This window comes from Roseivivax sp. GX 12232 (assembly GCF_021272185.1).
GTDB lineage: Bacteria > Pseudomonadota > Alphaproteobacteria > Rhodobacterales > Rhodobacteraceae > Roseivivax.
On the sequence record NZ_JAJSEC010000001.1, the window covers coordinates 226,828 to 453,228 of the forward strand.

At 69.1% G+C, this 226,401-nt stretch carries 201 protein-coding genes and 1 pseudogene (2 of these 202 cut by a window edge); 84 read left to right on the top strand and 118 right to left on the bottom strand.

Annotation, left to right across the window (positions count from 1 at the left end; all coding sequences use genetic code 11):
• On the top strand, positions 1-31 hold the end of the coding sequence (locus LR948_RS18965) for an OmpA family protein (protein WP_370634862.1). Its footprint begins 461 nt before the window's first position; the window shows 31 of its 492 coding nt (coding positions 462-492); the start codon falls outside the window, past its left edge; its stop codon occupies positions 29-31.
• Positions 28-852, top strand: coding sequence for a caspase family protein (locus LR948_RS00985; RefSeq protein WP_232752049.1), 825 nt, complete (start codon positions 28-30; stop codon positions 850-852). Before LR948_RS18965 ends, LR948_RS00985 begins: the two co-directional genes overlap by 4 nt.
• Positions 853-1,121: 269 nt before the next feature.
• On the opposite strand, the gene LR948_RS00990 is transcribed toward LR948_RS00985, so the two are convergent.
• The 13 genes from LR948_RS00990 to LR948_RS01050 all read right to left on the bottom strand — a co-directional run bounded on the left by LR948_RS00990 (position 1,122) and on the right by LR948_RS01050 (position 16,430).
• On the bottom strand, positions 1,122-2,645 hold the full coding sequence (locus LR948_RS00990; protein ID WP_232752050.1) for a class I adenylate-forming enzyme family protein: 1,524 nt from the start codon (positions 2,643-2,645) through the stop codon (positions 1,122-1,124).
• A gap of 25 nt (positions 2,646-2,670) precedes the next feature.
• Positions 2,671-3,696: a nitronate monooxygenase family protein gene (locus tag LR948_RS00995; protein WP_232752051.1), complete on the bottom strand. Its 1,026-nt coding sequence runs from the start codon at positions 3,694-3,696 to the stop codon at positions 2,671-2,673.
• A gap of 460 nt (positions 3,697-4,156) precedes the next feature.
• Positions 4,157-4,945, bottom strand: coding sequence for an oxepin-CoA hydrolase, alternative type (locus LR948_RS01000; protein ID WP_232752052.1), 789 nt, complete (start codon positions 4,943-4,945; stop codon positions 4,157-4,159).
• Positions 4,942-5,367 (bottom strand): PaaI family thioesterase, encoded by a 426-nt coding sequence (locus LR948_RS01005; RefSeq protein WP_232752053.1) that lies wholly within the window; start codon positions 5,365-5,367, stop codon positions 4,942-4,944. Before LR948_RS01005 ends, LR948_RS01000 begins: the two co-directional genes overlap by 4 nt.
• Positions 5,364-6,494 (bottom strand): acyl-CoA dehydrogenase family protein, encoded by a 1,131-nt coding sequence (locus LR948_RS01010; RefSeq protein ID WP_232752054.1) that lies wholly within the window; start codon positions 6,492-6,494, stop codon positions 5,364-5,366. Before LR948_RS01010 ends, LR948_RS01005 begins: the two co-directional genes overlap by 4 nt.
• A gap of 1 nt (position 6,495) precedes the next feature.
• Positions 6,496-7,692, bottom strand: coding sequence for an acyl-CoA dehydrogenase family protein (locus LR948_RS01015; RefSeq protein WP_232752055.1), 1,197 nt, complete (start codon positions 7,690-7,692; stop codon positions 6,496-6,498).
• A gap of 16 nt (positions 7,693-7,708) precedes the next feature.
• On the bottom strand, positions 7,709-8,884 hold the full coding sequence (locus LR948_RS01020) for an acetyl-CoA C-acyltransferase (protein ID WP_232752056.1): 1,176 nt from the start codon (positions 8,882-8,884) through the stop codon (positions 7,709-7,711).
• A 13-nt stretch (positions 8,885-8,897) separates the two neighbouring features.
• Entirely contained in the window at positions 8,898-10,994 is a 2,097-nt protein-coding gene (locus tag LR948_RS01025) for an FAD-dependent oxidoreductase (RefSeq protein ID WP_232752057.1), read from the bottom strand.
• Between the two features lie 26 nt (positions 10,995-11,020).
• On the bottom strand, positions 11,021-11,863 hold the full coding sequence (locus LR948_RS01030) for an IclR family transcriptional regulator (protein ID WP_232752058.1): 843 nt from the start codon (positions 11,861-11,863) through the stop codon (positions 11,021-11,023).
• Positions 11,864-11,871: 8 nt separating this feature from the next.
• Positions 11,872-13,209: a TRAP transporter large permease gene (locus LR948_RS01035; protein WP_232752059.1), complete on the bottom strand. Its 1,338-nt coding sequence runs from the start codon at positions 13,207-13,209 to the stop codon at positions 11,872-11,874.
• A 4-nt stretch (positions 13,210-13,213) separates the two neighbouring features.
• Positions 13,214-13,723: a TRAP transporter small permease gene (locus LR948_RS01040; protein WP_232752060.1), complete on the bottom strand. Its 510-nt coding sequence runs from the start codon at positions 13,721-13,723 to the stop codon at positions 13,214-13,216.
• A 91-nt stretch (positions 13,724-13,814) separates the two neighbouring features.
• Positions 13,815-14,864: a C4-dicarboxylate TRAP transporter substrate-binding protein gene (locus LR948_RS01045; RefSeq protein ID WP_232752061.1), complete on the bottom strand. Its 1,050-nt coding sequence runs from the start codon at positions 14,862-14,864 to the stop codon at positions 13,815-13,817.
• A 708-nt stretch (positions 14,865-15,572) separates the two neighbouring features.
• Complete coding sequence (locus LR948_RS01050; RefSeq protein ID WP_370634863.1) at positions 15,573-16,430, bottom strand: helix-turn-helix domain-containing protein; 858 nt, start codon at positions 16,428-16,430, stop codon at positions 15,573-15,575.
• Between the two features lie 66 nt (positions 16,431-16,496).
• On the opposite strand from LR948_RS01050, the gene pobA reads away from it, so the two are divergent.
• Complete coding sequence (gene pobA / locus LR948_RS01055; protein ID WP_232752062.1) at positions 16,497-17,678, top strand: 4-hydroxybenzoate 3-monooxygenase; 1,182 nt, start codon at positions 16,497-16,499, stop codon at positions 17,676-17,678.
• A gap of 256 nt (positions 17,679-17,934) precedes the next feature.
• On the opposite strand, the gene LR948_RS01060 is transcribed toward pobA, so the two are convergent.
• Positions 17,935-18,969 (bottom strand): hypothetical protein, encoded by a 1,035-nt coding sequence (locus tag LR948_RS01060; RefSeq protein ID WP_232752063.1) that lies wholly within the window; start codon positions 18,967-18,969, stop codon positions 17,935-17,937.
• Positions 18,970-19,379: 410 nt separating this feature from the next.
• On the opposite strand from LR948_RS01060, the gene LR948_RS01065 reads away from it, so the two are divergent.
• Complete coding sequence (locus tag LR948_RS01065) at positions 19,380-20,408, top strand: hypothetical protein (RefSeq protein ID WP_232752064.1); 1,029 nt, start codon at positions 19,380-19,382, stop codon at positions 20,406-20,408.
• Positions 20,409-20,412: 4 nt separating this feature from the next.
• A complete protein-coding gene (locus LR948_RS01070) occupies positions 20,413-21,636 on the top strand; it encodes a GNAT family N-acetyltransferase (protein WP_232752065.1) in 1,224 nt (407 codons plus the stop codon).
• Between the two features lie 283 nt (positions 21,637-21,919).
• Here LR948_RS01070 and LR948_RS01075 read toward each other — a convergent pair whose 3' ends face one another.
• From LR948_RS01075 to glpD, 7 genes are all read right to left on the bottom strand, one after another.
• Positions 21,920-23,647: an ABC transporter substrate-binding protein gene (locus LR948_RS01075; RefSeq protein WP_232752066.1), complete on the bottom strand. Its 1,728-nt coding sequence runs from the start codon at positions 23,645-23,647 to the stop codon at positions 21,920-21,922.
• Positions 23,648-23,689: 42 nt separating this feature from the next.
• Positions 23,690-23,962 (bottom strand): DUF2160 domain-containing protein, encoded by a 273-nt coding sequence (locus LR948_RS01080; RefSeq protein ID WP_232752067.1) that lies wholly within the window; start codon positions 23,960-23,962, stop codon positions 23,690-23,692.
• Between the two features lie 72 nt (positions 23,963-24,034).
• Positions 24,035-24,931 carry a carbohydrate ABC transporter permease gene (locus tag LR948_RS01085; protein WP_232752068.1) on the bottom strand — a complete coding sequence of 299 codons (897 nt, stop codon included), beginning with the start codon at positions 24,929-24,931 and terminating at the stop codon, positions 24,035-24,037.
• Positions 24,931-25,803 (bottom strand): carbohydrate ABC transporter permease, encoded by an 873-nt coding sequence (locus tag LR948_RS01090; RefSeq protein WP_232752069.1) that lies wholly within the window; start codon positions 25,801-25,803, stop codon positions 24,931-24,933. Before LR948_RS01090 ends, LR948_RS01085 begins: the two co-directional genes overlap by 1 nt.
• A gap of 2 nt (positions 25,804-25,805) precedes the next feature.
• Entirely contained in the window at positions 25,806-26,894 is a 1,089-nt protein-coding gene (locus LR948_RS01095) for an ABC transporter ATP-binding protein (RefSeq protein ID WP_232752070.1), read from the bottom strand.
• Position 26,895: 1 nt separating this feature from the next.
• Positions 26,896-27,981, bottom strand: coding sequence for an ABC transporter ATP-binding protein (locus LR948_RS01100; RefSeq protein WP_232752071.1), 1,086 nt, complete (start codon positions 27,979-27,981; stop codon positions 26,896-26,898).
• Between the two features lie 32 nt (positions 27,982-28,013).
• Entirely contained in the window at positions 28,014-29,603 is a 1,590-nt protein-coding gene (gene glpD, locus LR948_RS01105) for a glycerol-3-phosphate dehydrogenase (RefSeq protein ID WP_232752072.1), read from the bottom strand.
• A gap of 236 nt (positions 29,604-29,839) precedes the next feature.
• Between glpD and LR948_RS01110 the strand changes: the two genes are divergently transcribed.
• The gene (locus LR948_RS01110) at positions 29,840-30,607 is read left to right on the top strand and encodes a DeoR/GlpR family DNA-binding transcription regulator (RefSeq protein WP_232752073.1); all 768 of its coding nucleotides are present in this window, start codon (positions 29,840-29,842) and stop codon (positions 30,605-30,607) included.
• Positions 30,608-31,071: 464 nt separating this feature from the next.
• On the opposite strand, the gene LR948_RS01115 is transcribed toward LR948_RS01110, so the two are convergent.
• The 15 genes from LR948_RS01115 to LR948_RS01185 form a co-directional block, all read right to left on the bottom strand.
• Positions 31,072-31,782: an RraA family protein gene (locus tag LR948_RS01115; protein ID WP_232752074.1), complete on the bottom strand. Its 711-nt coding sequence runs from the start codon at positions 31,780-31,782 to the stop codon at positions 31,072-31,074.
• A complete protein-coding gene (locus LR948_RS01120) occupies positions 31,779-32,477 on the bottom strand; it encodes an alpha/beta fold hydrolase (protein ID WP_232752075.1) in 699 nt (232 codons plus the stop codon). Before LR948_RS01120 ends, LR948_RS01115 begins: the two co-directional genes overlap by 4 nt.
• Positions 32,474-33,592: a cobalamin-independent methionine synthase II family protein gene (locus LR948_RS01125; RefSeq protein WP_232752076.1), complete on the bottom strand. Its 1,119-nt coding sequence runs from the start codon at positions 33,590-33,592 to the stop codon at positions 32,474-32,476. Before LR948_RS01125 ends, LR948_RS01120 begins: the two co-directional genes overlap by 4 nt.
• Before the next feature lie 40 nt (positions 33,593-33,632).
• Positions 33,633-34,283 (bottom strand): HAD-IA family hydrolase, encoded by a 651-nt coding sequence (locus tag LR948_RS01130; protein ID WP_232752077.1) that lies wholly within the window; start codon positions 34,281-34,283, stop codon positions 33,633-33,635.
• A gap of 54 nt (positions 34,284-34,337) precedes the next feature.
• Positions 34,338-35,303, bottom strand: coding sequence for a cupin domain-containing protein (locus tag LR948_RS01135; RefSeq protein ID WP_232752078.1), 966 nt, complete (start codon positions 35,301-35,303; stop codon positions 34,338-34,340).
• Between the two features lie 10 nt (positions 35,304-35,313).
• Entirely contained in the window at positions 35,314-36,312 is a 999-nt protein-coding gene (locus tag LR948_RS01140) for a nuclear transport factor 2 family protein (protein ID WP_232752615.1), read from the bottom strand.
• A 5-nt stretch (positions 36,313-36,317) separates the two neighbouring features.
• Positions 36,318-37,370 carry a LacI family DNA-binding transcriptional regulator gene (locus LR948_RS01145; protein ID WP_232752079.1) on the bottom strand — a complete coding sequence of 351 codons (1,053 nt, stop codon included), beginning with the start codon at positions 37,368-37,370 and terminating at the stop codon, positions 36,318-36,320.
• Positions 37,367-38,125, bottom strand: coding sequence for an SDR family NAD(P)-dependent oxidoreductase (locus LR948_RS01150; protein ID WP_232752080.1), 759 nt, complete (start codon positions 38,123-38,125; stop codon positions 37,367-37,369). The genes LR948_RS01145 and LR948_RS01150 overlap by 4 nt, the downstream gene beginning before the upstream one ends.
• Positions 38,122-39,222: an ester cyclase gene (locus LR948_RS01155; protein ID WP_232752081.1), complete on the bottom strand. Its 1,101-nt coding sequence runs from the start codon at positions 39,220-39,222 to the stop codon at positions 38,122-38,124. The genes LR948_RS01150 and LR948_RS01155 overlap by 4 nt, the downstream gene beginning before the upstream one ends.
• Positions 39,219-40,547: a histidinol dehydrogenase gene (hisD, locus tag LR948_RS01160; protein WP_232752082.1), complete on the bottom strand. Its 1,329-nt coding sequence runs from the start codon at positions 40,545-40,547 to the stop codon at positions 39,219-39,221. The genes LR948_RS01155 and hisD overlap by 4 nt, the downstream gene beginning before the upstream one ends.
• Positions 40,544-41,098: an ester cyclase gene (locus tag LR948_RS01165; protein ID WP_232752083.1), complete on the bottom strand. Its 555-nt coding sequence runs from the start codon at positions 41,096-41,098 to the stop codon at positions 40,544-40,546. The genes hisD and LR948_RS01165 overlap by 4 nt, the downstream gene beginning before the upstream one ends.
• Before the next feature lie 135 nt (positions 41,099-41,233).
• Positions 41,234-42,388, bottom strand: a complete 1,155-nt coding sequence (locus LR948_RS01170; RefSeq protein ID WP_370634841.1) for a carbohydrate ABC transporter permease — start codon at positions 42,386-42,388, stop codon at positions 41,234-41,236.
• Entirely contained in the window at positions 42,388-43,410 is a 1,023-nt protein-coding gene (locus LR948_RS01175) for a carbohydrate ABC transporter permease (protein ID WP_232752084.1), read from the bottom strand. Before LR948_RS01175 ends, LR948_RS01170 begins: the two co-directional genes overlap by 1 nt.
• Positions 43,411-43,537: 127 nt before the next feature.
• Positions 43,538-44,761, bottom strand: a complete 1,224-nt coding sequence (locus LR948_RS01180; protein ID WP_232752085.1) for an ABC transporter substrate-binding protein — start codon at positions 44,759-44,761, stop codon at positions 43,538-43,540.
• 191 nt (positions 44,762-44,952) lie between these two features.
• Positions 44,953-46,008, bottom strand: coding sequence for an ABC transporter ATP-binding protein (locus tag LR948_RS01185; RefSeq protein ID WP_232752086.1), 1,056 nt, complete (start codon positions 46,006-46,008; stop codon positions 44,953-44,955).
• Positions 46,009-46,143: 135 nt separating this feature from the next.
• Here LR948_RS01185 and LR948_RS01190 point away from each other — a divergent pair, with 135 nt between their 5' ends.
• The gene (locus tag LR948_RS01190; protein ID WP_232752087.1) at positions 46,144-47,154 is read left to right on the top strand and encodes an ester cyclase; all 1,011 of its coding nucleotides are present in this window, start codon (positions 46,144-46,146) and stop codon (positions 47,152-47,154) included.
• 205 nt (positions 47,155-47,359) lie between these two features.
• Here the strand turns inward: LR948_RS01190 and LR948_RS01195 are convergent, their stop codons facing one another.
• Positions 47,360-49,168, bottom strand: a complete 1,809-nt coding sequence (locus LR948_RS01195; protein ID WP_232752088.1) for a histidine kinase N-terminal 7TM domain-containing protein — start codon at positions 49,166-49,168, stop codon at positions 47,360-47,362.
• Positions 49,169-49,531: 363 nt separating this feature from the next.
• Here LR948_RS01195 and LR948_RS01200 point away from each other — a divergent pair, with 363 nt between their 5' ends.
• Positions 49,532-50,209 carry a GntR family transcriptional regulator gene (locus LR948_RS01200; RefSeq protein WP_232752089.1) on the top strand — a complete coding sequence of 226 codons (678 nt, stop codon included), beginning with the start codon at positions 49,532-49,534 and terminating at the stop codon, positions 50,207-50,209.
• Between the two features lie 145 nt (positions 50,210-50,354).
• On the opposite strand, the gene LR948_RS01205 is transcribed toward LR948_RS01200, so the two are convergent.
• On the bottom strand, positions 50,355-51,020 hold the full coding sequence (locus tag LR948_RS01205) for an isochorismatase family cysteine hydrolase (protein WP_232752090.1): 666 nt from the start codon (positions 51,018-51,020) through the stop codon (positions 50,355-50,357).
• A 106-nt stretch (positions 51,021-51,126) separates the two neighbouring features.
• Here LR948_RS01205 and LR948_RS01210 point away from each other — a divergent pair, with 106 nt between their 5' ends.
• From LR948_RS01210 to LR948_RS01230, 5 genes are all read left to right on the top strand, one after another.
• Positions 51,127-52,428 carry a glutamine synthetase family protein gene (locus LR948_RS01210; protein WP_232752091.1) on the top strand — a complete coding sequence of 434 codons (1,302 nt, stop codon included), beginning with the start codon at positions 51,127-51,129 and terminating at the stop codon, positions 52,426-52,428.
• Between the two features lie 137 nt (positions 52,429-52,565).
• Complete coding sequence (locus tag LR948_RS01215) at positions 52,566-53,690, top strand: PotD/PotF family extracellular solute-binding protein (protein WP_232752092.1); 1,125 nt, start codon at positions 52,566-52,568, stop codon at positions 53,688-53,690.
• 7 nt (positions 53,691-53,697) lie between these two features.
• Positions 53,698-54,744 (top strand): ABC transporter ATP-binding protein, encoded by a 1,047-nt coding sequence (locus LR948_RS01220; RefSeq protein WP_232752093.1) that lies wholly within the window; start codon positions 53,698-53,700, stop codon positions 54,742-54,744.
• On the top strand, positions 54,741-55,586 hold the full coding sequence (locus LR948_RS01225) for an ABC transporter permease (protein ID WP_232752094.1): 846 nt from the start codon (positions 54,741-54,743) through the stop codon (positions 55,584-55,586). The genes LR948_RS01220 and LR948_RS01225 overlap by 4 nt, the downstream gene beginning before the upstream one ends.
• A 2-nt stretch (positions 55,587-55,588) precedes the next feature.
• Positions 55,589-56,368, top strand: coding sequence for an ABC transporter permease (locus LR948_RS01230; protein ID WP_232752095.1), 780 nt, complete (start codon positions 55,589-55,591; stop codon positions 56,366-56,368).
• Here LR948_RS01230 and LR948_RS01235 read toward each other — a convergent pair.
• Positions 56,365-57,831, bottom strand: a complete 1,467-nt coding sequence (locus LR948_RS01235) for an aldo/keto reductase (protein ID WP_232752096.1) — start codon at positions 57,829-57,831, stop codon at positions 56,365-56,367. The two genes, LR948_RS01230 and LR948_RS01235, sit on opposite strands and share 4 nt — an antisense overlap.
• A 317-nt stretch (positions 57,832-58,148) precedes the next feature.
• Between LR948_RS01235 and LR948_RS01240 the strand changes: the two genes are divergently transcribed.
• From LR948_RS01240 to LR948_RS01265, 6 genes are read left to right on the top strand one after another with little or no spacing between them, the layout of a single operon-like run.
• Positions 58,149-58,955, top strand: a complete 807-nt coding sequence (locus tag LR948_RS01240; RefSeq protein ID WP_232752097.1) for a transporter substrate-binding domain-containing protein — start codon at positions 58,149-58,151, stop codon at positions 58,953-58,955.
• Between the two features lie 59 nt (positions 58,956-59,014).
• Positions 59,015-59,692, top strand: coding sequence for an amino acid ABC transporter permease (locus tag LR948_RS01245; RefSeq protein WP_232752098.1), 678 nt, complete (start codon positions 59,015-59,017; stop codon positions 59,690-59,692).
• Between the two features lie 3 nt (positions 59,693-59,695).
• Positions 59,696-60,409, top strand: coding sequence for an amino acid ABC transporter permease (locus tag LR948_RS01250; protein ID WP_232752099.1), 714 nt, complete (start codon positions 59,696-59,698; stop codon positions 60,407-60,409).
• A complete protein-coding gene (locus tag LR948_RS01255; protein ID WP_232752100.1) occupies positions 60,360-61,097 on the top strand; it encodes an amino acid ABC transporter ATP-binding protein in 738 nt (245 codons plus the stop codon). The genes LR948_RS01250 and LR948_RS01255 overlap by 50 nt, the downstream gene beginning before the upstream one ends.
• The gene (locus LR948_RS01260; protein WP_232752101.1) at positions 61,094-61,984 is read left to right on the top strand and encodes a polysaccharide deacetylase; all 891 of its coding nucleotides are present in this window, start codon (positions 61,094-61,096) and stop codon (positions 61,982-61,984) included. The genes LR948_RS01255 and LR948_RS01260 overlap by 4 nt, the downstream gene beginning before the upstream one ends.
• Positions 61,981-62,475, top strand: a complete 495-nt coding sequence (locus tag LR948_RS01265) for a GAF domain-containing protein (RefSeq protein WP_232752102.1) — start codon at positions 61,981-61,983, stop codon at positions 62,473-62,475. The genes LR948_RS01260 and LR948_RS01265 overlap by 4 nt, the downstream gene beginning before the upstream one ends.
• A gap of 697 nt (positions 62,476-63,172) precedes the next feature.
• On the opposite strand, the gene LR948_RS01270 is transcribed toward LR948_RS01265, so the two are convergent.
• The 5 genes from LR948_RS01270 to LR948_RS01290 are packed head-to-tail and all read right to left on the bottom strand — an operon-like array spanning position 63,173 to position 67,313.
• On the bottom strand, positions 63,173-63,760 hold the full coding sequence (locus LR948_RS01270; protein ID WP_232752103.1) for a helix-turn-helix domain-containing protein: 588 nt from the start codon (positions 63,758-63,760) through the stop codon (positions 63,173-63,175).
• A 49-nt stretch (positions 63,761-63,809) separates the two neighbouring features.
• Entirely contained in the window at positions 63,810-64,580 is a 771-nt protein-coding gene (locus LR948_RS01275) for an ABC transporter ATP-binding protein (RefSeq protein ID WP_232752104.1), read from the bottom strand.
• Entirely contained in the window at positions 64,577-65,422 is an 846-nt protein-coding gene (locus LR948_RS01280) for an ABC transporter ATP-binding protein (protein WP_232752105.1), read from the bottom strand. Before LR948_RS01280 ends, LR948_RS01275 begins: the two co-directional genes overlap by 4 nt.
• Entirely contained in the window at positions 65,419-66,324 is a 906-nt protein-coding gene (locus LR948_RS01285; protein ID WP_232752106.1) for an ABC transporter permease, read from the bottom strand. The genes LR948_RS01280 and LR948_RS01285 overlap by 4 nt, the downstream gene beginning before the upstream one ends.
• A complete protein-coding gene (locus LR948_RS01290) occupies positions 66,324-67,313 on the bottom strand; it encodes an ABC transporter permease (protein WP_232752617.1) in 990 nt (329 codons plus the stop codon). Before LR948_RS01290 ends, LR948_RS01285 begins: the two co-directional genes overlap by 1 nt.
• A gap of 245 nt (positions 67,314-67,558) precedes the next feature.
• Between LR948_RS01290 and LR948_RS01295 the strand changes: the two genes are divergently transcribed.
• Positions 67,559-69,148, top strand: coding sequence for an ABC transporter substrate-binding protein (locus LR948_RS01295; RefSeq protein WP_232752107.1), 1,590 nt, complete (start codon positions 67,559-67,561; stop codon positions 69,146-69,148).
• A gap of 838 nt (positions 69,149-69,986) precedes the next feature.
• On the opposite strand, the gene LR948_RS01300 is transcribed toward LR948_RS01295, so the two are convergent.
• The 10 genes from LR948_RS01300 to LR948_RS01345 all read right to left on the bottom strand — a co-directional run bounded on the left by LR948_RS01300 (position 69,987) and on the right by LR948_RS01345 (position 81,080).
• The gene (locus tag LR948_RS01300; RefSeq protein WP_232752108.1) at positions 69,987-70,658 is read right to left on the bottom strand and encodes a glutathione S-transferase family protein; all 672 of its coding nucleotides are present in this window, start codon (positions 70,656-70,658) and stop codon (positions 69,987-69,989) included.
• Positions 70,659-70,709: 51 nt separating this feature from the next.
• The gene (locus tag LR948_RS01305) at positions 70,710-71,465 is read right to left on the bottom strand and encodes an SDR family NAD(P)-dependent oxidoreductase (RefSeq protein WP_232752109.1); all 756 of its coding nucleotides are present in this window, start codon (positions 71,463-71,465) and stop codon (positions 70,710-70,712) included.
• Between the two features lie 67 nt (positions 71,466-71,532).
• The gene (locus tag LR948_RS18970; protein ID WP_232752110.1) at positions 71,533-72,681 is read right to left on the bottom strand and encodes a M24 family metallopeptidase; all 1,149 of its coding nucleotides are present in this window, start codon (positions 72,679-72,681) and stop codon (positions 71,533-71,535) included.
• Positions 72,657-73,781, bottom strand: coding sequence for an ABC transporter ATP-binding protein (locus tag LR948_RS01315; RefSeq protein WP_232752111.1), 1,125 nt, complete (start codon positions 73,779-73,781; stop codon positions 72,657-72,659). The genes LR948_RS18970 and LR948_RS01315 overlap by 25 nt, the downstream gene beginning before the upstream one ends.
• Positions 73,778-74,752 carry an ABC transporter ATP-binding protein gene (locus tag LR948_RS01320; RefSeq protein WP_232752112.1) on the bottom strand — a complete coding sequence of 325 codons (975 nt, stop codon included), beginning with the start codon at positions 74,750-74,752 and terminating at the stop codon, positions 73,778-73,780. The genes LR948_RS01315 and LR948_RS01320 overlap by 4 nt, the downstream gene beginning before the upstream one ends.
• Positions 74,753-74,759: 7 nt before the next feature.
• Entirely contained in the window at positions 74,760-75,650 is an 891-nt protein-coding gene (locus tag LR948_RS01325; protein WP_232752113.1) for an ABC transporter permease, read from the bottom strand.
• The gene (locus LR948_RS01330) at positions 75,647-76,624 is read right to left on the bottom strand and encodes an ABC transporter permease (protein ID WP_232752114.1); all 978 of its coding nucleotides are present in this window, start codon (positions 76,622-76,624) and stop codon (positions 75,647-75,649) included. The genes LR948_RS01325 and LR948_RS01330 overlap by 4 nt, the downstream gene beginning before the upstream one ends.
• A 27-nt stretch (positions 76,625-76,651) precedes the next feature.
• Positions 76,652-78,259: an ABC transporter substrate-binding protein gene (locus tag LR948_RS01335; protein WP_232752115.1), complete on the bottom strand. Its 1,608-nt coding sequence runs from the start codon at positions 78,257-78,259 to the stop codon at positions 76,652-76,654.
• Between the two features lie 155 nt (positions 78,260-78,414).
• A complete protein-coding gene (locus LR948_RS01340; RefSeq protein WP_232752618.1) occupies positions 78,415-79,857 on the bottom strand; it encodes an NAD-dependent succinate-semialdehyde dehydrogenase in 1,443 nt (480 codons plus the stop codon).
• 101 nt (positions 79,858-79,958) lie between these two features.
• Positions 79,959-81,080: an FAD-binding oxidoreductase gene (locus tag LR948_RS01345; protein ID WP_232752116.1), complete on the bottom strand. Its 1,122-nt coding sequence runs from the start codon at positions 81,078-81,080 to the stop codon at positions 79,959-79,961.
• Positions 81,081-81,175: 95 nt separating this feature from the next.
• Here LR948_RS01345 and LR948_RS01350 point away from each other — a divergent pair, with 95 nt between their 5' ends.
• From LR948_RS01350 to LR948_RS01360, 3 genes are read left to right on the top strand one after another with little or no spacing between them, the layout of a single operon-like run.
• Positions 81,176-82,009: a sugar phosphate isomerase/epimerase gene (locus LR948_RS01350; protein WP_232752117.1), complete on the top strand. Its 834-nt coding sequence runs from the start codon at positions 81,176-81,178 to the stop codon at positions 82,007-82,009.
• Between the two features lie 22 nt (positions 82,010-82,031).
• Positions 82,032-82,970: a dihydrodipicolinate synthase family protein gene (locus tag LR948_RS01355; protein ID WP_232752118.1), complete on the top strand. Its 939-nt coding sequence runs from the start codon at positions 82,032-82,034 to the stop codon at positions 82,968-82,970.
• Entirely contained in the window at positions 82,967-84,070 is a 1,104-nt protein-coding gene (locus LR948_RS01360) for an NADH:flavin oxidoreductase/NADH oxidase (RefSeq protein ID WP_232752119.1), read from the top strand. Before LR948_RS01355 ends, LR948_RS01360 begins: the two co-directional genes overlap by 4 nt.
• Positions 84,071-84,259: 189 nt before the next feature.
• Here LR948_RS01360 and LR948_RS01365 read toward each other — a convergent pair whose 3' ends face one another.
• Complete coding sequence (locus LR948_RS01365; protein ID WP_232752120.1) at positions 84,260-85,021, bottom strand: SDR family NAD(P)-dependent oxidoreductase; 762 nt, start codon at positions 85,019-85,021, stop codon at positions 84,260-84,262.
• An 88-nt stretch (positions 85,022-85,109) separates the two neighbouring features.
• On the opposite strand from LR948_RS01365, the gene LR948_RS01370 reads away from it, so the two are divergent.
• Genes LR948_RS01370 through LR948_RS01380 form a run of 3 tightly spaced genes read left to right on the top strand, consistent with a single transcriptional unit; the run spans position 85,110 to position 88,821 of the window.
• Positions 85,110-86,045 carry a 3-hydroxyacyl-CoA dehydrogenase NAD-binding domain-containing protein gene (locus LR948_RS01370; RefSeq protein ID WP_232752121.1) on the top strand — a complete coding sequence of 312 codons (936 nt, stop codon included), beginning with the start codon at positions 85,110-85,112 and terminating at the stop codon, positions 86,043-86,045.
• A gap of 3 nt (positions 86,046-86,048) precedes the next feature.
• Positions 86,049-87,707 carry a 2Fe-2S iron-sulfur cluster-binding protein gene (locus LR948_RS01375; RefSeq protein WP_232752122.1) on the top strand — a complete coding sequence of 553 codons (1,659 nt, stop codon included), beginning with the start codon at positions 86,049-86,051 and terminating at the stop codon, positions 87,705-87,707.
• The gene (locus LR948_RS01380; protein WP_232752123.1) at positions 87,700-88,821 is read left to right on the top strand and encodes an FAD-binding oxidoreductase; all 1,122 of its coding nucleotides are present in this window, start codon (positions 87,700-87,702) and stop codon (positions 88,819-88,821) included. Before LR948_RS01375 ends, LR948_RS01380 begins: the two co-directional genes overlap by 8 nt.
• A gap of 307 nt (positions 88,822-89,128) precedes the next feature.
• Here LR948_RS01380 and LR948_RS01385 read toward each other — a convergent pair whose 3' ends face one another.
• Positions 89,129-89,980, bottom strand: coding sequence for an IclR family transcriptional regulator C-terminal domain-containing protein (locus LR948_RS01385; RefSeq protein WP_232752124.1), 852 nt, complete (start codon positions 89,978-89,980; stop codon positions 89,129-89,131).
• Between the two features lie 166 nt (positions 89,981-90,146).
• On the opposite strand from LR948_RS01385, the gene LR948_RS01390 reads away from it, so the two are divergent.
• The 8 genes from LR948_RS01390 (at position 90,147) to LR948_RS01430 (ending at position 98,332) form a co-directional block, all read left to right on the top strand.
• Positions 90,147-91,484 (top strand): ABC transporter substrate-binding protein, encoded by a 1,338-nt coding sequence (locus tag LR948_RS01390; protein WP_232752125.1) that lies wholly within the window; start codon positions 90,147-90,149, stop codon positions 91,482-91,484.
• Between the two features lie 75 nt (positions 91,485-91,559).
• Positions 91,560-92,459 carry a carbohydrate ABC transporter permease gene (locus LR948_RS01395; RefSeq protein ID WP_232752126.1) on the top strand — a complete coding sequence of 300 codons (900 nt, stop codon included), beginning with the start codon at positions 91,560-91,562 and terminating at the stop codon, positions 92,457-92,459.
• Position 92,460: 1 nt separating this feature from the next.
• A complete protein-coding gene (locus LR948_RS01400) occupies positions 92,461-93,288 on the top strand; it encodes a carbohydrate ABC transporter permease (RefSeq protein ID WP_232752127.1) in 828 nt (275 codons plus the stop codon).
• Between the two features lie 12 nt (positions 93,289-93,300).
• Positions 93,301-94,407 (top strand): ABC transporter ATP-binding protein, encoded by a 1,107-nt coding sequence (locus LR948_RS01405; protein WP_304621970.1) that lies wholly within the window; start codon positions 93,301-93,303, stop codon positions 94,405-94,407.
• A gap of 29 nt (positions 94,408-94,436) precedes the next feature.
• Complete coding sequence (locus LR948_RS01415; protein WP_232752128.1) at positions 94,437-95,840, top strand: aminotransferase; 1,404 nt, start codon at positions 94,437-94,439, stop codon at positions 95,838-95,840.
• Between the two features lie 11 nt (positions 95,841-95,851).
• Positions 95,852-96,769 carry a dihydrodipicolinate synthase family protein gene (locus LR948_RS01420; protein WP_232752129.1) on the top strand — a complete coding sequence of 306 codons (918 nt, stop codon included), beginning with the start codon at positions 95,852-95,854 and terminating at the stop codon, positions 96,767-96,769.
• 64 nt (positions 96,770-96,833) lie between these two features.
• Complete coding sequence (locus LR948_RS01425) at positions 96,834-97,616, top strand: SDR family oxidoreductase (RefSeq protein WP_232752130.1); 783 nt, start codon at positions 96,834-96,836, stop codon at positions 97,614-97,616.
• Positions 97,616-98,332, top strand: a complete 717-nt coding sequence (locus LR948_RS01430) for an SDR family oxidoreductase (RefSeq protein WP_232752131.1) — start codon at positions 97,616-97,618, stop codon at positions 98,330-98,332. The genes LR948_RS01425 and LR948_RS01430 overlap by 1 nt, the downstream gene beginning before the upstream one ends.
• Positions 98,333-98,630: 298 nt before the next feature.
• On the opposite strand, the gene gcvPB is transcribed toward LR948_RS01430, so the two are convergent.
• From gcvPB to LR948_RS01460, 6 genes are all read right to left on the bottom strand, one after another.
• Positions 98,631-100,178, bottom strand: a complete 1,548-nt coding sequence (gene gcvPB / locus LR948_RS01435) for an aminomethyl-transferring glycine dehydrogenase subunit GcvPB (RefSeq protein ID WP_232752132.1) — start codon at positions 100,176-100,178, stop codon at positions 98,631-98,633.
• Positions 100,175-101,563 (bottom strand): aminomethyl-transferring glycine dehydrogenase subunit GcvPA, encoded by a 1,389-nt coding sequence (gcvPA, locus tag LR948_RS01440; protein ID WP_232752133.1) that lies wholly within the window; start codon positions 101,561-101,563, stop codon positions 100,175-100,177. The genes gcvPB and gcvPA overlap by 4 nt, the downstream gene beginning before the upstream one ends.
• A 29-nt stretch (positions 101,564-101,592) precedes the next feature.
• Positions 101,593-102,714, bottom strand: coding sequence for an ATP-NAD kinase family protein (locus tag LR948_RS01445; protein ID WP_232752134.1), 1,122 nt, complete (start codon positions 102,712-102,714; stop codon positions 101,593-101,595).
• 667 nt (positions 102,715-103,381) lie between these two features.
• Positions 103,382-104,947, bottom strand: a complete 1,566-nt coding sequence (locus LR948_RS01450) for an ABC transporter substrate-binding protein (RefSeq protein ID WP_232752135.1) — start codon at positions 104,945-104,947, stop codon at positions 103,382-103,384.
• 149 nt (positions 104,948-105,096) lie between these two features.
• Positions 105,097-106,182: a Xaa-Pro peptidase family protein gene (locus LR948_RS01455; protein ID WP_232752136.1), complete on the bottom strand. Its 1,086-nt coding sequence runs from the start codon at positions 106,180-106,182 to the stop codon at positions 105,097-105,099.
• A gap of 134 nt (positions 106,183-106,316) precedes the next feature.
• Entirely contained in the window at positions 106,317-107,723 is a 1,407-nt protein-coding gene (locus LR948_RS01460; protein ID WP_232752137.1) for an amidohydrolase, read from the bottom strand.
• An 801-nt stretch (positions 107,724-108,524) separates the two neighbouring features.
• Here LR948_RS01460 and LR948_RS01465 point away from each other — a divergent pair.
• The 12 genes from LR948_RS01465 (at position 108,525) to LR948_RS01520 (ending at position 120,174) form a co-directional block, all read left to right on the top strand.
• Positions 108,525-109,223, top strand: a complete 699-nt coding sequence (locus LR948_RS01465) for a MotA/TolQ/ExbB proton channel family protein (RefSeq protein WP_232752138.1) — start codon at positions 108,525-108,527, stop codon at positions 109,221-109,223.
• Positions 109,224-109,229: 6 nt separating this feature from the next.
• On the top strand, positions 109,230-109,619 hold the full coding sequence (locus tag LR948_RS01470; protein ID WP_232752139.1) for a biopolymer transporter ExbD: 390 nt from the start codon (positions 109,230-109,232) through the stop codon (positions 109,617-109,619).
• Positions 109,616-110,023, top strand: coding sequence for a biopolymer transporter ExbD (locus LR948_RS01475; protein WP_232752141.1), 408 nt, complete (start codon positions 109,616-109,618; stop codon positions 110,021-110,023). The genes LR948_RS01470 and LR948_RS01475 overlap by 4 nt, the downstream gene beginning before the upstream one ends.
• On the top strand, positions 110,023-111,117 hold the full coding sequence (locus tag LR948_RS01480; RefSeq protein ID WP_232752142.1) for an energy transducer TonB: 1,095 nt from the start codon (positions 110,023-110,025) through the stop codon (positions 111,115-111,117). The genes LR948_RS01475 and LR948_RS01480 overlap by 1 nt, the downstream gene beginning before the upstream one ends.
• Before the next feature lie 26 nt (positions 111,118-111,143).
• Positions 111,144-112,187 (top strand): siderophore-interacting protein, encoded by a 1,044-nt coding sequence (locus LR948_RS01485; protein WP_232752143.1) that lies wholly within the window; start codon positions 111,144-111,146, stop codon positions 112,185-112,187.
• An 83-nt stretch (positions 112,188-112,270) separates the two neighbouring features.
• Positions 112,271-114,358 carry a TonB-dependent siderophore receptor gene (locus LR948_RS01490; RefSeq protein ID WP_232752144.1) on the top strand — a complete coding sequence of 696 codons (2,088 nt, stop codon included), beginning with the start codon at positions 112,271-112,273 and terminating at the stop codon, positions 114,356-114,358.
• Positions 114,358-115,119, top strand: a complete 762-nt coding sequence (locus tag LR948_RS01495) for an ABC transporter ATP-binding protein (protein ID WP_232752145.1) — start codon at positions 114,358-114,360, stop codon at positions 115,117-115,119. Before LR948_RS01490 ends, LR948_RS01495 begins: the two co-directional genes overlap by 1 nt.
• Before the next feature lie 53 nt (positions 115,120-115,172).
• Positions 115,173-116,057, top strand: a complete 885-nt coding sequence (locus LR948_RS01500; protein ID WP_232752146.1) for an iron-siderophore ABC transporter substrate-binding protein — start codon at positions 115,173-115,175, stop codon at positions 116,055-116,057.
• Positions 116,054-117,010, top strand: coding sequence for an iron-siderophore ABC transporter substrate-binding protein (locus LR948_RS01505; protein ID WP_232752147.1), 957 nt, complete (start codon positions 116,054-116,056; stop codon positions 117,008-117,010). The genes LR948_RS01500 and LR948_RS01505 overlap by 4 nt, the downstream gene beginning before the upstream one ends.
• Positions 117,007-118,989: a Fe(3+)-hydroxamate ABC transporter permease FhuB gene (gene fhuB / locus LR948_RS01510; RefSeq protein ID WP_232752148.1), complete on the top strand. Its 1,983-nt coding sequence runs from the start codon at positions 117,007-117,009 to the stop codon at positions 118,987-118,989. The genes LR948_RS01505 and fhuB overlap by 4 nt, the downstream gene beginning before the upstream one ends.
• 176 nt (positions 118,990-119,165) lie before the next feature.
• Positions 119,166-119,594, top strand: coding sequence for a hypothetical protein (locus tag LR948_RS01515; protein WP_232752149.1), 429 nt, complete (start codon positions 119,166-119,168; stop codon positions 119,592-119,594).
• Between the two features lie 109 nt (positions 119,595-119,703).
• Positions 119,704-120,174 (top strand): Dps family protein, encoded by a 471-nt coding sequence (locus tag LR948_RS01520; protein ID WP_232752150.1) that lies wholly within the window; start codon positions 119,704-119,706, stop codon positions 120,172-120,174.
• Positions 120,175-120,339: 165 nt separating this feature from the next.
• Here the strand turns inward: LR948_RS01520 and LR948_RS01525 are convergent, their stop codons facing one another.
• The 11 genes from LR948_RS01525 to ccoN all read right to left on the bottom strand — a co-directional run bounded on the left by LR948_RS01525 (position 120,340) and on the right by ccoN (position 130,099).
• Positions 120,340-120,591 (bottom strand): DUF1289 domain-containing protein, encoded by a 252-nt coding sequence (locus LR948_RS01525; protein ID WP_232752151.1) that lies wholly within the window; start codon positions 120,589-120,591, stop codon positions 120,340-120,342.
• Positions 120,592-120,751: 160 nt separating this feature from the next.
• Positions 120,752-120,901, bottom strand: coding sequence for a hemin uptake protein HemP (gene hemP, locus LR948_RS01530; protein WP_232752620.1), 150 nt, complete (start codon positions 120,899-120,901; stop codon positions 120,752-120,754).
• A gap of 20 nt (positions 120,902-120,921) precedes the next feature.
• Positions 120,922-121,116, bottom strand: coding sequence for a hypothetical protein (locus tag LR948_RS01535; protein ID WP_232752152.1), 195 nt, complete (start codon positions 121,114-121,116; stop codon positions 120,922-120,924).
• A gap of 323 nt (positions 121,117-121,439) precedes the next feature.
• On the bottom strand, positions 121,440-121,598 hold the full coding sequence (gene ccoS, locus LR948_RS01540; RefSeq protein ID WP_232752153.1) for a cbb3-type cytochrome oxidase assembly protein CcoS: 159 nt from the start codon (positions 121,596-121,598) through the stop codon (positions 121,440-121,442).
• The gene (locus LR948_RS01545; protein ID WP_232752154.1) at positions 121,598-123,742 is read right to left on the bottom strand and encodes a heavy metal translocating P-type ATPase; all 2,145 of its coding nucleotides are present in this window, start codon (positions 123,740-123,742) and stop codon (positions 121,598-121,600) included. The genes ccoS and LR948_RS01545 overlap by 1 nt, the downstream gene beginning before the upstream one ends.
• On the bottom strand, positions 123,739-124,191 hold the full coding sequence (locus LR948_RS01550; RefSeq protein ID WP_232752155.1) for a FixH family protein: 453 nt from the start codon (positions 124,189-124,191) through the stop codon (positions 123,739-123,741). Before LR948_RS01550 ends, LR948_RS01545 begins: the two co-directional genes overlap by 4 nt.
• Positions 124,188-125,720, bottom strand: a complete 1,533-nt coding sequence (locus LR948_RS01555) for a 4Fe-4S dicluster domain-containing protein (RefSeq protein WP_232752156.1) — start codon at positions 125,718-125,720, stop codon at positions 124,188-124,190. The genes LR948_RS01550 and LR948_RS01555 overlap by 4 nt, the downstream gene beginning before the upstream one ends.
• Before the next feature lie 790 nt (positions 125,721-126,510).
• A complete protein-coding gene (gene ccoP / locus LR948_RS01560) occupies positions 126,511-127,443 on the bottom strand; it encodes a cytochrome-c oxidase, cbb3-type subunit III (RefSeq protein WP_232752158.1) in 933 nt (310 codons plus the stop codon).
• A complete protein-coding gene (locus LR948_RS01565) occupies positions 127,440-127,679 on the bottom strand; it encodes a cbb3-type cytochrome c oxidase subunit 3 (RefSeq protein WP_232752159.1) in 240 nt (79 codons plus the stop codon). Before LR948_RS01565 ends, ccoP begins: the two co-directional genes overlap by 4 nt.
• An 11-nt stretch (positions 127,680-127,690) precedes the next feature.
• Positions 127,691-128,500, bottom strand: coding sequence for a cytochrome-c oxidase, cbb3-type subunit II (gene ccoO, locus LR948_RS01570; protein WP_232752160.1), 810 nt, complete (start codon positions 128,498-128,500; stop codon positions 127,691-127,693).
• A 6-nt stretch (positions 128,501-128,506) separates the two neighbouring features.
• The gene (ccoN, locus tag LR948_RS01575; protein WP_232752161.1) at positions 128,507-130,099 is read right to left on the bottom strand and encodes a cytochrome-c oxidase, cbb3-type subunit I; all 1,593 of its coding nucleotides are present in this window, start codon (positions 130,097-130,099) and stop codon (positions 128,507-128,509) included.
• 188 nt (positions 130,100-130,287) lie between these two features.
• Here ccoN and LR948_RS01580 point away from each other — a divergent pair, with 188 nt between their 5' ends.
• Positions 130,288-131,085, top strand: coding sequence for a universal stress protein (locus tag LR948_RS01580; RefSeq protein WP_232752162.1), 798 nt, complete (start codon positions 130,288-130,290; stop codon positions 131,083-131,085).
• Positions 131,086-131,282: 197 nt separating this feature from the next.
• Here the strand turns inward: LR948_RS01580 and fnrL are convergent, their stop codons facing one another.
• On the bottom strand, positions 131,283-132,020 hold the full coding sequence (gene fnrL, locus LR948_RS01585) for a transcriptional regulator FnrL (RefSeq protein WP_232752163.1): 738 nt from the start codon (positions 132,018-132,020) through the stop codon (positions 131,283-131,285).
• 69 nt (positions 132,021-132,089) lie between these two features.
• Between fnrL and hemN the strand changes: the two genes are divergently transcribed.
• Complete coding sequence (gene hemN / locus LR948_RS01590; protein WP_232752164.1) at positions 132,090-133,436, top strand: oxygen-independent coproporphyrinogen III oxidase; 1,347 nt, start codon at positions 132,090-132,092, stop codon at positions 133,434-133,436.
• Here the strand turns inward: hemN and LR948_RS01595 are convergent.
• The 8 genes from LR948_RS01595 to LR948_RS01630 form a co-directional block, all read right to left on the bottom strand.
• On the bottom strand, positions 133,433-134,206 hold the full coding sequence (locus tag LR948_RS01595; protein ID WP_232752165.1) for a LamB/YcsF family protein: 774 nt from the start codon (positions 134,204-134,206) through the stop codon (positions 133,433-133,435). The genes hemN and LR948_RS01595 overlap by 4 nt on opposite strands.
• Entirely contained in the window at positions 134,197-135,231 is a 1,035-nt protein-coding gene (locus LR948_RS01600; RefSeq protein WP_232752166.1) for a biotin-dependent carboxyltransferase family protein, read from the bottom strand. Before LR948_RS01600 ends, LR948_RS01595 begins: the two co-directional genes overlap by 10 nt.
• On the bottom strand, positions 135,228-135,983 hold the full coding sequence (locus tag LR948_RS01605) for an allophanate hydrolase subunit 1 (protein WP_232752167.1): 756 nt from the start codon (positions 135,981-135,983) through the stop codon (positions 135,228-135,230). Before LR948_RS01605 ends, LR948_RS01600 begins: the two co-directional genes overlap by 4 nt.
• The gene (locus LR948_RS01610; protein ID WP_232752168.1) at positions 135,980-137,263 is read right to left on the bottom strand and encodes a TRAP transporter large permease; all 1,284 of its coding nucleotides are present in this window, start codon (positions 137,261-137,263) and stop codon (positions 135,980-135,982) included. Before LR948_RS01610 ends, LR948_RS01605 begins: the two co-directional genes overlap by 4 nt.
• Positions 137,260-137,808 (bottom strand): TRAP transporter small permease subunit, encoded by a 549-nt coding sequence (locus LR948_RS01615; protein WP_232752169.1) that lies wholly within the window; start codon positions 137,806-137,808, stop codon positions 137,260-137,262. Before LR948_RS01615 ends, LR948_RS01610 begins: the two co-directional genes overlap by 4 nt.
• A gap of 161 nt (positions 137,809-137,969) precedes the next feature.
• Positions 137,970-139,007 (bottom strand): TRAP transporter substrate-binding protein, encoded by a 1,038-nt coding sequence (locus LR948_RS01620; RefSeq protein WP_232752170.1) that lies wholly within the window; start codon positions 139,005-139,007, stop codon positions 137,970-137,972.
• The gene (locus tag LR948_RS01625) at positions 139,004-139,867 is read right to left on the bottom strand and encodes a putative hydro-lyase (RefSeq protein ID WP_232752171.1); all 864 of its coding nucleotides are present in this window, start codon (positions 139,865-139,867) and stop codon (positions 139,004-139,006) included. The genes LR948_RS01620 and LR948_RS01625 overlap by 4 nt, the downstream gene beginning before the upstream one ends.
• A gap of 97 nt (positions 139,868-139,964) precedes the next feature.
• The gene (locus tag LR948_RS01630) at positions 139,965-140,861 is read right to left on the bottom strand and encodes a LysR family transcriptional regulator (RefSeq protein WP_232752173.1); all 897 of its coding nucleotides are present in this window, start codon (positions 140,859-140,861) and stop codon (positions 139,965-139,967) included.
• A 634-nt stretch (positions 140,862-141,495) separates the two neighbouring features.
• Between LR948_RS01630 and LR948_RS01635 the strand changes: the two are divergent.
• The 8 genes and pseudogenes from LR948_RS01635 to LR948_RS01670 all read left to right on the top strand — a co-directional run.
• A pseudogene (locus LR948_RS01635) lies at positions 141,496-142,485 on the top strand (ATP-binding cassette domain-containing protein); the annotation flags it as partial.
• A gap of 209 nt (positions 142,486-142,694) precedes the next feature.
• Positions 142,695-143,498, top strand: a complete 804-nt coding sequence (locus LR948_RS01640) for an ABC transporter permease (protein ID WP_232752174.1) — start codon at positions 142,695-142,697, stop codon at positions 143,496-143,498.
• 188 nt (positions 143,499-143,686) lie between these two features.
• Complete coding sequence (locus tag LR948_RS01645; protein WP_232752175.1) at positions 143,687-145,756, top strand: hydantoinase/oxoprolinase family protein; 2,070 nt, start codon at positions 143,687-143,689, stop codon at positions 145,754-145,756.
• Positions 145,753-147,408, top strand: a complete 1,656-nt coding sequence (locus tag LR948_RS01650) for a hydantoinase B/oxoprolinase family protein (RefSeq protein WP_232752176.1) — start codon at positions 145,753-145,755, stop codon at positions 147,406-147,408. The genes LR948_RS01645 and LR948_RS01650 overlap by 4 nt, the downstream gene beginning before the upstream one ends.
• Positions 147,405-148,391 carry a TRAP transporter substrate-binding protein gene (locus tag LR948_RS01655; RefSeq protein WP_232752177.1) on the top strand — a complete coding sequence of 329 codons (987 nt, stop codon included), beginning with the start codon at positions 147,405-147,407 and terminating at the stop codon, positions 148,389-148,391. The genes LR948_RS01650 and LR948_RS01655 overlap by 4 nt, the downstream gene beginning before the upstream one ends.
• 42 nt (positions 148,392-148,433) lie before the next feature.
• Complete coding sequence (locus tag LR948_RS01660; RefSeq protein WP_232752178.1) at positions 148,434-148,955, top strand: TRAP transporter small permease subunit; 522 nt, start codon at positions 148,434-148,436, stop codon at positions 148,953-148,955.
• The gene (locus LR948_RS01665) at positions 148,948-150,237 is read left to right on the top strand and encodes a TRAP transporter large permease (RefSeq protein ID WP_232752179.1); all 1,290 of its coding nucleotides are present in this window, start codon (positions 148,948-148,950) and stop codon (positions 150,235-150,237) included. Before LR948_RS01660 ends, LR948_RS01665 begins: the two co-directional genes overlap by 8 nt.
• Positions 150,234-150,950 carry a GntR family transcriptional regulator gene (locus LR948_RS01670; RefSeq protein ID WP_232752181.1) on the top strand — a complete coding sequence of 239 codons (717 nt, stop codon included), beginning with the start codon at positions 150,234-150,236 and terminating at the stop codon, positions 150,948-150,950. Before LR948_RS01665 ends, LR948_RS01670 begins: the two co-directional genes overlap by 4 nt.
• A gap of 14 nt (positions 150,951-150,964) precedes the next feature.
• On the opposite strand, the gene LR948_RS01675 is transcribed toward LR948_RS01670, so the two are convergent.
• Positions 150,965-151,849, bottom strand: coding sequence for a helix-turn-helix transcriptional regulator (locus tag LR948_RS01675; protein WP_232752182.1), 885 nt, complete (start codon positions 151,847-151,849; stop codon positions 150,965-150,967).
• Positions 151,850-152,004: 155 nt separating this feature from the next.
• Between LR948_RS01675 and LR948_RS01680 the strand changes: the two genes are divergently transcribed.
• The 8 genes from LR948_RS01680 to LR948_RS01715 all read left to right on the top strand — a co-directional run bounded on the left by LR948_RS01680 (position 152,005) and on the right by LR948_RS01715 (position 159,456).
• A complete protein-coding gene (locus LR948_RS01680; protein ID WP_232752184.1) occupies positions 152,005-153,039 on the top strand; it encodes a TRAP transporter substrate-binding protein in 1,035 nt (344 codons plus the stop codon).
• An 84-nt stretch (positions 153,040-153,123) separates the two neighbouring features.
• Entirely contained in the window at positions 153,124-153,642 is a 519-nt protein-coding gene (locus tag LR948_RS01685; RefSeq protein ID WP_232752186.1) for a TRAP transporter small permease, read from the top strand.
• Positions 153,642-154,922 (top strand): TRAP transporter large permease, encoded by a 1,281-nt coding sequence (locus LR948_RS01690; protein WP_232752188.1) that lies wholly within the window; start codon positions 153,642-153,644, stop codon positions 154,920-154,922. The genes LR948_RS01685 and LR948_RS01690 overlap by 1 nt, the downstream gene beginning before the upstream one ends.
• Before the next feature lie 16 nt (positions 154,923-154,938).
• Positions 154,939-155,778 (top strand): dihydroorotate dehydrogenase electron transfer subunit, encoded by an 840-nt coding sequence (locus LR948_RS01695; protein WP_232752190.1) that lies wholly within the window; start codon positions 154,939-154,941, stop codon positions 155,776-155,778.
• Positions 155,772-156,716 carry a dihydroorotate dehydrogenase gene (locus tag LR948_RS01700; protein ID WP_232752192.1) on the top strand — a complete coding sequence of 315 codons (945 nt, stop codon included), beginning with the start codon at positions 155,772-155,774 and terminating at the stop codon, positions 156,714-156,716. The genes LR948_RS01695 and LR948_RS01700 overlap by 7 nt, the downstream gene beginning before the upstream one ends.
• Positions 156,713-158,014 carry a Zn-dependent hydrolase gene (locus LR948_RS01705; RefSeq protein WP_232752193.1) on the top strand — a complete coding sequence of 434 codons (1,302 nt, stop codon included), beginning with the start codon at positions 156,713-156,715 and terminating at the stop codon, positions 158,012-158,014. The genes LR948_RS01700 and LR948_RS01705 overlap by 4 nt, the downstream gene beginning before the upstream one ends.
• Positions 158,011-159,060, top strand: coding sequence for a dihydroorotase (gene pyrC / locus LR948_RS01710; RefSeq protein ID WP_232752195.1), 1,050 nt, complete (start codon positions 158,011-158,013; stop codon positions 159,058-159,060). Before LR948_RS01705 ends, pyrC begins: the two co-directional genes overlap by 4 nt.
• A gap of 81 nt (positions 159,061-159,141) precedes the next feature.
• The gene (locus LR948_RS01715; RefSeq protein ID WP_232752197.1) at positions 159,142-159,456 is read left to right on the top strand and encodes a hypothetical protein; all 315 of its coding nucleotides are present in this window, start codon (positions 159,142-159,144) and stop codon (positions 159,454-159,456) included.
• A gap of 80 nt (positions 159,457-159,536) precedes the next feature.
• On the opposite strand, the gene fsa is transcribed toward LR948_RS01715, so the two are convergent.
• The 5 genes from fsa to LR948_RS01740 all read right to left on the bottom strand — a co-directional run bounded on the left by fsa (position 159,537) and on the right by LR948_RS01740 (position 163,841).
• Positions 159,537-160,193, bottom strand: coding sequence for a fructose-6-phosphate aldolase (gene fsa, locus LR948_RS01720; protein ID WP_232752198.1), 657 nt, complete (start codon positions 160,191-160,193; stop codon positions 159,537-159,539).
• A 20-nt stretch (positions 160,194-160,213) separates the two neighbouring features.
• A complete protein-coding gene (locus LR948_RS01725) occupies positions 160,214-160,867 on the bottom strand; it encodes an AAA family ATPase (RefSeq protein ID WP_232752200.1) in 654 nt (217 codons plus the stop codon).
• Positions 160,868-160,869: 2 nt separating this feature from the next.
• Positions 160,870-161,652 (bottom strand): ATP-binding cassette domain-containing protein, encoded by a 783-nt coding sequence (locus tag LR948_RS01730; RefSeq protein WP_232752202.1) that lies wholly within the window; start codon positions 161,650-161,652, stop codon positions 160,870-160,872.
• A complete protein-coding gene (locus LR948_RS01735; protein ID WP_232752203.1) occupies positions 161,649-162,701 on the bottom strand; it encodes an ABC transporter permease in 1,053 nt (350 codons plus the stop codon). Before LR948_RS01735 ends, LR948_RS01730 begins: the two co-directional genes overlap by 4 nt.
• Before the next feature lie 126 nt (positions 162,702-162,827).
• A complete protein-coding gene (locus LR948_RS01740) occupies positions 162,828-163,841 on the bottom strand; it encodes a substrate-binding domain-containing protein (protein ID WP_232752205.1) in 1,014 nt (337 codons plus the stop codon).
• A 324-nt stretch (positions 163,842-164,165) separates the two neighbouring features.
• On the opposite strand from LR948_RS01740, the gene LR948_RS01745 reads away from it, so the two are divergent.
• The 4 genes from LR948_RS01745 (at position 164,166) to LR948_RS01760 (ending at position 170,965) form a co-directional block, all read left to right on the top strand.
• Entirely contained in the window at positions 164,166-165,383 is a 1,218-nt protein-coding gene (locus LR948_RS01745; RefSeq protein WP_232752207.1) for an ROK family transcriptional regulator, read from the top strand.
• A 1,159-nt stretch (positions 165,384-166,542) separates the two neighbouring features.
• Positions 166,543-167,091 (top strand): PAS domain-containing protein, encoded by a 549-nt coding sequence (locus LR948_RS01750; protein WP_232752209.1) that lies wholly within the window; start codon positions 166,543-166,545, stop codon positions 167,089-167,091.
• Between the two features lie 26 nt (positions 167,092-167,117).
• A complete protein-coding gene (locus LR948_RS01755) occupies positions 167,118-170,597 on the top strand; it encodes a chemotaxis protein CheB (protein WP_232752211.1) in 3,480 nt (1,159 codons plus the stop codon).
• A complete protein-coding gene (locus tag LR948_RS01760; protein WP_232752212.1) occupies positions 170,594-170,965 on the top strand; it encodes a response regulator in 372 nt (123 codons plus the stop codon). The genes LR948_RS01755 and LR948_RS01760 overlap by 4 nt, the downstream gene beginning before the upstream one ends.
• A 129-nt stretch (positions 170,966-171,094) precedes the next feature.
• On the opposite strand, the gene ugpC is transcribed toward LR948_RS01760, so the two are convergent.
• The 9 genes from ugpC to LR948_RS01805 all read right to left on the bottom strand — a co-directional run bounded on the left by ugpC (position 171,095) and on the right by LR948_RS01805 (position 180,899).
• Complete coding sequence (ugpC, locus tag LR948_RS01765) at positions 171,095-172,069, bottom strand: sn-glycerol-3-phosphate ABC transporter ATP-binding protein UgpC (protein ID WP_232752213.1); 975 nt, start codon at positions 172,067-172,069, stop codon at positions 171,095-171,097.
• The gene (gene ugpE / locus LR948_RS01770) at positions 172,069-172,905 is read right to left on the bottom strand and encodes a sn-glycerol-3-phosphate ABC transporter permease UgpE (protein WP_232752621.1); all 837 of its coding nucleotides are present in this window, start codon (positions 172,903-172,905) and stop codon (positions 172,069-172,071) included. Before ugpE ends, ugpC begins: the two co-directional genes overlap by 1 nt.
• 65 nt (positions 172,906-172,970) lie before the next feature.
• A complete protein-coding gene (ugpA, locus tag LR948_RS01775; RefSeq protein ID WP_232752622.1) occupies positions 172,971-173,852 on the bottom strand; it encodes a sn-glycerol-3-phosphate ABC transporter permease UgpA in 882 nt (293 codons plus the stop codon).
• Between the two features lie 51 nt (positions 173,853-173,903).
• Entirely contained in the window at positions 173,904-175,208 is a 1,305-nt protein-coding gene (gene ugpB, locus LR948_RS01780; protein ID WP_232752214.1) for a sn-glycerol-3-phosphate ABC transporter substrate-binding protein UgpB, read from the bottom strand.
• Between the two features lie 239 nt (positions 175,209-175,447).
• On the bottom strand, positions 175,448-176,017 hold the full coding sequence (locus LR948_RS01785) for a nuclear transport factor 2 family protein (protein WP_232752215.1): 570 nt from the start codon (positions 176,015-176,017) through the stop codon (positions 175,448-175,450).
• A 318-nt stretch (positions 176,018-176,335) separates the two neighbouring features.
• Complete coding sequence (locus LR948_RS01790) at positions 176,336-177,931, bottom strand: gamma-glutamyltransferase family protein (RefSeq protein ID WP_232752216.1); 1,596 nt, start codon at positions 177,929-177,931, stop codon at positions 176,336-176,338.
• Positions 177,928-179,442 (bottom strand): tripartite tricarboxylate transporter permease, encoded by a 1,515-nt coding sequence (locus LR948_RS01795; protein ID WP_232752217.1) that lies wholly within the window; start codon positions 179,440-179,442, stop codon positions 177,928-177,930. The genes LR948_RS01790 and LR948_RS01795 overlap by 4 nt, the downstream gene beginning before the upstream one ends.
• A gap of 3 nt (positions 179,443-179,445) precedes the next feature.
• Positions 179,446-179,952, bottom strand: coding sequence for a tripartite tricarboxylate transporter TctB family protein (locus LR948_RS01800; RefSeq protein WP_232752218.1), 507 nt, complete (start codon positions 179,950-179,952; stop codon positions 179,446-179,448).
• Positions 179,949-180,899 (bottom strand): tripartite tricarboxylate transporter substrate binding protein, encoded by a 951-nt coding sequence (locus LR948_RS01805; RefSeq protein WP_232752219.1) that lies wholly within the window; start codon positions 180,897-180,899, stop codon positions 179,949-179,951. Before LR948_RS01805 ends, LR948_RS01800 begins: the two co-directional genes overlap by 4 nt.
• A 125-nt stretch (positions 180,900-181,024) precedes the next feature.
• On the opposite strand from LR948_RS01805, the gene LR948_RS01810 reads away from it, so the two are divergent.
• Positions 181,025-181,906: a LysR family transcriptional regulator gene (locus LR948_RS01810; RefSeq protein ID WP_232752220.1), complete on the top strand. Its 882-nt coding sequence runs from the start codon at positions 181,025-181,027 to the stop codon at positions 181,904-181,906.
• A 173-nt stretch (positions 181,907-182,079) separates the two neighbouring features.
• Here the strand turns inward: LR948_RS01810 and LR948_RS01815 are convergent, their stop codons facing one another.
• The 7 genes from LR948_RS01815 to LR948_RS01845 all read right to left on the bottom strand — a co-directional run bounded on the left by LR948_RS01815 (position 182,080) and on the right by LR948_RS01845 (position 190,632).
• Positions 182,080-184,068, bottom strand: a complete 1,989-nt coding sequence (locus LR948_RS01815; RefSeq protein WP_232752221.1) for a hypothetical protein — start codon at positions 184,066-184,068, stop codon at positions 182,080-182,082.
• 23 nt (positions 184,069-184,091) lie between these two features.
• A complete protein-coding gene (locus tag LR948_RS01820) occupies positions 184,092-185,318 on the bottom strand; it encodes an acetyl-CoA carboxylase biotin carboxylase subunit family protein (RefSeq protein ID WP_232752222.1) in 1,227 nt (408 codons plus the stop codon).
• A gap of 212 nt (positions 185,319-185,530) precedes the next feature.
• Positions 185,531-185,791 carry a hypothetical protein gene (locus tag LR948_RS01825; protein ID WP_232752223.1) on the bottom strand — a complete coding sequence of 87 codons (261 nt, stop codon included), beginning with the start codon at positions 185,789-185,791 and terminating at the stop codon, positions 185,531-185,533.
• A 296-nt stretch (positions 185,792-186,087) separates the two neighbouring features.
• A complete protein-coding gene (locus LR948_RS01830) occupies positions 186,088-187,215 on the bottom strand; it encodes a Gfo/Idh/MocA family protein (protein WP_232752224.1) in 1,128 nt (375 codons plus the stop codon).
• Between the two features lie 5 nt (positions 187,216-187,220).
• Positions 187,221-188,729: a sugar ABC transporter ATP-binding protein gene (locus LR948_RS01835; protein ID WP_232752225.1), complete on the bottom strand. Its 1,509-nt coding sequence runs from the start codon at positions 188,727-188,729 to the stop codon at positions 187,221-187,223.
• Positions 188,729-189,706, bottom strand: a complete 978-nt coding sequence (locus LR948_RS01840; protein ID WP_232752226.1) for an ABC transporter permease — start codon at positions 189,704-189,706, stop codon at positions 188,729-188,731. Before LR948_RS01840 ends, LR948_RS01835 begins: the two co-directional genes overlap by 1 nt.
• On the bottom strand, positions 189,703-190,632 hold the full coding sequence (locus LR948_RS01845; RefSeq protein WP_232752227.1) for an ABC transporter permease: 930 nt from the start codon (positions 190,630-190,632) through the stop codon (positions 189,703-189,705). Before LR948_RS01845 ends, LR948_RS01840 begins: the two co-directional genes overlap by 4 nt.
• Before the next feature lie 291 nt (positions 190,633-190,923).
• Here LR948_RS01845 and LR948_RS01850 point away from each other — a divergent pair, with 291 nt between their 5' ends.
• The gene (locus LR948_RS01850; protein ID WP_232752228.1) at positions 190,924-191,913 is read left to right on the top strand and encodes a sugar ABC transporter substrate-binding protein; all 990 of its coding nucleotides are present in this window, start codon (positions 190,924-190,926) and stop codon (positions 191,911-191,913) included.
• A gap of 64 nt (positions 191,914-191,977) precedes the next feature.
• Here the strand turns inward: LR948_RS01850 and LR948_RS01855 are convergent, their stop codons facing one another.
• Positions 191,978-193,681, bottom strand: coding sequence for an extracellular solute-binding protein (locus tag LR948_RS01855; protein ID WP_232752229.1), 1,704 nt, complete (start codon positions 193,679-193,681; stop codon positions 191,978-191,980).
• A 166-nt stretch (positions 193,682-193,847) separates the two neighbouring features.
• Between LR948_RS01855 and LR948_RS01860 the strand changes: the two genes are divergently transcribed.
• Positions 193,848-195,449 carry a GMC family oxidoreductase gene (locus LR948_RS01860; protein WP_232752230.1) on the top strand — a complete coding sequence of 534 codons (1,602 nt, stop codon included), beginning with the start codon at positions 193,848-193,850 and terminating at the stop codon, positions 195,447-195,449.
• Entirely contained in the window at positions 195,449-196,468 is a 1,020-nt protein-coding gene (gene iolG, locus LR948_RS01865; RefSeq protein WP_232752231.1) for an inositol 2-dehydrogenase, read from the top strand. The genes LR948_RS01860 and iolG overlap by 1 nt, the downstream gene beginning before the upstream one ends.
• Positions 196,469-196,641: 173 nt before the next feature.
• Here iolG and LR948_RS01870 read toward each other — a convergent pair whose 3' ends face one another.
• Both LR948_RS01870 and LR948_RS01875 read right to left on the bottom strand, forming a co-directional pair.
• Positions 196,642-197,364: a ThuA domain-containing protein gene (locus LR948_RS01870; protein ID WP_232752232.1), complete on the bottom strand. Its 723-nt coding sequence runs from the start codon at positions 197,362-197,364 to the stop codon at positions 196,642-196,644.
• Entirely contained in the window at positions 197,361-198,233 is an 873-nt protein-coding gene (locus LR948_RS01875; protein WP_232752233.1) for an NAD(P)-dependent oxidoreductase, read from the bottom strand. The genes LR948_RS01870 and LR948_RS01875 overlap by 4 nt, the downstream gene beginning before the upstream one ends.
• A 532-nt stretch (positions 198,234-198,765) precedes the next feature.
• Between LR948_RS01875 and LR948_RS01880 the strand changes: the two genes are divergently transcribed.
• From LR948_RS01880 to LR948_RS01905, 6 genes are all read left to right on the top strand, one after another.
• The gene (locus LR948_RS01880) at positions 198,766-199,257 is read left to right on the top strand and encodes an OsmC family protein (protein WP_232752234.1); all 492 of its coding nucleotides are present in this window, start codon (positions 198,766-198,768) and stop codon (positions 199,255-199,257) included.
• Between the two features lie 53 nt (positions 199,258-199,310).
• Complete coding sequence (locus tag LR948_RS01885) at positions 199,311-200,381, top strand: C4-dicarboxylate TRAP transporter substrate-binding protein (RefSeq protein WP_232752235.1); 1,071 nt, start codon at positions 199,311-199,313, stop codon at positions 200,379-200,381.
• Positions 200,378-200,950 (top strand): TRAP transporter small permease, encoded by a 573-nt coding sequence (locus LR948_RS01890; RefSeq protein WP_232752236.1) that lies wholly within the window; start codon positions 200,378-200,380, stop codon positions 200,948-200,950. The genes LR948_RS01885 and LR948_RS01890 overlap by 4 nt, the downstream gene beginning before the upstream one ends.
• A gap of 4 nt (positions 200,951-200,954) precedes the next feature.
• Positions 200,955-202,322, top strand: a complete 1,368-nt coding sequence (locus LR948_RS01895) for a TRAP transporter large permease (protein WP_232752237.1) — start codon at positions 200,955-200,957, stop codon at positions 202,320-202,322.
• A 108-nt stretch (positions 202,323-202,430) separates the two neighbouring features.
• Complete coding sequence (locus LR948_RS01900; protein WP_232752238.1) at positions 202,431-203,444, top strand: LacI family DNA-binding transcriptional regulator; 1,014 nt, start codon at positions 202,431-202,433, stop codon at positions 203,442-203,444.
• 228 nt (positions 203,445-203,672) lie between these two features.
• The gene (locus LR948_RS01905; protein ID WP_232752239.1) at positions 203,673-204,764 is read left to right on the top strand and encodes a hypothetical protein; all 1,092 of its coding nucleotides are present in this window, start codon (positions 203,673-203,675) and stop codon (positions 204,762-204,764) included.
• 279 nt (positions 204,765-205,043) lie between these two features.
• Here LR948_RS01905 and LR948_RS01910 read toward each other — a convergent pair whose 3' ends face one another.
• Positions 205,044-206,018, bottom strand: coding sequence for a hypothetical protein (locus tag LR948_RS01910; protein ID WP_232752240.1), 975 nt, complete (start codon positions 206,016-206,018; stop codon positions 205,044-205,046).
• 425 nt (positions 206,019-206,443) lie between these two features.
• Here LR948_RS01910 and LR948_RS01915 point away from each other — a divergent pair, with 425 nt between their 5' ends.
• Entirely contained in the window at positions 206,444-207,382 is a 939-nt protein-coding gene (locus LR948_RS01915) for a calcium/sodium antiporter (RefSeq protein WP_232752241.1), read from the top strand.
• Between the two features lie 12 nt (positions 207,383-207,394).
• On the opposite strand, the gene LR948_RS01920 is transcribed toward LR948_RS01915, so the two are convergent.
• The 8 genes from LR948_RS01920 to LR948_RS01955 form a co-directional block, all read right to left on the bottom strand.
• Positions 207,395-208,072 (bottom strand): GntR family transcriptional regulator, encoded by a 678-nt coding sequence (locus LR948_RS01920; protein WP_232752242.1) that lies wholly within the window; start codon positions 208,070-208,072, stop codon positions 207,395-207,397.
• 93 nt (positions 208,073-208,165) lie between these two features.
• Positions 208,166-209,950, bottom strand: coding sequence for an ABC transporter ATP-binding protein (locus tag LR948_RS01925; protein WP_232752243.1), 1,785 nt, complete (start codon positions 209,948-209,950; stop codon positions 208,166-208,168).
• A gap of 11 nt (positions 209,951-209,961) precedes the next feature.
• A complete protein-coding gene (locus LR948_RS01930; RefSeq protein WP_232752244.1) occupies positions 209,962-211,131 on the bottom strand; it encodes an ABC transporter permease in 1,170 nt (389 codons plus the stop codon).
• A 49-nt stretch (positions 211,132-211,180) separates the two neighbouring features.
• Positions 211,181-212,164 carry an ABC transporter permease gene (locus tag LR948_RS01935; protein ID WP_232752245.1) on the bottom strand — a complete coding sequence of 328 codons (984 nt, stop codon included), beginning with the start codon at positions 212,162-212,164 and terminating at the stop codon, positions 211,181-211,183.
• A gap of 127 nt (positions 212,165-212,291) precedes the next feature.
• Positions 212,292-213,797 (bottom strand): sulfatase-like hydrolase/transferase, encoded by a 1,506-nt coding sequence (locus tag LR948_RS01940; protein WP_232752246.1) that lies wholly within the window; start codon positions 213,795-213,797, stop codon positions 212,292-212,294.
• A gap of 121 nt (positions 213,798-213,918) precedes the next feature.
• Complete coding sequence (locus tag LR948_RS01945) at positions 213,919-215,016, bottom strand: Gfo/Idh/MocA family protein (RefSeq protein WP_232752247.1); 1,098 nt, start codon at positions 215,014-215,016, stop codon at positions 213,919-213,921.
• Complete coding sequence (locus LR948_RS01950; protein WP_232752248.1) at positions 215,013-216,017, bottom strand: Gfo/Idh/MocA family protein; 1,005 nt, start codon at positions 216,015-216,017, stop codon at positions 215,013-215,015. Before LR948_RS01950 ends, LR948_RS01945 begins: the two co-directional genes overlap by 4 nt.
• Positions 216,014-217,060 (bottom strand): Gfo/Idh/MocA family protein, encoded by a 1,047-nt coding sequence (locus LR948_RS01955; protein WP_232752249.1) that lies wholly within the window; start codon positions 217,058-217,060, stop codon positions 216,014-216,016. The genes LR948_RS01950 and LR948_RS01955 overlap by 4 nt, the downstream gene beginning before the upstream one ends.
• Positions 217,061-217,140: 80 nt before the next feature.
• Between LR948_RS01955 and LR948_RS01960 the strand changes: the two genes are divergently transcribed.
• Positions 217,141-217,857, top strand: coding sequence for a GntR family transcriptional regulator (locus LR948_RS01960; RefSeq protein ID WP_232752250.1), 717 nt, complete (start codon positions 217,141-217,143; stop codon positions 217,855-217,857).
• 11 nt (positions 217,858-217,868) lie between these two features.
• Here the strand turns inward: LR948_RS01960 and LR948_RS01965 are convergent, their stop codons facing one another.
• Complete coding sequence (locus LR948_RS01965) at positions 217,869-218,909, bottom strand: L-idonate 5-dehydrogenase (RefSeq protein ID WP_232752251.1); 1,041 nt, start codon at positions 218,907-218,909, stop codon at positions 217,869-217,871.
• 94 nt (positions 218,910-219,003) lie between these two features.
• On the opposite strand from LR948_RS01965, the gene uxuA reads away from it, so the two are divergent.
• The 4 genes from uxuA to LR948_RS01985 all read left to right on the top strand — a co-directional run bounded on the left by uxuA (position 219,004) and on the right by LR948_RS01985 (position 224,243).
• Positions 219,004-220,200, top strand: coding sequence for a mannonate dehydratase (gene uxuA / locus LR948_RS01970; protein ID WP_232752252.1), 1,197 nt, complete (start codon positions 219,004-219,006; stop codon positions 220,198-220,200).
• 181 nt (positions 220,201-220,381) lie between these two features.
• A complete protein-coding gene (locus tag LR948_RS01975) occupies positions 220,382-221,479 on the top strand; it encodes a mandelate racemase/muconate lactonizing enzyme family protein (protein ID WP_232752253.1) in 1,098 nt (365 codons plus the stop codon).
• Positions 221,476-222,507 carry an NAD(P)-dependent alcohol dehydrogenase gene (locus LR948_RS01980; RefSeq protein ID WP_232752254.1) on the top strand — a complete coding sequence of 344 codons (1,032 nt, stop codon included), beginning with the start codon at positions 221,476-221,478 and terminating at the stop codon, positions 222,505-222,507. The genes LR948_RS01975 and LR948_RS01980 overlap by 4 nt, the downstream gene beginning before the upstream one ends.
• A gap of 116 nt (positions 222,508-222,623) precedes the next feature.
• Complete coding sequence (locus LR948_RS01985; protein ID WP_232752255.1) at positions 222,624-224,243, top strand: glycoside hydrolase family 43 protein; 1,620 nt, start codon at positions 222,624-222,626, stop codon at positions 224,241-224,243.
• A 309-nt stretch (positions 224,244-224,552) separates the two neighbouring features.
• Here the strand turns inward: LR948_RS01985 and LR948_RS01990 are convergent, their stop codons facing one another.
• Positions 224,553-226,401 carry the 3' portion of an ABC transporter substrate-binding protein gene (locus LR948_RS01990; protein ID WP_232752256.1) on the bottom strand. The gene runs 38 nt beyond the window's last position, so the window shows 1,849 of its 1,887 coding nt (coding positions 39-1,887); the start codon falls outside the window, past its right edge; it ends in the stop codon at positions 224,553-224,555.

Sequence of the window (226,401 nt, forward strand, 5' to 3'; positions counted from 1 at the left end):
GGCGCGACCAAGTGGCGGATCATGTCCATGAGAAGGCGTCACTTTTTCGCTGCGTTAGCTGGCGCCGCCTTGGGGGTGTGCCCTTCGGTCACCGCCGCGCGCGCACACCACGTTGCATCGCCCGCGTCGGATCTTGGACCCGTTGCCGCGCTTTCCGTTGGCGTGTCGCAGTACCAATACGCCGCGCCACTTCCGTCGGCCAAAGCCGATGCTTTTCTTGTGGCGCGCAGCTTGACCGACTTGGGATTCGATACTGAGTTGTTGCTCGATCCAGGCGAGGCAGAGCTCCGTCGGGCGGTGGAGCGGCTCCGACAGCGCGCCGCCAAGTGTAAGGTCGTGATCCTCTATGTCGCGGCACATGGGGTCATGACAAATGGCACGTGCCGCATTATTCCAGCCGACGCTCCTGTAGGACCTACCGGCCTGAGCCGCAGCACCTCGGAGACTGAAATCAGCCAGAGCCTGTCCGATCGGCCCCGACAAAAACTGCTTTTCCTTGATGCGTGCCGAGGGGTGGGAGGCTGCTCCGACGACAGTGCCGTCGCCCGGCAACCAACCACAGGAAAGAGTAGAACGCCGACCTCTCCAGTCTTTGGAGCAGCCGGGCAAATGGTCTGCTATGCATCGCAGCCGGGGGGGCAAGCCGAGGATGGCATGTCTCGAAACAGCCCTTTCGCGAGCGCTTTGGTCGAGGCCCTTGCCCAGCCTGGATTGGAGATCTACGAGGTGACGCGGCGGCTGCGGCTCAACGTTCTGCGCGCAACGGCGGGGCGCCAGATTCCTTGGGAACGCTCGTCCCTTCTACTGCCTGTGACCCTAAATCCGGTCGCTGCGCAGGAAGTCTTACAGTGACTTGGCTGGCGAAGGTGCAAAGAGCTTGGGACGGGCTGTGCCGAGCCAAGGCCCGCGCCAACACTTGCTGTGGCGCTGGTCGACGACGATTGCGAGAACGGCACGCCATTTCCCATTCGCTCGCTGAAAACCTTCGCGGTCTGTTCAAAAGCGACGAGGCTCGGCTGACCGAGGCGCACTCCGTTTGCGGACACGCAACCGCCCCTGCGTCAGATTGCGCGCCGACCAGTGAGCGAGGGCCAGCGCCTCACGCGCTGACCCCAATGCCTTTACCCGACCTCTTCCGTCTCGATCCGCTCGGCAAAAACCTCCAGCAGCTTGTGCTTCAGGATCTTCCCGGTCGCCGCGGCGGGCAGGGCATCGACGATGAAAATCCGCGAGGGGCGCTTGTAGCCGGTCAGCTGGGCGCGGGTGAACTCCGCAAGCTCTTTGCTGGTCACTGCGTCCGGGCGGGTGATCTGACAGAAGGCCAGGACCTCCTCGTCGCCGCGGATGGCGCGGCCGACGACCGCGCTCTGCACCACGGCGGGGTGGTCGTTCAGGGCCGCCTCGACCTCGGGCGGATAAACGTTGAACCCACCGCGGATGATCAGCTCCTTCGACCGCCCGACGATGTGCAGCCGACCCTCGGCGTCGATCCGCCCGAGGTCGCCGGTGCGCATGAACCCGTCCGGGGTGATCGCCTGAGCGGTCGCCTCAAGGTTCCGGTAGTATCCCTTCATGATGTGCGGCCCGCGGGTCAGCACCTCGCCGACGCCGGCTTCGGCGCCAACCGTTTCGTCCAGCGCGACCTCGACGCCCGGCAGCGGCGGGCCCACGGAAATATCCGGGTCGCCCAGGGCGTTGCGCGTGCCGCTGACCCCGGCGGTGGTCTCGGTCATGCCGTAGCCGTTCTGCAAGGGCAGTCCGTAGAAGGCCTCGGCCTTGCGCTTCCAGGCAGGATCAAGCGGCGCCGCGCCGGAGGAGACATAGCGCAGCCGCCTGCTGCCCAGCGTCTCGTGCCCGTGTTCGGCGGCATAGGCCATCAAGAGCGCATGCATCTGCGGCACGGCGGGCACGACGGTCGCCCCCCGGGTCAGCGCGTTGTAGAGCGCTTCGGCCGAGAAGCGCGCGGCAAGCTCCACGGTGCAGCCGGCGCGGGCCGAGGCCATGAGCATGGAGGCCATGCCGAAGACATGGGTCATCGGCAGCGCGCCATAGACGTGATCGCCCGGCGCCAGCTCGCGCAGGTCGCGGCTGGCGGTGGCGGCGAACACCAGGTTGCCATGGCTCAGCATCACGCCCTTGGGCGCGCCGGTGGTGCCGGTGGTATAGAGCATGACGGCAACCTGGTCGGCGCCGGCCTCCTCGGGCTCGGGCGCGCCACCGGGGCCAGCCGCGCGCTGCAACTCGCCCCAGGTGACGGCGCAGGCTTCGGCACTCGCCGCCTCGGCATGGGCGCGGGCCTCCTTCGAAACGCCGGTGGTGTAGAAGACCGCGCGCGGCTCGGCGTGGGCGGTGACGCGGGCGATCTCGTGCCCAGAGAGGCGCGCGTTGACCGGCACGGCCCAGGCCGACAGGCGGCTCGCGGCCATGACCAAGGCCGCGACGGCAAAGCAGTTCTCGGCGACGATCAGAACCCGGTCGCCGGCGGTCACGCCGGCCTCGGCCATGAGACCGGCGGCCTCTTCGCTGGCGCGGGCGTAATCGGCCCAGCTGTAGCGCGTTCCGTCGGCGTCGATGATCGCGGCCTCCTCGGGGCGCGCCTCGACATGGGGGGTGAGCATCTGGTGGATGCGCGTGATGCGGCTCATGGTGGTCTCTCCTCCCTCCGGTGGGTCAGGCCGCGCCCGAAAGCGCGCCCGCGCGGGGCGCCTCGGGACGCAGACGGCGCAACGCCGTCAGGGCCTGGGTTTCCAGTTCCGCGACGATCTCGGCCAGGGGCGCGGCGCGATGGGTCAGCCCCAGCGCCTGGCCCGCCGACAGCATGCCTTTCGAGGTATCGCCGCTTTCATAGGCCGCGCGCCCGATCTTGCCCGAGACATGCGGCATCAGGGCCTCGATGCCGATATCCGGGGTCTCGCGTTCGAGCCGGGCCACGGTTTCGGTGGTCTCGTTCTTCAGGGTGCGGATGGTGTTGCGCACGCTCTGCATTGTCAGCGCCGTGTCGCGTTCATTGGCCGCCGCGAGCGCCGCCTTGTAGCCGTCATGGGCCGGAACCTCGTCGGCCACCAGGAAGCGGGTGCCGATCACCACCCCGGAGGCGCCGGCGGCCAGGGCCGCGACGATCTGCGTCCCGCTGCCGATGCCGCCCCCGATCAGGAAGGGGATCTCCAGCCGTTCCTCGGCCAGGGCGAGGTTCACCATGGAGCCCACGAGGTCCATGCCCGGGTGGCCGCCGCATTCGGCGCCGACGATGGAGACCATGTCCACGCCCACCGACTGGGCTTTCACCGCGTAACGCACGGAGGGCACCTTGTGGATCACCGTGACGCCGGCGTCCTTGAGGATCGGCAGGAAAGGTTCGGGGTTGCGGCCCGAGGTTTCGACCACGCGGACGCCCTCTTCCACGATCAGTCGGAAGACCTCTTCGGTGCGCTCGCCGGGCACCAGCTTCGGCAGCATGGAGACATTGACGCCGAAGGCATGGGGACCGGCTGCTTCGCGGCAGCGGCGGATCTCGGCGCGCAGCTCGGCGGGGTCGGGGAAGGAGGCGGCGGTCAGGAAGGGCAGCACCCCGGCGCGGGCGGCGGCGGCGGTATAGCCGGCCTCGGCGAGCCACATGAGGCCACCGGCCACCACGGGCAGACGCAGCCCGAATGCCCGGGTGAGCGGGGTCTCGAGGGCGGGATCGGCTGGGGTCATGTGGGGGCTCCTGGGGCAGCGGTGGGTTTTGGAGGATTAAGGCGATGAGAGATTGGATCAGGGGCGGAGCTTCGGTCGGGTTGGCGCTGGCCCGAAAGGCGGTGCAACCGGCTTATGTCGAGGCTCGTCGGTGGGTGCTTAACCTTGCGGCGCGGCTCCGACGCTTTGACGATCCTCGCGGTCCCGGGACGCGGCTCCGATGTTTCGGCACGCCTCGCGGCCTCGGAGCGCGGTACCGATGCCTCGGCAATCTTCGCGGCCCCGAAGCACGGCTTCAAAGCTGCGGAGACGCTCGCGGCCCCGGAGCGCCGCTCCGAATCTTCGGCGACCCTCGCAGCCGCGACGCGCAGCTCCGAAGCTGCTGCGATCCTCGCGGCCCCGAAGCAGACCTCATCGCCAACAGCCCCCATCGCACCAGCCACCCAGGCCCGCGCGCTGCTCCGTTCTGCCGCCCCGCAGCTCACCGCTGCCCTCGGCCCGCGAAGTCCGGGCGGCGCTTGTCGAGGAAGGCGCCGATGCCCTCGCCCGCCTCGTCCCCGGCGATGCTGCGGGCCATGGCGTCGCGTTCGGCGTCGAGCTGGTCGGCGAAGGACGTGGTGGCGGCGGCGTGCACCAGCTCCTTGATCGTGCCCTGGGCGCCGCGGGGGCCGCGGGCCAGGCGGTCGGCGATGCCCATGGCACCGTCGAGCGTCGCGCCCGGGGCCGCAAGCGCGTTCACAGCGCCGAGCTCGGCCAGCCGTTCGGCGGAAAGCGCATCGCCCAGGATCAGCATCTCCGAGACCAGCGCCCGGGGCAGCGCCGCGGCGAGCGAGGCGGTCAGCCCGCCGTCGGGCGTCAGGCCCGCGCGCACATATGCGCCCGAGACTCGCGCGCCTTCAGAGGCGACCAGGAAATCGCAGGCGAAGGCCAGCGAGGCCCCTGCCCCGGCGGCCCCGCCTTCGATCGCGGCGATCCAGGGCACGGCGCTGCCGCGGATGGCGCGCACCAGGTCGTGCAGCGCCTCGATCCGCTCGCGGCGGCCCGCCTCGGGCAGCTCGCGCCTGGTGGCCAAGAGAGTCAGATCCCCGCCCGAGCAGAAGAACCCGCCCGCGCCCCAAAGCGTGACCGAGGTGATGCGCGGCTCGAGCGCCAGGCGCGCGGCATCCTCGATGGCGCGATAGAAGTCCTCGGAGAGCGCGTTCCGCCGGGTCGGGTTGTCGTTGACCACGACGATCCGGTCGCCGCGGTCCTCGATATGGGCCAGGCTCATGCGTCGCCTCCCTGGGCCAACTTCTCGGGCGGCACCCGCTTGAAGACGCCGGTCGCCGTGGCGATCAGCCGGCCGTCGGCGGCGGTCAGATCGGCGGCGATGAACAGGAGCGACTTGCCCCCGCCGGTGACCCGCGCGGTGGCGGTCAGCGCGTCGCCCTGTTCGGCGGCGGCCAGGAAGTTGGTGGTCAGCGAGATCGTCAGGAAAGGCGCGCGGCCCCGGGGATCGACGGTCAGGCTGGCCGTCGCCCCCATGGCATTGTCGAGCAGCACCGCGGCGATGCCGCCGTGCAGCACCCCGTGCCGGTTGGCATGACCCGCGCCGACCTCGAGGTGGCAACGCGCAGAGCCGTCACCCTGCCCGACGTCGAGCACGTAGCCCAGGCTGCGCTGCGCGCCGGTTTCGCCCTCGATCACGCTCATGCCGCGCTGAGCCGGATGAAGCGCTCGAGGTGGAAGTCGCTGTCGCCGAAGCGATGGTCGACCATGGTCAGGCGCTTGGCGAAATGCCCCAGCGCGTATTCCTCAGTCATGCCGATGCCGCCGTGCATCTGGATCGACTCCTCGACCACCAGCCGGCCGGCGCGACCGATCAGGTTCTTCGTCGCGCTGACGTGGCGCTCGCGGGTGACCCGGTCGGCCTCGAGATGGCCGGCGAGATTGATCACCGCCGAACGCGCCTGTTCGATCTCGATCAGCACGTCGGCCATGCGGTGCTGCAGCGCCTGGAACTTGCCGATCGGCTTGCCGAACTGCTTGCGGCCCTGGAGGTAGTCGACGGTCAGACCGCGGATCGTCTCCATCAGGCCGAGCGCCTCGGCCGAAAGCGCGCAGGTGGCCCGGGCATGCACGGTCTCGAGCGCCTCATGCGCCGCACCCTCGGGGCCGATCAGCGCCGAGGCGGCAAGCGTCACATTCTCGAGCACCAGCTCGCCCGCGCGGCCGCCGCCGTTCAGCGGGTAGTCGCGCAGCGACAGCCCCTCGGTGCCCGCGGGCACCAGGAAGACCGAGATGCCTTCCGCATCGGCGGCCTCGCCCGAGGTGCGCGCGGTGACCACGAAGGCCTCGGCGGCGCTGGCGAAACCGACCACGGTCTTGCGGCCCGAGAGGCGCCAGCCCTCGCCCGAGGCCTCGGCCGTGGCGGCCACGTGGCTCAGGTCGTAGCGCGCGCCCGGCTCGGCATGGGCGAAGCCCAGGACCCTGCCGCCGATCGCGCTCTCGATGCGCTCGGCCTGGCCCTCGGGGTCGAGCTCGGCCAGGAGCCCCGCGGCCAGCACGCCGCTTTCGATCAGCGGGGTGACCGCGCCGGCGCGGCCGATCTCTTCGAAGACGGTGGTCAGGTCGAAACCGGCGCCGCCGAAGCCGCCCGCATCCTCGGGCAGAAGCGCGCCCATGACGCCCATCTCGGCGATGCCCTCCCAGAGGGTCGCGTCGAAGCCGGTCTCGCCCTCGGTGGCCTTGGCGGCGGCCTCGAAAGAGGCCGTGTCGGCCAGGTAGCGGCGCAGGCTGTCGGACAGCATCCGCCGTTCGTCGGTCAGCTCGAAGTTCATCTTACAGCTCCAGGATGGCTTTCGAGATGATCTGGCGCTGCACCTCGTTGGAGCCGCCATAGATCGAAAGCTTGCGGTTGTTGAAATAGCTCTGCGTCGCGGGCATCGCGTAGTCCGGGCCCACCGGCTCGACGTTGCTGCCTTCTTCCAGGGCCTCCGAGACGAAGGGCATGGCATAGGGGCCGACCGCCTGCCGCGTGAGCGCGTTGATCTCCTGGCGGATGACCGTGCCCTTGATCTTCAGCATCGAGCTTTCCGCCCCGGGCGCCTGGCCCGCGGCCGCCGCCGCGACGGTGCGCAGGTTGGTGGTGGCCATGGCCATGAGGTCGATCTCGACCTGGGCGATCTTGGCGGCGAAGAGCGCGTTCTGCGACAGCGGCAGCCCGCCCGACATCTCGCGGCCGGCGATGCGCTTCAGCTCCTCGAGCGCGGCGGTGGCGAAGCCCACACCCGCGATATTGGTGCGCTCGTGGGTCAGGAGATACTTGGCGTAGGTCCAGCCCTTGTTCTCTTCGCCGACGAGGTTCTCGGCCGGCACGCGGACGTTGTCGAACCAGACCTCGTTGACCTCGGCCTCGCCGTCGATCAGCACGATGGGCCGGACCTCGACGCCCGGGGTCTCCATGTCGATCAGCAGGAACGAGATGCCCTCCTGCGGCTTGCCCTCCTTGGAGGTGCGCACCAGGCAGAAGATCTTGTCGGCATGCTGGCCAAGCGTGGTCCAGGTCTTCTGGCCGTTGACGATGTAGTGGTCGCCGTCACGCTCCGCGGTGGTCTTGATCGAGGCCAGGTCGGAGCCCGCGCCGGGCTCGGAATAGCCCTGGCACCACCAGTCGGTGCCGTCGAGGATGCGCGGCAGGTAATGCGCCTTCTGCGCCTCCGAGCCGAACTTCATCAGGACCGGGCCCAGCATGTTGATGCCGAAGGGCACGATGCGGGGAGCGCGGGCGGCGGTGGTTTCCATCTCGAAGATGTGCCGCTCGACCGCGTCCCAGCCGGTGCCGCCGTGCTCCTTGGGCCAGGTCACGCCCAGCCAGCCCTTGTCGTTGAGGATGGCGTGCCATTCCTCGTAGTCGGCCTTGGTCAGCCGCTTGCCGCCTGCGACCTTGTCGCTGAGCCGCTTCGGCAGCTTCTCGGCCAGAAAGCTTCTCACCTCGTCGCGGAAGGCCTTCTGCTCGTCGGTATAGGCGAGATCCATGGTTCTCTCCTTTTGCTCAGAAAATCTCGAAGAGGCCCGCGGCGCCCTGGCCGCCGCCAACGCACATGGTCACCACGCCGAGCTTGGCGCCCCGGCGCTGACCCTCGAACATCAGGTGGCCGGTCATCCGCGCGCCGGTCATGCCGAAGGGGTGGCCCACGGCGATGGAGCCGCCGTCGACGTTCATGATCTCGTTGTCGATGCCCAGCCGGTCGCGGCAATACAGCGCCTGGCTCGCGAAGGCCTCGTTCAGCTCCCAAAGGTCGATGTCGCCGACCTTCAGCCCCTCGCGCTCAAGCAGGCGCGGCACGGCGAAGACCGGGCCGATGCCCATCTCGTCGGGCTCGCAGCCGGCCACGGCGAAGCCGCGGAAGCGGCCGAGCGGCTCGAGACCGGCCTTCTCGGCCTCCTTGGCGTCCATCATCACCAGCGCCGCGGCGCCGTCGGAAAGCTGCGAGGCATTGCCGGCGGTGATGAACTTGTCCTCGCCCTTGACCGGCTTCAGGCCCTGCAACGCCTCGAGCGTGGTCGAGGGGCGGTTGCACTCGTCCTGCGAGATGGTGACCTCCTGGTGGGTGACCTCGCCGGTCTCCTTGTCCTTGACCGCCTTGGTCACGGTCATCGGCACGATCTCGCGGTCGAAGCGGCCTGCTTCCTGGCCGGCGGCGGTGCGCATCTGCGACTGGTAGCCCAGTTCGTCCTGCGCGGCGCGGCTGACGTCGTAGCGCTGGGCCACGATGTCGGCGGTGTCGATCATCGGCAGGTAGAGGTCGGGCTTGTGCGACAGAACCCAGTCGTTCGGCGCCTCGTCCGGCGGCGGCTGCACGCCCGAGATCGACTCGATGCCGCCGACCAGGACCGCCTTGGCCCCCTCATGCGCGATCATGTGGCCGCCCATGGCGATGGCCTGCAGGCCCGAGGCGCAGAAGCGGTTGACCGTGGTGCCCGCGATGGAGACCGGCAGCCCGGCGCGGATCACCGCCTGGCGGGCGATGTTGCGGCCGGTGACGCCCTGCGGGTAGCCGCAGCCCCAGATCGAATCCTCGATCAGCGCCGGGTCGAGGCCCGCGCGGGCCACCGCCTCCTTGGCGACATGGCCGGCCATGTCGGCGCCATGGGTGATGTTGAAGGTGCCGCGCCCGGCCTTGCCGATGGCGGTGCGGGCGACGGATACGATGACGGGATCGTTCATGGCTCTCTCCTTCTCAGCCCTTGTCGTTCAGGCTGGCAAATGTGGCACTCTCGGCGACCAGGCGCTCGAGGAGCGGCGCCGGGCGCCAGAAGAAATCATCCTCGGTCGCGTAGCTCTTGATGTCTTCCAGAAGGCCCGCGAGGCCCGCCTCGTCGGCCCAGTGCATCGGCCCGCCGCGCCAGCGCGGGAAGCCGTAGCCGTAGAGGAAGGTCACATCGACATCGAGCGGACGGCGGGCGATGCCCTCCTCGAGGACCCGGGCGGCCTCGTTCACCAGAGCGGCCATGTAGCGGCGCTGGATCTCCGCCTCGGTGAAGTCGCGCGGGGTGACGCCGGCGTCGTCGCGGGCCTTGGCGACCAGCGCCTCGACCTCGGGGTCCTCGCTGCCGCCGCGCTTGCCCTCTTCGTAGATGTAGTAGCCGCGCCCGGTCTTCTGGCCGAGCCGTCCCAGGTGATAAAGCTCATCCGCCCAGGTCGGCACCACGTCGCGCGGGTCGCGGGTCGCGGCCTTGCGCTGGCGGGTGGCATAGCCGATGTCGAGCCCGGCCAGGTCGCCCATCTCGTAGGGGCCCATGGGCCAGCCGAAGGCCTTGACCGCGCGGTCGACCGCATAGGGCGAGGCGCCGGCCAGCACCATCCGGTCCGCCGCGGCGCGATAGGCCGAGAGGATGCGGTTACCGATGAAGCCGTCGCAGACGCCCGCGCGCACCGCCACCTTGCCGAGCTTCTTGGCCAGCGCAAAGGCGGTCGCGGTCACGTCGTTGGCGGTCTTGTCGGCGACCACCACTTCGAGAAGCTTCATCACATGCGCGGGCGAGAAGAAGTGCAGCCCGATCACGTCCTCGGGCCGCGAGGTCGCCTCGGCGATCTCGTTCACGTCGAGATAGGAGGTGTTCGTGGCCAGGATCGCGCCGGGCTTCATGATCTTGTCGAGCGTGGTGAAGACCTCGCGCTTGACGCCCATGTCCTCGAAGACCGCCTCGATGGCGAGGTCGGCCTCGAAGAGCGCCGCGTAGTCGGTCGCGGTGCGGAAGCTGTCCGAGAGGATGGCGTCGCGGCCCGCCTCGGAGAGCTTGCCGCGCTTCACCGCGCCGTCGAGGTTCTTGGTGATGGTCGCGGTGGCGCGCTCGGCGGCGGCGTCGTCGCGTTCGATCAGCGTCACGTCGAGCCCGCGCACCAGCGCGGCGGTGGCGATGCCCGCCCCCATGGTGCCGCCGCCGATCACGCCGAGCTTGCCGAAGTCGCGCGGGGCGACGCCCTCGATCTCGGGCAGCTTGGCGACCTTGCGCTCGATGAAGAAGGCATGGATCAGGCCGGCGCGCTGCGAGGTCTCCATCATCTCGCGGAAGATGCGGCGTTCCTCGTCGAGGCCCGGCGCGATCTCGAGACGGGTCGAGGCCTCCACCGCGTCGATGGCCGCCAGCCGGGCCACCTCGCCGCGGGCCTTCTTTTTCCAAAGCGCGCGCGCCTCGTCCAGGGCGGCGGCATCCTCTGCGGGGCACGGCAGCGCGCCCACCCGGCGCGGGCCCGCGCCCTCGGCGATGAGCGCCCGGGCGTAGTCGAGCCCGGCGGCGCGCGGATCACCCTCGCCCAGCTTGTCGGCAAGGCCCGCCTCGACGGCTTCCTCGGCCCCGAGGCTGCCGCCCGCGGGGATCATCGCGACCGCCGCCTTCACGCCAATGAGGCGCGGGGTGCGCTGGGTGCCGCCGGCGCCCGGGATGATGCCGAGGTTCACCTCGGGCAGGCCGAGCTTGGCGCCCTTCATGGCGACCCGGTAGTGACAGCCAAGCGCCACCTCGAGCCCGCCGCCAAGCGCCGCGCCCTGGATCGCCGCGACCACCGGCTTCTCGCAGGCCTCGATGTGGTTCACCACCTCCGGCAGCCAGGGATCCTTCGGCGGCTTGCCGAACTCCGAGATGTCGGCGCCGCCGATGAACAGCTTGCCCTCGCCCAGGATCAGCGCGGCCTCGGCCTCGGCGTCGCCCGAGAAGCGGTCGATCGCCTCCCAGAGACCCTGGCGCACCGCGTGCCCCAGCGCGTTGACCGGCGGGTTGGCGATGGTGATGACGGCGACCGCGCCGTCGCGTTCGTAACTAACCGGATGCGTCACGTCTGGCTTTCCTTTCCTCTCGGAGCTCAGTCCCGAACCGTCAGGCTCGAGCCCTGCCCCATGATGCGTTCCAATTCCTGCACCGCCTCGGCCAGTTTCGGGCCGAGGGTGCCGCGCATGCGCTCCACGCTCAGATCCTCCGGCAGCGCCCCGCAGGTGAAGATCACCGGTTCCGACAGGTCGCGGGACTGGAAGGGCCGCGCCACGGCGTGGATCGAGGGCGCGAAATATTCCTCGGGCTCGGTCAAGACGTAGCCCTTGGCGACCAGCTGGCCCCAGGCGGCGCGGCGGATCTGCTCGCCGCACTCCAGCGTCAGCCCCCGGTCGCCCGCCGCCGCGGCGACGGTTTCCTCGAAGAGCCCCTCGTCCATGGTGGCCAGCATGGCATGGCCCGAGGAGGAGCCGTGAAACGGGATGCGGTGCCCGACCTCGAGCCAGAGCGACGAAACCCCCTGCGGCCGCCAGGTCCGCACGATCAGGAGCTTGCGCCCGTCGCGCACCAGCATCAGCGCCAGCGTCCCGGTCTCGTCGGCCAGCCGCTGCATGATCGGCCCGGCCAGGTCCACGAAGGAGATCGAGGCCGAGGCGACATTGCCGAGCGCCAGGAGCGCCGGCCCCGGGCGGTAGCGGTCGTGCCGCCGGGCGTGGGTCAGGTAGCCCAGGCTCTGCAGCGTGAAGGTCAGCCGCGAGACGGTGGACTTCGGCAGGCCCGTGCGCTCGGCGATCTCGCCGTTGCCGAGCCCGTCGTCGCTGGCCCGGAAGGCCCGGAGCACCGCCAGCCCGCGCGCCAGCGTCTCGGCGAAGCGCCGGTCGCGCTGCGGCGGCTCGGGCGTCCGGGTCTCGGGGCTCTGGGTCTCGGGTCGCGCCATGCCGGGCCTCACATCGACGTCGGGATCAGGAGCGACAGGATCGGGAAGGCCATCAGCAGGGCCAGGACGATCACGTCGACCGACAGGAACCGCAGGATGCCCGAGAAGATCTTGTCGATCGGCACCTCGCGCCCGACCATGCCGGAGATCACGAAGACATTGAGGCCCACCGGTGGTGTGATCAAGCCGATCTCGAGCAGCTTGATGACCACCACGCCGAACCAGATCAGGTCCCAGCCGTAGCTTTCGACCAGCGGCACCATGAGCGGCAGGGTCAGCACCATGATCCCGATGGGATCGAGGAACATGCCCAGGAGCAGGTAGATCGCCGCGATCGAGACCAGCAGGACCACCACCGACAGCTCCGCCTCGGTGACCGCCGAGACCACGTCGCCGGCAACGCCGGTCAGCGCGATGAAGGCCACGAAGATCTTCGCGCCGGCGGCGATGAAGAAGATCGAGGTGGTCTGGATCACCGTCTCGTGCAGCGCCTCCCAGAGCGCCCGGAAGGTCAGCTTGCGCTGCGCGAAGCCGATCAGCACCGCGGCGCTGACGCAGACCGCCGCGGCCTCGGTGGCGGTGAAGAACCCGCCGTAGATGCCGCCGACGATGATCACGAAGAGCGCCACCGCGGGCCAGGCGTCGCGCGCGGCCTGGAGCCGTTCAGCGGGCGTGATCGTGCCGGTGAAGGCCGGGGCCGCCGCGGGATCGCGCGCCACCCAGACCCAGATCACCAGGATGAAGCCCGCCAGGGTCAGAAGGCCGGGGATGATGCCCGCCAGGAACAGCGCCGAGATCGAGGTCTCGGTGAAGATCCCGTAGATGATGAACAGCACCGAGGGCGGGATCAGCGAACCGAGCGTGCCGCCCGCGGCCACCGAGGCCGTCGCCAGCCGCTTGTCGTAGCCCAGCCGCAGCATCTCGGGCGAGCAGATCCGCCCCATTGTCGAGGCGCAGGCGATCGAGGAGCCGGTGATCGCCGAGAAGCCGCCGCAGCCCACGACCGAGGCCATGGCCACGCCGCCGGGCACCTTGACCAGCCAGACGCGCGCGGCGTGGTAGATCTTGGTGGTGATCTCGGCGCGGTAGGCGATGTGCCCCAGCGCCACGAAGAGCGGGATCATCGACAGATCGTAGGAATGGATCAGGTCGAAGGAATTCGAAAAGACCAGGCTGGCCGTCGGGGTCAGCGCGCGCTCGGGCATGAACTCGCCGGTGCGCAGCGCGAACACCAGGAAGGTGCCGATGCTGGCCACGCCGGCCAGCGCGAAGGCGATCGGCACGCGCAGCGCCAGAAGCCCGATGACCGAGGCGAAGGCGACAAGACCGATGAGCGTTCCGTCCATGGGTTCAGCCCTCCTGATGCGGGTCGGCGGAGAGGATCGTCTCGCCTCGGCGGATGGTGCGGATGTCGCCGGCGACCATCAGCGCCAGGCGGATCCAGCAGATCGAGACACCGGCGAGGAAGAGCACCCGCCCGGGCCATTTCGGCAGGTTCAGATCGCCGTAGAAATAGGCCCCCGAGGACAACGCCGAGGTGACCTCTCGCCAGCCCGCCCAGATCAAGGGCGCCAGCGCCAGGAGCCCGAAGAGCGAGCCGAAGATCACCAGGAGGTCGCGCATCCGCACCGGCAGGCGGTTGGCGAAGACCTCGACGACGATATGGGCGCGGTTGGCGGTGGTGGCGGCCAGCGGCAGGATGATCGCGGCGACCATCAGCTCGCGGACGATGACGATGGCGTCCGGCACGGCGGCGTTGAAGCCCGCCCGCAGGATCACCGTCACGGTGATCAGGATCCCCAGTCCCAGCACCGCCAGGACAGAGAGATCCACCAGCAGCCGTTCGATGCGGCGCAGCATGGGTGACCTCGCTCGGAAAGGAATGTCGGGTACAAGGTGGGGGGAGCCGCGCGCCGGTGGGCGGCGCGCGGCCCGGAGAGGCGTCAGCCGATCAGCTGCCGCCGTTCTCCCAGGGGTAGCCCTCGGTGTCGCGCTCCTCGGCGTATTTCGCCAGGAGCTCCTTGTAGGTCGCGAGGATCTCCTCGCCGTCGAGGCCCATGCCGTTCACCTGCTCGACCCATTCGTCGACATAGGGCTTGCCGGCTTCCACCAGCTTGGCGCGGTCCTCGGCGGGCAGCTCGATGATCTCGACGCCCGCGTCCTTCATGGTCTGGATCGCCGCCTCGTTGTCGGCGGTGATCAGGCGGCCCAGTTCGTCCGACATCATCTTGCCGGCCTCGAGCAGGATCTCCTGCTGCTCGGCCTCGAGACGGTCGAAGGAATCCTTGTTCATGAAGATGCCCAGGGCGCCGGTCTGGCCCCAGTTCAGCATGGTGTAGCTGTCGATCACCTCCTGCTGCTTGAGCGCGGCGGTGGCGTAGGAATAGGTCTGCGAGCAGTCGATCAGCCCGGTGTCGAGACCCTGGTAGGCGTCATAGATCGACATCGGCACGAGGTTGGCGCCGAAATCGCCGAAGGTGTCGCCATAGGCGCCGACGCCGCGGACCTTGAGGCCCTCGATGTCCTCGACCGAGCGGATCGCGGTGCCCTGGCAGCCGATGTGCACCGCCGAGGTGGTGAAGGTGCCGAGGTAGACCAGGTTCTGCTCGGCCATGACCCGCTTCATGCCCTCGTTCGAGCGCATGATCTCGTCGGTGGCCTTCATGCCGACCCAGGCGTCCGCGTTCTCGAGCGGCATGTCGGCGATCCGGTAGGGGGCCATTTCCTTGGGGAAATAGACGGCGATGATGGTGCCCATGTCGGCCACGCCGTCGGCGATGCCCGAGAGCGCCGCGCCGGCCTTGAAGAGCGCCCCGCCCCACTGGATGTCGAGCGACATCTCGCCGCCGGACAGTTCCTCGACCTGCTCGGCGAAGAAGTTCAGCGATTCGCCGCGCGCGCCGCGGTTCGGGCCCGCCTCGCCGACAAAGAAGCTCTGGGCGCTGGCGCCGGTTGCGGCCACCATAAGGGCCCCCGCGAGTGCGGATTTCAGTACAGTCATGGTCTCCTCCCATTTCCACTGTGCGGAATTGTGTTTCACTTTGTAGATATGAGATGGCGCTGGGTCAACCCTGATGCGCGGCGCGCTCTGGGCTTCGGCGGGGGACGGCGCGCAGGCGGTTGGATTCGCTGGGGAAGTCGTGGGGAGCGGGGTTTGGGGGTGTTGGGCTGCGGGGCTGGTCGGGCGGGGATTGAGCGGGGTTTCGAGCGAAGCGTCCCCCGTGGCGCCCGCTCCCGACCCCCTCTCAACACGCCCCACCAGAGGGCGCGCACCGGACCGGGGGCCGGCGCCGCCTCACTCCGAGCTTTGCGCTTTATCCCTGCAAGGTCAGGACTAACGACGATCTATGCGTTTCGCCCACAAGAGCGCCGGCCCAAGGGGCCGGTCCGGCGCGCGCCCGGCACCTTCGGTGCTATTCGGGTGCAAGAGGCGCGAGCTTAAACGAGGCGCCTTGTTTGATGCGGCGTGTTGGTGGCGTGGTTGGACCGGGAGACCGAGGCTTAACCTGCAGTTCTCCCCTGCCCCCGATAATCCAATCCCATCGCCGCCACTTCGGGACCAAGACCGCGACGCCCCAAAGCGCCGCCTGCCCTCACGTCGTGATCCCTCCGACATCCGCAACGCGTCCCCCTTCCTTTGCCTTACTCCCCCTAGGGTGCGCACTCAGCGCCGCCACCGCACCCCGAGTGCCCACCCCACGCCACCCCCTCACCCCCGGTAAGCACTCGGCGACAACCCCATCACCCGCCGGAACACCCGCGAGAAATGCGAGGGATCCTCATAGCCCAGGTCATAGGAAATCTGCGACACCGGCCGCACCGTGTAGGCGAGCTGCCGGCAGGCCTCGGTCACCGTCGCCCGGTCGATCCAGGCCGAGGCCGAGATCCCCGCCGCCGCCCGGCAGATCCGCGTCAGATGCGTGGGCGACACCCCGAGCGCCCGCGCGTAATCCCCGGCCCGCCAGCGTTCGCGCAGATGCGCCTGCAGCAGCGTCTCGAAGCTCTCGATCAGCTGGATCTGCCGCGGCGAGCCGCCGGGCGCGGCGCGCGGGCGGGCCTGGCTGGCGGCCAGGCACAGGATCTCGCAGGCGATGGCGCGCAGGACCGGCGCGCGCAGCTCGCCCGGGCTCTCGTGCCAGCCGTGCAGCCGCCCGAAGGCCGCGACCAGCGGCGCGCTCGGCTCGAGGAAGGCAGGCTTGGCGAGCCGCGCCATCACCGTCTCGTCGCGGTAGCAGATGTCCGGCAGGGTCTCCGAGGGCACCGAGAGCACATAGCCCCGCATGCCCTGCGAGAAGCGGAAGCCGTGCACGTGGTCCGGCGGCACGTTCATCAGGACCGGGCGGGCGAACTCGCGCCGCACCCCGTCGATCCAGACCGAAAAGCGCCCCTCCTCGATCAGGATCAGTTGATGCAGCAGCGGATGGCGGTGCGTGCGGATCGTCCAGGCGTTCTCCGCCGCCCGGTCCGAGATCGTCTCGCAGTGCAGGACATCGGGAAAGCGCGCGCTCTCGCCGTATAGCGCGAAGCTGCGGATTTCCCGCCGGGATGTTCGATTCGTGCCGGAGATGGTTCTGCCCCGCCATGTTAACGAGTTGCCGTGCCGCTACTATCGCGCCCAGGAGGCGTTCGATCAATGCGCACACAAGTCTGCATCATCGGGGGCGGGCCGTCGGGGCTCTTGCTGAGCCAACTGCTGCACCGCGCCGGCATCGACACCATCGTGCTGGAGCGCCGCTCGCGCGCCCATGTGCTCGGGCGGATCCGCGCGGGCGTCTTGGAATGGGGCTCGGTCGAACTGCTCGAGGAGGCCGGCGTCGCCCAGCGCATGTTCGCCGAGGGCAAGCCGCATGGCGGCACCTATCTCGCCGCGCAGAACCGCGGCTTCCGCATCGACTTCGAACGCCACACCGGGCGGCGCGTCATGGTCTTCGGCCAAACTGAAGTCACCGCCGAGCTCTACAAGGCGCGCGACGCCATGCAGGGCCAGATCCTGCACGAGGTCGAGGGCGTCGCCCTGCACGACCTCGACGGGCGCGCGCCTTTCGTCACCTTCACCCGCGAGGGCCGCGAAGAGCGCATCGATTGCGAGTTCATCGCCGGCTGCGACGGCTTCCACGGGCCGAGCCGCAAGGCCATCCCCGAAAGCGTCCGGCGCGAATACGAAAGGGTCTATCCCTTCGGCTGGCTCGGCGTCCTCAGCGAGACGCCGCCGGTCAGCGAAGAGCTGATCTATGCCAACCACGCCCGCGGCTTCGCGCTCTGCTCGATGCGCAGCGAAAACCTCAGCCGCTACTACGTGCAGACGCCCGCAGACGCGGATCTCTCCGCCTGGGACGACGACCGCTTCTGGGACGAGCTGCGCCGCCGCATTCCCGAGGATGCCGCCGACCGGCTGGTCACGGGGCCTTCGATCGAGAAGAGCATCGCCCAGCTCCGCAGCTTCGTCTCCGAGCCGATGCGCTGGGGGCGGCTGTTCCTGGTGGGCGACGCGGCCCATATCGTGCCGCCGACCGGCGCCAAGGGGCTGAACCTGGCCTTCGGCGACGTGCGCTATCTCTCCGACGCGCTGCGCGCCTATTACGACAGCGGCGAGGCGGCGGGCATCGACGGCTACTCCGAGACCGCCCTGAAGCGTGTCTGGAAAAGCGAGCGCTTCTCCTGGCAGCTCACCACCATGCTGCACCGCTTCCCCGAGCAAAGCGCCTTCGACCAGCGCATGCAGGAGGCCGAGCTGGAATACCTCGAAGGCTCCCCCGCCGCGCAGGCCAGCCTGGCGGAGAACTACGTGGGCCTGCCGTTTTACTCGCGGGGGTGAGGCTTGGGGGCTTGGTAGCTTGGCCCGTAGCTTCAGCTAAGCTTGGAGTGCGCAACAGCCGGTTAAGGGGCGCCCCTTTTCTCTAATCCCAGCGCCCGCCGGATCGCGCCCCGGCCCCTGCCCCAGTCACCGCCAATTCCGACGACCAAACGCCTCTCCAAAAAGAAACACCCCGGCGGGCACAAAGCCTCCCCCCGGGGTCTTCCCAAATCACACCACACCGAAAAGGCCCTCCCGTCGCCGGGAGGGCCGGCACTCATAACAGCACGTCGTAGCCCTCGACCGCGCCCGCCGTACCCTTGGTCCCCGGCGCCGTCCCGTTCGAGGCGCTGTAGGTCATCAAGGACATGACGTCCTCGCAGGTCGGATAGCCGTCGTCCTCGGCGAAATGGGTGAACTCCGGCAGGCTTTTCTTGGAGCCCCCCGAGCCCTTGGTCCCGCCGGACCCGCCGGACCCGCCGGAGCCCTTGGACCCACCGCTGCCGCCGGAGCCCTTCGACCCACCGCTGCCGCCGGACCCCTTGGACCCGCCGCTGCCGCGGGAGCCTCTCGACCCGCCGGAGCCACCGGAGCCCTTCGACCCTCCGCTGCCGCCGGAGCCCTTCGACCCACGGCTGCCGCCAGAGCCATTCGACCCGCCGCTGCCGCGTGAGCCCTTCGACCCACCACTGCCACCGGAGCCCTTGGACCCACCGCTGGCGCCGGAACCTCTCGACCCGCCGCTGCCACCAGAGCCCTTCGAGCCACCGGAGCCGCCAGAACCTTTCGATCCGCCGCTGCCGCCGGAGCCTTTCGACCCACCGCTGCCGCGGGAGCCCTTCGACCCGCCGCTGCCGCCGGAGCCCTTCGAGCCACCGCTGCCGCCGGAGCCCTTGGACCCACCGCTGCCGCCAGAGCCCTTCGAGCCGCGGCTGCCGCCAGAGCCTCTCGACCCTCCGCTGCCGCCGGAGCCTTTCGACCCACCGCTGCCACCGGAGCCCTTCGAGCCACCGCTGCCACCGGAACCCTTCGAGCCATCGCTGCCGCCGGAGCCCCTCGATCCGCCGCTGCCACCGGAACCCTTGGACCCGCCGCTGCCCTCGGGCTCGTCACTGTCCGTCTTCTCCCCGCCGTCCTTGCCGTCCTTGTCGAAGGCCGCCTTCAGGTGGGTGTCGTACCAGTCCGAGAAGGCATCCCCCTCGACCCCGCCGTTATGGTAGGAGTTTCCGCCGCTCGCGGCGGCGTTGTGGTGGGTGCCGCCTTCGCAGCCCGGATCGGAAAACCCGCTCTTAGACGTGTACCAATACGACATCTTCCCCTCCTCATCAGACACGCCGATCCCGCTCGCGCGAACGCGGTCGACGCGGGGCACGCGGTCGGCGGACCCGGACGTCGGAATGCTCCGTCAGCGTCGGAAAACGATTGGCCCAGCCTAGGGGCGCACCACGAAAAAGCCATATTTTCCCTAATTTGGACAAAATTCGGCCTTAATTGTTCGCAGTCTGAAAACGATCCCCGCGCATCACCCGCCAAGGCGAGCCATCCGGCACCAATCCGCGTGGCGGTTGTGTGGCGGGCGGCCCGAATCACGGCCTCGGGGAAATTCCACGCTCTGACCTCAAAAATGCCGGCTTCGCGGCGCAGGCTGCCGCCTGCCCCCTGCTCCGCGCGCGCCCCGCGCGGGCCGCGGGGGGACAGAGGCACAAACGGGCAGGACCTGGCATGGGCACAAGCGCAGACCGCAAGGCGCGGGTGATCGCGAGCGCCGAGGCGCTCTTCAAGGAGAGCGTCCGCGACCTGGAGGCGCCGGGCGGCGACGGCCGGTCGAGCTACCGGCTGGTCTTCTCCGACCGCACGATCATCGCCACGCTCCGCCCGAACTTCCGCCGCACCCATGTCGAGGCCTTCACGCTGCGCCAGCTCGGCCAGCATTGCGACGACCTGCCGGAGTGCCTGGGCGTCGACGGCGAGATCCTCTTTCAGTCGGATGTCGGCGGGCGGCGGCTCAACCTCGAGATCGCCAAGGCCGGCCGCGCGGCCAAGGCGGACCTGGCGCATCGGGCGGTCTCGGCGATCTTCCGCATCCAGGCGGCGGGCCGGGCGGCGGGGCTCTCCGAGGCGCTGCCGCACCTGGGCCAGAACGACGCCTGGCTCGAAGGGCTGGTCGCGGGCACCGACATCCTGGCCGATTTCTCCGAAGGCCGGAGCGCCGCGATCGACCGCGACCAGGCCAAGACCCGGCTTGCCCGCCCGGGGCGCCAATTCGTCAAATGGGACTGCCGCTCGGGCAATGCGGCGATCGGCGCGGACGACCGGCTGCGCTGGTTCGACTTCGAATATTCCGGCGCGCGCCACGGCGCCGAGGACCTGGCCTGGCTGATCGGCGACGAGGCCTGGCCGCTTGCGCCCGAGGACATGGAGGCCATCGTGGTCGACGCCTATGACCCCGCCCAGGGCGACACGCTGGACGCCTATCTCGACTATCTCGCGCTCTATCTCACCTTCCACGCGGCGCAGCGCTTCGATCTGCTGATCGACGAGGTCCGCCGCCGCGGCTGGCGCAGCAAAACCCGCGTGCGCAAATACGACAGCGTCGGCATGCACCCCGAGTTCGCCGCCCATATCTGCCGCGTCGGCGCCTATTTCGCGGCGCGGAATGCGCTGACCCAGCCCATGGCCCGCGACTTCGAGGAGGCCGAGCGGCACTTCCGCCAGGTCATCCGGTCGGGCATCGCCCTGGCGGAGGCCTGAGCCCATGAAAGCCGACACCCGCATCACCCGCGCCGCTCCCCGCCTCAGCACCGAGGTGGTCGACAGCCCCGCCGAGTTCGCCGCGCTGCGCCCCGAATGGGAGGCGCTCGAGGCCCGCGACCCCGAGGCGACGGTCTTTCTCAGCTGGGCCTGGATGAACGAGGCCTTCCGCGACCGGCCCTACCGCTGGAGTGTCTTCGTGGTCCGCGACGGCGGCGACGGCGACCGGGTGATCGCGCTTCTGCCGCTCAAGTACCGGCTGCACTGGTCGGTCAGCCGCAACGAGCTGCAGACCGAGATCGAGGCCGGCGGGCGGCTCCTTTTCAGCGAATACACCGGCTTTCTCTGCCAGCCCGAACAGGAGGCCGAGGCGCTGGCCGAACTGGCGGCCAAGCTCGCGCGGATGCCCTGGGTGCGCTTCTCCATGCGCTATGTCGCCCAGGCCCGCCGCTGCCGGGTCTTCACCGAGGCGCTCGAGGCCCAGGGCCTGCCGGTGCGCTTCCGCGACTACCGCATCAACGGCAAGACCACCGACAACCTGCTGTGCCCGCAGGTCGAGCTGCCCGAGAGCTTCGAAACCTACCTCGCGACCCAGGTGAGCCGCAGCAAGCGCCAGCGGCTCCGCAAGGACCGGCGCGCGCATTTCGAGGGCGGCGGCTACAGCATCACCCATGCGGATGCCGAGAGCTTCGAGACCGACCTCGCCGCGCTCACCCGTTTCTGGCTGGCCGCCTGGACCGAGAGCAAGGGCGCCGAGGTGGCGGAGCGCGTGGCAAGCAATTACGCCGCCGTCCTGCGCGCGGCGCAGGCGACGGGCACGCTCTTCCTGCCGGTCCTGCGGCGCGGCGGGGAGCCCATCGGCGCGCTTGGCCATGTCATCGACCGGGAGGCGGGCTCCGCGCATTTCATCGTGATCGGCCGCGACCCCGAGGCGGAGGAAAGCTTCATCGGCAGCGCGCTGCATTTCCACAGCATCGAATGGGCGATCTCGGAAGGGCTGATCTGCTACGACTTCTGCCACGGCAACGAGGATTACAAATACGGCTACGGGGCCGAGGACAGCGCGGTTCTCTACTTCGAGAGCCGCCGCCGCGATCCCGCGCCGGGCTTCGCCTTCGACGCGCTCTCTACCGGGGCGGCGTTGGAGCGGATCGAGGGTTTCCTGGCCGAGGGCAAACACGAGCGCGCCCGGGCCGCCTGCGCGCAGCTCGCGAATCTCTATTCCTGAGGGGGCGCGCGGTCTCGTTCTCAACGGTGAACCGTATTTCTCTGGCGGCGCGCGGCCTCGCTCTTAGCGATAAGCCGCATGGCCCTCGCGGCGCGCAGTCTCGCTAACAGCGGTGACCCGCATCGCCCTCGCAGCACCCACCCGAGGGCTCCGCCCGACAGCCCCCCTGCCCCGACAACCCTAGCCCACAAAAAAGACCCGGCGCGGGGATCTCCCAACGCCGGGCCGGAACTCATACGCGAAGCCCCCGGGCCGGTCTCCCGGCCCGGAGGCGATCAGGCACTTACTGCTGCCAGGACTGGATCAGCTCGTCGTAGCTGACGGTCTTGGGCTCCTCGTCCTCGTTCTCGAGCGCCGCCTTCGGTGCGCCGGCCTGCTCGAGCCAGTAGGAGGGATCCTGCTCCTCGTTCATCACCGGACCGAGATCGCCCTGCACGCCGGCGCGTTCGAGGCGCTCGAGCACCGATTCCTGCGCCTCGCAGAGCGCGTCGAGCGCCTCCTGCGGGGTCTTGGCGCCGGACATGGCGTCACCGATGTTCTGCCACCAGAGCTGCGCGAGCTTGGGGTAGTCCGGCACGTTCAGGCCGGTCGGCGACCATTCGGTGCGCGCGGGCGAGCGGTAGAACTCGACCAGGCCGCCGAGGTTCGGCGCGCGATCGGTGAAGTGGTCCGAGTTGATGGTCGACTCACGGATGAAGGTGAGGCCGACGTCGGACTTCTTCAGGTCCACGGTCTTCGAGGTCACGAACTGCGCGTAGAGCCAGGCGGCCTTGGCGCGGTCGGTCGGCGTGGACTTCAGGAGCGTCCAGGAGCCTGCGTCCTGGTAGCCGACCTTCATGCCCTCTTCCCAGTAGGCGCCATGCGGCGAGGGGGCCATGCGCCACTTCGGCGTGCCGTCCTCGTTCAGCACCGCATCCGCACCGTCTCCGACCATGTCGGCGGTGAAGGCGGTGTACCAGAACATCTGCTGGGCGATCTGGCCCTGCGCCGGAACCGGGCCGGCCTCGGAGAAGGTCATGCCCGCGGCGGTCGGGGGCGAGTACTTCTCGAGCCATTCGATGGCCTTGGTCACGGCGTAGACGGCCGCGGGCGAGTTGGTCGCGCCGCCGCGGGTCACGCAGGAGCCCACCGGCTGGTAGTTGTCGTTGACGCGGATGCCCCATTCGTCGACCGGGAAGCCGTTCGGCTCACCGGTGTCGCCCATGCCGGCCATGGACATCCAGGCGTCGGTGTAGCGCCAGCCGAGGCTCGGGTCCTTCTTGCCGTAGTCCATGTTGCCGAAGACCTCGCCCTCGACGCCCATGTGGCTCATGTCGCGGCCGGTGAAGAACTCGGCGATGTCCTCATAGGCGGACCAGTTGACCGGGACGCCCAGGTCGTAGCCGTATTCCGACTTGAAGTCCTCCATGTTCTTCTCGTCGGTGAACCAGTCGTAGCGGAACCAGTAGAGGTTCGCGAACTGCTGGTCGGGCAGCTGGTAGAGGTCGCCCTCGGGGCCGGTGGTGAAGGAGGTCCCGATGAAATCGTCGAGATCCAGCGTCGGCGAGGTGACATCCGCGCCCTCGCCCGACATCCATTCGGTCAGGTTGCGGGCCTGCTGGTAGCGCCAGTGGGTGCCGATCAGGTCGCTGTCGTTGACATAGGCGTCATAGACGTTCTGGCCGGACTGCATCTGGGTCTGCAGCTTCTCCACCACGTCACCCTCGCCGATCAGGTCGTGGGTGAGGTTGATGCCGGTGATCTCCGAGAAGGCCTTGGCCAGCACCTGGGCTTCGTATTCATGCGTGGTGATGGTCTCGGAGACGACCGAGATGTCCATGCCGCGGAACTGTTCGGCCGCGTCGATGAACCACTGCATTTCGGCTTCCTGCTCCTCGCGGGTGAGCACCGACATGCCGTCGATCTCGTTGTCGAGGAACGCCATGGCCGCCTCCATGTCGGCGAAGGCCGGCCCGGAGACCAGCCCCAGCGCGACCGCCAGGGCGGTGGTCGTTCTAAGTGAAACGTTCATTCGTAATCCTCCCGTTATTGAACGTTCTTCGAAAATGACCCGTCACACGAAGCGGAAGACCCCCGCTGCGAGCACGAGACATGCCAGGAGCGCATAGGGCTGCGGGGCGATCCCGAAGCCCAGCCACGCCAAATTCAGAAAGGCCGAGGCGAGAAGCGTGATGAACAGCCGGTCGCCCCGGGTGGTCTCGATCCCCAGGATCCCCACCCGCGGCGTCTCCGGCCGCTTGATCGCGAGGAAGGTGAAGAGGATCAGCAGCGCGGCGATCACCGCGAAGAAGGCCGCCGTGGGCCAGGTCCAGGCCATCCATGCCATGTCAGAGGCTCCCTTGGTTGCCGCCGCGCGCCCGGGCGCGCGGGGACCGCATCAGTTGGCGCGTCCGGGACATCACACCCTCCCCAGGGCGAAGCCCTTGGCGATGTAGTTGCGCACGAAGTAGATCACGAGCGCGCCGGGCACGATGGTCAGCACCCCGGCGGCGGCCAGCACGCCCCAGTCGATGCCCGAGGCACCGACGGTCCGGGTCATGGTGGCGGCGATGGGCTTGGCGTTGACCGAGGTCAGCGTCCGCGACAGCAGAAGCTCGACCCAGGAGAACATGAAGCAGAAGAAGGCCGCCACGCCGATGCCCGAGGAGATCAGCGGCATGAAGATCTTCACGAAGAACCGCCCGAAGGAATAGCCGTCGATATAGGCGGTCTCGTCGATCTCCTTCGGCACGCCGCGCATGAAGCCCTCGAGGATCCAGACCGCCAGCGGCACGTTGAAGAGGCAATGCGCCAGCGCCACCGCGATATGCGTGTCGAAGAGCCCGACCGAGGAATAGAGCTGGAAGAACGGCAGCGCGAAGACCGCCGGCGGCGCCATCCGGTTGGTCAGGAGCCAGAAGAACAGGTGCTTGTCGCCGATGAAGCTGTAGCGCGAGAAGGCATAGGCCGCCGGCAGCGCCACCGCGAGGCTGATCGCGGTGTTCATCAGCACGTAGATCAGCGAGTTCACGTAGCCCATGTACCAGGACGCATCGGTCAGGATGGTCACGTAGTTCTGGAAGGTCAGATCCCGCGGAAAGAGCGTGAAGCTGCCGAGGATCTCGGCGTTGGTCTTCAAGCTCATGTTCAGAAGCCAGTAGATCGGCAGCATCAGGAACAGCAGGTAAAGGCCCATGACCACCGCCGATCCGTTCGGGCGGAAGCGCCGCGCGGTCCTGGTCTTCACCCGCTCGCGGGAGGCGCTCAGATCGCCGGGAAGCGTCGCGGCGCCGGGGGCTGCACTGGTGTCGCTCATCAGCCTGCATCCCTTTTGTCGAGGTTGGTCATGACGGTGTAGAACACCCAGGAAATCGCCAGGATCACCAGGAAGTACATGATCGAGAAGGCCGCCGCGGGACCGAGGTCGAACTGCCCCAGCGCCATCTTCACAAGGTCGATCGACAGGAAGGTGGTGGCATTGCCGGGCCCGCCGCCGGTCACGACGAACGGCTCGGTGTAGATCATGAAGCTGTCCATGAAGCGCAGCAGGATGGCGATCATCAGCACGCCCAGCATCTTCGGCAGCTCGATGTAGCGGAAGACGGCCCAGCGCGAGGCCTGGTCGATCTTGGCGGCCTGGTAATAGGCGTCGGGGATCGACTGCAGGCCGGCATAGGCCAGGAGCGCCACCAGCGAGGTCCAGTGCCAGACGTCCATGACGATGACCGTGGTCCAGGCGGCGTAATAGCCCTGGGTGTAGTTGTAGTTGATACCGATGGCGTCGAGCGTGTAGCCCAGAAGCCCGATGTCGACGCGGCCGAAGATCTGCCAGATCGTGCCCACCACGTTCCAGGGGATCAGAAGCGGCAGCGACATGACCACCAGGCAGAACGAGGCCCAGAAGCCCTTCTTGGGCATGTTCAGCGCCACGAAGACCCCCAGCGGCACCTCGATGGCGAGGATGATCGCCGAGAAGACCGCCTGGCGTCCAAGCGCGTTCCACATGCGGTCGGAGTTCAGCATCTCCTCGAACCACATGATGCCGTTCCAGAAGAAGACGTTGTTGCCGAAGGTGTCCTGCACCGAGTAGTTGACCACCGTCATCAGCGGGATCACCGCCGAGAAGGCGACCAGCACCAGGACCGGCAGGACCAGGAACCAGGCCTTTTGGTTAACCGTCTTGTTCATGATCACGCCTCCCCTTGGCTGGCGGGGGTCACGCGCCAGTCGTTCTCATAGACATTGATGCCCCGGGGCTCGAACCGGATGCGGTCGGCGCCGCCGGGCACGCCCGCGCCCTCGGGCAGCGTGGCGTTGACCTGCCGGCCGCCGACCTCGAGCCGGACGATCTTGTGGCGGCCCACGTCCTCGACGCGCAGCACCTTGGCGGGCAGCCCCTCGCCGCCCGCGGCGAGCTGCAGGAACTCGGGCCGGACGCCGATCTGGGTGGCGCCCGCGCCGGTCTCGAAAGCCGAGGGCAGCGCGATCCGGGTCTCGCCGATGCGCGCCTCGGTCCCCGCAACCTCGGCGTCGAAGACATTCATGCCGGGCGAGCCGATGAAGTAGCCCACGAAGGTATGCGCCGGGCGCTCGAAGAGCTCCTGCGGGGTGCCGATCTGCACAACGCGGCCGTCATACATGACCACCACCTTGTCGGCGAAGGTCAGCGCCTCGGTCTGGTCGTGGGTGACGTAGATCATCGTGTGGCCGAAATCGTGGTGCAGCTTCTTCAGCTGGGTCCGAAGCTCCCACTTCATATGCGGGTCGATCACCGTCAGCGGCTCGTCGAACAGCAGCGCGTTCACGTCCTCGCGCACCATGCCGCGCCCGAGCGAGATCTTCTGCTTGGCATCCGCCGTCAGCCCGCGCGCCTTGCGGTCGAGCTCAGCCTCCATGCCGATCATCTGGCCGACCTGCTGGACGCGCCGGGCGATCTCTTCGGCGGGCATGCCGCGGTTCTTCAGCGGAAAGGCCAGGTTCGCGCGGACGGTCATCGTGTCGTAGACCACCGGGAACTGGAACACCTGGGCGATGTTGCGCTCGGCGGTGGGCGCGTCGGTCACGTCCTTGCCGTCGAAGAGCACCCGCCCGTGGCTCGGGCGCAGGAGGCCGGAGATGATGTTGAGAAGCGTGGACTTGCCGCAGCCCGAGGAGCCCAGCAGCGCATAGGCCTCGCCGTCCTGCCAGTCGTGGTTCAGCTCCTTCAGCGCGAAGTCGTCTTCGGAGCCGGGGTTCGGCAGGTAGGAATGCGCGAGGTTGTCGAGGGTGATCTTCGCCATGTCACGCGGCCTCCGAATAGGGCGCGGCCTGCTTCAGCGCGCCGGTGTCGTCGAAGAGGTAGACATGCGCGGGATCGAGATAGGCCGTGAGGCCCTGCCCCGGGGTCAGCGCGCGCACGCCATGCACCAGCCCGACCCAGCGGTCGCCGTGGTGGTCGAGGTGGATGAAGGTCTCCGAGCCGGTGATCTCGGTCACGGTCAGCGTGGTCTCGAAGGCCATGGCGCCCTCGTGCGGCTCGAGCTCGAGGTGGTTGGGCCGGAAGCCCGCGATGTAACGCCCGTCGGAGAGCCCGCCCAGGAGCGCCGGCGCCGAGGCCGACTGGCCGTCACCGAAATGCAGGGCCTCGCCGCGTTTCTCCACCTCGAGGAAGTTCATCGGCGGGTCCGAGAAGACCCGCGCCGTGGTCATGTCGGCGGGCTGGCGGTAGACCCGCGGCGTCGGGCCGAACTGGGTCACCCGGCCCTCCCAGAGGGTGGCGCATTGGCCGCCGAGCAGGAGCGCCTCCTCGGGCTCGGTGGTGGCATAGACGAAGATCGAGCCGGATTCCTCGAAGATGCGCGGGATCTCGGCGCGCAGCTCCTCGCGCAGCTTGTAGTCGAGGTTCGCCAGCGGCTCGTCGAGCAGCACAAGGCCGGCGTTCTTCACCAGCGCGCGGGCCAGCGCGCAGCGCTGCTGCTGGCCGCCCGACAGCTCAAGGGGCTTGCGCTCGAGCATCGGAGACAACTTCATCAGCTCGGCCGCCTCGCGCACCCGGCTGTCGATCTCGGCGCGGTCGAGGCCCAGGAGCCGCATCGGCGAGGCGATGTTCTCGTAGACCGTCATCGAGGGGTAGTTGATGAACTGCTGGTAGACCATGGCGACCTTGCGGTCCTGCACCCGCATGCCGGTCACATCCTCGCCCTTCCACAGGATGCGCCCGGTGGTGGGCACGTCGAGCCCCGCCATCAGCCGCATCAGCGAGGTCTTTCCCGCCAGCGTCGGGCCCAGAAGCACATTCATCGTGCCCGGGTCCAGCACCATGTCGGTGGGATGGATGTGGGTCTCGGACCCGACCACCTTGGACACGTTTTCGAGCGTGAGCGTCATCCGCCTCTTCTCCTCCTCGGGTCGCGCGCGCGTCACTGCGCGGCGAGCCGCTCCTCACCGGCGCGGCGGGCCATGAAGGCCGCCAGCGCCTCGGTCTCCTCCTGCCCGAGCCGGAGCCCGAGCTTCGTCCGCCGCCAGAGCACGTCCTCGGCGCTCGCGGCCCATTCGTGGTCCATCAGCCAGATCACCTCGGCCTCGGTCAGGCTGGCGCCGAAGTCGCGGCCCAGGTCGTCGCGGCTTTGCGCGGCGCCCAGAAGCGCGCGCGCCTCGGTGCCATAGGCGCGGACCAGCCGCCCCGCCCAGGCCATGTCGAGAAAGGGGTAATCCCGCGCCAGCCCGGCGATCTCGGCCGCGACCGCGTGATGCGGGAAATTGCCCCCGGGCAGCGGCGCGCCCGCGGTCCAGGCCCCCGGCAGCGCCGGGAAATAGCCCGAGAGCTCGCGCATCGCGCTTTCCGCCAGCCGCCGGTAGGTGGTGATCTTGCCGCCGAAGACATGCAGGACCGGCGCGCCGCCCGCGTCGTCGACCTTCAGCGTGTAGTCCCGCGTCGCCGCGGTGGCCGAGCTCGACCCGTCGTCGTAAAGCGGCCGCACGCCCGAGTAGGACCAGACCACATCCGCGGCCGAGATCGGGGTCTTCAGGTAGGCGTTCACGAAGTCGATCATGTAATCACGCTCGGCCTCGGTGCACTTCGGGGGGTCTGCGGGGGCATCGTGCTCCTGATCGGTGGTGCCGATCAAGGTGAAGTCGCGCTCATACGGGATTGCGAACATGATGCGGCCGTCGCGGCCCTGGAAGAAATAGCACTTGTCGTGGTCGAAGAGCCGGCGGGTGACGATATGGCTGCCGCGCACCAGCCGCACGCGCTCGCGGCTCTCGGTGCGGATGGTGCCGCGGATCACCTCGCCGACCCAGGGGCCGGCGGCATTCACCAGCGCCTTGGCGCGGATCTCGCGGTGGCCATTTTCGGTCTCGAGGGTGACGCGCCAGCCCTCGCCCGCGCGTTCGGCGGCGACGACGCGGCTGCGCGGCAGGATGGTCGCGCCGCGCGCCTCGGCGTCTCGGGCGTTCAGCACCACCAGCCGGGAATCCTCGACCCAGCAGTCGGAATATTCGAACGCCCGGGTGAAGCGGTCGTCGAGCGGCGCGCCCTCGGGGGCGGTACGCAGATCGAGGCTCGCCGTCGGCGGCAGGATCTTCCGCCCGCCCAGGTGGTCGTACATGAAAAGCCCCGCCCGGATCAGCCAGGCCGGGCGCCGGCCCTTCATCCAGGGCATCACCGTCGACAGGAGCTTCGACACCGGGGTGGTGCCCTCGAAGCGCATGTCGCGGTGCACCGGCAGCACGAAGCGCATCGGCCAGGAGATATGCGGCATGGCGCGCAGGAGCGTCTCGCGCTCTTCCAGCGCCTCGCGCACCAGGCGCACCTCGAAGTATTCGAGATAGCGCAGCCCGCCGTGAAAGAGCTTGGTCGAAGCCGAGGAGGTCGCCGAGGCGAGGTCCTTCATCTCGGCCAGCCCGACGGAGAGCCCACGCCCGGCGGCGTCCCGGGCGATGCCGCATCCGTTGATGCCGCCGCCGATGACGAACAGGTCGAACTCTTCCGATGGCCTCCCGGTCACTGCGCCCTCCCAAACCCAGCGTTTCCTTCGCCATCCCTACCGGAGCGCCGCGCGTTTTGAAACAAAAATTTTTCGGTTTTTTTCTTTTTCGCGCATTTGGGCGAGCGAGAATCCAGGGCGAAACGCGGCAATCCGCTGAAAAACGGCGATTTTCACCCCTAGCGGGCATGACTTCCGTTAGGGCAATTGACAAAAACGAAAACAGGGGAACAATGGCGTCAGGAGGACATGCCACCGTGTCACAATCGATCCGTTACCCGGAAATCCTCGAGATCGCCCGCCGCGAGGGCAAGGTCACCGTCGAGGGCCTGGCCGAGCACTTCGGCGTCACGCTCCAGACCATCCGCCGCGACCTGACCGACCTGGCCGAGGCCGGGCGGCTCGAACGGGTGCACGGCGGCGCGGTCCTGCCCTCGGGCACCACTAACATCGGCTACGAGGACCGCCGCGGGCTCAACGCCGAGGGCAAGGCCGAGATCGCCCGCGCCTGCGCCGCGGCGATCCCGCATGACTGCTCGGTCTTTCTCAACATCGGCACCAGCACCGAGGCCGTGGCCGAACAGATGCTCGCCCATCGCAACATCCTGGCGGTGACCAACAACCTCAACGTCGCGGCGATCCTGGCGCGCAACCCCGACTGCGAGGTGGTGGTGACCGCGGGCGCGCTCCGCCGCGCCGACGGCGGGCTGACCGGCGATCTGACCGAGCGCACCATCCGGCAGTTCAAGTTCGACATCGCGGTGATCGGCTGTTCGGCGATCGACGAGGACGGCGACATCCTCGATTTCGACATGCAGGAGGTGGGCGTGACCCGCACCATCCTCGAGCAGTCGCGCCGGGTCTTCCTGGTCGCCGATCACTCGAAGTTCCGCCGCAACGCCCCGGTGCGGGTGGCCTCGCTGGCGGACCTGGAGGCTTTCTTCACCGACCGCGCGCCCTCGCCCGCGCTGCGCGAGAAATGCGCCGAACGCGGGGTGGCGCTGCACGTCGGGGATCGGGCGTGAGGTGGGGGTTGGTGCGCTGGTGTGGTTGGCTGGGATGGGTCCAGCACCGGTGACGGCCCGTAGACGCTGAAAGCCCGGCAGACGCCCAGGACTGGCGATCGCACAACGTCGAAGAAAGGGCGCGCGCCGGACCGGGGGCCGGCGCTGCCGCCCTCCGAGCTGCGCGCTTTATCCCAACAAGGTCGGGACTAGCATTCCGCTATGCACGCCATCCGAAGGAGCGCCAGCCCAAGGGGCCGGTCCGGCGCGCGCCCGGCACCTTCGGTGCTATTCGGGCGCAAGGGGGTGCGGGTGGTGATGGGCGTCGCTGAAGGCAAGTGTTGGGTGGTTGGCGGGTCTTGTGGCGGAGCGTCATTTGAAGCCGTGCACCGTCCCGCTTGCTGCCGGAACCCAAGCGCGACCTAATCTCCAAACCAAAGCGCCTCACTCCCCCAGCGCGCCCCGCCCCTACTCCGCCGACCCCCTCACGTCCGCGCCTTCTCGAAAGCCATCCACGCCGCCTCGAAGGCCGCGAAGTCGAAACCCGGCGCGCGGGCGGCCTCGAGCACGATCGCCTCGGTGCGCTGCATCTTCGCGATGGCCGCGCCCAGCTCGGGCAAAAGCTCCTCGGGAATCACCAGCGCACCGTGACGATCGGCGTGCACCCAGTCGCCCGGGGCCACCCGCAGCCCGAAGACCGTGACCGGCTCCGCCACGCTCCGCACGTGCACGAAGGCATGGCTCGGGCCGACGGAGCCCGCGATCACCGGGAAGCCCTCGGCCATGTCCCCGAGGTCGCGCATCACCCCGTTGGTCAGCGCGCCCGCCAGCCCGAAACCCCGATGCACCGTGGTGTTGATCTCGCCCCAGAAGGCGCCGACGGCCTCGGCCCCGTCGAGATCCTCGACCACCGCCAGCGCCGGGCCGTCCAGCGCCCCCGCATCCGCCCCGGCCATGTGGCGGTAATAGTCCATCCGCCGGGCGCGGATCGTCCCGGGATCCTCGTCCGGGGGCTCGGCGGCGGCGATCTGGGCGGTGCGGGCGCGGCCCACCAGGGCGCCCGCCTCGGGCGCGCTCGACAGAACCGTGCCGCGGGTAAAGGCATCGAAGCCGCGCCTGCCCTGGGCGGTCTCGATGGCGTTGCAGACGGTCGGCGTGTCGACCGCGCGCAGGAGCGTCAGAAGATCGGGGGTCATGTCTCCTCCAGCCAGCGCAGCAGCGCGGCAGTCGTGGGGTCCGGGGCTTCGAGCACGGGCAGATGGCCCGCGCCCTCGATGATCTCGAGCCGCGCCTGCGGCATGAGCTCGTGCATCAGGAGATGCCGCTCGACCGGGCAAAGCGCGTCCTGCCGCCCGCAAAGCACCAGCGCGGGCACGGTGAGCGCAGCCAGCGCCGCCTGCCGGTCGGGCCGGTCGCGCAGCGCCACCGACTGGCGGCAGAAGACCTCCGCGCCGAGGTCGCGCGCCATCTCCATGCAGAGATCGAGGATCTCCTGCCGCCCCGGCCCCTCGGCCAGGTAGCGCGGCTTCAACTCGTCGCGCATGACCGGGACCAGCCCGCCCGCGCGCACCCGCTCGATCTGCGGGCCCCGGGCGGCGCGGACCTCGGGCGCCTCGGCCAGGGGGTTGGTGTCGAGCAGCGCGATCCCCGCCAGCCGCTCCGGCGCTTGATGGGCGATCTCCATGGCGATGATGCCGCCCATGGAAAGCCCCGCCAGCGCAAAGCGCGGCGGCGCATGGGCCAGCACCTCGGCGGCCAGCGCGGCGGTGCTGTCCTGCGAGGTGATCGGGGCGCAATGCACGACGCGCCGCCCCGAGACCGCGGCGATCTGCGGCGCGAAAAGCCGCGCGTCGCACATCATGCCCGGCAGAAGGACCAGCGGCGTGCTCATGCCCGGCGCGCGCCCTCGGAGAGCGAGGCGAGCTTGGCATAGGCAATCTCGGGGTCGACCGCGCCGTAACCCGCGAAAGTGCCGAAGCCGCAGTCCGAGCCCGCCATGACCCGCTCCGCACCCACGAGATCGGTGAAGCGGCGCAGCCGTTCGGTCACCAGCTCGGGGTGTTCGACGAAATTGGTGGTCGTGTCCACGCAGCCCGGCACCAGCACCTTGTCGTCGGGAATATCCGCGCGGCGGTCGCGGAAGACCTGCCATTCATGGCCGTGGCGCGGGTTCGAGGTCTCGAAGAGCACGTAGCGCGCGGGCACCGACATGAGCGTGTCGAAGACCTTCTCCATGCCGATATCGCAGACATGCGGGCCCTCGTAGTTGCCCCAGCAGATGTGCAGCCGCACCTTGTCCTGCGGCACGTCAGACAGCGCGTGGCGCAGCGCCTCCACATGGCCCTGCGCGACCTTCAGGAACTCCTCGTCCGAGAGCTCGGTGAAGAGCATGTGCCGCGAGAGCGCGAGGTCGGGACAATCGAGCTGCAGGTCGAGCCCCGCGGCCACGATGGTCTCGTATTCCTCCTTCATCGCGTCAGCGAGCGCGGCCAGGTAAGCCTCGCGGGTCTTGTAGAAATCGTTCTGCAGAAACAGCGAGATCACCCCCGGCGAGGCGGCGTTCATGAAGCCCCGCTCGGCGCCGTGTTCGGCCATGGCCGCCTTGAGATGGGCGATGTCCTCCTGCAGCTCGCCCTGCCCCTTGGAGCGCACCTCGCCCACGCACATCGGCCGGGCATAGCTGGGCGTCCCCCCGGAAGAGGCGATGCGGTCCAGAAAGCTCGGATACATCTTCAGGTCCGCCGGCGCGTTCCGCGGGCTGTCGCCGTCGAAGCCGGTGTAGCGGTCCTTGACGTAGGTGGCGTAGCTGATCTTCGAGGTCTCGCCGTCGGAGACCACGTCGACCCCGGCTGCGACCTGGCGGCGCACGGTCTCGGAGACCGCCGATTTCATCGTGGCCGAGAAGGCCGCCGGGTCGTAGTCCTCGCCCTTTTCGCGGGCGAAGATGAAGTCGACGACCTCCTGGCTGCGCGGCAGGCTGCCGACATGGGTGGTTTTCACGGGCATCTCGTCTCCTTTCCGAGGCGCCGGTGAGCCCTGCCGGGCCTCAGGCCGCCATCATGTCTTGCGGCAGGGCGAGGTGCGAGACCAGCGCCGCCGCTCCTTCGAAGTTGGCCGGGTCGTGGAAGGCCCCCGGGAAGGCGAGGCAGGCCAGCCCCGCCGCCCGCGCGGCCCGGAGGCCGCCCGGGTTGTCCTCGACCGCCACCGCCTCCCCGGGCGCGAGGCGCAGCGCGCCCAGCGCATGGGCATAGGCCTCGGGGTCGGGCTTCGGGGCCACGGCGCTGTCGGTGTCCACGACCAGCGCGAAGCTGTCCCGCGAAAGCCCCGTCGCCGCCAGAAGCGCGTCGACATTGGCCGGCGCGGTGGTGGTGACAAGCGCCGTGACCCAGCCCGCCGCCCGCGCGGCCTCCAGCGTCTCGGCGACACCGGGGCGCAGGGCGACGCCCTGCTCCAACCGCTCCTGGAAAAGCGCGCTTTTCCGGGCGTGCAGCGCGGCCGCGTCCACCGCCTCCTCGCGGGCCTCGGCATAGGCCGCGATCCGCTCGCGCCCGCCCGAGGTGGTCAGCATCTCGCGGTAGTCCTCCGCGCTCCAGTGCCAGTCCAGTCCGGCCTCCGCGAAGGCGGTGTTGAAGCTGTCGCGTTGCAGGTCCGAGGTTTCGGCGAGCGTGCCGATCGAGCCGAGGAACAGGCCGGGCATGGGCATAAGCCTCCGTCATGATGTGCGTTGCCCGGCGCGACATAGCGGTCCCCCTCAGCCCTTCCACGTCGGACCGGCGGGATCGCCGGTGCCGAGGATGTGGTAAAGTGCCGCCTCCCCGGTCATCGCGGGCACCGCGCTGTGGTCGATGTTCTCGGGCATGCTCATGGTGTCGCCCGGGGCCAGGACGGTGCTGCCGCCTTCCCAGTCGATGCGCCAATGGCCGAAGACCGGCATCAGCACCGAGGGCCGGTCGTGGCGGTGCGGGCGCTCGCTGGCCGAGGCGCGGGTCACCAGGTCGACCTCGAAGCCCGGCCGGTCGGGCAGGCAGCCGTCCTCGCCGATGACCTTGACCGGGCGGCCGTCGGCCATGGCGGCCAAGTCGAGGTAGCGCGCGACATGGCGCGGGATGACCTCGGCGGCATGGGGCTCGGGATAGGTCTTGAGCTGGGCCTCGGTCAGAAGCGGCATGGGCGCCACGCCCTCGGGCAGGGCCTCGCCCTTCTTGGTGTCGTAGAGCTTGCCGTTCTCGCCCAGCACCAGCCCATGCGCCCGGGCGTCCTCGATCACCTGCGGCGCCCATTCCACGCCGCCGCCCGCGTCGTCGCCGCCGAGCACCGCCATGATCATCCCGTAATCCGTGCCGACGTTCTGGAAGCCGCGGAAGATGCCGGTGGGGATGTTGAAGATGTCGCCCTCCTCGAGGATGACGTGGCCGGCATCGCCCCAGCGGCCCCAGAAGAACTTCCAGCGGCCCTTGAGCACGAAGAAGACCTCGGCGGTGTGATGCGAATGCAGGCTGTTGCGGCAATGCGGCGGCTGGCCCGCGGCGCCGATGTTGAAGCCATGCGGGATGTTGATGTGCACGTGCTGGTCGGCGCTTTCCGAGACGCCGCCGCCGATGATGGTGAAGTTCTCCTTCTGGTCCGAGCCCGGCGTATGGGCGTCGATGAAGGCGGTGCGGCAGGGCTTCAGCTCGCCGTAGCGCACGATCCGGGTCGACATCTCCTCGGGGGTCATCCTGGTCTCCTCAATCTTCTGCGGGGGCGGCAGCCTCGACATCGCCGGTGGCGAGGAGGATCTGCTTCCAGACCGCGGTTTCGTCGTAGAGCGTGAATTCGCGGCGCAGCCCCCAGGGGCCGAACTCGGCGTGCGAGATGCCCATGACATGCACCTCGGCCCCGGTCGGAGCGCCGAAGACGCCCCAGCCGTCGTGTTTGCCGGTGAGCGACCAGCGGATCGCGGCGCGGGGCGGCATCAGCGCGTCCTCGCGGCCGATGCGGTGGTGGATCTCGAAGCGGGCCGAGGGAAAGGAGGCGCGCAGCCCGATCCAGAAGCGGTCGACCGCCCCGGTGCCGTGTTCCTCGACCCCGCCGGGGTAATGGGCCTGCACCGCGCGGTCGTATTCCGCCGGGATCGCGGCCAGGTCGGCGCCCATGATCCGGCTCAGAAGGTCGGCGTAGCGCGCGCCCCAGGCGTTGTCGTTGCCGCTGCCCTTGTAGGGGCCTTCGACGTCGTTGGCCGGGGTGCAGGGGCGCACGCAGGCCTCGGGCCCGCCCTCGCGGGCGATGAGGTCGCGGGCGTAGTCGCGCGGGTTCCAGCCGAGCTGCCGCACGATGGCGCCCTGGTCGCGGATCAGCCATTCGTCGTCGATGGCGTTGTCCTTGGCGTGGCAGTCGGCAAGGATCCGGTAGCGCAGCCTGGCGCCCGTGGCATTGCCGTAGACCCCGCGCCCGGTGTGGGTCGCATGGGACATGATCCGGTGCGAGGACAGCATCCCGGTCTCGGGCGTGCCCGACCAGATCACGTCCTCGCCCAGAAGCGTGCGGTCGGGAAACTCCGAGAGCGTCGCCATGGTCGCCGCGATCACGCCCTGGTTGCCCACCACCACCGAGGCCGGCGAGCGCACCACGATCTTGGGCGCGTAGTAGTCGTGCAGCGTGGCGATGCCGCGGTCTTCCCAGATCTCCTTGGTGATGCCGATGATGTAATCGGGGAAATCCCGAAACTTGGGGTCAAAGCCGTGCATCGCGCTCATGTCGTCCATCCTTGCGGTATCCGGGCCGAGCGGCGGACGACCAGCGGCGCCTCGATGGCCTCGCTGACCGGGGCCACGCCCGGGGTTTCGATCTGGTCGAGCAGCGTCGCCACGGTGCGCTCGACCATGAGATTGGCGCGCTGCCGGGCGGTGGTCAGCGCATAGGCGGGCCAGGCCGCGGGCGGCACGTCGTCGAAGCCCACGACCGAGACGTCCTCGGGCACCGAGAGGCCGAGCTCGAAGCGCAGGACATCCATGACGGCAAAGGCCATGTGGTCGTTGGCCACGAAGACCGCGTCGGGGCGGCGGTCGCGCTCGGCGAACATCTTGCGGGCGGCGACGCGGGCGCGGTCGGCGTGGAAATCCCCCTGCCCCCGCGCGAAAAGCTGCGCCCCGCCCTCGGCCAGGCCCGCCATCAGCCCCGCCTCGCGGTCGCGCTGGGTCGAGGCGCCCTCCCAGCCCGCGATATAGCCGACGCGCTCGTGCCCGCCGGCCAGGAGGAAGCGCGCGATCTCGCGTCCGCCGGAGAAATTGTCCGAGGTGATCGCCCCCACGCCGCTCATGTCCTGGGCGCGGTTGAACAGCACCACCGGCACGCCCAGCGCCCGGCAGCGGGTCGCGAGGTTCGAGGACATGGCCACCGAGGCCGCGATGATGCCCGCCACCTGGTAGTCGAGGATCTCGTCGATCACGTCGTCGATGTTGCCGGCGGTCTGCGAGGCCATGAAAATGAGGACGTGGTAGCCCTCGGCCTGCAGCGCCTTGGAGAATTTCTCCAGCGCCTCGGGGTAGAAGTAGTTCTCGAGGTAGGCGACCACGAGGCCGATCATCCGGCTGCGACCGGTGATCAGCGAGCGCGCCAGGACGTTCGGGCGGTAGCCCAGCGTCTCGGCGGCGGCGCGCACCTTCTTGGCGGTCTTCTCCGAGACCGAGGCGCCGGGCGTGTAGACCCGGCTCACCGCCGAACGGCTGACGCCCGCGGCCCGCGCCACGTCCTGGGCGGTGACCTTCTCGGGCTTCGGGCCCTCGGTGTCGCCGGGCGCGCTCATTCCGCGGTCCAGCCGCCGTCGACCATCTGCGCCGATCCGGTGACCAGCGCCGAGGCCTCCGAGGCGAGGTAGAGCACCGCGCCCATCACGTCTTCCACCTGCCCCACCCGGCCGAGCTTGATCTTCTCTTCGAGCCAGGCGCGTTTCGCCGGATCGGCAAAGGTCGCCTCGGTCAGCGGCGTGCGCACGAAGGTCGGGCAAAGCGTGTTGATGCGGATGCCGAGCGGCCCCCATTCGATCGCCATGGCCTTCACCATGCCTTCGACGGCGTGTTTCGAGGCGCAGTAGACCGCCCGGTCGATGCCGCCGACATGGCCCATCTGGCTCGAGACATGCACGATCGACCCACCCTTTCCCGCGGCCTTCAGCGCCCGCGCGGCGCGCTGCGACAGGAAGTAGGCGGCGCGCAGGTTGACCTGCAGGACGGCGTCGAAATCCTCGGGCGTCGTGTCGAGCGCCGGGGCGTGGCGGGCCATTCCGGCGGCGTTGACCACCACGTCGAAGGGCGTCTCGAAGAGCGCGTCGAGCGCTTCGAGGTCGCCCACGTCACCGGCCCGGGCCTCGGCCTGCCAGCCTTCGGCGCGCATGGCCTCGACCGCCTCGGTCAGGGGGCCTTCACGGCGGGCGAGACAGGTCACATGCGCGCCCGCCTCGGCCAGCGCCACCGCGCAGCCGAGCCCGATGCCCGAGGAGGCGCCGGTGACCAGCGCGCGCTTGCCATCAAGGCGGAACGACGGGGTGCGGGGCAGCTTCATGCCGGACCTCCAGGAACCGCGATGCGGCCCAGGTTGCGGGCCTTGTTGAACTCGCGCAGCCGGGCGAAGACATCGACGCCGAGCTGCCGGTAGGCGTCCAGGAGGTCGACCAGCACCCAGTTTTCCCGGATCAGACCATCCTCGAGCCGCCAGAAGTCGAGGCTGCGCATGGTGATCTTGCGGCCCGCGGGCGCGATGCCCATCCAGCCGTCATGGGTCACGGTCTGCACCATGTTCGGCCAGCCGGTCACCGCTGCGTAATCGCCGTCACCGAAGAAGTGATAGGTGATCTCGTCGAGATACTGCCCGCGGTCGGGCATGCCGTTCAGGAAGGGGATCTGGTGCCAGTTGCGGAAGCCCGCGATGCCGCGCCCGGTTCCGATGCCCGAGGGGCCGTACCAGTTCATGCGCGGATGCCAGAAGCGCTCCATCTCCATGACCTCGGGGCCGCCCTGGCTGGGGTGCTTCTTGAGGTGTTCGAGCATGTCGACGATGTGCTGGCGCGTGGCCTCGGATTTCGCGGCGTCATGCGGGCCGGGCACCAGGCCGTCCTGGGTCGCGGGGCCCGGCACGTGGAACTCGCGCCCGAGCGAGGGCGCCATGGGCCAGGCGCCGGCCTGCATCATCACCTCGGGGATGTCCCAGAGCGCCTGGAACTCCACCACCCTGCCCTCGGCGAAGCGGTAGAACTCGTGAAAGCGCATGGTGACCTGGTGGCCGGTCGGCGGGATGTCGAGCCAGGGGCCGGTGAAGACCCCGGTGTAATAGCCGCCGCAGCCGACCCAGTCGGCGCCGAATTCGTCGGCTCCGGCCATGACGATGGTGTCGCGCCGCTCGAGGTCGGGCCAGGCGGCCAGGAGGTCGCGGAAGGCGCTGTCGTAGAAGGCCTCGGGGCCGGTGCTGTCGCCGAAGGGATGGCAGAGCCGGAAGAGCGCATCCGGCGCGGCCAGTTCGGCGAGCGCATGGCGCACCGCGCCTTCCTCGAAGTCATACATCGCCGCGCGCAGGGGCGCGATCAGCGCCTTGTGGCGGCTGTGGCGGTCGCTCTCCGCGGGCGCCCTTGCAGGCGCCGCGAGGGTTGGGTCGCTCGTGCTCATTCCGCGGCCTCTTTGGGCCGGGCGCCCGCGCCGTAGGGCACGTTGTCCCCGCCGTAGCGGCGCACGCGGATGTTGCATTGCTCGGCGTGGCCCACGAAGCCCTCGAGCATGCAGAGCCGCGAGCCGACCCGGCCGATCTCGGCCGCCGCGGCATCGCTGGTGACCTTCTGGTAGCTGTGGGTCTTGAGGAACTTGCCGACCCAGAGCCCGCCGGTGTAGCGGCCCGCCTTCTTGGTCGGCAACGTGTGGTTGGTGCCGATCACCTTGTCTCCATTGGCGACATTGGTGCGCGGCCCGAGGAAGAGCGCGCCGTAGCTCGTCATGTGCTCGAGGAACCAGTCGTCGCGGTCGGTCATGACCTGCACGTGCTCGGAGGCGATCTCGTCGGCGACAGAGAGCATTTCGTCGTAGCTGTCGCAGAGGATGACCTCGCCGTAATCCTCCCAGCTCACCCGGGCGGTGTCGGCGGTGGGCAGGATCTTCAGGAGCCGGTCGATCTCGGAAAGCGTGCCCTCGGCGAGCTTGCGGGAGTTGGTAACGAGCACCGCGGGCGAGTTGTAGCCGTGTTCGGCCTGGCCCAGGAGGTCGGTCGCGCAGAGCTCGGCGTCGACGGTCTCGTCGGCGATCACCATGGTTTCGGTCGGCCCGGCGAAGAGGTCGATGCCCACCCGCCCGAAAAGCTGGCGCTTGGCCTCGGCCACGAAGGCATTGCCGGGGCCGACCAGCATGTGCACGGGGTCGATACTCTCGGTGCCGAGCGCCATGGCGCCGACCGCCTGGATGCCGCCGAGCACGTAGATCTCATGCGCGCCGCCGAAATGCATGGCGGCGATGACACCGGGGTTGGGCGCGCCCTGCCAGGGCGGGGTCGCGGCGACGATGCGCGGCACGCCCGCGACCGAGGCCGTGGCCACCGACATATGCGCCGAGGCGACCATGGGGAACTTGCCGCCGGGCACGTAGCAGCCGACGGACTGGACGGGGATGTTCTTGTGGCCGAGGATCACGCCCGGCATGGGCTCGACCTCGACGTCGGTCATCGAGGCGCGCTGCGCCTCGGCGAAGGCGCGCACCTGCTCCTGGGCGAAGCGGATGTCGGCCAGCTCCTGGGCGGAGAGCTGCGCGATGGAGCGCTCGATCTCCTCCTCGGTCAGCCGGAAGCTCGCGGGGCTGTAGTTGTCGAACTTCTCGCTCAGCGCGCGCACCGCGGCGTCGCCCCGGGCCTCGATGTTGGAAAGCGTCGCCTCGACGATGGCGCGGGTCTTGGCGTCGTCCTCGCCGCGCGCCGCCTCTGACTTGCCACGCTTCAGATAGTCAACACTCATCGGGTCTCTCCTCGGCTGTCGGATGGGGCGGGACGGGGCGGCACCCTCTCGCCGCGGTCGAAGGCCTCCCAGCCCTCGCCGGAAAAGACGTCATGGCCGAGCTGCGCTAGCACATGCGGGAAATCGACCATCACCCAGTTGTCGGTGATCCGGCCGTCCTCGACCTTCCAGAAATCCATGTAGCGGATCTCGACCCGGCGGCCGGTGGGAGCGATGCCCATGAAGGGCCCGGCATGGGTGGCCTCCTGCCGGCCGAAGGCCGCGGCCCATTCGCCCATGAAGAGCCGCGCCTCGTCGATGCAGACCTTGTCCGAGAAGGCCGCCTGGAAGGGGCGCTGCCAGTTCTCCTGGAACTCGCGCAGCCCGGTCTTGGTGCCGCAGCCATAGTTGCCCATCCAGCGGAAGCTCTCGGCGAAGAAGGCGCCGATGTCGTCGATGCGGTGGTCGTTGAGCCCGTCCACCATGCCCTCGATCACGCGGCGGGTGTCCTCGGTCTTGCTTAGGTCGGTGTCGCGGCTCAGCGCGGCCTGTTCGGGTCGGGAACCTTTCATGGCCCGGTCTCTCCTGTCTCTGGGTCTGTCTTGCGGCGGTCTGCGGCTGGGCTCAGCCGCCCCCGTCGGGACAGTCCCGCGGCATCCGGTTCAGCGCCGGATGCCGGGCGATCTTGGCGTGGCGGGCCTGGCGGCTCATCCCTTCACCGCCCCCGCGGTCAGACCCGAGACGATCTGGCGCTGGAACACCATGACCAGCACGAAGAGCGGCGCGGTGATCGAGACCGCCGCGGCGATGGCCTCGACCTGGTCGGTCGTCGTCGTCTCGCGGTTGAAGTAGCTGGCGATGGCCGGAACCATGGTCTGGTTCTGCGCATCCAGAAGCAGCGAGGTCACCAGGAAGTCGTTGTAGCCCAACAGGAAGCTGAAGAGGCCGGTGGTGATCACCCCGGGCCACATCACCGGCATGATGACCTGCCGGAAGGCCTGGAAATGGGTGCAGCCGTCGACCCGCGCCGCCTCGTCGAGCTCGGTCGGGATGTTCTGGAAGAAGGAGCGCAGCATCCAGATGGTGAAGGGCTGGTTGATCGCCACCAGCACCGCGATCACCGCGTAGGGCTGGCCGTAGAGCGTGGGCGCGGCCTCGCCGAAGATCGGCGCCAGCCAGTCGCGCGAGTTGATGAAGACCGGCAGGTAGCCCGCGACCAGCACCGAATGCGGCAGCGCCCGGAAGATCAGCGCCGCGATCAGGAGCCAGAAGGCCAGGTTCGAGGGCGAGCGCGCCAGCGCGTAGCCCGCCAGCGTCCCCACGGTAAGCGAGATCGTCACCACCCCCGCCGTCACGATCAGCGAGTTGATGAAGTTGCGGTAGAAGGCGTTCTCCACCCAGACCGCGTAGTAGTGATCGAAGGTCGCCCCGATCACCGGCGCGCCGAGCGGCCCCAGTGCCGCGTCGAGCGGGCCGAGGACCGTGGGCAGGAGCCAGAAGACCACCGCGCCGAAGAGGACCGCGTAGCCGAGCCCGCCCAGAAGCCAGCCCAGCGCCAGAAGCCCCGCGGGCGTCCGGCGGCGCACCAGCCCCGGCAGGCCGGTGAAGGCCCAGCGGATCAGCAGCAGGATCACCGCGCCGCCCAGCACCAGGTCGATGCCCGAAAGGCCCGCGCCGCCCGCCCGGGTGGCAGGGCCGGTCAGCACCTCGGAGAAGCTGCCCGAGAAGGCGTCGACCGGGGATTTCACGCTCATGATCGCGATCCAGGCGATCGGGAAGATCGCTAGCAGGCACCAGAAGGCGAGGAATCCCGCCGAGGCCAGGCGCAGCGGCAGCGGTTGACGAAGCGTCTTGGCGGTCATCAGCGGAACCCCTTGTGTTCACGCCAGGCCCGGCGGACCGGCGCGATGAGCAGGATCACGACCCCGATCATGGTCAGCATCGCCGAGGCCGAGGCGCGGCTGATCGCGCGGTTGCCGGCGTCGTCGGGCTGGAGCAGGTCGTAGGTCAGCCATTGCAGCGAGATGACGTGGCTCTGGCTGGAGAAGCCGACGATCTCCTCGAAGGCGCGGTAGGCGTCCATCAGGTGGATCAGCGCCACAAAGGTGATCAGCGGCCCGAGGTGCGGGATCACCACGAAGCGCAGGCGCTGCCAGCGGCTCGCCCCGTCGACGATGGCTGATTCCAGCGTGTCCTGGTTCACCGTCTGCAGGCCGGCGTAGAAGATCACGAAGGCGAAGGGCGCGACGTGCCAGACCCGGTAGAAGAGCATCATCAGCTCGATCGTCCAGCCCTGGGCGAACATCGCGATGTCGCGCGCCAGCATGTTCTCGAGGAAGGCCGTGAGGATGCCGTCGCCGATGAAGAGCCAGCGGATCGACAGGACCCCGATCACCGGGGTGATGATGAAGGGCAGAAGCGAGATGAAGATCACCGGCCCGCGCAGCGATTTGACGGCGTTGTTCACCGCCAGCGCGATGGCCAGCCCCGCGACGATCACGATCGGCAGGGTGATCAGCGTGAACATCAGCGTGAAGCGCAGCGCCGACCAGAAGTCGATGTTGAGGATCTGCCCGATCCGCCCCGACGAGAGGGCCTCGCCCACGCGGTCGAGCTGCAGCATGTTGCGGTAGCTCTCGAGCCCGACGTAGCGGGTCTGGGTCTGCACCTCGCCCGCTTCGTCCAGGACCGGCCGGCTTTTCGTCTCGGTGGTGCAGATCGCGGTCGGGAAGCTCGGCGTGCAGGTCTCGACCTCGACGCGCTCGAAGACCGGCTGGGTGACGTAGAAGCTCTGCGCGAAGACCGACACCAGGGGCGCTGCGATGAAGATCAGCATCATCAGGAGCGAGGGCGCGACGAACGCGGCGAAGACCCGGGGCTTCATGCGCTTTCTCCTTGGCTGGCGCGCACGGGGCTCGGCCGGTCGCGCGGGGAACGGGGGCGTCGGTAAGGGCGGTGGGACCGGCCCCTGGCGGGGGAGAGACCGCCGGGGCCGGACCCGTGGTGCGGGGTCAGCCCTGGATCAGGCCGGCCTCGCGGGCGCTGGTGATGTAGTCGGCCTCGATGTCCGCGAGCGTCTGCTCGGCGTCCTTGTCGCCGGTCAGATAGGCCGAGACGTTGTTGCCGATGGCGGTGTGCATCAGCCCCATCGCCGTGGTCGAGGGATAGGCCGTGGCGCCGGGCTGCGACTGCAGCGTGGCGATGGCGCCCTGCGCGAGCCGGGTCGGCTCGTAGCCCTGCACCAGCCAGATCGCGGCGTCATTGGCGCCCTGCACCATCTCGCTGTCGATGCCTTCCATGGCGACGCGGAAGGCCGCCTCGGCTTCCTCGTCCGAGATGTTCTTGGCGACCACGACGCCGTCCCACCAGATCGTGGTGGCCGGCGGGCCGTCGGCGGTGGCGCGCGGCGCGGCGGCGCTTTCCACCAGCCCCACGACCGAGGATTCCTCTTCGTTGTCCATGGCGCCCGCGCGGCTCGCCCAGAGGTTCGCCATGGCGATCTTGCCCTGCTGGAACTGCTGCTGCACGTAGGTCGAGTCGGAGACGAGATACTCGGGGTCCATGTAGTCGGTCATGGCCTTCATCATCTCGAGCGCGTTCACCCCGGCCTCGGTGTTGATGGTCGGCATGTTGTCGGCGTCGGTGAAGCTGCCGCCGAAGCCCAGGAACATGTTGTTGAAGTCCTGCGCGAGGTTCCAGCCCGACTTCATCGTGGCGCCGAGCGGGTAGTCGACGACCTCCGCGGCCTCGATGGCCTCGGCAGCGGCCAGCACCTCCTCCCAGGTCTCGGGCACCTCGAGGCCCAGGTCTTCGAAGATGTCGGCGCGATACATCAGGTGCTGGGTGTTCACCATCATGCCCACGGCCATGATCTGGCCGTCGATGCGGATCAGCTGGTTGTCGTTGAGGTTCTCGCCGTATTCCGCGACCAGATCGTCGAGCGGCCGGATCAGGCCTTCGTTGATCAGCGGCGTGATGGTGCCGTTCGACACCCCGCCCAGCGCGTAGAGCGAAGGATCGGCCGAGAAGGCCTCGGGCTGCTTGGTGCGGAACTCCTGGTCCAGCTCGGCGCTGAAGTTGCCACATTCGGCCATGGCGTCGCTGACCGCCTTCCAGGCCTCGAAGCCCGCCGACAGCATGCTGACGGGGGTGTCGTTCTCGAAGGCGCAGTCGGCGCTGGCGGTTGTCGCCAGGAGGCTGGCCACACCGGCCAGCAGGATCGATCTGTAGGTCATCTCATGTCTCCCAGTTGTCGTTGCCACGCGGCGCCCGCCGCGGGGGATACCGGCCATGTGGGGCCGATCTCGGGTCCGCCCGCTGCCGGGACGGTCACAGGACGGGGCGCCGGTGCCGGGGCCGGGCGCGGGGCTTGCGCAGGTCGTCTCGCCGTCATCGCCCCTCCTCCCCTCGGGGCGCCGCCCTTCCGCTAGGAGGCCAGGCGCGCGCCGGTGCCGGATTGAAACAGATGCACCGCCTGGGGCGGCACGTGGAACGCCATGTCCTCGCCGATCCGGGCGCGGACCTCCTTGGAGGCCTTGACCGAGACCAGCGCGCCGCCGGCCTTGACCGACAGCATGGTGGCATCGCCCAGAAGCTCCTCGGTGTAGAGCGGCGCGCGGATCGCCGCCGCCTCGCCCGCCTCGGCCAGCCGCGCGTCCTCGGCGCGGAAGCCCAGGGTCAGCGGCCCGTCGGGCACCGAGAGCCCCTCGACCCGGACGTTGTCGCCCTCGAAGGTGCCGCCGGTGACATGGCCTTCGAGCAGGTTCATGCCGGGCGAGCCGATGAAGCCCGCGACGAAGGCATTGGCGGGGTTGTCGTAGATCTCGGTGGGCGTGCCGACCTGCTGGACCACGCCCTGCTTCATCACCACCACCCGGTCTGCGAGCGTCATCGCTTCGATCTGGTCGTGGGTGACGTAGATCGTCGTCACCTTCAGCTCGTGGGAAAGGTTCTTGATCTGCGCCCGGGTCGAGACCCGGAGCTTGGCGTCGAGGTTCGACAGCGGCTCGTCCATGAGAAAGACGTTGGGCTCGCGCACGATGGCGCGGGCCAGGGCCACGCGCTGGCGCTGGCCGCCCGAAAGCTCGGCCGGCTTGCGGTGCAGGAACTCCTCGAGCTCGACCATGCGCGCGGCGCGCATCACCCGCTCTTCGTGCACCGCCTCGTCGATCTTCCGCACCCGGAGCGGGAAGCGGATGTTCTCATAGACGTTGAGATGCGGGTAGAGGCCGTAGGACTGGAACACCATGGCCACGTCGCGGTCCTTGGGGTCGAGGTCGTTGACCACCTTGCCGCCGATGGTGATCTCGCCCTCGGTGGCATCCTCGAGCCCGGCGATCATCCGCATCGTGGTGGTCTTGCCGCAGCCCGAGGGCCCGAGCAGCACCAGGAACTCCTGGTCGGCGATGGTCAGATCGAAGCGATCCACGCCGATGAAGGTGCCCCAACGCTTGGACAGGTTCCTGAGCTCGATCTCGGCCATGGTCTTCCTCTTCCGGAGCGCGGCGCTGGCAGCGTTTTGCACTCGATTGCAAACACGCTAGACAGAAGCGCCGCCCCATGGCAAGTCTTTTTTGCAATCGTGTGCAACACAATCGAGCGAAGCGAGGACGAGACGATGGAAACACCCCTGGACGCCGCCGCACTGCGCGAGGCGCTGGCGGCGCTGATCGCGTGCCCCGAGGCCGAGATCGAGACCCGGGCCGAGGCCTGCCTGGCCGAGGATTGCCGCTTTCATCTCTCCGCGCCACTGGAGCTGCTCGAGGGCCGCGACGCGGTGATCGCGGGCTTCATCCGCCCCCTGCGCGCCGCGCTCGCCGGGGCTTACCGGCGCGACGAGATCTTCATCTCCGGGGCCAACCGTCGCGAGACCGGCGGCGACTGGCTGGCCAGCGTCACCCATTACGTGGGCGATTTCACCGGCGCTTTCGCCGGGCTTGCGCCCTCGGGCCACCTGGCCTTCCTGCGCGCGGGCGAGTTCTACCGCGTCGCGCAGGGCCGGATCACCGAGGCACGGATCATCCTCGACCTGCCGGACCTCATGCGCCAGGCGGGCCGCTTCCCCCTGCCCCGGATGCTCGGCACCGAGATGCTCTTTCCCGGCCCCGCCACCCATGACGGCGTCCTGCCCACGGCGGGCGACGGCGCGGCGAGCCTCGACGTGGTCGAGCGGATGCTCTCGGACCTGCACGCCTTCGACCCCGCCACCTTCGAGAGCGCCGACCAGACCGGGGCGACCGGCGCCTGGGCCGAACACATGATGTGGTACGGGCCGGGCGGGATCGGTTCGAACTACCGCTGGGGCGGCTTCGTGCGCGACCACCGCAGCGCCTTTTTGACCGCCTTCCCCGACCGCAAGGGCGGCAACCATTACTGCCGGATCGGCAACGGCAATTACGCCGCGGTCTCGGGCTGGCCCTCGATGACCATGACGCACCAGGGCGACTACCTGGGCGTGCCCGCGAGCGGCAAGGCGCTGACCCTGCGGGTGATGGATTTCTACCGCGTGGCCGAGGGCCGGATCGCCGAGAACTGGGTGCTGCTGGATTACACCGAGCTCTTCGCGCAGATGGGCGTCGACCTGATCGCGCGTTCGAACGACATGGCCCCGCGCGACGCGGCGGGGTGATGGGGGGCTTGGGCGACGGCATGGAAGGCGGGGCCGTTTAGCCCCGCCCAGCATGGCGGAGCGCGCGGCACTCCCCAGCCTTATTCGGTGGGATGACCTGGTGCCCGAGAACCCCATCCGCGCCGCTCACTGACATGAACGGGCGGACCTAACCCTTCAGCGATGAGAGGGAAAAAGGCGCGCCCCAACCCGGGGCCCGCCGCGCCTAGCCCGCCATCATCTCCACATCCGGCGAGGCCTCGGCCAGCAGGTCGAACTCGACGTGGAACACCGTCCCCTGCCCGACCGTGCTGTCGTAGAAGATCACCCCGGACATCTGCTCGACCAGCTGCTTGGAGATATGCAGCCCCAGCCCCGAGCCCTCGGCGCTGCGGGTCTTGGTGCCGTCGACCTGAGCGAAGCGCCCGAAGACCCGGTCCTCGGCGCCCTCGGGGATGCCGCGCCCGCTGTCCTTGATCGAGAGCCGCGCGCGGCCGCCTTCGAGCCCCAGGAAGCCCTCGACCACGGCGCCGGGCGAGGAAAACTTGATGGCGTTGGAGATCAGGTTGTCGACCACCTGGCGCAGGCGGAACTCGTCGCCCAGGATTACCGGCGCGGGCCCGCCCGGGCGCGCCTCGAGCCGCACCTTGCGCTCCTCGGCGAACATCTGGTTCTCGCCGATGCTGCCTTCGAGCAGCGCCGCGAGGTCCACCGGCGTGCGGTCCAGGACCAGCGCCTCGAGCTCGATCTTCTGGGCCAGCAGGATGTTGTCGATCAGCCGCGAGAGCCGCTCGCCGTTGCGCCGCGCGATGTCGAGCGAGCTTTGCATCGGTTGTGTCAGCTCGCCCAGCCGCCCGCTCTGGACCAGCGCCAGCCCGCCCTTGAGCGAGGTCAGCGGCGTGCGCAGCTCGTGGCTGATGACCGAGATGAACTCGTCCTTGGCGCGGTTGGCCTCGGCGGCCTGGCGCAGGGCCAGCTCCAGCGCCTCGGTGGTCTTGATGCGCTCGGTGATGTCGACCAACGTGACGCTCCAGCCGAGCTTGCGGCGGGTCGGGTTGAGAGGGTCGGAGACCTCGGAGACGCGCGGCTCGTAGATCCGCTCGCCGACGACGATCTGCGGCTCTTCCTCGCTCTCGGCCCGGCCGAGGTCGCCCAGGAAGCGCGCCACACCGCGCGGCAGCACCGCCTCGCCCGGGGCCGCGCCATGACCGAAGAGCACCCGCCGCGCGGCGGCGTTGCGCAGCACCACGCGGTGGCGCCGGTCGACCACGACCACCGGTTCGGTGGTGGCATCGAACAGGATCTGCCGCCCGATCGTCGCCATATCCATGGTCTTGCTCTTGGCCAGGATCGAGGAGAAGGCGACCACCCCGAAGGTGAACATGAAGGAGGTCGGGTCGAGCCCGAAGAAGGTCACGTCCCAGAAGACATAGGCCGCATTGGCCGAGAGCGGCGCGATGGTGATCAAGACCAGCGTCGCCAGAAGCGGCCAGACGTGCCGCTCGGCCCGGGTGAAGGCCCGGCCAAGGCAGATCAGCGCCGCCATGACGAAGGGATAGACCGCCGCCACCACGGCGTAGAAGAACGGCCCGTGCACATAGGTGATCCGGCCCGCGCCCGGCGCCATGGCGGTGCCCGGCCCGTAGAGAAGCCCGTGCCAGGGGTTGCTCAGCGCCACGACGCCGACGAGGGCCGAGAAGAGCGCCACGCCCAGATGCACGCTCCGGCGGTGCACCCAGGCGGCGTCGTCGACATAGGCGAAGACGAACATGCACCAGGCGAGCGGCAGCATGGCGATGGCCGGCCAGGAGAGGGTCGAGAAGGCCAGCTTGCAGGCCGCCCCCGGGGTCGCGGCCTCGAGCCCGACCATGGCGAGCCACCAGAGCATGTTGACGTTGGTGACGATGAAATAGCGCTTGCCCTCGAAGCGCTGGAAGGCGGCCATCCAGACAAGCATGACCAGGGCCACGACCCAGACAAGGGCGACCCCCAGGAACACGAGGTCCACGTTCAGTCCCGACAGGCAACTCGTCATGGGATATCGACAATCCGTTTCACAAAAGGGCTTTTGTCAAACCTTCCGGAACAAAACAAAAAACATATGTCCGAATTTGGGCGTTTTTCGGAAATCGCTTCCCAAGGGCGGCTCCGGGGTCACGGGTTTCAACCCTGTGGGGCAGCGGCGCCCGGCCCTGCGCGCCTGGCGCGTGGCACGGGTTGGGGCCTGTCCCGCCGTGGTCGCCCCCTGCCCTGCGGCCCACCGCGACACCGCCCGCCCGGCCCGCAGCGGGCGCGCGTCACACGCATACCGGGTCGCGAAACATGCAACACAGCGGGTGGTAGATATATCCTCCGAGAGGATTTATGGATCCGGCGCAAGACGAAAGGACGGTTTTCCATGGCAGCCAGATCGAACACCACGCGGATCCGCGAGGCCCTGGAACGCGCCATCGTCGACGGCCGCTTCGCGCCGGGCAGCAGGCTCGACCCGGTGGCGCTGGCCGCCGAGTTCCGCTGTTCCCGCACCCCGATCCGCGAGGCGCTGCAACAGCTCGAAACCACCGGGCTGGTGCGCGTGCACGCCAAGCGCGGCAGCTTCGTGGCGGAATGGTCGCTGGAAGAGCTGACCGAGCGCTTCGAGATGATGGCCGAGATGGAGGCGACCTGCGCGGGCCTCGCCGCGCGGCGCATCACCGAGACCGAGCTGGCGGATCTCGAGGCCCGGCACATGGCCTGCGGCGACCGCGTGGAGGCGGGCGAGCACGAGGCCTATTACGCCGAGAATACCGCCTTCCACGATTGCATCTACCGCGCCACGCACAACAGCTTCATGGCCCGCGAGGCGCAGCGGCTGCACGCCATGCTGCAGCCCTACCGGCGGATGCAGCTCAGGCTGCGCAACCGGGTGGCGCGCTCCTTCGCCGAACATGGCGCGGTGCTCGAGGCGATCCGCCGGGGCGACGACCGCGCCGCCGCCGATGCCATGCGCCGCCATGTGATCATCCAGGGCGACCGCTTCCACGACCTCCTGGCCGTGCTGCGCAGCGAGGCGCCGGTGGAGGCGCAATCGGCCTGAGGGGGCGGCTTTTCAGGGCGGATCAGGCAGCGGCGAAGCGGCCTGAGGTGCGTCCTGCGAGTATGTGCGCCGTGGCGCGGTGGGCGCGCAGGCACACCTTAAAGGCCCTGTGCGCTCTGACCCCAAGCGAGCCGCACCCCGGCCCTCACCCCGCCCGACCCTCCAGCTCCGCCAGAAGCGCCGCGGTCGTCACCTGCCGGCAATAGCCCTTGATCGCGGAGAGCGAGGCCGCCTGCCGCGCCTCGGTATAGGTCGCGCAGGCGTCGGTCACCTGGGTCACCAGGTAGTTCAGGTCGCAGGCGTCGCGGATCGCACTTTCCACGCATTGATCCGTCAGCACCCCCGAGACGATCAGCTGCGCCACCCCGAGGTTGCGCAATACGTAGTCGATATGGGTCGAGACGAAGACCGAAGAGGAAGACTTCGGCAGCCAGATCTCGTCCGGCCCCGGGGCGATCTCCGCGATCACCCGCCCGTCGAAGGAGCCCTTGGGCACGTTGAAGCCGGTGATCTTGTAGTCGAGCGAGCGGTCGCGCCCGTCGCGGGTCAGGCTTTCGATCGTGGTGTAGAGGACCTCGATCCCCGCCGCCCGTGCCCCGGCCTGCAGCGCCTGCATGTTGGGCAGCACCTCGCGGCGGAACCTCTCGATGAAGGGCAGATGCAGGCTCTCGCGCTCCTCGGCGTCGGCCTCCTGCACCTCGCCGCCCTCGGGGTGCAGGCAATAGTTCTGCACGTCGACAAAGAGCAGCGCGGCGCGCGCGGGCTCGATCGGGATCTCGCGGCTCTCGGTCGACAGGAAGGGGCTGGGCATGGGCGCTCCTCGCGGCACTCCGGGCCAAACCCCCGGAAAATCATTGCGTATTTCGGACATTTGTTCAGAAATGACGGAAGGAGACAAGCGGCGATCAGGAGAGACCATGCCCCTGCCCATCCATATGGCCGGCCTGTCCGACCTGGCCGGACAGCTGCGCGGCAAGGGCTTCGCGGCCGCCGATCTCGAGGCGCGCTGCCGCTCGGGCGTCGGCTGGACGCCGACCAACGCGCAGATCACCTGTTTCGACGGCATCGCGCCCTCGCCCTATGGCTCGACCGGCGACATGCTGCTGCGCCCGGACCCCAAGCGCAGCTTCACCGCGCCGATGCCCGCGGGCCCCGACCTGCGGCTGACGCTGGGCCATGTCACCGCGCGCGACGGCAGCCCCTGGATGGCCTGCCTGAGCCAGCACCTTTCCGCAGCACTCGCGCGCTTCGAGGCGGCGAGCGGCCTGAGCGTCATGGCCAGCTTCGAGCATGAGTTCATCCTGCCCGACCACGCCGGGGACAGCGGCTTTTCCCTGGCCGGCTTCCACCGCGCGCAGGGCGCGCTCGAGGACATGCTCTGGGCGCTGCATGGCGCGGGGCTGCGGCCGGATTCGCTCTTGCGGGAATACGGGCCCGGCCAGTTCGAGGTGACCCTGCCGCCGCAGCCCGCGCTGCGCGCCGCCGACGAGGCCATCGCACTCCGCGAGATCATCCGCGCCGTGGCCCGCGCCCGCGGCGAGACTGCCAGCTTCACGCCCTGCCCGGACCCGGAAACGGTGGGCAACGGCGTGCATATCCACCTGAGCTTCTGGGACGCCGAGGGCCATCCCGCGACCTTCGACCCCGAGGGCCCCTGCGAGCTGAGCCGCATCGCCGGACAGGCCGCCGCCGGAATCGTCGCGCATATGCCCGCGATCTGCGCCCTGACCGCGCCCTCGGTGCCCAGCTACACGCGGCTTCAGCCGCACCGCTGGAGCGCCTCTTTCGCCAATCTCGCCGTGCAGGACCGCGAGGCGGGGCTGCGCATCTGCCCGACCTCCAGCGACGCGCCGGACAAGCGCGCGCGGCAGTTCAACTACGAATACCGCGCCGCTGACGCCGCCGCCTCGCCCTGGCTGGCGCTTTCGGCGCTGGTCCATGCCGCCGCCGCGGGCGTCGAGGCCGGGCTGCCCTGCCCGGAGCCGACCGAGGGCGACCTCTCGGAGATGTCGCCCGAGGCGCTGGCCGAACTGGGCATCCGCCCGCTGCCCCGCAGCCTGCCCGAGGCGCTCGATCTTCTCGAGACCGCGCCCGAGGTGGCGGGCTGGTATCCCGAGGGCTTCATCGCGCTTTACCTCGACCACAAGCGCTTCGAGGCGGGCGAGGTCGCCGACCTGCCCGAAGCGGAGATTCTGAAACGCTATGCAGCGGCTTATTGAGCCGCCGCGCGGCGCGTCTCCATGCTTGAATTTGTCCGCATAACGATCAATAGTTCGCTATACGAACAAGGAGGATGAAGATGACCGCCCAACGACCCAGACTGCCCCAGACCCTGCGCCGCCCCGGTGCCGGAGGAATGTCCCGCCGCAGCGTGCTGGGCGGCATGGCCGCCGGCCTCGCCGCAAGCGGCCTGCCCGGCGCCGCACTTGCCCAGGACGACGGCATCGCGCTTCTGACCTGGGACGCCTATGCCGACCCCCGCCTGCTCGACATGTGGCGCAGCCAGACCGATGTGCCGATCCGCTACGAGATCCACATCTCGGACCCGACCTCGGTGAACCGCCTGCGCGCGGGCGAGACCTCGGTCTGGAACTTCATCAACCTCAACAACCCCTGGGCCCGCGAGATCATGTATCCCGAGGATCTGATCTACGCCCTGCCCCGCGACCGCTTCGAGCCGCTCTATGCCCAGATGTTCGAGAAGTTCGCCATGCCCTACGACTGGGCGCTGTCGAAGGACGGCGAGAACCTCCTCGGCGTGGTGCAGCGCTTCGAGACCTTCGACTTCGTGGTGAACTCCGACGTGATCTCGCCCGCCATGGCCAAGGACGAAGGCTGGGATCTCTTCAACAACCCCGATTTCGCCGGGCGCTACGGCATCCTCGCCTATGAGGACTGGAACGTCATGGACATCTGCATGGGCGCGGGCATCCACCCCTTCAAGCCCAAGACCGAGGCCGATTACGCCAAGTTCGAGGACACCGCCCGGGCCTGGATCAACAACGCCAAGATGATCACCACCGACTTCGTGCAGCTCAACCTGGCGATGCTCAACGGCGAGATCGACCTTTACTTCACCGGCGGCACCTATACCGCCAGCTCGGCCCGCGCCGAGGGGGCGACCAATATCTACGCCATCACCCCCAACTCCGGCCCGGCCGACGGCAAGGGCGGGATCAACTGGATCGAGCTCAACTCCGCCGTGGCCAATCCCGCCGGCAAGGAGGCGACCTTCGACTTCCTGGAATGGATCACCACGCCCGACGCCGCCGAGATCGTGGCCCGCGGCAACGGAAACCTGCAGCCGGTGAGCCAGATGGCCCAGGACGAGGTGCTTGGCCGGTTCAGCGCCGACGAGCTGAACGCGATCCAGTGGGACGAGTTCGACGAGCGCATCGCCAATGCGGTCGAATTCGACATCGTGCCCGATTACGACCGCCTCTACGACATCTACTCGGCGGCCATCCGTGATCGCGGCTGACCTCTCGATGACGCAAGACAGCCGACCCGTTCTGGGCCAAGCCGCGCTCAGCCTCCAGGGGCTGAGCCGGTCCTTCGGCTCTCTCCAGGCGCTTTCCTCGGTGTCTCTCGACATCGAGGAGGGCGAGTTCTTCACGATCGTCGGGCCCTCGGGCTCCGGCAAGACGACGCTGCTGCGCATCCTCGCGGGGCTCGACCAGCCGACCGAGGGGCAGCTTCTCCTGCGCGGGCGCGACATCACGCGGCTTGCGCCGAACAAGCGCCCGACCGCCATGGTCTTCCAGTCGCTGGCGCTCTTCGATCACCGCACCGTGGGCGAGAACGTCGGCTTCGCGCTGAAGATGCGCGGCATCGCCAAGGCCAAGCGCGACGCCCGCGCCCGCGAATTGCTCGAGCTGGTGCGGCTCGGCGCGGAGTATTTCGACAAGCCGGTGACGCAATGCTCGGGCGGCGAGCGGCAGCGCGTGGCCCTGGCCCGCGTCCTGGCCTCCGAGCCCGAGATCCTGTTCTTCGACGAGCCGCTCTCGGCGCTCGACTACCGGCTGCGCAAGACGCTGGAGGTCGAGCTGCGCGCGCTGCAGAAGCGCACCGGGCGGACCTTCGTCTACATCACCCACAGCCTCGAAGAGGCCATGGTGATGTCCGACCGCATCGGCATCATGCGCGACGGCCAACTGGTGCAGGTCGGCAGCCCGGCCGAAATCTACGGCCGCCCGGACAGCCGCTTCGTGGCGAGCTTCATGGGCGAGGTGAACATCCTCAAGGTCGCGGAGGGCCGCCTGCCCGAGCTGGACCTGCCCCTGCCCGGCACGCCCGACGGCTACGTGGTGCTGCGCCCCGAGGCGCTGCGCCTCGAGGAGGGCACCGAGACCGGCGCGCCCGGCTTTGCGGCCCGCGTGGCCGAGGTCTTCCGCCTGGGCTCGCGGGTGCAGCTGCACCTCGAAAGCCCCGCCGGGCTGATGATCGCGGAACTGCCCGCCGAGACCCAGATCCGCCCCGGCGCCACGGCCCGGGTGAGCTTTGCCCCCGAGGCCGCGCACTGGGTGGCCGAATGAGCCCGGGGCGCACCGGATATCTCTTCGCCCTGCCGGTGGCGCTGTTTCTGCTGGCGGGTTTCGCCACGCCCATCGGCATCGTCGCCTGGTACAGCCTGATGGAGCCGCGCACCTTCGCGCTGACCGCCGAGACGACGCTCACCAACTACCGCGCCGCCTTCACCGAGGGCTACGGCCCGCCGTTCTTCTGGTCGATCACCGGGGCGGTGGCCACGACGCTGGCCTGCGCGCTCCTGGCCTGGCCCACCGCGAAGATGCTGCACCAGCTCGCCGGGCGCGGCGCGGCGGTGCTGACCGGGCTGATCGCGGTGCCGATCTTCGTCTCCGAAAGCGTCCGGCTCTTCGGCATGTCGCTGTTCCTCATGCCCGGCGGCGGCATCCTTGCCGGCAGCCTGCGGGCTCTCTTCGACGTCAACATCGGCACGGTGCTGAACACCAAGCTCGGGGTCTTCCTGGGCATGGTCTACGTGCATTTCCCCTTCATGCTGTTTCCGCTTCTGCTGGGCGTGGCGCTGATCCCGCAGGACCGGCGCGACGCGGCACGCGACCTCGGCGCCTCGCGCTGGCAGATCCTGCGCGAGGTCGAGCTGCCGCTCGCCATGCCGGGGCTGATCATCGGCGCGCTCCTGACCTTCGTCCTCTGCGTCGGCGCCAATGCCGAGGCGGCGATCCTCGGCGGCCAGGCGATCAGCGTGGTGACCCGCGCGATCGAGCAGCGCTTCTCCTACGCGCAGGATTGGCCCATGGGCGCGGCGCTGACCATGCTAGTGGTCGCGGTGACGGCGCTGGTGGTCTTCCCGGCGCTGGCGCGGATCGACCTCAACAAGCTCATCCGGAGGTAGCCTTGCCCCGACTTCTCCGTTCGCTCTGGCTGACGCTGATCCTGGCGCTCCTTTACATGCCGATCCTCTCGGTGGTGCTGGCGAGCCTCGCCAACACCCGCTACATGCGCTTCCCGCATCGCACCTGGTCGGTCGGCGCCTATACCGACACCTTTTCCCAGCAGGAGACGCTGACCCTGCACCTGGTGTCGCTGAAGGTGGCGCTTTGCGTGACGCTGTTTTCGGTGATCCTCGGGGCGCTCGGGGCCATGGCCTTCGCGCGCTACGACTGGCGCGGGCGTTCGATCTACCAGAAGGCCGTGGTGCTGCCGATCTTCTTTCCGCAGCCGGTGCTGGGGCTGGCGCTCCTGATGTTCTATTCCGCGCTCGGCATCCCGCCCAGCTGGAAGACCGCGATCTTCGCCCATATGGTCTGGATCCTGCCGATCGTGACCCTTGTGATCTCGATCCGGCTGTTCGGCTACGACCCCGCGCAGGAGGACGCCGCGCGCGACCTCGGCGCCTCGCGCTGGCAGGTCCTGCGCGAGGTCACCCTGCCCCACCTGGCGCCGGGGCTGATTTCGGGCGGGCTCTTCGCCTTCCTGCTGTCCTGGTCGAACCTGCCGCTGTCGATCTTCACCACCGGGGCCGACACGACGCTGCCGGAATGGCTCTTCAGCCGGGTCGCGACGAATTACGCGCCGGTGGTCTCGGCCATCGCGGTGATCGGCACTTTCGCCTCGGTGATCCTGGGCGTGCTGGTGCTGCTGGGGCTGCGGCTGAGCCGCGCCCGCGCGGGCTAGTCCAGCTCGGCCTCGGCCTCGATCTCGACCAGGTAGTCGCCGATCAGCTCATCCGCGACGATCAGCGTGTTGGCCGGGCGCACCGCGCCGAAGGCCCGCGCATGGGCCGCCGAGACGCCGGGCCAGTCGGCCTCGCGGGTGAGGTAGATCCGGGTCCGAAGCACGTCCTCTGGCGCGCCGCCAAGCGAGGTGATCGCCCCGGTGATCTTGTCGAGGATATAGACCGCCTGCGCCTCGGCGTCGCCCGGAGCCACGGGCGCGCCCGCGGGATCGGTCGCGGTGGTGCCGCTGACCAGGATGCGCTTGCCCTTGCGGATGGCCCGGGCAAAGCCCGCCTTGGCCTCCCAGACCGAGCCGCTTTCGGCGATTGTGCGCTCGGGCCGTGCCGGCGACGGGCCGGTCGCCATGACCGGCGGCAGCGCCGCCATGTGGTGCGACAGGTCCCCCGAGGCGGTCAGGAAGGGCGGCTTGCGGTATTCGTCGCCGCAGTCGCCCGGCACCGGGGTCAGCGCCTCGGTGGCCTCGGCGATCACCGCGCGGTCCTCGGTGTCGAGGCGCAGCCCCATGAGCCGGGCGTTGTCGGCGCGGTGGCTGTTCTCGCCCAGCCGCGCGCCGACGATCACGCCCGCCACGGAGGCGTGATCCAGCACCCAGCGGCTCGCCACGTTGGAGACCGAGACGCCGTGCTTGTCGGCCACGCCGCCCAGCGCCCCCATCAGCGCCTGGAAGCGCGCCCAGCCGCCGGTGGTGTCGATGAAGCGCTTGTATTTCATCCGCGACCAATCGGGGATGTCTTGAGGCTCGGGCGCGTCGCGCCAGCGGTCCGAGAGGAAGCCGCCGCAAAGCGTGCCGAAGGCCAGAAGGCCCACACCATGCTCCTCGGCGACCGCGCTCAGATCGCCCGCCGCGCGGCGGTCGAGCAGCGAGAAACAGACCTGGTTCGAGGTGACCTCGATCCCGTGCTTCAGGACCAGCCGCAGGTGCTGGGCGTCGAAATTCGTCAGGCCGATATGGCCGATCAGCCCTTCCTCGCGCAGCCGCATCAACCCCTCGAGCGCATCGAGGTATTCCGGCGACTGGTATTGCCACCAGTGGAACTGCATGACGTCGATCCGGTCCATGTCGAGCCGCGCGAGCGCGCGTTCCACCCCGGCCCGCACGGTGCCGAGGTCCATCGGCCCCGGCTCGGGGCACCATTTGGTCAGGATCACCGGCGCGGCGCGGCCCTCGGCGGTGAGGATGCGCCGGGCGCGGCCCGCGACGATCTCGGCGCTGCCGTAGTGGTCGGCCATGTCGAAGGTGTCGAAGCCCTCGCGGGCGTAGTCGGCCAGCGCCTCGGCGGCGGCGTCGAGGTCGTAGGATTTGCCGTCCCGCTCCTGGTCCGCCATCTGCCAGAGACCGGTGACGATGCGCGAGACGGAAAGGCCCGAAGCGAGCGGTGTCCGGTCGAGAGAATGGGCCATGCGGGCCTCCATTTGCGAACTGATGTGCGGAAAGCGGTCGGTTGCGGGATGATTGTTCGTTTCTCCGGACACGTCAACCTCCCTGTCCAACTTGCGGTGGTGCCGGGAATAGCACCGGCTTTTCAGCGCCTTAAGCACCCACGCCGCCAGCCACCCAAGCCCAAGCGCCACCGCGCCACCCGGCCCGCCCAAAAAATCAATTGACCGCCCGCCCTGCCTTCGCCAAGCTCACTAGCGGACAAAAGTCCGCATATCGCACATAAGAGGTCGGCCCGGGTCTGCGCCCGCAACGGCCGCATCCAACGGGAGACACCAAGATGAAGACCTGGTTCATGGCCGGCGTCACGGCGCTGGGACTGGCCGTCACGGGCGGCACCGCCGTCCAGGCGAAATCGCTCGAGGACATCCTGTCCGACGGCACCATCCGCATCGGCATCAACCCCAATTTCCCCAACATGAGCACCCGCAACGACAGCGGCGAATGGGAAGGCTTCGACATCGAGATCGGCACCCGCATCGCCGCGGCGCTTGGCGTCGAGGTCGAATGGGTGCCCACCGAGACCGCCCAGCGCGTGCCCTTCCTGGTCTCCGACCGGATCGACGTCTCCATGGGCGCGCTGACCCGCAACTCCGAACGCGCCAAGCTGATCGACTACACGGTGCCGCTGCACACCGAGGTGCTGGCCGTGCTTGCCACCGACAAGATCGAGGGCGACAGCTGGGAAGACTTCAACACCGAGGGCGTGACGCTCGCCAACATGCGCGGCAACTGGACCGTCGGCTGGATCGAGGAGAACATGCCCGAGGCCGAGCTCGAGCTGGTGGACACGATCGCCGACACCGTGCGCCTCGTGGCCCAGGGCCGGGCCGATGCCATCGTCGAGAACATCGACTTCTTCATGGGCTTCACCGAGAACTTCGAGGACGTGAACTGGCGCGTCGTCGAAGAACCGATCTTCGTGGCCTATTGCGCGCTTGGCGTGAGCCAGGGCAACGACAACCTCACCGAGGTGCTGAACATCATCCTCTACGACCTGCACTCCTCGGGCGCGGTCAATGCCGTCTGGGAAGAGAACTACGGCGCGCCGATGCTGCGCGAAGTGACGCCGGACCCCTGGTTCTGATCCGACACTAAGGGGCCTCGGCGCGCAGGCGCGCCGGGGCTCCGCCTCCGAGCAGTGGCATGAATTACACGTTTCAGTTCAACGTCGTCTGGCGCAATTTCGACGCCCTTCTCGAAGGGGCCTGGCTGACGCTCCAGCTGGGTGTCTTCGCCTTTACCATGGGCGCGCTGGTGGGCCTCTTGGGTGCGGCGATCAAGACCTACGGACCCTGGCCGCTGCGCTGGCTGGTCAACCTCTACGTGGTCTTCATCACCAACACCCCGGCCCTGATCCAGATCTATTTCCTCTATTTCGGCCTGCCCGAGTTCGGCATCCGCTGGTCGAACGAGGCCTGCGTGCTGATCGGCCTGACGCTGAACGCCGGGGCCTATCTGACGATGATCCTGCGCGCGGGCTTCCTGTCGGTGCGCCGCACCGAGATGGAGGCCGGCGAGACGCTGGGCATGAGCCCGGTGCAGAAGATCCGCTACATCGTGGTCCCGCATATCGCCAAGTCGATCTACCCGGCACTCGCCAACTTCTTCATCGTGATCCTGGTCATGGGGACCTCGGTCGGCGCGGTGATCGGCGTCGACGAGCTGACCGGCCAGGCGATCAACCTCTCGACCGTCAATTATCGCTGGCTCGAATACTTCACCGTGATCGCGGTCATGTATGTCGTGCTGACCTTCATCGCGAGCCTCGGGCTCGCCCTGGTGGGCCGCTGGGCCTTCCGGGTCAAGGCGCGGATCTTCTGAGCCATGGAGCGTATCCTCTCGCAGATGCCCGAGTTCTTCACCTGGGCCAACCTCGCGCTCCTGGGCAATGCCGCGCTGATGACCCTGTCGATGACGCTTCTGGGCTGCCTCGTGGGCTTCGCCCTGGCGCTGGCGCTGGTCATGCTGCGCACCGCGCCGGGCCGCTGGGCGGTGCCGCTCCGGGTGCTCTGCATCCTCTATGTCGAGGTCTTCCGCCGCATCCCCTTCCTGGTGGTCATCTACCTGGTGCTCTTCTTCATCCAGACGGTCTCGAGCGACACCTCGCTCTTCACCATCGCGGTGATCTCGATCTGCATCTACGCCATCGCCTATACCGCCGACATCATCCGCGGCGGCATCGAGTCGGTGCCGCACACCCAGATCGAGGCCGCCCGCGCGATGAACATGAGCCACCTGCAGACCATGTGGCACACCATCCTGCCGCAGGCCTGGCCGGTGATCCTGCCGCCTGCCCTGGCCTTCTCGGTCTCCTTCATCAAGGACACCGCGCTGGTCAGCCAGATCGGCGTCTTCGAGCTGACCTTCCGCGGCAAGGAGCTGAACAACCAGGGTTATTCCGGCGTGCTGGTCTATGGGACCATCGCGCTGTGCTATTTCGCCATGTCATTCCCGCTCAGCCTGCTGGGCCAATATCTGGAGGGGCGCCTTGCCACACCTCGCAGTCAACGACGTCTACGCAAAATACGGCGCCCTTGAGGTCCTGCACGGGATCGCCTTCGAGGTCGACCGCGGCGAGGTCGTCTCGCTGGTGGGGCCCTCGGGCTCGGGCAAGTCCACCGTGCTGCGCACCCTGGTCGGGCTGACGCCGGTCAGCCGCGGCTCGGTCGAGGTCGACGGCACCTCGATCGACTACCGCTCGGGCCGGGCGCTGAAGGCCGCGCGCGACCGCATGGCCATCGTCTTCCAGCAGTACAACCTGTTCCAGAACATGAACGTCTTGCGCAACGTGACCCTGGCGCCGACCAAGGTGAAGGGCCGCAACCGCCGCGAGGTCGAGGAGGAGGCCATGGAGCTTCTGGCGCTGGTCGGCATGTCCGACAAGGCGGGCGCCTATCCCGACGAGCTCTCGGGCGGCCAGCAGCAGCGCGTCGCCATCGCCCGGGCGCTGGCGCTGAAGCCCGACATCCTGCTGCTCGACGAGGTGACATCGGCGCTCGACCCCGAGCTGGTCAACGAGGTGCTGGACGCGATCCGCCGGCTTGCCCGCGAGGGCATGACCATGCTGCTCGTGAGCCACGAAATGGCCTTCGTGCGCGAGGTCTCCTCCAAGGTGGTCTTCATGGACAAGGGCCGCGTGGTGGAGACCGGCGCGCCCGCGCGGATCTTCGACGCGCCCGAAAGCGACCGCGCGCGCGATTTCTTCGGCAAGGTGCTGCGCGGATGAGCGCGCCCGCCCCGCAGGACTGGCCCGAGGCCCGCTGGCGCGGCGCGGTGGACCTGGTGCGCGCAGGCCCGCGCCTCCTGCCCCGCGCCTGGCCGGGGGGTGCGCGGGCGGCGCTGGCGCTCTCCTTCGACTGCGACCACGAGACCTTCGAGATGGGTGGCGGCGGCAGCGCGCCGGGGCGGCTCGGCTGGGGCGAATACGGCCGCCGGGCGGGCGTGCCGCGCATCCTCAAGGTGCTGGCCGCGCATGACGCCAAGGCGAGCTTCTTCATGCCCGCCGTCGCCGCGCTGATCGACCCCGAGGAGCCCCGCCGCATCGTCGCAGAGGGCCATGAGATCGGCGTGCACGGCTGGATCCACGAGAACACCTCGACGCTGACCGAGAGCGAGGAGAGCCGCCTCCTCAGCCGCGCCCGCGACACGCTGACCGAGATCACCGGCCAGCGCCCCCTGGGCCACCGCGCCGCCCATTGGGACCTCAGTCCCGCGACCATCCGGCTCGTCGCCGAGGCGGGCTTTGCCTATGACAGCTCGATGATGGCGGATGACACGCCCTACGAGCTGCTCACCGAGGGGCGGCGCAGCGGGCTCGTCGAGATCCCGGTCGACTGGGTGCGCGACGACGCGGTCTACCTGCTGTTCAACCGTCAGCCGCCGACCCGGCCGACGCTTTCGCCCGATCAGGTCTTCGAGGTCTTCCGCCGCGAGCTCGACGGCGCCGCCGAGGAAGGCGGGCTCTGCCAGCTCACCTTCCATCCCTTCGTGATCGGCTACCGCTCGCGCATCGGAATCCTCGACGCACTTCTGCGCCACGCGAGGGCGCGGGGCGACATCCATATCGCGACCCACGCCGAGATCGCGGCGCTCTGCCGCAAGGAGATGCCATGACCCCGAGCGCGGCTCAGCTTACCCGCTTCGACGCCGACCTGGCCGCCGCCGAGCGCCCCGAGGCCGCCTGGGCCGCGCTCGACACCCTGGTGCGCGGCAGCGTCGGCGCGAAGCTCTTCACCGTGATGACCGTGGACATGCAGGCCATGCTGGCGCGCCGGGCCTATAGTTCGGACCCGGAGAACTACCCGACCTCGGGCACCAAGCCCATCGAGATGAACGCCTGGTTCCGGCAGGTCCACGGCGAGGGCCGGAGCTTCGTCGCCAACACCCTCGAGGAGATCGCCGCGGTCTTCCCCGACGCCGAGCTGATCGGCCGCCTCGGTTGCGCCTCGGTGATCAACCTGCCGATCCGGCGGGATGGCGCGCTGGTCGCGACGATGAACATCCTGCACGAGGCGGGGTATTACACGCCCGAGCGGCTGGCGGTGACGGCGCAGGATCTGAGCGGGCCCGCGCATCGGGCGGCGACGCGGGCCGGGGTGGTGTGAGATTTGGCTTGACGCCCTCCTCCCTCTCAACCCGCCCCACCAGAGGGCGCGCGCCGGACCGGGGGCCGGCGCTGCTGAGCTCCGGGCTAAGCGCTTTATCCCGGCAAGGTCAGGGCTAGGGGTGAGCTAAACACGCCATCCCAATGAGCGCCGGCCCATCGGGCCGATCCGTGCGCGCCCGGCACCTTCGGTGCTATTCGGACGCAAGAAGCGCGAGGTTTCGACGGATCGGCCGAAGGTGAGACGGGGTTTGGGAGACAGCTCCGGAGACTGGTGAACAGGTTGAGAGGGCAAGGTCCGGTTGCTTGGCGTTGCGCCTCCGATCCACCGCCCTCCGCCCTCTCAACCCCGCGCCACCAGAGGGCGCGCGCCGGACCGGGGGTCGGCGCTGCTGACCTGAGAGCAAGGCGCTTTATCTCAACAAGGTCAGGGCTAGCGACGATCTATGCGCTTCCCCACAAGAGCGCCGGCCCAAGGGGCCGGTCCGGCGCGCGCCCGGCATCTTCGATGCTATTCGGGCGCAAGAAGGGGGCGTTGGCAAGTTTGCTGAGGTCTGGACGTAAGAGTAGGGCGTGTAAGAGGGAGGCGTTGGTTGTCGGCGGTTCTTCTTAGGGATTCCGGGGCGACGGACCCGACTTCTTCGGTGCCAACGGAAGCCGCCCAGCTCACCAACAGCCACCAGCCACCCCACCACCCCTCAAACAATCGTCCCCACCCGATCGCCAAACAGATCAATCGTCCCGGTCCAGAGCACCCGCACCGGCGCCTCGAAGGGGTTCGCCCAGCCGTGCTTCCGCGTCGCGTCGTAATGCGCGCTGTCGCCCTCCTCGAGCGTCATGCACTCGCCCTCGAGCGTGAATTCCAGCCGTCCGGAGAGCACGTAGAAGGTCTCCTCGCCCGCGTGGGTGACCTCCTCGGAGCGGTAGCCGGGCTCGATGGTCACCACGAAACAGGACAGCTCGCTGCCCGGGAAGACCGCGCCCAGGCGCTCGTAGCGCACCGGCACCGCGCCGAACATGAATTGCACCCGCGAGGCGCCGCGGGTGATGCAGTCCACCGGCTGCGGCCGCGCGATGAAGAAATCGATGCCCACCCCCAGCGCCCGGGCGATGCGCGCCAGCGTTGTCAGCGTGGGCGTGGCCTTGTCGCGTTCGATCAGGCTCAGGTAGCCGGTGGAGATCTCCGCCGCCTCCGAGACCGCCTGCAGCGTCAGGTCGAGCTTCTGCCGCCGGGTGCGGATCGTCGTGCCGATCTGCGCCTCGAGATCCTCCAGGCTGATGCCCATCTCTCTGCCTCCCCCCCTTGGCGCCCGCCGCGCCCGCCGTCCCGGCCGCTCAGCCGGCCTGTCCCTGCCGCTCCCCGGCGCCCAGGCTGAACCTGTATAACTCCTGCGCGTAGGGATCGGAAAACCGCCCTTCGCGCAACTGCCCCGCCTCGGCCTCTTCGACCATGCGACCCTTGCGCAGCACCCCGAGCCGGTCGCACATGAAGCCCACCACCGGCAAGGCATGGGTCACGAGCACATAGGTCAGCCCGCGCTCCTCGCGGAGCCGCACCAGGAGATTCAGGATCTCGGCCTGCACGCTGACGTCCAGCGCCGAGGTCGGCTCGTCCAGAAGCAGGAGCTTCGGGTCGAGCATCAGCGCCCGGGCGATGGCCACGCGCTGGCGCTGGCCGCCCGACATCTGGTGCGGAAAGCGGAAGCGGAAGCGCTCGTCGAGGCCCACCGCCCGCATCATCTCGATCACCCGGTCGGCGCGGTCGGCCCGCGTGCCGATGCCATGGATCACCAGCGGCTCGCTCAGCGCCGCGTCCACCGTGCGGCGGGGATGCAACGAGGCATAGGGGTCCTGGAAGACCATCTGGCAGTGCCGCGCGAAGCCGCGCCCGCGGGGCCCCTCGAGCGCCTCGCCCGAGAGCCGGATCGTGCCGCTGATGTCGCGCGCCATGCCGACCACGGCGCGCAGGATCGTCGATTTGCCCGAACCGCTTTCGCCGACCAGCGCGTAGCTCTCGCCCTCGGCCACCGAGAAGGAGACCTCGCGCACCACGGTGCTGCGGCCGTAGCGGACGCTCAGCCCGGAGATCTCCAGCGCGGCGCTCATGTCCCCCTCCCCTCGGTGTCCCAGGCCCGGTCGAGCACCGGCAGCAGCCGCCGCGTCTCGTTCATCCGCGGCACCGACTCGAGCAGCCCGCGGGTATAGGGATGCGCCGCCGCGTCGAGCCGCCCGGCCTCCAGCGCTTCGACCACCTCGCCGCGATACATCACCAGCACCCGGTCGCAGTAGCGCGCCACCAGCTTCAGGTCGTGGCTGATCAGGATCAGCCCCATGCCGTTGCGCGCGATCATCGTCTCGATCAGGTCGAGCACCTGCGCCTGCACGCTCACATCGAGCGCCGAGGTCGGCTCGTCGGCGATCAGGATGTCGGGCTCGGGGATCAGCATCATCGCGATCATCACCCGCTGGCCCATGCCGCCCGAGACCTCGTGCGGGTAGAGGCCCATGACGTGCTCGGGGTCGTGGATGCGCACCTGGGTCAGCATCTCGATCACCCGCGCCCGGATCTGCCCGCGCGGCAGGGTGCCATGTACGCGCAGCGCCTCGGCGATCTGGCTGCCAATGGTCATCACCGGGTTCAGTGAGAACTTCGGATCCTGCATCACCATGGAGATCCGCGCCCCGCGCACCCGGCGCATCTGGCGCTCGGACATGGCGGCCAGGTCCATCCCGTCGAAGCGGAGCGCCTCCTGCCGGACCCGCGCGGGCGGCGGGATCAGCCGCAGAAGCGCCCGGGCGGTCAGCGACTTGCCCGAACCCGATTCGCCCACGATGCCCAGCCGCTCGCGGCCGAGATCGAAGGAGACCCCGCGCACCACCTCGACCGGGCCGCGCGGGCCGGGAAACTCCACCCGCAGGTTCTTCACGCTGAGCAGCGGTTCGGTCATCGGCCCTCTCTCTGGCGCGGATCGAGCACGTCGCGCAGCCCGTCGCCCAAAAAGCAGAAGCCCAGCGAGACCACGATGATCGCAAAGCCCGGCATGGTCGCCACCCACCATTGATCGAGGATGAAGCTGCGCCCGCGCGAGATCATCGCCCCCCATTCCGGCAGGGGCGGCTGCGCCCCGAGCCCGAGGAACCCCAGGCCCGCGGCGGTCAGGATGATGCCCGCCATGTCGAGCGTCACCCGGATGATCGTCGAGGACATGCAAAGCGGGATCACATGCAGGCTGATGACCCTCAGGCTCGAGGCCCCCTGCAGCGTCACCGCCGAGATGAACTCGGAGTTGCGGAAGGTCAGGGTCTCGGCCCGGGCGATGCGCGCATAGGCCGGCCAGGAGGTCACCGCGATGGCGATGATCGCGTTCTGCAGCCCGGCCCCCAGCGCGGCCACGAAGGCCAGCGCCATGATCAGCTTCGGCAGCGACAGGAAGACATCGGTGATCGCCATGAGCACCCGGTCGGTCCAGCCGCCGAAATAGCCCGCGACCGCGCCGATCACCAGGCCGATGGGCGCCGAGATCAGCGCCACCATGACCACGATCAGCAGCGTGATGCGGGTGCCGTGGATCACCCGGCTCAGGATGTCGCGGCCAAGCTCGTCGGTGCCCATCCAATGCGCCCAGCTCGGCGGCAGGAGCCGCTCGCCGAGGTTCTGGCCGACCGGCGAGTAAGGCGCGAGCCAGGGCGCGAAAAGCGCGGTGACCACGAGGACCAGGATGATCAGCGCCCCGAGCATGGCGAGCGGCGAGCGCGCGAAACTGCGCGCCACCCGGAAGGCCTGCCCCGCCTGGGCCTGCCAGCGCGAGGCCGGCGCATCGTCGGTCAGCCAGAGATGCAGGCGCGCCATCAGCGGCTCCTCGGGTCGAAGACGCGGTAGAGCACGTCGGAGAGGCGGTTGATCACGATGAAGACCGTGCCGATCAGGATGGTCGCGCCGAGGACCGCGTTCATGTCCGCGCGCAGAAGCGCGGTGGTCAGGTAGTTGCCGATGCCGGGCCAGGAGAAGACGATCTCGACCATGACCGAGCCTTCGAGCAGCACCGCGTAGGACAGGCCGATCACAGTCACCAGCTGCACCCGGATCGGGTAGAAGGCGTGTTTCCAGATCACCGCGCGCGGGCTCACGCCCTTGACCCGCGCGGTGGTGACGAACTCCTGGCCGAGCTGGTCGAGCATGAAGCTGCGGGTCATCCGGGCGATATAGGCCAGGCTGAAGAAGCCCAGGATCGCCGAGGGCAGCACCAGGTGCGAGACCGCGTTGCGGAAGATCTGCCAGTCGCCGGCGATCAGCGCGTCGACGGTCAGAAGGCCGGTCACCGTGGGCACCACCCCGTCGTAGAAGATGTCGATGCGCCCGGGCCCGCCGACCCAGCCGAGGCCCGCGTAGAAGACCGCCAGCGCCACCAGCCCCATCCAGAAGGCCGGCACCGCGTAGCCCAGAAGGCCCAGGACCCGGATCACCTGGTCGATCCAGCTGCCCGCCCGGGCCGCGGCGGTGACGCCCATGGGCACGCCGAGGCTCACGCCGATCAGGATGCCCAGCGTCGCCATCTCGAAGGTGGCGGGGAAGAAGCGCTTGAGGTCCTCGACCACCGGCCGCCCGGTGGTGAGCGAGGTGCCGAGGTCGCCCGTGACCACGTCGCGGACGTAGATCGCGAATTGCACCAGCAGCGGCCGGTCGAGGCCCAGGGCCTCGCGGGTGGCCAGGTAGACCTCCTGGCTGGCGCGGTCGCCGACCACGGCGACCACCGGGTCGATGGGCACGATTCGCCCGATGAAGAAGGTGATCGCCAGGAGCCCCAGGAAGGTCAGCGCGGTCACCGTGGCAAAGCGCAGGACGGCCGTGCCGCCGTCCCAGGCGCGGTGCCGCGCCCTGGGGCCTTCGGAGATCGGGGGTGTCGGTGCCGCCACGCGCAGTGCCTCGGGTTTTCGCGAAATTTGTCCGCATTACGAACAAAAGTTCTTTCAATGTAAAGGCCGCCGTGACTAGAGTAAAAATATTTTACCGACCGCGGCATCCGCCGCTTCCCGCGCCGCATTCCGGGCCCACCGGGCGGCCAGCCGACAGAGGAGGCTACTTGATGAACGTGCTGATCCGAAACCTGACCGCCGCGCTGACCGCGCTGGCGCTCGCCGGGGGGCCGGCCTGGGCCAAGACCCCCGACGACGTGCTGGTGGTGGCGCAGAACATCGATGACATCGTCGCGCTCGATCCCGCCCAGGCCTATGAGTTCACCTCGAGCGAGATCGCCACCAATGTCTACGACCGGCTGGTGCAATACGACGCCGAGGACACCACCAAGCTCGTCGGCGGCCTGGCCGAGAGCTGGGAGATGGACGAAGAGGCGCGCAGCATCTCCTTCACCCTGCGCGAGGGCGTGACCTTCCATTCCGGCAACCCCGTCAGCGCCGAGGACGTGAAGTTCTCCTTCGAGCGGGTCGTGACCCTGAACAAGAACCCCGCCTTCATCCTGACCCAGCTTGGCTGGACCCCCGAGAACATCTCGGAGATGGTCACCGGCGAGGGCCGCGAGGTCACGCTGCGCTACGACGGCGACTTCTCGCCTGCCTTCGTGATGAACGTGCTGGCCGCCCGGCCGGCCTCGATCGTCGACAGCGCGCTGGTGCGCGAACACGCGGTCGACGGCGACATGGGCAACGCCTGGCTGAACCAGAACTCCGCCGGCTCCGGGCCCTTCAAGCTCGAGACCTACCGTCCCTCGGAGCTGGTGCGCCTGACGGCCAATCCCGACTACTACAAGGAAGGGCCGAAGATCGGCTCGGTGATCATCCGCCATGTCGCCGAGGCCGCGACGCAGCAGCTGCTCCTGGAGAACGGCGATGTGGACATCGCCCGCAACATGACCCCCGAACAGGTCGCCGCCCTGCCCGAGGAGGGCTTCGAGGTCGGGGAATATCCCCAGGCCGTGGTGCATTTCATCGCCTACAACCAGAAGACCGAGAGCCTGACCCACGAGGCGCTCTGGGAGGCCTCGCGCTACCTGATCGACTACGAGGGTCTGACCAGCACGCTGCTCGACGGGCAGATGGAGGTCCACCAGGCCTTCTGGCCCAAGGGCTTCCCCGGCGCGCTCGAGGAGACGCCCTTCAGCTACGACCCCGAGAAGGCCAAGGCGATCCTCGAGGAGGCCGGCGTCGAGCTGCCGATCACCGTGGAGCTCGACGTCTTCAACTTCGCGCCCTTCACCGACATGGCGCAGTCGATCCAGGCGAGCTTTGCCGAGGCCGGGATCAACTTCGAGATCGTGCCCGGCACCACCGCGGCGATCATCACCAAGTACCGCGCGCGCGAGCACGAGGCGGTGATGCTCTACTGGGGGCCGGACTTCAACGATCCGCATTCCAACGCCAAGGCCTTTGCCTATAACGCCGACAATTCCGACGACGGCTATGCCTCCACCACCACTTGGCGCAACGCCTGGGCGGTGCCCGAGGAGATGAACAAGAAGACCATCGCGGCGCTGAACGAAAGCGACCCCGAGGCGCGCGAGCAGATGTATGTCGAGCTGCAGCGCGAGGTGCAGGAAACCGCGCCCTTCATGATCATGTTCCAGGCGACCCTGCAGGTCGGCATGGCCGAGAAGGTCCAGGGCTACGTGCATGGCGCCAGCGCCGACCTGGTCTTCTACCGCCTGGTCGAGAAGGACTGAGCTCTCCCCCGCCGGGCGGCCCTCCACGCCGCCCCGGGCCTCCGCCCCGGCGCCTCACGTGAGAGGCCCGGGGCTTTTTTGTGGGGGGTGTCTAGGATGGGGCGCGAGGCCGTGACGGCTGCGCTGGTCGGACCTTCCCGCCGGCGCAACCGCCCATCCAAACGCCCCCCGCAGAAGCCGCCGCCACCACCCTCACAACACGCCCCACCAGAGGGCGCGCGCCGGACCGGGGGCCGGCGCTGCTGCCCTCTGAGCGGGGCGCTTTATCCCAGCAAGGTCAGGACTAGGGCTGATCTAAGCGCTTCGCCCACAAAAGCGCCGGCCCAAGGGGCCGGTCCGGCGCGCGCCCGGCACCTTCGGTGCTATTCGGGCGCAAGAGGTGGCACGGTCGGCGAGAATGGGCGGAAGCTGGCCGGGCGTTTGCCCCTTGAGATCGGAAATTCCGCTGGGAAAGCGCAACGCTCGAGCTTTCGCCACACCTCTCAAGCAGACCTCTGCCCGGTCGAAACCCGTCACACCAGAGGGCGCGCGCCGGACCGGGGGTCGGCGCTGCCGACGGGAGAGCTTTGCGCTTTATCCCCGCAAGGTCAGGGCTAGCGATGAACTAGGCACGCCATCCAAAGGAGCGCCGGCCCATAGGGCCGGTCCGGCGCGCGCCCGGCACCTTCGGTGCTGTTCGGGCGCAAGGGACGTGGGTGGCTATGGGAAGCGCGCTGTCCAGACAGCCACTGCGTGATCCAGTGTCAGGCCCCCGCTGCCCCTCCACTGTCAGGCCCCCGCTGCCCCCTCCAGTATCAGGCCCCACCGCCCTCCAATGTCAGGCCCTCGCCCCTCACCCTCACGCAAAAATCTGCGGATACATGTGCCGCACCGCCTCGTCGTCCATCTCGGTGCGGAAGGGGAACTTCCCCGGCAGCGCCAGCGCCCGCTGGGCCGCCTCGCGGGCGTTCAGCCGCTCCATCAGCCGGGCGATGTTGGGGAACTCGGCCATAGCCTCCTCGCCCAGCATGAAGGGGATGCGCGGGGCCCAGCCCCAGACCGCCATGTCGAGGATCGTGTAATCCTCGCCCATCATGAAGGCCTTGCCCTCGAGCCGGGCCTCGATAATGCCCCAGTGCCGCCGCGCCTCGTAGCTGTAGCGCTTCTCGGCATAGGCGCTCTTCTCGGCGGCGAAATGGCGGAAATGCACGCATTGCCCCGAGTAGGGCCCGACGCCGCTGGCGATGAAGAACAGCCAGGATAGCATCTCCCCGCGCCGGGCGGGATCGCCGAGGAAGCGCCCGGTCTTCTCGGCCAGGTGCAAGAGGATCGCGTTGCTGTCGAAGACCGGCTGCCCCGCGTCGAGGATCGCCGGCACCTTGGCGTTTGGGTTGATCGCGCGGAAGGTCGCGCTGTGCTGCTCGCCGCGCTTGGTCTCGACCGGCACGGGGCGGTAGTCGAGCCCGCTTTCCTCGAGGAAAAGCGCCACCTTCATGGGGTTCGGCGCGGCGTTGAAGAAGAACTCGATCATTCGGGGAAATCCTTGCGGTCTTGAAGGGGAACAGGAGGCAGCTCTGCGTGCTCAGGCCAGCCCGGCCTCGACAGGCAGGCAGATGCCGGTGATGCCCGCGGCGAGCGGGCTCGAGAGAAAGGCCGCCGCATGGGCGACATCGGCCTCGGTGGCGAGGCGGCCCAGCGCGGTCTCGCCCGTGAGCGCGGCGAGCGCGCTCTCGAGGCTCGGCCCCCCGGCGGCGGCGCGGGCGGCGATCCGGCCCTCGAGCGCCTCGGTCAGGATCGGGCCCGGCGCCAGCGCGTTGACCCGGACGCCCTCGCGCCCGAGATCGAGCGCGGCGGCCCGCGCCAGCCCCAGGACCGCGTGTTTCGTCGCGGTGTAGAGCGCCTGGTCGGGATGCGCCCGGTAGCCGTTGATCGAGGCCATGAGCAGGGCCGAGCCCTGCTCCGCCCGCGCCAGATGCGGGGCGGCGCACTTCAGGCACAGCGCCACGCCCCGGACGTTCAGCCCGAAGACCGCGTCCCATTCCCCGAGGTCCAGCGCCGCGATCCGCCGCCAGGGCGGCACGCGCCCGGCATTGGCGACCAGGATGTCGAGCCCGCCGAACCCGTCGAGCACGCGCGTCAGCGCCGCCTCGGCGCCGGGGTCGGTCAGGTCGAGCGGATGGGCGCCCCAGCCCTCGGGCAGCGCGGCGGCGGCCAGCGTGTCGGGCAGGTCCAGGACCTCGATCCGGGCGCCCGCCGTGGCCAGCGCCGCGCCGATCGCCCGGCCAAGCCCGCGCCCGCCGCCGGTGATCAGCGCCCGCTTCCCGCTGAGATCGATCATGAGCCCCGCTCCTTTGTCCCTGCCCCGGAGGGCAGGCCGCGGCCCGCCCCCCGGGGGATGTTTAGCCTCACTCGATGACGATCAGCTCCTGGAAGCCCGTGGTCAGCGCCTCGCCGCCGCCGGGGCGGGCGACCACGCAGTCCTCGACCCGGGCCGAGACGCCGACCTCCTGGAAGATCGAAGGTTCGATGGTGAAGATCATGCCCTCTTCCACCGGGGTGGCGTCGCCATGGGTCAGGAAGGGCGGCTCGTGCACGTCCCAGCCGATGCCATGGCCCAGCCGGTGGCGGAACTTGTCGCCGTAGCCCGCATCGACCAGCACGTCGCGCGCGGCCTTGTCGACCGCCTCGCAGGTGGTCGCCCCGGCCTTCAGCGCCGCGATGCCGGCGCGCTGGCTTTCCATGATCAGCCGGTGCACCAGGACCTGCTCCTCGCTCGGCGCGCCGATCGAGACGGTGCGCCCGAAATCGTAGCACATCCCGTCGAGCACCGCGCCGAAGTCGAAGAGCACCGAGACCGGCGGCGTCAGCTTGCGCGGCCAGGTGGCGAGCTTGTCGCCGAAGTTCAGCGGGTGGTTCGGCCCGGAGTTGTAGAGCCCGGTGGTGAAGGACGGACCGAGCGAGCCGTGTTTCTTCATCTGGTAGTCGATCTCGGCGGCGACCTCGAGCTCGGTCATGCCGATCTTCATCTGCTTGACCGTCGCGTCAAAGGCCGCCTCGGTGATCCGCCCGGCCTCGCGCAGCTTCTCGATCTCGTCGGCGTCCTTGATCACCCGCATCGGGCGCAGCAGCGCGGTGCCCGAGGCGAAGCGCACGCCCGGCACCAGCTTCTGCAGCTCGATCAGGCTTTCGGCCTCGGCGTCGTCGCTGACCGCGATCACCGCGCCCTCGCCGATGCCCAGGTCCTTGAGGATGCCCGAGACCATCTTCACCGGGTCGTCCCAGTCGCCCAGCACCCGGACGTCCATGCCCTCGGTGCCGCCGGCGGCGCCGAACTCGGCGGTCATGCGCGGCAGGGTCAGGATCGGCTCGCGGCCCGGCGCCAGCCAGCAGCCCTCGAGCCACATGCCGGGGTGCAGGTTGCGCCCGTAGTTGGGGATGTCGCGGTGAATGCCGGTCAGGTAGTCCAGGTCGGTCCCCATGGGGAAAAAGACCAGATCGGCCTTGCCGTCGATCGAGTTGCGGAAACGGCTCATCCGGTCGGTGTAGCTGGCCACGCTGTCTCTCCTTCTGTGTCTGTCGCGTCGGTTTGGGATGGGGCGCCCGCGAGATGGCAGGCGGCCAAGCGGCCCTGCCCCATGTCGCGCAGCGCGGGCGGTTCGCTCACGCAGCGCGCCACGGCAAGCGGGCAGCGGGGATGGAAGGCGCAGCCCGAGGGCGGATCGAGCGGCGAGGGAATGTCGCCCTCGATCGGGGCGAAGACCTTGCGGCGGCGGTCGAGCCGCGGCACGCCCTCGATCAGCGAGCGGGTGTAGGGATGGGCCGGGTCGGAGAACAGCGCCTCGGTCGGCCCGCTTTCGACAACCCGCCCGAGATACATCACCAGCACCCGGTCGGCGATATGCTCGATCACCGCGAGGTCATGCGAGATGAACAGATAGGTCAGCCCGAACTCGTCGCGCAGGTCCATGAACAGATTGAGGATCTGTGCCTGGATCGAGACATCGAGCGCCGAGACGGCCTCGTCGCAGACCAGGATCTCGGGGGTGACGGCGAGCGCCCGGGCGATGCCGATGCGCTGGCGCTGGCCGCCCGAGAACTCATGGGCGAAGCGGTCGCGGTAGCCCGGGTCGATGCCGCAGCGCTCCATCATGTCCTGGACGTAGGTGCCGATCTCACCGGGCTTGGCGATGCGGTGGACACGGGGAGCCTCGCCGATCAGGTCGCGCACGCGCTTGCGCGGGTTGAGTGAGGCATAGGGGTCCTGGAAGATCATCTGCATCGGCAGGGCGGCGCCGCGGTCTTGCGTGTCGGCGTCGGTGGGCCCGGTGCCGTTTGCTGTCCCGGCCCCACCGCCCTGCCCCGCAGCCCCCGCGCCGCGCCCCGTCGCGACCCCGCCCGGCAGGTCGAGCCGCCCCGCGCTCGGCGGCAGTAGCCCCGCGACCATGCGGCCGAGCGTGCTTTTCCCGCAGCCAGATTCCCCCACGACGCCCAGCACCTCGCCGCGGTGCAGATCGAAGCTCACCTCCTCGACCGCGCGCACCACCGGGCGGGGCTTGGCCAGCCCCAGCCGCATCAGCCCGCGCGCCACCAGGTCGCCCTCTCCGCCGAAATGCCGGGTCAGCCCTTGGGCCCTCAGGATCACCTCGCCGGTCATGCGGCACCTCCCGTCAGCGGGTAGAGGCAGCGGGCCATGCGGCCCTCTCCTGCGGGGGTCATGGCGGGCATCGCCTCGCAGGCGGCCTGCGCGCGTGGGCAGCGCGGGGCGAAGGCGCAGCCGGGCGGCAGATCGGTCAGCGCCGGCATCCGCCCGGGGATCTGCGCCAGCCGCGCCTGCCGCCGCCCCGGCGTCGGCACCGAGGCGATCAGCCCCTGGGTATAGGGATGCGCGGGATCATCGAGCAGGTCGTCCACCGCGCCGATCTCGACGATGCGGCCGGCGTACATGACCGCGATCCGGTCGGCGAGCCCGGCCACCACCGACAAATCGTGGCTGATCCAGATCAGCGCTGTCCCCCGCTCGCGGCAGAGCCGCTGCACCAGCGCCAGGATCTGCCCCTGGATCGTCACGTCGAGCGCCGTCGTCGGCTCGTCGGCGATCACCAGGTCGGGCGCGTGCAGGAGCGCGATGGCAATCGCCACCCGCTGCCGCATCCCGCCCGACAGCTGGTGCGGATAGGCCTTGAGCCGCGCCTCGGGCGAGGGAATGCCCACCTGGTCGAGCGCCGCGATGGCCCGGGCGCGGACCTCGGCCCGGCCGAGCCGCTCATGCGCCAGAAGCGCGTCGCGGATCTGGGTGCCGATGCGCAGCACCGGGTTCAGCGTCATCATCGGGTCCTGGAAGATCATCGCCACCTTGGCGCCGCGCACCCGCCGCATCGCCTCGGGGCCGAGGCGCAGCAGGTCCTGCCCGTGCAGCAGCACCTCGCCGCCGGTGACCCGCCCCGGCGCGGCGATCAGCCGGGTGATCGAGAAGCCGGTCAGCGACTTGCCGGAGCCGCTTTCGCCCACGAGCCCCAGGATCTCGCCCCGGCCGAGCGAGAAGGAGACGTCGCGCAGGGCCGGGATCTCTCCGGCGGCGGTGAAGAAGCCGGTGTTCAGCGCTTTCAGGTCCAGAACCGGTGCCATGGCCCCCTCAGAGTTTCGGATTGAGCACATCGCGCAGCCGGTCGCCCAGGACGTTGGCGCTGATGATGATGGCCAGAAGCACCAGCCCCGGCAGGACCGAGATCCAGTAGCGGCCGGATTGCAGGTAGTCGAAGCCATTGGCGATCAGGAGGCCCAGCGAGGGCCGCGTCGGCGGCAATCCGAGCCCCAGGAAGGACAGCGTCGCCTCGAGCGAGATCGCCATGGCCATCTGCATGGTGCCCACGACCAGCATGGTCGGCAGGCAGTTGGGCAGGATGTGCCCGAAAAGGATGCGCAGCCCCCCGAGCCTGAGCCCCCGCGCCGCGTCGACATATTCCCGCGCGCTTTCGACCAGCGCCACGCCGCGCACCGTCCGGGCGAAATAGGCCCATTGCACGACCACCAGCGCGAAGATGATCTTGTCGACCCCGCGCCCCAGGATCACCAGGAGGATCAGCGCCACGAGGATGGTCGGGAAGCTGAGCTGCAGATCGACGATGCGCATCAGGAGCGTGTCGACCCAGCCCCTGCGGTAGGCGGCGGTGAGCCCGACGAGCGTGCCGAAGGCCAGCGCCAGCAGACCCGACAAGAGCCCCACGATCAGCGAGATGCGGATGCCGTAGAGCATCGCCGAGAGCATGTCGCGCCCCTGCCCGTCGGTGCCGAGCCAATAGGTCATGCCGGTGAAGCTTTCCGAGCCGGGCGGCATCAGGCTGTCGAGGATGTCGACCTGGGTCAGGTCATAGGGGTTCTGCGGGGCGAAAAGCGGCGCCCCGAAGCCCAGGAGGCAGAAGCCCAGGAAGACCGCCAGCGCGAGGGCCGCGCCGGGATCGGCGAGGAAGCGCGCCGCGAGGTCGCGGGCCGAGCCCGCGGGCGCCATGGGACGGGCGCCGCTCATCGCTCCTGCCCTCCGAAGCGGATGCGCGGGTCGAGCACGGAATAGAGGATGTCGACCAAGAGGTTCAGGATCACGAACATGAAGACGACGAAGATCAGGTAGGCGACGATCAGCGGCCGGTCGAGCACCGCGATGGCGTCGATCAGCATCTTGCCGACGCCGGGCCAGCTGAAGATCGACTCGACCACCACCGCGAAGGCGATGACGCCACCGAACTCCATGCCCAGCACGGTGACGATGGGAATGAGGATGTTCTTCAGCAAATGCACCCCGAGGATGCGGCTTTCACGGATGCCGCTGGCGCGGGCGAACTTGATGTAATCCGAAAACAGCACCTCGCGCATGCCCGCCCGGGCGAGCCGGATCACCATGGCCATCATGATCAGCGACAGGGTCAGCGCCGGCATGACCAGGTGGTGCAGCCCGTCGAGCGTCAGGAAGCTGAGCTCCAGCCCGCCGAGGTCCACCGTCTCGCCGCGCCCGACCGAGGGCATCCAGCCCAGCTGCACCGAGAAGACCAGGATCATGATCAGCCCGATCCAGAAGACCGGCAGCGAGAAGGCCACCATGGAGAAGGCCATGATGAGCTTGGCGCCCCAGCCCTCGGGGCGGAGCCCGGCGTAGATGCCCAAGGGCAGCCCCGCGCCGAGCGCCAGCACCAGCGCCGCGAAGGCCAGCTCCAGCGTCGCCGGCAGCCGCTCGAAGATCAGCGCCAGCGCCGGGATGCCATGGGTGAAGCTCTTCCCGAGGTCGCCCTGCAGGAGGTTGCCGAGGAAGGTCAGATATTGCTGCCAGATCGGCCGGTCGAGGCCCAGGTCCTCGATGATGGCGGTCAGGCAGGCCTGGTCGCATTCGGACGAGGCGAAGATATAGACCGGGTTGCCGATCACGTTCACGCCGAAGAACACCAGAAGGGTCATCACGAGCAGGACCAGAAGGGCCTGCAACGCGCGCCTGATGATGAACTCCGCCATGCTCTTCGCCTCGTCCTTTGGTTTCGATCAGTCGACGCGGCTGATCTCGGTGGCCAGCGTGCGCTCGTTGGTGCGCGGCTGGTGCTCGAGGCCCGCGCGCATCGCCCAGTTGTTCACCTGGAAGTGCAGCGGGATGTAGGCGTAGTCGGCCATGCCGATGCGGATCGCCTCCTGCAGGATGCCGCGCCGGGTGTCGGGGTCGATGGTGCGCTTGGCCAGGACCGAGCGGGCGTCGATCTCGGGGTTGGAATAGCGCCCGAAGTTGCCGTTCCCGCCGCCGGTCGCGGCGTTGTAGGTCTCGAGCGTGCCGGAGACCGTATAGGTCGCCTCGCCCGCCACGGTGCCCCAGCCGGTCATCGACATGGAGAACTCGGGCACGTCGAAGCCCGGCATCGACAGCTCGTCCCCGCGGATCAGCCGCGAGAAGAAGATGTTGCGCGGCATGGCGTCGACCTCGGTGGTGATGCCCACGCGGCTCCACATCTGCGCCACCGCCTCAAGAATGCGGGCGTCGTTGATGTAGCGGTCGTTCGGACCGTGCAGCGTGATGCGGAAGCCCTCGCCGTAGCCGGCCTCCTCGAGCAGCGCCTGCGCCGCCTCGGGGTCATAGGGATCGGCCTCGAGCTCCTCGACGTAGCCGAAGAAGCCCGGCGGCACGATGTTCTTGGCCGGCAGGGAGGCGCCGCCCATGATCCGGTCGCGGATGGCCTCGCGGTTGACCGCCAGGCTCAGCGCCTTGCGCACGCGCCAGTCGCGCAGCGGGTTCGGCACCATGACCTCGCCGTCATTGTCGGTGATGAAGGGCTCGACGTGCTTGTAGCCCGGCATCAGGTAGATCAGCCGGTCCGAGGGGATCGTCGAGACGGTGAAATCGGGATCCTCGCGGAGCTGCGGCAGGTCCACCGTGGGCGGGTAGTCGATGATGTCGACGTCGCCGTTCAGGAGCGCCGCGAGCCGCGAGGCGTCCTGGGTCACAGGGCGGAAGACGACCTGGTCCCAGGCAACCTCGCCGCCCCACCAGCCGGGGTTCTTCTTAACCGTGACTCGGCTGCCGGGGCTGTATTCCTCGAAGAGGAAGGGCCCGGTGCCGATGGCCGCCTGGCCGGAGTTGAAATCCACAGATTCCGTGACGCCGCGGGCCGCGTGCTCGGCCACGATGGGCAGCATGGCGAGGTCCTCGGCGACGGTCGGATAAGGCCCGTCGGTGGTGATATGGATGGTGTAATCATCGATCTTCTCCCAGGACTTCGAACCCTTGTCGAGCTGGAAGGCCGGCGAGGCGGGCGCGCCGGAGATGCCGCCCTTCAGCCGGTCGAAGGTGAAGATCACGTCGTCGGCGGTGAAGCTTTCGCCGTCGTGCCAGCGCACGCCCTCGCGCAGCTTGAACTCCCAGGTGGTCTCGTCGAGCGGCTCCCAGGAGACCGCGAGCCCGGGCACCGGCTGCGAGGCGCTGTCGAGCGCCACGAGCTTCTCGAAGATATGCTCCTGCACCTGCAGGTCGGCGGACAGCTGGGTCCAATGCGGATCGAGGGAACTGGCCTCGGACCGCACCCCGATGGTCAGAACGTCTTGCGCTGACAGCGGCGCAGCCGCCAGCAGCGCGGCGCACAGCGCGCCGGGCATCCATGGACGCATGGAAGGTCTCCTTGTTGGACAATGGCGGCGCACGGAGGGTGCGGCGCGTCTGATTTCGCGGGGCGGTTCAGCCCGCCCTCTCTCAGTAAAACTTTTTTAATGGACCTCTCAGATTCGGTCCAGAGATTTTTACTATACGAACTTATGTGCGAAAATTACGCGAGACCGCCGATGCAGGTGTATTTCGTCTCGAGGTAGTCATCGAGGCCCTGCCAGCCGCCCTCCTTGCCCAGGCCGGACTGTTTCAGCCCGCCGAAAGGCACCTCGGGCGAGACGATCAGCACCTCGTTGATGCCGATCAGCCCGTATTCCAGACCGTCCTGCAGCCGGAAGGTCCGCGCGAGGTCGCGGGTATAGGCATAGGCCGCCAGCCCGTATTCGGTGTCATTGGCCAGGCGCAGCGCCTCCTCCTCGGTCTCGAAGCGGTAGACCGGGGCGACGGGGCCGAAGATCTCCTCGCGGGTGACGCGCATCTCGGGCGTCGCATCGGCGATCACCGTGGGAGCATAGAACAGCCCGCCGCGGGCGTGGCGCGCGCCGCCGGTCAGCACCCGGCCGCCCGCCGAGACCGCGTCGGCCACCAGCTCCTCGATCTTGGCCAGCGCCTGGGCGTCGACCATGGGGCCCTGCTCGGCGCCCGGCTCCTGGCCCGGGGCGACCTTCATCGCCGCCGCGCGCTCGGCCAGCCGCGCGACGAAGGCGTCGTAGATGCCCGCCTGCACGTAGACCCGGTTCGAACAGATGCAGGTCTGCCCGGCGTTGCGGAACTTGGCGATCATCGCGCCTTCGACCGCCGCATCGAGGTCGGCGTCGTCGAAGACGATGAAGGGCGCGTTGCCGCCCAGCTCCATGGAGACCGTCTTTACCGTGTCGGCGGCGCCGCGGATCAGCTCCTTGCCGATCTCGGTGGAGCCGGTGAAGGTCAGCTTGCGCACCTCGGGGCTCTCCATGATGGCCTGGGCGATCTTCCGGGCCGAGCCGGTCACGATGTTGACCACGCCGGGCGGGAAGCCCGCGCGTTCGGCCAGAAGCCCCCAGACAAGCCCGCTGTAGGGCGTGGCCGAGGCCGGTTTCACCACAACGGTGCAGCCCGCCGCCAGCGCCGGGCCGAGCTTGCGGGCCAGCATCGAGGAAGGAAAGTTCCAGGGCGTGATCGCCGCCACCACGCCGACCGGATGGCGCGTGGTCAGAAGCTTGCGGCCCGGCACCGCCGCGGGGATCACCTCGCCCCGGGCGCGGCGGACCTCCTCGGCGAACCAAAGGACATATGCCGCCGAGGACAGCACCTCGGCCTTGGCCTCGGCCAGGGGCTTGCCCTGCTCGGCGGTCAGAAGCGCGGCCAGCGCGTCGGCATGGGCGACGATCTCGCGGTGCAGCGCGCGCATCAGCTCGGCCCGTTCTGTGACGCTTTTCGCGGCATAGGCGGGGAAGGCGCGATGGGCGGCGGCGATGGCGCGGCGGGTCTCCTCGGTGCCGCTGTTGGGCACGGTGCCGATCACCGCGCCGCTGGCGGGATCGGTGACCTCGAGGGTGCCGCCATCCTCGGCGCCGCACCAGCGCCCGTCGATCAGATTGGCCTCGACGCGCAGTTCCGACATCTCCATCACGCACCTCATTTTGCGAAGCAATGCTATTATGTGAACTTATGTTCGCATAGCGCACTTGCCGCGCGCAGGCAACGACCTTCTGTCCGACCCGCTCACAGTGAGAAGGGCGTCAGGTCCACCTTGGGCTCTTCGCCCAGCGCCAGGGATGCGATCGCCTCGGAGACCGCGGGCCCGGCGGTGAAGCCCATCCAGGGAAAGAGGTTCAGGAAAAAGCCCGGCACCTGCGGCACCTCGCCCAGGATCGGGCGCCAGTCGCGGGTGCCGTTCACCATGGCGGCCCAGCTGCGCAGGATCTCTACGCCGGCCACCGCGGGCACCAGCCTGGCCGCCAGCGCGAGGTTGCGGATCATCGAGCGGTGATCGACCACCGGGCTGCCGCGCAGCCGCGCGGGCCAGCCGCCGCCGATCAGGAAGCCGCCCTCCCTGGCCTGTTTCAGCGTCAGCTTCTCGTCGGTGAAATAGAGAAGCCAGGGCAGGATCGGCGGGCGCCGTTCGGTCACCGCGACCTGGATGGCATGGGCCTCGATCGGCACCTCGACACCGACCAGCCGCGCCACGTCGGCGGCATGGGCCCCGGCGGCGTTCACCACCTTCTCGGCGCGGATCTCCCCTGCCGTGGTGGTCAGCGTGAAGCCGCCCTGCCCTGGCGATATCGCGCTGACATGGGCGTCGCGGATGAGCCGGACGCCCGCCTCCACCGCGCGCTTGGCGAAGAGCGGCGCGACCTTGAAGGGATCGGCCTTGCCCTCGATCGGGCAAAAGGCGCCGCCAGCCATGCCGGGGGCCAGGAAGGGCGCGCGCTCGGCCAGCTCCGTGGCCGACCAGAGGTCAACCTCGAGCCCCGCCGCCCGCTCGATCCCGGCCTTCACCTCGAGCGCCCGCAGGTCCGCCTCGGAGCCCGCCACCATGAGCCCGCCCTTGCGCACCAGCCCCAGGTCGCCGCCCAGCTCCTGCTCGAGCTCGGCCCAGCGGGCGATCGAGGCGCGGAACAGCGGCAGCGTCGCCGAGAAGCGCCGCGCCCAGTCGGCACCGAGGCTGCGGAAGGGATCAAAGGGGATCTGCGCGTGGATCGAGCCCGCGTTCGACCCCGAGGCCCCGAGGTTCACGTCGCGCCGCTCGATCAGCGCCGCGCGCGCGCCCGCGCGGGCGGCAAAATAGGCCGTGGCGCTGCCTGCTAGCCCGCCGCCGATGACGGCCAGGTCGAATCTCGGCATGGATCAGAATCCCGTTGAATCCGAACTTTTGTCCGATATACTAACTTTTGTCCGCATAATGAACAGTTCAATTTGTCCGACAGGAGATCCCCCAAATGGCCGAACTGCAGGTCGCCGCGAGCACCTTTCCCTTCCTCTATTCCATGTCCGGGCTCGACGCGCTGAAGCATCTGCACGGGCTCGGCTACCGCAAGTTCGAACAGATGATCTTCCCGCCGCACACCTGGCCCGCCGATATGAGCGGCGACGACCGGCGCGCCTACAAGTCCTGGCTCGACGGCGAGGGCTGCGAGATCACCAGCTTCTGCTACCCGCTGATCGACAACAACCCCAACGCCCCGGACCGGCTGATGCGGCAATACACGCTCGACCGCTACTTCGAGGCGGTGGACCTCTCGGCCGAGCTGAACTGTCCTTATGTGGTGATGATCCCCGGCGTCTACGGCGGGCTGATCGACCCGCCGAAGGCCTGGCTCGACGAGTGGTTCGTGGAAAGCGCCCAGGCGGTGGTGGCCCATGCCAAGGACACCGGCGTGCGCATCCTTCTGGAGAACGTGCCCTTCACCCACCGCCCCTCGGCCGAGGACATGAAGGAGCTCTGCGGCATGATCGGCGACATCGGGGTGAACTTCGACGTCTGCAACTCGGTCTACATTCAGGAAGATGCCGCCGCCGCAATCCGCATGCTGGGCGACCTGGTCGAGAACGTGCACCTCTCGGACACGCCGGCGGATGTCTTCAAGCACGACAAGCTCGGCACCGGCATCGTCGACGTGAAGCCCTCCTTCGAGGCGCTGCAGGACATCGGCTACGACAAGATGACCGTGCTCGAGATCATCACCGACGCCAACCTGCCCGGCGTCGACCCCGACGGCGACATCATCGCCAGCCACGCCATCCTGGCCGAGGCCGGCTGGGCCGCCCTCTGATCCCCCCGCGCCGGAGAGAGACATGAAAGAGTTCCGCGGAAGCTATTCCGTCAACGTCACCCCCTTCACCGCCGATGGCAGCGCCGTCGACCTCGAGGCGAACCGCCGCTTCCTCGACTGGCAGATCGCCCAGGGCGTGCCGGGGGTGATCCTCCTGGGCACCACGGGCGAGTTCCTGACCCTGACCGACGCCGAGCGCGCGACCTATGTCGAGGACAGCGTGGCCCATGTGGCGGGCAGGATCGACGTGCTCGTGGGTGCCTCCAACGCCCACACGCCCACCGCCGCGCGCTACGCCCGCGAGGCCGAGGCGGCCGGGGCCGACGGGCTGATGATCATCCCGCCCTATTACTACACCCCCACCGAGGACGAGATCCTGGGCTATTATGACGGCATCACCGCCACCTGCGGGCTGCCGATCATGCTTTACAACAACCCCTTCACCTCCAATGTCGACATGTCCGCCAAGCTGGTCGGACGGCTGACCCGGACCTTCGACACGGTGCGCTACATCAAGGAAGCCTCGATGGACGTGGCCCGCGTCTACGACATCGTCGAGGAGACCGACGGGGTGATGAACGTCTTCGCCGGCGAGCGTATCGTCGAGAGCTTCCTCCTGGGCGCCAAGGGCTACGTGAACCCCTTCGGCAACTACATCCCGCGGGCCTCCACCCGGATCTGGGAGATGCTCGAGGCCGGCCGGATCGAGGACGCCAAGCGCATCCAGCGCCATATCACCGTGATCGAACACACCATCGCCGAGGGCCATCCGACCTATGGCCACCAGTGCTACTCCAAGGCGCTGGCGGCGGCGGCGGGCTACCCGCTGGGCGACGTGCGCCCGCCGCTGACGCAGTTCGCCGCGCTCGGCGCCGAGGGCGAGGCCCGCGCGGCCAAGCTCAAGGGCATCATGGACGAGATGGACCGCCTGATGGACGAACTGGAAAGCAAGGCCGCATGAGCGAACTGCCTCTCTTCACCCCCTTCTCGCTGCGCGGCGTCACCTTCCGCAACCGCGTGGTCATGGCGCCGATGTGCCAATACCAGGCCATCGACGGGCTGCCCAACGACTGGCACCGCGCCCATCACGGGCGCTATGCCACCGCCGGGCTGGGGGGCGCGATCGTGGAATCGACCGGCATCAGCCCCGAGGGCCGCATCAGCCCCGGCTGCACCGGGCTTTACAACGACGCCCAGGTCGCGGCCTGGAAGCCGATCACCGCGCTCTACCGGCGCGAGGGCATCCCGGTCTTCGCCCAGATCAACCACGCCGGCGGCAAGTCCTCGACCATGCGGCCCTGGGACGGCGGCGGCCCGCTCGATCCCGAAAGCAGCGAGCCGCCCTGGCAGACCTACGCCCCCTCGGCGGTGCCCGCGCGCGAGGGCTGGCATGTCCCGAAGGCGCTGGAGCTGCCGGAGATCGAGGCGATCGTCGCGGATTTCGCGGCGACCGCGCGGCGGGCGCTGGCGGCGGGCTTCGACGGCGTGGAGATCCACGGCGCCCATGGCTACCTGCTGCACAGCTTCATGTCGCCCTATTCCAACCGCCGCAGTGACGCCTATGGCGGCACGCTCGAAGGCCGGATGCGCCTGCCGGTCGAGGTCGCCCGCGCGATCCGCGACGCGGTGCCGGCGGAGACCCCGGTCCTTTACCGCGCCTCCTGCGTCGATGGCGAGGGCGGCGGGCTGACGCTCGATGACAGCGTGGCGCTCTCGGCGGCGCTGAAGGAGGTTGGCGTCGACCTGCTCGACGCCTCGGGCGGCGGCATCCCGGCGGGCATGCGGCTTGCCGAACAGAAGCCGGTGCCCGGCTTCCAGGTGCCCTTCGCCGAGCGCATCCGCGCCGAGACCGGCCTGCCGACCATGGCGGTGGGCATGATCACCGATCCGGTCATGGCCAATGCGATCGTGGCCGAGGGCAAGGCGGACCTGGTGTCTCTGGCGCGTGGGCTGCTGCGCGATCCCGCCTGGCCCTATCACGCCGCCGAGGCGCTGGGGCATCCCGAGCCCGCCTCGATCCTGCCGAAGCTTTATGCCTTCTACCTGAAGCTGGCCTCCTGAGCCCTTCGGGCAGCGCCGGGCCGCGCGGGAGCACCCGCCCGCGTGGCCCGGTGTGTGAAGGTGCGGCTTCTGCGCGGGGTGCGCGCGCGCGTGGTCCGCGCGCCTGCGGAACAGAGAGCGCCGGCCCGATGATCCGGGCCGGCGCTTTGTCATTGGGCCTTTCGGGGGGCGCCTGCCCCCGCGCCCGCCTCACCGAATGTAGCTCGCCCCGTTCACGTCCAGCGTCGCCCCCGAGAGATGCCGGCACCGCCCCGAGAGGCAGAAGGCCGTCAGCGTCGCGATGTCCGAGGGCGGCACGAATTCCCCCATGACCAGCCGGTCCTCGACCACCGCGCGGCCGCCCTGGCTTTCGGCGAAATCGCGCGACATCTGCGTGTCGACCACGCCCGGCGCGATGATATAGGTGCCGATCCGGTCGCGCGCATGGCCCGTCGCCACGGTCTGCAGCGCCGCCTTGAAGGCCGCCTTGGAGGCCGCATAGGCGATGGTGCGCGGGTTGGTCACGCCCTTCTGCGCGGCCCAGCTCGAGATGCCGACGATCTCGCCGCCGCCGGTCTCGCGGAAGTGCCGCACCGCCAGCCGCAGGAGCCGCGCGGCGGCGAAGACATTGACCTGGAAGGTCTCGGCCCAGATGCGCTCCCAGGCGTCGTCTTCGTCGTCGATGCCGCCGTCGAAGCGCATCACCGCGGCGTTGTTCACGAAGCCGTCGAGCCGCCCCACCGCCGCCAGCGTCTCGGCGAAGAGCCGGTCGGCCCCGCCGTCGGCGGCCAGGTCGGCGGAGAGCGCGATCCCCTGCCCCTCGGGCAGGCCCGCGATGGCCGCCTCGGCGCCGGCGCGGTCGCCACCGTAATGCGCCACCACCCGCGCGCCCTGGGCGCCCAGCTCGCGCGCGATGGCCTGGCCGATGCCCTTGGAGGCCCCGGTCACCAGTATTGTCTTTCCTGCCAGCATGACTCACCCTTTTCCCCTGCGCCTCGGTTGACGGCGACGCATATTTCGCACAAATGTTCACATAACGAACACCCGAAGGCCAGACAAAATGCCAGACGCTCCCTCCGTCCTGATCCTCGGCGCAGGCCCCATCGGGCTCGGCTTCGCGGCGGCCTGTGCCGCGGCGGGCTGGGCGGTCACGATCTTCGATCCCGACGCCCGCGCCCGCGAGGCCGCACCCGCGGGGCTCACCCGCCAGGCTGAGGCCATGGCCCGCGCCGAGCTGCCCGTCGGCGGGCTCGAGGGCGTTGAGATCATCGCCGCCCTGCCCGCGCGCATCGAGGCCGCGCTGATCCTCGAGGCCGGGCCCGAGAAGACCGAGGTCAAATCCGCGATCTTCGCCGATCTCCTGTCGCGCAGCGGCGCCGACACGCTTCTGGCCACGACCTCCTCGGCGATCCCGATCTCGGCGATCCTGCCCGCGCCCGAGGCGCAGCGCCGCGCGCTCGTGGCCCACCCCGCCAATCCGCCGAGCCTGATCCGCGTCCTTGAACTGGTCCCCGCCCCCGGCACCGCGCCCGAGAGCCTGGCCCGCGCGGCGGAGCTTTTCACCGCGGCCGGCTTCGACCCGGTGGTGCTGGGCCAGGAGCTGCCCGCCTTCGTCTTCAACCGCCTGCAGTCCGCGCTCCTGCGCGAGGCCTACCGGCTGGTCGAGGAAGGCGTGGTGGATGTCGCCGGCCTCGACCGGCTGGTGCGCGACGGGCTCGGCCCCCGCTGGGCGCTCTCGGGGCCCTTCGAGACGGCGGATCTGAACACGCAAGGTGGCGTGCGCGGCCATGCCGAGCGGCTGGGCCCGGCCTATGCCGCCATCGGACGGGCGCGCGGCGAGACCCATCCCGACTGGCCCCCGGCGCTGGTCGACCGGGTCGAGGCGGCGCGCCGGGCGCTCCTGCCCGAGGACCAGCTGCCCGCCCGCCGGGCCTGGCGCGAGCGCGCGCTGGCGGATCTTTTGCGCGCCCGCCGCGCCATCCTGAAGGAGGCCTGAGCCGTGGACCGCATCAGCTTCACCTTCGACGGGCAGGAAGTCTCCTGCGCGCCCGGCAGCTCGCTGGCCGCGGCGCTGACCGAGGCCGGCGTCCGGGGCTTCCGCGAGACCGAGAAGGGCAAGCCGCGCGGCATCTTCTGCGGCATGGGCGTCTGCCAGGACTGCCTGGTCAGCGTCGACGGACGCCCGAACCAGCGCGCCTGCATGACCGCCACGGCGCCCGGAATGACGGTCGCGCCGCAGCCTGCGCGCCCGGCCCTGACCGCCCCGCCCGCGGTCAACCGCAGCGCCCATCGGCTCACCCCGCGGGTCCTGGTGGTGGGCGGCGGCGCGGGCGGGCTTTCCGCCGCCATCGCCGCCCGCGAGACCGGCGCCGAGGTGGTCCTGCTCGACGAGCGCAAGGTGCCCGGGGGTCAGTATTTCAAGCAATCCGCCCGGCCCGAGGCCGCGCCGCTCGACGCCCAGCAGGCCGAGGGCCAGGCGCTGGTCGCCCGCGCCCGCGACGCCGGGGTCACCATCCTGCCCGAGGTCACCGTCTGGGGCGCCTTCGACGGGCCCGAGATCCTCGCCGCCGATCCGGGGGCCGTCTATGCCATCCGCCCCGGCGCGCTGATCGTGGCGACCGGGGCTTACGAGCGCCCGGCGATGATCCCCGGCTGGACCCTGCCCGGCGTGATGACCGTGGGCGCGGCCCAGACGCTCTGGCGCAGCTACGGCACGCTGCCGGGCGCGCGGGTCGCGCTTTTCGGCAATGGCCCCTTGGTGGCCCAGGTGGCCTTGGAGCTGGCCGAGGGCGGGGCCGAGATCCCGCTTCTCGGCGAAAGCGCCCCGGCGCCCTGGCGGCGGCCCCTGGCGAGCCTTGCCATGATGCGCCGCGACCCGGGGCTCGCGCGCAAGGGCCTCTCGATGCTGGCCGGGCTGAAACGACAGGGCATCGCGCCCCGCCACGACCTGCGCCCCACCCGGATCGAGGCCGCGCCCGCGGGCGGGCTTTTGGTGCACTACGAGCAGGGCCGCCACAGCGGCCGGATCACCGCCGATGCGGTCTGCCTGAACTACGGCTTCCAGCCCCAGAACGAGATCCTGCGGCTGCTCGACTGCGCGATGACCTACGACGCGCGTTTCGACCAGCTGCGTCCCGAGCGCGCGCCCGATTGCCGGACCTCGATCGCCGGGGTCTACGCGGTGGGCGATTGCTGCGGGCTGGGCGGCGCGCCGGCGGCCGCGCTCGAGGGCCGGATCGCGGGCCGCGCGGCGGCGGGCGGCCCGGGCCCCAGCGCCGGAGAGGCCGCGACGCTGGCCCGGCACCGCGCCTTCCAGGACGCGCTCTGGCGGGTCTACGACAGCCCCGCCCCGCCGCTCGAGGAGGCCGCGCCCGAGACCCTGGTCTGCCGCTGCGAGGAGGTGGAGAAAGCCGCGCTCGATGCCGCGCTCTCCGATGACCCGCATGACATCGGTGCCCTGAAGCGCGCCACCCGCATCGGCATGGGCCGCTGCCAGGGCCGCTACTGCGCGCCCGCCTTGGCCGGGCTCATGGCGCGGCGGCGCGGCACGCCCATGGGCGATCTGTCCTATTTCGCCCCGCGGGTGCCGATCAAACCCGTCGACATCGCCACAATCACCGCCGCCGAGGCCCTGCTTGCGGAGGAGACCAATGGCTAGGCCCGACCTCCTGGTCGTCGGCGGCGGCATCACCGGGCAATGCGCCGCCCTTTCCGCCGCGCGCGCGGGCGCCCGGGTGGCGCTGGTCGACCTGGGCTTGAACGCGGGCTCCACCGCCAATGCCGGCAGCCTGCACGTGCAGATGCAGAGCCGCTTCCTGCGGCTGAACCCGCATCTGGCGGAGAACCTGGAAAGCTCGCTGCCGCTCTATCTGTCGGCGGTGAAGGCCTGGGAGGCGCTCGACGCCGAGCTGGGCGGGGTGGAGCTGACCCGCGAGGGCGGGCTGATGCTGGCCGAGAGCGAGGCGCAGCTGGCCTTTCTCGAGGAGAAGGCCGAGCGCGAGCGCGCCAAGGGTCTCGACGTGGAGATCCTGGGCCACAACGCGCTGCACCGCATGGCGCCCTGGCTCTCGGAGGAGGTCATCGGCGCCGAGCTCTGCCGCGACGAGGGCAAGCTCAACCCGCTGGTCGCCAACCGCAAGATGCGCGCCGCGCTGGAGCGCGCGGGCGTCGAGATCCGCCGCGACCGGATCACCGCGCTGGAAGACGGCGCCGCGCCAAGCGCGCTCGGCACCCGGCGGCATTCGGCGGGGCAGATCCTCCTGGCGACCGCCTGGGGCACCTCGGCGCTCTTGGCGGGCACCGCGGTTCACGTGCCGACCCCGCCCGAGCCCCTGCACATGAACATCACCGAGGCCGGTGCCTACGAGATCCACCATCTCGTGCAGCACGCCGAGCGGCCGATCACGCTCAAGCAGTTCCGCTCGGGCCAGGTGGTGATCGGCGGCGGCTGGGAGGCCCGGCTCTCCGAGGGCGCGGGCGCGCCCGGCATCCGCAAGGAGAGCCTTCTGGGCAATGTGGCCCTCGCCGCCCGGATCGCGCCGGGGATCGGCGGACTGAGGGTGCTGCGGACCTGGGCGGGCTACAACACGCCGGTGGACGGCAAGGCGACCATCGGGCCGCTCGAGGCGGCAAGCCGCATCCACCTCGCCCTGCCCGGCGACGCGGGCTACACGCTGGGGCCGGTGGTCGGTCAAAGCGCGGCGGCCTTGGCGTTGGGGGCCGAGGGGCCGATCGACGCGGCGCCTTACAGCCCGGCGCGCTGGCGGGGGTGAGGGGTGGCTTGGGCAGTGGAATTGAGGGCGCGCGCCGGACCGAGGGCCGGCGCTGCTGACCTCTGAGCGAGGCGCTTTATCCACGCAAGGTCAGGACTAGGGGTGAGTTAGGCGCACCACTCACAGGAGCGCCGGCCCAAGGGGCCGGTCCGGCGCGCGCCCGGCACCTTCGGTGCTATTCGGGCGCAAGGGGGGCGCGGGGTGAAGTGGTGCCGCGCCGGGGGGAACATGGGGCGTGTAAGGAGCGATGAGGCTTGGGGTCAGGTCCGTGCCAAGCCCGCCTTCACTTCACAGCTCACCAGCCCCCTCAATGCGCCAGCGACTCCTGGATCTGCTCCGCGGTCTCGCGCAGCTTCGGCAGGTAGGTCTCCAGCATGGTCTCCCGCGTCGCGCGGATCGAGGGGACGGCGATGTTGATCGAGCCCGCCAGCACGCCCGAGCGATACTTCAGCGGGATCGCGATCGACAGAAGCCCGTCCTCAAGCTCCTGGTCGACCAGCGAAAAGCCCTTCTCGCGGACCTCGGCGAGGATGTCGCGGAACTCGGCCTTGTTGGTCACGCTCTGCGCGGTCAGCGGCACGAAGCGGGCATTGGCGATGATGCCGTCCCAGTTCTCCTCGGGCTGGGCGGCCAGCAACACCCGGCCGTTCGCCGTATAGAAGGCCGGCTGGCGGCTGCCGATGGTGATGCCCACCGAGATGATGTTATGCGCCTGCACCCCGGCCACATAGACCACGTCGAGCCCGTCGAGGATCGCCGCCGTGCAGCTTTCGCCGGTCTGGTCCGAGAGCCGCTCCATGAAGGGGCGCGCGCGGTCCCAGATGCCGATCTTGGAGAGCACCGAGAAGCCCAGGTCCAGGACCTTGGGCGTCAGATCAAAAAGCTTGCCGTCGGTGACGACATAACCTTCCTTCACCAGCGTCAGCAGGAAGCGGCGCGCGGTGGCGCGGCTCATCTCGGTCTCGGCGGCGACCTCGCTCAGGGTCATCTTGCGCGAGGTGCGGCTGAAGGAGGACAGGATCGACAGCCCCCGCGAGAGCGAACTGACGAAATCCCGGCTCGAGAGCTTGTCCTGATCGTCGGAGGCTTCGGGATCGACGGTGCCGAGGCGCTTTTCGCTGTCGACGATGACGGAGCTCTTGCTGCCGGTTTTACCCATACTCTCGCTTCCTGATTGTTGCACTGCGAACTAGCAGCTTCAAAACTTGAACGGAAGATACCGTCATATTGTCAAAAGAACAAAAAAAGCTTGCGGACTCGCGTTCGGGTGATCCATATTTCGAACATATGTTCGATATACGAACATTGCCAACGGGAGAATCTCAATGACCCTTACCAAGAAGATGCAGACGGGCCTGCCGCGCCGGACGGTGCTGGCCGGCATGGCCGCGGCCGGCGCGACGGCGATGATGCCGCAGCGCATCCGCGCCCAGGAACAGGTGACGATCCGCTGGTGGTCGCCGCAGTCCTCGCCGGAACAGATGGCGGCCTATGAAACCCAGATCCGGAACTTCGAGGCGCTGCACGAGAACGTCAAAGTCGTGTTCGAGAAGACCTCGGACGAAGGCTACGCCCCGCAGCTCGCCGCGGCCTTCGCCTCGGGCGACGTGCCCAACGTGGTCACCCACCTGCCGAGCTTCGCGGTCTCCAACTACTGGCGCAACGGCCTATTGGAGCCCTTCAACGACGTGATCGAGATGATCGGGCCGGACAAGTTCTACGACGGCGTGAACCGCATCTACGAGATCGACGAGGGTCAATACGCCGGCACCTCGATCGGCAACTCGGCGGCCAATGTCATCTGGCTGCGCAAGGACCTGATGGAACAGGCCGGGATCGACAAGAACCCGCGCACCTGGGACGAGCTTCTCTCGGCTGTGGGCAAGATGCAGGGCAACGGCATCTACGGCGCGCCCCTGCCCTACGGCCGCAACTCGATGACCTCGCTGATCTTCATCGGTGTGATCCACCAGGCCGGCGGCCAGGTCTTCACCCCCGACCTGCAGGTCGCCATCGACAGCCAGGAGACCCGCGACGCGCTCGAGTTCTACCGTGCGATGCGCGAGTTCTGTCCGCCGGGCGCCACCAACTACTCCTGGGGCGACAGCCTGACCGCCTTCGTCTCGGGCGCCTGCGCGACCGGGATCTACACCGGCCGGGTGCTGATCAACGTCAACAACCAGAACCCCGGCATCGCCGACAGCGTCACCTGCGACCTCTACCCGACGAAATCGGCCGATATCGAACCCTGGACCTTCAACGACTTCCCCTCGGTCTTTATCCCGAAGGCCGCGCCGAACATGGATGTCACCAAGCAGTTCGCGGCCTTCCTCTTCGACCCCGAGGGCTACATCCAGCAGCTGCACGCGGCCCCGGGCCACGTCCTGCCGGTCCTGCGCACGATCGGCAGCGATCCCGCCTACCAGAACAACGAGATCATCCAGAAGTACTCGGACGAGGTCGAGAAGATGTCGAGCGCCGCGGCGAACGGCTTCAACCTGGGCTGGGAAAGCACCGCGCATCAGCCGAACACCCGCGCCGGCGAGGTGGTCAACTCCGGCGTCATCGCCGAGCTGGTGCAGCGCGTGGTCCTGAACGACGAGAACGTCGATCAGGTCCTGGGCGAGACCACCGCCCGCATCGAAGAGATCATGGCCGGGTAACCCCTCCCCTGATCGGCGGGCGGTGCCGTCTTCTCCCCGGCACCGCCCGTTCTGCCCTTTTCCTCAAGGACTGCCATGACCGCCATCGCCACTGATCCGCCGATGCTCGAGAGGCGCTACGCCCGGCTGGGCGTCGTGCTCATCGCGCCGACGATCCTCGTCTTCTCGCTGGTGATCGTCTATCCGCTTCTCGCGGCGATCTATCTGAGCCTCTTCTCGATCTACACCCCGACGCTCCAGGGCGAGTTCGTGGGTCTGGACAATTACGCCAAGCTCCTGACGCAGAAGGCCTTCTGGTCCTCGCTCGGGACCACGCTGATCTGGACGGTGGGCACGCTGAGCCTGCAGATCCTGGCCGGCGTCGGCCTGGCGCTGCTTCTGCACCAGAACATCTGGTTCCGCAGCCTGGCGCGGTCGCTGGTGCTGTTTCCCTATTTCCTGTCGACGGTGGTCGCGGTGCTGGTCTGGCGCTGGCTCTTCAACGACCTCTACGGCGCGCTGAACCACGGGCTTATGCAGCTCGGGGTGATCGACATGCCGCTCGACTGGCTGGGCTCGATGCCCAACGCGATGATCGGGGTGATCCTGGTCGGCGCCTGGAAATACTTCCCCTTCGTGGTGATCGCCGTCCTGGCGCGGCTGCAGACCATCCCCGAACACCTCTACGAGGCCGCCCGCATCGACGGCGCGGGCCCGGTGTCGCGCTTCTTCGACGTGACCCTGCCGCAGCTCCGATCGGTCTTGACGGTGATCATCCTTCTGCGCGCGATCTGGGACTTCAAGGAGTTCGACCTGCTGTATCTGCTGACCGGCGGCGGGCCCGTCACCTCGACGCAGACGCTCTCGCTCCTGGTCTACCAGGAAGCCTTCGGGCTCAACCGCATGGGCCAGGCGGCGGCCTATTCGGTCGGCATGATGCTGGTGATGCTGGTCTTCATGATCCTCTACATCCGCCGCACCGGACGGGAGAGCTGACATGCCCCGCGCAAGACATCTGATCCTGAACCTGGTCACCTGGTCGCTGGTGCTGCTGATCGCCTTCCCGCTGTTCTGGATGATCATCACCTCGGTGAAGCCGCAGTCCGAGCTCTTCCGCATCCCGCCGACCTGGCTGCCCGAAACCGTCACCTTCGAGCACTACTGGCGCCTTTTGAGCGAGACGCCCTTCCTGCGCTACTTCCGCAACTCGGTGGTGCTGGCGACCACGACGACGCTCTTCGTGGTCTCGCTGGGCACGCTCGGGGCCTATTCGCTGGTGCGCTTCAACTACCGCGGCCGCGAGACGCTGGCGATGCTGGTGCTCTTCACCTACCTCCTGCCCTCGGTGGTGCTGATCATCCCGCTTTACATGATGATGGTCGCCATCGGCCTGTCGAACACGCTGATGAGCCTGATCCTGGCGCATACCACCTTCGCGCTGCCCTACGCGCTGTGGCTGCTGCGCTCCTTCATGGAGGGCGTGCCGAAGGACCTCGAGTCCGCGGCGCTCGTCGACGGCGCGACCCGCATGGGCGCCTTTCGCGACGTGATCCTGCCGCAGCTCCTGCCCGGCATCATCTCGACCGCGCTCTTCACCTTCATCCTGTCGTGGAACGAATACCTCTACGCGCTGGTGCTGGTGAACTCCGACGCGGTCGCGCCGCTGACCACCGGCGTCATGTCGATGCTGATCTCCGCCTTCAACATCGAATGGTCCCTACTCATGGCGGCGTCGGTGATGATGAGCCTGCCGCTCATCGTCGTCTTCGCCTTCCTGCAAAGCTATCTGACCTCCGGCTTCGGTGCCGGCGGGGTCAAAGGATAAAGGACGGAAACCTTGGCCAACGTCACCCTTAGCAAAGTTCGCAAGAGCTTCGGCGCCTTCACCGCGCTGGAGGAGCTGAACATGGAGATCGCCGCGGGCGAGTTCATCGCCCTGCTGGGCCCCTCGGGCTGCGGCAAGTCGACGACGCTGCGCATCCTCGCCGGGCTGGAGTTCCCGACCTCGGGCGAGATCTCGATCGACGACCGCCGCGTGAACGACCTGCCCCCGGGCAAGCGCGACATCGCCATGGTGTTCCAGAGCTATGCGCTCTACCCGCATATGACCGTCGCGGAGAACATCGCCTATCCCCTGAAGAAACACGGGGTGAAGCGTCCCGAGCGCGAGGCCGCGGTGCGCCAGGCCGCCGAGCTTCTGCAGCTCGAGCCGCTGCTCGACCGCAAGCCCAAGCAGCTTTCGGGCGGCCAGCAGCAGCGCGTGGCCCTGGGCCGGGCGCTGGTCCGCGACCCCAAGGTCTTCCTGCTCGACGAGCCCCTGTCGAACCTCGACGCCAAGCTGCGCAGCTACATGCGCGCCGAGCTGATCGAGCTGCACCGCCGGCTCGGCAAGACCATGGTCTATGTCACCCACGACCAGCTCGAGGCGATGACCATGGCGACCCGCATCGCGGTCATGCACGGCGGCCGGCTGCAGCAGTTCGACACCCCCGAGATGGTCTACAACTGCCCCGCCAACCGCTTCGTGGCGAGCTTCATCGGCACGCCTTCGATGAACCAGCTCGAAGGCCGGGTCGAGGGCGGCGCGTTCATCCTCGGCCCCGACCGGATCGCCATCGACCGCACGATGTTCCGCGACGACCTGGCCGACGGGCCGGCGGTGCTGGGCATCCGCCCGGAATACATCCAGATCGGCCGCGGGCCGCTCCAGGCCACGGTGCGGCTGGCCGAGAACACCGGACACGAGACCATCCTGACGCTGGAGCTCTCCGAAGGGAGCCGGATCACCGCCCGGGTCGAGGCCGGCAGCCGTCACAAGGTCGGCCAGGTCCTGAGCCTCGGGCTGCAGAACGACGCGGTGCATCTGTTCGAGCCCGGCGAGAACGGCGCGCGGCTCAACAAGGAACAGACCGGCGCCGCCGTCATCCCGATGCGCGCGCAATGACCGGCCGAGACCTGCGAGGAGAGAGGCAGATGAGCGACACCCGCGACCTTGACCGGTCCTATGTCTTCCACCCCTTCACCGCCGCCAATGCCCACGAGCAGAGCGGCAGCGTGATGATGGCCCGCGCCGCCGAGGGCTGCTGGATCACCGACGACACCGGCAAGCGCTACCTCGACGCGCTGGCCGGGCTCTGGTGCGTGAACGCGGGCTACGGCCGGGCGCGGATCGCCGATGCGCTGGCCGACCAGGCCCGCGGGCTGAGCTATTTCCACGGCTTCAGCTCCATGGCGACCGAACCCGCGGCGCAGCTTGCCGAACGGGTCATGGCCAAGGCGCCCCAGGGCTTTTCGAAGATCTTCTTCGGCAGCTCGGGCTCGGACGCCAATGACACCCAGGCCAAGCTGGTCTGGTATTACAACAACGCCCGCGACCTGCCCGAGAAGAAGAAGATCATCTCGCGCGACCGGGGTTATCACGGCGTGACGGTGATGACCGGCGGGCTGACCGGGCTGCCCGGGCTGCACGCGGGCTTCGATCTGCCGCTGCCGATGATCCGCCACGTCTCGGCGCCGCACAACCTCTGGACGCGCCTGCCCGAAGAGGACGACGCCGCCTTCACCGCGCGGCTCGCGCAGGAGCTCGAGGACCTGATCCTGGCCGAGGGCCCCGAGACCGTCGGCGCCTTCATCGCCGAGCCGGTCATGGGCGCGGGCGGCGTCATCGTCCCGCCCGAGGGTTATTTCCCCGCCATCCGCGAGGTGCTCGACCGCCACGACGTGCTGCTGATCGCCGACGAGGTGATCACCGGCTTCGGGCGGCTCGGCACCTGGTTCGGCTCCGAGGCCATGGCGGTCCAGCCCGACCTCATGTCGGTCGCCAAGGGCATCACATCGGGTTACGCGCCGCTCTCGGGCGTGCTCGTGGGCGAGAAGGTCTGGCGGGTGATCTCCGGGGCGGCCGCGTCGAAATACGGCGTCTTCGGGCATGGCTACACCTATACCGCCCACCCGGTCATGGCCGCCGCGGCGCTCGCCAACCTCGACATCATCGAGGAAGAGGGGCTGGTGACCCGCGCGGGCGAGATGGGCGCCTATCTCAACGCCACCCTGAAGACCGCCTTCGCCGATCTGCCGATCGCCGCCGAAGTGCGCGGCAAGGGGCTGATGGCGGCGGTGGAGTTTGCCCGACCCACGCCCGAGGGCTGGCGCCGCTTCGATCCCGCGCTGGGGGTCGCCCAGCGGATCACCCGCCGCGCACTCGAGGACGGGGTGATCTCGCGGGCGCTGCCCAATGGCGACGCGGTCTCCTTCTCGCCGCCCTTCGTCATCACCCACGAGGAGATCGACCTGGTCGTCTCGACCCTGCGCAAGGCCGCCGAGGCCGTCCATGCAAGCCTGCGCGCCGAAGACGCGCTCGACACAACGTCAGATTGAGGATGAGCCCCTTGGACAGACACAGCATCGACTGGACGGGCGCCATGCCCGCCATCACCACGCCCTTCACCGCCGAAGGCGCCGTGGATCACGAGGCGCTCGCAGCCAACATCCGCCGCCAGATGAAGGCCGGGGCGACCGGCGTCGTCGCCGCCGGCTGCACCGGCGAGTTCTGGAGCCTCACCCACGAGGAACGCGCCGCCATCGGCGCCACCGCGCGCAAGGCGGTGGGCGAGAAGGGCACCGTGATCCTCGGCGCCGCGGCGATCACCCCGGGCGACGTGCTCTCGGGGCTGGAGCTGGCGCATCAGGCCGGCTGCGACGGCGCGCTGGTCATGCCGCCCTTCTTCGCGCATCTCTCGCGCGCCGAGGTGCTGGCGCATTACCGCAGCGTGGCCGAGGCGACGCCGCTGCCGATCATGCTCTACAACATCCCCGGCAACGCCGGGAACGCGCTGACGCCGGATCTTGTCGACGAGCTGGCCGACCTCGAGCCGGTGGTGGCGATCAAGGAAAGCTCGGGCGACTGGCTCAACTTCCACCGCACGCTCAGCGTCGCGGGCGACCGGCTGCGGGTCTTCTGCGGCCCCTCCTCGACCATCGGGGTGCCCGCGATCGAGGCCGGCTGCGACGGGCTGATCGACTGTTTCCCCAACGTCTGGCACCGGCTTCTCGACCTCTGGAGCCTGGTCAAGCGCGGTGAGAGCCGCACCGCCTGGGAGATCCAGGCCAGCGCCCAGGAGATGACCACCCTCTTCACCACCGGCGGGCGGATGCTCTATCCTGCCACCAAGGCCGCGATGGACTACCTGGGGCTGCCCGGCGGCGGCGCGCCGCGGCCACCGCTGCAACCCCTGACCGGCGCGCCCCTGAAGGAGCTCGAGCGCGAGCTGGACCGTATCCTCGAGCGGAAGGACACCGCGGCCTGAGCGCCCGGCCCCGCCGCACCGACCAACCAAGAGACCGACAGAAAGACAGAAAGGGAGCTCCGGAATGGATCTGGGCTTGAAAGGCCGCACCGCCATCGTGAGCGCGGCAAGCAAGGGGCTGGGCCGCGCCTGCGCCATGTCGCTGGCGCATGAGGGCGTGAACCTGGTGCTGAACGCGCGTTCGGCCGACGCGCTCGAGGCCACCGCCGAGGAGATCCGCGCCGCCACCGGCGTCGAGGTCACCGCCGTGCCCGCCGATTTCAACACCGACGAGGGCCGCGCCGAGATCCTCGCCAAGGCCGGGGAGCCCGACATCCTGGTCTGCAACCCCGGCGTGCGGCAGATCCCCGGCGAGTTCGAGGACTGGACCCGCGCCGATTGGGACGAATGGTTCGAGGTGCACTTCTTCTCCTCGCTGCAGATGATGACCTCGGTGCTGCCGGGGATGCGGGCGCGCAAGTTCGGCCGGGTGGTCAACATCTCGGTGAGCTTCATCAAGTTCCCGCAGCCGCATTTCGCCCACAGCCATTCGGCGCGGCTGGCGCTTTCGGGGGCCATCGCCTCGATGGTCAAGGAGACGGTGCGCGACAACGTGACGATGAACACCGTCTGCCCGGGCTTCTTCGACACCGACGCGCTGCACACCAACCTGCACAACCACGCCCGGCGCGGCGACACCACCTACGAGGCCATCGTCGAGAACCGCCTGCAAAGCGTGCCCGCGGGCCGCTTCGCCGATCCCAAGGAATGCGGTGACCTGGTGGCCTTCCTCTGCTCGGACCAGGCGGGCTTCATCGTCGGGCAGAACATCATCAACGACGGCGGCGTCTACCAGGGGCTGTTCTGATGGAGGCGGACCGGCTTGTCCTGGTCTCGGGCGGCGCCCGGGGCCTGGGGGCGGCGCTGGTCCGGCGCTGCCTCGAGGACGGCCACCGCGTCTCGGTCGGCGCGCGCCGGCCCGAGGCGGTCGCGGAGGCCTTCGCCGATGTCCCGCCCGAGCGGCTCCGGGCCTTCCGCTTCGACGCCGAGGCGCCCGAGACCGCCGAGGCCTGGGTCGCCGAGACCGCGCGCGCGATGGGCGCGCCCGACGCGCTGATCAACAACGCCGGCATCCTGCGCATGGTGGATTTCGAGCGCGGCTCGGAAGAGGACCTCGACGCGCTCTGGCGGGTCAACGTGAAGGGCCCCTTCCGGCTGATCCGCGCGGCGCTGCCGCATCTTCGCGCCTCGGGGCGCGGGCGGGTGGTGAACATCGCCTCGACCGACGCCAAGCGCTACCGCGACGCCTCGGTGTCGCTGGGTTACGTGATGACCAAACAGGCGCTCCTGGCGATGACCCACGCGGTGCGCTTCGCCGGCTGGGACGAGGGGCTGCGCGGCACCGCGATCTGCCCCGGCGCCATCGACACCGAGATGATCGACGGCATCCCCGGGGTGACCCCCAAGGCCCAGCGGCTGAGCCCCGAGGACGTGGCCGAAATCGCCTCGCTGGTGCTGCGCCTGCCGAACCAGGCGAGCCTGCCCGAGATCGTCGCCAACACGCGGCTGGAAAGCACGATCTGAGGGGATGCGCGGGGGCGGTAGGTCCTCGCCGTCTTTGCCAGCGGCGCGCCTGACCCAGGGCGCCGCTGGCTGTTTCCGCGAGTGACCTTTTCCTCAGAAAGCGGGCTTGGGCGCATCCGACGGGAGGCTCCGACGCCCCCTCTCTCCGGCATGCAGCACTCCGCGCGGCGAGCCACCTAGGCGCTCAATGCCCCCTGCCCGCTTCGGCCCCTACAGCGCCTCACCACCCCCACAAAACAAAACGCCCGGGCAGGTCTCCCCCGCCCGGGCGTCGCGCTGTCCCGATAACCGGACCGCCCTATTCCGCCGCCATCCGCTGGCCGTGCTTGCGCTCGTAGGCGCGCCAGGTCGTGGCCCATTGGTCGGGCTCGTCGAGCGCCGTGGTGAGTTGCCGGATCGGCGCGTTGTGCGGCGCGCCCTTGACCACGTCGGGGGTGGCATAGGCCTCCTCGATCACATGCTCGAGCACGTCGATCCAGTAGTCGATGTCCTCCTTCGACCAAAGCTCCCCGGCCTCGGGCGTGAAGGGCTCCGGCACCAGGAGCGGCTCGTGACTAAGCCAGAGCGCGTCGATGCCGAAATCGGTCATCCGCATGGAGATCTCGAAGATCGAACAGCCGGTCTCGGCGGCGACCTGTTCCACCGAATGCCGCGTCATCTCCATGCGCGGCGCGTCGATGCCGGGGTTCGAGCGCGAGACCCCGCGCACCTGCGCGAGCCGGTGGTCCATGTAGTTGTTGGCCAGGACCGAGAGGTCCGCCGCCTCGCGCAGCCCCTCGGCGCCCATGGCGCGCGCCCAGGCGTAAGCCTTGAGCACCTGCGGCGCGTTGCCCCAGAACTCGCGCACCCGCCCGATGCTCTCGGGCCGGTCGTCGTCGAGCCGGTAGCGTGCGCCCTCCTTGACGACCAGCGGCCCCGGCAGGAAGGGCACCAGGTGCTCGGCGCAGCCATAGGCGCCGACCGCGGGCCCGCCGCCGCCCTTGGGCGCGCCGAAGGTCTTGTGCAGCATGTACATGCAGGCGTCGAAGCCCAGCTCGCGGGCGCGCAGCCGGGTCATCACCCCGTTGAAATTGGCATGATCGTAGAAGCACAGGCCCCCGGCCGCATGCACGATGTCCACCCATTCCTTAATGTCGGGGTTGTAGATGCCCATGTCGTCGGGGTTGTTCACCATGAGCGCCGCGGTGCGCGGGCCGACCACGGACTTCAGCTGCTCGACGGACGGATAGCCGTTCTCCTCGAGGCTGAGGGTGATCACCTCGAAGCCCGCGGTATTGGCGGTGGCCGGCGAACAGGGGTGGGTCTGGATCGTGGTGATGATCTGGTCGCGCTGCTCCAGCTCGCCGCGGCTGGCGTGATAGGCGCGGGTGACGCAGGCATGGGTATAGGCGGCATCCGCCCCGCCGCCCGCTTGGAAGACGAACTGGTCCATGCCCGAGACCTCGCAGAGGAAGTCGCTGAAGTTGTCGTAAAGCTCCAGCACCCCCTGGAGCGTGTCGGGATGCTGCAGCGGATGCAGGTCCGCCAGGTGCTTCAGCGCCGCGCGCTCGCCGATCCTGGGGTTGTATTTCATCGTGCAGGTCCCGAAGAGCGACACGCCCATCATGCCCAGCGTCATCTGCGACAGGTGCAGGTAATGGCGCAGCGCGTCGTGTTCGGTGATCTCGGGCAGCGCCGGCGCGGTCTTTCGCGCGGCGCCCTTGGGCAGCTCGGGCGTGGGCGCCTCCTCGAAGACGACGCCGCGGCGGCCGGGGCAGCCCATCTGGGTGACCACCGGCTCGGGCCAGCGGGCGGCGCGATAGCCTTCGAACTGCGCCTTGCTGCGCTTCGCGATCGGTGCGGTCATGCCGTGATCTCCTTCAGTGCTGCGACCAGACGGTCGATGTCGTCCTCGCTGTGGGTTTCGGTCACGCAGAGCAGCATCGCCTCGTCGGGGACGCCAGGCTCTCCGGTGATGTCCTTGCCGCCGAAGATGCCGCGCGCGCGCAGCGCGGTGTTGACCGCCGAGACCTGGGCGCTGTCGAAAGTGACGACGAACTCCTTGAAACAGGGGCGCGACAGGTCGACCGAGAGCCCCGGCAGGGCGTCGATCCTGCGGGCGGCCGCCTGCGCGCGGGCCATGATCAGCCGGCCGATCTCGGCAAAGCCCTCGGGGCCCATGGCGGCCATGTAGGTGGCATTGGCCAGCGCCCAGAGGTAGACCGAGTTGCCGGTCCAGTCCTTGCCCTCGTCGCGCATCCCGTAGCTGCTCTGGTGGAAGAGCGTCAGGCCGAAGCCGAACTCGTCCTCGCCCGAGGTCTCCGAGATCGAGACGTTCAGCGTGTTGTATTCCCGCGCGTAGCGCTCCTCGTCGGGGCTGGCGATGAAGCCGCCGACGCCGCCGCCGGCGTACATATGCACGCCCAGCGGCTGGGTCGGGCCGACGGCGATGGTCGCGCCATAGGCGCCCGGCGCCTCGAGGAGGCCCAGCGACAGGGGATCGACGCCGACGATGGCCTCGGCGCCCGCCGCCCGCGCCAGGGCGCAGAGCCCGCCCGGGTCGGCCTCGATCACGCCGTGGTAGCTGGGCGTCTCGACATAAAGCGCGGCGATGCTGTCATCGAGCTTGGCCTTCAGGTCGGCCCTATCGAGGCGGCCGTCGGCGCCGGTGCGGACCGTCACGATCTCGATGTGGCGCGCCATCTCGCGCGGGGCGCAGTAGTTCCGCAGGACCGAGAGCCGCTCGGGGTCCATGACATCGGCGACCAAGACCCGGCGGCGGCCGGTCATCCGCGACGCCATGCGCACCGCGTGGCCGATCGCGCAGCCCCAGGAGTAGACCGGCAGGCCCACGAAATCCATGTCCACCAGCGCGCCGATCTGGCTGGTGAACTCGAACCAGGCCTGGTTGCGCCCGTGGTCCGAGGTCGGCGAGCCGAAGACCGAGGTCTGCCATTCGTAGCGCCCGACCACCTCGTCGCAGATCGCCGGCACGTAATGCGGCCAGGCGCCCGCGCCGAGGAAGGACAGGTTCTCCGCGGTGCCGCTGTTCCTGGCCATCATGTCGTCGAGATGCCGCGCCAGCGCCACCTCGGAGGCAAGCTGCTTCGGCAGGGTCATCTCGCCCTTGTAGAGATGATCCTCGGGGATCTGCGCGAAAAGCGCGTCGATGGAGTTCACCCCGAGCGCGGACAGCATCTGCTGCTTCACCTCGGGGACGGAATTCGCCATCCAGGGATGGGCTTGCGTCATGTCGGTCTCCTCACTTGCACGGGGATGGCTCAGGCGACGACCCGGACGACCTGCTTGCGCCCGGGTCCGGTGGTGATCGGCCAGTAGCCGGAAAGCTGGGCGTCGAGCGCCGGATCGCCGGTGTCGATGGTCAGTTCGGGCGGGGTCAGCCCGGCGAGTTTCTCGGCGGAGCAGACCACGTCGATGGGCGGGCGGCCGGCGCGTTCCAGCACCCGGGCCGAGATCTGCTGGTTGCCGCGCCCGAGGACGAAGCCCTGCCCGCCGACCACGGTCAGCACCACGCGCACCGGGCGGCCCGGGGGGATGCGCTCCAGGAGGTCGTCCTCGGAGAGGTCGCGGGCGGTGATGCGCGGGCCTTCCGCCAGGTCCACGCCGAGAAGCGTGCCGCCGCCGATCCGCGCCTTCAGCGCCGCCATGGTGGTGCCGGGGCCGAGGATATAAAGCGTCTCCTCGACCATCCCCGCCACGTAGCCCGCCAGCGCCGCGTCGAGATCGGCCAGCATGTCGCCGCCGCCGGCCTTGGGGTTCTGCCGCTCGCCGCGGGTCGCGGGCGTGCGGGCGACGCTGTAGATCCTGGCCGAGAGCTGGCCCGCGCGGCGGGCCTCCTCGTCGATGTCGAGGATCTCCACGAGGTCGGTGCGCGGGGTCCGGGCGGCGAGGAACTCCGCCGCGATCCGGCCCGCGCGTTCGGGGCTGCGGGCGAAGACGCCGGAGTGCATCTTCACGCCCGCCGGGATGCCGATGACCGGCAGGCCCGCGCGGTTGGCCTCGGCCACGTCGCGCGCGGTGCCGTCGCCGCCGGCAAAGAGGATCAGGTCGACGCGCTCGGCCATGGCGGCGACCGCGGCAAGGGTCTCGGCGCGGCCTTGTGCGGTGGGGCCGAGGTCGAGGGTTTCGACCTCCCCGTCCAGCGCCGCGCGGGTCTCGGGCGGCAGCGGCCCGGCGAGGATTGGCGCCTCCGAAGCGCGCCGGAAGGCCGCCAGCGCCCGGGCCGCGCGCGCACCGGCCTGGCCCGCGCGTCCCGCCGCCTCGGCGCGCGCGGCGATGTCGGGGGCATCGCTACCCTTCTCGCCCATCGGCCCGCCGAGCCCCGCCACCGGGTTCACCAGCAGCCCGAGGCGTCGGGGCCTTTTCAGATCGTCTTCCGGCATTTTCGCACATTTGTTCGCATGTTGGAACGATGCACCTTTGGCGGACCTCTGGCAAGCCGAAGTTGTGCGGGGAGCGGTGGAAAGCTTGGGGTGTCGGGAGGTGCGCGGACGGGTTAGGCGGTGTGTGGGGCTGGGAAGAGCGGATTGAGTGGTTGGCTTGGCGGAGGTCAGGGCCGCACTGGGCTTGCATTTGCCCATTGGCTCTACGGGGAGCAGCGGGCCTGCCTCCTGTTAGCCTGCCACCGCGCCCCGCCCGTTTTGACCACACCGACATCACGGAAACGCTGGGCCAAAGCGACCCGTCCGAAGCCCGCACGTCTTGCGCCCGAATAGCACCGAAGGTGCCGGGCGCGCGCCGGACCGGCCCCTTGGGCCGGCGCTCCTTGGGATGGCGTGACTAGCTCGGAGTGTGTCCTGACCTTGCCAGGATAAAGCGCATAGCTCGGAGGTCGGCAGCGCCGGCCCCCGGTCCGGTGCGCGCCCTCTGGTGTGCGAGGTGAGAGGGAGGAGGTGCTGGATGGGATGGGTCGGCCTCTAGATACATGGCACAGCCTCCTCAATGGCCCTCAATCCGCCCGCTCCCACTGCCCAACCGCAAACGCCCAAGCCCCCAAAACGCAAAACGGGGCGCCGAAGCGCCCCGCCCTGCTGCTCGAATGCCTGCGCCTTACTCGGCGGTGAAATACTTGAACTTCACCTGGTCGTCCGGGTCGACCGCGGCGCCGACGGAATTGGTCATCGCCCAGTTCAGCACCTGGTGGTGGATCGGCAGATAGGCCACGTCGGCCTTGGCCATCTCCCACATCGCGGCGATCATCTCGTCGCGCTTGCCCAGGTCGACCTCGGAGGCGATCGCCTTGGTCATCTCGTCAAGCTTGGGGTTGGAGTAGCGGGTGCCGTTCCAGGTCCCGTAGAGCTCTTCCTTGGTGTGGTAGAGGAAGTTGAAGATATACTCGGAATCGTAGCTCGGCACGCCCCAGCCCAGCATGTAGAAATCCGACTCCAGCCCGTTGACCAGCGGGAAGTGCTGGGCCTTGGGCTTGGCGTCGAGGTTCACCGTCACGCCGATCCGCGCCAGCATGCCGACGGCGGCCTGGCAGATGCCCTCATCGTTGATGTAGCGGTCGTTCGGACAGTCGAGCTGCACGGTGAAGCCTTCGCCCCAGCCGGCCTCTTCCATCAGCGCCTGGGCCGCCTCGACATCGGTCGAGACCTCGTTCAGCGCCTCGTTCCAGCCGTTCACGAAGGGCGGCATGATGACCCCCGCGGGGATCGACTGGCCGCGCATCACCACCTGTTTGATCGCGTCGCGGTCGAGCGCCATGTTCATCGCCTGGCGCACCCGGAGGTCGGCCAGCGGGTTCTCGCCCTCGCCATGCACCAGGGTGTCGCCGGTGTTGAGCCCGAAGAAGATCACCCGGTTCTGCGGCGAGCTGACGATCTTGAGGTTCTCGGCATCGGTGATCCGCTGGAGATCCTGCACCGGCACGTCCTGGATGAAGTCCACATCCCCCGACAGAAGCGCCGCGACGCGGGTCGACTGGTTCTGGATCGGGGTGAAATCCACGCGGTCGTAGGGCAGCGGAAACTCCTCGGCGCCCCAGTAGCCGTCGAATTTCTCCATCACCGTGCGGGCATCGCCCTCGCGGCTGACCAGGCGGTAGGGGCCGGTGCCGTTCACGTTGACCGAGGCGAAGGTGGTCTCGCCGCCCTCGACGTCCTGGACCTCGACCGAGCCGTTGGCCTCGGACCATTCCTTGTCCATTACCAGGATGTTCACGATGGCCGCGGGCAGGAGCGGATTCGGGCCCTTGGTCTTGATCGCCACCTCGTGCTCGCCCAGCGCCTCGACGCTCTCGACCGAGGAGATGATGCCCTTCATGTCGCTGTTCTCGGAGAGCGCGCGGTTGAAGGAGAAGACCACGTCCTCGGCGGTGAAGGCGGCGCCGTCGTGGAAGCTCACGCCCTCGCGCAGCTTGAAGATCCAGGTCTCGGGCGAGTCGGGGCTGACGGCCCATGCGGTGGCCAGCGCCGGGACGATCTCGCCGTCGGGATGGCGCAGGATCAGCGGCTCCATCATCTGGTGCTGCACCGCGATGGTCACGCCTTCGTTCTGGGCATGCGGGTCGAGCGTCAGCGCGTCACCGGCGCGCGCCCAGCGGATGGTTTCGGCCGAGGCGGCCCCGGCAATCGCCAGCGTCAGCGCGCTGGCCGTGAGAAAGGCATGTTTCAAATTTCCGGATCTCCCTGTTGCGTTCGGCCAGCCGGAAAAGTCACTGAGCGAACTTTTGTCCGAATGACTAAACGCAACAAAGATGTGCTTGGCAAGATGCTTTTTGCCGGCCCGTCTGGCCGCCCCGCTGGGCCCGCCCCGCCCGGGGCTCAGACCACCGCCAGCGCGCGCGGCAGCTCCGACAGGATCTCGGGCCCCTCGGCGCGCAGGATCACGATCTCCTCGAGCCGGATGCCGAAGCGGCCGGGAATATAGATGCCCGGTTCGATCGAGAAGACCATGCCTTCCTCCAGCACCTCCTCTGAGGCCGAGGTCAGATAGGGCGGCTCATGCACCTCGAGCCCCAGCCCGTGGCCGGTGCGATGCACGAAATATTCCCCGTAGCCCGCCGCCTCGATGACGCCCCGGGCGGCATCGTCGACCTCATGGGCGCGCGCGCCGGGGCGGGCCGCCTTCATGCCGGCCTCGAGCGCCGCCTCGACCACGGCATGCACCTCGTCGTAGCCCTCGGGGGCCGCGCCCACCGCGCCCATCCGGGTCATGTCGCTGGGCCAACCGGCCAGTTTCGCGCCGATGTCCAGCACCACGCTGTCGCCGGATTCCAGCTTGCGGCTGCCGGTGCTGTGGTGCGGATAAGCCCCGTTCGGCCCCGAGGCGCAGAGAGCGAAGGCCACCTGCGCGCCCTGGGCGGCGAAGGCATCCTGGATCGCCTGGGCGACCTCCTTTTCGGTCACGCCGGGGCGCAGCGCGGCGATCCCCGCTTGCATCGCCTTGTCGTTGGCCCGGGCCGAGGCCTTGAGCGCGGCGTATTCCTCGGCGTCCTTGACCATGCGCAGCTTGCCGACCAGCGCGCCCGCGTAGACATGCCGCGCGCCCGGCAGCGCCGCCAGCACCGGCAGGGAGAAATCGGTGCGCATGGTCTCGTCCAGCGCCACGACCTCGGGCGCGCCCAGCCTGTCGAGCGCCCGGGCCAGCGCCGCCTCGGGCCCCTCCTCGTCGCGCCAGGTCTCAAGCGGCACCGAGGTGGCCGCGCCGAACTGCTCGGCATTGACCGAGGGCACCAGCGCCAGGGCCTCCTCTGCGCCGATCAGCAGCAACGTCGGACGTTCGTCGGGATGCGGGTGCCAATCGAGCACCCAGTGCATATGCGCGCCGGGCCCCAGGGCCACGAGCCCCACGCCCTGGGCCTTCATCTCGGCGCGGATGCGCGCCAGCTTCTCGGTCTCGCGGCTCATGTGATCGGCTCTCCTTGTCTCTGCTCGCCGGGGCGGGCGCATCCGGGCGCCGCGCCGCGGGGCTGTCGTTCTCTCGGGGACCACGCGGCTCCCATCTTGTCCTCATGCGCGCGCCGGGGCGCTGCGGCTGTGCCTCAGGGCACCCGCGGTTCGGCCTCGGGCGTCAGCGGGCTCTCGTAGGGCTCCCGCGCCAGCCGCGCGTCGAAATCCGCCCGCGCCTCGGCAAGGTGGCGCGGATCGCGCAGAAGGTCGAGCGCCGCGCCCGCCAGCGCCTTGGAGACCTGCACCATCTGCTTGTGCGCCGCCGGCGTCTTGCCCTGGGCGGTGATCTGCCAGGTGTGCCCCGGCGTGCCGATCGCATAAGTCGCGCCCCCAAGCTGCGCGAAGGGCACCTTCCAGCTCACGTCGCCGAGGTCGGTCGAGCCCAGCATCGGCACGCCGCGGGTCTCGTAGGGCACCACGAAGTCGCACATGCTCTTGTCGGAAGGGGTGACGCCGAAGGCCAGGTAGGCCGCCTCGATGTCCTCCTCGGTCAGGGTCGCCTGGATGCGCTTGCCGTAGGCGTGATCCTCTTCCGTCAGCTCCGCCGGGCCCGCCGCCTCGAAGTGGCGCTGCAGGAGCTTGTAGAGCGGCGGGTTGTCCATGAGGTCCGACATGGCCGAGATGAAATGCATCTCGACCTTGGTTTCGGTCATCATCGCCGCGCCTTCGGCGACGCGGCGGACGCGCTCGAGCACCTTCTGCATGTCGCGCCGCTTCAGCGCCCGGACCGAGTAGCGCACCACCGCCTGGCTCTGCACCACGTTGGGCGCGATGCCGCCGGCGTCGAGCAGCGCGTAATGGATGCGGGCGTCCTGCGGGACGTGTTCGCGCAGGTAGTTGACGCCGACGTTCATCAGCTCCACCGCGTCGAGCGCGCTGCGCCCGAGATGCGGGGCGACGGCCGCATGGGCGGTGCGCCCGGTGAAGCGGAAGTCGACCATGGCGACCGCCAGCGAGAGCGGCGGGATGATCCCGTTGAAGGGCATCGGGTGCCAGGAGAGCGCCGCGTCGACATCGTCGAAGACGCCCTCGCGCACCATGAAGGTCTTGGCCGCGCCGCCCTCCTCGGCGGGGCAGCCGTAGTAGCGCACCCGCCCGGGCAGGTCATGCGCCTCGAGGAAGTCCTTGACCGCGGTGGCCGCCAGGAGCGCGCCCGCGCCGAGGAGGTTGTGCCCGCAGCCGTGGCCCGGCCCGCCCGCCTCCTCGGGTTCGGGGTGGTCGAGCCCGGCCTTCTGGCTGAGCCCCGGCAGGGCGTCGTATTCGCCGAGGATGGCGATCACCGGGCCCTCGCGGCCGGCCTCGCCCATGACCGCGGTGTCGATCCCGGCGAGGCCGGTGGTGACCGTGAAGCCCTCGGCCTCGAGCGCCGCGCGATGGGCCGCGGCCGAGCGGTGCTCCTGGTAGAGCGTCTCCGGCGTGGCCCAGACCTCGTCGCTGAGTTCGGTGAACCGGGCCTTCTTGGCCTCCACATGATCCCAGATCGGCGCGTGGTTCTGCATGTCGGCCTGCCTTTTGGTTTTGTCTGCGTGGTTTAGGTGCGGGTGGGGCGCCCCGAGGGTCGGGACGCGAGGGGTGTTCGGCGGCACTATCGCCGGGCGCGAACGGATGTTCAATATACGAACATACGGGGTCGCGTGGGGGAAGGTGGTGGGGGTGTCTGGGCTTTGCCCGAAGTGCGCCCCGCCCCCTCTTGCGCCCGAATAGCACCGAAGGTGCCGGGCGCGCGCGGGGAGGGCAAAAGGCGCGGCGTCACCACGCCTCGAACACTCCCGACGGTGCCGCAACCGCCTCCCGATGCATTCCCCTTCTTGCGCCCGAACAGCACCGCAGGTGCCGGGCGCGCGCCGGACCGGCCCCTTGGGCCGGCGCTCTTGTGGGCGGTGTGCTTAGCTATCCCCTAGTCCTGACCTTGTTGGGATAAAGTGCAAAGCTCAAAGGGCAGCAGCGCCGGCCCCCGGTCCGGTGCGCGCCCTCTGTTGCACTGGTGGCGAAGGCAGAGGGTGTGGCTTCAAGGTGGCGGTGACAGACCAAAGAGTGACGCCAGCGCGCCCCGTGCGTCCGTCCCCGTTTGCGCGCGATCAGCACCAAAGCCGCCAACCCGCGCCCCGCACAACCAACCGCACTCCCCCCTCTCCCCCGCCCGCTTGACATAACCGACAAAAACAGTCAGTCACCGCCTCACCCAGCCATCCCTCGCGGTCGCCAGGTCCTCCCCCTCCCCGTCCCGCCACGCGCGCCCTGCCTCAAAACGCCGAGGCCAAGCGCGCCCCATTGGCGGGCCCACAGAAGGACCCGCGCCCGTGCCCGACCTTACCGCGCTTGCGACCAGCCTTTCCGCCCAGGGCGCCCTCGCCTCCGAGTTCCTGCGCCAGGGCGGGCCGGTGATCTGGCTGATCGCCGCGCTCTCGGTCCTGACGCTGGCGCTGATCCTCTGGAAGGCCTGGCGGCTGGCGCTGCTCGGCGCCTGGTCGGGCGGGCGGCGGGCCACCCGGGCGGTGACCCTCTGGAGCGCGGGCCAGCGCGCGGAGGCCGACCTCCTTCTCGAGGGCCGCAAGAGCTGCCGCGCCGTCCTCGTCCGCGCCGCCATGCAGGCGCTCTCCGATCCCGCACTGCCGCCCGAGGCCGCCGAGGCCGAGACGACCCGCGTCGCCAAGGCGCTCCTGACCCGCGCCCGCGCCGGGCTCAGGCCGCTCGAGCTGATCGCCACCATCGCGCCGCTCCTGGGGCTGCTCGGCACGGTGCTCGGCATGATCGCCGCCTTCCAGGCCCTGCAGGAGGCCGGCAGCCGCGCCGATCCCGCCACCCTCGCCGGCGGCATCTGGGAGGCGCTCCTGACCACCGCCGCCGGCATGGCGGTAGCGATCCCCGCCTCGGCGGCGCTGACCTGGTTCGAGGCGGTGGCCGACCGGCTGCGCCACGAGATGGAAGACCTCGCCACCCGCTTGCGCACGCAAGGCCCCGACCGCACCGCCGCCCCGGTGCGCCACGCCGCGGAGTGAGCCGCCATGACCTTCGGTGATCCGCCGCCGCGCCGCCGCCCCTCGCTCACGCCGATGATCGACGTGGTCTTCCTGCTCCTGGTGTTCTTCATGCTCGCCTCGCGCTTCGGCACCGAGTTGCAGCTGCCGCTGGCGACCGCCGGGGGCGGGCCGGAGGCGCGCTGGTCGGGCCCGCCCCGGCTGGTCGAGGTCGCGCCCGAGGCGCTGCGGCTGAACGGCACGGCGCTGGCTCTGGACGCGCTGCCCGGCGCGCTCGAGCCGCTGGTCGAGAGCCCCGCCGACACGGTGATCCTGCGCCCCGCCGCGGGCGCCGAGTTGCAACGGCTGGTCGCGGTGATGGAGCACCTGGGCGCCGCGGGCTTCGGCAACCTCGTGCTGGTCGGAGAGGCGCCATGAGGTTGGAGCCACCCCTGCGCCGCCGCACCTCGGAGAACCTCGTGCCGATGATCAACGTGGTCTTCCTGCTGCTGATCTTCTTCCTGATGACCGCGCGGATCGCCCCGCCGGAGCCCTTCGAGGTCACCCCGCCCGAGGTCGCCGAGGGCGCCGAGGCGGAAGGCGTGCTGACGCTCTACCTCTCGGGCGAGGGCGAGCTGGCCTTCCGCGAGGCGCGCGGCGAAGCGGCGCTCGCCGCGCTCGAAGAGGCCCGCGCCGAGGCCTGCCCCGCGCCTTGTGCCGAAGGCGGCCCCGAGGTGCTCCTGCGCGCCGACCGCGGCCTGCCCGCCACCCGGCTGGCCGAGGTCATGGGGGAGCTCGGCGCGATCGGGCTTGCGCGCGTCGAACTGGTGACGGCGCGGTGATGAGGCGGCTTCTGGAAACCACGGCCTTCCTGGCCCTCGCCCTCGGGCTGCACGCGGGTCTTTTCGCGCTGACCCGCGACCGCAGGGCGGGCACCGAGGCGGCGGGGGACAGCGGCGAGAGCCAGCTCTCGCTCGCCGCCGCCGACGCGCGGCTGGCGGAGCTCATCGCGGAATGGGACCGCCCGCCCGAGGTGGCCGAGGTGGCCGAGGCGCCCGCACCGCGCCCCGCGCCGTCCCCCGAGCCGCCCGCACCGACCCGTGCGCCTGCCCTCGCGGCCCCCGAGGCGCCCAGCGCCCCGGCGCGCCCCGAGGCGACGGCGGGGCTCGCCCTGCCCGACCTGCCCCGGCCCGACGCTTTGCCCGCGCGCGACACAAGCCCGCCGCCGCCCCCCGAGCCGGAGGCGGAGCCCGAGCCTCAGGAGGTCACCCCGGAGGCCGCGCCCGAGGCCGAGCCGGTACCGGAAGAAGAGCCGACGCAGGTGTCCGAAGCGGAGCCGCAACCGGAGACGGAGCCGGAAGAAGAACCGGAGCGGGAGGAAGAGCCCGAGACCGAACCCCAACCCGAACCGCAATCCGCCCCCGAGAGCGCCGCGCCGACCACCGTCGGCCAGCGCCCCGCGATGCGGCCCGAACGCCCTGCACCGGAGCCCGCGCCTGAGCCCACTCCGCGCCAGGCGACCCGCACGCCGGCGCCCGATCCCGGACCATCCGCCCGGGACAGCGCCGCGCAACGCGCCGCGGGCAGCGGCGGCGGCACCCGCGCCGGGGCGGCGACCGCCCGCGACGAGGCGACCCTCAGCGCCGGGGCGCGCCAGAGCCTCACCGCGCGCTGGGGCGGCCAGGTGCGCGCCAGCGTCGAGCGGCGCAAGCGCTACCCGGGCGGCGCCCGCGGCGTCACCGGCACCGCCACCGTGCGGCTGACCGTGACCCGCGCCGGGCGGCTGCAGGCGGTGGGGCTCGCGGGCTCCTCGGGCGACGCCGCGCTCGACCGCGCCGCGCTCGAGGCCGTGCGCCGCGCCAGCTTCCCCGCCGCGCCCGAGGGCCTGACCCAGGCGAGCTACACCTTCACCCTGCCGATCCGCTTCAACGGCTGATCGCCCTGCCCCGACCGGAGAGCGCCATGCCCCTCGACACCCTCGTGACCACCTGGGCCCAGCCCGACCCCGCCGCGCTGATCGACCGGGTGCACCGGGAGATGGCGGCGCAGGAGCTTGCCGTCGCCGCCCGGCCCGGCCCCGCGCTCGACTGCGACACCGGCATCGGGATGCTGCGTTTCCGCTGCGCGCCCGAGGGGCTGCGGATCGAGATCGAGGCCGAGGGCGCGGGCAACCTGCACATGCTGCGCGAAAGCCTCTGCGCGCGGCTCGACGCGCTGGCGGGCCAGCCGGTGGCGCTGCAATGGGAAGGGGCCGCGACGCCGCAGGCGGGCCTGCCGCCGAACGTGCGGATCGCGCGGGTGCTGGCGCGGCGGCGCGTCACCCCGCGCTTCCTGCGGCTGCGGCTCGGGGCCGAGGGGCTGGCGCCCTTCGCGCGCTCGGGGCTGCACCTGAGGCTGATGATCCCGCCCGAGGGCCGCGCGCCGGTCTGGCCCCGGCTCGGCGAGAACGGCCGCACGATCTGGCCCGAGGGCGCCGATGCGCTGCATCTGCCCGCCTATACGATCCGGGCGATCGACGCGGAGGCCGGCTGGCTCGACGTCGACATCTTCCAGCACGGGCGCGGGCGCACCTGCCGCTGGGCCGAGGAGGTGCCGCTCGGCGCGCCCGTGGGTCTCAGCGGGCCCGGCGGCGGCTGGCTGCCCGGCGGCTCGGACTGGCTTCTGGCGGGCGACGAGACCGCCCTGCCGGCGCTGGCCCGCATCCTCGAAAGCGCACCCAAAGAAGCGCGCGGCACCTGCCTGATCGAGGTGCAGAGCCCCGAGGAAACCCAGCCCCTGACCCCACCCCCGGGCGTCACCCTGCGCTGGCTCTGCCGCGACCAAGGCGACCCGGACCTTCTGGCGGCGCTGGCCGAGGTGCCCCTGCCCTCGGGCCCCGAGGCCTTCCTCTGGTTTGCCGCCGAGAAGACCCGCACGGCCCAGGCCCGCCAGCTCCTGCGCGCCGCGCCGGGGGTCGAGAAACGCCAACGCTACATCGGTGCCTATTGGACCGAGACACATTCTTGACAACTTTACTCAACAACCCTAGGCAAGCCTCGCCAAGCGACCCGCCAGGCACAATCAGAACATAGCTGCTTAAGGAGAGGGACATGCACCGCATGTACTCGAGCCTGTCGGTCTGCGCGCTTGTCGCGGCGGGTCCGGCTTTGGCTCAGGATATCGCGCTCGAGGCAATCACCGTCGAGGACGACAGCGGCGCCCGGGTCTATGGCGACCCCGTGGCGCTGGACACCCGCGGGGTCACCCGCTTCGACCGGCCCATCGCCGAGACCCCGCGCTCGGTCAATGTGGTCACCGCCCAGGAGATGCTGGACCGGGGCGCCACCGACGTCGAAGAGGCGCTGAGCTACGCCACCGGCGTCAACGCCGGGCAATGGGGCAACGACGCCCGTTCGGACTGGTACAACATCCGCGGCTTCGACCCGACCACCTTCCACGACGGGCTGATCTCGCGGCAGGGCTTCTACAACGACGTGAAGCCCGAGCCCTTCCTGCTCGAGAGCGTCGAGGTGCTGCGCGGACCGGCCTCGGGGCTCTACGGCAACGGCGAGGTCGGCGGCGTGGTCAACACCACCTCGAAGACCGCCGCGCAGGACAGCCCGGGCATCGCGCAGCTCTCCTTCGGCAACCACGCGCGCAAGCAGATCGGCCTCGATGTCGGCGGCGACCTGACCGAGGACGGGCGGCTCGCCTATCGTTTCGTTGGGCTCTACCGCGACGCCGAGACCCATGTGCAGCACTCCCAGGACGACGCGCTGGCGCTCATGCCCTCGCTGACCTGGCGGCCGAGCACCGACACCGAGGTGACGCTGCTCGCACGCTACCAGAAGAACGAGGCAACCCCGGACATCCAGTTCGGCTCGATCTACGGCACGCTTTACGACGCGCCCAACGGCAAGAAGCTCGAAAGCGGCTATTTCGTCGGCGAGCCGGGCTTCGACCGCTTCGACGCCGAACACGCCAGCGTCACGGGGCTGGTCTCGCACCGCTTCAGCGAGGTCTGGTCGCTCGACGCCCGCGCCCGCTACACCTGGGCCGAGGCCGACTACCGCCACGCCTGGTGGGCCTTCGACGACTACCCCACCCGCTACAACGCCGACGGCACCATCGACCGCACGGTCTACAAGGCCGAGAACACGCTGGAGTCCTTCAACATCGACGTGACCGGCCGGGCCGACTACCGGCTCTTCGGCTGGGAGATGGAGACCCTGATCGGTGCCGCCTATACCCGCGCCACCTATGACAGCGACACCGCCTACGGGATGCAGAACGGGCCGATCGATCCCTTCGATCCCGATTACACCGGCGTCACCATCGGCGATGTGACCGACAGCCCGGCCAACACGGTCGAGGAGACCGGCGTCTACCTGCAGACCAACGCGCGCTGGAACGACCGGCTGCATCTCGATGCGGGCCTGCGCTACGGCATGATCGAGACCGGCGAGACCACCGGCACCTTCAACGACGGCGCGGTGGCGGCCAGCGATGACGCGGTGACCGGCAATCTCGCCCTGCTCTACCGCTTCGACAACGGGCTGGCGCCCTATGTCAGTTACGCCGAGAGCTTCCGCCAGGAGGTCGTCGGCGAGGACGCCCAGGGCAATGCCTTCGAGCCGACCCGTGGGCGGCAATACGAGATCGGGCTGAAATACCAGCCCGCGGGCAGCGACACGCTGCTGACGCTCGCGGCCTTCGACATCGAGAAGTCGAACCTCGCGGTCACCGATCCCGACAACCCCGCCTTCCAGGTGCAGACCGGCGAGGCGACCTCGCGCGGGATCGAGATCGGGGCCAAGCACCACTTCGGCGATGTCTTCGTCGATGCGGGCTACACCTGGCTCGAGACCGAGAACGCCTCGGGCGACCGGATCTCGCAGGTGCCCTCGGACTTCGGCTCGCTCTGGGTCGACTGGCGTCCGCAGGGCGGCGCGCTCGACGGCTGGAGCTTCGGCGCCGGGGTCCGCCACACCGGCGAGAAATGGGACGGCACCGACAGCCAGCGCACCCCGCCCTCGACGGTCTATGACGCGGCGCTCGGCTGGTCGCAGGGCGATTTCGACCTGCGGCTCAACGTCCGCAACCTGACCGACGAGCGGGTCGTCTCCTTCTGCGGCACCGGCGCCTGCTACATGGGCCAGGGCCGCAGCGTGACCCTGACCGGGACGATGACCTTCTGATGTTCGAGCTGCGCGACATCTCGCGGCGCCACGACGGGCGGGAGGTGCTGGGCATCGACCGCCTGTCGCTGGGCGGCGCGGGGCTGACGGCGATCCTCGGCCAGAACGGCTCGGGCAAGACCACGCTCCTGTCGCTCCTGGCGCGGCAGGCGCGGCCCGACGCCGGGTCCATCACGCTGGAGGGGGCGCCCATTGCGGCGCCCTCGCAGCGGGCCTTCGCGCGCCAGGTCGCCTATCTGCCTCAGGTGCTGCCGCCGGTGCCCGGGCTGACCGCCCGCGAGCTGGCGGGGCTTGGCCGTTTCGCCTGGCGCGGCGCTTTCGGACGCTGGGGCCCAGCCGACCGGGAGGCTGTCGAGACCGGCCTCGCGGAGACCGGCGTCACCCATCTGGCCGAGACGCTGGCCGACGATCTTTCGGGCGGCGAGCGGCAGCGTGCCTGGATCGCCATGCTGCTCGCGCAGGAGGCGCCGATCCTGCTGCTCGACGAGCCGACGGCGGCGCTGGACCTCGCCCATGCCCACGAGGTCATGGGCCTTCTGCGCGCCATCGCCACCCGCGGCGGCTGCCGGGTGATCGTGGTCCTGCACGACGTGAACCTCGCGGCGCGTTTCGCCGACCGCATCCTGGCGCTGCGCGGCGGGCGGCTGGCCTTCGACGGGCCGCCCCGCGACTTCCTCGAGCCCGGCACGCTCCGGGCGCTTTTCGACATCGACATGGCGCTGCTCGACGGGCCTTCGGGCCCGGTCGCGGTGGTGGCCTGATCCTTTTCGCCCCCGGTCCCGTCCGCCCCGCCCCATCCGCAAGGAGACCCCACATGTTCCGCCTCGCCGCCTGCCTCCTGCTCTGCCTCACCGCGCCGGCCCGGCCCGCGCTGGCCCAGGACACCCCGCCCGAGCGCATCGTCGCGCTGAGCTGGGCCCAGGCCGAGACGCTGGTGGCCCTGGGCGTCGCGCCCGTCGGCGTCGCCGATGTGGCGGGCTACGCGCGCTGGGTCGGCACCCCGGCCCTGCCCGAGGGCGTGGCCGACATGGGTCTGCGCCCCGAGCCCAACCTCGAAGCCATCGCCGCCGCCGCGCCCGACCTGATCCTCGCCTCGGACCAGCAGCAGGACCTCCTGCCCGCGTTGCGCGAGATCGCCGAGGTCGCCTTTGTCGAGGGTTTCGACGCCGGCCAGGACAACGCCGCGGTGGCCCGCGCGGCGTTGCGCGACCTCGGGCAGAGGCTTGGCCGCGAGGCCGAGGCCGAGGCGCTCCTGACCGAGGTCGAGACCCGCGCCCGCGCCGCCGGCGACCGGGTGCGCGCGCATTTTAACGGCGCCCCGCCGGCCGTCCTGCCGATCCGGCTTCTGACCGCGACCACCGTGCGGAAGCACGGCGAGAACGGCATGGCGCTGGCGGCGCTCCGGGCCATGGGGCTCGAGCATCCCGCGCCGGGGGAGCCCACCGAATGGGGCTTCACCCAGCGCCCGGTCGAGGAACTGGCAGGCTTCGAGCGCGCCGCCGTGGTGAACTTCGTGCCCTTCCCCGAGCGCGCGGCGCTTTACGGCAGCGAGCTCTGGGGCTTCATGCCCTTCGTGCGCGCGGGCCGCTTCGCCGAGGCCGGGCCGGTCTGGACCTTCGGCGGGCCCTATTCCATCGCCGAGCTGGCCGAGGCCATGGCCGGGGCGCTGGTGACGCTCGACCCCGAGGCGGCGGAATGATCCGCGCGCGCACACCACGCCGCAGCGCCGGGGCGGTCTTCCGCGCTCTGCTCCTGGCGCTCAGCACGGCGCTTTCCGCCGCAGCGCTGCCCGCCTTCGCCGATGGCCCGGTCAGTGTCACCGACCGGCGCGGGCCGCAGAGCTTCGAGGCGCCGCCAGAACGGATCGTGGTGCTCGACTGGGCGCTGGCCGAGGCGCTGCTCGACCTCGGGATCGCGCCCCTCGGCGCGCCGGAGCTGACACTCTACCGCGACTGGGTGGGCACGCCCGCCATGCCCGAAGGCGTGACCGACATCGGGCTGCGCAGCGCGCCCAACCTCGAAACCATCGCCTCCCTCGAATCCCAGGCGATCGTGGCCGCCGATCTCTCCGCCCAGGAGGTCGCCCGGCTGGAGGCCATCGCGCCGGTCCTGGTCTTCGACGCCTGGTCGGCCGATCACGACAATCTCGCCGCCCAGCGCGAGATTTTCCTCGAACTGGCGCTCCTGACCGGGCGCACCGCCCGCGCCGAGCGGCTGCTCTCCGAGATGGAAACCGAGATCACCCGGCGCGCCGAGGCGCTGGCCCGGGCCTATGGCGGCACCCCGCCCGACACCGCGGTGATCCGGCTCAACGATGCCGCGACGCTCTGGGTCTACGGCGAGAACGCCGTGCCCACGGCCGCGCTCGAGGCGCTCGGCGTCGCCAATGCCCTGCCGCAGCCGCCCTCGCGCTGGGGCGTGGCGCAGAAAAACCTCGACGCCCTCGCCGAGGTCGAAGAGGGCGCGATCATCGCCATCCGCCCCCACATGGCCGGGGCGCAGGTCTTCGAAAGCCCGCTCTGGCAAAAGCTGCCCGCCGTCGCCGCGGGGCGCTACGCCGAGGCCGGGCCGGTCTGGAGCTACGGCGGTTATCTCTCGCTCCTGCGCCACGCGCGAGCGCTCTCGGACGCGCTGCTGGCGCTGGCGGAATGATCGCCCGGCCCGCCCGCTTGCCCCTGCCGGGGCTTCTCGCGCTGACCCTCGCGCTGGTCGCGGGGCACCTGATCCTGCGGATCGAGATCGCGCCGGCGCGCTTCCTGGCGCTTCTGACCGGCACCGAGGCCCAGAGCTTCGCCGAGATCCGCGTCACCCACGCGGTCTTGCCGCGCATCGCCATGGGGCTTGCGGTGGGCGCGGCGCTGGGGCTCGCGGGCAGCCTTTTCCAGCAGATCACCGGCAACCGGCTGGCCTCGCCCCTGACACTCGGGGCGGCCTCGGGCGCCTGGCTCGCGGTGGTGGTCGCCACGCTCGCCGCCCCGGCGCTGGTCGCGGGCGCGCGGGAATGGGTGAGCCTCGCCGGGGCCTGCCTGGCCTTCGCGCTGGTCCTGGGCATCGCGGGGCTGCGGGGGCTTCTGGGCCTGCGCGCGGTGCTGGCGGGCATGGCGGTGAACCTTCTCTTCGAGGCGCTCGCGGGCGCGCTGGTGCTCCTTGAGAGCCCCTACTTCAGCCATCTCTTCGTCTGGGGCGCGGGCGACCTGGGCCAAAGCGGCTGGCAGAGCCTGACCTGGGTCCTGCCGCGCCTCGGGCTCGCCGCGCTCGGCGCGCTGGCGGGGCTCCGGGTGCTGGGGCTCCTGCGGGCGGGCGCGGGCGGCGCCGAGGCGCGCGGGCTGTCGCTGGCGCCCTGGCTGGGAGGGCTGGCGCTGATCGCGCTCTTCCTGACGGCCATCAGCGTGGCGGCGGTCGGCATGATCGGCTTCATCGGCCTTCTGGCGCCGAACCTCGCGCGGGCCTGCGGCGCGCGCCGTCCCGCGCAGGAGATCCTCGCCAGCGCGCTCATCGGCGCGGCGCTCCTGACCGGGGCGGACCTCGCGGCAGTCCTGATGAGCGGCGCCCTGCCCGACATGGTGCCGACCGGCGCGCTGACCGCGCTCGGCGGCGCCCCCGCGCTGGTCCTGCTGCTGCGCCGGAGGCTCGGGGCCGCCGACCACGCCGCGCTGGAGATGCCGCAGGGCCCCGCCCGGCTGCGCCCCGTCGCGCTGGCCGCGCTGGCGCTTTGCGCAGGCAGCGCGCTGGTCCTCGCGCTGGCGCTGGCGCAGGGGCCCGGCGGCTGGCAGTTCACCTGGCCCGAGCCGATGACGCTGTCGTTCCGCTGGCCGCGCATCCTTGGTGCCGCCGGGGCGGGCGCGGCCATGGCGCTCTCGGGGGTGATCCTGCAACGGGTGATCCGCAACCCGCTGGCCAGCCCCGAGGTCCTGGGCATGTCCTCGGGGGCGAGCTTCGCGCTGGTGCTGACGACCCTGCTGACCGGGGTGTCGATCCACAGCGTCGGCGCGGGCGTGGCGCTGGCGGGCAGCCTCGGGGTCATGGTGCTTCTCCTGGCGCTGGTGCGGCGGCACGGCAATGCGCCCATGGTGGTGGCGCTGGTCGGGATCTCGCTCGGCGCGGTGCTGGACGCGCTGGTGAAGATCGCGCTGGCGGCGGGCACGGCGGACAGTTTCGCGATCCTCGGCTGGCTCGGCGGTTCGACCTACCGGGTCTCGCCCGGGGGCGCGCTGAGCCTGGCGGGGGTCAGCCTCGCGGGCGTCGCGGCCGCCTGGGCCGGGCGGCGCTGGCTGACGCTGATCGCGGCGGGCGACGCGGTGGCCGAAGCGCGCGGGCTGGCCATCGCCAAGGCGCGGGCCGGCTGCCTGGCCGGAGCGGCGGCGCTGGCGGCGCTGGTCACGGCGGTCATGGGCCCGGTGAGCTTCGTCGGCCTTCTCGCGCCGCATCTCGCGACGCTGATCGGCGCGCGCCGGGCCGGGCCGCAGGTGCTGGCCGCCCCGGTGATCGGCGCGGTGCTCATGGTGGTGTCGGACTGGATGGGGCGGGTGCTGCTCTACCCGATGCAGCTGCCCGCGGGCACCATCGCGGCGCTGCTCGGCGGCGGGTTCTTCCTGGTGACGCTCCTGCGGCTGCGCGGCGGGCGGGGGTGACGGCGGGGGCGGGGCGGCGCCGGGCAACCGACCGTCCCCCTTGTCCGGGTCTTTGCACCGCCCCCGCGGCATCTCGGCGCGCGCCCTGCCCTTGCAGCCGCCATACCCTACAATTATTGTCAGCCATAGCGGCGCCCCACCTGCCGCCTGCCCCACAGCCTTCGAGGACCCCGCCCATGGTGCCGCTCAAGCTCGAGCATCTGCCCTTCGACCCGGCCCCGCGCCCCGCCCCGATCGCCGAGACGATGCGGCCGCTTCTGAACCACCTCCGGGTCACCGCGTTGAGCTGTCGGACGGCGGCGCGCAGCGACCTCTTCCAGGCCTGCGCGGTGCTCTCCACTGACCGCACGGTGGCCCGCAGCGCCCACGCGGAGACGCTGATGCGCGGGCTCGCCCAGGCCTTGGGCCAGCGGCCCGTCCTTTACCGTCCCGACGCGCGGGAGGTCTCTTTCGACGAGGCCTGGCTGGCGCGGCTCGCCCATTCGGCGCAATCGGGCGACGAGGACAGCTTCCAGTTCCTGATCCGCGCCCGGGTGCCCCATGCGGCGCGGCGCAACCTGGCCTTCCTGGTGCGCGCGGTGGCGGCGGAATTCCAGCCAGTTTAGAATTATTCTAATCTCTCCATTGTTCTTCCCGGGGAACGCCCCAAATAGTGCCGGGCGAGCCAGCGGACCTGCCAGCCAGCCCCGAGCCAGGACAGATCAAGGAGATGTCATGACCCAGACCGCACATTCCCTGACCCCCGACGCGCAAAGCGCCATCGGAGCGGCGCTGCAGCAATCGGTCGCCGAGACCACGGTGACCACCATGCTGGCGCAGAACTTCCACTGGAACGTCACCGGCATGGCCTTCGCGCCGCTGCACGAGCTGTTCCAGAAGATCTACGAGGATCACTTCGAGGCCCAGGACGACCTGGCCGAGCGGATGCGCGCGCTCGACGTGCATGTCGAGGCGACGCTGGCCGGCATGGTCGAGGCCTCCAAGGTGGCCGAACATTCCGGCACCGCCAGCGACAAGCAGATGATCGAGGCCATGCTGGTCGCCCAGGAGACGCTGGCCGCGACGCTCGCGGGCTGCGGCGAGCTGGCCGCCGAGCACGGCGACACGCTGACCGAGGATCTCTGCATCGCGCGCGGCCAGACGCACGAGAAATTCGCCTGGTTCCTGCGGGCGCATCTGCGCTGAAGGCGCGGCGGCCCCGGCCTGACGGGTCGGGGGGCGCCCCGGCGGCCCCGGCCCGAATGGTCGAGTGTCGTCTTGGCGGCGCGCTCGCAAATCGCCACGACCTAGGCCGGGGTGTTTCCTTCGGACCACGGGCGGCGCCCCGACCGGGCGCCCCGCCCTCTCCTCTCAGGCGCTCAGCGCCAGCTTTGGGCGCGCGCCCTTCTTGGCGCAGCGCTTCTCATAAGCCGGCGCCCAGGCCCGGTATTTGCCCATGTTCTCCTGCTGGGCCACGAGCATCGTGAGGAAGGCCTCACGGTGCTTGTTGCTTTTCAGGGACTTGAAGAGCTTCTTCTGCCCCTTGGTCATGGAACAGCCGATGCAGTGGCCCTCACGGCGGAACTTGCAGACGTCGATGCAGGGGCTGGGGATCTTGCTCATGGGAAACCTCGCTGGGGGCGCGGGCCGGGCCGGTCCCCGGGGGCGCCGCGCGGGGCGAGGGAACCCTGCGGGACGCCTCCGGTCCGCCACCCGACCTCGGGGCGCGCCGATGGCTGGGAAGATGCGGGGCCGCGCGCGGGAGGCGCGGCCCTCCGTAGGGTCATTTCGTCAGGATCAGCTTCTCCGCACGGGTGATGCGCAGGGTGTAGACCTGCCCGTCGAGGACGAGCCGCGCGCAGGCATCGCTGCCGACGAGGCGGCGGGCGTCGTAGACCGGCGTCGGCGCCGGATCGGTGTCGCTGGGGCACATGGGATCGCTGTCTTCCTTGGTCATGGCCGCGTTCCGAGCCGGTCGGCAAGCGCCTCGACCGGGGTGTCCGAGGGCCCGCCCGCCTCGAGCGCCGAGGTCAGCACCTCGCACCAGCAGGTCTCGGGCCGCTCCGGGCAGGCGTGACGCTCGGCCCGCGCGCGATTGCGGGGCGCGGAGGGTGGCGCGGCGCAAAAGGTGGCAAGCGGTCTGGTCATGGATCTGTCCCCGGTTCGGACCGCCGGCGCGGCGCCCGGCGGTGTGGGGATAGTCGACTGTTTTAGTCGGATCGTCAATCCCGACAAAAAGAATAAGTTAAGGCGCGGTGAGCTAGTTGGCTGCGCGTCGTGTCAGGAGGCTGGGCGCTGAGGACCATGCGGCGTGAGGCTTGTCCGGCGCGGCGGGCTTCGAAGCGATCTGAGCGACTGCATTCTGGTGCCCGACTTTGCGTAAGCTACGCCACCGCCCGCCCGGCCCGGTGCGACTTAAGAAGACAGAAGCGCCTGCTTTCACAGTCAACAACTGGGGCGACGCCCCCCCCTCACCCCTTCGGCGCCTCGTCCCAGCGCGGATCGAGGATCCGGTGCCGGTCCCCCTCCGCGTCCTCGTATTGCGCCGCCCGAAGCGTCCAGAGAAACCCTCCGAGCCCCAGAAGCCCCAGGCCCACCGAGACCGGGATCAGCACCACCAGCACGTTCATCACATCCTCCGAAGCGCGTTGAGCGAAACGCTGACCGAGGAGACCGACATGGCCAGCGCCGCGAGAAAGGGTGTGGCGAGCCCGGCCAGCGCCACCGGCACCGCCACGATGTTGTAGGCCGCCGAGAGCCAGACGTTCTGCCGCATCCGCCCGAGCCCCGCCCGGCTGATCGCCAGAAGCTCGGGGATCAGGTCGAGCCGCCCCGACAGAAGCACCACGTCGGCGGCGTTGCGCGCCGCGTCGAGCCCCGAGCCCGGCGCCACCGAGGCATGCGCCCGCGCCAGCGCCCCGGTGTCGTTGAGCCCGTCGCCGATCATCAGCACGCGGCGGCCCTCGGCGCCGCGCGCGGCGATCCAATCCGCCTTGCCCTCGGGCGTCATGCCGCTTTCGGCGCGGGCGATGCCCAGGGTATCAGCGAGGCGGCGGCAGGGCCCCTCGGTGTCGCCCGAGAGAAGCGCCGCCTCGAAGCCGCGCGCCTGCAGGGCGCGCACCGTGGCGCCTGCCTCGGGGCGGGGGTCCTCCTCGAAGGTGAAAAGCAGCGGCGCGCCCTCTCCGGGATCGAGCGCCACGCCCTCGCCCTCGGCACCGATCCAGGCGGGGCGGCCAAGCCGCACGAGCCGGCCGCCGTGTCGGGCCTCGATGCCGCGTCCGGGGATCTCGCAGGCCTCGGTGACGGGGTGCGGCGTCAGTCCGCGCGCCTCGGCCGCGGCGACCAGCGCGCGGGAATAGGGATGGTTGCTTGTCGCGGCGAGCCCCGCCGCCAGCGCCAGCTCCGCGTCCGAGGGGTTGCCGCGCAGCCGCGCCGCCCCGGTCGTGAGCGTGCCGGTCTTGTCGAAGACCACCATGTCCACCCCCGCCAGCCGTTCGAGCGCGGTCGCGGATTTCACCAGGAGACCCTTTCGGAAGAGCCGCCCCGTCGCCACCACCGAGACCGCCGGCACCGCGAGCCCCAGGGCGCAGGGACAGGTGATGACCAGGACCGCGATGGCCACGTCGACCGCCCGCCAACCGTCGCCGGTCAGCGCCCACCAGGCGATAAAGGCCGCGAGGCTCAGAAGATGCACCAGCGGCGCATAGGCCCGCGCGGCGCGATCGGCGATCCCGGCGAAACGGGTGCGCTGGCTCTCGGCGGTCGCGACCAGCTCGGCCAGCCGCGCCAGCGCGGTGTCGCGCCCGGCGCGCACCACCCTGAGAGTCAGCGCGCCCGAAAGCGCCACCTCGCCTGCCGAGACGGCGGCGCCGGGGCCCACGGCGAAAGGCGCGCTCTCGCCGGTCAGGGCCGAGCGGTCGAGGTCGCTCTGCCCCTCGGTCACGATGCCGTCGGCGGGCAGCCGATCGCCGGGGCGCAGGGCGATGCGGTCGCCGGGGCGCAGGTCCTCGGCGCGGACGACCTCGGGGCCGGTCTCGGTCAACCGCACCGCCTGCGGCACGCTCAGCGCGGCCAGCTCCGCTGCCGCCGAGCGCGCCGCCGCCCGCCCGGCGTGATCGAGCGTCCGCCCGATCAGCAGGAAGAAGGTCAGCGCCAGCGCCGCGTCGAACCAGCTGTGCCGGTCCGCGCCCTGAAGCGCCCCGACCAGCGAGACCAGCGCGGCCAGCAGGATCGCCAGCGAGATCGGCACGTCCATGCCCAGCCGCCCGCCCCGCAGCGCGCTCAGCGCGGCGGCGAAGAAGGGCCGCCCGGCGAAGGCCACCGCCGGCAGGGCGATGGCGGCGGAGACCAGGTGGAAGAGCTGCGCGGTGACCTCGGCCGCGCCGGACCAGACCGCCACCGACAGCAGCATGACGTTCATCATGGCAAAGCCCGCGACGCCGGTGCGCATGATCAGGTCGCGCATCACCGGGTCCTGGCCCGCGAGCCGCGCGGGGTCGAGCATCTGCGCCCGGTGCCCCGCCGCCGCCAGCGCCGCGATCAGGGGCTCGGGCGCGAGATCGGCGCCTTCGATCGCCACCTGCCTGCGCGAGAGGTTCACCCGCGCGCCTGTGACCCCGGGCCAAGCGCCCAGCGCCGCCTCGACCGAGGCGATGCAGGCGGCGCAATGGATGTCCGGCAGATGCAGGGTCAGCGCCTCGGGCGCGGCCCCGCGCGCCGCGCTGTCGCGGGCGATCTCGGCGGCGCCGACGCAGGCGGGACAGGCCGCGTTCACGGCGCGACCCGGAGCGAGAGGCTCTGCACGAAGGGCGCCTTTTCGCTGCCACCCGCGAGGTCGAGCCGCCAGAGGCCGGGCTCCAGCGTCACCCGCGCCCGGCCCGCGGCGTCGAAGGCCAGCTGCCGGTCGGCGCCGCCATGGGTCGGCCGGCCGATCCTTGCGGTGAAGCCCTCGGGCGGGACCGGCTGGCCTTCGGCGGTGGTGACGCGCAGGGTCAGCGCGCCCGAGGCGTAGGTCGCGCGGGCCTCCCAGCCGAGCGCTTCCTGGGCGCTGCGGCGGGCCTCGAAGCTCTGGCTCGCCACGTAGGAATTGGCGACCTCGAGGCCCGGGAAGGTGCCGACGGCCTGAACCGCGAGGGTCACGTTCACCGCGATAATCAGGCCGAAGCCGCAGAGGAACATCATCAGCACGTGGCGGCCGGTGAGCGGGCGGGATGCGGATGTCATGGAGCGTCTCCGTTGAAGGTGGTGGCGACCCGCGCGGTGGCGCCGGTTTCGACGTCGCGGGCCTCGATGCTGAGCGCGCTGCGGTCGGCGCTTGCGGCGGGCGCCCCGGGGGGCGCGGTGACATAGACCCGGATCAGCCGCTGGCTGTCGGCGCGGATCGCCACCGCACCGGGCTCGGCGCCCTCGACCTCGAGCGCCAGCGCGCCGGGATCGCTCAGCGACAGGGCGATGGCGCTCGGCACGCCCTCGCGGTTGCGCAAGCGCAGGTCGTAGGCGTTGCGGATGCTGCCGTCAGACAGGGTGATGAAGCTGGGGTTGCGCACCGGGGCCACGGTCAGCTCCAGCGTCGGGCGCAGCATCAGCGCCGCGATGAGCGCCAGCCCGCAGGCCAGCCAGAGCGCGAAATAGACCAGGTTCCGGGCCCTCAGCACATGCTGCCAGGCCGGGCGCGGCGCGCCGCCCGCGGCCTCGCGCGGGGCGTCCTCGAGCGCGAGGTAGTCGATCAGCCCGCGCGGCCGGTCGATCCGGGCCATGACCTCGTCGCAGGCGTCGATGCAGAGCGCGCAGGTGATGCAGGCCATCTGCTGGCCGTCGCGGATGTCGATGCCCATGGGGCAGACATTCACGCAGGCGTTGCAGTCGATGCAGTCGCCGGCGGGGGCCTCGGGCGGGGTGTCGTGGGCGGCGGCGGCGCGGGTGGCGCCGTCACGGTTGGGCATCGGCAGGAGCGGCGAGCGCCCGCCGATCCGCGGCCCCGCGGCGCGGGTGGCGGGGGTCGCCTGGCGCTTCAGCCCGCGCCCGCGCGGCTCGCCCCGCCAGTCGCGGTAGGCCACCGTCAGCGTGCCGTCGTCCATCATGGCGCCCTGGATGCGCGGCCAGGGGCACATGTAGATGCAGACCTGTTCGCGCATGAAGCCGCCGAAGGTGAAGGTGGTGAAGGTCAGGACCCCGATCGAGGCCCAGGCGACCGGCGGCGCCTCCAGCGTCAGGAGGTCCCGCGCGAGGCCCGGCGCATCGGCGAAATAGAATACCCAGGCGCCCCCGGTCGCCAGCGCGATGGCGAGCCAGAGCGCCCATTTGCTGAGCCGCAGCCGCCATTTGCGCGCGCTCCAGGGCGCGCGGTGCAGGCGCAGGCGGGCGTTGCGGTCGCCCTCGACCCAGCGTTCGACCAGCAGGAAAAGATCGGTCCAGACGGTCTGCGGGCAGGCATAGCCGCACCAGACCCGCCCGAGTGCGGCGGTGAAGAGGAAAAGCCCGACCCCGGCCATGATCAGCAGACCCGCGACGAAGTAGAACTCGTGCGGCCATATCTCGATCCAGAAGAAATAGAAGCGCCGATGCGCGAGATCGACCAGCACCGCCTGGTCGGGCAGCGCGGGCCCCCGGTCCCAGCGCAGCCAGGGGGTGACGTAGTAGATCGCCAGCGTCACCGCCATGATCTGCCATTTCAGCCGGCGGAAGGCGCCGGAGACCCGGCGCGGGAAGATCGGCTCGCGCGCGGCGTAGAGGGAGGTGTCTTCGGTGCTCATGGTCTCACGTCCTGTTCGCCGGGCCGTTATGACGGGCGGGCGAAGGGCGCGCGTTGACCTGGATCAAGGGGGCGGGGGAATTGGGGGGTGGTTGGATGTGGGCGCAGGGTGGATTGGGTGTGGGCGCAGGAGCGAACTCGTCAGAGGCCGATCCGGTCCGTGGTCTAAGCGGTCAGTACCTCGCCCCCGCGCACCCACTCCCCCACACCAAACCGCCCCGCCCGCCCGAATGACGCGCTCTCCGTCCCACCAATTGCGCCCGAACAGCATCGAAGATGCCGGGCGCGCGCCGGACCGGCCCCTTGGGCCGGCGCTCTTGTGGGCGGCGTGCTTCGCGTATCGTTCGTCCTGACCTTGCTGCCATTAAGCGCACCGCTCAGAGGTCAGCAGCGCCGGCCCCCGGTCCGGCGCGCGCCCTCTGGTGCGAGGGGTGATGGCGGTTTGGCGTGTTCGGACCGGTTGGGCCAAGGGCCATAGGGAGAGAGACTTGGCAGGTGTGGAATGACACGCGCTGAGGTGGCGCGCTCTAAGGTGCACGGTGCCCGCAGCTGACGTTTCAATCTTGGAACGTCAGCCCTCTGTTGAGGTGACGGAGTCCGCGATGCTTGGGACCGGAAAACGATCGGCCAAACGGCGCGGCACACCCATGCAAGACCGGCCTCCCCGTGGCGGCCGCCCCCGGCATTCCAAGCGCACACGCCCCCCGCAAACACAAGCGGCGGCCCGAAGACCGCCGCCCGCCACCGCCGCGCCTCGCGGCACGCGCGAACAGGACCGCGAGGCGGGGGTGTCAGCCGCCGTTCCCCTCCTCGGGAGCCGGGGCCTCGGAGCCGGCCGCACCCGCCGGTCCGATCTCCTGCGCGGCCTCCTCCTCGCCGCCGCCGAGCTGGTGCACATAGGCCGCGAGCGCGCGCACCCCGTCTTCGCCGAGCCGGGCGCCCCAGGGCGGCATCACGCCATAGGGCCCCTCGCTGATCAGCCGGGTCAGCGCCGCGTCGTCCGAGCCGTAAAGCCAGATCGCATCCGAAAGGTTCGGCGCGCCGATCTCGCGGTTGCCCTCGGCGGCCATGCCGTGACAGGCCGCGCAGTTCTCGGCGTAGAGCGCCCCGCCCGGCCCGGCGAGGGGATCCGCCCCGCCCGGCAGCGCCTGGACGTGATCGACCAGCAGAGCGATCTCGGAGGCCTCCAGGATCCCGCCGAACCCGGGCATCTGGCTGAAGCGGCTTTGCGGGTCCTCCTCGCTGCGGATGCCGTGGCGGATCGAATAGGCGATCTCTTCGCGGCTGCCGCCCCAGAGCCAGTCGTCGTCGAGAAGGTTGGGGTAGCCCTCGGCCCCCGCCGCCCCGGCGCCATGGCACTGCGAGCAGTTGTTGCGGAAGAGCGCGCCCCCGGCCTGCACCGCGAACCGGTGCAGCGCGGGATCCTCGGGCAGCGCGGCGAGCTCGGTCTCGACCAGGGCCTGGCGCAGGTCCGCCTGGCTGTCGGCCACCGCGGCGATCTCGGCGGCGACCTCGGCGCGCTGGGACCAGCCCAGGAGCCCCGCGGTCGCGCGTTCGGCCAGCGGCCAGGCGGGGAAGAGGATCGTGTAGATCACCCCCCAGAGGATGGTGGCGTAGAAGGTCCAGAGCCACCAGCGCGGCAGCGGGTTGTTCAGCTCCTCGATGCCGTCCCAGCTGTGGCCGGTGGTCTCGACCTGGCGGGTCTTTGGTGTCTCTTGGGTCATTGGCGGCTCTCCTCGGGGGCGCAGGTGCAGCCGGCGCAGGCCCGCCCGCAGCCCGCGCGGGGCCTCTCGGGCGCGGGCGGCGGGGCGTCGCGGAAGATCGAACGGGCGGCGTCGTCGTGCAGCGCCCGGCTGCCCGGGCGCCAGACCCAGAGGAAGGCGCCCAGGAAGAACAGGAAGAGCGCCAGAAGGGCCCAGCTGTCGGCGAAGGCGCGCAGGAGGGAATAGGTGTCTTGCATGGCCGGGCTCCTCAGCGGCTGGCCTCGGCCACGAAGGTCGAGAAATCGACCGTCGTGCCGAGCATCTGCAGGTAGGCAATCAGCGCATCCATCTCGGTCAGCGCGGGCTGTCCGTCGAAGTTGCGCACCTGGGCGCCGGGGTAGCGCTCCACGAGCCCGTCCCAGTCGCCGTAGGGATCGACCTGCACCCGGAAGTCGGCGGGCGCGGCCTGGATCATCTCCTCGGTGTAGGGCACGCCGACCAGCGCATGGGTCTGCAGAAGCTCGCGGATGTGCTCGGGGCCGATCTCGGCGCGGGCGAGGTAGTCGTATTTCGGCATGACGCTTTCGGGCACCACCGACTGGGGATCCTCGAAGTGGTCGACGTGCCATTCATCCGAATAGCGCCCGCCGACCCGCGCCAGGTCCGGCCCGGTGCGCTTCGAGCCCCATTGGAACGGGTGGTCATACATGGATTCCGCCGCCAGGCTGTAGTGGCCGTAACGCTCCACCTCGTCGCGCATCGGGCGGATCATCTGGCTGTGGCAGGTGTAGCAGCCCTCGCGCAGGTAGATGTCGCGGCCCGCCAGTTCGAGCGGCGAATAGGGGCGCACGCCCTCGACCTCCTCGATGGTGTTCTCGAGCCAGAAAAGCGGCGCGATCTCGACGATGCCGCCGACGGTCACCACCAGGAAGGAGAAGACCAGGAGCAGCGTGGCGTTCTTCTCGAGAATGGCGTGCCGGTCGATCAGCCGGCGCTTGCGGGCGGGGCCCTCCGTGGCCTCGGGCTCGGGGCCGGGCGCGGCCTCAGCCGCCTGCGGGGTGTGGGTGTCTTGTGTCATGGCAGGTTACTCCGCGGGAACGGGGGCGTTGACGGGACGGGCCTCGGGCGCGCGGATGGTCATCCACATGTTCCAGACCATGATCAGGGCGCCTGCGAGGTAGAGAACACCGCCCGTCGCGCGCACCACATACATCGGGAACTTGGCGGCCACAGTGTCGGCGAAGGAGTTCACCAGGAAGCCCTGGTCGTCGACCTCGCGCCACATGAGCCCCTCCATGATCCCGGTGACCCACATCGAGGCGGCGTAGAGGACGATCCCCAGCGTCGCGAGCCAGAAGTGCCAGTTGATCGCGGCCATGGAATACATCCGCGCCCGGCCCCACAGCTTGGGCGTCAGGAAATAGAGGCAGGCGAAGGTGATCAGCCCGTTCCAGCCCAGCGCGCCCGAATGCACGTGGCCGATGGTCCAGTCGGTGTAATGCGACAGCGAGTTCACCGCCCGGATCGACATCATCGGGCCTTCGAAGGTCGACATGCCGTAGAAGGCGAGGCTGGCCACGAACATCCGGATGATCGGGTCGGTGCGGATCTTGTCCCAGGCGCCCTCGAGGGTCATCAGCCCGTTGATCATGCCGCCCCAGGAGGGCATCCAGAGGATCACCGAGAAGACCATGCCCAGCGTCGAGGCCCAATCGGGCAGCGCGGTGTAATGCAAGTGGTGCGGACCCGCCCAGATATAGAGGAAGATCAGCGCCCAGAAGTGGATGATCGACAGCTTGTAGCTGTAGATCGGCCGCCCGGCCTGCTTCGGGACGAAGTAATACATCATCCCCAGGAAGCCCGCGGTCAGGAAGAAGCCCACCGCGTTATGGCCGTACCACCACTGCGTCATGGCGTCCTGCACCCCGGCGAAGACCTGCACCGACTTGGAGCCGAAAAGCGAGACCGGCACCGAGAGGTTGTTGACCACATGCAGCATGGCCACGGTCACGATGAAGGACAGGAAGAACCAGTTGGCGACATAGATATGCGGCTCGCGGCGCTTGATCAGCGTGCCGAGGAAGACCGCCAGGTAAGCCAGCCAGACCAGCGTCAGCCAGATGTCCACGTACCATTCGGGCTCGGCGTATTCCTTCGACTGGGTCGCGCCCAGGAGGTAGCCGGTCGCCGCCATCACGATGAAGAGCTGGTAGCCCCAGAAGACGAACCACGCGAGGTTCCCGCCCCAGAGCCGCGCCGCCGAGGTGCGCTGCACCACGTAGAAGGAGGTGGCGATCAGCGCGTTGCCCCCGAAGGCGAAGATCACCGCCGAGGTGTGCAGGGGCCGCAGGCGGCCGAAGTTGGCATAGCCTTCGGACCAGTCGAAGTTGAGCCCGGGGAAGGCCAGCTGGAAGGCGATGAAGGTGCCCACGAGAAAGCCCGCGATGCCCCAGAAGGCGGTGGCGATCACGCCCGCGCGCACCACCCCGTCAAGGTAGCCCTGCGGTTCCGGCGCGCGGGGCTCGCCCAGGCGGCCGATCTCCCAGAGGCAGAGCCCGGCGGCGATCAGCATCACCAGGGCGGCGTGAAAGGTATAGGCGAGGTCGCGCCCGTAATCCGCCGCGATGGCGGCCAGGAGCGCGACGACGCCGAGGCAGAGTATTCTGATGATGGCCATGCAGCCCCCGTTCGTCCGGCGCGCGCCGGCCCCATGCCGGCACGCTTCGCGGTCGAGCTATGGCGGCTCGCGCCCCGCGGCGCCTTGACCTGGATCAAGGGAAATTCCCGCGACGGGTTTGATCCAGGTCATGGCGGGCTCGGGCGGCGGCGGGCTCAGATGGAGACAGACCTTACAGGAGAACAGCCATGTCCCAGGGCACCCTCGTCACCGTCATCCCCGATCCCGAAAGCCTCGCGGTGCTGGAGCCCGCGATCGAGACCGCGCGGCGGCTCTCGCTGCATCTCGAGGTGATCTGCCTCGCCCCGGCGATCTTTCATCTCGCGCCAACCACCATGGCCGATGCCTTCATCCCGCCCGCGATCAACGAGACCTGCCGCGAGGATCTCGCCCAGCAGATCCGCGCCGCCGAGGCCCGCCTCGCGCGCGAGGAGCTGGAGTGGTCCGTCTCGGGCATCCTCAGCGGCTACGACGCGCTGGCCTACCAGTTGGTGCGGCGGCTGCGCTTTGCCGACCTCGCGCTTCTGCCGCGCAGCGGGCCCGCTCCGGGCGACCTCGCGCGGCTCTTCGAGGCGGTGCTCTACAATTCGCGGGTGCCGATCCTGCTGACCGACAGCGGGCTCGGCGCGCTCGACCGGGTGCTCGTGGCCTGGGACGACAGCGACGTGGCACTGGCGGCGGTGCGCGCGGCGGCGCCGCTTCTGGCGCTGGCCGGAGAGGTCGAGGTGGTCACCGTCGATCTGCCCGAGGCCGGGCAGGACCTCGCGCGGATGCTCTCGCGGCAGGGGCTGCGCCCGGTGCTGACGCCGCTGCCCAAGGGCGCGCACGGCATCGCCCGGACGCTGCTGGACCATGCGCGCGAGACCGGGGCCGAGGTGATCGTCGCGGGCGCCTATGGCCACGCGCGGCTGCGCGAGATGCTTCTGGGCGGGGTGACGCGCGACCTGATGAAGGGCGCCGTTCGGCCGCTGCTCCTGGCGCGGTAGTGCCGGAAGTTGGGTGCTGGTCGGTGCTCGGTCCGCAGGCCGGGCACCGCTGCAACGGGTCGCATAGCTCGGATGGTTGGGGAATGGGGCCCAAGCCCCCCCCCGGCCCGCCCCGCCGGTCTCTCTCAGAGGGTGGCGCGCTCGGCAGGGTCACCCACCGGGCGCACGGCACCCAGGCCCCCTGCCCGGCCCCTAACTCAGGCGATCGGGCCGCCGTCGTCGTCCAGCACCTCGAGCGTGAGCTGCGCCACATCGGGCACCACCACCTGCCGGGCCGAGGGTGTCTCGATCAGCCCCTCGCGGCGCAGCGCCGAGAACTGCCGGCTGGTGGTCTCGATGGTCAGGCCGAGATAATCGGCGATGGCCTCGCGCGAGAGCGGCAGATGCAGGACCACCGGGCCGTCGGTGATCTCCTGGCCCTCGGCGCTGGCCTCGCGGCGCACCAGGCTCAGGAGGAACTTCGCCACCCGCTCGCGCGCGGTCATCCGGCCCAAGAGCACCGACCAGTCCCGCGCGATCTCCAGCTCGTCGAGCGTCATGGTCAGAAGCCGCTGCGCCACGTTGGGCGAAGACCGCACGATCTTCTCGAAGGCCGGCCGCTCGAAGCGGCAGAGCGTCACGTCGCTGACCGCCTCGATGTCGAAGGAGGACCGCGCCCGCCCGGGCCGCCCGATGAAATCCGAGGGCAGCAGAAGCCCTACCATCTGCCGCCGCCCGTCCTCGAGCGTGCGGGACATGGTCGCGCAGCCCGCCACCACCGAGGAGACGTGATCGAAGGCGTCGCCCGCGGCCACGATGCTGCCGCCCTTGGGCACGCTGACGTAGCTCTTGATGCTTTCCAGCACCGCGAGATCATCGGCATCGGCCTCGGCGCAGACCGCCCGGTGACGGATCGGGCAATCGGCGCAGGCCACCTTGGCGAGACGCATGTTCATGGCCCTCCCTTACGACCAGCCTTGACCTGCATCAAGGACGGAGCCGACGCCCCGGGGCAGGGTCGCGACATGACACAGGATCCGCTTTCCGCCGCCCTGCTCGACGCGCGCGTGCCGCGCTACACGAGCTATCCGCCCGCCGACCGTTTCACCACGGCAGTCGGCGCCCCAGAGATGGCCCGCTGGATCGGCGCGATCCCGCCCGGCGCGCCGCTCTCGCTGTATCTGCATGTGCCGTTCTGCCGCAGGCTCTGCTGGTTCTGCGCCTGCCGCACCCAGGGCAGCCGCAGCGACGCGCCGCTCGACCGGTTCCTCGCCCATCTGCGCGAGGAGATCGGACTGGTGAGCTGGGCCCTGCCCGAGGGCGTCGCGGTGCGGCGGCTGCACCTGGGCGGCGGCACGCCCAGCATCCTGTCGCCCGGGCGCATCGACCGGCTGGCGGGCTGGCTGCGCGCCGCCTTCCTCTTCGAGACCGAGGCCGAGGTCTCGGTCGAGATCGATCCCTGCGACTGCGACGCGGCGCGGCTCGACGCGCTGATGCGGCTTGGGATGCGGCGGGCCTCGATCGGAGTGCAGGATTTCGACGCGCAGGTGCAGGCCACCATCGGGCGCCACCAGAGCGTGGCCGCGACCGCCGGGCTGGTCGCGGGGCTGCGCGCGCGCGGCATCGCCAGCGTGAACTTCGACCTGGTCTACGGGCTGCCGCATCAGACCCGCGCGAGCCTCGAGGCGACGCTCGACCGGGTGCTGGAGCTCGCACCGGACCGGCTGGCGCTTTACGGCTACGCCCATGTGCCCTGGATGGCCAAGCGCCAGCGGGTGATCCCCGAGGCGGCCCTGCCCGGCCCGGCCGACCGGCTGGCGCTGGCCGGCGCGGCGCGGGCGCGGCTCGAGGCGGCGGGCTATGTCGCCGTGGGCATCGACCATTTTGCCCTGCCCTCGGACAGCATGGCCCGCGCCGCGCGGATCGGCACGCTCCGGCGCAACTTCCAGGGCTATACCACCGACGACGCCGACACGCTGATCGGGCTTGGCCCCTCGGCGATCTCCTCCTTCGCCGAGGGCATCGCCCAGAACGCCCCGGCCACCGGCGACTGGCAGACCGAGGTCGCGACGGGGCGCTTCGCCACCCGGCGCGGCCATGCGCTGAGCGCCGAGGACCGGCTGACCGCGGCGGTCATCGCCGCGCTGATGTGCCAGGGGGAAGCCGATCTTGAGGGGCTCGCGGCGCGCCACGGGGCCCCCGCCGCGCCGCTTCTGGCGCGGGCCGTTGCGGCGCTGACGGCGCTGCCGGGCATCGGGTCGCTCGAGGAGGGGCGACTCACCGCGCGCGATGCCTCCATGGTGCGGCTTCTCGCGGCGCGGCTCGATCCGGGCTTCCAGCCCCGGGGCGCGGCCTACAGCCAGGCCAGCTAGAGCGGCCGGCCCTCCAGCCGGGCGATGGTGACGCCCTCGCCTTCCAGGAGCCCGCGCAGGTGGCGCGCCAGCGCCACCGCCTCGGGGCTGTCGCCATGCAGGCAGACGGTGTCGATTCGGCAGGGCAGATGGCTGCCCTCGGCGGTGATGATGGCGCCGGCCTTCAGCATCTCGAGGACCCGCCGGGCGGCGGTCTCGGGGTCGTGGATCACCGCGCCGGGCAGGCTGCGGTCGACCAGGGTGGCATCCTCGTTATAGGCGCGGTCGGCGAAGATCTCGCAGGCCGCGCGGCAGCCGAGCGCCCGGACCGCCGCTTCCTGGGCGGTGCCCGCCAGCACCATGATCGTGATCTCGGGGGCGACGGAGAGCGCCGCCTCGTAGCAAGCCCGCGCCATCTCGGCATCCTCGGAGGCCATGTTGGCCAGCGCGCCGTGCAGCTTCAGATGCGCGACCTCGGCGCCCGCGGCCCGCGCCATGGCCTGGGCCGCGCCGAGCTGGTAGCGCACCAGGTTCGCCAGGCTCGCCTGCGGCAGATGCATCCGCCGCCGCCCGAAGCCCTGCAGGTCGGGAAAGCCCGGATGGGCGCCGATGCCGACGCCCCTGCGCGCCGCCGCCGCCATGGCCCCGGCCATGGTGTCCCAGTCGCCAGCATGCATCCCGCAGGCGATATTGGCCGAGCTCACCACCTCCAGGAGGCCCGCGTCATCGGTCATCCGCCAGGGGCCGAAGCCCTCGCCCATGTCGGCGTTCAGATCCACGCTCAGGCCCATTCGGCGCTCCGTTCCAGGTCGTCTCCGGCGGTCACGCCGCCGACAAGGTTGTAGGCCAGAAGATCGCGGATGTCTTCGGGCCGGCGGATGAGCCGGGAAATCCGCGCGCCCAGCCGCTTGCGCTCGGCCCGGGCGCGGGTCTCGGCGGCAAGCCCCTCCTCGAGCGTCAGGAAGCGGAAGCGCAGCTGCCCGTTCGGAGCGCATTGCGCGACCTTGGGCAGATCGGCGGGCAGGACCGCGCCGATCCTCGGGTAGCCGCCGGTGGTCTGGCATTCGCACATCAGCACGAAGGGCGTGCCGTCGCCGGTGATCTGGATGTCGCCCGGCACGATCACCTCGGAGAGGACCGAGAGCCCGGCGCTGCTGGCAAAGCCCGGACCCTCGGGCAGGAAGCGCACGCCCATGCGGTTGCCGCGGGCGTCGCGGGTGAAGGTGCTTTCCTCGAAGCGGGCGCGTTCTTCGGGGGTGAAGAACTCGGTCTGGAGGCTCGGCACGACGCGCACCTCGCCGCCCTCGAAGCGCGGCTCGGCGGCGATCTTGAAGCCGGTCGCTCCGGGGCGCGGGTCGGGGTTCAGCGCGAGCCGCTGCCCCGGCTCGATGCGCCCACCGATCCCGGCGGAGAGATGCGCCGAGCCCGCGCCGAGCCGCGGCGCGGCTGTGACGCCGCCGCCCAGGTGCAGGTAGCCGTAAGCCCCGGCCTCCATCGCGCCCAGCACCAGCCGCGCGCCTGCGGGCAGCAGGTGGCTGGCGTGCCAGGCGACCCGCGCGCCGTCGATGCTGGCGCGCATCGGCGCGCCGGTCAGGGCGATGCGCAGATCCTCGGTGGCCTCGAATTCGCCGCCCATGCCGGCCATCTCGAGCGCCAGCGTGCCCGCCCCCTGCCCCAGAAGCGCCCGCCCCTCGGAGAGCGCCAGGCTGTCGGCCGCGCCCCCGCGCGACAGCCCCTGCCGCAGGTAGCCTGGCCGCCCCTCGTCCTGGAGCGTCAGCCCGGGGCCCGCGCGATGCACGATCAGCTGCCCGCTCATGCCAGCACCTCGGACCGTGCGCCGCCCATCGGCGCCTCGTCCAACGCGGCGAGTTTCTCGGGCGTGACCGCCTCGAAGCAGAGCTCGTCGCCGGGGCGCAGGACAAAAGGCGTCTCGGCCTCGGGGCGGAACAGCGGGAAACCGGTCTGGCCGACGTGGCGCCAGCCGGTGGGCGTCGGCACCGAGAACAGAACCATCTGCCGGATCGCGAGACCCAGCGCCCCGGCGGGCACCTTCTCGGTGAGCTGGGTCTGGCGCGGGATGTCCCAGTCGGCGGGCAACTCGCCCAGGTAGGGCTGGCCCGGGGCAAAGCCGATGGTCTGCACCCGCACGCGGGCGGTGGTCAGGCTTTCCAGCGCGGCCTCGGGCGAAAGCCCCGCCGCGGCGGCGGCCTCGTCGAACTGCGGCGCGAGGTCGGTGCCGAAGACCGTCGGCACGTGCCAGAGCCGCCGCCCGCCCGGCAGGGGCGCGGCATACCAGTCGCGGCTGGCCAGCAGCGCCGCGAGCGCCGCGCGCACCGCGTCATGGGCGACCGCTGTGGGATCGAAGCGCAGGTAGGTCGAGACGAGCGAGGTCGAGGTCTCCTCGGTGCCCTCGGGCGCCTCGCGCTCCAGCGCGTCGAGAAAGGCCAGCGCGGCGCGGTTGGCGGGCTCGCTCAGGCTGTCGGCGAAACTCACCAGGAAGCCGTCGACGCCCACGGTGCGGACGCGCGGCCAGCCGGCCGCGCCCCTGTCGCCAGTCCCCCCGGTCATTGCAGGGCGTCCGGCAGCCAGAGCGCGATCTGCGGGAAGGCGATCAGCGCCGCCGCCATGGCCAGCATCGCGAGGATATAGGGAATCGTGCCCAGCATCACCTCGGTCATGCTGCCCGATTTCCGCGCCCCCTGCACCACGTAGAGATTGAGCCCCACCGGCGGGGTGATCAGCGCCATCTCGATGAGCACGATCATCAGGATGCCGAACCAGATCGGGTCGAAGCCCATCTCGACCACCAAGGGCACGATGATCGGGATCGTCACCACCATGAGCGAGAGCGTCTCGATGAAGAAGCCCAGCACGACGTAGATGCCGACGATCACGAAGATCGTGGAGAGCGGCGAGAGGCCCAGCCCCTCGAGGAAGGCCTGCAGCTCGCGGCCGATGCCCGCCGAGGCCAGGGTGAAGTTCAGGAAGGAGGCGCCGATCACCACCAGCATGATCATCGAGGTGATCTTGACGGTACCGAGCACGCTTTCGCGGAACATCCCCAGCGAGACCCGCCCGAAGAAAAGCGCGATCACGATGGTCCCCGCGACGCCCACGGCGGCGGCTTCTGTGGGCGTGGCCCAGCCCTTGTAGATCGAGCCGATGATCACCAGGAACAGCAGGAAGATCGGCACCAGCTCGCCCAGCGCGCGCAGCATCTGCGCCAGCGGGAACACCCGGCGCTCGCCGCCGAGCGAGGGGCGGATCACGCAGAGGATCATGGTGATCACCACGAAGGCCAGGGCCAGCGCGATGCCCGGCACGAGCCCGGCGAGGAACAGCCGCGGGATCGAGGTCTGGGTCAGGAAGCCGTAGACGATCAGGTTGATCGAAGGCGGGATCATGATGCCCAGCGTGCCGCCCGCCGCGATGGCGCCGGAAAAGAGCTTGGGGTCATAGCCCAGCTTCTCGGCCTGGGGCATGGCGACCGTGGCCACCGTCGCCGCGGTGGCGACCGAGGAGCCCGAGGTGGCCGAGAACATCGTCGCGGTCGCGACATTGGCATGGACCAGCCCGCCCGGCAGCCAGCTCACCCAGCGGTCGAGCGCGGCATAGGTCCGGGTCGCGATGCCCGAGCGCACCAGGATCTCGCCCAGGAGCACGAAGAAGGGAATGGCGATCAGCGTGGCGTTGTTCGAGGTCGACCAGACCAGGTTGCCGAGCCCGCGAATGAGCGGGAAGGGGCTGAAGAAGGCGTCGACGCCGAAGCCCAGCATGAAGAGCACGATGCCGACCGGGATCGACAGGCACAACAGGCCCAGGAGGCCCACGGAGATGTAACCGATCATCGCGCCTGCTCCGCTTCGCCGAAAGTGCCGATGGCGGCGTCCGAGCCCGCGAAATCGCCGCGCATGACCAGCGCGCCGGCGGCCAGGAGCGTCGCCCAGGCCGAGACCGCGAACCAGATCCAGCCCGCGAACCAGGGCAGCTGCACCAGCGCCAGCGGGGTCTCGAGCGGGGTATTGGCGCGCGAGCCGTTGACCAGGGAGCGTTCGAGCACCGGCCAGCATTTCACGGCGATCAGCGTGACGGTGCTGGCCAGGATCGCCAGCGAGACAAGGTCGAAACCCGCCCGTCCCCGGGCGCCGGCGCGGCTCCGCAGAAGGTCGATGCGCACATGGCCCATCTCGCTCAGCGTGTAGGCCATACCCCAGGAGGTGGCGACGGCCATGACGTAGCCGCTGATCTCGTCGGTGCCGCCCAGCGAGGCGCCGATCTGGCGCAGGAGGACGTCGGCGAGGACGAAGGCCACGCAGGCCAGGAGGACGACGCCGATCAGGATGGCGATCACGCCGTTGGCCTGTCTGAGGGTCGCCAGGATCTTGTCGGGCATCTGCGCCTCCGGGGCGGGGCCGCCCGGGATCGGGCGGCGGGTTTCGATCGGGCTCGCGTCGCGGTGGACCGGCGCGCGGGGGGCCAGGGCACCGCCCCGATGCGGGGCGGTGCGGGATCAGTATGGCACGGCGCGCGCGGGATGCGCGCGCGGCGCGGGGATCAGTTGACCGGCACGCTCACGCCGACCGCCGCGCCGACCGAGGCGTTCCAGCGCTCGGCCCAGTCGGCCCCGGCGCGCTCGGCCCATTCGGGCAGCACCTGGTTGACCAGCACCTCGCGGGCGCGGTCGAAATCGGCCTCGGAGGCCTCGACCAGGGTCATGTCCCGCGCCTCGCCCGCCGGGCAGTCGCCATTGCCGGTCAGGCAGGCGATGTCGTTGACCAGCGCGTCCTGGGCGCTGGCCCAGGCCGGGGCCTCGAACTCGGCGGCGATCTGCTCTTCGATCAGGCCCTGGGTCTCGGCGTCGAGACTGTTCCACTTGTCGAGGTTCACCGCGGTCACCACGCTGTCCCAGCCGCCCAGCGGGATCGGCATGAGATGGGTGGAGACCTCCCACCAGCCGGCGCTGTAGCCCGAGCCCGCGCCGGTCACGGCGCAGTCGACCACGCCCTTCTGCAGCGCGCCAGGCACCTCGGAGAAGCTGACGTTGATGCCCTCGGCGCCCAGCGCCTCGAGGAACTTCGCGGTCATCCGGCCCGAGGCGCGGACCTTCTTGCCCTCGAGATCGGCGAGCCCGCCGATCTCGGCGTTGCAGAAGACGACCTGCGGCGGATAGGGCGCGATGGCCAGCACGTGGCTGTTGAAGCGGTCGTTGTAGATGTCCTCGACCATGGGCCGGGCCGCATCCACCATGGTGCGCGCCTCCGCGGCGGTCAGCGCCAGGAGCGGCACGTCCAGGCCCTCTAGCTCGGGCGCATCGGCGACGGCGTAATCGGCCACGGTCATGCCGACGTCGTAGACGCCGTCGCCGAGCAGCCGGTAGACGTCGCCGACGCCCAGGTTCATCTGGTCATGGGTGGTCAGCGCGACGCTGATCCCGCCATCCGAGGCCGCGGGCAGCGTCTCGGTCCAGAAGGGCGCCTCGTATTGCTGGTGCAAGGGCAGGCTCGACCAGCTGCCGACGACCGACAGTTCCTGGGCGGCCAGCGGGCCGGCCAGCGCGGTGCTGGCGGCGAGAAGAGTGAAGATGCGTGTCATGTGTAGCTCCCTGTTGTGGTTTGGGTCTCTTGTGTCCCCGGGGGTCCGCTCGGGTTGCGCACCGGCACCTCGGCGTCCTCGGCGATATCGGTGAGCAGCATGTGCCCGGGTTTGTGGGTGATGCAGAGCGGCACCCCCGCGCGTTCGATCGCCACCTGGGGGGTGACGCCGCAGGCCCAGAAGACCGGCACCTGCCCGGGCGCCAGCGGCGCCGGATCGCCCCAGTCGGGGCGGGTGATGTCGGGGATGCCGATGGCCCCGGGATCGCCCCAGTGCACCGGCGCGCCATGGGCCTGCGGGTAGCGGCGGCAGATCGCGGCCACTTCCTCGAGGCGGCTTTCCGCGATGCCGCGCATGCTGACCACCATCCGGCCCGAGAAGGGCCCGGCGGGCACCGTCTCGATGCCCGAGCGGAACATCGGCACGGTGGTGTCGTTCTCGATGTGCCAGAGCGGCAGCCCGGCGTCCTGCAGCGCCTGTTCGAAGGTGAAGGAACAGCCGAGCGCGAAGGCCACGAGGTCCGGCCGCCAGAGGGCGGTGATGTCCGTCGTGGCCCCCGCCAGCCGCCCCTCGCGGTAGATGTTGTAGGCCGGCACGTCGCTGCGGATGTCGATGTCGCGGCCCAGCGTGAACATCATCGGATCGCCGGTGTCGCTGACGCCCACCAGCGGGCAGGGCTTGGGATTGCGTTGGCAGAAGCGCATGAAGTCGAGCGCATGGCTCTCGGGCAGGATCGCGAGATTGGTCTGCAGGTAGCCCGGCCCGAGCCCCGCGGTATGCGAGGCATAGCGCCCGGCCCGGATCTCGGCCCGGACCGTGGCCAGGTCGCTCTTGCGCAATGTGGAATAGCTGGGCGTCACGCCGATCCTCCCTTTCGACGTTCAGGGTGACCAAGCCCGCATATAAGCGCAAATCGTATATTTTTGTCGAAAGTGATCAGTTTTTCTGATCAACGCCTCAGGTTGTGCCGGCGTGGTAGTCCTCTGCCACCTCCCGGGCGAGCTGGGCGGCGGTCTCGATCACATGGCTGGTGGGGGCGCCCCGGTAGGAGGCCGAGAACTGCAGCGGATGCGGCAGCCAGCCCGGATCGAAGCTGCGGATCGTGCCGCGCTCGACGAAGCGCCGCCCCAGCGCGCGCGGCAAGGCCGCCACCCCGAGCCCCGCCTCGACCAGCCGGAAACAGGCCGAGAGCGAGGACGAGGGAAAGATCTGCACGTTCGGCCCGACGCGCTCGAAGAGCAGGTCCTTGATCTCGCGGTAGGGCCGGGTGTTGCGCGCATAGGTCAGGACCGGGCGCTGCAGGTGATCTGCGGGGTCCGCGGGCTCGGGCGCATCGGCGGCGACATACCAGCTCAGCGCGAAGCCCGGCAGGGCGACATTGTCGATGCTGTATTCCGAGATCGGCCCGAGCAGGATCGCCAGGTCCAGCTCGTGGCCCAGGAGCGCGGCGCGCAGGTTGGTGGAGATGTCGACGTCGAACTCGATGTCGAGGTTGGGGTAGCGCTCGTGGCAGCGCGCGATCAGCTCGGGCAGCCAGCACTGGGCGATGGTCTCGGAGACGCCGAGCCTGAGCCGCCCTTCGACCCCCTCGGGCTGGATCACGTCTCGGGCGACCAGCTCGGAGAGATGTTCGAACTTCTCCGCATAGGACAGGAGCAGCTCGCCGCGCTTGGTGAGCTTCATGCCGCCGGCGGAGCGGTCGAAGAGCTCGGCCACCAGCGTCTCCTCCAGCGCCTTGATCCGCGCGGTGACCGCCGGCTGGGTGAGGTTGAGCCCCGCCGCCGCCCGCCGCACCCCGCCGAAACGGACGACGGCGAGGAAGGTGCGGAGCTGTTCGAGGTTGAGCCGGGTCATGGGGAGATGAGTACACGGTTTCGGCGCGGCGGGCACGGGGGATTGGGGGGGGCGCGGTCGGTTAGGGAGGACGGCGCGTCATTGGCCCGCTGCACGCGCCCGGTTGCTCGGGCGTATGGGGGGTCATGGTTGCAACAGAGGACACTCGTGCGCACGGCTGTCCAGCCGACCACGCGCAGAAGCACGCCCTCCGCCCTCGCAACACGCCCCTCCCGAGGGCGCGCGCCGGACCGGGGGGCGGCGCTGCTGACATTTGAGCGAAGCGCTTTATCCCAGCAAGGTCAGGGCTAGCGACGAACTAAACGCGTCATCCCAAGGAGCGCCGGCCCATCGGGCCGGTCCGGCGCGCGCCCGGCATCTGCGATGCTATTCGGGCGCAAGGGGGCAACGCTCTGGAAGGTCGGGAATCGACCATGCCGGAGCTGAGCATCGCCTGGAGGCCAAGAGCGACCGCCTAGAAGCCGGCGGAACACCCGGGCAGACACCCGACCTGTCCAAGCATCCCCTGCCCCCTCCAAACCCGCGCGCCCGGCATCTGCGATGCTATTCGGGCGCAAACCACCCCCCAGAATGACTCGCGTTTCCGCGCCGCCGTGGTATCCCTCGCGCCACGCCCCTGCGCCCCGGAGGACCCATGCGCGACGCCAGCCCCGAGACACCGCAAGCCACCGCCTCCCCCGCCATCGACGCGCACGGGCTGGTCAAGCGCTACGGCGCGCTCGAGGCCGTGGCGGGCATCGACCTCGAGGTGCCGCGCGGGATGATCTACGCCATCCTCGGGCCGAACGGCGCGGGCAAGACCACGCTGATGCGGCTCCTCGCGACCCTCGCCCGGCCCGACGAAGGCACGGCCCAGGTCATGGGCCATGACCTCGCCACCGACCCCGACGGCGTGCGCGGCTCGATCGCCATGACCGGGCAGTTCGCCTCGCTCGACGAGGATCTGACCGGGCGCGAGAACCTGATCTTCCTGGCCCGGCTCTGGGGCTTCGGGCGGCAGGCGGCACGGCAGCGGGCCGACGAGCTCTTCGCCGCCTTCGAGCTGACCGAGGCGCGCAACCGGCAGGTCAAGGACTACTCGGGCGGGATGCGGCGGCGGCTCGATATCGCCGCCTCGCTGATCGTGACGCCGGGGGTGCTGTTCCTCGACGAGCCGACCACGGGCCTCGACCCCACGGCGCGGCTCCGGGTCTGGAAAATGATCCGCCAGCTCGCGCAGTCCGGGGTGACGGTGCTCCTGACGACGCAATACCTCGAAGAGGCCGACCAACTCGCCGAACGCATCGCGGTGATCGACCGGGGCGCCAAGATCGCCGAGGGCACCAGCCGCGAGCTGAAGGCCGCGACGGGCTCGGGCTTCCTGCATGTGACGCTGAGCGACCCGAAGCGCATCGACGCGGCGGCGGAGCTTCTCGAGGCGCGGCTCGACAGCCCGGTGCAGCGCGCCCCGGAAGGCGCGCGGCTCTCGGTCATGGCCAAGACGCCCGAGGCCGCCAATGCCGCCATCGCGGCGCTGGTCGCCGAGGGCCTCGCGCTCGAGGATTTCGCCATGGGCTCGCCGAGCCTCGAGGAGGTCTTCTTCGCGCTGACCGGCGGTGCGCCTTCGGCGGAGCCGGAGGACGCAGAGAGCGACGCGGCGGCACACACTGGCACGGACGGCGATGCAGGTTCAGCGGGAGACGCGCGCTCCGACGCGGACAGCGACCTCCGCACGGACACCCGCTCTGGCTCTGGGACTAGCTCTGGCTCTGCCCCCAGCTCCAACCTTACCTCTAGCGCCAACGTTGACGCCGACACCACCCCCTCCCCCGACAGCCCGCAAAAGGCCCGGACATGACCGAGATCACCCCCGCCACGCTGCGCAACACTCCGCGCCCGCCCCGGCCCTCGGCGCTCTCGAACGCGCTGACCTTCGGCTGGCGCGCGGTGCTGAAGTTCCGCCACGTGCCCGAGCAGCTCTTCGACCTGATCATGACGCCGCTCATGTTCACCCTGCTCTTCACCTTCGTCTTCGGCGGGGCGCTGGCGGGCTCGACCGGCGATTACCTGCAGTTCTTCCTGCCCGGCATCCTCGTGCAGACCGTGGCCTTCAACGCGGTCTATTCGGGCATGGGACTCTCGACCGACCTCGGCAAGGGGCTCTTCGACCGCTTCCGCAGCCTGCCGATCTGGCCGCTCTCGCCCTTCGCCGGGCTGATCGTGGGGGACATGATGCGCCACCTGATCGCCGGCGCGATCATCCTCGGGATCGGGCTGATCCTGGGCTATCGCCCCGAGGCGGGTCTGCCGGGGGTGCTCGGGGCGTTCCTGCTGCTTCTCGCGGTGGGCTTCGGGATCGGCTGGGTCTTCATCGTACTGGGGCTGGTGATCCGCACGCCGACGACCGTGATGACCCTGGGCTTCACGGTGCTCTTCCCGGTGGTCTTCGCCTCCAACATCATGGTCGAGCCCGAGACCATGCCGGACTGGCTGCGCGCCTTCGTCGACGTGAACCCGATCTCGCTGATGACCACCGCCATGCGCGGGCTGATGGCGGGCACGGCGAGCCTCGCCGAGATCGCGCTGGCGCTGCTCGCACCCGCGGTGCTGACCGCCGCGCTGGCGCCGCTGACGCTCTGGCTCTACCGCCGGAAGTGATGCCCGTGAGGGCGGCCCGATGCGGCCGCCCGCCCTGCCCCGGGCTCGCCCTTTGCGCGCAAGAATTCATTGCGCCAAGCACGCCGCAGCGCCCAAGATTCCCCCGAACCTCAGAGGCTTCGCCCCGGCCCGCGCGCCGGGGCGCGATCTGTCGTTGACAGCCCATAATTAGTCCGTACTTTAAAATTATGGTTCGCATCTCAATAGATATCGGCGGCACCTTTACCGACCTCGTCGCCGAAACCGCCGAGCGGATGGCCTCGGCCAAGGTGCTGACCAGTTCGGAGGCCCCGGAGGTCGCCGCGCTCGAGGGCATGGCGCGGCTGCTCGAAGAACTGTCGCTGACCCCCGCCGATGTCACCGGCATCGTGCATGGCACGACGCTGGCGACCAATGCACTGATCGAGCGGCGCGGCGCGCGCACCGCGCTGGTGACCACCAAGGGCTTCCGCGACGTGCTGGAGATGCGCCACGAGAAGCGCTTCGACCAATACGCCCTCGACATCCGCATGCCCGAACCGCTGGTGCCGCGGCCGCTGCGCTTCGGCGTGACCGAACGCGTCACCGCCGAGGGCGCGGTCCTGGCCGCCCCCGACCCCGCCGAGCTCGACGCGCTCTGCGACCAGCTTCAGGCCGAGGGCGTCGAGGCCGTGGCCATCGGCTTCCTGCATGCCTACAAGCGCCCCGACCATGAACGGCAGGTGGCCGAACACCTGCGCGCCCGGCTCGGGCCGGAGGTCACGCTCTGCCTCAGCGCCGAGGTCGCCGGCGAGATCCGCGAATACGAACGTTTCTCCACCGTCTGCGCCAATGCCTACGTGCGCCCGCTCATGGCGCGTTACCTGGGCCGGATGCTCGACGCGCTTTCGGTGCAGGGCTTCAACGGCTCCTTCCTGATGATGCTCTCCGACGGCTCGCTGACCTCGGTCGACCAGGCCATGCGCTTCCCGATCCGGCTGGTCGAGGGCGGCCCCGCGGGCGGGGTGGCCCTCGCCGCCCATGTCGCCCGACAGATCGGATCGCAAAAGACGCTGTCGCTCGACATCGGCGGGACCACCGCGAAGATCTGCTTCATCGAGGGTGGCACCCCCAAGACCAGCCGCCGCTTCGAGATCGCCCGCGCCTGGCGCGACACCAAGGGCAGCGGCCTGCCGGTGCGGGTGCCGACGGTGGAACTGGTCGAGATCGGCGCGGGCGGCGGCTCGATCGCCCGGATCGACACGCTGGGCCGGCTGAAGGCGGGCCCGCAGAGCGCGGGCTCCACCCCCGGGCCGGCCGCCTACGACCGGGGCGGCGATGCAGCGACGATCACCGACGCGCATATCGTCACCGGCAACATCGACCCCGAGGGCTTTGCCGGCGGGGTCATCACGCTTCGGCCCGAGCGCGCCAAGGCCGCGCTTACCCGCGACATCCAGGCGCCGCTGGAGCTGCCGGCGCCGGAACCCGCCGCGGCCGGCGTGATCGAGCTGGCCGACGAGACCATGGCCAATGCCGCCCGAGTGCATGGGGTCGAGCTGGGGCTCGACGTGGCGAGCTTCGATCTGCTGGTCTCGGGCGGCGGCGGCGGGCTGCACGGCGCGCGCATCGCCGACAAGCTGGGCATCCGCCGGATCATCGTGCCGCAGGACGCGGGCGTCGGCTCGGCGGTGGGCTTCCTGCGCTCGCCCGTGGCCTTCGAACGCGCGCTGTCGGTGGTGACACTGCTGGAGGACGCCGACCTTTCGGCGCTGGCGGACCGGGTGACCGAGATCCTGACCGAGGTGCGCGGCATCGTCGGCGAGGTCGCGGGCCCCGAGGGGCTCGAGGCGCGGGTCACGGCAGAGCTGCGCTACCAGGGCCAGGGGCTGGAGGTGGCGCTCGACCTGCCGCTCGACGGCGCCGAGCGCCCGGATTTCGACGGGCTCGAGGCGCGCTTCCTGCAGCGCTACGCCGAGGTCGCGGGCTTCACCCTGCGTGAGATCCCGGTCGAGCTGGTCTCGATCAGCGTCGCCGTGCGCGAACCCGACCGCGCGGCCCCCGCCCCGCTCGGACGGCCCGAACCCAAGCCCCGCCGCAACGCCCCGCGCGAGGTCTTCGACTTGGCCGCCAAGGGGCCGATTTCCTACGACGTCGTGGCGCGGCCTGCGCTCAACGGCTGCACGCTGAAGGGCCCGGTGGTCGTGGTCGAGCCGCAGACCACCACGCTGGTCCGCCCCGGCTGGACGGTGCGCCGCGCCGATCAGGGGCACCTCGTCATGGAACGGGGGGCGCCATGACCGACGCCTTCGACATCGTGGCGCAGAACGTGCTCTGGAACCGGTTGGTCTCGGTCTGCGAGGAACAGGCCAACGCGCTGATGCGCGCGGCCTTCGGCGCCATCGTGCGCGAGGCCGGCGACCTTTCCGCCGGGGTCTTCAACGCCGAGGGGCAGATGCTGGCCCAGGCGGTGACCGGCACGCCGGGCCATGTGAACACCATGGCCGCCTCGGTCCGCGCCATGCTCGACCAGGTGCCGCCCGAGGGGCTGAAGCCCGGCGACGCGCTGGTGACCAACGACCCCTGGCTGGGTGCGGGACATGTCTTCGACTTCGTGGTGGTCACGCCGGCCTGGCGCGACGGGCGGATCGTCGGCTACCTCGCCTCCACCAGCCATATCGTCGACGTGGGCGGGCGCGGCTGGTCGGCCGAGGCGGGCTCGGTCTTCGAGGAAGGCGTGACCTTCCCGCCGATGCACCTGCGCCGGGGACGCGCGGTGAACGAGGAGTTCCTGGCGATCGTCACCGCCAACTCGCGGGTGCCGCACGAGGCCCGGGGCGACATCCTCTCGCTTCTGAGCTGCAACGACACCGGCGTGCGGCGGCTCCTGGCGCTGATGGAGGAATATGCGCTCGCCGATCTCGCCTCGGTCTCGGATTTCATCTTCGAGCGCTCCGCCGAGGGCACGCGGCAGGCGCTGCTCCGCGCGCCGGAAGGCACCTACGAGAACACCATCGAACTCGACGGCTACGACGCGCCGATCCGGCTCAGGGCGCGGATGACCGTGGCCGAGGGGCGGATCGAGGTGGACCTCGCCGGCTCCTCGCCCGCCGTGGGGCGCGGCATCAACTGTCCGCTGACCTATAGCGCGGCCTATGCCGCCTTCGGCATCCGCGCGCTCCTGACACCGGAGATCCCCAACAACGCCGCCTCGCTCGCGGCGATCCGGGTCAGCGCGCCCCCGGGACTGGTGGTCAGCGCAGAACGGCCGAGCCCGGTCACCGCGCGCCATGTCATCGGCCAGGCGCTGCCCGACCTGATGCTGGGCTGCCTCGAACAGGCGCTGCCGGGCGAGGTGCTGGCGGAAAGCTCGGGCGCGCTTTGGACCATGTCGCTCTCGGGCGCGGGCGAGACCGAGTTCACCTCGCTAAATGTCGCGCTTGGCGGCATGGGCGCGCGGCCGGGCACCGACGGGCTGTCGACCACGGCCTTCCCCTCGGGCGTCGGCGCCGTGCCGGTCGAGGCCGCCGAGGTGGCCGCGCCGCTTCTCTACCACTCCAAGGAGTTCGCCCCCGACACCGGCGGGGCGGGCCAATACCGCGGCGGGCTGGGCCAGGAAATCGTCATCGGCTCGCGCATCGACGAGCCGCTCTCGCTCTCCGCGGCCGCCTTCGAGCGGCTCTCCTCGGGGCCCGCGGGCCGCGCCGGCGGGGCGCCCGGCGCCCGGGGCGCGGCGCGGATCACCGATGGCACGACGATCACCGACAAGGGCATCTACCGCATCCCCGCAGGGGCGCGGCTGGTCCTGAGGACGCCCGGCGGCGGCGGCTTCGGCGATCCCGCGAAACGCGAGAAATCCGCCGTGGCCCGCGACCTGGCGCATGGGCTGATCTCGGAGGAGACGGCCGAGACCATCTACCAGGGCACCGACAAAGGGAGACAGAGACCATGACCTTCACCAGAACGGCCCTCTGGGCCGGGGCGGCGCTTGTTGCCGGCGCCCCGGGCGCCTGGGCCCAGACGCAATGGGACCTCAGCACCGCCTGGGGCGCCAACAACTTCCACGTCGAAAGCGCGATGGATTTCGCCGACGCGGTGCGCGAGGCGACCGAGGGGTCGGTCGACATCACCGTGCATCCCTCGGGCGAGCTGGGCATCGGGGCGACGGAAAAGCTGTCTTCCGTGGAGACCGGCATCGTGCAGATGGCCGACATGCTGCTCTTCCTGCAGGCGGGCGAGGCGCCCTTCCTGGGCGTCGACACCCTGCCCTACCTGATCCAGGGCCAGGAGGAGATGGCGACCTGGCTCGAGGTCGCCGGCCCGACCTACGACGAGATCTTCGCCGCGCATAACCAGAAGGTGCTCTACTACGTGCCCTGGCCCTCGCCCGGGATCTACACCAAGGAGGCGGTGGTCTCGGCCGAGGACATCGCGGGCCAGCGCATCCGCGCCTTCAACGCCACCTCCTTCGAGTTCCTCGAACGCCTGGGCGCGGCCCCGGTCGAGCTGCCCTTCGGCGAGCTCTCGGCGGCGGTGGCCGCGGGCACGGTGGACGGGGCGGCGACCTCGACCTCTACCGGGGCAAACTCAAAGCTTTACCAATTCACCAGCCATTTCAATCCGTTGAACTGGTCCATGTCGCCCGACGCGGTGACGGTGAACCTCGATGCCTGGAACGCGCTGACCGACGCGGAGCGCACCGCCATCGAGACGCTGGCCGAGGACATGGAGGCCGGCTTCTGGGAACGCTCGGCCGCCGAGGACGCGGCCAAGACAGAGGTGCTGGTCGAGAACGGCATGACCGTCTCGGCAGCCGATGACAGCCTCACCGCCAAGATGGCCGAGGCTGGCAAGGAGATGTGGACCGACTTCTTCAGTTCGGTTCCTCAGGCGAAGCCTGTCGTCGAGGCCTACGCGGCCGAAGTCGGCAAGTGAGCGGATGGGCCGCCGGATGCACCCACCGGCGGCCCTTTCCCCATGCAGCGCCTGCTCTCCCTCATAGACCGCCTGTCGCGACTGGCCGAGACCGCCGCCGTGGCGCTGGTCTTCGGCTATTGCGCGCTGATGCTGATCGAGGTCCTGGCCCGCGCCCGGGCCCAGAGCCTCTCCTACACCTGGGAATTCAGCCAATACGCCATGGCGGCGATCTTCGCGCTGGCCGCGGGCCCCGCGCTGCGCCACGCGGTGCACGTGCGGATCACGCTGGTCGGCGACCGCCTGCCCGCCCCAGCGCGGCGCTGGCTGGACCTGGCCGCCAATGCCGCCGGCCTGGCCATCGTGGCGCTGATCGTGGTGGCGCTCTGGACCAAGACTACAACCTCTTTTTCGCGTGACATCCTCGCCACCACGGTGACGCAGACGCCGCTCTGGATCCCGCAGGCGGTGGTGCTTTGGGGGATGACGCAGCTTTGGCTCGACCTCTTCGCGCGGCTCGTGCGCCGGGCGCAGGGCCTGCCGCACGAATGGCGCGACGCCGACGCGGAGCCCGGACATGACTGAAATCGCCCTTGTCGCCAGCCTTCTTTTCGTGGCGCTCCTGGCCGGATCGGTCTGGATCGGGCTGTCGCTTTTCGCCACGGGCTACTTGCTCCTGGCGATCTTCAAGCCCAATATCCCCATGGACATCTACGCGAGCGGGGTGATCTGGGGCGCGATGATCCCCTCGCCGCTTCTGTCTCTGCCGCTTTTCATCCTGATGAGCGAGGTGCTGGTGGCCGCGGGCCTCGGACGCTCACTTTTCTCTGGCCTGGCGCCCTGGGTCGGGCGGCTGCCGGGCGGGCTTCTGCACGTGAACGTCGTGGGCTCGACGCTTTTCGCCGCAGTCTCGGGCTCCTCGGCGGCGACCACGGCGATCGTCGGCAAGGTCAGTCTGCCGGAACTGGCCGCGCGCGGCTACGACCGGCGGCTCGCCATGGGCTCGCTCGCCGGGGCGGGCACGCTGGGCTTCCTGATCCCGCCCTCGATCATCATGATCATCTACGGGGTGATCGCCGAGCAGTCGATCCTCGAGCTTTTCATCGCGGGCATCCTGCCGGGGCTGGCGCTGGCGGGGCTCTACATGGCCTATATCGCCGCCCACCAGGTGGTGACGCGCTCGCAGCCGAAACCCGCGCCGCCGAGCTGGGCCGAGCGCCTGCAGGGCCTACGCGACATCGGGCCGGTGGCGGCGCTGATCATCGGCATCATGGGCGCGCTCTACACCGGCATCGCCAGCGTCACCGAGCTGGCCGCCGTGGGCGTCCTGGGCGCGGTGCTGATCTCGGTGGTCATGGGCCGCTTCTCGCTGGGCGCCATGGCCCGCGCGGGGCGGCGGGCGGTGCGCACCTCGGCGATGATCGGGCTGATCATCGTGGGTGCGGCGCTTCTGAACGCGGCCTTCGGCTTTCTGGGCATCCCCAAGGCGGTGGCCGGGCAGATCGCCGCGCTGGGGCTTTCGCCCTTCGCGCTGATCATGGTGCTCCTGGCCTTCTACGCGCTCCTGGGCATGTTCCTCGACGGCACATCGATCATCGTGATGACCCTGCCGATCACCCTGCCGCTGGTGACCGCGGCAGGTTACGATCCGCTGTGGTTCGGCATCTTCGTCGTCGTCGCGGTGGAGATCAGCCAGATCACCCCGCCGATTGGCTTCAACCTCTTCGTGATCCAGTCTCAGACCGGAGAGAGCATCGGCACCATCGCCCGCGCGGCGCTGCCCTTCTTCGGGCTGCTGCTTCTGTTCGCGGTGATCCTGGCGCTGGTGCCCGACCTTGCCCTCTGGCTGCCGGGAGCGCTGCGATGAAGAACCTCTACAGCCAGGTCTGCGAGGATATCCTGGGCCAGATCCGCGCCGGAGAGCTGCGGGTCGGCGAACGGCTGCCCCCCGAGGCGGAATATGCCGCGACGCTCGGGATCAGCCGCTCGACCCTGCGCATGGCCTTTGCCGAGCTCGAGGAGGCCGGCGTCTTGAAGCGCCGCAAGCGGGCCGGGACCGAGATCATCTCGGACCGGCCGCAGCGCCGCTTCAGCATGGCGACCAGCGGGGTCGCGGAACTTCTTAGCCTGGGGCGCGACACCGAGTTCAGCATCACCAGCACCCGCCAGGTGCCCACCGAGGAGATCCCCCAGCTCGCCGGGCTCAGCAGCGAGACGGGCCATTGGCTCGAGGTCTCGGGCAGCCGCCGGATGCAGGGCGAGAGCCGCGCCTTCAGCGTGAACCGGGTCTATGTGCCGGCGCGCTTCGCCGCCATCGAGCCGGTGCTGCACGAGGGGCGCCGCTCGGTCTTCCAGACCATCGAGGAGACCTTCGACGTGCGGATCGGCCGTGTCGCGCAATCGGTGCGCGCGGTGGCCTGCCCCGCCGAGGACGCCAAGGTGATCGGCCTCGAGCCCGGCGCGCCCGCGCTGCGGATCGAGGCGCAGCTCTATCTCAGCGACGAGCGGCTCATGGAGGTCTCGGTGGCGACCTTCCACCCCGAGCGCTTCCAGGTGCACAACGACGTCAAGATCAAGTGAGCCGGGTCCGGGCCTCAGAGCATCTTCTCGAGCCAGGCGGCGGCGTCCCGGCCCTTGAGACTGCGCCGCCAGAGCTGTTCGGTGATCGCCTCGTGCTGGGCCACCGCCTCGGGCGCCGAGGTGATCGTCGCCACCCCGAGCCGCACGTTGGCCAGGGCGCCCAGCCGGAAGGGGCTCATCGCCAGCTCCGGGCGCGCCGCGCCGCGGAAGATCTGGAAGCTCGCGCCGGGCATCGAATCGACCAGCACGCCGATCTGCACGCCGATCGGCTCGCTGTTCAGCATCTCGATGATGTTCTCGACCTCGGCGCGGGCGGCGGCGCGGCGGTCGGCCCGGCCGGCAAGCGCCTGGGTGCCGACGAAGCCGCTGTCGCAGAAGGCCTCGATCTCGACCGCCGAGACCAGGCTGACCACATGCGGCGGGCGCGCCCGGTAGGCCGCCTTGCGCCGTTTCAGCACCTCGAGCACCTGGTCGATCTGGGCCAGCGCCTCGGCGCGGTCGGGCACGTCCTCGGGCACGCTTTCGCGCAGCACCTCGGGCAGAAGCGCGTCGTAGCGGTCGGTGGTCAGCAGGTAGGAGACCGGCCCGAACATGACGCTGATGCGCTCGGCCTTCTCTTCGATCTGGCGCATCCGCTCGAAGAAGGCGAGCGCGGTGGAGACATATTCCACCGCCACGCCGAGCAGCGTCGCGATCGAGACGCCGAGGTGATCGGCGATCCGCCCCAGGGTGTCGACCCGGACCGGGTGGCCCGCCTCGTAGCGGTAGATGGCCGCCCGCGAGACCCCGGTCAGATCGGCCAGCTGATCCGGCGTCAGCCCCGCGCCCATGCGCGCCGCGCGCAGGCGTTCTCCGAGTGCGTCGATTGCGTCGCTTTGAGTCACCGCCCGCTGATTCACGCGCCTGCTCCCTCGTTTTCTGCCCGCTCACTATGCAAACCACGTCTCAAAATAGCAATGATTGCGTCACTTGTCGCAAATTTGAGAAAATTCTTGACTTTGAACACGCCGCGCAGAAGCATCGCAGGAAACACGCCAACCTGGAGGTATCTGCAATGACGCAACATCCGCTTTCGCTCGCCGGCCGACTGGGCCTGGGCGCCGCGGTCCTGACCGCGGGCCTGGCCTCGGCGGTCTCCGCGCAGGACTACACCGCCCGCATCGGTCACCTGGAATCGCCGCAGCAGTCGCGGCACGTGCACCTGGAGAAGGTCGCCGAGATGGTCTCGGAGCGCACCGACGGCGCGGTCGAGTTCCAGATCTTCCCCTCGGGCCAGCTTGGCTCGCAGCGCGAGATGACCGAGGGCGTGCAGCTCGGCACGCTGGAGGCCACGGTTTCCCCGGCGGCCTTCCTGGGCGGCTTCAACGCCGCGATCTCGATCCTCGACATCCCGTTCCTGCTGCCCGCCGACGAGACCGAGGCCCAGGCCCTGCGCGGCGGCGCCTTCGGGGACGCGCTGCTCGAAAGCTTCTCGGACCGCGGCGTCGTGGGCGTTGAGCTTTGGCCCAACGGCCGCAAGAGCCTGACCTCGAACAAGCCGCTCGAGGATCTGACGGCCCTGTCGGAGCACAAGTTCCGCACCATGGACAGCCGCATCCTGATCGAGCAGTTCGAGGCGCTCGGCGCCTCCGCCGTCGCCCTGCCCTTCGGCGAGCTTTACACCTCGCTGCAGACCGGCGTGGTCGACGGCCAGGAGAACCCGCTCGACACCATCCAGCGCATGAAGTTCTACGAGGTGCAGGACTACCTCGTGCTGACCGAGCATGGCGCCATGGAGGACGTGGTGCTGTTCAACCCGATGTGGTGGAACGCCCTGCCCGAGGACTACCGCACGGTGATCTCGGAGAGCTTCGAGGAAGTCATCCCTGAGCTGCGCGCCCACAAGGAAGAGGCCGTCGCCGCCGCCCTCGAGGTGATCGACAGCGAAAGCGAGATCGAGATCCGCGAGGCCTCCGCCGAGGAGCGCGACGCGATGCGCGACGCGACCTATGACGCCGCCGTGGCCGCCTACAAGGAGCGCGCCGGCGACGAGGGCGCCACGCTGATCGAGCTTTACGAAAGCGAGTATTCGGAAATCACCTCCGAGTAATCCCGGCCACCTTGGCCAGAGGTCCGGCCCCCATGCGCGGGGCCGGACCCATCGTCACTTCCACCGCAAACCGCGAGGCACAGCATGGGGCCCCTGGGACTTCTCAGACGCGCCGAACGTTTTTTCGTCGTCACCGTCTTCCTGAGCATGGTCGCGCTTTTCGCGCTCAACGTCCTTGGCCGCGAGATCGGCGGCGAGGTCGCCAGCCGGCTGACCTGGATCGAGGAAGCGGTGCGGCTGCTCAACATCTTCCTGGTCTTCGGCGCGCTGGGGCTGGCGCTCGAGCGCGGCCGCCACGTCGGCATCGACACGCTGCGCCGCCGCCTGCCGCCCCGCGCCCAGCGCCTGGCCGAAAAGATCATCGACGCCCTGGGCTGCCTGACCACGCTTTACCTCGCCTGGCTGGCGCTGGGGCTGACCCGCTTCGTGCTGCAGACCGGCCAGCGCAGCCCGACCCTCGATGTGCCGATGGGCTGGATCTACGCCGCGCCGGTGGCGGGCTTCTGCCTGCTGTCGCTGCGCTACGCGCTGAGCTTCTTCTCGGTGATCGACCGTTTCTCGCAGGCGCCCGGCGCCTCTGATGCCGAAAAAGGGGCCTCCTGATGATCTGGCTCATCGTGATCTTCGCCCTCGTGCTGCTGCTCGGCGGCTTCGAGATGTTCCTGGTGCTAGCGCTGCCCGCGCTCGGCGTGAAAGAGGCCTTCTACCCCAATCTGCCCGATGCCGCGCTGGTCCAGAAGGTGATCGGCGGGATCAACCACAGCACGCTCCTGGCGATCCCCTTCTTCATCCTGGCGGCGCATCTGATGGGCGCGGGGCGCATCGCGACCCAGCTCACCGACCTGATGCGGGTCTTCTTGGGCCACACCCGGGGCGGCATGGGCCAGACCACCATCGGCGCCTCCATGGCCTTCGGATCGGTCTCGGGCTCGGCGCCCGCCACAGTCGCGGCCATGGGCCGGATCGTCTATCCGCAGATGCGCGAGACCGGCTTTTCCGAACGCTTCGGGCTGGGCCTCCTGGTCGCCAGCGCCGAGACCGCGCTTCTGATCCCGCCCTCGATCACGCTGATCATCTACGGCTGGATCACCGGCACCTCGATCGCCCAGCTTTTCGCCGGCGGCCTGGCCGTGGGCCTGGTCCTGGGGCTCGCCTTCTCGCTCATGGTCACCATCGAGGCGCGCCGGCGCGGGCTCGAGGGCGGCCCCCGCACCGCCTGGAGCGACCGTCTGCGCGCGCTCTGGGACGCGAAATGGGCACTCGGCATGCCGGTGATCATCCTCGGCGGCATCTACAGCGGGCTCTTCACCCCGACCGAGGCCGCCGCGGTCAGCGTGGTCTACGCGATCTTCGTCGAGATGGTGATCTTCCGCGACCTCAACTTCGCCAAGCTCGTGGAGGTGACCGAGGACAGCGCCGTCGCGACGGCGGTGATCTTCGTGCTTCTGGCCGTGGGCGGGCTTCTGTCCTTCTTCGTGACGCTCGCGCAGGTGCCCCAGGCGATCACCGCCTTCCTCGAGACCGCCAACGCGGGGCCGATCACCTTCCTTCTGGTGGTCAACCTCTGCTTCCTGATCGCGGGCATGTTCATCGACCCCAATTCGGCGCTCCTGATCCTGGTGCCGCCGCTCTTCCCGGTGGCCCAGGCCTTCGGCGTCGACCCGGTGCACTTCGGCATGATCGTCACGCTGAACATCTGCATCGGGATGATCACCCCGCCCTTCGGGCTCGACATCTTCGTGGCCTCCTCGACGCTCGACAGGCCGGTCCTGTCGATCATCGCCGGGGTCTGGCCCTTCGTCGCCCTGAACATCCTGGTCCTGCTGATCGTCACCTACGTGCCGGAGATTTCGCTCTTCGTGCCGGACCTGTTCTTCCGCTAACCCAAGGAAATCCGCTGTGGCCCTGTTGTCCCCCGCGCGGCTCGATCCCGCGCCGACCCGCCCCATCAAGGAGATCCTCGCGACGGTCCTTACCCATGAGACCGTGGCCGAGGACTACCGCCTGCTCGAACTCTCCGCGCCCGCCGAGGCGCTGGACTGCGCGCCGGGCCAGTTCTTCCACATCCTCTGCCCCGTCGACGGCGAGAGCCAGCCCTTCCTGCGCCGGCCCATGTCGATCTACGGCTACGACAAGGCGCGGGGGCGGTTGAGCTTTCTCTACAAGGTCACCGGCGAGGGCACCCGCGCCCTGGCGCGGCTGGCGCCCGGGGCAGGCCTGAACGTCACCGGCCCGCTCGGCCGGGGTTTCACCATCCCCGAGGAGGCCCGCGGCCTCCTGGCGGTGGCGCGTGGCGTCGGCCTCGCGACGCTGGCGCCGCTCGCGCAGGAGGCCCGGCGCCTTGGCCGCGAGTTGACGGCGATCTGCTCGGCCCGGAGCCCCGAACACCTCATGTCGATCGAGCATTTCGAGGCGCTCGGCGCGCGGGTGATCCAGGTCACCGACAGCGCCGGCACCTCGGCGCCCGAGCATCTGCGCGGGCTGATCGAGGCCGAGATCGCCGAGGGCCGGGTCGACATGCTCTATACCTGCGGCTCCAACCGGCTCCTGAAGCTCTGCCAGGAGATCGGCGCCAAGGCCGGCATCCCCGGCGAAATCGCGCTCGAGCAGCAAATGGCCTGCGGCATCGGCATGTGCCAGTGCTGCGTGCGCCCCTTCCGCAAACCGGGCGGCGTCGAACAGCTGCGCGTCTGCCGCGAAGGCCCGGTCTTCGACATCCAGGAGGCTCTCGAATGGTAGACCTGACCGCCCGGGTCGGCGCGCTGACCCTGAAGAACCCGATCATGCCCGCCTCCGGCACCTTCTCGCGCGAGATGGCCGAGGTCTTCGACCTCGACGCGCTGGGGGCGCTGGTCACCAAGACCATCACCGCGGAGATCCGTGGCGGCAATCCCACCCCGCGCGTCTGCGAGGTCGAGGGCGGCATGCTGAACTCCATCGGCATCCCCTCGAAGGGGCTGGGGGCCTTCCTGGCCTCCGAGCTGCCTGCCTATGCGGGCCACCGTGCGCCCCTGGTGGTCAGCATCTCGGCCCCCTCGGTCGAGGGGTTCGCCGCGCTCTGCGAGAAGGTGAGCCAGCCCGGCGTCGCCGCGATCGAGGCCAATATCTCCTGTCCGAACATCGAAGAGGACGGCAAGGCCTTCGCCATGCGCCCCGAGACCACGCGCCGCGTGCTCGAGGCGCTGCGCGGCGCCACCGACCTGCCGCTCTGGGCCAAGCTCACGCCCAACACCGGCGAGACCGTCGAGGTCGCCCAGGCCGCCGAGGCGGCGGGGGCCGACGGGCTGGTCGTGGCCAACACCATGCTGTCGATGTCCATCGACCCGCGCAGCCGCAAGCCCAAGCTCGGCAACCTGATGGGCGGGCTCTCGGGGCCGTCCTTCAAGCCGATCGCGCTGCGCATGACCTATCAATGCGCGCGCTCGGTCGAGATCCCGGTGATCGGCTGCGGCGGCATCTCCACCGCCGAGGACGTGGTCGAATACCTGATCGCCGGGGCCTCGGCGGTGCAGGTCGGCACCGCGAGCTTCATCAACCCCACCGCCATGCCCCGGCTTCTCGACGACCTCGCCGCCTTCATGCGGACCGAGGGGATCGCCAGCGTCGCCGAGCTGGTGGGCTCGATCCGCGACGACGCCACCGCCGAGGCGGTGCGCTTCATGGAGACCGCGCCATGAGAGACGTGACCCATCCCGCCGCCGCAACCCGCGCGCCCGCGCTCGGGCCCGAGGACGCCGCCCTCGCCGAGGAGCTCTTCGCCGAGATCGCGGCACGGAGCCCCGACACCCGGGGCGTCAGCCGCCCGGCCTGGTCGGCCAAGGAGACCGAGATCCTCGACTACCTGACCGCCCGCGCCGAGGCCGAGGGCCTGGTGGTCACCGCCGATGCGCTCGACAACCGGGTCTTCTGCCTGCCCGAGGACGCGGGCCGCACCCCCTACCGGCTGATCGGCAGCCATGTCGACAGCGTGCCCGTGGGCGGCAATTACGACGGGCTCGCCGGCGTGATCGCCGGGCTCGTCTGCCTGATCCACCAGAAGCGCGCAGGCCGGGGCTTTGCCCGTCCGCTGCGCGTCATCGCCATGCGCGGCGAGGAAAGCGCCTGGTTCGGGCCTTGCTACATGGCCTCCAAGGCGCTGACCGGCACGCTGACACCCGAGGAGCTGGAGGCCCCGCACAAGGGCGACGGCCAGCCGCTCTCGGCGCATATGGCGGCGCTTGGCGTCGACGTGGCGCCGATCGCCGAGGGGCGCGGGCTGCTGCCGCTCGACGAGATCGCGGAATACCTCGAGCTGCACATCGAACAGGGCCCGCTTCTGGTCGGCGAGGACCGGCCCGCCGCCGTGGTCACCGGCATTCGCGGCAACCTGCGCCTGAAGGAAGTCCGCGCCTTGGGCGAGCCGGGCCATTCCGGCGCGGTGCCGCGCAGCTATCGCCGCGACCCGGTGATGGCGAGTGCAAAGCTTCTGGCGCGGCTCGACGATCTCTGGGCGCGCGAGGTCTCCGAGGGTGGTGACCTGGTGATCACCAGCGGCATGATGAGCACCGATCCGCAGCATCACGCCATGGCGCGGATCCCCGACAGCCTGACCTTCAGCTTCGAGATCCGCAGCCAGCACCCCGAGACGCTGGCCCGCGTCGAGGCCGCGCTGCAGGACGAGATCGCCCGGCTGACCGAGGAAACCGGCGTCACCTTCGAGCTGCCGCGCCCGATCCGCAACGCCCCGGCCAAGGTCGACGCGGCGCTGCACGAGGCGCTGCTGGCGGCCATGGAGCGCGCCGGGCAGGCGCCCTACGCCATGGCCTCGGGCGGCGGGCATGACGCGGCGATCTTCGCCAATGCGGGCGTGCCCACGGGCATGGTCTTCGTGCGCAGCCGGGGCGGCTCGCACAATCCCGACGAAAGCATGGAGGTCGCCGACCTCCTGGCCGGGGCCGAGATCCTGCTGGCGCATGTCACCACGGAGGGCGCATGACCGCCGAGCTGGAGATCCTGCGCCCCGACGACTGGCACCTGCACCTGCGCGACGGCGCGATGCTGGCGGCGGTGGCGCCGCACAGCACCTGGGCGCGGCGCGCGATCATCATGCCGAACCTCGACCCGCCGGTGACCACCTCGGCCGAGGCCGCGGCCTATCAGCACCGCATCCGCCGCGCCCTGCCGCGCGGCAGCGACTTCACGCCGCTGATGACGCTGTATCTCACCGAACGCACCGATCCCGCCGATCTCGCCGCCGGGGTCGAGACCGGGATCGTGACCGCGGCGAAGCTCTATCCCGCCGGCGCCACGACCAATTCCGCCCGGGGCGTGCGCGACCTCGACGCGATCATGCCGGTCCTCGAACGCATGGCCGATCTGGGCGTGCCGCTCTGCACCCATGGCGAGGTCACCGCGCCCGAGGTCGACATCTTCGACCGCGAGGCGGTCTTCATCGAGCGGGTGCTGGCGCCGCTGCGCCAGAGGTTGCCCGAGCTGAAGGTGGTGATGGAGCATGTCACCACCGCCGAGGGCGTCGACTACGTGCGCGAAAGCGCGCCGGGCATCGGCGCGACGATCACCGTTCAGCACCTCATGCTGAACCGCAACGCGCTGCTCGCGGGCGGCATCCGGCCGCATTACTACTGCCTGCCGGTCCTGAAGCGGGAACGTCACCGCCAGGCGCTGCGACGCGCGGCGACCTCGGGGCACGCGCGGTTCTTCCTCGGCACCGATTCCGCGCCGCATCTCAGGGGCGCGAAAGAGGCGCCCTGCGGCTGCGCGGGCTGTTTCACCGCGCCCGTCGCCCTGCCCTGCCTCGCCCATGTCTTCGAGGAGGAAGGCGCGCTTGACCGTCTGGAAGCCTTCGCCTCGCGGAACGGCCCGGCTTTCTACGGGCTGGCGCCCAACCCCGACCGGCTGCGGCTGCAAAAGACCCGCAGCCCGATGCGCCCGCCGTCCAGCATCCAGACGCCCGAGGGGCCGGTCGAGGTCTTCGACCCCGGCGTGGCGCTTTACTGGCAGATGGAGCCGGCATACGCCTGAGCCCAAGGGCCTTCACCTCCGGCGCGGCGCCGATGCACCGCCCGGGGCCACACCACGTTTTGCGCGACATGGGAGACCAAAATGGCATTTCGCGACATCGCAGAGATCATCAAGAACAACGGCGGCGGCAGCCACGCCTTCGAAAAGGCCGCGCAGGCCGCCAATGCCGCGGCCGCGGCGGAGCCGCAGAAGGCCGCGGGCTATTTCCTGCTGGGCTGGGAGGCGATGGAATTCGTCAATGTCTTCGAGCGAATGCCGGTCTCGCAGGACGCCGCCCGGGCGGCGCAGGAGCGGCTGGCGGACCATGCCGCGGCGCTCGATGCGGCGGGGGATGCGCCCGAGGCGGTGCTCGAAGCGCTGAACGCCATGGTCGCGACCTACCTCGCGCCGCGCTGAGCGTTCGACCTTCCGAACAAGGAACCGGCGCGCGCCAGGACGGCGCGCGCCGGTTCTCTTTGTGCTTCCGGGCGCGGGGCTTAGAGGATGCTCTGCCCCGTCGCCTTCCAGTCGGCGACGAAGGCCGCCAGCCCCTTGTCGGTCAGCGCGTGGTTCGCCAGCCGCTCGATCACATCCGGCGGGATGGTCGCCGCATCCGCCCCGGCGAGCGCCGCCCCCGAGACGTGGTTGGCGCTGCGCAGCGAGGCCGCGAGGATCTGCGTCTGCAGCGCCGGATAGGCGTCATAAACCTGGCGGATGTCGTGCAGGAGCTGTTCGCCCTCGAGGTTGAGGTCATCGAGCCGGCCCACGAAGGGCGAGACATAGGTCGCGCCCGCCTTGGCCGCGAGCAGCGCCTGGGTGACCGAGAAGCAGAGCGTCACATTGGTCTCGCGGCCCTCGGCGCGGATGCTGGCGCAGGCGCGCAGCCCGTCCATGGTCAGCGGCAGCTTGATGCAGACGTTCTCGGCGATCTTGGCCAGCACCGCGGCCTCGCGCATCATGGTGTCGTAATCGGTCGCCGCGACCTCGGCCGAGACCGGGCCCTCGACCATGGCGGCGAGCTCGCGGATGGTCGGCAGGAACTCCGCGCCGCTTTTCGCGATCAGGCTGGGGTTGGTGGTCACGCCGTCGATCAGCCCGGCCTCGGAGAGGCGGCGGATTTTGGCGACATCGGCGGAATCGACGAAGATCTTCATTCTGTCAGGGTCCTTGAGGGTTAGGGAGCGAGCTTGGCGTCCTGGCCAAGCCGGAGATCGGCGGGGCGCGAACGCTCCACCACGAGGCGGGCGTTGGGCAGGTCGTTGCCGCGAGCGCGGGCCTCGGCGGCCTCGCGCGGCAGCCCGTGGTCGAGCCAGCGCCGGATCAGCCGGTCCTCGAGCACCTCGATCGGCGGGGCGATCATCACGCTGGCGTCGAACTCCGCGGCAAGCTTGCCCCAGGCGCCCTCGCCCAGGAGCAGGTAGTTGCCCTCGACCACCACCAGCGGCACCTCGGCGCGCAGGAAGCCCGCGTCGGGCAGCGTGCAGTCGCGGGCCCGGTCGAAGAGCGGATAGGCGATGTCGCGCCCGCCGGCGCGGATCTCGCGGATCAGCGCCAGGAAGCTCTCGGCGTCGAAGGTCTCGGGCGCGCCCTTCTGGGCCAGGAGCCCGCGCGCCACCAGCTCGGGGTTCTCGAGGTGGAAGCCGTCCATCGGCAGCAGCGCCGCGCGGCCCGGGGTCTCCTGGTTCAGGCGGTCGACCACCTCGGCGGCCAGGGTCGACTTGCCCGAGCCCGGCGGCCCCGCGATGGCGATGATCGAGCGCGCGCCCGCGCGGGCGCGGCCCCCGATCAGTTCGAGAACCGCGCGGGTGTCCTGGTCCAGCGCCGCCATGGTCAGGCCGCCGGGGTGAGGCTGTCGGGGGTCTTGGCCCCGGTCATCAGCGCCACCGCGTCGGACATGGTGACCTCTCCGGGGCGCAGCACGCAGAGCCGCCGGCCCAGCCGGTGCACGTGGATGCGGTCGGCCACCTCGAAGACATGCGGCATGTTGTGGCTGATCAGGATGATCGGCACGCCGCGGTCGCGGACCCGGCCGATCAGCTCCAGCACCTTGCGGCTTTCCTTGACCCCCAGCGCCGCCGTCGGCTCGTCGAGGATCACCACCTTGGAGCCGAAGGCCGCCGCCCGGGCCACCGCCACGCCCTGGCGCTGGCCGCCCGAGAGCGTCTCGACCGTCTGGTCGATGTTCTGGATCGTCATCAGCCCCAGCTCGGAGAGCTTCTCGCGGGCGATGCGGCGCATCTCGGCCTTGTCGAGCTGGCGCAGCCAGCGGCCCATGGGCCCGGATTTGCGGATCTCGCGGCCCATGAACATGTTGTCCGCGATCGACAGCGCCGGCGACATGGCCAGGGTCTGGTAGACCGTCTCGATGCCGGTCTCCCGGGCCTCGATCGGCGAGCCGAAGGTGACCGGCTGGCCGTCGAGGCGGATCTCGCCCTCGTCGGGCTGGATCGCGCCCGAGAGCGCCTTGATCATGGTCGACTTGCCGGCCCCGTTGTCGCCGATCACGGCCTGGATCTCGCCGGGGTAGAGGTCGAAGTCGCAGTTGTCGAGCGCGGTCACCCGGCCGTAGCGCTTGGTCAGCCCGCGGGCGGAAAGGATCGGTTGCGTGCTCACAGGCTGGCCCTCCGGATACGCTGGTCCACGGTGACGGCGGCGATGATCAGGACGCCGATCAGGAGATAGGTCCACTGCACATCCGCCCCGAGAAGGCGCAGGCCCAGCGTGAAGACCCCGACGATCAGCGCCCCGAAGAGCGTGCCCGCCACCGATCCGCGGCCGCCGAAGAGCGAGATGCCTCCGATCACCACCGCGGTGATGCTTTCGATATTGGCCAATTGTCCCGCCTGTGGCGAGACCGAGCCGATGCGCCCGATCAGGGCCCAGCCGGCGAAGGCGCAGATCAGCCCCGCCAGCGCATAGACCGAGATCAGCGTGCCGCGCACGTTGACGCCGGAGAGCTCCGCCGCCCCCGGGTCGTCGCCCACGGCGTAGACATGGCGGCCCCAGGCGGTCTGGCTGAGGACGTAGGTCAGCACCGCCACCAGCACCAGGAGCAGGATCACCCCGTAGGTGAAGACCGCGCCGCCGACCTCGATGGTGCGGCCGAAGAACTGCAGGAGCGGCGCCTGTTCGGCGATGTCCTGGCTGCGGATCACCTCGGAGCCGGAATAGAGGAAGTTCGCCGCCAGCACGATCTGCCACATGCCGAGCGTCACGATGAAGGGCGGCAGCTTCCAGTAGGCCACGAGGTAGCCGCTGATCGAGCCGCAGATCAGCCCGCAGAGAAGTCCGCAGAGGACCCCCAGCGCCGGCGGCAGCCCGAGGTCGAAGGTGAACTTGCCCATGATCACCGAGGACAGGATCATGATCGCCCCGACCGACAGGTCGATGCCCGCGGTCAGGATCACCAGCGATTGCGCCGAGGCGACGATGCCGATGATCGCCACCTGCTGCAGGATCAGCGTCAGCGCGAAGGGTGTGAAGAAGCGGTCCCCGAGCAGGAGACCGAAGATCGCCACGGCGACGATCAGCACGATCAGCGGCACGATGGCGGGCGAGGCATAGAGGATGCCGGCGAGCTTCGCGCGCAGGCCCTGGGGCCCGGCGAAGGCGGCAACGGTCTCCGAGCCGGAGCCGTCGCTGTCAGGGGTTGCGTCCTGCATGGCGGGGCCTTCCTGGAATGGCGCTTGGGCCAAGAAATGTCGGTGTGGGGTGGCGGGCCCCGGGGGGCGGTGCGGCGGCCTCTCGGCCGCGCGCCCATCCCTCCGGGGCCCTTGGTCAGGCCGGGATCAGCCCCAGCAGAGGTTCATGCCCTCTTCGACCGAGAGCTGGTCGAGCCCGTCGACGGGGTTGGCGGTCACGAGGCCCACGCCGGTGTCGAAGAAGGCCTTGCCTTCGGTCGCCGAGGGCTTCTCGCCGGTCTCGGCGAATTGCACCACGGCCTCGACGCCCTTGGCGGCCATCTCCAGCGGATACTGCTGGGCGGTGGCGCCGATCACGCCGGCCTGGACGTCCTCGACGCCCGGGCAGCCGCCGTCGACCGACACGATGATCACGTCGTCCTGCTTGCCGAAGGAGCGCAGCGCCTCGTAGGCGCCGGCGGCGGCGGGCTCGTTGATCGTGTAGACCACGTTGATGTCGGGCTCGATCGCCAGGAGGTTCTCCATGCCCTCGCGGCCACCCTCGGCGTTGCCGCTGGACAGCTCATGCCCGGCGATGCGCGGGTCTTCCTCGTCGCCCCACTTGCTTTCGTCGCCGATCTCGACGCCGAAGCCGGTCAGGAAGCCCTGGTTGCGCAGGACGCCGACGGTGGGCTGGCTGACGTTGATGTTCAGAAGGCCGATCTTGGCCTCCGAGGTGTCGCCCATGGTCTTGGCGGCCCATTCGCCGATCAGCCGGCCGGCTTCGAAGTTGTCGGTGGCGAAGGTCATGTCGGCGGCGTCGATCGGGTCGAGCGGCGTGTCGAGCGCGATGACCAGCATGCCGGCGTCGCGCGCCTGCTGCACCGCGCCGGTGATCGCCTTGGTGTCCGAGGCGACCAGCAGGATGCCGTCGGCCTCGGCGGCCATGCAGGTCTCGATCGCGTCGACCTGGGTCTCGTGGTCACCGTCGAACTTGCCCGCGAAGGAGCGCAGCTCGGTGCCGAGCTCGGCGGCCTTGGCGAAGGCGCCCTCGGCCATCTTCACGAAGAAGGGGTTGGTGGCGTCCTTGGTGATCAGGCAGACGCCGCCCTCGGCGGCGGCGCTGCCGGCCATGGCGGTCGAGGCGAGTGCCCCGAGGATACCGGCTTTGACGAGTTTCATGGTCTCTCTCCCTTGTTCGATGGCGCGCCTTAATACCTCATTAGGAAGTATTTATCCGGGGCCACCCTCAATGCTGCGCCCCAGGTCAGGGCTGTGATCTCACGCGCCGCGCCTCTCCTTTGCACAGCATCGCGTAGTTCAACGAGTAGGGCGACGTTACGGTAGCTGTCAATAAAAACTTCCGAATGAAGTATTAATGTGTTCGGAGCCTCACCGCGCTTGTCTGGCGGCCCCCGCCTGCCTAGAGTGCAGGCCAAGGCCCGCCCGGCGCCCGGCCCGCAAGAGGCCCGCGCCCACCGGCCAAGACATTGAACCGGCTCGATCATGGCACCTCGCGACAAGGAAGACATGCTGCGCGCGACGCCCTTCCGGGGGTCGAACCAGACCACCGTGCGCGGCGCCAACGAGCGGCTGGTCCTGCATCTCGTGCGCCAGTGCGGGGCGCTGACCAAGGCCGAGGCGACCCGCGCGACCGGGCTCTCGCCCAACGCGGTCTCGGTGATCTTCAAGGCGCTCGAGGCCGATGGATACCTGCTGCGGGGTGACCCGATTCGCGGCCGCGTGGGCCAGCCCTCGGTGCCGATGCGGCTCAACCCCGCCGTGCGCCATTACCTCGGGCTGAAGATCGGCCGGCACAGCTATGACCTGGTGGCCGCGGACTTCCTGGGCCAGGTCGTGGCCCGGCGCACCGCGCGGCACGCCTATCCCACGCCAACCTCGGCGGCGGCGTTCCTGCGCGGCGCATTGCGCCCGCTCCTGCGCTCGGCCCGGCTGAAGCCCGAGGATCTGTCGGGCTCGAGCGTCGCCATGCCCTCGGAGCTCTGGCACTGGACCGAGGATTTCGGCGCCCCCTCCGAGGAGATGGCCGCCTGGCGCGACTTCGACGCGGCGCGCGATCTCGGCCCGCTCCTGCCCGGCCCGATCAGCACCGAGAACGACGGCACCGCCGCCTGCCGGGCCGAGCTGGTCTTCGGCCCGCGCCGCAGCCACAGCGATTTCGTCTATTTCTTCGTCGGCGCCTTCATCGGCGGCGGGCTGGTGCTGAACGGCAGCGTCTTCGCCGGGGCCCGCGGCAATTCCGGCGGCTTCGGCCCGATGCGGGTGCCCGACGAGCCCGGCGGCCAGCGGCTGGTCGACCATGCCTCGCTGGTGGTGCTGGAGCGGCTCCTGGCCGAGGCCGGCGAGGATCCCGCCGCGCTTTATCGCGACCCCGAGGCCTGGGAGGCCTTCGAGCCCGTGGTCGGCCCCTGGATCCTGCGCGCCGCGCGCAGCCTCGCCCATGCCATTGTCTCGACCCTGGCGGTGATCGACGTCGAGGCGGTGGTGATCGACGGCGCCATGCCGCCGGGGATGCGCGCGCGGCTGGTGCGCGAGGTCGGGCGGCAGTTGGACCTCCTGGACCTGCAGGGGGTGATCCGCCCCGAGGTCGAGGCGGGCCATTTCGGCTCCGTCGCCCGCGCGCTCGGCGCGGCGGCCTACAGGATCTCCGCGGATCACATGGTGGACGGGAGCAGGCTTCTGACGCCCGCCGCGGCGGGGTGAGAGGGTGTGGGGCTTGTGTCGATTTGGCGACGAATGGCCCTGGCGCTGACTTTAGAGCGATCCGCTTGGCCCTGGCTGTCCCCGCCTGCCCCCGGCGACGCCGAGGCTCCGCCTCCGATCACCACGCCTCCCCCTAGTCGCCCCGCACGCCCGGACCTCGCGCCCCCCTCACCTACCATGCCTTCTGAAACCCCACCCGCCCAAACCACGCACCCCCGCCAGAAGGTGACGGGCGCGCGGCGGACCGGGGGTCGGCGCTGCTGACCGCTGAGCAAAGCGCTTTATCCCAACAAGGTCAGGACAAAATGCGAGCTAGGCATGCCACCCCAAGGAGCGCCGGCCCATCGGGCCGGTCCGGCGCGCGCCCGGCACCTGCGGTGCTGTTCGGGCGCAAGGGGGCTGAGGAATGATGCTGGTGGGCAGTGGGGGCCTTGGCGCTGGCTTTGGAGCGATCCGCTAGAGCCCGGCTGTCCCCGGCAACGCCGGAGGCTCCGCCCCCTCACCTACCCTGCCCTCTGAAACCCCACCCGCCCGAACCACGCAACCCGGCCAGGAGGTGACGGGCGCGCGCCGGACCGGGGGCCGGCGCTGCTGACCTCCGAGCCAAGCGCTTTATCCCCACAAGGTCAGGGCTAGCGATGAACTAAGCGCGTCGCCCACAAGAGCGCCGGCCCATCGGGCCGGTCCGGCGCGCGCCCGGCACCTTCGGTGCTATTCGGGCGCAAGGGGGCGCGGTTGGGGAAGGTAGTCCTTTGGAGTGGAGGGCGGGTCGGCCCGGGCTTTTGGAGACCTGGATCCGTTCGGGGTGACCAGGCAGGTCGCGCCCCTCCTCGCCAGCCAGCGCGCCCGAGCCAAGAGGATGGCACCGCAGATCACCGCCCGCCCGCATCAGCCGGCCGCGACCTCAGCACCGCAAATCACCGGCACTACTCTCCTCCCAGCCCTCACCGGCCCCCCCCCCGTCAAACCCCACCCTCACCGCACCACACCACCGCCCAACCCCACCCCTTGACGCAAGGTCATCCGCCACCGCGCCGCACAAACCCGCCTCGCCCCCATACATCCCGATGCAGGAATGCATCATTCTCCCTGTGGTTGCTTGCCAAGACGTGTCTTGAATGCATGTTCTGGAGGTGACGCATAACCAGCGAGGAGCTCGATGAGCGCCCAGACGGAGTTGCCCGCATCCCTGCGAGCGTATCTCGAGAAATCCAACGTGGCCCTCGCGGTGTCCGAAACGGACGGCGACATGCCGTTGACCATGGTCAACGCGGCCTTTTGCGAGCTGACCGGATACGACCCCGAGGATGTCGTCGGGCGCAACTGCCGGCTCCTGCAGGGGCCCGAGACCTCCGACGACAGCCGCCGCGCGCTGCATGACTTCGCGCATGACCCCGCGCAGGACGCCGGGCGCTTCCCGGTCCTGAACTACCGCAAGGACGGGTCGAGCTTTCACAACTACGTCTTCATGACCCGGCTGCGCGACAGCCGCGGCACCGCGCATTTCATCCTCGCCTCGCAGTTCGACATGACCACCGCGCTCCAGCGCTCGCAGATCCGCGTCAACGACGCCGAGCTGCACCACGCGCTGAGCGACGTCGAACAGATCGGGCGGGAGTTCGGTCTCGCCATGGTAGGCTCGGCGCAGATCATCTCGGACTCGGTGGCCACGCTGGCCAGGCTGACACTAGACGAGGACCGGCGCTGACAGACCGGGACGGTGAGACAACAGTGATGAGAGACGACAACCAGGGCTCCCCCCGAGCCGCGGAGGAGGAGAGCGAAGCCGAGGCGCAGGAACGCCTCTGCATCGTCGGCATCGGCGCCTCGGCCGGCGGGCTCGAGGCGATCCGCGAGATGCTCACCCAGGCCAGCGCCGAGAGCAACCTCGCCTATGTCGTCGTCCAGCACCTCGACCCCAACCACGAGAGCCTCCTGGCCGAGCTTCTCGGCCGGCACACCGAGCTCGAGGTCACCCAGGTCTCGGGCGGCGAGACCATCGAGGCGGGCCATGTCTACATCATCCCGCCCGCGCATGGGCTCTCGGTCAAGAACGGCGTGCTGCATCTGACCGAGTTCTCCCAGCCGCGCGGGTTGCGCCGTCCGATCGACGACTTCTTCGAGAGCCTGGCGCTCGACCAGGGGCGCTTTGCGGCCTGCGTGATCCTCTCGGGCACCGGGGCGGACGGCAGCGCGGGGCTGCGCGCGATCAAGGAACACGGCGGGCTCTGCATCGTGCAAAGCCCCGACACCGCGAAATACGACGGCATGCCGACCTCGGCCCAGGCCACCGGGCTCGTCGACTTCGTGCGCGCGCCCGACCAGATCATCGAGGCGGTGCTGCAGTTCTACGCCCATTCGCTGGTCGACAAGATCGACGAGCGGCTGGCGCGCACGGTGGAACAGTCGATCAGCGACATCTGCGCGGTGGTGCGCAGCTACGTCGGGCACGACTTCTCGGGCTACAAGCAGTCGACCCTGGTGCGCCGGGTGCAGCGGCGGATCCAGGTGCTCGACCTGGGCGATGCCAGTGAATACCTCGAGCATATCCGCGCCGAGCCCGAGGAATGCGAGATCCTCTTCCGCGAACTGTTGATCAACGTCACCCGCTTCTTCCGCGACCCCGAGCATTTCGAGGTGCTGCGCAAGCGCTCGGTGCATCCCCTGGTGCGCGACGCCCGGGACGACGACGAGATCCGCATCTGGGTGCCCGGCTGTTCGAGCGGCGAAGAGGCCTATTCCATCGCCATGATGTTCGCCCACGAGGTGCGGCTGCAGCGGCGCTCGGTGAACATCCAGATCTTCGCCACCGACATCGACGAACAGATGCTGCGGCTGGCCCGCGACGCGGTCTACCCGCAGGCCGCGCTCGGCGACATCCCCGAGGAGATGCGCGACCTCTACACGATCGCCCGCGACGGCAAGTTCCAGGTCGCCGGCAAGATCCGCGACATGATCCGCTTCTCGGTGCACAGCATCGTGCGCGACCCGCCCTTCTCGGCGATCGACCTTCTGTCCTGCCGCAACCTGCTGATCTACTTCGGCGACCAGCTGCAGACCGCGGTCCTGCCGATCTTCCACTACTCGCTGAAACCCGGGGCGAAGCTTTTCCTCGGGCCCTCGGAAAGCATCGGGCGCTACGACCACATGTTCCAGCCCGTCGACCAGAGCGCGCGGGTCTTCCAGCGCCTCGAAGGCAGCCCGAAATACCCGCTGCAACTGCGCGGCCAGACCCGGAGCGAGGGCAGCCAGACCCGCCGCCCGGCGCGCGACCGCGAGGCCTCGACCCGGCTCGAATGGAACGACAGCGGCGCGGTGGACCGCATCCTGTCGCAGTTCGCCCCGGCGACCCTGCAGGTCTCGCGCAAAGGCGAGATCCTGAAATCGACCGGCCGGCTGGGCAAATACCTCGATTTCACGCCGGGGCGCGACGACAGCCAGTTCGCCGCCAATGTCGCCCGCCCGGGCATCCGCGACGCGCTCTCGGCGCTGATCCGGCAGGTCGCGCAGAACAACAAGCGCACGCTGTCGCGCGACCTGACCGCGCAATCCGAGTTCGGGCGCCAGGAGCTCGACCTGATCGCCGACCCGCTGAACGACGGCACCATCCTGGTGATCTTCCGCGACCGCGACCGCTTCGAGCCGCTGAGCGACGACGACGAGGTCGACGACCTCGATCCCTCGGACAGCCACGTCCAGAGCCTCGAGGACGAGCTGCGCAGCACCCGCCACCGGCTGCACACCACCGTCGAGGAGCTGGAGACGGCGAACGAGGAGCTGAAAAGCTCCAACGAAGAAATGATGTCGATGAACGAGGAGCTGCAGTCGACCAACGAGGAGCTCTCGACCGTCAACGACGAGCTGAAGACCAAGGTCGACGAGCTGTCCATCGCCAATGCCGACCTGTCGAACTTCTTCGCCTCGACCGCCCTGCCCCTGGTGGTGGTGGATGCGGATCTCAACATCCGCAATTTCACCGATGCGATCCAGTCGATCTATCCCTTCCGCGGCGCCGACCGCGGCCGCCCGCTGACCGAGGTGACCAGCACGCTGCGCCGCAACGACGAGGTGCTCTCGGCGATCCGCGCGGTCATGCAGACCGGGGAGGTCTCGCATATGCGGGTCAGCGACCGCGCCCAGGACCGCACCTGGTCGCTGGTCATCACCCCCTACCGCACGCCGGACGGCGACCTGGACGGGGCGACGCTGGTCTTCACCGAGCTGACCGAGGCGATCCTGCTCGAGGAGGCGCTGAAACACGAGGGCGAGCGCCTGCGCCTGGCGCTCGACGTGGCGCAGCTTGGCGTCTGGGAGTGCAACCCCGAGGGCGGCGTCTTGAAGTTCGACGACACCGGCAGCAGCATCCTGGCCGCCGATTTCAACGAGCTGACCCACGAGGACCTTCTGGCCCGCGTCGCCTCCGAGGACCGCGAGCGCGTGCGCGAGGCGATGAAGACCGACCTGCACGGCGCGGGCGGCGTGGATGTCACCTTCCAGATCGCCGGCGACCTGACCGAGAACCGCTCGCTGCAGCTGGTTGGCCGGCGGGTCGACGGGCACCGCACCTCGCGGGTCCTGGGGGTGATCTTCGATGTCACCGAGGAACAGCAGGCCAAGCGCGTGCGCGAGCTGATGCTGCGCGAGATGAACCACCGGGTGAAGAACATGTTCTCGATCATCTCGGGCATGGTGCGGATCGCCGGGCGGACCACGGAGACGGTGCCGGACCTGGTGGCCAGCATCGAGGACCGGGTCTCCGCGCTGGCCCGGTCGCACGACCTGACGCAAAGCTCGCCCGGCGCCGAGCAGCTGACCATCGAGGACGCGGTGCGCGCCTCGCTCGATCCCTATACCGACGGCACCAACATCGAGGTCACCGGCCCGCGCATCACGGTGAACAGCCAGGAGCTGACGGCGCTGTCGCTCCTGATGCACGAATGGGCGACCAATGCGGCCAAATACGGGGTGCTCGGCCCGGTCGCGGGCAGCCTGCAGGTGGGCTGGGAGCAGGCCGCCGACGGCGAGGTGACACTGACGTGGAACGAATCCTACGCCGAGGCGCTTTCTTCCCAGGAAGGCCCCGCCGGCTTCGGCTCGACGCTCGTGAAGCTCTCCGCGTCGCAACTCGGGGGCTCGGTGGCGGTGGATGCCACCGCCGAGAACCGCACCACGCGGTTGAAATACATCCCTGGCCCCTCGGGAGTGACCGAATGACCGCGACCGTCCTGATCTGCGAAGACGAGCCCATCGTGGCGCTCGATCTCGAGATGCTGGTCGAGGGCTTCGGCTTCCAGGTCATGGGCCCCTATGCCTCGCTGCGCGCCGCCGAGGCGGCCCTGGCCGAGCGCACCCCCGACGCCGCGATCCTCGACGTGCGGCTGACCGACGGCGAGGTCTTTCCCTTGGCCGACAAGCTGCAGGCGCAGAAGGTCGGGCTGGTCTTCCACTCGGGCCATGCCTACGAGGCGGAGGTGAGCAAAAGCTATCCCGGCTGCCGCTCCTGCCAGAAGCCCGTCGCCACCGACCGGCTGAAACAGGCGCTTCTGAGCGTCACCCGCGACGCGGTGAGCGACCCCTGCTGAGGTGAGGCAGGGCGGGCGCGGCCCGCGTTGCTTGGAGGTGCGGGGGCTGCGCGGCATCGCACCGGCGCCCCGGCCACCTTGAAACTAGGCGGCCCGCAACGCCGCCGGCCCACGCGCCCTCCCCGACCCTCAGCCGAAGCGCATCTCGTGCCGTCCGTCCCAGGCCAGACCGATGCCGGTCCCCTCGGCGGGGATCGGGGCCGCGCCGTCCTGGCGCACCGTCAGAAGGCTGCCGTTCTCGAGCCGCACGTGCACCAGCGTCTCCGCGCCCAGCGGCTCGGCATTGGCGACCGTGGCGCCCAACTGCCCGGCCCCGGCGCCCTCGACGATGCTCAGATGCTCGGGCCGCACGCCGATGCGCCCGCGCCCGCCTGCCTCGAAGAAATTTGTCGGCGGCGAGCCGATGAAGCCCGCCACGAACTCGGTCGCGGGGTTGGAATAGACCTCGAGCGGCGCGCCGATCTGGTCGGCATGGCCCGCGTTCATCACGATCATCCGGTCGGCCATGGTCATCGCCTCGACCTGGTCGTGGGTCACGTAAAGCGAGGTCACGCCCAGCTCGCGCTGAAGCTGCCGGATCTCCAGCCGCATCTGCACCCGCAGCTTGGCGTCGAGGTTCGAGAGCGGCTCGTCGAAGAGGAAGACCGCCGGTTTGCGCACGATGGCCCGGCCCATGGCCACCCGCTGGCGCTGCCCGCCCGAGAGCTCGCGCGGCTTGCGCGCCAGGAAGTCGCGGATCTGCAGAAGGTCCGCCGCCTGCTCCACCCGCTCGGCGATCTCGCCCTTCGGCGTGCCCGCGATCTTCAGCCCGTAGGCCATGTTGTCGAAAACCGACATATGCGGGTAAAGCGCGTAGTTCTGGAAGACCATGGCGATGTCGCGGTCCATCGGCTCCTTCTCGTTGACCCGCGCCCCGTCGATGGCGATCTCGCCCGAGGTCACGGTCTCGAGGCCCGCCACCATGCGCAGAAGCGTGGACTTGCCGCAGCCCGAGGGGCCGACGATCACGATGAACTCGCCCTCCTCGATGTCGATGTTCACGCCATGGATGACCTCGGTCTTGCCGAAGCGCTTCTTCACGTCGCGTAGAGAGAGGGTCGCCATTACTTCTCGCTTTCCACTAGGCCGCGGATGAACAGCCGCTGCATGCCGACCACGACGATCACCGGCGGGATCATCGCGAGGATCGAGGTCGCCATGATCACCGGCCAGTCGGCGATGTCGTCGCCCGAGGGGAACATCTGCTTGATGCCCATGACGATGGTGTTCATCGAGGGGTCGGTGGTGATGAGGAGCGGCCAGAGATACTGGTTCCAGCCGTAGATAAACAGGATCACGAAGAGCGCGGCGATGTTCGTGCGGCTCATCGGCAGGAGGATGTCGAAGAAGAACCGCATCGGTCGCGCGCCGTCGACGCGGGCGGCCTCGGCCAGCTCGTCCGGCACGGTCATGAAGAACTGCCGGAAGAGGAAGGTCGCCGTGGCCGAAGCGATCAGCGGGAAAATCAGCCCCGAGTAGCTGTTCAGCATGCCGAAGCCCGCGACCACCTCGTAGGTCGGCACGATCCGCACCTCGACGGGCAGCATCAGGGTCAGGAAGATCAGCCAGAAGAAAAGCTGCCGCCCGGGGAAGCGGAAGTAGACGATGGCAAAGGCCGACAGGAGCGAGATCGCGATCTTGCCGAAGGCGATGCCCAGCGCCATCACGAGCGAATTGCCGAGCATCAGCGCCACCGGCGCGTTGATCCCCGAGGTCAGCGCGCGGGTGTAGTTCTCGATGAACTGGTCGCCTGGCAGAAGCGGCATCGGCGGCCGGGCGATCTCGGGCTGCGAGATGGTCGAGGCGACGAAGGCCAGCCAGATCGGGAAGAAGATGAACAACAGCCCGACGATCAGCCCGAGGTGGGTGAGCCAGAGGCCGGCGCCGCGGCGCTCGACCATGCCGTCGTGGTCGGCGCCGGGCGCCTTGACCGGCGGTGTCTCTGCGGCAAGGGCGTCACGGCCGGTCAATAGTGCACCCTCCGTTCGACGAAGCGGAACTGGATGATGGTCAGCACCGAGACGATGGCCAGCAGGATCACCGACTGCGCCGCCGAGGAGCCCAGGTCCTGCCCGACGAAGCCGTCGGCATAGACCTTGTAGACGAGGATCGTCGTGGCCTGCTGCGGCCCGCCCGAGGTGATCGTGTGGATCACGCCGAAGGTCTCGAAGAAGGCGTAGACCACGTTCACCACCAGCAGGAAGAAGGTGGTCGGCGAGAGGAGCGGGAAGACGATGGTGCGGAAGCGGGTCCAGAACCGCGCCCCGTCGATCGCTGCCGCCTCGATCACCGAGCGCGGGATCGACTGCAGCCCGGCGAGGAAAAACAGAAAGTTGTAGGAGATCCGCCCCCAGGCCGAGGCGATCACCACAAGGCCCATGGCCTCGTTGTCGTTCAGCACGTGGTTCCAGTCGTAGCCCAGCACGCCCAGATACCAGGTCACCACGCCGACGCGGGTGTTGAACATGAAAAGCCAGAGCACGCCCGCCACCGCCGGCGCGACGGCATAAGGCCAGATCAGAAGCGTGCGATAGGTGCCCGAGCCCTTGATCAGCCGGTCCGCCAGCACCGCGAGCCAGAGCGCCACGCCCATCGAGACCACGGTGACCAGCACCGAGAACACCGCCGTCGTCAGGAAGGAGGCCCGGTAATAGGGGTCGCCCAGCAGATACTCGAAATTGCCCAGGCCCACGAATTTCATCGACAGGCCAAAGGGATCGGGGATGTAGAGCGACTGCCAGATCGCCTGCCCGGCCGGGTAGAAGAAGAAGACCGCGGTGATCACGATCTGCGGCAGGACCAGGAGGAGAGGCAGCCAGAGCCCCTTGAAGGTGACGCGCTTGTCCATGGCGGCCGGCGTCCCGGTCACCCGGGACGCCGCTCCTATGTTGCTCTCAGATCAGCGGGTGGACTGCTCGAAGCGGCGCAGCAGCTGGTCGCCGCGTTCCTTGGCGCTGTCGAGGGCGGCCTGGGCCTCCTTGTCGCCGGCCCAGACGGCCTCGAGCTCCTCGTCGATCACCGTGCGGATCTGGTCGAAGTAGCCCAGGCGGATGCCCTTGGAATTCGCCGTGGGCTCGTTCGCGGTCATCTGCGCGACCGCCACGTCGGTGCCGGGGTTCTCCTCGTAGAAGCCCTGCTCGCGGGTCAGCTCCGCGGCCGCGGAGGTGATCGGCAGGTAGCCGGTGTCCTGGTGCCACTTGGCCTGGATCTCGGGGCTCGACAGGAAGTTCAGGAAGGCGGCGACGCCGTCGTAATCCGCCTCGTCGTGGCCTTCCATGACCCAGAGCGAGGCGCCGCCGATGATGGTGTTCTGCGGCGCGTCACCGGCCCCTTCCCAATAGGGCAGCGGACGGACGTCGAAGGCGAAATCGGCTTCGGCCTTGATGCCCGCGTAGCCCGCCGAGCTTTCGGTAAAGAGCGCGCATTCGCCGCCGCGGAAGTTCGCCCCGCCCTCGTTGCGGCGGCCGGTGTAGATGAACTTGCCGTCCTGGGCCCATTCGCCCAGCGTCGAGATGTGCTTGACCTGCGCCGGGCCGTTCAGCTCGAGCGTGGCATCGGCGCCGGCAAAGCCGTTCTCCTGGCTGGCGAACGGCACGTTGTGATAGGCCGAGAGGTTCTCGAGGTGGATCCAGCTTTGCCAGGCGGTGGTCATCGGGCAGTCGACGCCCGCGTCCTTGAGCTGCGTCAGCACCTCGCCGACCTGGTCCCAGGTGGTCATCTCGGTGTCGGGGTCGATGCCCGCGCCCTCGAGCTTGTCGCGGTTCACCCAGAGGACCGGGGTCGAGGAGTTGAAGGGCATCGAGAGCATCTCGCCCTCGGTGGTGGTGTAGTAGCCCTTGACCGCGCCGATGAAGGCCTCGGGGTCGAACTCGCCGCCCGCCATGACCTCGTGCACCGGGCGCACCGCGCCCTCGGCGGCCATCATGGTGGCGGTGCCCACCTCGAAGACCATCAGGACATGCGGCTGCTCGCCCGCGCGGAAGGCGGCGATGCCGGCGTTCAGCGTCTCGGAGTAATTGCCCTTGTGCGTGGCGGTGACGGTATAGGCGTCCTGGCTGTCGTTGAAGCTGGCGACCTGTTCGTCCACCAGCTCCCCGAGCCGGCCGGTGAAGGCGTGCCAGAATTGCACCTCGGTCTCGGCGAAGCTTGGCGTCGCCGTGCCCGCGACGGCCGTCAGGACCGCCGCCGAAATGATCTTGGTCATAGTCTTTTCCTCCCTATGCCGGATGCTTCCGAGCTTTTGACCGCCCGATCAAAAACACCCGCCCCGAAGCAGTAGCGGAGAACGGGAGCGTCGCGCAAGAGAGGCGGGTTTTGGTTGCAAGGATTTGGCGCCGGGGAGGATGGCGCGGCGCGGGCAGTTCGGCGGCCAAGGCGCTGGCAATGCGCGATAAATCGCGCGGACCCGGAGGCCGGGCCCGCGCGTGTCGCGTGAGGTGGGGATCAGTTCAGGTTGCCGGCGTAATCGTCGATCGCGATGGTCAGCTTGGAGAAGGTCCAGACCCCCTGCCCGTTCTTCTCCAACTCGCCGTCATAAAGCACCGAGGAGCCGACGCTCAGCCCGTCGGCGGCCACCAGGACGATTCCGTAAGCCAGCGCATGGGCGCTGTCCTCGGAGGCTTCCTCGACGATGAAATTGGTGATCGAATGGCGCCGCTGGTCGCCCTGCTGGCCGAGCGTCGCGTCGACGTATTCGGCAATGGCCTCGGGGCCGGTGAAGCTGGCGATCGGCTCGGCGCTGCCGAGCGTCGCGACCAGGGAGCCCTCTTCGGCAAAGAGCGAGGACAGGAGGTCGCTGCGGCCCTCGTCGTAATAGAGCCCCCAGCGGATGAAGGCTTCCTCGATCTGCCGCAGGTCGCCGGCCTCCAGGGCGGAGAGATCGGCCGCGCCATGCGGTTCGAGCGACACCAGCCCGCCGGCGCTGGCCCAATGCTGGGGCGGGAAGGTCTCCGCCAGGGCCGGCGCCGAAGTCAGGCTCGCGGCCAGCACGGAGAGAAGAATTCGGGAGTTCATCAAGGCACCTCTAAAATATTTGGACGAGTCTTTTGTATATTTTTGAAATGTCTTGAGTCCACGAAATCTTTGAGTAGATACGCAGGGGGCTTGCCTGCGGGTCGCGCAAGACCGCCGCACGGCGGGGCGCGCCGTCGGCCATGACGGCACAAGCCGCCCCGCACCGGAGGCGGTCATCGGTCTGTTTTTAGAAGAAGAAACAGCGCCGGTGCCGTGTCGATCAGTCCCGGAGGACCGCGGAACTTTTCACCGCACCGAAAGCTGCGCCACGTGGCGAGGGCGAGGAACATCGCCCCTCGCCCTCACCACGCGCCCTGTTCAGAAGCCCGCCGCGAGGCCGTCTTTGCGCGGGTCGGAGCCCGCCGCGTAGCCGCCGCCGGGCAGGCGGCGGATCAGCTGGGCGCCGCCGAAGCCGAAGGCGCTGTCGGGGGCCTCGACCTTGATCGCATGGCCCATCTCGGCGAGCCGCGCGCGGGTGGTCTCGGGCATGGCGTCCTCGACCGCCACCTCGGCGCCCGCGACGAAGCGCCAGCGGGGGGCGTCGATGGCGCTCTGCACGTCCTGGCCCCAGAGCCCGCAGCGCAGCATCATCTGCACGTGGCCCTGCGCCTGCATCGGGCCGCCCATGACGCCGAAGCTCATCTCGGGCGCGCCGTTGCGGGTCACGAAGCCGGGGATGATGGTGTGGAAGGGCCGCTTGCCGGGGGCGACCTGGTTCGGATGCCCGTCCTCCAGCGTGAAGCCCGCGCCGCGGTTCTGCAGGCTGATCCCGGTCTCCGGCACCACCACGCCCGAGCCGAAGCCCGAGTAGTTCGACTGGATGAAGGAGACCATCATGCCGCTGGCATCCGCGGTGGTCAGATAGACCGTGCCGCCGTGCTTGGGCGCGCCGGGGCCGTGGTCCTGGGTGCGCGCGGGGTCGATATGGGCGGCGCGCGCCTTGAGGTAGACCGGGTCGATCAGCGCCTCGACCGTTGGGTCGGTCATATGCGCCTGGTCGGCGACATAGGCGTGCAGATCGGCGAAGGCGAGCTTGGTCGCCTCGATCTGCAGGTGCAGGGCTTGCGGGTCGTCGGCCTCGAGCTCGCGGATGCCGGTGTGCTCCAGCATGCCCAGCGCCATGAGCGCGGCGATGCCCTGCCCGTTCGGCGGGATCTCGTGCAGGCGCTCCTCGCCGAAGCCGGTCTCGATGGTGCCGCACCACTCGGGGCGATGGGCGGCCAGGTCCTCGGCGCTGAGCGCGGCGCCATGTTCACCGGCAAAGGCGGCGATCTTCTCGGCCAGCTCACCCTCGTAGAAGGCGCGGCCCTGGGTCTCGGCGATGAGCCGCAGGCTGCGGGCCTGGGCGGGGTTGGCGAAGCGCTCGCCCGCCCGGGGCGCGCGGCCGCCGGGCATGAAGGCCTGGGCGAAGCCGGGCTGCTCCGAAAGCATCTCGGCCCCGCGCTGCCAGAGCGCGCCGATCACCGGGGAGACGTTGAAGCCGCCCTCGGCATAGCCGATGGCCGGGGCCATGACGGTCTCGAGGTCGAGCGCGCCGAAGCGGTCGATCAGCGCCACCCAGGAGGCGACGGCCCCGGGCACGGTCACGCTCTCCCAGCCCCGGAAGGGGATCTCGGAGCGGCCGGCGAAACGCTCGGGCGTCCAGCCCGCGGGCGCGGCGCCCGAGGAGTTCAGCCCGTGCAGCTCCTGCCCGTCCCAGAGGATGGCGAAGCCGTCCGAGCCGAGCCCGCAGCCGGTGGGTTCGACCACCGTCAGCACCGCCGCGGCGGCGATCGCCGCATCGACCGCGTTGCCGCCCTTGGCGAGCATGGCGACCCCGGCCTGCGCCGCCAGCGGATGCGAGGTGGCGACGACATTCTCGGCCAGGACCGGAGAGCGGCGCGAGGGATAGAGGGCATCGTGGCGGAAATTCATGGCGCAGTCCTTTCTGCGGTCTTTTTGGCTTTTGCGGATTTCAGATGCGCGCGCACCGCCCAGGCGACCGAGGCCACGGCCGCGATCAGGAAGATCAGGCTCACCGGCCGGGTCAGGAAGAGCGTCCAGTCGTCGTTGGTCATCAGCGCCCGGCGCAGGTTGGTCTCGGCGATGGGGCCGAGGATCACCCCCAGGACCAGCGGCGCCAGCGGGTAGTCGAGCGCGCGCAGCGCGTAGCCGAAGAGCCCGATGAAGCCGAGAAGGTAGAGGTCCGTCACCCGGTTGTTGAGCGCGAAGGAGCCCACCACGCAGCAGACCAGCACCACCGGCACGACGACCCATTTTGGCACTTCCGCGACGCGCAGGAAGGCGCGCATCGACAGCACGCAGACCACGAGCATCATGAAGCTCGCGACCACCATGGCGATGAACATCCCGTAGACCAGGTCGGCGTTGTCCATGATCAGCCGCGGGCCGACCGAGATGCCGTGCACCATGAGCGAGGCCATGAGGATGGCGTCGACCGCCGAGCCGGGGATGCCCAGCGCGATCAGCGGGATCAGCCCGCCGCCGGCGGTCGCCGAATTGCCCGCCTCGGAGGCGACCACCCCGTCGGTGGTGCCGGTGCCGAACTTCTCGGGCGTCTTGGAGGCGCGCTTGGCCTGGTCGTAGGCCACGAGGTTGGCGATCGAGCCGCCCGCGCCCGGAAGCGCCCCGATCAGCACGCCCACGATGGAGGAGCGGATCAGGTTCACCGGCCGCATGAGGACCTCTTTCATCACCGAGAGCGTCTTGAAGTCGATCTCGCCGGTGACGAGCTTCTGGCCCGAGCGGATCTTGCCGGCGTCCTCGACCTCGGAGGCGAGCTGCGAGATCGCGAAGATGCCGATCAGCACCACCAGGAAGGGCAGGCCCGCGGCCAGCATGGTGACGTCGAAGTCAAAGCGCGGCCGCCCGAGGATCGGGTCGGTGCCCACGGTCGAGATCGCCAGCCCGATGAGCGCGGCGATGAGGCCCCGTTGCAGCGAATGGCCGACGAGGCTCGCCACGATGGTCAACGCGAAGACGATCAGCGAGAAATATTCCCAGGGCCCCAGCTTGACCGCGAAGATCGCCAAGGGCGGCGCCGCGACGATCAGCACCGCGGTCGAGATCACCGTGCCGAAGAACGAGGCCCAAACCCCGATCGAGAGCGCGCGCCCGGGCTCGCCATTGCGCGACATCGGGAAGGCATCGAAGGTGGTGGCCACCGCCGAGGGCGTCCCGGGAATGCCCAGGAGCGCGGCCGAGATCAGCCCGCCGGTGTAGCCGCCCACATAGACCGACAGCATGACCGCGATGCCCTGCAGGGGCTCCATCGCGAAGGTCAGGGGCAGCGTCAGCACGATCGCCATGGTCACGGTGAAGCCCGGGATCGCCGCGGCGATGATCCCCGCGATGGAGCCCAGGAGCATGAAGATCAGCGTCTCGGCCGTCAGGATCTGGCCGGCGCCGAGGAGAAAGGCGTCCATGATTTACCCTCTGGGCAGGAAGACGTTGAAGACCTCGGCGAACAGCCAGTTCAAGCCGAAGGAAAACAGGAGCGACAGGACGATCAGCACCGCCATGGCGGATTTGGTCTTGGGGGCCAGCGCGAATTGCAGCACCGCCAGGAAGACCAGCGTCGCGATCGGGTAGCCGATCACCGGCATCGCGGCGAGATAGGCGCCGAGGCAGAGAAAGACCACGAAGACCAGCCGGCGCTCGCGCACCCAGGTGCCGAAGGCCGCGCCGAAGGCGGCATAGGCGCCCGCGGGCAGCCGCCGCAGGGTCTGCGCGATGGTGACCAGCAACAGCAGGATCAGGCAGCCGTGCACGATCATCGGGAAGGCCCCGGCGCCCAGCGTCTCGAAGCGTGAGCTCGGGATCCGCGTCGCCTCCCAGAAGAGGCCGGCGGAGGCCGCGAGCAGCGCGATGTAGGAAAGAAGCCGGGCGACCTCGCCCGGCTCCTTCCCCGTCAGTTGCGGCGTCTCCTCGCTCACGGAGCAAGCACCTCTGCGAGACGGTTCACGGTCTCGTCGAGGCGGGTGAGGTAGTCCGCATAGGCCTCCTGGCCGCGGAACTGCACCTCGGCGCCGGCATTGTTGACCTGCTCGACGAAGGTCTCGTCCTCGGCCAGTTCCGCCAGCGCGGCCTCGAGACCGTCGCGGGCCTCGGCCGGGGCGCCCTTGGGCATGACGATGCCGCGGGTCACGGCCAGCTCCATGTCGGCGCCGAGCTCCTGGAAGGTCGGCACGTCGGGGGCCTGGGCCATGCGCTCGGGCGCGCCGGTGGCCAGGAAGACCAGGTCGCCGTTCTCGACGAACTGGCCGGCCGAGGAGATATCGCCGATGGCCACGTCGAGGTTGCCGCCGACCAGCGCGCGGATGCGCTCACCGGTGCCCTCGTAGCCGACGTAGTTGAACTCGAGGTCGAAGGCTTCCTCGATCATCGCCGCGTGCAGATGCGGCACGCCGCCGAGGGTCACGCCGATCGAGACCTCGCCGGGGTTCTCCTGCGCGTAGCTCACGAACTCCTCGAAGGTCGCATAGGGCTGGTCGGCATTGGCGACCAGGAACTGCGGCGAGGCGGTCATCAGCGCGATCGGCTCGAAGTCGGACCAGGCCAGGTCGGTGATGCCGGTCACGGTGGCGGTCAGCAGGCCTTCGTGCACCTGCGAGATGGTGTAGCCGTCGGCCTCGCGCTTGGAGGCTTCGGTCAGGCCGACCGTGCCGCCGACGCCGGGCATGTTGATGACCGGCATCTCGGCGCCGAGGTAGGGCGAGACGTTGTTGGCCACGATCCGCATCAGCGTGTCGCTGCCGCCGCCGGGCGACCAGGGCACGATGAACTCGACGGGGCGCTCGGGGTAGGATTGCGCCTGGGCGCTGCCGGCCAGCGCGGCGACGGCAATCGCGGCGCTCGCGGCGATGCGGGGCAGGTGGATCATGTCGGGTCTCTCCATGTTGCGACTGTCAGTGCTTCTTGGGTGTGAGGCCTCCCATAAAAGACAAGGGCGGCTTTCTCTAACGAAAATAATTTGCTCTTTTATCAAGCGTTGCTTAACTTGCCGCGATGGACATCCGCCAGCTCGAAACCCTCGTCGCCGTCGCGGAGACCGGCAGTTTCGCCGGGGCGGCGCGGATCGTGAACCTCACCGCATCGGCGGTCTCCCAGCAAATTCAGGCGCTTGAGGGGGAGTTGGGGGTGCCGCTCTTCGACCGGCGCACCCGCCCGCCGCAGCTCACCGCCCGGGGCGAGGAGATGCTGCGCGGGGCCCGCAACATCGTGCAGATCATGACCGAGACCCGGCGCACGATCACCGGGGGCCGGACCTCGGGGGTGCTTAAATTGGGGGCAATCCGCACGGTGTCGCTGTGGTTGGCGCCGCGCGCCTTCCGGGCGATGCGGGAGCAGTTCCCGAAGCTTTCGCTCGATCTCAGGGTCGGGGTCTCCGAGGCGCTGATGGCCGATGTCTCGGCCGGGCGGCTCGACGCGGCGCTGGTGGCCGAACACGTCGGCGTGCCGCCGGACCTGATCTGGACGCCGGTCCTGACCGAGCCGCTCATGCTGATCGCCCCGCCCGATGCCGAGGGCGCCGACGAACGCGCGCTGATCGGCGCCTATCCCTTCATCCATTACGCCACCGACGTGCCGCTGGCCCGCCAGATCGACACCGAGCTGTCGCGGCTCGGCGTCCGGCGCGAGCCGGTGGCGGTGATCAACACCATGCCGACCATCGTGAGCTTCGTGCAGGTGGGGCTCGGCATCGCGGTGGTGCCGAAGCTCGCGATCCTGAACGTGCCCGAGGAGAGCCTGCAGATCCGGCCCTTCGGCCAGGGGGCGATCACCCGGCGGATCGGTCTGGTGCGCCGCGAGGTCTCGGCCCGGTCGGTGGTCCTGGGGGCGATGCAGGACACGCTGGTCGCCACGGCGGAGGCGCATGGGTTGAGTTGAGGGGCGGCGGGGGGCTGGCCCAGCGGGCTCCGCGCGCCGTCGCGCCGCCGATCGGACAATCGAGTGACGCAGGCCCCCTGCCCCACGGTTGCCTCAGCCTTCGGTCAGCCCCGCGCTCGCCTAAGCCATCGGCCTGCCATGCTGCCCTCAGCCATCGGCCTGCCGCGCTCTCCTCAACCCGCGCCCTGCCGGTCCGCCGCCCAGCTCGCGACCGCCTGGTCCCGCACCGTCGCGATCAGCTCGGGCGCGATCTCGCGCCCTTCCTCGCGCCGCAGGGGCTCGTCGTGGAACAGGTAGACCCGCGACAGGAAGGCCTCGAACTCGAGCGAGCCCTCGCCGTAGCGCTCGCCGTGACCCGAGGTCGAGACCACGACCCCGTTGCCCCAGTCCTGCCCGCTGTCGTTGTTGGGGTTGTAGAAATAGACGCGCATCCGCCCGGCCTGGTCCTCGGCGACCCGAAGGATCGCGATGGCGTGCCAGCCGACGAAGCGCTGCTGCGCATCGGTGACCGCGATGCCGGCGGGCTGGGGATGGCCCAGCGGGCGGCCGCCGTTGAAGGCCGGGTGATAGGCCGCGAAGAAACGCCGCAGGAAGTCGTCGTAGCCCGCGAGCTGGCCCGTCGCCACGTCCACCGCGACGGCGCAGTCGCGCGACACCCACCAGCCGTGGAACTGCGGGTTGATCCACTTGTGCGGATCGCCGGGCCGTCCCGCGCAGAGCCGCCCCATCTCGGCGTAGATCCGGTCGAGATGCGCCACCAGCAGCACCGACACCGGGTCCGCGTCGATCGGGCCCGCCCCGGCAAGGCCCGCGGGCAGATCGCCGGAGTTGATCACCGTGCCCTCGAACTGCATCTGCAGCATGTCGAACTCGGCCACCTGGGTGACCAGGAACAGCAGGTAATCCGGGTCGATCAGCGCCCACATGGCGATGGCGCGGGCCGACTGGCAGGTCGGATTGGCGCCCTGCCCCACCCCGAGCGGCTGGCCCAGCACCTGCAGGACACCCGCCAGAAGCGCGGTCTCGGGCGCGTCACCCGCCGCGAAGCCCAGCGCGATGCGCTCGCGCGCCGCACCGCGCAGTTGCAAGGAGAGCTGCCGCTCCAGCGCCGGCACCATGGGCGCGTGATGCAGGATGCCCCGATCAAGCAGCAGCGCCAGCCCGTAGGCCGCCTGCGGCGTCTGCAGCGAGACCGCCGAGCGCACCAGCTTCTCGATCAGCCCGCGGTAATGCTGCCAGCAATCAAGCCCGGTGGTGCCGAGCCCCAGCGCCTCGGGGATCAGCGGGCGGTTCTCGTAATCGAGCGCCCAGGTCAGGAAGGCGGCGTGGTAATCCGAGACCAGCCCGGTGTCATGCATCGCCCGGGCAAAGCCCATGGCCTCGCGCGAGAGGCCGCTTTCATCGGCGACGGAGATCCTCTCGAGGTAGACCGCCAGCCCCGGGTCGTCGCGCGAGGCGGTGGTCGGCCCGAAAAGCGCGCTGACCAGCCGCTCGGCGCCAAGCCGCGTGCTGCCAGGCTCGGTGCCCTTCTCGGACAGCGCGATGGCGATCTGGGCGATCATGTCCTTGACCACGCCCACCTGGATCGAGCGCTGTTCGAGAAGGCGCCAGATCTCCGAGACCAGCACGCTGAGAACGTCGTTCAGACCGATGTGGTCGGCGATATGGCTCAGCACCCGGCGCTTGAGGTCGTGCCGGGCGCCAAGCGCGCGGGCGGCCTCGTCCGGCGCGCCGAACAGATCCTTGAGGTTCAGCGCCAGCACCTGGGTCAGGAAATGCCGCGCCCCCTCCTGGTGCAGGTTGGCATGGCGCGCCTCGCCCTCGGCCACCGCAAGGAACCGCGCGAGGCTCGCCGCCTCGAGCGCCCGCAGCGAGGGGTCGTCCGAGACCAGCGTGCCCGCCACGAGCTGCGGCAGCAGCACCTCGGGCTGGTCCCAGTCCGAGCCCGAGAACAGCCCCGCCGCATCCATGCGCGCGGCGCGCTGGCGGATCCTCCCCAGCCCACCGGGCAGCGCGATGACGCGCCCCAGCACGTCCAGCACCGGGCGCTGGTGGCGCGCCTTGGCGAAGGGCCGGGCCTCGTCCAGCCGGTCGATGGCCCGGTCGAGCGTTTCCGACAGCCGCGTCAGCGCGGCCTGGTCATCCGCGGTCTGTCCATCCACGGCGAAAGCGTTCCTCGGACTCATCAGACATAATAATCCAGCTCTTCCTGTCGCTTGAGAAGGTCACGCAAGTCGTGGGCGTTGTCACCGAAGAAATAGGCCAGCCCCCAATGCGTGCCGAATGCTGACCGTTTGGCCACCTTCTGCTCGCGCGGGTCGGAGAGCTCGTGGAACTCGAAATAGGGGTGGTTCGCGGTCTCCTCGGGGACCTCGAGGCGGCTCACCACGCGGCGGCGTGGGTAGACGCCGAAGCAGCCCGCATGGCCCTTGGCGTCGACGACCTCGGTCGGGAAGAAGGCGTCGAGCTCTTCCTGGGTGGTCTTCGGATCGAAGGCCAGCACAAGGCCCTGGTAGCCGTTGAAGCCATAGGCGCGTTCGATCAGCTCCAGCGCGTTGAAGCCCGGCGGACGGTAGGCGACCTCGCCGAAGTAAAGCTTGTTGTCGCTGGTCAGGAAGTATTCCGGGTGGATGAAGCCGAAGTCGATGTCGAAGACCTCGATCAGCTTCTCGATTTCCTCGGTGATCCGCGCGCGGTGTTCCTCGAGCTCGGGCGTCGCCGGCACGAAGACCGAATAGCCCAGCGTCACGTATTCCGAGATGTTCAGGAACTGGATCTTGCCGTCCTTGATCCAGGCCTCGACAGCGAACTCCCAGCCGTCGAGATGCGATTCCAGAAGCGCAGGGAACTCCTCGTCGGGGATGTTGTCGACATCCTCGGGGGTGCGGATCACCCGGTGCCCGGCGGTGCCCGACTTGTCGAAGGCCTTGAAGTGGATCGGGTCGTTCGGGTCGCCGTCGAGCTTCAGCAGCGTCTGGTTCACGCGCTTGAGGAAGCGGATCACGTCGCCGCGGTCATGCGCCTCCTCGAAGACGCCCACGCGGATGCCGCCGAGCTGCGCGCGACGCTTCATCAGCGACTTGTCGCGGAACAGCATCGACTGGCCGAGAAGCCGCGGGTTCTTCATCAGGACGGCGTTGACCGCGCCGGCCCATTCCACGGTTTCCTCGAAGATCGGGATGGCCACGTCGACGCCCATGTCGTCGAGCCGATGCGCCAGCTCGTGCGAGCGTTCGTTCAGCCGGTCGAAGTCCCAGGCGACATAGGGGATGTCGTTCTGCTTGCAGTAGTCCTCGGCCCAGGGCGGCGCGACCACGACGTAGCGACGGTCGAAACGGTCGACCGCGTCGATGGCGTTCAGGCTCCAGCCCAGGAGTGCGATATACCCTTTGTCCGGGTTCTTGTCGGTCATTGCATGTCCTTTTGTCAGGCAGACCCACAAGAACGCGCGCGCCCTGTTCAAGCTCGCGGATCATGGAAAATCCTGTCACGGGAATAGCGACCCCGGCGAGCTGGATCTGCGTCGGTTTCACTAGCAAAGGCTAAGCCCTGAGGGCGTCTTTTCAACCCTGGCTGGTGCTTGGCCTCGGGTCAGCGGGCGCGTCGAGGGCGCGCAAACCCCTGTCACAGAAGCAGTTTCACCGGCCCGTCTGCGCTGATCGTCTTGGCGCCTTCTTCGTCCTCGCAGAGGTCGAGCCAGAGCCGGTCGCCCCTGTCCTCGACGAAGAACCGCCATTCGTCCTGCTCGATCAGGGTGACCGCCTCCTCGACCGAGAGCCGCCACTCCGCCTTGCCGAAGAGCGATTTCCGCACGCCGCCGATCGCCACGATCTCCGCGCCGGTCTTGTCGGTTTTCGCCCAGGTCACTTGCGCCGGTGCTGCCACGGGGAATGCCTCCTCGGGTGAGGAAGATAAGGCAGGCGGGGGAGATGTGAACGCGGGCGGGCGTTAAAGGTTGATTTTACGTGCAAGTTTTTGGGTGGGGGCTTTCTTGGATGGGGAGCGGAAACGCATGAAACCTCGAAGATCACGGAGGCGCAGAAGGCGTTCGTGGTGAAGCAGGGAGTGCAGGTCTCTGAACACGCGGCGATGGCGCAGGTCGGAATGGGTTCAAACGATCGTGCTCTATTCGACATCACGCCCGTTCAGGCAGGCCAAGCATAGGACCCGCCAACCTGCGCCTAAAGCCCAACCCAGCCGCGGGCTTTTGAGGATTCCTGCATCGCCTCCACGGTCTCCTGCACCGCAAGGGCCTCCCGAAAATCGGGATTGCACCGTCCGTTCGAGACCTGCGCCTCGATCAACTCGGCCACCTCGATCACCTTCAGGTCGTTGAACCCAAGATGATGTCCCGGTGCCGGGCAGAACCGGTCGTAGGGCGGATGGGAGGGACCCGCCTCGATACGCCGGTAACCTGCCGCGGCACCGGAACCGGAGTAGACCAACAGGTCGTTCATGTGTTCCTGCGAGAACGCGATGGCCCCCTTGGAGCCTGTGATCTCGAAGGACAGGTCCATCGTGCGCCCGGTGGCGGCCCAGTTCGCCTCGAGGCTGCCGGAGACACCGCTTTCGAAGCGCAGGAGCGCGTGGGTCATGTCGTCAACCTCGACGGGCCGTCGCTCCGACGCCCCCGCGGCCACGGGCCGGTCGGGATAGATCGTCCGACAGTCGGCGCTGACATCGGCGATCGGCCCGAGGAGGTGGCGCGCGAGCGAGATGATGTGGCTGCCGATATCTGCCAGCGCCCCGCCGCCCTGCGGATCGGTCCGGAAGGAATGCGGCGCGTCGGGGCTCGACATGTAATTCTCTGCGTGGCGTCCCCGGAAGCCGGTCACCTCACCGATCTCGCCCGAGGTGATGAGATCCCGCGCCAGCCGGATCATCGGGTTGCGCAGAAAGTTGAAGCCGACCGAGGTGACGACCCCCGCCGCTTCGGCGGCGTCGGTCATGCGCCGCGCCGAAGCGGCGGTCGTCGAGAGCGGCTTTTCGCAATAGACCGTCTTGCCGGCGGCGATTGCCGCCATCGCGATTGGTTCGTGCAACACGTTGGGCGCGGTGATCGCGACGATGTCGACCGCATCGTCGGCGATCAGCGACCGCCAGTCGGAGGTGGCGCGTGCAAAGCCGAGGGCCTGCGCGCCGGCTGCGGCGCTTTCCTCTGTGGCATCGGCCAGCACCGCTTTGACCGGGCGCGCGGGCAGCTCGAACAAGACGGGCGCGGCGGCAAAGGCATTGGCATGGCAGCGGCCCATGAAGCCCGATCCGACAAGGCCGATCCCAAGCTCTCTGTCCTGCGTCTGAGTGGGCATCCCGCTCACTCCGCCGCGACCGGCGCGCGGGCATGCGACACCGCGTCGATGAGATGTTCTTCGGTCATCGCGTCGCCCTGAAATTCGGCCACGATGGCGCCCTCCGACATGGCCAGCACCCGATGGCTGACCCCCAGGACCTCGGGCATTTCCGAGGAGATCACGATCACCGCGAGGCCCTGTTCGGCAAGCTCGGCGATCAGCTCGTGGATCGCCGATTTGGAGCCCACATCGATTCCGCGCGTCGGCTCGTCGAGGATGATCAGCTTGGGATCGGCGCAGAGCCACTTGGCGAGCACGAATTTCTGCTGGTTGCCGCCCGAGAGCTGGGACATCGCCTGGTCCGGGCCGGTCGTTTTGATCGACAGCGCCGAGCGATACTTCTCGAACACGGCCATTTCCTTGGTCCAGTTCATCACCGAGACCTCCGAGAACAGACGCAGATGCGGCAGCGAGGTGTTCTCCCGTCCGCCCATCATCAGGACGAGGCCCTGTTCCTTGCGGCTCTCGGGAACCAGCGCCATGCCCATGTCGATGGATTGCCGTGGCCTGGGCAGAGCGACCTCTCCCTCTTTCCAGTACAGCTTGCCTGCATCGGCCTTGCGGACGCCGAAGATGGTCTCGACCACTTCGGACCGCCCCGCACCGACAAGACCATAGAGCCCGAGAACCTCCCCTTCGCGCACCGAGAAGGAGATATCGCGGAACAGGCCACGCTTGCTCAGGCCTTCGACGCGCAGCACCTCCCCGCCGAACTCCGGCTTCGCCTTGACGAAATAGGCATCCAGCGTGCGGCCAATCATCATGCGCGTGATCTGGTTGAGATCGGTGGCGGCGGTCTCGACCGTTCCCTGCACCTGGCCGTCGCGCAACACGGTGATCCGGTCGGTGATGTCGAAGATCTCGTCCATCTTGTGCGAGATGTAGACGATGCCCACTCCACGCGCCTTGAGACCACGGATCGTGTGAAAGAGCTGATCTTTCTCGCTGTCGGTCAGCGACGCCGTCGGTTCGTCGAAGATCACGACATTGGCCCTGAAAGCCTCGGCCCGGGCGATTTCGACCATCTGCTGCATGGCGACCGAAAGCGTGCCGACGCGGACATCCGGGCCGAAGAGGCAGCCGAGCGCCTCGAGCGCGGCCTTGGCATTCCTGCGCAGCTCGCGCTTTTTCAGCATGCCGAAGCGATTGGTCGGCCAGGCCCCCAGATAGATGTTCTCGGCGACGGACAGCTCCGGCGACAGCGACAATTCCTGGTGGATCAGCAGGATGCCCTTGCGGCGCGCGTCGAGCGGGCCGGAAAGCCGCAGCTCCTCGCCCTGGTAGAAGATCTCGCCTCCATCGGGTTTGTGCAGGCCCGCCAGCGTCTTCATCAGGGTGGATTTGCCGGCGCCGTTCTCGCCGACGAGGGCGTGGACCTCCCCGGGACGGATGTCGAAGCTCACGCTGTCGAGCGCCGTCACGCCGGGGAAGGTCTTGGTGATGTCCCGGACCTCCAGAATGACCTCGTCCATCACGACTCTCCCCTGCGGTTCAGGATCTTGTCGAGCACGAGGGCCAGCACGAGCACCGCGCCCATCACCATCAGCTCGACATAGTTTGGGGTGTTCAGGAGCCTGAGCCCGTTGCGCAGCACGGCCAATGTGAGCACGCCGCCAATGGTCATCCACATGCTGCCGAAGCCGCCCTGCAAGCGCGTGCCGCCCAGCACCACGGCGATGATGGTCCAAAGCTCCCAGATCTTGCCGGCGTTGGGCTCCGCGGTGCCGAGCCGCATCGACAACAGGATGCCGCAGACAGCCGCCAGTGTCCCGCAGAGGGTGAAGTTGATGATCTTGTGGCGCTTCACATCGATCCCGGCGTCATGCGCGGCCTCGATGTTGTCGCCCACCGCGTAGGTCTCGCGTCCGTGGCGGGTGCTCGACAGGACCCACTGGAACAGCAAGGCGAGCCCAAGAAAGATCATCGCGGTCAGCGATACCGGCCCAAGATACACCTCGGGGATCTCGGTATAGGCGAAGTCCGGCACCATCAGGGCGTTCTCGCCTGTATAGACGAAGACCAGGCCGCGAATTCCGATCAACGCGCCCAGCGTGACGATGAAGGAATGCATGCCGGACAGGGCCACCAGCGTGCCGTTGAAAAAGCCCAGCGCGGCCCCTGAGAGCAGCCCCAGTGAGATCGCGGGCCAGGTGCCCACATGCTCTTGCAGACCAATCGCCAGCGCCGATGCCAGGGCCAGGATAGCCCCGACCGAGAGGTCGATCTCGCCGTCGATCATCACCATGGTCATGCCGATGGCGAGGATGCCGATGAATGCCCCCTGGGTCAGGATGTTGCCGAGGTTGTTCACGGTCAGGAAATACGGGCTCGCGATCGAGAAGACGGCAACCGTCAGGGCCAGGAAGACCCAGATGTGATTGCGCAGAAGCCAGGACAGCACGGCGTGCAGCGGCGACTTGTCCCGAGGGGCGAGGGAAACGTGGCTCATGCGAAGATCCTCCCGCGCTTGGCACCCAGATCGATCCAGACGGCGACGATTATGACGGCCCAGGTGACGAGCCACTGGACGTAGTAGGCGAAGCCGAGAAGCAGCAATCCGTTCTGGATGAAACCCAGCATCGAGATGCCGATCACCGTCCGCCAGATGCTTCCCGAGCCGCCCATGAGCGAGGTGCCACCGAGGATGACACCGGCAAGGACGGTCAGCTCGTAGCCCTGACCTATGGTGTTCTGCGCGCCCATCACGCGGCTGCCCATGATCACCGCGGCCATGCCGGTGGTGAAACCGGAAATCGCGTAGGCCCAGAACACCGTCCAGCGCGCGTCGATCCCGGAGAAGATGCTGGCGGTCTCGTTGCCGCCAACCCCGTAGACGCGCCGCCCGAAGGTGGTGAATTGCAGCGCCAGCCCGGCGATCACCGCGCCCGTCAGGAACAGGATGACCGGCACCGGCAGACCGAGAAATTCGCCGCGCCCGAAGATGGCGAACCAGGTCTCCTGCGGGTTCTCCACGTTGACGTTCGATCCGCCGGAGTAGAACAGCACGAGCCCCTGCAGGAAGGACAGCATCGCCAAGGTCACGATCAGCGCGTTGAGGCCGACGAAGCCGACCAAGAGCCCGTTGACGGCACCGATGCAGAGCCCCGCGAGGAGCGTCATCACGATCGCCGGGAACGGGCCCGCGACATTGTGCTGGTCGACCACGATCACGGTCAGCAGCGTCAGGAGCGAGCCCACGGACAGGTCGAGGCGGCCGGTCAGCACCACGAAGGTGACGCCGAGCGCCATCATCCCCGTGATCGAGACCTGGCGCAGCACGTCCAGAATGTTGCCCGGCGTCAGGAACGCCTCCGCATTGACCGCGACACCTGCGAGAAACACCAGGAACGCGACGACCAGGCCGTGCCTGCGCATCAGGCTTCTTATCCGCGAGTCCATCTCTGCACCTCCTCCGATGCCCAAGGTTAGACAGAGCGAGATGCGCGATGAACGCTCGAAAAATCCAAAATGAATCAACCGGGTCGTGACGGGGCCCGCCGGACCGCGCAACGCCGCCAACACCGCATGAAAAGTCGAAAATCAGATTTGGATATCTCGGCGATTGTTTGGGCTTGGCGTCTACCGAAACATTGAGCGCAGGCACCCCGCAACGCTGCCAACGGGGATTGCAATCAGGAGGAAGTGCAGCGTCTGGAGGAGGAAACGATGATAAACGCACACAAGGCACTGGCGGTCACGCTGTCTCTTGCGCTCTCGGCCACCGCGGGAAGCGCGCAGGAGGCGCCGGACTGGCTCGGCGGCGAACTCAAGAAGCCGCTGTCAGAAACCAGAATTGGCATCACGGTGCTCTATCCGGGCTCGAATGCCTACCAGGCCAAATACGCCGAGACCGCAGAGGCTTACAGCCAGGAACTCGGCATCCAGGCCACCGTGATGGACCCGCAGGGCGACCCGGCCGTCCAGTTCGACCAGATCCAGGACATGGCCTCGCAGAACCCCGATGCGCTGGTGGTCTGGCCGACCTCGCAGAACGCGCTCATCCCGGCGATCCGCAACGCCTCACGCTCCGGGATCCCGGTCGTCACCTCGAACTCGCCCATCGGCGAGGCCGGCCGACGCTACATCGTCGGACATACGGGGCCCGACGATTGTGCCCAGGCGGAACAGGCCGCCGAGATGCTGGGCGACGCGCTCGGAGGGTCCGGCAACATCGTGGTGGTCGAGGGGACCCCGGGTTACTCGGTCTCGATCCTGCGCAAGAACTGCTTCCTCGACCAGCTCGCGGACAAATATCCCGACGTGAACATCCTTGCCAGCCAGACCGCGGAATGGAACCGCGAGAAGGCACAGACGGTCATGGAGACCTACCTCACGCAATTCGGCGACGAGATCGACGGGGTCTATGCCTTCGACGACGGCATGGGACTTGGCGTGATCAGCGCGCTGCAGGGCGCCGGCAAGGCGCCCGGCGAGGTCAAGGTCGTCACCTGCAACCAGTTCGGCGAAGGCTGGGACGCGATGAAGGCGGGCTGGCACTCCGGTTCGAACAAGCAATCCCCTGTCGATGACGCGATCCTGGCCATCCAGACCGCGGTCAAGGTGGCCAACGGCATCGAGGTGCCCGCGTTGCAGGGCATCGAGACCCCGAAGGTGCTGCCCGAGAACGTCGACGACTTCGAGCGTCCGACCTGGTAAGCCGGGCCACCGGAAGTACAGAAGGGCCGCGTTGAAGGACGCGGCCCTTTCTCGTGCCAGGGCCTCAGTAGTGGCCGCGTTCGCGCATGATCGCGTCGATCCGGTTCTGGGACTTGCGCAAGGCCTCCTCGACGCCCTGGCTGCGCTGGAGCATCAGGTGGATCTCGTCGCCGAGAACGCCCAGCACGTCGCTGAACTCCGGGATGGGCGGGCGCGGCCATGTCTTCAGCTCGCCGCGCCGCTCCATCCCGTCGACCTGCGCGATGATCTTGCTGCTGGCCTGGACCTCGGGGTCCGCGCTGGTGGAGAAGCGCGGACTCGTGAGGTTGCCGTTCAGCACGTACCATTTGAGCATCTCGGGGCGGGTGAGGTACTCCATGACCTTCCATGAGGTCTTCTTGCGATGGGGCTCCAGCGCCGCCGGGATCGCGATCGAAAAGCCCCCGATCGGAGAGACGGTGCGCGCGCCCGGGGCATGCGGGTGCGGGACAAAATCGACCTTGCCATGGGCGGGCGAGTCCTGATTCAGCTCGAAGGCCGCGGCTCGGATGCTCCAGCCATAGGTCATCGCCGCCTCGCCTCTCGAGAAAATGCCGATGCGGCGGTCCCAGTTACAGACCATGCTCTCGTTGTGGCAGAACTCGGCGAGCTCGAGCAGGAACTCCGCCGTCTCGCGCGCCGCATCGCTCAGCAATTGCGGGCGATAGTTTTCCCCCTGGATCACCGCGACGTCGAACTCGTCGCCGAGGGGTGCCAGATTGATGATCGGCTGACCGAAATCCGCGAGGGTCTGAACGAAGGTATGCGCGACCGGCGTTCCGCGGCCGTAGTTCATCACGATGCCCGACAGGTTGAAGCCCGCCCGGTGCAGCACCCGGGCCGCGAGGAGCACGTCGTCGGTGGTCTGCGGGATCGACAGCCCGGCCTCGGCGAAGAGATCGCTCCGGCAGAACAACAGCTCCGCGGTCGGCTGGATCGGCAGGCCGTATTGGTGTTCGTTCCAACGCGAGCCGCGATAGGCGGCGTTGTGAAAATCGGACGGATTGAAGCGCGCCTCCTGCAACAGGTCGTCGAGCGGCTCGATGACCTCCTCGGTCGCGAGCTGCCCGATCCACGGCAGATCGACGGCGATGAGGTCGTATTTGGAGTGCTTGCGCCGGGCGTTCTCCATGATCTCGCCGTGCAGCTGATCGAGCGGCAGAGTGACGACCTCGACGTTGGTGCCGCACAGTTCGTCCAGATTGGACGAGTATTGCTCGAGCGTCTTGAAGGTGGGGTCGATGGGCCCGAGGATCCGCACCGTCCGGTCGATCCCGACACCGGTCTGCATCGCGTTGGGATAGGGCAGGATGCGGGAGGCCATGTAATAGCCTCCGAAATAGAAATCGCTGATCTCCCCGTCCCCGGTGGTGAAGCCGAAGGTGTTCCCCACCATCATCTTGAGCTGCATCGCGAAGCTCTCGAATTCCCTGATGAGCTTGCGCGTGGGATGCAGCGAGAAGGACTTTCCCGATTTCGATTTCGGACGCTTCAGCAGGAGCCCCTCTTCGATCAGCTCCGTGATCCGGCGCATCGCGGTGCCATAAGGCACATCCGCCGCCATCGCCGCCGAAGTGACCGTCAGCAGCCTGCCCTCGAGATGGCGCCGCATGGCGTAGGAAATGATGTTCCAGCGCGGATCGACCGTGGCCAGCGGCGTGCGCTTTTCCGAGATTTCGCGGTTGGAATCCACGAATGTCAGGATCCGAAGAAGTTCCTCGCGTGTCACCTCACCGCTCCAACCGCCACGTCCACAGGTCCGCTTGTAACAGGGAAACAACTCCGCCGGGCCATCGCCAGCCGCGTTTGGTCCAAATCTGACATTTGCCGTGTTCTCCCGATCCGCCGCCCTATGCGAGCGTTCCCGAGGATCAGTCTTGGGAGGCGCGAGGGATATGTCCGGCAAGGACTACGACTATATCGTGATCGGCGCTGGCTCAGCAGGATGCGCCGTTGCGGGCCGGCTCGGCGAAGCGGGGCATTCGGTCCTGCTGCTTGAGGCTGGCGGGCCCGACCGCAACCCGTTCATCCACATCCCGCTCGGCTATTCGATGCTCTACGCCAACCCCAGGGTGAACTGGTGCTACGAAAGCGCGCCCGAGCCGCATCTGAACGGCCGCCGCCTGTTCCAGCCCCGCGGCAAGGTGCTGGGCGGGACCGGCGCGATCAACGGCATGATCTACATGCGCGGCCAGCCCGAGGATTTCGACGGCTGGGCGGCGGCGGGCTGTACCGGCTGGAGCTGGGATGACGTGCTGCCGCATTTCAAGGCCTGCGAGGACCAGGAGCGCGGCGCCGACGCCTTTCACGGCACGGGCGGGCCGGTGGCGGTTTCGGACATCCGCACCGAGCACGCCCTGGGCGAGGCGTTCCACGCCGCTTCAGAGGCGCTCGGCGTGCCGCGCAACGACGATTTCAACGGGCCACGCCAGGAAGGCACGGGTTACGTCCAGACGACGACACGCAAGGGGATGCGCTGGAGCACGGCGGCCGGCTATCTGCGGGGGCCGGCCAAGCGGAATATCGACCTGCGGCTCAATGCGATGGTCGACCGGATCGTGCTGGAGGGCCGCCGTGCCACGGCAGTGCGCTGGACCGACAGGCGCGGGAGGCACCAGGCGCGGGCGCGGCGCGAGATCATCCTCAGTGGCGGCACGTTCAACTCGCCGCAATTGCTGCAGGTCTCGGGCATCGGGCCCGGCGCTCTCCTGCGCGCGCAGGGGATCGACGTGGTCCATGAGCTGAAGGGCGTCGGCGAGAACCTTCAGGACCATTTCGGCATCGGCGCGGAGTACCGCTCCAAGGTCCATTCCACAGTCAACGATCTTTACAACAACAAGATCAAGGGCGGCCTGCAGCTCCTGCGGCACCTCGTTTTCCGAACCGGCCCCTTCGCCGACAACGGCAATTATTCCAACACCTTCATTCGCTCCGGCCCCGAGATCGACCGGCCGGACATGATGGTCACCTTCATGGCCTGGTGCACCGACGAGCAGCTCAAGCCGCATCCCTTCTCGGGCTTCACCATTCTCGCCGAACACATGCGGCCCAATTCCCGCGGCCACGTGCGGATCACCAGCCCGGATCCGAAGGTGCAGCCGGAGATCCAGTTCAATTTCTTCGCCGATGAGACGGACCAGCGCGCGGCGATCGCGGGGCTCAAGTTCGGACGCAGGATCGCCGCCACGGCGCCGATGGCGGATTGCGTCGAATACGAGCTCTCACCGGGCAAGGAGGTTCAGAGCGACGCTGACATTCTTGCCTATTGCCGGGCGAACGGATTGTCGCTGCTGCATCCGGTCGGCACCTGCAAGATGGGCGTCGAGGGTGACGCGGTTGTCGACCCGCGCCTCCGCGTGCACGGGATCGACGGGCTGCGGGTTGCGGATGCCTCGATCATGCCGCGCATCGTCACCGGCAATACCAACGCCGCCGCGATCATGATCGGCGAGAAGGCCGCCTCGATGATCCTCGAGGACGCGAAGGAGTTCGCGTGATGCAGACGCTCGGGATCGCCCTGATGGGCACAGGCCGGATGGCCCATGTCTACGGCCCCAAGATCAACGCCCATCCGGGGCTCAGGCTCGAGGTGATCTACAATCCGCGCCGCGCCTCGGCGGAGGCGGCCGCCGCGCAATATGGCGGCCGGGCGATGGACGACCTCGGCGCGGTGCTGGCCGATCCGGGCGTCGACGCGGTGGTGATCGCCACGCCGACCGACACGCATGTGGACTATATCGAAGCCGCCGCCCGGGCCGGCAAGCCGATCTATTGCGAGAAGCCGCTGGACCAGAGCCTCGAACGGGTGGACCGGGCCCTGGCCGCGCTCGAGCGCGACCCGGTGCCCTTCATGCTCGGCTTCAACCGCCGCTTCGACCCGGACAACGCGGCGCTCCGCGCGGCGGTGCAGGCCGGCGAGATCGGCCGTCTCAACATGCTGATGAGCTGGTCGCGCGAGCCCGCACCGCCGCCGATCGACTATGTGCGCGCCTCGGGCGGCTATTTCGTCGACGCCACGATCCACGATATCGACCTGCTGTGCTGGATCGCCGGAGAGCGTCCCGTCGAGGTGCAGGCCGCCGGCTCCTGCATGTTTGATCCTCAGATCGGTGCCGAAGGCGATTTCGACATGACCATGACGACGCTGAAGATGCCTTCGGGCGCATTGGTGCACGTGAACAATTCCCGGGCCTGCGCCTACGGTTTCGACCAAAGGCTCGAAGCCTTCGGCGATGCGGGCATGGTGCAGACGGTCAACCACCGCGATGACAACCTTGTCCGGTGGGACAGCAGCCGCACGGCGGCGCGCGAGCCGCTCAAGCATTTCTTCCTCGAGCGCTATGACCGCTCGTTCTACAACGCGCTCGACGAGTTCCACGCCGCGGTGACCGAGGGGAGGCCGCCCTCGGCCACCGCCGCGGACGGGCGCGCCGCGCTCGCCATTGCTCTGGCCTGCAATCAATCGGCGAAATCGAGAACGACAGTCGCGCCTGACTACGGTGGATCGCGCCAATGATGGTTGCCCATCCATCAGGACAGCTGCGCGCGTGATCGCCAAAGCCTTTTGACCGGTCGGTTTACTGGTGGCCGGGAGGGGGTCAGGCGCGAGGCGAAGAATGCAGCATCCCGCACAAACTCACCCCGAAGTCCCCTCCCCCGCGCAGCCCGCTCCCCATTTGCAACGCGATCTCAGGGAGCCGTTGCGGCCGATTTGCCCTCGGCCGCCCAAATGGCACCGCGGCGGATCATTTCGGTGACCTGCGGAACCTTCAGATCGTCGAGTTCGTGCCCCAAGGAGCAGTAGAACACGCGCCCCTTGTCCCACCGCCGTGTCCAGGTGACCGGGATGACGGTGCCCTCGATCCACCAAAGGTGATCGCCCGAGAAGGTCGTCGTGGCCAGCACCTCGTTCGAGGGGTCGACCAGCATGTAGTATTGTTCCGACCGCATCCGAAAGCTCTTGATCCCCTGCACGAGCGGGTGGTCTGGCTTGCAGATCGTCACATCGTAATCGATGTAGTCCTCCTGCGGCTGCAGGTTGTCCGGCCAACCCGGCGGATGGGCCACGAACTGGCCGCCGATCAGGAAATGATAGGTCGGGCGGTCCCGAAAGGCGTCGCCCATATGCCCATGCCAGCCCGCCAGGCCGCAGCCATTGCCGATGAGCTGCAAAAGCCCATCCTCCTGCAGCTTGGTCATATTGCCGAACTCTTCCTGGTGGCCGGATCGGGCTGAGGACCAGATCGGAGTGATCAGGTCCAGATCTGACAGCTCATCCGGATGTTCCAGCGGCTCCAGCGTGTCGTAGACATCGACCTTGAAGCCGTTCTCGCGCAGCAGCGCCTGATACCAGTCGGCAAAATGGGTCGGTGTGTGGCCTTCCCAGCCACCAACAAACAAGGCTGCCTTCATTTTTTCATCTCTCGCATGAAATTGAGCATCGCTGCCATATCCCGGTCGCCGAAGCCGGATGCGCGCGCTTCCGACAACCTCTCGTGCGTCACCCGCGCTTGCGGCATGGCGACGCCAAGCCGCTCGGCCAGCGCCGCAGTCACCGCCATGTCCTTCTCGGCCAGGGCCACGGTGAAGGTGACGTCGTGGGCAGCCTCATCGAGGTAGAGAGGCCGGCGGTATCTGAGCATCGGCGCGCAAGCGGCAGAGGCTTCGATCACATCGAAGGCGTCTTCCGGCGCAATCCCCGAAGCCTCTGCCAGCGTCATCGCCTCGGCGAGCGTCTGGTTGATCCCATGGATGAGGGAATTGACGGCAAGCTTCATCATGGAGCCCGCCCCCTGCCGGCCGAGGCAGATGGTCTGCGCTCCCATCGCGTCAAAGAGAGGCGCCAGCGGCTCCGCGTCCGCCTCGGTGCAGCCCGCCATGATCATCAATGTCCCTTCCGCCGCGGCCTGCGTCGCACCGGAGACGGGCGCATCTATGATCTTCACGCCCTCCGGGGCTTGGACGGCGAGCGCGGCGATGTGGTCGGGGCTCATCGTGCCCATCTCGACGAAGACCCGCGCGCCGTTGTGCGCGGAAAACAATCCGTCTTCTCCGAGATGAACGGCCTCGGAGGAGGGATCGTCGGCCAACATGGTCACGACCACATCGACCGAGGCGGCCAATTCGGCCGGGGTGTCTGCAACATTGCAGCCGAGCTCCGCGGCGAGAGCCCTGGCTTTGTCGATCGTTCGGTTCCAGAGGGTCACGTCGTGTCCGGCCGCGGCTATATTCCGCGCCATGCACACGCCCATGCGCCCGAGACCGGTGAAGCCGACACGCATCACGAAACGCGCCTAGGAGAGGCATTCGAATTCGATCGACGCATGTTTTTCATCTTCACCCCAAGAAGGCTCCCGCTTCGCGTTCTTCATTTTACCAAGACAGCGCGTGGGTGGGGTGCTGCGGCTTCTCCATTTTGAGGATCGACACATCCGTTTTGGACAGGCTTATCACTATGCGGCATCACCGATCTGTGTCAGCCCGCACGCCTGCGGCGCCACCCAATCCATTCCGGGAGCACCCCAGATCATAAGCAGGCCGCGGCGCTTCAGCGCTTGGCTGCAGGCCGGCTGGTTCTCGGTCTTGTAGGTCAGCGGGGTCGGTCCGCTCAAGCGGACCAGCTTCCGCACCGGCTCCGCAAAGTGAACCCCGTCTAAGCCTCGCGCAACGAAGCCCGTCGCGCCCTCCCCGCGCCCAGCCGCCCCCTGTCCATTTTGGATTTCTTTGCGTTTGACCGGTGCGCCTCACTTTCCATCATGAGCAAACGTTTGCGCAACTGATTGCGCCCGGTTTGCATAAGGAAGGAAAGCCCGCATGGCCGCCGAGAAGGTATTCGACGTCATCTTCGACTCCGAGGGCGTCTGCGTGGGAAAGCTGCGCAACGAAGTCACCAACACCGCGCACAAACCCTTTCAGGTCAGCCGCATGCTGGCCACGGACGAAGGCACCTTTCAGGGGGGCGAAGACACCGCGCCGACACCGCTCGAGTTCTTCCTGACCGGCCTCGTGGGCTGCCTGATGACGCAGATCCGCGTCTTCGCCAAAAAGAAGAAAATCCCGATCGGGGATCTGACCGTGTCCTGCCGCGCCCATTGGGAGGCGGTGGCTGATCCCGACATGCCTTATGCCGCGCGGCCGGCGGGCTTCGTGATCGACATCTCGCTCGACAGCGATGCGCCCGAAGAGGCGGTCCGCGCGCTCCTGGATGGCGCGAAACGGGCCTGCTTCGTCGAGGCCACGCTCGCCCAGAAGAACGACATTCAGCACAACCTGCGGCTCAACAGCGCGGAGCCGGTCGCAGTCTAAGCAGGCTTTTCGCCGCGCCCCTGCCAGGGCGCATATCAAAAGGGAGGAATACCATGACCAAGAGATCAACCATCCGGGCGGGCCTGCTGGCCTCTTCCGCCATCGCCGTGGCGGCTCCGGCTTTCGCCACCGAAGAGATCGACGTGACCATTGTGTCGGGCTTCTCGCCCTCGGTCGCGGTCGTGAAATTGCTGCAGGAGAGCTTCATGCCGGGTGTCGACGCGCGCCTAGCGGAGACCGGCAATTACAGCATCGACTGGCAGGAGGCCTTCTCGGGCACGCTGGCCAAGCCCTCGGGCGAGCTTGAGGCGATCCAGACCGGCCTGGCCGACATGGGGGTCATCCCCACGGCCTTCCACGCCGACAAGCTGCCGGTCTACCAGATCGGCTATGTCACCCCTTTCACGACGACGGACCTCGTCCTGATCCACGAGGTCGTGGACGGCCTGGTCGAGAAATATCCGGCCTTTAACGAGACCTGGGAGAGCCTCGACCAAGTGTCCCTGTCCGTCAGCGGCATTCCCGACAACTACGTGCTGTGCTCGTCGAAGCCGATCCAGTCGGTGTCGGATATCGACGGGCTCAAGGTCGCGGGTGCGGGCCCGAACCTGCGCTGGATCGAGCCTGCGGGCGCCACGGGCGTCACCGGCACGCTGGGCAATTTCTACCAGCTCGTGGAAACCGGCGTCGCGGATGCCATGCTGGTTTGGGGCGAAGCGGTCGTCTCGCTGAAATTCTACGAGGTCTGCGACAATTACTTCAACGCGAACCTGGGCGGCGTGAATTCCTACGTCATCAACGTCAATGAACGCGCCTGGGACGGCTATCCCGACGAGGTTCAGGAGGCGATGATCGCGGCAGCGCAGGACTTCGGCGTCGATCTGGGCGAGTTTGCAGCCGAGCTCGGTGCGCAGGCGCGCGACAGGTTCGTCGAAGCCGGAGGGACCGTCGTCGAAATCGACCCCGAAGAGCGCACGGAATGGGCCATGACCCTGCCGAACCTCGCGCAGGAATGGGCCGACAGCCTCGAGGCGCGCGGCGTGCCCGCGGGAGACATTCTGACCGACTACATGCAGGCGATGCGTGAGGCCGACCAGCCCATCGCGCGTCAGTGGGACCAGTGAGCCCGCGCAACGCCAAAAGCGGGGGCAGCAGCCCCCGCACCCTCGGCTCCGGCGCTTCTCCGGTGCCCGAGCCCACGCCCGTCCTGACGCCGATCACCACGGCCATGAACACCCTGGGCGCGCTCATCGTCCTGGGCATGGTGGTGATCGTGAACATCGACGTCTTCGGACGCTGGCTGGCCAATGCGCCGCTCGCCGGAACGCTCGAGATGACGGAGATGGGCGTGGTCGCCGTGGTCTATCTGACCATCGCGCATGCTGTCGGGGGCAAACGGCTGACCCGGTCCGACGCGCTGCTGGGCGTATTGGCCAATCGCGGCAAGGACCGCCTCGTCAACGCGATGCGGTTTTTCTTCAATTGCGCAGGTGTCGTCGTCTTCGCGCTGATTGCCTGGGGGCAGATCCCGCGCGTGATCGACGCCTGGGAACGGGGCTACTTCAAAGGCAACGTCGGCATCTTCACGGCGCCCACCTGGCCTCTCGAAGCCATCATGCTGCTGGGCGCCGTCGCGGCCGGCCTGCAGTTTCTCATTCTGGCCTGGCGCCGTCTGAGCGACCTGAAGGGATGATCCGATGACGGGACTGGAACTCGGCCTGATCTCGGTCGGCGTGATCGTGGCGCTGATCTATACGGGCATGCACGTGGCGGTGGCGCTGAGCCTTGTCTCTTTCGCCTCGGTCTGGATCCAGAACGGCGATCCGGTGCTTGCGGCAAAACTTCTGACGCTGGCCGCGGCCGATGGCATCGCCGACCAGACCTTCGCGGTGATCCCGCTTTTCGTCATGATGGGCCTGATCATGAGCGCATCCGATGTGGGGCGCGACGCCTATGACGTGGGCGACTACTTCCTGCGCCGCATTCGCGGCGGGTTGGGCCTCGCGACGGTCGGCTCCAACGCGGTCTTCGCGGCTGTCACCGGCGTCTCCATCGCCTCCGCCGCCGTCTTCACCCGCGTCGCTGTGCCGGAGATGCTCCGGCTCGGGTATTCGCCGCGTTTCGCGGTGGGCACGGTCGCCGGGTCGTCGGTTCTGGGCATGCTGATCCCGCCGTCGATCCTCTTGATCATCTTTGCCATTCTGACCGAGCAATCCATCGGCCTCATGTTCTTTGCCGGGATCGGCCCGGGCATCATTCTCTCGGCGGTCTATTGCCTCGGCATTGTTGCGATGGCCTATCTGACCCCGAGTTTCGTCTTCGACCAGACCGGACGCTTCGCGACACCTGATGGCACCACCCTGGGCACGGGACCGATGCCCCAGGACTTGGCACCGCCGGACCGCACGCCCGGGGAGATCGCGTCGAAATCCCTGCCGCTGATCGGCTTGATCACCATCGTGCTCGGCGGGATCTACGGCGGCGTCTTCACTCCGACGGAGGCGGGTGCTGTCGGCACGCTCGCCGCACTCATCCTCGCGGTTGCGCGCCGCAAGCTGTCCCTGGCGGAATTCTGGGGCGTGCTGAAGGAAACCGGCCATCTGACCGCGGCGGTGTGCTTCCTGGTCATCGCGGCGACGATGTATACCCGCTCGCTGGGTCTGGCCGGGGTGCCCATAGAGATTGGCGGCCTGGTGCAGACGGCAACCGACGACTTCCTCATGGTGATCCTGATCTACATCCTGGTGATCCTGTTCCTCGGAACGATCATCGACAGCGTGTCCATCATCCTGATCATGGTGCCGCTCTTTCTGCCGGTGATGAACAGTTTCGGGGCCGATCCAATCTGGTTCGGGATCATCACCGTCATCGCGGTCGAGGTTGGCCTTTTGACCCCTCCCCTCGGAATGGCGTGTTTCGTGATCAAAGGATGCCTCGAGGACGACCGGATCACGCTCGGGGATGTCTTCTTGGGGGCAGCGCCCTTTGCACTGATGATGGTTTTTGTGCTGGCATTGCTGACAGCCTGGCCAGACCTTGTGTATATCGATCGCTGGTTCGGCTGACATCTTCGCTGTCCGAACCCCGTCAATGAACCGGAGCCGCAGGACGTGACGCAATCGGACGGGACCACTGACAGCCGGCCGCGCGCCGCAAGGCGCAAGGCCCGGCGCGTGAAGATCGCCGACATCGCGTCAGCGACCGGGGTGCACCCGTCGACTGTGTCCCGGGTTTTGCGCGCGGACCCACGCGGACGCATCTCCGACAGCGTGGCCAAACGGGTGCGCGAGGCGGCGAAGACGATGGGCTACCGTCGCGACGTGGCGGCCGCGAGCCTGCGCACCGGCTCGACCCAGTCCATCGGCGTCATCGTCCATGACATCGAGGATCCGGTCTATCCACCCATTCTGCGCGGGATCGAAAAGCGCCTGCTCGAACGGGGCTTCATGACGGTGGTCGGCAATACCGGATACGACATCCAGGCCGAGGCCGAGATGTTCGAGCAGATGGCGACCCGCATGGTGGACGGCGTGATCCTTGGCACGACGCGCCTGCGCGACCGGGTGGTCGAGCTCGCACTCGAGCTTGGCGTGCCGCTGGTCTCGGTCCTGCGCAACACCGAACGCCTGGAATGCAGCGCCGTGGTGAACGATTGCGCCGCGGGGATGCGCGAACTCGTGGATGTGGTGGTCGCGCATGGCCACCGAGACATCGCGGTCATTGCCGCACCACAGGACCTGTCGACCGCGCGCGACCGCCTCCGCGGCCTCCAAGAGGGTCTTGCCGCGCATGGGCTGGACTTGCCGCCCGATCGCCTGGTCGTGGTCGACCGCATGGATCTGGCGTCGGGTCGCGCGGCGGCCTCCGCGCTGTTCGACCGCCAACGCCGACCGCCACAGGTCATCATGGCGGTCAACGATCTGGTCGCAATCGGCGCCATCCAGGCCTGCCGCGAGCGCGGGCTGAGCGTCCCGGGCGACATCTCGATTACCGGCTACAACGATATCCCGCTGGTCGACATGATCGACCCGCCGCTGACGACCATGGCGATGAACCTGTCGGAAATCGGGCGGCGGAGCGCGGACCGGTTGCTTGAGCAATTGTCGTTCCCGGAGGCCAAGCCTCAACTCACGCGCGTGATGCCGAAACTGCAACTGCGAGCGTCACTTGCGAAGGTCGGAGGTTGATGGCCGGCGCGCGCGAAATGCTGCGAGGGTTACGTCGCCAGCCCGTCACCGGGAGACGGCCGGGGAACACCAGACCCCTGTGATCCAATATTGGGAAGCCGTGCAAAACGAAGCGGCCGCCGCTTCGGACGCGAAAACACCTTAATCGCAGTTCCAAAAGCACGACCATTTGCTTATGCCAAAAAATACATTATATACAAACTAACTGATCCGAACCCGGAGACCTCCATGCACAGACATGCCATAGATCCCGCCACCGGCACGCTGTCGCCCGGGGAAGAAATCCTCGAGGCCGCCGGCGTGCAGGCGCTGACCTGGTTCGCACAGGGCGTTGCCGACAAGCCCCTGATCCTCTTCGTTCCGGGCGTGCGGCACCTCGCGCGGATCTCCTACGGCGCCCATGACGGCGCGGAGCCGCGGCATTTCCTCGCCCATCACCTGATCGATCTGGGGTATTCCTTCGCCGGGGTCAGCTATCCCACCGACCCAGAGGACGGCGGGATTCCGGACAGCTTTCCCGGCTTCACCGTGCGGGACTGGGGCCGGATGGTGGCGGATGTGGCAGGCCAGCTTGTCGAGCGGCACGGGCTCAAACGCGAGGTCTGGGTCATGTGTTGGTCGATGTCGGGCAAGATCGCGCAATCCGTCCACGTGGCGATGCGCGAGGCCGGGCTGCGGATGCCGGGCATCATCGCCTATACCTCGACCGGCCCCCTGCCCGGGCTGCAGGGGGTGGGCCGGGATTTCGGAATGGCGCACAACGGATATGCCGCAAGCCCCGGCGATCGAGCCTCTGGCTTCGCCAAGGTCGCGCTGTCGAACGCGCTGGAGGGCCAGGAGGTGATCCCCGAGGAAGCCTACCGCAGACGCTATGTCGGCAATACACCCGCGGCTCTTCAGGGCGGCGGCATGATCTACCGCGACGGCGCCTTCGTGTCGGATCAGCAGGCGGTGATCGAGGATCGGGGCGGCATGGCCTTCAACGACATGCCGTTGACCGGCGCCATCTGGATGAGCCAGGACAACCGCCACAGCCTGACTGATCGGGCGGTCTGGAACGTCTACAACACCTTCACCGTCTGGCACCGCTATCTCGCCGCGCATGGCCTGAACATGATGGACATGGAACAACCGGCTCGGGACAGGCTGAACGCGCTGATCGGAGACCTTCAGAACCGCCTCTCCCGAGGCGTGGAGGGCCATCACTACAGCCTGGTTGGCCAAACCGGCGCCAGTGCCATCGCCGCCGCGGCCGATGAGCTGATCGCGGAGGTCACGGCGGTCGACCGCGACTTGCGCGAGATCCTGGGACTGGGCTGAGGCGGTTGGGGCCCGGTGCGCCGCTGGCGCGCCGGGTTATCTGCCAGAGAGGTCATGATCCCGCGACCGGGTCGGCTGATCCGCCGGATCGGGCCGTCGGATCTATTTGCGCCAGTGATCGGAGGCCCGACTATTCCCGCATCCCGACCAACAGGCGCAGGCACAACCTTCGACAGGCTGCCCCATTTCCCGGGGCGAATAAAAAAAACGGCCGTGGCCGCCCAACCTGGGAGACCACGGCCTTGCCTCGCGTCGGTTACGGCCTCGATTACGCCCGCCTCACGCCGTCTTCTTCTTCTGCTCCAGCATCTCGCGATACCATCCCGGCTGATAGGCCAGCGGCGCGACAAGCTGGTCGGCCCGCCCCTGCCAGTAGTCTGTCCCGTTCAGGAGGTAGCGCAGGCTCAGCTCGAGCCCCTGGCCGTACATCGACTGATTGGTGTCCTCGGCGCTGGCCGCCTCGATCGCGCCCTGGGACACGCTCTTGCCCGCGTGGATGGCGCGCACGACCTCGATGATCGGATCGTCGTCGAGATAGAACTTCGTCTCGATGGCGTATTTCTCCATCAAGGCCGGGTCCGGGTCGTTGAAGGCCTTCACCCAATGCGCGCTGTCGAGGTAATTCGGCTGGATGTAGTCCATCATGTTGTTGAACCAGACCATGAAGGACGCATCGTCATGCGGCTGGGGCGGCTTGAAGGTATGGGCGGTTAGCAGCGAGCGCTGGAACATCGTGTTGATGAAGGCCTCGAAGACCGCGCCGGTATCGCCGTGATCCTGGAGAAAGAGCGAGGTGAAGGGCGCCTCCTGGCCCGAGAGATAGACCTTTCGGAAGACATGCACGTCGCAATAGGCCGAGCAGGTCTGCATGGCGACCGGGTCGACCTCTGCCTCGCGCCCGCGGGCGTTGGGTCGGCCGATCAACACGCCGTGGGTCAAACTCCACTCCGACCCGGCATGCACCGAGAGATAGGGTTTGGCGACCGTATCGCAGGCCTGGTGGGTGATGCCGCCCACCGCCCAGGCCAGTTTCTTGTCCACCTCGGGATGCGCGTCGGGGTCATCCCAGCGGCTTTTCGCCTCGGCCATCAAGGGATGCATCCATTGGCCGCCGCCCCGGGTGCAGGCGCCGAGGCGGACGACCTGGGTCTGCCGGTCGCAGGCCTGGGTGAAGGCCGGCTCGACGCGGGCGTCGGCGGACATCAGGCGGAGACTGTCGTCGCAGATCGCCCAATGGGTCAGCATGTCAGACATAGGTCGTTCCTTTCGGTCAAGTGCGGCTCTGCACCGGCCGAGCGGAAGCAGAAAATACGCGGTGGTATTGTGGATTATGTATAATCCATTCTGCGGGATTGTGCAAGCTGCTTGAAGGACCCAGCCCGTCATGGGGTGGTTTTTCTGATGGCTTTGCCCCCGCCTCACGACCGGGCTTCTACAGCAGGTGCGCGGTCATTGCGCATCTTGGTGCGTGGCACCGAGGCGGAATCTCGGTCGAGGCCCGGAGGCCGTGGTACGCAGCAGACTTTGGAGATGACGGGACCAGCGCTCCGCTCCTGGCCGCACATCCTTGAGATCGATCGAAACGGGCGGAAGGCCCCCGCGGCCTTCTTTTCGGGCGCGGGGTTGTAGGCCTGACCTTAGGTTATATATAATGTATAATGTGAAATCAGGAGCCCGCCATGGTTAGTCTTCTATTGTTGGGAATGCTGGCCGCCGGGCTGGCGGTGCTGATCATCGGGGCCGACGTCTTTGTCGGACAGGCCGGAAAGCTGGCGCTGACCTTTCGCATCCCGCCGCTGGTCGTCGGCCTGACGCTTGTCGCCTTCGGCACATCGCTGCCGGAGCTCGCCGTGTCCCTCAATGCCGCTCTCGAAGGCAACCCTGGCCTCGCCGTCGGCAATGTGATCGGGTCGAACCTGGCCAACACGCTGTTGATCCTGGGGCTGGCCGCCAGCCTGACCGCCCTGCCCGTCAGCCGGGAATGCGTTCTGCGCGACGGCGCCTGGTGGATCATCGCCACCCTGGGCTTCGTTCTGGCCGCGCAATCGGGCGGCATCGGGCGGCTGGAAGGCGCCTGCCTCCTGGCAGGCCTCGCGCTTTACCTCTTCACCGCGCTGCGCGGCGGCGTCGATTTCGCCGAGGAGGTCGAACAGGAAGACGCCCCCCGGCACGGCGCGCGGAACTGGCTGATCATCGCGGGATCCCTGGGCGCGATCTGGGCCGGGTCCGAGCTGGCGGTGCATGGCGCGGTGGGGCTCGCAGGCAGGCTGGGTGTCTCCGATACGGTGGTCGGCCTGACCGTCGTGGCTCTGGGAACCTCCCTGCCCGAGCTGGCCACGACGCTCGCCTGCCTGCGCAAGCGCGGAACCGACATGCTGATCGGGGGGATCGTCGGGTCGAACATCTTCAACATCTTCGCGATCCTCGGGATCACCGGCACGGTCGCCACCTTGCCGGTGGCGCACTCGCTGGTGACCTTCGACCTGCCGCTTCTGATGATCATCAGCGTCGGCGCCCTGGTCATGCTGCGCACCGGCTGGGTGGTCAGCCGCCGCGAGGGGATCGTGCTCCTCGGCGGATACGCCGCCTACCTGGGAACCACGGCCTATGCGATCTAGCGGATGTGACGCCTATACGGTCTCGCCGAAGCGGGCCAACTTGCGCTGCGCCGAGGACCGGGCATGGGCGCGGGCTGCGGCTTCGGCGGCATCCTCATCGCGGGCGGCGATGGCGTCGAGGATCGCGCTGTGCTCCTCCTCGAGGTCGCCGTCGCTTTCGCTCTCCTGGCCCTTCGGCGCGGGGATGGAGCGGATCAGGGCGAAGAGATTGGCCGTGGCGCGGCGCATCTTCACCGCCTCGTCGTTGCCGGCGATCTCGCCGATGCGTTCGTGAAAATAGGTCGCCATGCGGCCCAGCCGCTTCGGCGAGCCGCTGGCGCGGGCCTTGCGGAGCTGGTCCTCGAGATCGCGCAGCGAGCTGATGTCCTCGTCCGTGGCGACGCGCGCGGCGCGGCGGGCGATGATGCCGTCCAGCGCCTCGCGCACCTCGAAGAGGCTTTCGGCTTGGTGCCGGTCGATGACGCGGACGCGGGCCCCCTTGTTCGGGATCATTTCGATCAACCCCTCGGCCTGCAGCTGTTGCAGCGCCTCGCGGATCGGATTGGTGCTCACGCCGTAGCGCTCGGCGAGCCCCTGCACCTTCATGCGCTCGCCCTGCTTCAATTCGCCCGCCAGGATCGCGTCGCGAATGGCGTTGTGGATCAGAGCGTAGTTGGTGCCGCCGATGGCGGGTGCAGGAGAGCGGCTCATTGACGTTGCCCGGTCGCGTTCATGTCTGCCCGGCCTCCCTTGCTGTCGTGCTGTTCCGTGGATATCGGACAGCTTGCCGATGTGCCAGCCGGATCACTCCGCGCTGTCGTCATATCTTGCACGCAGGTGCATGCTGCGCTGGGTCGGATCCGGCGTGGGAACCGCCGACAAAAGCGCCTTGGTATAGGGATGCGTGGGCGCGTCGCAGACCGTGCTGGCCGGCCCGAGCTCGACGATCTCGCCTTTGCGCATCACCGCGATCCGATCGCAGAAATAGCGCACCACGCCGATGTCATGGGCGATGAACACGAAGCTGAGGTCCAGCCGCTCCTGCAGTTCGATCAGAAGATCGAGCACCTGGCTGCGGATCGACACGTCCAGCGCCGAGGTCGCCTCGTCGCAGATGACCACCTGCGGATCGAGCGCGATGGCCCGGGCGATGCCGATGCGCTGCCTTTGCCCGCCCGAGAAGGCATGCGGGTAGCGCTCCATGACCGCGGGCGGCAGGCCCACCTGCTCCAGAAGGTCGGCCACCCGCTCCTGCAGGGCCTTGCCGGTCGCCACCTTGTTCATCTTGAGCGGCTCGGCGACGATCTGGCCCACGGTCATGCGCGGGTTGAGGCTGCCATAGGGGTCCTGGAAAATCATCCGCACCTGGCGGCGGTAGTTGGCCAGCGCGGGGCCGGTCAGCCCGGCAAGATCCACCGGCGCGCCGGCGCCGCTGTAGACAATCGAGCCGGCGGTCGGTGGCCGCACCGACGCAATGGCGCGCCCGAGGGTCGTCTTGCCCGAGCCGGATTCACCCACGATCCCGAGACTTTCGCCCTTCTTCAGGTCGAAAGAGACATTCGAGACCGCGCGGACGCCGGCGAACTGCTTGCCCATGAAGCCGGTCTTGCCGGGGAAGTGTATCCCGACATCCCTGACAGAGAGGATCGTGGGGGCCTGCGCCTCGACGATCTCGGCCTCGGGCGGCTTCAGTTCCGAGCGGCTTTCCAGCTTGATGACGGAGTCGAGCAATCTGCGCGTATAGGGATGCTTGGGGTTGGCGAAGATCTCGCGCACCTCGCCGCGTTCGACAACCTTGCCACGGAACATCACCACGACGTCGTCGGCGATCTCGGCCACCACGCCCATGTCGTGGGTGATGAACATCATCGCCATGCCATAACTCGACTGCAGCTCGCGCATCAGATCGAGGATCTCGGCCTGCGTCGTGACGTCGAGCGCGGTCGTCGGCTCGTCGGCGATCAGAACCTGCGGATTGCAGGACAGCGCCATCGCGATCATCGCCCTCTGGCGCATGCCGCCCGAGAACTCGAAGGTATAGCTGTCGATGGCCGCCTCGGGGTCGCGGATCTCGCAGCGGCGCAAAAGCTCAATGGCCCGCAGCCTGGCTTCGGCCTTGCTGACGTCCTCGTGCAGCCTGATCGTCTCGATGATCTGCGCGCCGATGGTATGCACCGGCGAGAGCGACGACATCGGCTCCTGGAAGATCATCGAGATGTCGCGGCCGCGGATTTCGCGGATGGCCCGGGAGCGCGGGTGCAGATCGGTGAGCGTGACAACCTCGGCCTCGCGCCCGTCGCGGGGGGCGGTGCGCAGGCGGACGCTTCCGCCCTCGATCCGGCCCGGCGCGTCCACGACCTGCAGGATCGAGCGGGCGGTGATCGACTTGCCCGACCCGGATTCACCGACCACGCAGGTGGTGCGCCCGCGGCGGAGCTGCAGCGAGACGTCGTCCACCGCCTTGACCACATGGGTGCGGGTCGGGAAGTAGGTGCGCAGATTGCGCACATCGACGATGACGTCATCAGCCATCTCGGGCTCGGTCGCGCCTGCATCGGGGCGGTCGGCCAGTTGAGCTTCGGTCTGCATGGCTGCCTCCATCATTTGGCGTAGGGATCGGCGGCGTCACGCAGACCGTCGCCAAGGAAGTTGAGCGCCAGCACCGCGACCACGACGGCCACGCCCGGCAGGAGAAGCCAGGGGGCGGTGGCGACCGTATTCACGTTCTGCGCCTCCTGCAGGAGCACGCCCCAGCTCACCACCGGCGCCTGAAGACCGATGCCCAGGAAAGACAGGGCGGTCTCGGCCAGGATCATCTGCGGAATGGCCAGAGTGGTCACCGCGATCGTGTGGCTCATGAAGGCCGGCAGAAGGTGCCGCGTGATGATGCGGAACTCGCTGACGCCGTCGAGGCGCGCGGCGATCACGAAGTCCTCGTTCTTCAGCGACATCACCTTGCCGCGCGTCTCGCGCCCGAGCGAGGTCCAGCCGATCAGCGACAGCAGGATGGTGATCATGAAATAGACGCCGAGCGGCGGCCAGGTCAGCGGGATCGCCGCGGCGAGCCCCATCCAGAGCGGGATGGTCGGCATCGAGCGCAGGAATTCGATCACCCGCTGGATGATGTTGTCGACCCGGCCCCCGTAGTAGCCCGACACGCCGCCCAGGACGAGGCCGATCGCCAGGCTGAGCGCCACGCCGACCAGCCCGATCGAGAGCGACACCCGGGTGCCGTAGATGATGCGGCTGAAGTTGTCGCGGCCCAGCCGGTCGGCGCCGAGCAGGAAGAAGTTCGCCTCCGGGTCGACCGTCCCGAAAAGATGGCGGTCCCATTCGAAGAGGCCCCACATCCTGTAGCTGTCGCCTTTTACGAAGGGACGGATCGGAATGATGACCTCGGGATCGACGGCGTATTCCAGCCGGAACGTCAGTCGGTCACGCTCCGAGGTCAGCCCCTTCACATGCGGATTGAAGGTGCCGTCCTCCTCGAAGAGATGAATGCCCATGGGCGGGGCATAGGCGAAGCTGCCGTTGGTCTCGTTCGGGTCCTGAGGGGCGAGGATCTCGCAGAACAGCCCGATGGCGTAGATGCCGATCACGAACCACAGCGCCACGACGGCGGCCTTGTGGCGCATGAACTTCCAGCGCATCAGCTGCCACTGGCTCGCCACGTCGACCGAGGGATTTCCCTGCGCGGGCATGTCCTCGTAGACATCGGCGCCCGGCGCCTCGGCCTCGCCGAAGGCGGTCCGCTCGCTGTCGTCGCTCACGGCGTTGTCCGGCGCGGATTTTCCAAGTCCAGTTGAGCTCGCCATGTCCTTACTCCAGCTTGATGCGCGGGTCGAGCAGCGCCAGGAGAATGTCGGAGACGATCGTGCCCACCAGCGTCAGAACCGACAGCAGAAGGATGAATGCCCCCGCCAGATACATGTCCTGGCTTTGCAGTGAATTGAGTAGCAGCGGCCCGACAGTCGGCAGGTTCAGCACGACCGAGACGATGACCGCGCCCGACACCAGGTTCGGCAGCACCCAGCCGACCGTGGAGACGAAGGGATTGAGCGCGATGCGGATCGGGTATTTGAAGATCAGCCGGATCTCGGACATGCCCTTGGCGCGCGCCGTGGTCACATAGGGCTTGTTCAGCTCGTCCAGGAGATTGGCCCGCATGATGCGGATCAGCTCGGCGGTCTGCGCCGTACCGATGACGATGATCGGCACCCAGAGATGCTTGAACAGGTCCCAGAGCTTGCCCAGCGAAAAGGGCGCATCGCGGTATTCCGGCGAGAACAGCCCGCCCACCGACTGCCCGAAATACTTGAAGCCGATATACATCAGCACCAGCGCCAGCAGGAAGTTCGGGATGGCCAGGCCGATGAAGCCGATGAAGCTGACGATGTAGTCGCCGATGGAATACTGCTTCACTGCGGAATAGACACCGATCGGGAAGGACACCGCCCAGGCAAAGAGCAGCGTGGCCACTGACAGAAGCAGCGTAAAGCCGAGCTGCCCCCAGATCAGTTCGGAGACCGGCTTGTCCCAGTTGAAGGAATAGCCGAAGTCGCCGTTGAAGACGATGCCGCTGATCCAGCGCCAGTATTGCACGTAAAAAGGCTGATCCAGGCCGTACTTCTGCTTGAGGAACTCGATCTGCTGGATGCTGACACTGCTGCCCTGCTCCTGGCTGGCCACATAGGTGGTCAGGAAGTCACCCGGCGGCAGCTGGATGATGACGAAGGACGCGATGGAGATCAGGAACATCATGATCACCATCGCCACCAATCTACGTGCGATATACGCCAGCATGACACGCCCTCCTCGCGGTGCTGCAATTTGGCCGTCCGCCTCCCCGGAGACCTTTCGAAGACCCTATCACCGGGCCTGACTCCGGGTCAATAAATAATACATTATGTGCGAAAATGAATGGCGCGGATCAGCTCTCGCCGGGCTCGTCGGGCGTCAGGGATTGCGCCAGCCGGCCCAGATTGCTCAACGGGGGCATGGGGTTGTGCAGGCCGCGTTGTCCGTAGAGTTCCCGGCGCAGCTTGCGCTGTGCGGGACCGGGCGCGAAACCCATCAGGCTTCCGTCGGCATCCAGCCAGGACGAATCGACACCATGGCACTCGGCGGCCAGGCGCCCGGACAGCTCCCGCAGGAGCCCGGCGTGATCCGACCGTCCGGCAAGGTCGCGGACCTCGCGCGGGTCGGCCTGCAGATCGAAGAGCTGAAGGCGGTTGCCCGCGGGATACCAGATCAGCTTGTGCCGCCCCTTGCGGATCATCCGCGTGGCCCGGTTGTCCTCGCCGCATTCGCCGTAGACGGACCGGACCGCCCCGGGCGCTGCCAGCGACCGCCCCTTGGCCCCGGCGGGGACCGGAAGGCCCGCCAGATCGCAGAGCGTCGGCATCACATCCGCCAGGCCGACCGGGTCGTCGCGCAGGGCGCCCTCGAGCTCTGGCCGCCGCCCGGCGGGCGGCACCAGGATCATCGGCACCCGGGCGGACATGTCGTACATCACCCGTTTGGCCAGCAATCCGTGATCGCCCAGCATGTCGCCATGATCCGAGGTGAAGAGGATCGCGGTGTCGTTCAGCAGCCCCTCTTCGCGCAGCGTGCCCAGGACCACGCGCAGCTGGTGGTCGATATGGGTGCACAGCGCGTAGAAGGCGCGGCGGATCCAGGGCAGCTCGCTGTCCTTCGGGCGCGCCCAGTCGCGGGTGGTTTCGGCCAGGGCCGGGATCTCTCCGATCCCTGCAGCCCAGTCGCCCGCGACCGGCGCGTCGATCGCCTCGGGCGGGTAGCGCTCGAGGTAGGTGCGCAGCGGCACCAAGGGCGGGTGCGGATGCGCGAAGGAGAGATACCAGAAGGCCGGCCGCGTGGGATCGCGCCGGCGAATGGTGCGGGCCATCTGCTCGGCCGCCCAGCTGGTGGCGTGCAGATGTTCGGGCAGGTGCCAGTCCCGCCAGGCATACTCGTTGTTCGACATGCCGTGCAGGTAGCTTCGGCCCGGGTATCCCTGGTCGGCGCAGTAGATCTCGTAATCGTCCACCGCGCCGGAGCCCGGGCGCCCCTCTTCCGACAGAAGGACATCGTCGAAGCCGATCCGCGCCCGCTGGGGGAACACATGCAGCTTGCCGACCGCATAGCTCTGGTAGCCCGCGCCGGAGAAGACATCGGCCAGGGTGGGCACGCCCTCGGGCATGAAGGCCCCGCCGTCGAAGACCCGGTCGCCATGCGCGCGCGGAGACAACCCGGTCATCAGCGTCCTGCGCGCCGGGACGCAGACCGGACATTCGGAATAGGCCGCGGAAAACCGGGTCCCATCCGCGGCCAGCGCGTCGAGCGTCGGGGTTTCGATCACCGGGTGGCCTTCGGCCCCGATAAGCGGCCCGGGCCATTGGTCGACCGTCACGAAAAGAACGTTTGGCCTTGCGGTCATCGGAGCGCCTCCTGCGCCTGCGTTGAAAAGGTCACCGCATGAGCCGGACCTGCCGGGCACGCCCTGCCCTCGCCCGAACCCCCGCCGCTGCGCTGGGCCGGGGTCCGTCCCTGCCGAGCGACTAGGTCTCGACCGCCACAGCCTGACCCGGCGCGCCCGGCAGCCAGCCCTCGTAGAACGCATGGTCTGCCGAGAGCGGCAGCGCGACCGGCGCCCCGCCCGCGCGGTCCGAGGCGTAGATCGCCGTGACAAGCTCGATCGAAGCCCGGCCCTGAGCCAGTGTCACCTCGGCACCTCCCTGCCCGTCCATCGCATCCCCCATGGCCTCGAAGAGGCCGGGAAAGCCTGCGTGCACGGCGCCAAGCCCCTCGGTGATCGCGTCGACCTCGGCCTGCCGCGCCGGATCCCGGGCAATGAAGGACCAGCCGGCCTCGGCGGGCGCATAGGGCGCATCGCCGCTCTCCACGGTCAGATGTTCGAAGACGAAGCGCAGCCGCGAGGTGTTCCGCGCCGCGCCAAGCGTCACCGAGGAGGTCGCCAGCGCGCCGCTTTCCAGCTCGAAGCTCACCGCGGCGCAATCCTCGGTTTCGATTGCATTGACCCGTGTCGCCAGGCGCGCCGAGACCGACCGGACGGGCCCCATGACAGCGACCAGCAGGTCGTGGTTGTGGATGGCATGGCCCAACACGCAGCCGCCCCTCTCGGCCGCCCAGGTCCCGCGCCAGTCCACGGAATAATAGGCCGCGCCGCGGTCCCAATGGGTTTCCAGCGCGGCAGCATAAGGCGTGCCGGTGAGCCCTGCCGCCTCCAGCGCCCGGAGTTTCGCCATTTCCCGCCCGTAGCGGTACTGGAAGACCGGCGTCACGCAGAGACCCGTCCGCGCCGCCGCGGCGACAAGCGCGTCGGCCTCGGCGACCGAAGCCACCAGGGGTTTCTCGCAGACCACGTGCTTGCCGGCCTCGAGCGCGCGCAGGGCCACCGAGGCGTGCAGATGCGGCGGCAGGCAGATGTCGATGACATCGATATCCGCGCGGCCGAGGAGCGCGTCGAGGTCATCCGTCACCTCCGCCGCGGCCCCGGCCTCGGTGAGCACTTTTTCCGCCCGCCCGGTGTCGAGATCGCAGAGTGCCACGACCTCGAAACGGTCGGGCAAGGCAAGATAGCCCTTGAGGTGCATGGCGCCGATCCCGGCGCCCAGGATCGCGACGCGGCGGATCATGCCTCGGCCTCCGCCATGGCCTGGGCCTGAAGCGCAAGCTCCATCACCGTAAAGGCATGGGCCTGCGGCATGGCGGTCTCGCCCCGCGTCCGGATGTCGTCGATCAACCGGGGGAAATAGGGCAGGCCCGCGTCCCGCGCGTCGATATGTTCGCAGCGGCTGCCGTTGACCAGGAACAGGTGATCGGTCGCATCGCTCCGTGCCACGTCGACGTATTTCCGCAGCTCGATGTAGCCCTCGGTCCCGAGGATCGTCAGTCGCCCGTCGCCCCAGGTCGGAAGCGCATCGGGCGTGAACCAGTCGACCCGGACATAGCCATGCGCGGCCTCGGATCGAAGCAGGATTTCCCCGAAGTCCTGCAGGCCCGGGCTTTCGGGGTTGGCGTGGTTCGCCACATGGGCCGCCACCACGCGGGGCTGCTGTGCCCCGGTGAAGAACAGGAACTGGTCAATCTGATGGCTCGCGATATCCGCGAGGATCCCGCCGTATTGCGCCCGGTCGAAGAACCAGTCCGGCCGGAGCTGCCGGTTCAACCGGTGCGGCCCCTGCCCCAGCGTCTGGACGACCCGGCCGATCGCCCCCTCGGCCACCAGCTCGGCGGCGCGGGTGACGGCGGGGACCTCGAAACGCTCCGAGAAGTCGATCGACCAGATCCGCCCGGTTTCCTGCTGCACCCGCCGCAGGTCCGCCAGTTCGGTGAGCGTCACGCAGCCCGGCTTGTCGACCATGACGTCCTTGCCCGCGCGCATGGCCTCGATGGCCAGCGCGGCGCGTTCGGCGGGAATGGCCGAGATCAGGATCAGCTCGATACTCGGATCGGCCAGGATCTCGGCCTTGTCCCGCTTCGGGACATCCGGGAAGCGCTTGACGAAGCCCGCCTCCACGTTGGTCGGCCGTGCCGTCCACCAGGCGGCGAACTCGGCCCCCGCAGCGATCATGTTGCCGGCCTGGCCGAAGATATGGCGGTGATCGATGCCCAGCGCTGCCATGCGAAGTGTCATGTATTGGTCTCCTGAACCTCTGTGGCCTGTCCTTGGTCGCGGCCCGAGCGCTCGATGGCCTCGATCAGCGCGTGGACCCGCAGCGCCGCGCGTCCGGGGATCAAGGGCGGACGTCCGTCGCGCAGGGCGGCGCAGAAATCGGTAAGGATGTCGCGATGCCAGGCGTGGGAGAACGCCATGGGATCGGCGCCGCCGCCCGAGGCCGTGGTCTCGCCCAGGACCTCGGTCCGGCCATCCTGCCACCGGATGTCCAGGCGCCCAGCATCAAGGGTCACGCTGGCCCGGTCGTAATGCAGGGTGAGGGTCTCGGCGCCGCCGGGATAGGCGGCGGTGGTCGCCATGACCGAGCCCACCGCGCCGCCAGCGAAGCGCAGAGCGACCACGGTGAAATCCTCGGCCTCCATTCGGTGAAACCCGGTGGTCGCGACCAGGGCCTGCACCTCTGCCACAGGCCCGGCCAGGGCCAGCACCAAGTCGAGCGTGTGGATCGCCTGGGTCAACAGGACGCCGCCGCCGTCGCGGGCATAGGTGCCGCGGCCCGGTGCGTCGTAGTAGGACTGGTCGCGCCACCAGGGCACGCGGATGTCGGCCATTCGCAGCGGGCCGAAATCGGCCTGCATCGCCTGCAATCGCCGCACCGGGTCGCGCATGCGGTGCTGCAGCACCACACCCATGGGCACAGCCGCACGCTCGCAGGTCTCGACCAAGCCCGAGGCACGGCGCAGGTCCCGCTCCAGCGGCTTTTCGACCAGCAGAGCCTTGCCCGCCGAGGCCAGGGCCTCGACCAGCGGAGCCCGCTCCGACGGCGGCGTGGTGATGACGGCGAAATCGATGCTGGGGTCGGCACAGACCTCCTCCAGCGTCAGTGCGGCGGGCCTGTCCGGCAGGGCGCCGCATTCGGCCTCGATGAAGGCACTTGCCCGGTCGCGGCTGCGCCCGACGATCCCGGAAAGCGTGACCTCCTCCTGGTCGGCGAAGGCCTGCACATGGGTGCGGGCCACCATGCCGGTACCGATCATCACCGCCTTCATTTTTGCCGTCATGCTGCCTCCTTGCTATCGCCGGGGATTTCCGAAATCTTGGCCGCGCATCTTTCGACCCCCCTCAGGATCAGACCACGCCCGTGCCGCGCATTGCCATCAGACCGGACCTCTCGCCGCATTTCAGACCGGTGGACCGCGGAGAGCCGGCGGCGCCGCAGATCGCGGCCGCCCTGCGCGAGGCCATCCTCACCATGGATGTCGCCCCGGGGCAGCCGCTGACCGAAAGCCACCTGGGCGAGGTCTTCGGCGCCAGCCGCACGCCGGTCCGCGACGCCCTGTCGGAATTGCAGGCCGAACGGCTGATTGTCCGCCTGCCGAACCGCGGCACGCTGGTCGCCCCGCTGAGCCGCAGCGACATCCTGGACGCGCAGTTCATCCGCGAGGCGCTGGAGCTGGCCAATATCCGCAGCCTGATCGACAGCGGGCTGCCCGAGGCCAGCCGCGCACGGCTGGAAGAGATCCTCGAAGCCCAAGGCGCGGCGGTCGACGCGGTCGACTGGCAGCGCTTCTCGCGGCTCGACAACGCCTTCCATCTCGAACTGGCGCAGACGACCGGCCGGGAGCGGGCGGCAGAGCTGCTCCAGGGCGAGCGCGCGCGGCTCGACCGGCTGCGCTATGGGCGGCAGCGGCTGCGCCACGAGCTCGAGCCCCTGTTCGCCGATCACCGCGCAGTCATCGATGCCATCGTCGCGCGGGACAGTGCGACGGCCGAGGAGCGCATGCGCCAGCATCTGCGGGTCGTGCTTGGCACGCTCGACGAGATGGCCGCAGAGAACGCGGAGCTCTTCGCCGACTGAGGCCGCGCCGCTCATTCCGACATCTCCAGCTGCACCTTCGCCGCGCGGCTCCGGTCGAGCGCCAGCTCGAGCGCGCGCCTGGCCTCGCTCCCGGGCAGCACATGGCTGATGATCGGCCTGGGGTCGATGCGGCCACTGTCGATGGCCTGCGCCGCCTCGGCGAACTCCGGGCCGAAGCGATGGGTGCCGACGAGGTGCAGCTCCTTGGCGACAATGCGGTTGAGCGGCATCGCGGTCATCGGGCCGACCCCGACCAGCACCATGGTGCCGCGCGGCCGCAGGGCCTCGACGCCCGCCGCGATGGCGGGAGCGGCGGCGGAACAGTCGAAGGCCAGATCGCAGCGCAGCTCCGCAAGCGCCTTGCGGCCGGCCTCGGTCGAGACATCCAGCCCGTCGTCGGCCCCCATCTCCTCTGCCCGGTCGAGCGCGGCGCGAGACAGGTCGGTCACGGTAATGCGCCCCGCCCCCGCGGCACGGGCGGCGGCCACGGTCAGGGCCCCGATCGGCCCTGCCCCCGTCACCAGGACGTCGCGCCCCGCCGTCTCGCCCGCCTGGCGGAGCCCATGCAGGCACACCGCGAGAGGTTCGGTCACGGCCGCCGCCGAGGCGGTCGTCCCGCTCGAGAACCGGTGACAGCGCCGCGCGTCGACCACCAGGCCCGAGCGGAAGAACCCGTCGACATGCGGCACCCGCAGAATGGAGCCGGAAAACCGCATCTCCGGACAGTGCTGGCTCTGCCCCGCGCGGCACGCCGGACAATCGCCGCAGGTCACCGCCGGGTTGATCGCGACCAGATCGCCGGGTGACAGCCCCGTCACCCCGGGCCCGAGGGCGCGGATCCGGCCCGCGGCCTCGTGGCCCAGGACGATGGGCGCGCGCATGGGCAGACCGCCGATGCCGCCCTCCTCGAAGTAATGCAGATCGCTGCCGCAGATCCCGCCGACCACGCGGTCGAGCGCGACTTCGCCCGGCCCCGGCTGGCCGACGCGACCCTCCTCGACCCGCACATCCCGCGCTCCGAACAGCCTTACCACGCGCACCGCTTCGGTCATTGCATCGACTCTGTCTTGATTTCCGTTTCTATTCTTGTATACCGGCATGCAATATAGATTCAAGACGTGATCTTGCGGCTGAGCGGAGGTTGGAATGAAACATTGCTGGCGCTGGTTCGGACCGGAGGACCCGGTTTCCCTTGCGGATATCGCGCAGGCGGGGGCGACCGGGGTGGTGACCGCCCTGCACGATCTGCCTCCCGGCGCGGTCTGGACATCCGAGGCCATCGAGGCCCGGCTGGCCGAGATCGCCCAGGCGCCCCTGCCCCTGACCTGGGACGTCGTGGAAAGCCTGCCGGTGTCCGAGGACATCAAGCGCCGCAGCGGCCCCTATCGCAGCCACATCGCCAATTGGATCGAGAGCCTGTCCAACCTGGCGGCGGCCGGAGTCCGGGTGGTCTGCTACAACTTCATGCCCGTCCTCGACTGGACGCGCACCGATGTGGCCCATCGCCTGCCCCACGGCGGCACGGCGATGCGCTTCGACCTGGTGGATTTCGCGGCCTTCGACCTGTTTGTCCTCGAACGCGCGGGGGCCGCCGGGGACTACCCCGCCGACCTGCGCGAAGCCGCCCGGCTGCGCGCCGAGGCCTTGGACGTCGACCAGCGCATGGCGCTGGCGCGGACCGCCGCGGCGGGGCTGCCGGGCGCGGCGGCCACCATGAGCCTCGCGGATATCCGCGGGTATCTCGATGCCTATCGCGGGGTCACGCCCGAGGCCCTGCGCAACAACCTCGCGGCCTTCATCGCCGAAGTGGCCCCCGCCGCCGAGGCGCTGGGTCTGCGGCTCTGCGCCCACCCCGACGATCCGCCCTGGCCGCTTCTGGGGTTGCCGCGGATCCTGTCTACCGCCGAGGACTACGCGGCCCTCCTCGGGATGGCGGAGACCACGGCCAACGGGATCACGCTCTGCTCGGGCTCGCTGGGGGCGCGCGGCGACAACGACCTGGCCGCCATGATGCGCCGCTTCGGGCCGAGGGTGCATTTCCTGCACCTCCGCAACGTCCGGCGGGAGGGCACGGGCGTGCCCTGCAGCTTTCACGAGGCGGCGCATCTGGACGGGTCGACCGACATGGTGGCGCTGGCCGCCGCCGTGCTCGAGGAGGAAAAGCGCCGCGCGGCCGAGGGTCGGGAGGATGCCCAGATCCCCATGAGGCCCGATCACGGACAGGCGCTGATGACTGATCTCCACCGGCCCATGCGTCCAGGATACCCGGCGGTCGGGCGCCTGCGCGGGCTGGCCGAGTTGCGCGGGGTCGAGGCGACCTTGGGCTGGCGAGGCGTGGCATGACCGGAGAGCGGCCGGCACGCCCCGCCCGACCAGCACCCCTCTGTGAGCCGGCGGCGCATCGCCACGACCTGGCCCCTGCGGCCAGGCCCGCGATGCCGCCGCCCGGCGTTTGGGCCGAGGCACTGCGCACCAGCGCCTTCACGAGGACCGACGCCTCTGCCCCTCAGACAAGGATCGCCACATGACCTCGGACCTGACCATCACCGCGGTGGAGACCCGCGAATATCAATGGGAGCGGGAAACCCCGATCCAGAACGGGCTGCACACCTACACCCATCACGAGATCAGCTTCGTGGAGGTGCAGACCTCCGCCGGGATCACCGGCTACGGCATCGGCCGGCCGCGACCCGGCGAACGCGGGTTCCGCAATTCCTTCGCCAAGAAGCTGATCGGCCGCGACCCGCTGATGACCGAGGCGATCTGGGCCGACCTCTGGTCGCCCAAGCTCTATGGCCGCCGCGGGCAGGAGACGCGGGCGCTCTCATCCCTCGACATGGCGCTCTGGGACATCCGCGGGAAGCTCGCCGGGCTGCCGCTCTATCGGCTGGTCGGCGGGTACCGCAAGGATATCCCCTTCTACACCGCAGGCGGATACTACGCGCCGGGCAAGGGCCTGAAGGAGCTGGCACAAGAGATGGCCGGCTACGTCGAAAAAGGCGCCCGCGCGGTGAAGATGAAGGTCGGCGCCGTCGAGATCCCGGAGGATGTGGCCCGGGTGCGCGCCGTCCGTCAGGCCATCGGGCCGGACATCAAGCTGATGATCGATGCCAATTGCGCCTACCGCGCCTATGACGCGATCAGCCTGGCCCGCCGCGTCGAGGATCAGGACATCTTCTGGTTCGAGGAACCGGTCCAACCCGACGACTACGCGGGCTTTCGCCGGATCTTCGAGGCCACGGGAATGACGCTGGCCACCGGCGAGAACGAATACACCAAGCACGGCTTCCGCGACCTGATCGCCACGGGCGCGATCTCGATCCTGCAGCCGGATGCGCGCTACACCGGGGGTGTCACCGAGTTCCTCAAGATCGCGGCCCTGGCACAGGCGCATGGGCTCGACATCTGCCCGCACGGCGACCAGCTGGCGCATCTGTCGCTGCTCGCGGCCATCCCCAACGCGCGGATGCTGGAATATTACCCCAAGGCGCCGGGCATGGCGGATGCCTTCCTGCATACCCGGCCGGTCAATGCCGACGGCACGATCACCGTGCCCGAGGTGCCCGGCATGGGGCTGGATCCGAACCCCGAGTTCCTGCGGCACGCCAAGAGGCTGGCATGACGGCGCTGGTGCTTGAAGAGAAGGGCAAGCTGTCGCTGCGGGACATCGCCCTGCCCGAGGCACTCGGGCCTCGGGACCTGCGCATCGCCGTACACACGGTCGGGATCTGCGGTTCGGACGTGCATTACTACACCGAGGGCAAGATCGGCCCCTTCGTTGTCGAGGCGCCCCTTGTGCTGGGCCACGAGGCCGCGGGAACCGTGACCGAGGTCGGCGCCGAGGTCACCGCACTTGAGCCCGGGGACCGGGTCTGCATGGAGCCGGGCATCCCCGACACGTCCTCTCGGGCCGCGCTGATGGGCATGTACAACGTCGATCCGGCCGTGACCTTCTGGGCCACCCCGCCGGTTCACGGCTGCCTCACACCCAGCGTCGTCCACCCCGCGGCCTTCACCTTCAAGCTGCCCGAGGGCGTGAGCATGGCCGAGGGCGCGATGGTCGAACCCTTCGCCATCGGCATGCAGGCCGCCACCCGCGCGGGGATCAAGCCCGGGGACACCGCGGTGGTGATCGGCGCGGGTCCCATCGGCATGATGGTGGCCCTGGCGGCCCTGGCAGGTGGCTGCGCCCGGGTGATCGTCGCCGACCTGAGCCAGGCGAAGCTCGACATCATCGGCGCCTATCCCGGGATCATCGCGGTGCCCGCGCAGGCGCTGGCCGAGACGGTGGAGCGGCTGACCTCGGGCTGGGGCGTCGATTGCCTTTTCGAGGCCAGCGGCGCCGCCCCGGTGTTCCCGCGCCTCACCGAGACGCTGCGCCCGGGCGGGACCTTGGTCCTTGTCGGCATGCCGGTGGACCCGGTGCCGGTCGATATCGTGTCCTGGCAGGCCAAGGAGATCCGGGTGGAGACCGTCTTCCGCTACGCCAACATGTACCCCCGCGCGATCGAGCTGATCGCCTCGGGCAAGGTCGACCTGAGACCGCTGATCACCGACACGTTGCCGTTCTCGGAGGCCATCGCAGCCTTCGACCGCGCCGCCGAAGCCCGACCCGGGGATGTGAAGCTGCAGATCCGCATGTCGGAATGACCCCGGGACCGGTGCGGCCGGTGCCGGCGCGCCGCGAGATGCCGGGCCTTGGCGCAACACGCTGACCGCGGCGGCACCGCCGCGCGGCGCGGCCTCGCAAACAAAGGAGCACGCCCATGCTGCGCAATCCGGTCTTGCCGGGCTTCAACCCGGATCCCTCGTTCTGCCGCAAAGGCGAGGACTACTACCTCGCGACCTCGACCTTCGAATGGTATCCCGGCGTCCAGATCTTCCATTCCCGCGACCTGGCGAACTGGACCCTGGTCGCGCGACCACTCAACCGGGCGGCCCTTCTGGACATGCGCGGCAACCCGGACAGCTGCGGGATCTGGGCCCCCTGCCTCAGCTATGCCGACGGGCGCTTCTGGCTCGTCTACACCGACGTCAAACGCTACGACGGCAACTTCAAGGACGCACACAATTACATCACCACCTGCGACACCGTGGAGGGCGCATGGTCGGACCCGTGGTACGTGAATTCCTCGGGCTTCGACCCGTCACTGTTCCACGACGACGGGCGGAAATGGTTCGTGAACATGCGCTGGAACCATCGCAGCCCAGGGACCGGCGGCAATCCCGCGCATGACAGTTTCGACGGAATCCTCTTGCAGGAATGGTCGCCCGAAAAGGGGCTGACCGGCCCGGTCACGAATATCTACGCCGGCACGACGCTGGGCCTGACCGAGGCGCCGCATCTCTTCAAGCGCAACGGCTGGTATTACCTCACCACCGCCGAGGGCGGGACAGGCTTCGACCACGCGGTGACCTACGCCCGGTCGCGCGAGCTTCACGGCCCCTTCGAGACCCACCCGCAAAACTACCTGATGACGGCGAAGGATGATCCCGAGGCGCCCATACAGCGCACCGGGCACGGGCAATACCTCGAGACCCACTGGGGCGCGCAGTACCACAGCTTCCTGATGGGCCGCCCGATCCCGGGCCCCGACGGCAAGGGCCGGTTCTGCCCGCTCGGACGCGAGACCGGTCTGGAGCGGATCGTCTGGCGCGACGACTGGCCCTGGCTCGAAGCGGGCGGGCTCCGGGTCCGCAGCGAGGTGCCCACCCCCGGCGCGGTGCGGCGCGCGCCCCGGCGCGAGGTGACCTACGATTTCGCCGGCCCGGACCTGCCCCTGGACTTCCAATGGCTGCGCACCCCCCATCCCGAGCGGATCTTTCGCGTCTCGAAAGGGCTCACCCTGATCGGCCGGGAAGGCATCGGCAGCTGGTTCGAACAGTCGCTGGTCGCGCGCCGACAGGAAGACTTCGCCTATGAGGCCGAGGCGCGGCTCGATCATTTCGACCCCGTGAGCTACCAGCAGAACGCAGGCCTGACGACCTATTACAACCGCTTCAAGCACCACGCCCTGATGGTCAGTCACGAGCCCGGGATCGGGCGGGCGCTTGTCCTGATGTCCTGCGCCGGGGATTTCCCCGACGCTCGCGTGTCGTTCCCCCTGCCCGAGCCGGTGCCGGTCGCGCCGGGCCCAGTCGAGCTGCGCGTGCGCGTCGATCACGCAGAGCAACGCTTCTCTTGGCGTCAGGACGGGCCGTGGCAGCCGATCGGCCCGGTGCTCGATGCCTCGGTGATCTCCGACGAGGGCGGGCGCGGTGCGCATGGCTCCTTCACCGGGGCCTTCGTGGGTATGGCGGCCTTCGACACCTCCGGCGAGGCGGCGGAAGCGCACTTCGGCCGGTTCACCTATCGCCCGCTTGCGGCGGAACGCCGGCAAAGGTGATCGCAGAGCCGGTCACGCGGCGGGGGCAGGACAGGGTGATCGCCTGCACGCAGTCGATTGCCCAGCGATGGCAGACGTCAACGACCGGGTTTTGCTGACACCGCCTGCAGAGCCACCGCCTGTCTAAGCATCTCGGCGCGACCTGGGACGTTAGCGCCTACGCCGACCCTCAGGCCGAGCGTTCGCGTATCAGATACCCCGAAATTCGAGCTGTGCCGCTGATTGGGCCATTCGAAACCGCGGCCCGGCCCAAAGACAAAGGGTGCGCCCGGAGGCGCACCCAGCTGCTTCACCCGAAGGTAAGGGAGGTTACTCTTCGAGGATCGCGAACTGCTCGGGGGCCGCGGGTCCCGGGAAGCCCAGGTTGACCGTGCCGCCGTGCAGCACATCGGGCACATTCCGCAGCCGCTTGGTGTGGAAGCCGATGTTGTTGGCCGGCAGGCAGATGCCGGGAACGTTGAACTGCTCTTTGTGGATCGCCAGGATGTCGCGGTAGAGCTGGTTCTGCCGGTCGAGGTCCGGCTCCTTCTGCATCGCCTGGTGCAGGGAGATGACCTCCTTCATCCACGCGGGCGGCTCCTGCGGATCGCTGCCCACGCCGGTCGCCCAATGCACCCAGCCGGTCATCCAGGCGCTGTCGGGGTGCAGCGGCACATAGGCCCGGGGGAAGATGTAGGCCCCCATGGACGCGCCATCGCCGTCATCGATCAGGATGTGATGCTGGTTGGAGTCCCGGAAGGCGTTCTTGGCCGATTTCTCCACCGAGCGCCATTCGACGTTGAGACCGATCTCCTGCCAGGCCTCGGTCAGGAAGGGCATCATGTCGACATAGGGCTGACGGTCCGCCCGCACCGTGGCGATCATCGCGATCGGCTCGCCGTCGGGCGTCATCCGCCACCCCTTGGAGTCGCGCTGGTCATAGCCCGCCTCGTCCAGAAGCTGGTTGGCCCGCGCCACGTCGTGTTCGGTGAACTGGGTGCCCATCTCCTCGTCGTAGAAGGCCGCCTCCTCGGGACGCGGAGAGGTCTGATGCGCCGGGCTGCACTGCCCCGCGTAGATCAGCTGGCTGATCTCCTCGCGGTCGATGGCGTGGCTCATGGCGATCCGCACGTCGCGGTCGTTCAGCACCTTGCGGACAATCGGGTCCTGCGCGGTCCGGTTCATGTGGATCTGGATCGGCGAGGACCGGGCGACCACGATCTCGAAGTAGTCGAGGTCGGCGCGCTCGATGTTCTCGAAGAAGACCGGCCGGTTCTCGGCGGTGTTGATGTAGCGGGCGATCCAGTCGACCTCGCCGTTGACCGCCTTGAGAAGCATGACCTCGCGGTTCTCGACGATCTCCATCACGGCCCCGTCGATATAGGGCAGCTGGTTCCCCTCGTCGTCGACCTTCCAGTAGTAGGGATTGCGCGCGTATTCGACCTGCGTCGGGTCGGATTCAGGGCGCGTCAGGACCCAGGCGTTGATCGTCGGCTTGTCGATGTTCTGGAAGGGATCGAGCTTGTCCTGGAACATCTCGTACCAGCTTTGGTAGCCTTCCTCCGCGGCCAGGGCCCCGGCGTCGTCGTTGAACCCGCCGTGGAACTGCTCGAGGTAATGCGGCGGATAGTTCGCCAGCCAGTTGGCATGGGGCTGCGCCAGCAGGATCGGGAACATCGCGTTGGACTGACCCAGCGTGATTTCCAGGGTGTAATCGTCGATCGCGCGCGCCGAGACCTCCTGATTGACCAGGAACTGAAGGCGGTTGGTCGGGTCGATGTTCTCGTCCGGCTGGACGTGATCGAAGAACCAGACGATGTCATGGGCGGTGAAGGGATGGCCGTCGGACCACCGCATGCCTTCGCGCAGGTCGAAGGTGAAGACGGATGCATCCTCGTTCACCTCGTAGCTTTCGGCGATGTTCGGCACGACGCCATCGGCGTCCTGGTTCCAGCGCAGAAGCGGCTCGTAGCCGTAGAACAGCCACAGCACGGCTTCGTCGCCCCCGCCCGAGTACAGCTGGCGGAGGGTTCCGCCGTAGCTGCGGACCCCTTCGACCGGCGCATGCACGAAGGGCTCCGTTCCGACCCGCTCGGCCACCGGCGGCAGGTCGCCGCTTTCCACCAAGGCGTCGAGCATGGGCGCCTGCCCCGTCGCGGATTGCGCAAGCGCCGCGGTG

What these genes read in the sequence shown, in the direction of transcription:
- LR948_RS00985 (WP_232752049.1), top strand. Translation starts at nt 28, where the DNA reads ATGAGAAGGCGTCACTTTTTCGCTGCGTTAGCTGGCGCCGCCTTGGGG.
- LR948_RS00990 (WP_232752050.1), bottom strand. Translation starts at nt 2,645, where the DNA reads ATGAGCCGCATCACGCGCATCCACCAGATGCTCACCCCCCATGTCGAG.
- LR948_RS00995 (WP_232752051.1), bottom strand. Translation starts at nt 3,696, where the DNA reads ATGACCCCAGCCGATCCCGCCCTCGAGACCCCGCTCACCCGGGCATTC.
- LR948_RS01000 (WP_232752052.1), bottom strand. Translation starts at nt 4,945, where the DNA reads ATGAGCCTGGCCCATATCGAGGACCGCGGCGACCGGATCGTCGTGGTC.
- LR948_RS01005 (WP_232752053.1), bottom strand. Translation starts at nt 5,367, where the DNA reads ATGAGCGTGATCGAGGGCGAAACCGGCGCGCAGCGCAGCCTGGGCTAC.
- LR948_RS01010 (WP_232752054.1), bottom strand. Translation starts at nt 6,494, where the DNA reads ATGAACTTCGAGCTGACCGACGAACGGCGGATGCTGTCCGACAGCCTG.
- LR948_RS01015 (WP_232752055.1), bottom strand. Translation starts at nt 7,692, where the DNA reads ATGGATCTCGCCTATACCGACGAGCAGAAGGCCTTCCGCGACGAGGTG.
- LR948_RS01020 (WP_232752056.1), bottom strand. Translation starts at nt 8,884, where the DNA reads ATGAACGATCCCGTCATCGTATCCGTCGCCCGCACCGCCATCGGCAAG.
- LR948_RS01030 (WP_232752058.1), bottom strand. Translation starts at nt 11,863, where the DNA reads ATGGCGCGACCCGAGACCCAGAGCCCCGAGACCCGGACGCCCGAGCCG.
- LR948_RS01035 (WP_232752059.1), bottom strand. Translation starts at nt 13,209, where the DNA reads ATGGACGGAACGCTCATCGGTCTTGTCGCCTTCGCCTCGGTCATCGGG.
- LR948_RS01040 (WP_232752060.1), bottom strand. Translation starts at nt 13,723, where the DNA reads ATGCTGCGCCGCATCGAACGGCTGCTGGTGGATCTCTCTGTCCTGGCG.
- LR948_RS01045 (WP_232752061.1), bottom strand. Translation starts at nt 14,864, where the DNA reads ATGACTGTACTGAAATCCGCACTCGCGGGGGCCCTTATGGTGGCCGCA.
- pobA (WP_232752062.1), top strand. Translation starts at nt 16,497, where the DNA reads ATGCGCACACAAGTCTGCATCATCGGGGGCGGGCCGTCGGGGCTCTTG.
- LR948_RS01060 (WP_232752063.1), bottom strand. Translation starts at nt 18,969, where the DNA reads ATGTCGTATTGGTACACGTCTAAGAGCGGGTTTTCCGATCCGGGCTGC.
- LR948_RS01065 (WP_232752064.1), top strand. Translation starts at nt 19,380, where the DNA reads ATGGGCACAAGCGCAGACCGCAAGGCGCGGGTGATCGCGAGCGCCGAG.
- LR948_RS01070 (WP_232752065.1), top strand. Translation starts at nt 20,413, where the DNA reads ATGAAAGCCGACACCCGCATCACCCGCGCCGCTCCCCGCCTCAGCACC.
- LR948_RS01075 (WP_232752066.1), bottom strand. Translation starts at nt 23,647, where the DNA reads ATGAACGTTTCACTTAGAACGACCACCGCCCTGGCGGTCGCGCTGGGG.
- LR948_RS01080 (WP_232752067.1), bottom strand. Translation starts at nt 23,962, where the DNA reads ATGGCATGGATGGCCTGGACCTGGCCCACGGCGGCCTTCTTCGCGGTG.
- LR948_RS01085 (WP_232752068.1), bottom strand. Translation starts at nt 24,931, where the DNA reads ATGAGCGACACCAGTGCAGCCCCCGGCGCCGCGACGCTTCCCGGCGAT.
- LR948_RS01090 (WP_232752069.1), bottom strand. Translation starts at nt 25,803, where the DNA reads ATGAACAAGACGGTTAACCAAAAGGCCTGGTTCCTGGTCCTGCCGGTC.
- LR948_RS01095 (WP_232752070.1), bottom strand. Translation starts at nt 26,894, where the DNA reads ATGGCGAAGATCACCCTCGACAACCTCGCGCATTCCTACCTGCCGAAC.
- LR948_RS01100 (WP_232752071.1), bottom strand. Translation starts at nt 27,981, where the DNA reads ATGACGCTCACGCTCGAAAACGTGTCCAAGGTGGTCGGGTCCGAGACC.
- LR948_RS01115 (WP_232752074.1), bottom strand. Translation starts at nt 31,782, where the DNA reads ATGACCCCCGATCTTCTGACGCTCCTGCGCGCGGTCGACACGCCGACC.
- LR948_RS01120 (WP_232752075.1), bottom strand. Translation starts at nt 32,477, where the DNA reads ATGAGCACGCCGCTGGTCCTTCTGCCGGGCATGATGTGCGACGCGCGG.
- LR948_RS01125 (WP_232752076.1), bottom strand. Translation starts at nt 33,592, where the DNA reads ATGCCCGTGAAAACCACCCATGTCGGCAGCCTGCCGCGCAGCCAGGAG.
- LR948_RS01130 (WP_232752077.1), bottom strand. Translation starts at nt 34,283, where the DNA reads ATGCCCGGCCTGTTCCTCGGCTCGATCGGCACGCTCGCCGAAACCTCG.
- LR948_RS01135 (WP_232752078.1), bottom strand. Translation starts at nt 35,303, where the DNA reads ATGACCCCCGAGGAGATGTCGACCCGGATCGTGCGCTACGGCGAGCTG.
- LR948_RS01140 (WP_232752615.1), bottom strand. Translation starts at nt 36,312, where the DNA reads ATGCACGGCTTTGACCCCAAGTTTCGGGATTTCCCCGATTACATCATC.
- LR948_RS01145 (WP_232752079.1), bottom strand. Translation starts at nt 37,370, where the DNA reads ATGAGCGCGCCCGGCGACACCGAGGGCCCGAAGCCCGAGAAGGTCACC.
- LR948_RS01150 (WP_232752080.1), bottom strand. Translation starts at nt 38,125, where the DNA reads ATGAAGCTGCCCCGCACCCCGTCGTTCCGCCTTGATGGCAAGCGCGCG.
- LR948_RS01155 (WP_232752081.1), bottom strand. Translation starts at nt 39,222, where the DNA reads ATGAGCACGAGCGACCCAACCCTCGCGGCGCCTGCAAGGGCGCCCGCG.
- hisD (WP_232752082.1), bottom strand. Translation starts at nt 40,547, where the DNA reads ATGAGTGTTGACTATCTGAAGCGTGGCAAGTCAGAGGCGGCGCGCGGC.
- LR948_RS01165 (WP_232752083.1), bottom strand. Translation starts at nt 41,098, where the DNA reads ATGAAAGGTTCCCGACCCGAACAGGCCGCGCTGAGCCGCGACACCGAC.
- LR948_RS01170 (WP_370634841.1), bottom strand. Translation starts at nt 42,388, where the DNA reads ATGACCGCCAAGACGCTTCGTCAACCGCTGCCGCTGCGCCTGGCCTCG.
- LR948_RS01175 (WP_232752084.1), bottom strand. Translation starts at nt 43,410, where the DNA reads ATGAAGCCCCGGGTCTTCGCCGCGTTCGTCGCGCCCTCGCTCCTGATG.
- LR948_RS01180 (WP_232752085.1), bottom strand. Translation starts at nt 44,761, where the DNA reads ATGACCTACAGATCGATCCTGCTGGCCGGTGTGGCCAGCCTCCTGGCG.
- LR948_RS01185 (WP_232752086.1), bottom strand. Translation starts at nt 46,008, where the DNA reads ATGGCCGAGATCGAGCTCAGGAACCTGTCCAAGCGTTGGGGCACCTTC.
- LR948_RS01190 (WP_232752087.1), top strand. Translation starts at nt 46,144, where the DNA reads ATGGAAACACCCCTGGACGCCGCCGCACTGCGCGAGGCGCTGGCGGCG.
- LR948_RS01195 (WP_232752088.1), bottom strand. Translation starts at nt 49,168, where the DNA reads ATGACGAGTTGCCTGTCGGGACTGAACGTGGACCTCGTGTTCCTGGGG.
- LR948_RS01200 (WP_232752089.1), top strand. Translation starts at nt 49,532, where the DNA reads ATGGCAGCCAGATCGAACACCACGCGGATCCGCGAGGCCCTGGAACGC.
- LR948_RS01205 (WP_232752090.1), bottom strand. Translation starts at nt 51,020, where the DNA reads ATGCCCAGCCCCTTCCTGTCGACCGAGAGCCGCGAGATCCCGATCGAG.
- LR948_RS01210 (WP_232752091.1), top strand. Translation starts at nt 51,127, where the DNA reads ATGCCCCTGCCCATCCATATGGCCGGCCTGTCCGACCTGGCCGGACAG.
- LR948_RS01215 (WP_232752092.1), top strand. Translation starts at nt 52,566, where the DNA reads ATGTCCCGCCGCAGCGTGCTGGGCGGCATGGCCGCCGGCCTCGCCGCA.
- LR948_RS01220 (WP_232752093.1), top strand. Translation starts at nt 53,698, where the DNA reads ATGACGCAAGACAGCCGACCCGTTCTGGGCCAAGCCGCGCTCAGCCTC.
- LR948_RS01225 (WP_232752094.1), top strand. Translation starts at nt 54,741, where the DNA reads ATGAGCCCGGGGCGCACCGGATATCTCTTCGCCCTGCCGGTGGCGCTG.
- LR948_RS01235 (WP_232752096.1), bottom strand. Translation starts at nt 57,831, where the DNA reads ATGGCCCATTCTCTCGACCGGACACCGCTCGCTTCGGGCCTTTCCGTC.
- LR948_RS01240 (WP_232752097.1), top strand. Translation starts at nt 58,149, where the DNA reads ATGAAGACCTGGTTCATGGCCGGCGTCACGGCGCTGGGACTGGCCGTC.
- LR948_RS01245 (WP_232752098.1), top strand. Translation starts at nt 59,015, where the DNA reads ATGAATTACACGTTTCAGTTCAACGTCGTCTGGCGCAATTTCGACGCC.
- LR948_RS01250 (WP_232752099.1), top strand. Translation starts at nt 59,696, where the DNA reads ATGGAGCGTATCCTCTCGCAGATGCCCGAGTTCTTCACCTGGGCCAAC.
- LR948_RS01260 (WP_232752101.1), top strand. Translation starts at nt 61,094, where the DNA reads ATGAGCGCGCCCGCCCCGCAGGACTGGCCCGAGGCCCGCTGGCGCGGC.
- LR948_RS01265 (WP_232752102.1), top strand. Translation starts at nt 61,981, where the DNA reads ATGACCCCGAGCGCGGCTCAGCTTACCCGCTTCGACGCCGACCTGGCC.
- LR948_RS01270 (WP_232752103.1), bottom strand. Translation starts at nt 63,760, where the DNA reads ATGGGCATCAGCCTGGAGGATCTCGAGGCGCAGATCGGCACGACGATC.
- LR948_RS01275 (WP_232752104.1), bottom strand. Translation starts at nt 64,580, where the DNA reads ATGAGCGCCGCGCTGGAGATCTCCGGGCTGAGCGTCCGCTACGGCCGC.
- LR948_RS01280 (WP_232752105.1), bottom strand. Translation starts at nt 65,422, where the DNA reads ATGACCGAACCGCTGCTCAGCGTGAAGAACCTGCGGGTGGAGTTTCCC.
- LR948_RS01285 (WP_232752106.1), bottom strand. Translation starts at nt 66,324, where the DNA reads ATGGCGCGCCTGCATCTCTGGCTGACCGACGATGCGCCGGCCTCGCGC.
- LR948_RS01295 (WP_232752107.1), top strand. Translation starts at nt 67,559, where the DNA reads ATGAACGTGCTGATCCGAAACCTGACCGCCGCGCTGACCGCGCTGGCG.
- LR948_RS01300 (WP_232752108.1), bottom strand. Translation starts at nt 70,658, where the DNA reads ATGATCGAGTTCTTCTTCAACGCCGCGCCGAACCCCATGAAGGTGGCG.
- LR948_RS01305 (WP_232752109.1), bottom strand. Translation starts at nt 71,465, where the DNA reads ATGATCGATCTCAGCGGGAAGCGGGCGCTGATCACCGGCGGCGGGCGC.
- LR948_RS01315 (WP_232752111.1), bottom strand. Translation starts at nt 73,781, where the DNA reads ATGACCGGCGAGGTGATCCTGAGGGCCCAAGGGCTGACCCGGCATTTC.
- LR948_RS01320 (WP_232752112.1), bottom strand. Translation starts at nt 74,752, where the DNA reads ATGGCACCGGTTCTGGACCTGAAAGCGCTGAACACCGGCTTCTTCACC.
- LR948_RS01325 (WP_232752113.1), bottom strand. Translation starts at nt 75,650, where the DNA reads ATGAGCGGCGCCCGTCCCATGGCGCCCGCGGGCTCGGCCCGCGACCTC.
- LR948_RS01330 (WP_232752114.1), bottom strand. Translation starts at nt 76,624, where the DNA reads ATGGCGGAGTTCATCATCAGGCGCGCGTTGCAGGCCCTTCTGGTCCTG.
- LR948_RS01335 (WP_232752115.1), bottom strand. Translation starts at nt 78,259, where the DNA reads ATGCGTCCATGGATGCCCGGCGCGCTGTGCGCCGCGCTGCTGGCGGCT.
- LR948_RS01340 (WP_232752618.1), bottom strand. Translation starts at nt 79,857, where the DNA reads ATGTCGGAACTGCGCGTCGAGGCCAATCTGATCGACGGGCGCTGGTGC.
- LR948_RS01345 (WP_232752116.1), bottom strand. Translation starts at nt 81,080, where the DNA reads ATGCCGAGATTCGACCTGGCCGTCATCGGCGGCGGGCTAGCAGGCAGC.
- LR948_RS01350 (WP_232752117.1), top strand. Translation starts at nt 81,176, where the DNA reads ATGGCCGAACTGCAGGTCGCCGCGAGCACCTTTCCCTTCCTCTATTCC.
- LR948_RS01355 (WP_232752118.1), top strand. Translation starts at nt 82,032, where the DNA reads ATGAAAGAGTTCCGCGGAAGCTATTCCGTCAACGTCACCCCCTTCACC.
- LR948_RS01360 (WP_232752119.1), top strand. Translation starts at nt 82,967, where the DNA reads ATGAGCGAACTGCCTCTCTTCACCCCCTTCTCGCTGCGCGGCGTCACC.
- LR948_RS01365 (WP_232752120.1), bottom strand. Translation starts at nt 85,021, where the DNA reads ATGCTGGCAGGAAAGACAATACTGGTGACCGGGGCCTCCAAGGGCATC.
- LR948_RS01370 (WP_232752121.1), top strand. Translation starts at nt 85,110, where the DNA reads ATGCCAGACGCTCCCTCCGTCCTGATCCTCGGCGCAGGCCCCATCGGG.
- LR948_RS01380 (WP_232752123.1), top strand. Translation starts at nt 87,700, where the DNA reads ATGGCTAGGCCCGACCTCCTGGTCGTCGGCGGCGGCATCACCGGGCAA.
- LR948_RS01385 (WP_232752124.1), bottom strand. Translation starts at nt 89,980, where the DNA reads ATGGGTAAAACCGGCAGCAAGAGCTCCGTCATCGTCGACAGCGAAAAG.
- LR948_RS01390 (WP_232752125.1), top strand. Translation starts at nt 90,147, where the DNA reads ATGACCCTTACCAAGAAGATGCAGACGGGCCTGCCGCGCCGGACGGTG.
- LR948_RS01395 (WP_232752126.1), top strand. Translation starts at nt 91,560, where the DNA reads ATGACCGCCATCGCCACTGATCCGCCGATGCTCGAGAGGCGCTACGCC.
- LR948_RS01400 (WP_232752127.1), top strand. Translation starts at nt 92,461, where the DNA reads ATGCCCCGCGCAAGACATCTGATCCTGAACCTGGTCACCTGGTCGCTG.
- LR948_RS01415 (WP_232752128.1), top strand. Translation starts at nt 94,437, where the DNA reads ATGAGCGACACCCGCGACCTTGACCGGTCCTATGTCTTCCACCCCTTC.
- LR948_RS01425 (WP_232752130.1), top strand. Translation starts at nt 96,834, where the DNA reads ATGGATCTGGGCTTGAAAGGCCGCACCGCCATCGTGAGCGCGGCAAGC.
- LR948_RS01430 (WP_232752131.1), top strand. Translation starts at nt 97,616, where the DNA reads ATGGAGGCGGACCGGCTTGTCCTGGTCTCGGGCGGCGCCCGGGGCCTG.
- gcvPB (WP_232752132.1), bottom strand. Translation starts at nt 100,178, where the DNA reads ATGACCGCACCGATCGCGAAGCGCAGCAAGGCGCAGTTCGAAGGCTAT.
- gcvPA (WP_232752133.1), bottom strand. Translation starts at nt 101,563, where the DNA reads ATGACGCAAGCCCATCCCTGGATGGCGAATTCCGTCCCCGAGGTGAAG.
- LR948_RS01445 (WP_232752134.1), bottom strand. Translation starts at nt 102,714, where the DNA reads ATGCCGGAAGACGATCTGAAAAGGCCCCGACGCCTCGGGCTGCTGGTG.
- LR948_RS01455 (WP_232752136.1), bottom strand. Translation starts at nt 106,182, where the DNA reads ATGAGCCGCGAGACCGAGAAGCTGGCGCGCATCCGCGCCGAGATGAAG.
- LR948_RS01460 (WP_232752137.1), bottom strand. Translation starts at nt 107,723, where the DNA reads ATGCAGAACCACGCGCCGATCTGGGATCATGTGGAGGCCAAGAAGGCC.
- LR948_RS01470 (WP_232752139.1), top strand. Translation starts at nt 109,230, where the DNA reads ATGACCTTCGGTGATCCGCCGCCGCGCCGCCGCCCCTCGCTCACGCCG.
- LR948_RS01475 (WP_232752141.1), top strand. Translation starts at nt 109,616, where the DNA reads ATGAGGTTGGAGCCACCCCTGCGCCGCCGCACCTCGGAGAACCTCGTG.
- LR948_RS01480 (WP_232752142.1), top strand. Translation starts at nt 110,023, where the DNA reads ATGAGGCGGCTTCTGGAAACCACGGCCTTCCTGGCCCTCGCCCTCGGG.
- LR948_RS01485 (WP_232752143.1), top strand. Translation starts at nt 111,144, where the DNA reads ATGCCCCTCGACACCCTCGTGACCACCTGGGCCCAGCCCGACCCCGCC.
- LR948_RS01490 (WP_232752144.1), top strand. Translation starts at nt 112,271, where the DNA reads ATGCACCGCATGTACTCGAGCCTGTCGGTCTGCGCGCTTGTCGCGGCG.
- LR948_RS01495 (WP_232752145.1), top strand. Translation starts at nt 114,358, where the DNA reads ATGTTCGAGCTGCGCGACATCTCGCGGCGCCACGACGGGCGGGAGGTG.
- LR948_RS01500 (WP_232752146.1), top strand. Translation starts at nt 115,173, where the DNA reads ATGTTCCGCCTCGCCGCCTGCCTCCTGCTCTGCCTCACCGCGCCGGCC.
- LR948_RS01505 (WP_232752147.1), top strand. Translation starts at nt 116,054, where the DNA reads ATGATCCGCGCGCGCACACCACGCCGCAGCGCCGGGGCGGTCTTCCGC.
- fhuB (WP_232752148.1), top strand. Translation starts at nt 117,007, where the DNA reads ATGATCGCCCGGCCCGCCCGCTTGCCCCTGCCGGGGCTTCTCGCGCTG.
- LR948_RS01515 (WP_232752149.1), top strand. Translation starts at nt 119,166, where the DNA reads ATGGTGCCGCTCAAGCTCGAGCATCTGCCCTTCGACCCGGCCCCGCGC.
- LR948_RS01520 (WP_232752150.1), top strand. Translation starts at nt 119,704, where the DNA reads ATGACCCAGACCGCACATTCCCTGACCCCCGACGCGCAAAGCGCCATC.
- LR948_RS01525 (WP_232752151.1), bottom strand. Translation starts at nt 120,591, where the DNA reads ATGAGCAAGATCCCCAGCCCCTGCATCGACGTCTGCAAGTTCCGCCGT.
- hemP (WP_232752620.1), bottom strand. Translation starts at nt 120,901, where the DNA reads ATGTGCCCCAGCGACACCGATCCGGCGCCGACGCCGGTCTACGACGCC.
- LR948_RS01535 (WP_232752152.1), bottom strand. Translation starts at nt 121,116, where the DNA reads ATGACCAGACCGCTTGCCACCTTTTGCGCCGCGCCACCCTCCGCGCCC.
- ccoS (WP_232752153.1), bottom strand. Translation starts at nt 121,598, where the DNA reads ATGAACGTGCTGGTGGTGCTGATCCCGGTCTCGGTGGGCCTGGGGCTT.
- LR948_RS01550 (WP_232752155.1), bottom strand. Translation starts at nt 124,191, where the DNA reads ATGACATCCGCATCCCGCCCGCTCACCGGCCGCCACGTGCTGATGATG.
- LR948_RS01555 (WP_232752156.1), bottom strand. Translation starts at nt 125,720, where the DNA reads ATGAGCACCGAAGACACCTCCCTCTACGCCGCGCGCGAGCCGATCTTC.
- ccoP (WP_232752158.1), bottom strand. Translation starts at nt 127,443, where the DNA reads ATGACCCAAGAGACACCAAAGACCCGCCAGGTCGAGACCACCGGCCAC.
- LR948_RS01565 (WP_232752159.1), bottom strand. Translation starts at nt 127,679, where the DNA reads ATGCAAGACACCTATTCCCTCCTGCGCGCCTTCGCCGACAGCTGGGCC.
- ccoO (WP_232752160.1), bottom strand. Translation starts at nt 128,500, where the DNA reads ATGACACAAGACACCCACACCCCGCAGGCGGCTGAGGCCGCGCCCGGC.
- ccoN (WP_232752161.1), bottom strand. Translation starts at nt 130,099, where the DNA reads ATGGCCATCATCAGAATACTCTGCCTCGGCGTCGTCGCGCTCCTGGCC.
- LR948_RS01580 (WP_232752162.1), top strand. Translation starts at nt 130,288, where the DNA reads ATGTCCCAGGGCACCCTCGTCACCGTCATCCCCGATCCCGAAAGCCTC.
- fnrL (WP_232752163.1), bottom strand. Translation starts at nt 132,020, where the DNA reads ATGAACATGCGTCTCGCCAAGGTGGCCTGCGCCGATTGCCCGATCCGT.
- hemN (WP_232752164.1), top strand. Translation starts at nt 132,090, where the DNA reads ATGACACAGGATCCGCTTTCCGCCGCCCTGCTCGACGCGCGCGTGCCG.
- LR948_RS01595 (WP_232752165.1), bottom strand. Translation starts at nt 134,206, where the DNA reads ATGGGCCTGAGCGTGGATCTGAACGCCGACATGGGCGAGGGCTTCGGC.
- LR948_RS01600 (WP_232752166.1), bottom strand. Translation starts at nt 135,231, where the DNA reads ATGAGCGGGCAGCTGATCGTGCATCGCGCGGGCCCCGGGCTGACGCTC.
- LR948_RS01605 (WP_232752167.1), bottom strand. Translation starts at nt 135,983, where the DNA reads ATGACCGGGGGGACTGGCGACAGGGGCGCGGCCGGCTGGCCGCGCGTC.
- LR948_RS01610 (WP_232752168.1), bottom strand. Translation starts at nt 137,263, where the DNA reads ATGATCGGTTACATCTCCGTGGGCCTCCTGGGCCTGTTGTGCCTGTCG.
- LR948_RS01615 (WP_232752169.1), bottom strand. Translation starts at nt 137,808, where the DNA reads ATGCCCGACAAGATCCTGGCGACCCTCAGACAGGCCAACGGCGTGATC.
- LR948_RS01620 (WP_232752170.1), bottom strand. Translation starts at nt 139,007, where the DNA reads ATGACACGCATCTTCACTCTTCTCGCCGCCAGCACCGCGCTGGCCGGC.
- LR948_RS01630 (WP_232752173.1), bottom strand. Translation starts at nt 140,861, where the DNA reads ATGACCCGGCTCAACCTCGAACAGCTCCGCACCTTCCTCGCCGTCGTC.
- LR948_RS01640 (WP_232752174.1), top strand. Translation starts at nt 142,695, where the DNA reads ATGACCGAGATCACCCCCGCCACGCTGCGCAACACTCCGCGCCCGCCC.
- LR948_RS01645 (WP_232752175.1), top strand. Translation starts at nt 143,687, where the DNA reads ATGGTTCGCATCTCAATAGATATCGGCGGCACCTTTACCGACCTCGTC.
- LR948_RS01650 (WP_232752176.1), top strand. Translation starts at nt 145,753, where the DNA reads ATGACCGACGCCTTCGACATCGTGGCGCAGAACGTGCTCTGGAACCGG.
- LR948_RS01655 (WP_232752177.1), top strand. Translation starts at nt 147,405, where the DNA reads ATGACCTTCACCAGAACGGCCCTCTGGGCCGGGGCGGCGCTTGTTGCC.
- LR948_RS01660 (WP_232752178.1), top strand. Translation starts at nt 148,434, where the DNA reads ATGCAGCGCCTGCTCTCCCTCATAGACCGCCTGTCGCGACTGGCCGAG.
- LR948_RS01665 (WP_232752179.1), top strand. Translation starts at nt 148,948, where the DNA reads ATGACTGAAATCGCCCTTGTCGCCAGCCTTCTTTTCGTGGCGCTCCTG.
- LR948_RS01670 (WP_232752181.1), top strand. Translation starts at nt 150,234, where the DNA reads ATGAAGAACCTCTACAGCCAGGTCTGCGAGGATATCCTGGGCCAGATC.
- LR948_RS01680 (WP_232752184.1), top strand. Translation starts at nt 152,005, where the DNA reads ATGACGCAACATCCGCTTTCGCTCGCCGGCCGACTGGGCCTGGGCGCC.
- LR948_RS01685 (WP_232752186.1), top strand. Translation starts at nt 153,124, where the DNA reads ATGGGGCCCCTGGGACTTCTCAGACGCGCCGAACGTTTTTTCGTCGTC.
- LR948_RS01690 (WP_232752188.1), top strand. Translation starts at nt 153,642, where the DNA reads ATGATCTGGCTCATCGTGATCTTCGCCCTCGTGCTGCTGCTCGGCGGC.
- LR948_RS01700 (WP_232752192.1), top strand. Translation starts at nt 155,772, where the DNA reads ATGGTAGACCTGACCGCCCGGGTCGGCGCGCTGACCCTGAAGAACCCG.
- LR948_RS01705 (WP_232752193.1), top strand. Translation starts at nt 156,713, where the DNA reads ATGAGAGACGTGACCCATCCCGCCGCCGCAACCCGCGCGCCCGCGCTC.
- pyrC (WP_232752195.1), top strand. Translation starts at nt 158,011, where the DNA reads ATGACCGCCGAGCTGGAGATCCTGCGCCCCGACGACTGGCACCTGCAC.
- LR948_RS01715 (WP_232752197.1), top strand. Translation starts at nt 159,142, where the DNA reads ATGGCATTTCGCGACATCGCAGAGATCATCAAGAACAACGGCGGCGGC.
- fsa (WP_232752198.1), bottom strand. Translation starts at nt 160,193, where the DNA reads ATGAAGATCTTCGTCGATTCCGCCGATGTCGCCAAAATCCGCCGCCTC.
- LR948_RS01725 (WP_232752200.1), bottom strand. Translation starts at nt 160,867, where the DNA reads ATGGCGGCGCTGGACCAGGACACCCGCGCGGTTCTCGAACTGATCGGG.
- LR948_RS01735 (WP_232752203.1), bottom strand. Translation starts at nt 162,701, where the DNA reads ATGCAGGACGCAACCCCTGACAGCGACGGCTCCGGCTCGGAGACCGTT.
- LR948_RS01740 (WP_232752205.1), bottom strand. Translation starts at nt 163,841, where the DNA reads ATGAAACTCGTCAAAGCCGGTATCCTCGGGGCACTCGCCTCGACCGCC.
- LR948_RS01745 (WP_232752207.1), top strand. Translation starts at nt 164,166, where the DNA reads ATGGCACCTCGCGACAAGGAAGACATGCTGCGCGCGACGCCCTTCCGG.
- LR948_RS01750 (WP_232752209.1), top strand. Translation starts at nt 166,543, where the DNA reads ATGAGCGCCCAGACGGAGTTGCCCGCATCCCTGCGAGCGTATCTCGAG.
- LR948_RS01755 (WP_232752211.1), top strand. Translation starts at nt 167,118, where the DNA reads ATGAGAGACGACAACCAGGGCTCCCCCCGAGCCGCGGAGGAGGAGAGC.
- LR948_RS01760 (WP_232752212.1), top strand. Translation starts at nt 170,594, where the DNA reads ATGACCGCGACCGTCCTGATCTGCGAAGACGAGCCCATCGTGGCGCTC.
- ugpC (WP_232752213.1), bottom strand. Translation starts at nt 172,069, where the DNA reads ATGGCGACCCTCTCTCTACGCGACGTGAAGAAGCGCTTCGGCAAGACC.
- ugpE (WP_232752621.1), bottom strand. Translation starts at nt 172,905, where the DNA reads ATGGTCGAGCGCCGCGGCGCCGGCCTCTGGCTCACCCACCTCGGGCTG.
- ugpA (WP_232752622.1), bottom strand. Translation starts at nt 173,852, where the DNA reads ATGGACAAGCGCGTCACCTTCAAGGGGCTCTGGCTGCCTCTCCTCCTG.
- ugpB (WP_232752214.1), bottom strand. Translation starts at nt 175,208, where the DNA reads ATGACCAAGATCATTTCGGCGGCGGTCCTGACGGCCGTCGCGGGCACG.
- LR948_RS01785 (WP_232752215.1), bottom strand. Translation starts at nt 176,017, where the DNA reads ATGAACTCCCGAATTCTTCTCTCCGTGCTGGCCGCGAGCCTGACTTCG.
- LR948_RS01790 (WP_232752216.1), bottom strand. Translation starts at nt 177,931, where the DNA reads ATGAATTTCCGCCACGATGCCCTCTATCCCTCGCGCCGCTCTCCGGTC.
- LR948_RS01795 (WP_232752217.1), bottom strand. Translation starts at nt 179,442, where the DNA reads ATGGACGCCTTTCTCCTCGGCGCCGGCCAGATCCTGACGGCCGAGACG.
- LR948_RS01805 (WP_232752219.1), bottom strand. Translation starts at nt 180,899, where the DNA reads ATGATCCACCTGCCCCGCATCGCCGCGAGCGCCGCGATTGCCGTCGCC.
- LR948_RS01810 (WP_232752220.1), top strand. Translation starts at nt 181,025, where the DNA reads ATGGACATCCGCCAGCTCGAAACCCTCGTCGCCGTCGCGGAGACCGGC.
- LR948_RS01820 (WP_232752222.1), bottom strand. Translation starts at nt 185,318, where the DNA reads ATGACCGACAAGAACCCGGACAAAGGGTATATCGCACTCCTGGGCTGG.
- LR948_RS01830 (WP_232752224.1), bottom strand. Translation starts at nt 187,215, where the DNA reads ATGCCCACTCAGACGCAGGACAGAGAGCTTGGGATCGGCCTTGTCGGA.
- LR948_RS01835 (WP_232752225.1), bottom strand. Translation starts at nt 188,729, where the DNA reads ATGGACGAGGTCATTCTGGAGGTCCGGGACATCACCAAGACCTTCCCC.
- LR948_RS01840 (WP_232752226.1), bottom strand. Translation starts at nt 189,706, where the DNA reads ATGAGCCACGTTTCCCTCGCCCCTCGGGACAAGTCGCCGCTGCACGCC.
- LR948_RS01845 (WP_232752227.1), bottom strand. Translation starts at nt 190,632, where the DNA reads ATGCGCAGGCACGGCCTGGTCGTCGCGTTCCTGGTGTTTCTCGCAGGT.
- LR948_RS01850 (WP_232752228.1), top strand. Translation starts at nt 190,924, where the DNA reads ATGATAAACGCACACAAGGCACTGGCGGTCACGCTGTCTCTTGCGCTC.
- LR948_RS01860 (WP_232752230.1), top strand. Translation starts at nt 193,848, where the DNA reads ATGTCCGGCAAGGACTACGACTATATCGTGATCGGCGCTGGCTCAGCA.
- iolG (WP_232752231.1), top strand. Translation starts at nt 195,449, where the DNA reads ATGCAGACGCTCGGGATCGCCCTGATGGGCACAGGCCGGATGGCCCAT.
- LR948_RS01870 (WP_232752232.1), bottom strand. Translation starts at nt 197,364, where the DNA reads ATGAAGGCAGCCTTGTTTGTTGGTGGCTGGGAAGGCCACACACCGACC.
- LR948_RS01875 (WP_232752233.1), bottom strand. Translation starts at nt 198,233, where the DNA reads ATGCGTGTCGGCTTCACCGGTCTCGGGCGCATGGGCGTGTGCATGGCG.
- LR948_RS01880 (WP_232752234.1), top strand. Translation starts at nt 198,766, where the DNA reads ATGGCCGCCGAGAAGGTATTCGACGTCATCTTCGACTCCGAGGGCGTC.
- LR948_RS01885 (WP_232752235.1), top strand. Translation starts at nt 199,311, where the DNA reads ATGACCAAGAGATCAACCATCCGGGCGGGCCTGCTGGCCTCTTCCGCC.
- LR948_RS01895 (WP_232752237.1), top strand. Translation starts at nt 200,955, where the DNA reads ATGACGGGACTGGAACTCGGCCTGATCTCGGTCGGCGTGATCGTGGCG.
- LR948_RS01905 (WP_232752239.1), top strand. Translation starts at nt 203,673, where the DNA reads ATGCACAGACATGCCATAGATCCCGCCACCGGCACGCTGTCGCCCGGG.
- LR948_RS01910 (WP_232752240.1), bottom strand. Translation starts at nt 206,018, where the DNA reads ATGTCTGACATGCTGACCCATTGGGCGATCTGCGACGACAGTCTCCGC.
- LR948_RS01915 (WP_232752241.1), top strand. Translation starts at nt 206,444, where the DNA reads ATGGTTAGTCTTCTATTGTTGGGAATGCTGGCCGCCGGGCTGGCGGTG.
- LR948_RS01920 (WP_232752242.1), bottom strand. Translation starts at nt 208,072, where the DNA reads ATGAGCCGCTCTCCTGCACCCGCCATCGGCGGCACCAACTACGCTCTG.
- LR948_RS01925 (WP_232752243.1), bottom strand. Translation starts at nt 209,950, where the DNA reads ATGCAGACCGAAGCTCAACTGGCCGACCGCCCCGATGCAGGCGCGACC.
- LR948_RS01935 (WP_232752245.1), bottom strand. Translation starts at nt 212,164, where the DNA reads ATGCTGGCGTATATCGCACGTAGATTGGTGGCGATGGTGATCATGATG.
- LR948_RS01940 (WP_232752246.1), bottom strand. Translation starts at nt 213,797, where the DNA reads ATGACCGCAAGGCCAAACGTTCTTTTCGTGACGGTCGACCAATGGCCC.
- LR948_RS01945 (WP_232752247.1), bottom strand. Translation starts at nt 215,016, where the DNA reads ATGATCCGCCGCGTCGCGATCCTGGGCGCCGGGATCGGCGCCATGCAC.
- LR948_RS01950 (WP_232752248.1), bottom strand. Translation starts at nt 216,017, where the DNA reads ATGACACTTCGCATGGCAGCGCTGGGCATCGATCACCGCCATATCTTC.
- LR948_RS01955 (WP_232752249.1), bottom strand. Translation starts at nt 217,060, where the DNA reads ATGACGGCAAAAATGAAGGCGGTGATGATCGGTACCGGCATGGTGGCC.
- LR948_RS01965 (WP_232752251.1), bottom strand. Translation starts at nt 218,909, where the DNA reads ATGACCGAAGCGGTGCGCGTGGTAAGGCTGTTCGGAGCGCGGGATGTG.
- uxuA (WP_232752252.1), top strand. Translation starts at nt 219,004, where the DNA reads ATGAAACATTGCTGGCGCTGGTTCGGACCGGAGGACCCGGTTTCCCTT.
- LR948_RS01975 (WP_232752253.1), top strand. Translation starts at nt 220,382, where the DNA reads ATGACCTCGGACCTGACCATCACCGCGGTGGAGACCCGCGAATATCAA.
- LR948_RS01980 (WP_232752254.1), top strand. Translation starts at nt 221,476, where the DNA reads ATGACGGCGCTGGTGCTTGAAGAGAAGGGCAAGCTGTCGCTGCGGGAC.
- LR948_RS01985 (WP_232752255.1), top strand. Translation starts at nt 222,624, where the DNA reads ATGCTGCGCAATCCGGTCTTGCCGGGCTTCAACCCGGATCCCTCGTTC.